211 protein-coding genes and 11 pseudogenes (1 of these 222 cut by a window edge) are annotated in these 230686 nt (G+C 60.6%); 110 read left to right on the top strand and 112 right to left on the bottom strand.

The genetic code is table 11. The features are described from left to right. Together PWP93_RS15915 and PWP93_RS15910 are read left to right on the top strand one after the other, a co-directional pair. Positions 1-315 carry the 3' portion of a hypothetical protein gene (locus tag PWP93_RS15915; RefSeq protein ID WP_421042782.1) on the top strand. 234 nt of this gene lie to the left of the window's left edge, so only the last 315 of its 549 coding nucleotides appear in the window; the start codon falls outside the window, past its left edge; it ends in the stop codon at positions 313-315. Next, positions 296-487 carry a hypothetical protein gene (locus PWP93_RS15910; RefSeq protein WP_421028812.1) on the top strand — a complete coding sequence of 64 codons (192 nt, stop codon included), beginning with the start codon at positions 296-298 and terminating at the stop codon, positions 485-487. The genes PWP93_RS15915 and PWP93_RS15910 overlap by 20 nt, the downstream gene beginning before the upstream one ends. Positions 488-963: 476 nt before the next feature. Here the strand turns inward: PWP93_RS15910 and PWP93_RS15905 are convergent, their stop codons facing one another. From PWP93_RS15905 to PWP93_RS15895, 3 genes and pseudogenes are all read right to left on the bottom strand, one after another. Further along, positions 964-1332, bottom strand: coding sequence for a DUF3564 family protein (locus PWP93_RS15905; protein WP_421028813.1), 369 nt, complete (start codon positions 1330-1332; stop codon positions 964-966). A 295-nt stretch (positions 1333-1627) separates the two neighbouring features. Next, the gene (locus tag PWP93_RS15900) at positions 1628-1762 is read right to left on the bottom strand and encodes a hypothetical protein (RefSeq protein WP_421028814.1); all 135 of its coding nucleotides are present in this window, start codon (positions 1760-1762) and stop codon (positions 1628-1630) included. Positions 1763-1807: 45 nt separating this feature from the next. After that, positions 1808-1989, bottom strand: a pseudogene (locus PWP93_RS15895) (IS110 family transposase); the annotation flags it as partial. Positions 1990-2139: 150 nt separating this feature from the next. On the opposite strand from PWP93_RS15895, the gene PWP93_RS15890 reads away from it, so the two are divergent. Together PWP93_RS15890 and PWP93_RS15885 are read left to right on the top strand one after the other, a co-directional pair. Continuing rightward, positions 2140-2565 carry a GNAT family N-acetyltransferase gene (locus PWP93_RS15890; protein ID WP_421028816.1) on the top strand — a complete coding sequence of 142 codons (426 nt, stop codon included), beginning with the start codon at positions 2140-2142 and terminating at the stop codon, positions 2563-2565. Positions 2566-2720: 155 nt separating this feature from the next. Next, positions 2721-3164, top strand: a complete 444-nt coding sequence (locus PWP93_RS15885) for a hypothetical protein (RefSeq protein ID WP_421028817.1) — start codon at positions 2721-2723, stop codon at positions 3162-3164. A gap of 854 nt (positions 3165-4018) precedes the next feature. Here the strand turns inward: PWP93_RS15885 and PWP93_RS15880 are convergent. The 5 genes from PWP93_RS15880 to PWP93_RS15860 form a co-directional block, all read right to left on the bottom strand. Further along, a complete protein-coding gene (locus PWP93_RS15880; RefSeq protein WP_421028818.1) occupies positions 4019-4486 on the bottom strand; it encodes an addiction module antidote protein in 468 nt (155 codons plus the stop codon). Position 4487: 1 nt separating this feature from the next. Then, complete coding sequence (locus tag PWP93_RS15875) at positions 4488-4784, bottom strand: type II toxin-antitoxin system RelE/ParE family toxin (protein WP_421028819.1); 297 nt, start codon at positions 4782-4784, stop codon at positions 4488-4490. Between the two features lie 1014 nt (positions 4785-5798). After that, the gene (gene trpS, locus PWP93_RS15870) at positions 5799-6824 is read right to left on the bottom strand and encodes a tryptophan--tRNA ligase (protein WP_421028820.1); all 1026 of its coding nucleotides are present in this window, start codon (positions 6822-6824) and stop codon (positions 5799-5801) included. Between the two features lie 394 nt (positions 6825-7218). Continuing rightward, a complete protein-coding gene (locus PWP93_RS15865; protein WP_421028821.1) occupies positions 7219-8100 on the bottom strand; it encodes a PaaX family transcriptional regulator C-terminal domain-containing protein in 882 nt (293 codons plus the stop codon). Between the two features lie 327 nt (positions 8101-8427). Then, the gene (locus PWP93_RS15860) at positions 8428-8736 is read right to left on the bottom strand and encodes a Dabb family protein (protein WP_421028822.1); all 309 of its coding nucleotides are present in this window, start codon (positions 8734-8736) and stop codon (positions 8428-8430) included. Between the two features lie 649 nt (positions 8737-9385). Between PWP93_RS15860 and PWP93_RS15855 the strand changes: the two genes are divergently transcribed. From PWP93_RS15855 to PWP93_RS15835, 5 genes and pseudogenes are all read left to right on the top strand, one after another. Then, positions 9386-9901, top strand: a complete 516-nt coding sequence (locus PWP93_RS15855; RefSeq protein ID WP_421028823.1) for a flavin reductase family protein — start codon at positions 9386-9388, stop codon at positions 9899-9901. A gap of 95 nt (positions 9902-9996) precedes the next feature. Continuing rightward, entirely contained in the window at positions 9997-11043 is a 1047-nt protein-coding gene (locus tag PWP93_RS15850) for a peptidase M29 (protein ID WP_421028824.1), read from the top strand. A gap of 218 nt (positions 11044-11261) precedes the next feature. Further along, on the top strand, positions 11262-12488 hold the full coding sequence (locus PWP93_RS15845) for an acyl-CoA dehydrogenase (protein ID WP_421028825.1): 1227 nt from the start codon (positions 11262-11264) through the stop codon (positions 12486-12488). Between the two features lie 3 nt (positions 12489-12491). Next, on the top strand, positions 12492-13841 hold the full coding sequence (locus tag PWP93_RS15840) for a carboxylesterase family protein (RefSeq protein WP_421028826.1): 1350 nt from the start codon (positions 12492-12494) through the stop codon (positions 13839-13841). Positions 13842-13959: 118 nt separating this feature from the next. Further along, a pseudogene (locus tag PWP93_RS15835) lies at positions 13960-14193 on the top strand (transporter); the annotation flags it as partial. A 293-nt stretch (positions 14194-14486) separates the two neighbouring features. Here PWP93_RS15835 and PWP93_RS15830 read toward each other — a convergent pair. From PWP93_RS15830 to PWP93_RS15800, 7 genes and pseudogenes are all read right to left on the bottom strand, one after another. Then, the gene (locus tag PWP93_RS15830) at positions 14487-15485 is read right to left on the bottom strand and encodes an AraC family transcriptional regulator (protein WP_421028827.1); all 999 of its coding nucleotides are present in this window, start codon (positions 15483-15485) and stop codon (positions 14487-14489) included. A 96-nt stretch (positions 15486-15581) separates the two neighbouring features. Next, positions 15582-16622 (bottom strand): anthranilate 1,2-dioxygenase electron transfer component AntC, encoded by a 1041-nt coding sequence (antC, locus tag PWP93_RS15825; protein WP_421028828.1) that lies wholly within the window; start codon positions 16620-16622, stop codon positions 15582-15584. A gap of 16 nt (positions 16623-16638) precedes the next feature. Further along, positions 16639-17130, bottom strand: a complete 492-nt coding sequence (gene antB, locus PWP93_RS15820) for an anthranilate 1,2-dioxygenase small subunit (RefSeq protein ID WP_421028829.1) — start codon at positions 17128-17130, stop codon at positions 16639-16641. A gap of 3 nt (positions 17131-17133) precedes the next feature. Continuing rightward, positions 17134-18285: pseudogene (antA, locus tag PWP93_RS15815) on the bottom strand (anthranilate 1,2-dioxygenase large subunit); the annotation flags it as partial. 360 nt (positions 18286-18645) lie between these two features. Then, the gene (locus PWP93_RS15810; protein WP_421026637.1) at positions 18646-19605 is read right to left on the bottom strand and encodes an IS5 family transposase; all 960 of its coding nucleotides are present in this window, start codon (positions 19603-19605) and stop codon (positions 18646-18648) included. Between the two features lie 319 nt (positions 19606-19924). Next, on the bottom strand, positions 19925-21013 hold the full coding sequence (locus tag PWP93_RS15805) for a porin (RefSeq protein WP_421042781.1): 1089 nt from the start codon (positions 21011-21013) through the stop codon (positions 19925-19927). Positions 21014-21446: 433 nt separating this feature from the next. Beyond that, positions 21447-22880: a spinster family MFS transporter gene (locus PWP93_RS15800; protein ID WP_421028831.1), complete on the bottom strand. Its 1434-nt coding sequence runs from the start codon at positions 22878-22880 to the stop codon at positions 21447-21449. A 631-nt stretch (positions 22881-23511) separates the two neighbouring features. Between PWP93_RS15800 and PWP93_RS15795 the strand changes: the two genes are divergently transcribed. Further along, positions 23512-23994 carry a porin gene (locus PWP93_RS15795; RefSeq protein ID WP_421042797.1) on the top strand — a complete coding sequence of 161 codons (483 nt, stop codon included), beginning with the start codon at positions 23512-23514 and terminating at the stop codon, positions 23992-23994. Positions 23995-24251: 257 nt separating this feature from the next. Here the strand turns inward: PWP93_RS15795 and PWP93_RS15790 are convergent, their stop codons facing one another. Then, positions 24252-24431, bottom strand: coding sequence for a hypothetical protein (locus PWP93_RS15790; protein ID WP_421028832.1), 180 nt, complete (start codon positions 24429-24431; stop codon positions 24252-24254). Between the two features lie 77 nt (positions 24432-24508). After that, positions 24509-24802: a hypothetical protein gene (locus PWP93_RS15785; RefSeq protein ID WP_421028833.1), complete on the bottom strand. Its 294-nt coding sequence runs from the start codon at positions 24800-24802 to the stop codon at positions 24509-24511. 718 nt (positions 24803-25520) lie between these two features. Between PWP93_RS15785 and PWP93_RS15780 the strand changes: the two genes are divergently transcribed. Further along, entirely contained in the window at positions 25521-25781 is a 261-nt protein-coding gene (locus tag PWP93_RS15780; RefSeq protein WP_421028834.1) for a hypothetical protein, read from the top strand. Positions 25782-26034: 253 nt separating this feature from the next. Here PWP93_RS15780 and PWP93_RS15775 read toward each other — a convergent pair whose 3' ends face one another. From PWP93_RS15775 to PWP93_RS15745, 7 genes are all read right to left on the bottom strand, one after another. Continuing rightward, positions 26035-26190, bottom strand: a complete 156-nt coding sequence (locus PWP93_RS15775) for a hypothetical protein (protein ID WP_421028835.1) — start codon at positions 26188-26190, stop codon at positions 26035-26037. 381 nt (positions 26191-26571) lie between these two features. Continuing rightward, the gene (locus PWP93_RS15770; RefSeq protein ID WP_421028836.1) at positions 26572-27621 is read right to left on the bottom strand and encodes a porin; all 1050 of its coding nucleotides are present in this window, start codon (positions 27619-27621) and stop codon (positions 26572-26574) included. A gap of 254 nt (positions 27622-27875) precedes the next feature. Next, positions 27876-28754 carry an IS5 family transposase gene (locus PWP93_RS15765; protein ID WP_421028837.1) on the bottom strand — a complete coding sequence of 293 codons (879 nt, stop codon included), beginning with the start codon at positions 28752-28754 and terminating at the stop codon, positions 27876-27878. Positions 28755-28971: 217 nt separating this feature from the next. Then, the gene (locus tag PWP93_RS15760; RefSeq protein ID WP_421028838.1) at positions 28972-29955 is read right to left on the bottom strand and encodes a quaternary amine ABC transporter ATP-binding protein; all 984 of its coding nucleotides are present in this window, start codon (positions 29953-29955) and stop codon (positions 28972-28974) included. Positions 29956-29959: 4 nt separating this feature from the next. Continuing rightward, positions 29960-30823: an ABC transporter permease gene (locus tag PWP93_RS15755; RefSeq protein WP_421028839.1), complete on the bottom strand. Its 864-nt coding sequence runs from the start codon at positions 30821-30823 to the stop codon at positions 29960-29962. A gap of 130 nt (positions 30824-30953) precedes the next feature. Next, positions 30954-32018, bottom strand: coding sequence for a glycine betaine ABC transporter substrate-binding protein (locus PWP93_RS15750; protein ID WP_421028840.1), 1065 nt, complete (start codon positions 32016-32018; stop codon positions 30954-30956). Between the two features lie 543 nt (positions 32019-32561). Beyond that, positions 32562-33812 carry an aromatic ring-hydroxylating oxygenase subunit alpha gene (locus tag PWP93_RS15745; protein WP_421028841.1) on the bottom strand — a complete coding sequence of 417 codons (1251 nt, stop codon included), beginning with the start codon at positions 33810-33812 and terminating at the stop codon, positions 32562-32564. A gap of 550 nt (positions 33813-34362) precedes the next feature. Between PWP93_RS15745 and PWP93_RS15740 the strand changes: the two genes are divergently transcribed. Further along, positions 34363-34632, top strand: coding sequence for a hypothetical protein (locus PWP93_RS15740; RefSeq protein ID WP_421028842.1), 270 nt, complete (start codon positions 34363-34365; stop codon positions 34630-34632). Between the two features lie 328 nt (positions 34633-34960). Here PWP93_RS15740 and PWP93_RS15735 read toward each other — a convergent pair whose 3' ends face one another. The 22 genes from PWP93_RS15735 to fdhA form a co-directional block, all read right to left on the bottom strand. Continuing rightward, positions 34961-36298: a spinster family MFS transporter gene (locus PWP93_RS15735; RefSeq protein ID WP_421028843.1), complete on the bottom strand. Its 1338-nt coding sequence runs from the start codon at positions 36296-36298 to the stop codon at positions 34961-34963. 29 nt (positions 36299-36327) lie between these two features. Further along, positions 36328-37662, bottom strand: a complete 1335-nt coding sequence (locus tag PWP93_RS15730; protein WP_421028844.1) for an NAD(P)/FAD-dependent oxidoreductase — start codon at positions 37660-37662, stop codon at positions 36328-36330. A 33-nt stretch (positions 37663-37695) separates the two neighbouring features. Further along, positions 37696-38034, bottom strand: coding sequence for a hypothetical protein (locus PWP93_RS15725; RefSeq protein WP_421028845.1), 339 nt, complete (start codon positions 38032-38034; stop codon positions 37696-37698). A 486-nt stretch (positions 38035-38520) separates the two neighbouring features. Next, positions 38521-38907 carry a RidA family protein gene (locus tag PWP93_RS15720; RefSeq protein ID WP_421028846.1) on the bottom strand — a complete coding sequence of 129 codons (387 nt, stop codon included), beginning with the start codon at positions 38905-38907 and terminating at the stop codon, positions 38521-38523. Between the two features lie 54 nt (positions 38908-38961). After that, positions 38962-40176: an aromatic amino acid transaminase gene (locus PWP93_RS15715; protein WP_421028847.1), complete on the bottom strand. Its 1215-nt coding sequence runs from the start codon at positions 40174-40176 to the stop codon at positions 38962-38964. Positions 40177-40229: 53 nt separating this feature from the next. Continuing rightward, the gene (kynA, locus tag PWP93_RS15710; protein WP_421028848.1) at positions 40230-41099 is read right to left on the bottom strand and encodes a tryptophan 2,3-dioxygenase; all 870 of its coding nucleotides are present in this window, start codon (positions 41097-41099) and stop codon (positions 40230-40232) included. Positions 41100-41142: 43 nt separating this feature from the next. Beyond that, positions 41143-41784: an arylformamidase gene (gene kynB / locus PWP93_RS15705; protein ID WP_421028849.1), complete on the bottom strand. Its 642-nt coding sequence runs from the start codon at positions 41782-41784 to the stop codon at positions 41143-41145. A 22-nt stretch (positions 41785-41806) separates the two neighbouring features. Continuing rightward, positions 41807-43051, bottom strand: a complete 1245-nt coding sequence (locus PWP93_RS15700) for an NAD(P)/FAD-dependent oxidoreductase (protein WP_421028850.1) — start codon at positions 43049-43051, stop codon at positions 41807-41809. Further along, positions 43048-44010 (bottom strand): VOC family protein, encoded by a 963-nt coding sequence (locus tag PWP93_RS15695; protein ID WP_421028851.1) that lies wholly within the window; start codon positions 44008-44010, stop codon positions 43048-43050. The genes PWP93_RS15700 and PWP93_RS15695 overlap by 4 nt, the downstream gene beginning before the upstream one ends. 18 nt (positions 44011-44028) lie before the next feature. Then, a complete protein-coding gene (locus PWP93_RS15690; RefSeq protein ID WP_421028852.1) occupies positions 44029-45519 on the bottom strand; it encodes an aldehyde dehydrogenase in 1491 nt (496 codons plus the stop codon). 89 nt (positions 45520-45608) lie between these two features. Continuing rightward, the gene (locus tag PWP93_RS15685; RefSeq protein ID WP_421028853.1) at positions 45609-46430 is read right to left on the bottom strand and encodes an aspartate dehydrogenase; all 822 of its coding nucleotides are present in this window, start codon (positions 46428-46430) and stop codon (positions 45609-45611) included. Beyond that, positions 46423-48090: a thiamine pyrophosphate-binding protein gene (locus tag PWP93_RS15680; protein WP_421028854.1), complete on the bottom strand. Its 1668-nt coding sequence runs from the start codon at positions 48088-48090 to the stop codon at positions 46423-46425. Before PWP93_RS15680 ends, PWP93_RS15685 begins: the two co-directional genes overlap by 8 nt. Next, positions 48083-48880 (bottom strand): SDR family oxidoreductase, encoded by a 798-nt coding sequence (locus PWP93_RS15675; protein ID WP_421028855.1) that lies wholly within the window; start codon positions 48878-48880, stop codon positions 48083-48085. Before PWP93_RS15675 ends, PWP93_RS15680 begins: the two co-directional genes overlap by 8 nt. Beyond that, complete coding sequence (locus PWP93_RS15670) at positions 48877-49731, bottom strand: IclR family transcriptional regulator (protein WP_421028856.1); 855 nt, start codon at positions 49729-49731, stop codon at positions 48877-48879. Before PWP93_RS15670 ends, PWP93_RS15675 begins: the two co-directional genes overlap by 4 nt. Next, on the bottom strand, positions 49728-50624 hold the full coding sequence (locus tag PWP93_RS15665; RefSeq protein WP_421028857.1) for an alpha/beta fold hydrolase: 897 nt from the start codon (positions 50622-50624) through the stop codon (positions 49728-49730). Before PWP93_RS15665 ends, PWP93_RS15670 begins: the two co-directional genes overlap by 4 nt. An 18-nt stretch (positions 50625-50642) precedes the next feature. Further along, on the bottom strand, positions 50643-51173 hold the full coding sequence (locus PWP93_RS15660) for a cupin domain-containing protein (RefSeq protein WP_421028858.1): 531 nt from the start codon (positions 51171-51173) through the stop codon (positions 50643-50645). A 25-nt stretch (positions 51174-51198) separates the two neighbouring features. Then, complete coding sequence (locus PWP93_RS15655; protein WP_421028859.1) at positions 51199-51969, bottom strand: SDR family oxidoreductase; 771 nt, start codon at positions 51967-51969, stop codon at positions 51199-51201. Further along, positions 51962-53032, bottom strand: coding sequence for a Rieske 2Fe-2S domain-containing protein (locus PWP93_RS15650; protein WP_421028860.1), 1071 nt, complete (start codon positions 53030-53032; stop codon positions 51962-51964). The genes PWP93_RS15655 and PWP93_RS15650 overlap by 8 nt, the downstream gene beginning before the upstream one ends. 46 nt (positions 53033-53078) lie before the next feature. After that, positions 53079-53390, bottom strand: a complete 312-nt coding sequence (locus tag PWP93_RS15645) for a recombinase-like helix-turn-helix domain-containing protein (RefSeq protein WP_421028861.1) — start codon at positions 53388-53390, stop codon at positions 53079-53081. Further along, on the bottom strand, positions 53391-53708 hold the full coding sequence (locus tag PWP93_RS15640; RefSeq protein ID WP_421029108.1) for a non-heme iron oxygenase ferredoxin subunit: 318 nt from the start codon (positions 53706-53708) through the stop codon (positions 53391-53393). Positions 53709-54201: 493 nt separating this feature from the next. After that, positions 54202-56100 (bottom strand): methyl-accepting chemotaxis protein, encoded by a 1899-nt coding sequence (locus PWP93_RS15635; RefSeq protein WP_421028862.1) that lies wholly within the window; start codon positions 56098-56100, stop codon positions 54202-54204. 445 nt (positions 56101-56545) lie between these two features. Further along, entirely contained in the window at positions 56546-57748 is a 1203-nt protein-coding gene (gene fdhA, locus PWP93_RS15630; protein WP_421028863.1) for a formaldehyde dehydrogenase, glutathione-independent, read from the bottom strand. A gap of 541 nt (positions 57749-58289) precedes the next feature. Between fdhA and PWP93_RS15625 the strand changes: the two genes are divergently transcribed. Together PWP93_RS15625 and PWP93_RS15620 are read left to right on the top strand one after the other, a co-directional pair. Next, the gene (locus tag PWP93_RS15625; protein ID WP_421028864.1) at positions 58290-59537 is read left to right on the top strand and encodes an aromatic ring-hydroxylating oxygenase subunit alpha; all 1248 of its coding nucleotides are present in this window, start codon (positions 58290-58292) and stop codon (positions 59535-59537) included. Then, positions 59534-60565 (top strand): flavin reductase family protein, encoded by a 1032-nt coding sequence (locus PWP93_RS15620; protein ID WP_421028865.1) that lies wholly within the window; start codon positions 59534-59536, stop codon positions 60563-60565. The genes PWP93_RS15625 and PWP93_RS15620 overlap by 4 nt, the downstream gene beginning before the upstream one ends. A 13-nt stretch (positions 60566-60578) precedes the next feature. On the opposite strand, the gene PWP93_RS15615 is transcribed toward PWP93_RS15620, so the two are convergent. Next, a complete protein-coding gene (locus PWP93_RS15615; protein ID WP_421042796.1) occupies positions 60579-61469 on the bottom strand; it encodes a LysR substrate-binding domain-containing protein in 891 nt (296 codons plus the stop codon). Positions 61470-62181: 712 nt separating this feature from the next. On the opposite strand from PWP93_RS15615, the pseudogene PWP93_RS15610 reads away from it, so the two are divergent. Then, positions 62182-62361 (top strand): annotated as a pseudogene (locus PWP93_RS15610) (IS110 family transposase); the annotation flags it as partial. Between the two features lie 1346 nt (positions 62362-63707). On the opposite strand, the gene PWP93_RS15605 reads toward PWP93_RS15610, so the two are convergent. The 15 genes and pseudogenes from PWP93_RS15605 to PWP93_RS15535 form a co-directional block, all read right to left on the bottom strand. Next, positions 63708-64868 carry a porin gene (locus PWP93_RS15605; protein ID WP_421028867.1) on the bottom strand — a complete coding sequence of 387 codons (1161 nt, stop codon included), beginning with the start codon at positions 64866-64868 and terminating at the stop codon, positions 63708-63710. A 207-nt stretch (positions 64869-65075) separates the two neighbouring features. After that, complete coding sequence (locus PWP93_RS15600) at positions 65076-66551, bottom strand: purine-cytosine permease family protein (RefSeq protein WP_421028868.1); 1476 nt, start codon at positions 66549-66551, stop codon at positions 65076-65078. Between the two features lie 24 nt (positions 66552-66575). Then, positions 66576-67370 (bottom strand): creatininase, encoded by a 795-nt coding sequence (locus tag PWP93_RS15595; RefSeq protein WP_421028869.1) that lies wholly within the window; start codon positions 67368-67370, stop codon positions 66576-66578. Further along, a complete protein-coding gene (locus PWP93_RS15590; RefSeq protein ID WP_421028870.1) occupies positions 67370-67603 on the bottom strand; it encodes a hypothetical protein in 234 nt (77 codons plus the stop codon). The genes PWP93_RS15595 and PWP93_RS15590 overlap by 1 nt, the downstream gene beginning before the upstream one ends. Before the next feature lie 177 nt (positions 67604-67780). Then, a pseudogene (locus PWP93_RS15585) lies at positions 67781-69030 on the bottom strand (YbfB/YjiJ family MFS transporter). 121 nt (positions 69031-69151) lie between these two features. Continuing rightward, positions 69152-70039, bottom strand: a complete 888-nt coding sequence (purU, locus tag PWP93_RS15580; RefSeq protein ID WP_421028871.1) for a formyltetrahydrofolate deformylase — start codon at positions 70037-70039, stop codon at positions 69152-69154. Between the two features lie 12 nt (positions 70040-70051). Continuing rightward, a complete protein-coding gene (locus PWP93_RS15575) occupies positions 70052-70564 on the bottom strand; it encodes a dihydroneopterin aldolase (RefSeq protein ID WP_421028872.1) in 513 nt (170 codons plus the stop codon). After that, the gene (locus PWP93_RS15570; protein ID WP_421028873.1) at positions 70561-71199 is read right to left on the bottom strand and encodes a sarcosine oxidase subunit gamma; all 639 of its coding nucleotides are present in this window, start codon (positions 71197-71199) and stop codon (positions 70561-70563) included. The genes PWP93_RS15575 and PWP93_RS15570 overlap by 4 nt, the downstream gene beginning before the upstream one ends. After that, complete coding sequence (locus PWP93_RS15565) at positions 71189-74197, bottom strand: sarcosine oxidase subunit alpha family protein (RefSeq protein WP_421028874.1); 3009 nt, start codon at positions 74195-74197, stop codon at positions 71189-71191. The genes PWP93_RS15570 and PWP93_RS15565 overlap by 11 nt, the downstream gene beginning before the upstream one ends. Beyond that, entirely contained in the window at positions 74194-74541 is a 348-nt protein-coding gene (locus PWP93_RS15560; protein WP_129563966.1) for a sarcosine oxidase subunit delta, read from the bottom strand. The genes PWP93_RS15565 and PWP93_RS15560 overlap by 4 nt, the downstream gene beginning before the upstream one ends. A 28-nt stretch (positions 74542-74569) precedes the next feature. Beyond that, complete coding sequence (locus PWP93_RS15555; protein ID WP_421028875.1) at positions 74570-75814, bottom strand: sarcosine oxidase subunit beta family protein; 1245 nt, start codon at positions 75812-75814, stop codon at positions 74570-74572. 12 nt (positions 75815-75826) lie between these two features. Next, positions 75827-77203: an L-serine ammonia-lyase gene (locus PWP93_RS15550; RefSeq protein ID WP_421028876.1), complete on the bottom strand. Its 1377-nt coding sequence runs from the start codon at positions 77201-77203 to the stop codon at positions 75827-75829. A gap of 7 nt (positions 77204-77210) precedes the next feature. Next, complete coding sequence (gene glyA, locus PWP93_RS15545) at positions 77211-78470, bottom strand: serine hydroxymethyltransferase (RefSeq protein WP_421028877.1); 1260 nt, start codon at positions 78468-78470, stop codon at positions 77211-77213. 166 nt (positions 78471-78636) lie between these two features. Then, positions 78637-79848, bottom strand: a complete 1212-nt coding sequence (locus tag PWP93_RS15540; protein WP_421028878.1) for a M24 family metallopeptidase — start codon at positions 79846-79848, stop codon at positions 78637-78639. Positions 79849-80097: 249 nt separating this feature from the next. Next, a complete protein-coding gene (locus PWP93_RS15535; protein WP_421028879.1) occupies positions 80098-81063 on the bottom strand; it encodes a GlxA family transcriptional regulator in 966 nt (321 codons plus the stop codon). Positions 81064-83385: 2322 nt separating this feature from the next. Between PWP93_RS15535 and PWP93_RS15530 the strand changes: the two genes are divergently transcribed. Both PWP93_RS15530 and PWP93_RS15525 read left to right on the top strand, forming a co-directional pair. Continuing rightward, the gene (locus PWP93_RS15530) at positions 83386-84345 is read left to right on the top strand and encodes an IS5 family transposase (RefSeq protein ID WP_421026637.1); all 960 of its coding nucleotides are present in this window, start codon (positions 83386-83388) and stop codon (positions 84343-84345) included. 60 nt (positions 84346-84405) lie between these two features. After that, the gene (locus PWP93_RS15525) at positions 84406-84741 is read left to right on the top strand and encodes a hypothetical protein (protein ID WP_421028880.1); all 336 of its coding nucleotides are present in this window, start codon (positions 84406-84408) and stop codon (positions 84739-84741) included. A 267-nt stretch (positions 84742-85008) separates the two neighbouring features. On the opposite strand, the gene PWP93_RS15520 is transcribed toward PWP93_RS15525, so the two are convergent. Both PWP93_RS15520 and PWP93_RS15515 read right to left on the bottom strand, forming a co-directional pair. After that, positions 85009-86183 (bottom strand): IS3 family transposase gene (locus tag PWP93_RS15520; protein WP_421028881.1). Its coding sequence is split into 2 segments (ribosomal slippage): positions 85009-85934 and positions 85934-86183, totalling 1176 coding nucleotides; the frame shifts between segments, so codons are not numbered across the junction. Positions 86184-86594: 411 nt separating this feature from the next. Continuing rightward, entirely contained in the window at positions 86595-86870 is a 276-nt protein-coding gene (locus PWP93_RS15515) for a hypothetical protein (protein WP_421028882.1), read from the bottom strand. 278 nt (positions 86871-87148) lie between these two features. On the opposite strand from PWP93_RS15515, the gene PWP93_RS15510 reads away from it, so the two are divergent. Then, complete coding sequence (locus PWP93_RS15510) at positions 87149-87433, top strand: hypothetical protein (protein WP_421028883.1); 285 nt, start codon at positions 87149-87151, stop codon at positions 87431-87433. Between the two features lie 138 nt (positions 87434-87571). Here the strand turns inward: PWP93_RS15510 and PWP93_RS15505 are convergent, their stop codons facing one another. The 3 genes from PWP93_RS15505 to PWP93_RS15495 form a co-directional block, all read right to left on the bottom strand. Then, positions 87572-88741 (bottom strand): hypothetical protein, encoded by a 1170-nt coding sequence (locus PWP93_RS15505; protein ID WP_421028884.1) that lies wholly within the window; start codon positions 88739-88741, stop codon positions 87572-87574. An 18-nt stretch (positions 88742-88759) separates the two neighbouring features. Then, positions 88760-91438, bottom strand: coding sequence for a DEAD/DEAH box helicase (locus PWP93_RS15500; RefSeq protein WP_421028885.1), 2679 nt, complete (start codon positions 91436-91438; stop codon positions 88760-88762). A gap of 152 nt (positions 91439-91590) precedes the next feature. Beyond that, a complete protein-coding gene (locus PWP93_RS15495) occupies positions 91591-92619 on the bottom strand; it encodes a UPF0149 family protein (protein WP_421028886.1) in 1029 nt (342 codons plus the stop codon). 465 nt (positions 92620-93084) lie between these two features. On the opposite strand from PWP93_RS15495, the pseudogene PWP93_RS15490 reads away from it, so the two are divergent. Continuing rightward, positions 93085-93306: pseudogene (locus PWP93_RS15490) on the top strand (DUF1016 domain-containing protein); the annotation flags it as partial. A 2204-nt stretch (positions 93307-95510) separates the two neighbouring features. Here the strand turns inward: PWP93_RS15490 and PWP93_RS15485 are convergent. Then, the gene (locus PWP93_RS15485) at positions 95511-96491 is read right to left on the bottom strand and encodes a ParB/RepB/Spo0J family partition protein (RefSeq protein ID WP_421028887.1); all 981 of its coding nucleotides are present in this window, start codon (positions 96489-96491) and stop codon (positions 95511-95513) included. Beyond that, positions 96488-97696 carry a ParA family protein gene (locus tag PWP93_RS15480; protein WP_421028888.1) on the bottom strand — a complete coding sequence of 403 codons (1209 nt, stop codon included), beginning with the start codon at positions 97694-97696 and terminating at the stop codon, positions 96488-96490. The genes PWP93_RS15485 and PWP93_RS15480 overlap by 4 nt, the downstream gene beginning before the upstream one ends. Before the next feature lie 858 nt (positions 97697-98554). Between PWP93_RS15480 and PWP93_RS15475 the strand changes: the two genes are divergently transcribed. After that, a complete protein-coding gene (locus PWP93_RS15475) occupies positions 98555-99937 on the top strand; it encodes a replication initiation protein (protein WP_421028889.1) in 1383 nt (460 codons plus the stop codon). 271 nt (positions 99938-100208) lie between these two features. Here the strand turns inward: PWP93_RS15475 and PWP93_RS15470 are convergent, their stop codons facing one another. Further along, on the bottom strand, positions 100209-100811 hold the full coding sequence (locus PWP93_RS15470) for a hypothetical protein (RefSeq protein WP_421028890.1): 603 nt from the start codon (positions 100809-100811) through the stop codon (positions 100209-100211). 332 nt (positions 100812-101143) lie between these two features. Here PWP93_RS15470 and PWP93_RS15465 point away from each other — a divergent pair, with 332 nt between their 5' ends. The 15 genes from PWP93_RS15465 (at position 101144) to PWP93_RS15395 (ending at position 116857) form a co-directional block, all read left to right on the top strand. Then, entirely contained in the window at positions 101144-101848 is a 705-nt protein-coding gene (locus PWP93_RS15465) for a type IV secretion system protein (protein WP_421028891.1), read from the top strand. After that, complete coding sequence (locus PWP93_RS15460; protein ID WP_421028892.1) at positions 101845-102726, top strand: TrbG/VirB9 family P-type conjugative transfer protein; 882 nt, start codon at positions 101845-101847, stop codon at positions 102724-102726. The genes PWP93_RS15465 and PWP93_RS15460 overlap by 4 nt, the downstream gene beginning before the upstream one ends. Positions 102727-102729: 3 nt before the next feature. Next, positions 102730-104004, top strand: a complete 1275-nt coding sequence (locus PWP93_RS15455) for a TrbI/VirB10 family protein (RefSeq protein WP_421028893.1) — start codon at positions 102730-102732, stop codon at positions 104002-104004. Further along, positions 103997-104806: a transglycosylase SLT domain-containing protein gene (locus PWP93_RS15450; protein ID WP_421028894.1), complete on the top strand. Its 810-nt coding sequence runs from the start codon at positions 103997-103999 to the stop codon at positions 104804-104806. The genes PWP93_RS15455 and PWP93_RS15450 overlap by 8 nt, the downstream gene beginning before the upstream one ends. Continuing rightward, on the top strand, positions 104803-106059 hold the full coding sequence (locus PWP93_RS15445) for a TrbG/VirB9 family P-type conjugative transfer protein (protein ID WP_421028895.1): 1257 nt from the start codon (positions 104803-104805) through the stop codon (positions 106057-106059). The genes PWP93_RS15450 and PWP93_RS15445 overlap by 4 nt, the downstream gene beginning before the upstream one ends. Beyond that, positions 106059-106475: a lytic transglycosylase domain-containing protein gene (locus PWP93_RS15440; RefSeq protein ID WP_421028896.1), complete on the top strand. Its 417-nt coding sequence runs from the start codon at positions 106059-106061 to the stop codon at positions 106473-106475. The genes PWP93_RS15445 and PWP93_RS15440 overlap by 1 nt, the downstream gene beginning before the upstream one ends. 110 nt (positions 106476-106585) lie before the next feature. Next, a complete protein-coding gene (locus PWP93_RS15435; protein WP_421028897.1) occupies positions 106586-107149 on the top strand; it encodes a toxin co-regulated pilus biosynthesis Q family protein in 564 nt (187 codons plus the stop codon). A 2-nt stretch (positions 107150-107151) separates the two neighbouring features. Beyond that, positions 107152-108771: a type II secretory pathway protein gene (locus PWP93_RS15430; RefSeq protein ID WP_421045107.1), complete on the top strand. Its 1620-nt coding sequence runs from the start codon at positions 107152-107154 to the stop codon at positions 108769-108771. A gap of 8 nt (positions 108772-108779) precedes the next feature. Beyond that, positions 108780-110081, top strand: a complete 1302-nt coding sequence (locus PWP93_RS15425) for a hypothetical protein (RefSeq protein WP_421028899.1) — start codon at positions 108780-108782, stop codon at positions 110079-110081. Continuing rightward, on the top strand, positions 110068-110874 hold the full coding sequence (locus PWP93_RS15420; RefSeq protein WP_421028900.1) for a hypothetical protein: 807 nt from the start codon (positions 110068-110070) through the stop codon (positions 110872-110874). Before PWP93_RS15425 ends, PWP93_RS15420 begins: the two co-directional genes overlap by 14 nt. Before the next feature lie 25 nt (positions 110875-110899). Beyond that, positions 110900-113113, top strand: a complete 2214-nt coding sequence (locus PWP93_RS15415; protein WP_421028901.1) for an ATPase, T2SS/T4P/T4SS family — start codon at positions 110900-110902, stop codon at positions 113111-113113. Then, the gene (locus PWP93_RS15410) at positions 113110-114246 is read left to right on the top strand and encodes a type II secretion system protein (RefSeq protein ID WP_421028902.1); all 1137 of its coding nucleotides are present in this window, start codon (positions 113110-113112) and stop codon (positions 114244-114246) included. Before PWP93_RS15415 ends, PWP93_RS15410 begins: the two co-directional genes overlap by 4 nt. Positions 114247-114260: 14 nt before the next feature. Beyond that, positions 114261-114854, top strand: coding sequence for a type 4 pilus major pilin (locus PWP93_RS15405; RefSeq protein ID WP_421028903.1), 594 nt, complete (start codon positions 114261-114263; stop codon positions 114852-114854). A 12-nt stretch (positions 114855-114866) separates the two neighbouring features. Beyond that, complete coding sequence (locus tag PWP93_RS15400) at positions 114867-116078, top strand: hypothetical protein (protein WP_421028904.1); 1212 nt, start codon at positions 114867-114869, stop codon at positions 116076-116078. A 389-nt stretch (positions 116079-116467) separates the two neighbouring features. Next, a complete protein-coding gene (locus PWP93_RS15395) occupies positions 116468-116857 on the top strand; it encodes a hypothetical protein (RefSeq protein ID WP_421045106.1) in 390 nt (129 codons plus the stop codon). A 57-nt stretch (positions 116858-116914) separates the two neighbouring features. Here the strand turns inward: PWP93_RS15395 and PWP93_RS15390 are convergent, their stop codons facing one another. The 6 genes from PWP93_RS15390 to PWP93_RS15365 all read right to left on the bottom strand — a co-directional run bounded on the left by PWP93_RS15390 (position 116915) and on the right by PWP93_RS15365 (position 122132). Further along, on the bottom strand, positions 116915-117943 hold the full coding sequence (locus PWP93_RS15390; protein ID WP_421028906.1) for a CAP domain-containing protein: 1029 nt from the start codon (positions 117941-117943) through the stop codon (positions 116915-116917). Between the two features lie 194 nt (positions 117944-118137). Then, entirely contained in the window at positions 118138-118503 is a 366-nt protein-coding gene (locus PWP93_RS15385) for a hypothetical protein (RefSeq protein ID WP_421028907.1), read from the bottom strand. 13 nt (positions 118504-118516) lie between these two features. Further along, positions 118517-118699, bottom strand: a complete 183-nt coding sequence (locus PWP93_RS15380) for a hypothetical protein (protein ID WP_421028908.1) — start codon at positions 118697-118699, stop codon at positions 118517-118519. After that, entirely contained in the window at positions 118696-120066 is a 1371-nt protein-coding gene (locus tag PWP93_RS15375) for a FlhC family transcriptional regulator (RefSeq protein ID WP_421028909.1), read from the bottom strand. Before PWP93_RS15375 ends, PWP93_RS15380 begins: the two co-directional genes overlap by 4 nt. Then, on the bottom strand, positions 119969-121210 hold the full coding sequence (locus tag PWP93_RS15370; RefSeq protein ID WP_421028910.1) for a hypothetical protein: 1242 nt from the start codon (positions 121208-121210) through the stop codon (positions 119969-119971). The genes PWP93_RS15375 and PWP93_RS15370 overlap by 98 nt, the downstream gene beginning before the upstream one ends. A 166-nt stretch (positions 121211-121376) precedes the next feature. After that, entirely contained in the window at positions 121377-122132 is a 756-nt protein-coding gene (locus tag PWP93_RS15365; RefSeq protein WP_421028911.1) for a nuclease-related domain-containing protein, read from the bottom strand. Positions 122133-122582: 450 nt separating this feature from the next. Between PWP93_RS15365 and PWP93_RS15360 the strand changes: the two genes are divergently transcribed. The 6 genes from PWP93_RS15360 (at position 122583) to PWP93_RS15335 (ending at position 126620) form a co-directional block, all read left to right on the top strand. Next, positions 122583-122942, top strand: a complete 360-nt coding sequence (locus tag PWP93_RS15360; protein WP_421028912.1) for a hypothetical protein — start codon at positions 122583-122585, stop codon at positions 122940-122942. Between the two features lie 111 nt (positions 122943-123053). Continuing rightward, positions 123054-123485 carry a hypothetical protein gene (locus PWP93_RS15355; protein ID WP_421028913.1) on the top strand — a complete coding sequence of 144 codons (432 nt, stop codon included), beginning with the start codon at positions 123054-123056 and terminating at the stop codon, positions 123483-123485. A gap of 10 nt (positions 123486-123495) precedes the next feature. After that, complete coding sequence (locus PWP93_RS15350; RefSeq protein ID WP_421028914.1) at positions 123496-124308, top strand: hypothetical protein; 813 nt, start codon at positions 123496-123498, stop codon at positions 124306-124308. A 16-nt stretch (positions 124309-124324) separates the two neighbouring features. Next, positions 124325-124909 (top strand): single-stranded DNA-binding protein, encoded by a 585-nt coding sequence (locus PWP93_RS15345; protein ID WP_421028915.1) that lies wholly within the window; start codon positions 124325-124327, stop codon positions 124907-124909. Between the two features lie 258 nt (positions 124910-125167). Further along, on the top strand, positions 125168-126304 hold the full coding sequence (locus tag PWP93_RS15340) for a primase-helicase zinc-binding domain-containing protein (RefSeq protein WP_421028916.1): 1137 nt from the start codon (positions 125168-125170) through the stop codon (positions 126302-126304). A gap of 97 nt (positions 126305-126401) precedes the next feature. Then, positions 126402-126620 (top strand): hypothetical protein, encoded by a 219-nt coding sequence (locus PWP93_RS15335; RefSeq protein ID WP_028231592.1) that lies wholly within the window; start codon positions 126402-126404, stop codon positions 126618-126620. Positions 126621-126699: 79 nt separating this feature from the next. On the opposite strand, the gene PWP93_RS15330 is transcribed toward PWP93_RS15335, so the two are convergent. From PWP93_RS15330 to PWP93_RS15315, 4 genes are all read right to left on the bottom strand, one after another. After that, positions 126700-126951 (bottom strand): hypothetical protein, encoded by a 252-nt coding sequence (locus PWP93_RS15330; protein ID WP_421028917.1) that lies wholly within the window; start codon positions 126949-126951, stop codon positions 126700-126702. Next, positions 126951-127103, bottom strand: a complete 153-nt coding sequence (locus tag PWP93_RS15325; protein ID WP_154671315.1) for a hypothetical protein — start codon at positions 127101-127103, stop codon at positions 126951-126953. The genes PWP93_RS15330 and PWP93_RS15325 overlap by 1 nt, the downstream gene beginning before the upstream one ends. Before the next feature lie 107 nt (positions 127104-127210). Then, positions 127211-127597, bottom strand: coding sequence for a hypothetical protein (locus PWP93_RS15320; protein ID WP_342964627.1), 387 nt, complete (start codon positions 127595-127597; stop codon positions 127211-127213). Next, the gene (locus PWP93_RS15315; protein ID WP_421028918.1) at positions 127594-128604 is read right to left on the bottom strand and encodes a PRTRC system protein D; all 1011 of its coding nucleotides are present in this window, start codon (positions 128602-128604) and stop codon (positions 127594-127596) included. Before PWP93_RS15315 ends, PWP93_RS15320 begins: the two co-directional genes overlap by 4 nt. Positions 128605-129751: 1147 nt before the next feature. On the opposite strand from PWP93_RS15315, the gene PWP93_RS15310 reads away from it, so the two are divergent. Next, positions 129752-130882, top strand: a complete 1131-nt coding sequence (locus PWP93_RS15310) for an integrase domain-containing protein (RefSeq protein WP_421028919.1) — start codon at positions 129752-129754, stop codon at positions 130880-130882. A 173-nt stretch (positions 130883-131055) separates the two neighbouring features. Here the strand turns inward: PWP93_RS15310 and PWP93_RS15305 are convergent, their stop codons facing one another. The 3 genes and pseudogenes from PWP93_RS15305 to PWP93_RS15295 all read right to left on the bottom strand — a co-directional run bounded on the left by PWP93_RS15305 (position 131056) and on the right by PWP93_RS15295 (position 133571). Beyond that, entirely contained in the window at positions 131056-131727 is a 672-nt protein-coding gene (locus PWP93_RS15305) for a Lar family restriction alleviation protein (RefSeq protein WP_421028920.1), read from the bottom strand. A gap of 348 nt (positions 131728-132075) precedes the next feature. Continuing rightward, complete coding sequence (locus tag PWP93_RS15300; RefSeq protein WP_421028921.1) at positions 132076-132531, bottom strand: hypothetical protein; 456 nt, start codon at positions 132529-132531, stop codon at positions 132076-132078. A 37-nt stretch (positions 132532-132568) separates the two neighbouring features. Beyond that, positions 132569-133571 (bottom strand): annotated as a pseudogene (locus tag PWP93_RS15295) (phage Gp37/Gp68 family protein). Positions 133572-134038: 467 nt separating this feature from the next. Here PWP93_RS15295 and PWP93_RS15290 point away from each other — a divergent pair. After that, positions 134039-134530, top strand: a complete 492-nt coding sequence (locus tag PWP93_RS15290; RefSeq protein ID WP_421028922.1) for a hypothetical protein — start codon at positions 134039-134041, stop codon at positions 134528-134530. Between the two features lie 48 nt (positions 134531-134578). On the opposite strand, the gene PWP93_RS15285 is transcribed toward PWP93_RS15290, so the two are convergent. Both PWP93_RS15285 and PWP93_RS15280 read right to left on the bottom strand, forming a co-directional pair. Then, positions 134579-135628, bottom strand: a complete 1050-nt coding sequence (locus PWP93_RS15285; RefSeq protein ID WP_421029109.1) for an ISL3 family transposase — start codon at positions 135626-135628, stop codon at positions 134579-134581. Next, positions 135538-135813: a hypothetical protein gene (locus PWP93_RS15280; RefSeq protein WP_421028923.1), complete on the bottom strand. Its 276-nt coding sequence runs from the start codon at positions 135811-135813 to the stop codon at positions 135538-135540. The genes PWP93_RS15285 and PWP93_RS15280 overlap by 91 nt, the downstream gene beginning before the upstream one ends. 175 nt (positions 135814-135988) lie before the next feature. Between PWP93_RS15280 and PWP93_RS15275 the strand changes: the two genes are divergently transcribed. Both PWP93_RS15275 and PWP93_RS15270 read left to right on the top strand, forming a co-directional pair. Beyond that, complete coding sequence (locus tag PWP93_RS15275; protein ID WP_421028924.1) at positions 135989-136699, top strand: hypothetical protein; 711 nt, start codon at positions 135989-135991, stop codon at positions 136697-136699. Between the two features lie 252 nt (positions 136700-136951). Further along, entirely contained in the window at positions 136952-138832 is a 1881-nt protein-coding gene (locus PWP93_RS15270; protein ID WP_421028925.1) for a DUF7221 family queuine tRNA-ribosyltransferase-like protein, read from the top strand. A gap of 61 nt (positions 138833-138893) precedes the next feature. Here PWP93_RS15270 and PWP93_RS15265 read toward each other — a convergent pair whose 3' ends face one another. The 3 genes from PWP93_RS15265 to PWP93_RS15255 all read right to left on the bottom strand — a co-directional run bounded on the left by PWP93_RS15265 (position 138894) and on the right by PWP93_RS15255 (position 141274). Then, positions 138894-140138: a DUF1173 family protein gene (locus tag PWP93_RS15265; protein ID WP_421028926.1), complete on the bottom strand. Its 1245-nt coding sequence runs from the start codon at positions 140136-140138 to the stop codon at positions 138894-138896. A 51-nt stretch (positions 140139-140189) separates the two neighbouring features. Beyond that, the gene (locus PWP93_RS15260) at positions 140190-140387 is read right to left on the bottom strand and encodes a hypothetical protein (protein WP_421028927.1); all 198 of its coding nucleotides are present in this window, start codon (positions 140385-140387) and stop codon (positions 140190-140192) included. Between the two features lie 167 nt (positions 140388-140554). After that, entirely contained in the window at positions 140555-141274 is a 720-nt protein-coding gene (locus tag PWP93_RS15255) for a hypothetical protein (protein ID WP_421028928.1), read from the bottom strand. Between the two features lie 363 nt (positions 141275-141637). Here PWP93_RS15255 and PWP93_RS15250 point away from each other — a divergent pair, with 363 nt between their 5' ends. The 11 genes from PWP93_RS15250 to PWP93_RS15200 all read left to right on the top strand — a co-directional run bounded on the left by PWP93_RS15250 (position 141638) and on the right by PWP93_RS15200 (position 150218). Continuing rightward, positions 141638-142660 (top strand): N-6 DNA methylase, encoded by a 1023-nt coding sequence (locus PWP93_RS15250; protein WP_421028929.1) that lies wholly within the window; start codon positions 141638-141640, stop codon positions 142658-142660. Between the two features lie 223 nt (positions 142661-142883). Next, positions 142884-143390, top strand: coding sequence for a hypothetical protein (locus tag PWP93_RS15245; RefSeq protein ID WP_421028930.1), 507 nt, complete (start codon positions 142884-142886; stop codon positions 143388-143390). Positions 143391-143719: 329 nt separating this feature from the next. Then, a complete protein-coding gene (locus PWP93_RS15240) occupies positions 143720-145384 on the top strand; it encodes a PRTRC system ParB family protein (protein ID WP_421028931.1) in 1665 nt (554 codons plus the stop codon). Between the two features lie 84 nt (positions 145385-145468). Continuing rightward, positions 145469-145951, top strand: a complete 483-nt coding sequence (locus PWP93_RS15235) for a PRTRC system protein E (RefSeq protein WP_421028932.1) — start codon at positions 145469-145471, stop codon at positions 145949-145951. A gap of 10 nt (positions 145952-145961) precedes the next feature. After that, positions 145962-146180, top strand: coding sequence for a PRTRC system protein C (locus PWP93_RS15230; RefSeq protein ID WP_421028933.1), 219 nt, complete (start codon positions 145962-145964; stop codon positions 146178-146180). Continuing rightward, complete coding sequence (locus PWP93_RS15225; protein WP_421028934.1) at positions 146173-146391, top strand: hypothetical protein; 219 nt, start codon at positions 146173-146175, stop codon at positions 146389-146391. Before PWP93_RS15230 ends, PWP93_RS15225 begins: the two co-directional genes overlap by 8 nt. A gap of 23 nt (positions 146392-146414) precedes the next feature. Continuing rightward, positions 146415-147422, top strand: a complete 1008-nt coding sequence (locus PWP93_RS15220; protein ID WP_421028935.1) for a PRTRC system protein F — start codon at positions 146415-146417, stop codon at positions 147420-147422. Positions 147423-147437: 15 nt separating this feature from the next. Continuing rightward, entirely contained in the window at positions 147438-148166 is a 729-nt protein-coding gene (locus PWP93_RS15215; RefSeq protein ID WP_421028936.1) for a PRTRC system protein B, read from the top strand. Beyond that, a complete protein-coding gene (locus tag PWP93_RS15210) occupies positions 148163-148798 on the top strand; it encodes a PRTRC system protein A (RefSeq protein ID WP_421028937.1) in 636 nt (211 codons plus the stop codon). The genes PWP93_RS15215 and PWP93_RS15210 overlap by 4 nt, the downstream gene beginning before the upstream one ends. After that, positions 148795-149607, top strand: a complete 813-nt coding sequence (locus PWP93_RS15205) for a PRTRC system ThiF family protein (RefSeq protein ID WP_421028938.1) — start codon at positions 148795-148797, stop codon at positions 149605-149607. Before PWP93_RS15210 ends, PWP93_RS15205 begins: the two co-directional genes overlap by 4 nt. 131 nt (positions 149608-149738) lie before the next feature. Further along, positions 149739-150218: a hypothetical protein gene (locus tag PWP93_RS15200; RefSeq protein WP_421028939.1), complete on the top strand. Its 480-nt coding sequence runs from the start codon at positions 149739-149741 to the stop codon at positions 150216-150218. A 93-nt stretch (positions 150219-150311) separates the two neighbouring features. Here the strand turns inward: PWP93_RS15200 and PWP93_RS15195 are convergent, their stop codons facing one another. Then, positions 150312-151013 (bottom strand): prepilin peptidase, encoded by a 702-nt coding sequence (locus tag PWP93_RS15195; protein ID WP_421028940.1) that lies wholly within the window; start codon positions 151011-151013, stop codon positions 150312-150314. Positions 151014-151340: 327 nt separating this feature from the next. Here PWP93_RS15195 and PWP93_RS15190 point away from each other — a divergent pair, with 327 nt between their 5' ends. From PWP93_RS15190 to PWP93_RS15135, 12 genes and pseudogenes are all read left to right on the top strand, one after another. Next, positions 151341-151586, top strand: coding sequence for a hypothetical protein (locus PWP93_RS15190; protein ID WP_028231614.1), 246 nt, complete (start codon positions 151341-151343; stop codon positions 151584-151586). 114 nt (positions 151587-151700) lie between these two features. Next, the gene (locus PWP93_RS15185; RefSeq protein ID WP_421028941.1) at positions 151701-152165 is read left to right on the top strand and encodes a hypothetical protein; all 465 of its coding nucleotides are present in this window, start codon (positions 151701-151703) and stop codon (positions 152163-152165) included. Between the two features lie 104 nt (positions 152166-152269). Continuing rightward, positions 152270-152662, top strand: a complete 393-nt coding sequence (locus tag PWP93_RS15180; protein WP_028214818.1) for a hypothetical protein — start codon at positions 152270-152272, stop codon at positions 152660-152662. 11 nt (positions 152663-152673) lie between these two features. Then, positions 152674-153150, top strand: a complete 477-nt coding sequence (locus tag PWP93_RS15175; protein WP_421028942.1) for a hypothetical protein — start codon at positions 152674-152676, stop codon at positions 153148-153150. 440 nt (positions 153151-153590) lie between these two features. Then, the gene (locus PWP93_RS15170) at positions 153591-153776 is read left to right on the top strand and encodes a hypothetical protein (RefSeq protein ID WP_421028943.1); all 186 of its coding nucleotides are present in this window, start codon (positions 153591-153593) and stop codon (positions 153774-153776) included. An 81-nt stretch (positions 153777-153857) separates the two neighbouring features. Next, positions 153858-155378, top strand: a complete 1521-nt coding sequence (locus PWP93_RS15165) for a hypothetical protein (protein WP_421028944.1) — start codon at positions 153858-153860, stop codon at positions 155376-155378. A 555-nt stretch (positions 155379-155933) separates the two neighbouring features. Further along, a complete protein-coding gene (locus PWP93_RS15160; RefSeq protein WP_421045105.1) occupies positions 155934-156674 on the top strand; it encodes a reverse transcriptase domain-containing protein in 741 nt (246 codons plus the stop codon). A 162-nt stretch (positions 156675-156836) separates the two neighbouring features. Continuing rightward, entirely contained in the window at positions 156837-157331 is a 495-nt protein-coding gene (locus PWP93_RS15155; RefSeq protein WP_421028963.1) for an NADAR family protein, read from the top strand. 70 nt (positions 157332-157401) lie between these two features. Next, on the top strand, positions 157402-158766 hold the full coding sequence (locus tag PWP93_RS15150; protein ID WP_421028964.1) for a metallophosphoesterase family protein: 1365 nt from the start codon (positions 157402-157404) through the stop codon (positions 158764-158766). 236 nt (positions 158767-159002) lie between these two features. Beyond that, positions 159003-159551: a hypothetical protein gene (locus PWP93_RS15145; protein ID WP_342964300.1), complete on the top strand. Its 549-nt coding sequence runs from the start codon at positions 159003-159005 to the stop codon at positions 159549-159551. Beyond that, complete coding sequence (locus tag PWP93_RS15140) at positions 159539-161860, top strand: SMC family ATPase (RefSeq protein WP_421028965.1); 2322 nt, start codon at positions 159539-159541, stop codon at positions 161858-161860. Before PWP93_RS15145 ends, PWP93_RS15140 begins: the two co-directional genes overlap by 13 nt. 399 nt (positions 161861-162259) lie before the next feature. After that, positions 162260-162418, top strand: a pseudogene (locus PWP93_RS15135) (phospholipase D family protein); the annotation flags it as partial. Here PWP93_RS15135 and PWP93_RS15130 read toward each other — a convergent pair. Then, positions 162411-162728, bottom strand: a complete 318-nt coding sequence (locus PWP93_RS15130) for a hypothetical protein (RefSeq protein ID WP_421028966.1) — start codon at positions 162726-162728, stop codon at positions 162411-162413. The pseudogene PWP93_RS15135 and the gene PWP93_RS15130 sit on opposite strands and share 8 nt — an antisense overlap. A gap of 483 nt (positions 162729-163211) precedes the next feature. Between PWP93_RS15130 and PWP93_RS15125 the strand changes: the two genes are divergently transcribed. Next, positions 163212-163949 (top strand): DUF2321 domain-containing protein, encoded by a 738-nt coding sequence (locus PWP93_RS15125; RefSeq protein ID WP_421028967.1) that lies wholly within the window; start codon positions 163212-163214, stop codon positions 163947-163949. Between the two features lie 119 nt (positions 163950-164068). Next, positions 164069-165244: a hypothetical protein gene (locus PWP93_RS15120; RefSeq protein WP_421028968.1), complete on the top strand. Its 1176-nt coding sequence runs from the start codon at positions 164069-164071 to the stop codon at positions 165242-165244. 93 nt (positions 165245-165337) lie between these two features. On the opposite strand, the gene PWP93_RS15115 is transcribed toward PWP93_RS15120, so the two are convergent. Both PWP93_RS15115 and PWP93_RS15110 read right to left on the bottom strand, forming a co-directional pair. Beyond that, the gene (locus PWP93_RS15115; RefSeq protein ID WP_421028969.1) at positions 165338-165640 is read right to left on the bottom strand and encodes a hypothetical protein; all 303 of its coding nucleotides are present in this window, start codon (positions 165638-165640) and stop codon (positions 165338-165340) included. A 199-nt stretch (positions 165641-165839) separates the two neighbouring features. Continuing rightward, complete coding sequence (locus PWP93_RS15110; RefSeq protein ID WP_421028970.1) at positions 165840-166181, bottom strand: H-NS family nucleoid-associated regulatory protein; 342 nt, start codon at positions 166179-166181, stop codon at positions 165840-165842. Between the two features lie 532 nt (positions 166182-166713). Here PWP93_RS15110 and PWP93_RS15105 point away from each other — a divergent pair. Then, positions 166714-167316 (top strand): H-NS histone family protein, encoded by a 603-nt coding sequence (locus tag PWP93_RS15105; protein ID WP_421045104.1) that lies wholly within the window; start codon positions 166714-166716, stop codon positions 167314-167316. A 274-nt stretch (positions 167317-167590) separates the two neighbouring features. Then, the gene (locus PWP93_RS15100) at positions 167591-167830 is read left to right on the top strand and encodes a hypothetical protein (protein ID WP_421045103.1); all 240 of its coding nucleotides are present in this window, start codon (positions 167591-167593) and stop codon (positions 167828-167830) included. Between the two features lie 62 nt (positions 167831-167892). Here PWP93_RS15100 and PWP93_RS15095 read toward each other — a convergent pair whose 3' ends face one another. After that, positions 167893-168084 (bottom strand): hypothetical protein, encoded by a 192-nt coding sequence (locus PWP93_RS15095; RefSeq protein WP_213309070.1) that lies wholly within the window; start codon positions 168082-168084, stop codon positions 167893-167895. Between the two features lie 349 nt (positions 168085-168433). Beyond that, a complete protein-coding gene (locus tag PWP93_RS15090; RefSeq protein WP_421028974.1) occupies positions 168434-168910 on the bottom strand; it encodes a hypothetical protein in 477 nt (158 codons plus the stop codon). A gap of 675 nt (positions 168911-169585) precedes the next feature. On the opposite strand from PWP93_RS15090, the gene PWP93_RS15085 reads away from it, so the two are divergent. Then, a complete protein-coding gene (locus PWP93_RS15085; RefSeq protein ID WP_421045102.1) occupies positions 169586-169921 on the top strand; it encodes a hypothetical protein in 336 nt (111 codons plus the stop codon). A gap of 252 nt (positions 169922-170173) precedes the next feature. Here the strand turns inward: PWP93_RS15085 and PWP93_RS15080 are convergent, their stop codons facing one another. After that, positions 170174-171547 carry a hypothetical protein gene (locus tag PWP93_RS15080; RefSeq protein ID WP_421028976.1) on the bottom strand — a complete coding sequence of 458 codons (1374 nt, stop codon included), beginning with the start codon at positions 171545-171547 and terminating at the stop codon, positions 170174-170176. 200 nt (positions 171548-171747) lie between these two features. Then, positions 171748-172134 (bottom strand): hypothetical protein, encoded by a 387-nt coding sequence (locus PWP93_RS15075; RefSeq protein ID WP_421028977.1) that lies wholly within the window; start codon positions 172132-172134, stop codon positions 171748-171750. A 575-nt stretch (positions 172135-172709) separates the two neighbouring features. Between PWP93_RS15075 and PWP93_RS15070 the strand changes: the two genes are divergently transcribed. The 7 genes from PWP93_RS15070 (at position 172710) to PWP93_RS15040 (ending at position 177567) form a co-directional block, all read left to right on the top strand. Next, complete coding sequence (locus PWP93_RS15070) at positions 172710-172904, top strand: hypothetical protein (protein ID WP_421028978.1); 195 nt, start codon at positions 172710-172712, stop codon at positions 172902-172904. 215 nt (positions 172905-173119) lie between these two features. After that, positions 173120-173341, top strand: a complete 222-nt coding sequence (locus PWP93_RS15065) for a hypothetical protein (protein WP_421028979.1) — start codon at positions 173120-173122, stop codon at positions 173339-173341. 826 nt (positions 173342-174167) lie between these two features. Beyond that, positions 174168-174602, top strand: a complete 435-nt coding sequence (tnpA, locus tag PWP93_RS15060) for an IS66 family insertion sequence element accessory protein TnpA (protein ID WP_421023126.1) — start codon at positions 174168-174170, stop codon at positions 174600-174602. After that, positions 174599-174949 carry an IS66 family insertion sequence element accessory protein TnpB gene (gene tnpB, locus PWP93_RS15055; RefSeq protein WP_421023125.1) on the top strand — a complete coding sequence of 117 codons (351 nt, stop codon included), beginning with the start codon at positions 174599-174601 and terminating at the stop codon, positions 174947-174949. Before tnpA (PWP93_RS15060) ends, tnpB (PWP93_RS15055) begins: the two co-directional genes overlap by 4 nt. Before the next feature lie 51 nt (positions 174950-175000). Continuing rightward, positions 175001-176722, top strand: coding sequence for an IS66 family transposase (gene tnpC, locus PWP93_RS15050; protein ID WP_421023124.1), 1722 nt, complete (start codon positions 175001-175003; stop codon positions 176720-176722). 28 nt (positions 176723-176750) lie between these two features. Further along, complete coding sequence (locus tag PWP93_RS15045) at positions 176751-177137, top strand: hypothetical protein (RefSeq protein WP_421023123.1); 387 nt, start codon at positions 176751-176753, stop codon at positions 177135-177137. A gap of 49 nt (positions 177138-177186) precedes the next feature. Next, positions 177187-177567: a hypothetical protein gene (locus tag PWP93_RS15040; RefSeq protein ID WP_421045101.1), complete on the top strand. Its 381-nt coding sequence runs from the start codon at positions 177187-177189 to the stop codon at positions 177565-177567. Positions 177568-177866: 299 nt separating this feature from the next. On the opposite strand, the gene PWP93_RS15035 is transcribed toward PWP93_RS15040, so the two are convergent. From PWP93_RS15035 to PWP93_RS15020, 4 genes are all read right to left on the bottom strand, one after another. After that, positions 177867-178742, bottom strand: coding sequence for a hypothetical protein (locus PWP93_RS15035; RefSeq protein WP_421028981.1), 876 nt, complete (start codon positions 178740-178742; stop codon positions 177867-177869). Between the two features lie 64 nt (positions 178743-178806). Then, the gene (locus PWP93_RS15030) at positions 178807-180762 is read right to left on the bottom strand and encodes a DUF3732 domain-containing protein (protein ID WP_421028982.1); all 1956 of its coding nucleotides are present in this window, start codon (positions 180760-180762) and stop codon (positions 178807-178809) included. After that, positions 180759-181247: a three component ABC system middle component gene (locus PWP93_RS15025; RefSeq protein WP_421028983.1), complete on the bottom strand. Its 489-nt coding sequence runs from the start codon at positions 181245-181247 to the stop codon at positions 180759-180761. The genes PWP93_RS15030 and PWP93_RS15025 overlap by 4 nt, the downstream gene beginning before the upstream one ends. After that, on the bottom strand, positions 181244-182434 hold the full coding sequence (locus tag PWP93_RS15020) for an ABC-three component system protein (protein WP_421028984.1): 1191 nt from the start codon (positions 182432-182434) through the stop codon (positions 181244-181246). The genes PWP93_RS15025 and PWP93_RS15020 overlap by 4 nt, the downstream gene beginning before the upstream one ends. 1205 nt (positions 182435-183639) lie before the next feature. Here PWP93_RS15020 and PWP93_RS15015 point away from each other — a divergent pair. The 4 genes from PWP93_RS15015 to PWP93_RS15000 all read left to right on the top strand — a co-directional run bounded on the left by PWP93_RS15015 (position 183640) and on the right by PWP93_RS15000 (position 186129). Further along, complete coding sequence (locus tag PWP93_RS15015; protein ID WP_421042793.1) at positions 183640-183957, top strand: hypothetical protein; 318 nt, start codon at positions 183640-183642, stop codon at positions 183955-183957. A gap of 14 nt (positions 183958-183971) precedes the next feature. Further along, positions 183972-184202, top strand: a complete 231-nt coding sequence (locus PWP93_RS15010) for a hypothetical protein (RefSeq protein ID WP_421028986.1) — start codon at positions 183972-183974, stop codon at positions 184200-184202. Between the two features lie 91 nt (positions 184203-184293). Beyond that, positions 184294-185106, top strand: a complete 813-nt coding sequence (locus PWP93_RS15005) for an HNH endonuclease (RefSeq protein ID WP_421028987.1) — start codon at positions 184294-184296, stop codon at positions 185104-185106. Positions 185107-185175: 69 nt separating this feature from the next. Beyond that, positions 185176-186129, top strand: a complete 954-nt coding sequence (locus tag PWP93_RS15000) for a restriction endonuclease (RefSeq protein ID WP_421028988.1) — start codon at positions 185176-185178, stop codon at positions 186127-186129. Between the two features lie 10 nt (positions 186130-186139). Here the strand turns inward: PWP93_RS15000 and PWP93_RS14995 are convergent. Further along, positions 186140-186352: pseudogene (locus PWP93_RS14995) on the bottom strand (LysR family transcriptional regulator); the annotation flags it as partial. A 503-nt stretch (positions 186353-186855) separates the two neighbouring features. Between PWP93_RS14995 and PWP93_RS14990 the strand changes: the two are divergent. From PWP93_RS14990 to PWP93_RS14935, 12 genes are all read left to right on the top strand, one after another. Continuing rightward, complete coding sequence (locus PWP93_RS14990) at positions 186856-187077, top strand: hypothetical protein (protein ID WP_421028989.1); 222 nt, start codon at positions 186856-186858, stop codon at positions 187075-187077. 28 nt (positions 187078-187105) lie between these two features. Then, positions 187106-187471, top strand: coding sequence for a hypothetical protein (locus PWP93_RS14985; protein WP_421028990.1), 366 nt, complete (start codon positions 187106-187108; stop codon positions 187469-187471). 482 nt (positions 187472-187953) lie between these two features. Further along, positions 187954-188292, top strand: coding sequence for a hypothetical protein (locus PWP93_RS14980; protein WP_421028991.1), 339 nt, complete (start codon positions 187954-187956; stop codon positions 188290-188292). A gap of 24 nt (positions 188293-188316) precedes the next feature. Continuing rightward, complete coding sequence (locus tag PWP93_RS14975) at positions 188317-188727, top strand: hypothetical protein (protein ID WP_421028992.1); 411 nt, start codon at positions 188317-188319, stop codon at positions 188725-188727. Positions 188728-188772: 45 nt separating this feature from the next. Then, on the top strand, positions 188773-189399 hold the full coding sequence (locus PWP93_RS14970) for a hypothetical protein (RefSeq protein WP_421028993.1): 627 nt from the start codon (positions 188773-188775) through the stop codon (positions 189397-189399). Between the two features lie 233 nt (positions 189400-189632). Further along, positions 189633-190436, top strand: coding sequence for a TnsA endonuclease N-terminal domain-containing protein (locus PWP93_RS14965; RefSeq protein ID WP_421045100.1), 804 nt, complete (start codon positions 189633-189635; stop codon positions 190434-190436). Position 190437: 1 nt separating this feature from the next. Then, positions 190438-192645, top strand: a complete 2208-nt coding sequence (locus PWP93_RS14960; RefSeq protein ID WP_421028995.1) for a Mu transposase C-terminal domain-containing protein — start codon at positions 190438-190440, stop codon at positions 192643-192645. After that, positions 192642-194132, top strand: coding sequence for an ATP-binding protein (locus PWP93_RS14955; RefSeq protein WP_421028996.1), 1491 nt, complete (start codon positions 192642-192644; stop codon positions 194130-194132). Before PWP93_RS14960 ends, PWP93_RS14955 begins: the two co-directional genes overlap by 4 nt. Continuing rightward, complete coding sequence (locus PWP93_RS14950; protein WP_421028997.1) at positions 194129-195820, top strand: TnsD family Tn7-like transposition protein; 1692 nt, start codon at positions 194129-194131, stop codon at positions 195818-195820. Before PWP93_RS14955 ends, PWP93_RS14950 begins: the two co-directional genes overlap by 4 nt. 709 nt (positions 195821-196529) lie before the next feature. Further along, positions 196530-197771, top strand: coding sequence for a TolC family protein (locus tag PWP93_RS14945; RefSeq protein ID WP_421028998.1), 1242 nt, complete (start codon positions 196530-196532; stop codon positions 197769-197771). Next, complete coding sequence (locus tag PWP93_RS14940) at positions 197761-198870, top strand: efflux RND transporter periplasmic adaptor subunit (RefSeq protein ID WP_421028999.1); 1110 nt, start codon at positions 197761-197763, stop codon at positions 198868-198870. The genes PWP93_RS14945 and PWP93_RS14940 overlap by 11 nt, the downstream gene beginning before the upstream one ends. After that, on the top strand, positions 198867-201914 hold the full coding sequence (locus PWP93_RS14935) for an efflux RND transporter permease subunit (protein ID WP_421029000.1): 3048 nt from the start codon (positions 198867-198869) through the stop codon (positions 201912-201914). The genes PWP93_RS14940 and PWP93_RS14935 overlap by 4 nt, the downstream gene beginning before the upstream one ends. 555 nt (positions 201915-202469) lie before the next feature. Here PWP93_RS14935 and PWP93_RS14930 read toward each other — a convergent pair. Then, positions 202470-203650, bottom strand: a protein-coding gene (locus tag PWP93_RS14930; protein ID WP_421023114.1) for an IS3 family transposase whose coding sequence is annotated in 2 segments (ribosomal slippage) — positions 202470-203398 and positions 203398-203650 — 1182 coding nt in all. Because the reading frame shifts where the segments join, the coding sequence is not laid out codon by codon here. Positions 203651-203889: 239 nt separating this feature from the next. Between PWP93_RS14930 and PWP93_RS14925 the strand changes: the two genes are divergently transcribed. Genes PWP93_RS14925 through PWP93_RS14910 form a run of 4 tightly spaced genes read left to right on the top strand, consistent with a single transcriptional unit; the run spans position 203890 to position 206034 of the window. Beyond that, complete coding sequence (locus PWP93_RS14925) at positions 203890-204135, top strand: hypothetical protein (protein WP_421029001.1); 246 nt, start codon at positions 203890-203892, stop codon at positions 204133-204135. Between the two features lie 13 nt (positions 204136-204148). Beyond that, a complete protein-coding gene (locus PWP93_RS14920; RefSeq protein WP_421029002.1) occupies positions 204149-204412 on the top strand; it encodes a hypothetical protein in 264 nt (87 codons plus the stop codon). Between the two features lie 22 nt (positions 204413-204434). Further along, positions 204435-205340 carry a hypothetical protein gene (locus PWP93_RS14915; protein ID WP_421029003.1) on the top strand — a complete coding sequence of 302 codons (906 nt, stop codon included), beginning with the start codon at positions 204435-204437 and terminating at the stop codon, positions 205338-205340. A gap of 43 nt (positions 205341-205383) precedes the next feature. Continuing rightward, positions 205384-206034 carry a class I SAM-dependent methyltransferase gene (locus PWP93_RS14910; RefSeq protein ID WP_421029004.1) on the top strand — a complete coding sequence of 217 codons (651 nt, stop codon included), beginning with the start codon at positions 205384-205386 and terminating at the stop codon, positions 206032-206034. 183 nt (positions 206035-206217) lie between these two features. Here the strand turns inward: PWP93_RS14910 and PWP93_RS14905 are convergent, their stop codons facing one another. Next, positions 206218-208185 (bottom strand): hypothetical protein, encoded by a 1968-nt coding sequence (locus PWP93_RS14905; protein ID WP_421029005.1) that lies wholly within the window; start codon positions 208183-208185, stop codon positions 206218-206220. Between PWP93_RS14905 and PWP93_RS14900 the strand changes: the two genes are divergently transcribed. Both PWP93_RS14900 and PWP93_RS14895 read left to right on the top strand, forming a co-directional pair. Continuing rightward, positions 208142-209394, top strand: a protein-coding gene (locus PWP93_RS14900) for an IS3 family transposase (protein ID WP_421024845.1) whose coding sequence is annotated in 2 segments (ribosomal slippage) — positions 208142-208427 and positions 208427-209394 — 1254 coding nt in all. Because the reading frame shifts where the segments join, the coding sequence is not laid out codon by codon here. The two genes, PWP93_RS14905 and PWP93_RS14900, sit on opposite strands and share 44 nt — an antisense overlap. Positions 209395-209886: 492 nt before the next feature. Then, entirely contained in the window at positions 209887-210990 is a 1104-nt protein-coding gene (locus tag PWP93_RS14895; protein WP_421029110.1) for an IS5 family transposase, read from the top strand. A gap of 450 nt (positions 210991-211440) precedes the next feature. Here the strand turns inward: PWP93_RS14895 and PWP93_RS14890 are convergent, their stop codons facing one another. Continuing rightward, positions 211441-211947 carry a hypothetical protein gene (locus tag PWP93_RS14890; RefSeq protein WP_421029006.1) on the bottom strand — a complete coding sequence of 169 codons (507 nt, stop codon included), beginning with the start codon at positions 211945-211947 and terminating at the stop codon, positions 211441-211443. A 145-nt stretch (positions 211948-212092) separates the two neighbouring features. Between PWP93_RS14890 and PWP93_RS14885 the strand changes: the two genes are divergently transcribed. Then, positions 212093-213273 (top strand): IS3 family transposase gene (locus tag PWP93_RS14885; protein ID WP_421023114.1). Its coding sequence is split into 2 segments (ribosomal slippage): positions 212093-212345 and positions 212345-213273, totalling 1182 coding nucleotides; the frame shifts between segments, so codons are not numbered across the junction. 389 nt (positions 213274-213662) lie between these two features. Here PWP93_RS14885 and PWP93_RS14880 read toward each other — a convergent pair. Together PWP93_RS14880 and PWP93_RS14875 are read right to left on the bottom strand one after the other, a co-directional pair. Then, a protein-coding gene (locus tag PWP93_RS14880) for an IS3 family transposase (protein WP_421028881.1) occupies positions 213663-214837 on the bottom strand; the annotation gives its coding sequence in 2 pieces (ribosomal slippage) (positions 213663-214588 and positions 214588-214837; 1176 coding nt in all). 355 nt (positions 214838-215192) lie between these two features. Beyond that, positions 215193-216269: pseudogene (locus PWP93_RS14875) on the bottom strand (tyrosine-type recombinase/integrase); the annotation flags it as partial. 43 nt (positions 216270-216312) lie between these two features. Between PWP93_RS14875 and PWP93_RS14870 the strand changes: the two are divergent. Then, positions 216313-217767, top strand: coding sequence for a site-specific integrase (locus PWP93_RS14870; protein ID WP_421029008.1), 1455 nt, complete (start codon positions 216313-216315; stop codon positions 217765-217767). A 23-nt stretch (positions 217768-217790) separates the two neighbouring features. Further along, on the top strand, positions 217791-218231 hold the full coding sequence (locus PWP93_RS14865; protein WP_421029009.1) for a hypothetical protein: 441 nt from the start codon (positions 217791-217793) through the stop codon (positions 218229-218231). Between the two features lie 122 nt (positions 218232-218353). On the opposite strand, the gene PWP93_RS14860 is transcribed toward PWP93_RS14865, so the two are convergent. Genes PWP93_RS14860 through tnpA (PWP93_RS14845) form a run of 4 tightly spaced genes read right to left on the bottom strand, consistent with a single transcriptional unit; the run spans position 218354 to position 221323 of the window. Beyond that, positions 218354-218740 carry a hypothetical protein gene (locus PWP93_RS14860; RefSeq protein ID WP_421023123.1) on the bottom strand — a complete coding sequence of 129 codons (387 nt, stop codon included), beginning with the start codon at positions 218738-218740 and terminating at the stop codon, positions 218354-218356. Between the two features lie 28 nt (positions 218741-218768). Then, positions 218769-220490, bottom strand: a complete 1722-nt coding sequence (gene tnpC, locus PWP93_RS14855) for an IS66 family transposase (RefSeq protein ID WP_421023124.1) — start codon at positions 220488-220490, stop codon at positions 218769-218771. 51 nt (positions 220491-220541) lie between these two features. Beyond that, complete coding sequence (gene tnpB, locus PWP93_RS14850) at positions 220542-220892, bottom strand: IS66 family insertion sequence element accessory protein TnpB (RefSeq protein WP_421023125.1); 351 nt, start codon at positions 220890-220892, stop codon at positions 220542-220544. Then, complete coding sequence (tnpA, locus tag PWP93_RS14845) at positions 220889-221323, bottom strand: IS66 family insertion sequence element accessory protein TnpA (RefSeq protein ID WP_421023126.1); 435 nt, start codon at positions 221321-221323, stop codon at positions 220889-220891. Before tnpA (PWP93_RS14845) ends, tnpB (PWP93_RS14850) begins: the two co-directional genes overlap by 4 nt. A gap of 60 nt (positions 221324-221383) precedes the next feature. Here tnpA (PWP93_RS14845) and PWP93_RS14840 point away from each other — a divergent pair, with 60 nt between their 5' ends. From PWP93_RS14840 to PWP93_RS14830, 3 genes are read left to right on the top strand one after another with little or no spacing between them, the layout of a single operon-like run. Then, positions 221384-222859: an integrase gene (locus PWP93_RS14840; protein WP_421029010.1), complete on the top strand. Its 1476-nt coding sequence runs from the start codon at positions 221384-221386 to the stop codon at positions 222857-222859. After that, positions 222856-224772, top strand: coding sequence for an integrase (locus tag PWP93_RS14835; RefSeq protein WP_421029011.1), 1917 nt, complete (start codon positions 222856-222858; stop codon positions 224770-224772). Before PWP93_RS14840 ends, PWP93_RS14835 begins: the two co-directional genes overlap by 4 nt. Then, positions 224769-225131, top strand: a complete 363-nt coding sequence (locus PWP93_RS14830) for a hypothetical protein (protein ID WP_421045099.1) — start codon at positions 224769-224771, stop codon at positions 225129-225131. The genes PWP93_RS14835 and PWP93_RS14830 overlap by 4 nt, the downstream gene beginning before the upstream one ends. Positions 225132-225518: 387 nt before the next feature. Here the strand turns inward: PWP93_RS14830 and PWP93_RS14825 are convergent. Continuing rightward, a pseudogene (locus tag PWP93_RS14825) lies at positions 225519-226220 on the bottom strand (phage integrase family protein); the annotation flags it as partial. 582 nt (positions 226221-226802) lie between these two features. Here PWP93_RS14825 and ltrA point away from each other — a divergent pair. After that, entirely contained in the window at positions 226803-228047 is a 1245-nt protein-coding gene (gene ltrA / locus PWP93_RS14820) for a group II intron reverse transcriptase/maturase (protein ID WP_421029013.1), read from the top strand. A gap of 575 nt (positions 228048-228622) precedes the next feature. Further along, on the top strand, positions 228623-229366 hold the full coding sequence (locus PWP93_RS14815) for a reverse transcriptase domain-containing protein (RefSeq protein ID WP_421045098.1): 744 nt from the start codon (positions 228623-228625) through the stop codon (positions 229364-229366). On the opposite strand, the gene PWP93_RS14810 is transcribed toward PWP93_RS14815, so the two are convergent. Then, a protein-coding gene (locus PWP93_RS14810; RefSeq protein ID WP_421023114.1) for an IS3 family transposase occupies positions 229339-230519 on the bottom strand; the annotation gives its coding sequence in 2 pieces (ribosomal slippage) (positions 229339-230267 and positions 230267-230519; 1182 coding nt in all). The genes PWP93_RS14815 and PWP93_RS14810 overlap by 28 nt on opposite strands. Between the last annotated feature and the right edge of the window lie 167 nt (positions 230520-230686).

Below are 230686 nucleotides of genomic sequence, written 5' to 3'. Positions count from 1 at the left end.
CCCGGTTCGCGCATCGTCAAGTTCCTGCGCGCAGGGGCCGACCGGGACACGATGTTCGACCCGCGCGCGTGGCCGCTGCCGGAGCCCGACATGATCTGGCAGTTCATGGAAGTGCTGGCCGTGGCCGTCGAGGGCCATGCCCTCGCGTTTCCGGCCGTGCGCCAGTATTTCTACGCCCCGCAGAACGGCAAGCTTGACTCGCTCTATAATAGGATGTCGCGGCGGTTTGCCCGCGGCGAGTTCGGTGCGTCGTTCCGGTGTGTGACGCGCCCCGCCACTGACGAAGGAGGATTCTATGGCTTTGAACGCATCTAGCAGGCTGCGCCCGAAAGTGGTCGCCATGCAGAAGCGCGGCGTTGCCGTGGTCCTCGAACACACCGAGGCTGCGATCGCGAATGGTACGCTGCCGAAGCAGCCCGCCCGGCCGATCTACCGGGCCACGCTGAGGGTGCGCGCGCGTCGCACGGCCGAATCCGGGCAGGACTGATCCATACTGCCCCGGGCACGAGCAACGCCACCTGCGGGTGGCGTTTTTGTTGGCAGCGCGCGGCGACTGCCGACCGATGGCAACACCTTTCCCGAAGTCCAGTTGCGCACGCCGGGCACGGTCCAGGTAGTCCCAGACCGTTGCGCGCGAAGCGCCGAACATCATCGCGATCTCATGCTGGCAACCATTATCCATGCGTCAAATCAGGGAATTGCTGCGTCTGCCTTTCGCATGCGAAGGTAGCTGCAGCGCGTGCCATCTGTATTGGGCGGAGAACGGCCATGAACGATCCGTGATCACAGGCGCATGTCGGACATGCGGGCGTCGGCTTCACTCACTTTTCGGCCGCTCGCAGGCCGACGTTAGGTCGCGCAACGCCTGCCGTTTCGTTTGAATGGCCCCTTCTGGCCTCAACAGCTCAGGGCCGCCCTGAGCCTCCTGGCGCATTCTGTACCGCCGGCGGCCTGAGATTCGCCTTACACCTCGTCCTCTGCGAACACGCTGTGCTCGGCAGGCACTGCATCCTTGTCGATGCACTGTACATGCCAGTGTCCTGCGATGCGTGGCCCGTTTTCACAGTGCCAGAGTGCCTCGCCTGATTCTCCCTCAAACGGACCAGTTTGGCCTTCCAGTGCAAGACCTTCGAGGGTGAATAGAGGGCGCGCATCATGCTGACCGCAAACCAGCGCGCCTGGGCTTTCGACCCGCAGCATTCCCCATTCGGGGAGCTGGAGACCGGCATGACCTTCGCGGGACCACTTGCAGGTTTCGTTGTCGATCCAAAGAATCGCATAGGCATTCGGGTCAATGCGGTCGAACGTGTCGAGATGGAGCGTAATGCGCATGGAATTCTCCAATCGTTGTTCGTGGCTCCGTGATCCGCCACGGTCGTCGTCGTTTGCCATATTCACGATACGTGCAGATGCGGGCTTTTTGTATGCGTCAGGCTGTCGCCAATGCCCGTTTAATCCACCCCTCCGCACGGTCAGGTAACCATGCTGTACAGGGCGTGGTCAGCGATGACAATCTCCGGAAGGGCTGATCAGACGCCTGTGAAAGTGGCGATGCAGCGGGCAACTGTACCGACCCTACCTCCTTGCGGTGGCATGGCAGCTGACGACTCGGGAGGGTCGACCAGCATCATTCGATTCGCCCGAAACCGGCCGCGTGAGCCGCTGTAGCCAGCAGATCGCTGCGGTCGCCCCACCAGACGTAACCCCCTGGCGGTGAAACCGTCGCCCGCATGTCTTCAAGTTCAAGATTCTTTTTTTTCATGCCATCTTCCGACCACACGAGAAACACTAAGGATACGGCAGGTTTTCAGGGTGTCTGGCCGGTCGGGGTGATCTCGAATCCCAGCGCGGATGCGCGACGCCTGAGCGCGGCGATGCTGAGCTGGCGCTGCTGCTCTTCATAGCGCCGCTGTCCGTCGTACGAAAGCTTCAACACGCATTGGGCGTGAAGTACACCATGCGCGCGAACTTGTGCGATTGATGGGTGGAGAGATTCATATCGCATGCCGCCCTGGTCGCGGCAGCACTTTCTCGTTCGCACCAGACGTCCCGATATGGCCTTACGAAGAATCCCTGGGCGCATGAACGACCGCGGCGATATAGCATCGACACCAGTGTTTTGCTTGTCGAGATGGTGTGATGCGCCCCCGCTATGCAACGAAGAAAGACCTCCCCGAGGTCGAGGACCTGCTGCGTACCTGCGAATTGCCGGTCGAGGGCGTCCGCGAACACATCGATCGCTATCTGGTGTCCAGGGACAGTGGCGGCATCATTGGATGCGCTGGCCTGGAGCACTATGGCAAGGTCGGGTTACTTCGATGCATCGCCGTCGCACGACGCGCGCGGTTCGCGGGGCTCGGCGACTTCATCTTTTCTCTGCTCGTCGCCGATGCGCGCGAGTGCGGAATCGAGTCACTGGTCGTCGACTCCACAGGCGCCGAACGCTATTTCGAGAAGATCGGATTTACGGCAGCCGAGACATCGGAGTTACCGGACGATCTGCGCCGTTCACTGGAACGCACGTCACCTCGTGCAGCGCTCGACATCATGCAGGTTGCGCTGTAGTAGCCATCCTTGCGCATAGGCAGTCAGCACGCTCGAATGGTTTCCAGAAACGAAATGCAATATCCCCCGCACCCGCATCCGCATCGTTTCGCGAATACACGTGGTCGCGTGTCGCAAGGTAACGATATCGAGCCGGGTGCATTCCACGGTCTGCCATGAACAAGCGCCTTCTCGTCCCTCTGGTTTCCGCAGTCATAACGAGTGCCGGAATTTGCACAACGTCGGCGTTCGGGCGTACGCTCGACGAACAGTTCGCGTGCAAATCCAATCCACACGCGTTCATTGCCAACCTCATCAATGATCAGTCGATTGACCCCACCCCGATTCACGTCGAGGCGGACTCGGTCAATGCGTTTCGGCCCACGCATACGACGGAACTCACGGCTTACGGACTGCGAGTTCGCGCAGTGTTTGGATACCAGCCGGGTGACCCATTCTTCAAACCCGGAAGTGCCAAGACGTCCTCGGGTCCAGTCTACGGAGCGGTGGTATTCGGTTCGGCCGACTCTGTCGAAGCACTCGTGCGAAAAGCGGGCGGTCATGCAGAAATTCAACAGGTCATTCCGCTGATACTATCGGCAATTGTCTGCGAGGCCTGACGCGCTGTTCGCACAAAGATCGCAGGGCGACCTCGAATCAACTGGTTGCCCGCTTTTTAAAGTCGTCGAATTTGTCTGCGCGCGGCGCCAGGAGCGGATTGCTGGTTGGCGACGCCCGATCGGTTGTATCCAGATTTCTGGATGCCGCAAATGGCCGGACACCCGTGCTGGCAAGTGCCGACCAGTTTGTCTTGCCTGCCTCTGGGACCGTGGCCGCCACGGCCCTCCTCCCACGCTGGCCTGCACAAGATCTTCAACGACATCCATGCCACGGCACAGGACTCGTGGACGGGCGGCGCCGTCCCGTGTGCGACGGCCCCGGCAACGTGCTCCAGTGAATTGGCTCGAATCTGAGCTGATGGGCAGGACATGCAACGGGCCACCCGCGCCCGGTTCCCGCTGTGCGACCGACCCTTTGCGTCAATGGCATATGATTAGTATTCCTATAGAAATTGATCAATAGAATTATGTAAAATTACTAAACGAGCCACATTCACGGGAAGCGCTCAGTTCAGTCAGGAGCGGTCCCACAGCGAGACCGCAGGCGATTCGCCAAATGTCATCTTGTACTGCGCGAATCACTCTGGAAGTGAACACGATCCGAAGGCCTGCACCCAGCTCGCCGCTGATCCTGCGTCAGTCGGCGGATGCGCTTCGTAAAGCGACCGAACTCAGCCCGAGACATACCCGATCTCGCCTGCGATGCCAATCAAGGCACCCGGCAGAATGCCGCGCTTCAGCATCTCTTTGCGAGACGGAGCGCGATTGTTCTTATCCATTATTCGATGTCGCATAGGCGACGAAGCCTGCGAGGCCGGTGTCGGCGGATCGTTGGCTGCGAGTGGGATGGTGCTTCAGGCGTGCGCGTGGGCGCTGCTGGCCTTGGTGCGCCCTTTGGCGGTCTTGCGGGCCGTAGCATCGGCACGAGCCTTCGTCGCCGTGCTGACGCCACGTTTCGCGACCGTCGCAGCCTTCTTCTTCGCCGCGACAGGCTTCGCTGCAGCCTTTGCCTTGAGTTTCGCTTTCAGGTCTTCCTCGGGCTTCGTCAGCGTAAGGTGCAGGCCCATCGCCCCGATCACCTTCATGATCGTCGCGAACTCCGCATTCCCCTTGTTGGAGAGCGCCCGGTACAGCGCCTCACGCGCAATGCCCGACTCGCGCGCGAGCGCCGTCATGCCTCGCGCCTTGGCAACGTCCCCGAGCGCCGCCTGAATCTCGACCGGGTCGCCGCCCTCGAACGCTTGCGCAAGGTACAGCCGGTAGTCCGTTTCGTCCTTCAGGTACTTCGAAGCGTCGAACTCCATCAGCTCGCTTACTTTCATTTCAATCCTCCAGCTCTTCCGCGATGGCCTTCGCCCGCTTGATGTCTGCGGACTGCGTGGACTTGTCCCCACCGCACAAAATGATCACCAGGACGTCGCCACGCTGCGTGAAATAGACCCGATACCCCTTACCGACGTCGATCTTCATCTCCGAGATGCCGTCGCCGACCGCACGCCAGTATCCGAGGTTGCCTAACGCTGCACGCTTGAGCCGACCGGTGATCGCCGTCGCAGCCTGACGATCCCGTACGCGGGAAAGCCAGGCGTCGAATTCGGTGGTAATGATCAGCTTTGTCATGCGCGTCATTGTAACCTATGAGTCACAATGCATCAACGTGCGGCCCGTCTCGGCCGGCAGAGCAGCCGGGCTTTGCGGCAGGCAACTATGCGCGGTCGGGAATGGATCCTTCGCCGAACGTACCTTACGAGGTGATTTCGTCTTGTCCCACGGCTACAAGGTCACCCCGCACACGCAGCTGCTGGGATGACGGATGTTCATCTCATGGCATCGACGTCGACTTTTCCGTACGTATCGAGCCGGAGCCCCCACGCAGTCCGTGCGCGCCGCTGACGCTGGCGCAGCATGGAATACATAACTTGCTTCGTGGCCAGCATGCTCATTGAAATTCGCGCTGGCTGACGCGCTACAGGCTTCATATGGCCGGAACTCTAAACCCCGGCACTGCTTTATTTTAACAATATAGGATTACGAATTAACTTCGATAATTATATTTATGTTAAATTGCGCGGTCGAGCATCTCAGCCGCCCGAATACCGTTGTTGACGAGACCTTTGTACTCCCGAACCTGCGCGTCGCAGCAAATTCGAAACGAACATCCGAGCGGTGACGTAAATCTCGGAGGTTTAGATCAGGCCTGCCTTCTCTTTTGGGACACTGACATTCTGAAATGGGACATGAAACGTAAGCTCGGAGGACGCCCGGTCCAGAACCGTTGTCGGTTATCGTTGGCCGCGTTGGCTGGGGTACTTGTCCTTCTCAAGTATTTTCAGGCGGTGACGGCGCAGGAAGGCTGCTCGTAGCACGGCTGAGCGGCCTCATACGTTTTTGCAACTTGATGAATTTTCAACTAGTTGACACTGAAAGCGTTTTCTGGTGAAACCGCCAGAAAACGCACGAAAAGAACGTGTACCCCCATCTGGGCTGCCCGCTTCGCTAACTCGAGGTAAGCGCCCAGCGATCCCGTCTTGACGGGCGAGGGCAGGCCCACGTCGCGATCAAAGCCCTCTCGGGCAGTGGTGTATGGCACGTATTCATCGACGCAAGCAGAAAGCGCATTCGGCCGCCCAGTATCTACGGTCGCTTAGACGCGAAGTAAGTGAGGCCGAGTGCATTTTTCACCTCTGCCAGAGTTGTACCGGCGACTTCTCGTGCGCGAGTTGTACCGCGTCCGAGAATCGCGAGCACTTCCGCGCGGTCACGTGCGAACTCGTGACGGCGCTCCCGGATGGGCGCAAGCAGTGCCTGGAGCCGCTCGTTCAGCTTCTGCTTGACGATGCTGTCGCCAAGCCCGCCACGCCGGTAGTGGGCCTTGAGTTCATTGACCAGGGGGACATCAGGTTCGAACGCATCAAGGAAGGCAAAGACGACATTGCCTTCAATCCGGCCCGGGTCACTTACGCGCAGATGATTCGGGTCCGTGTACATGTTGGTCACCGCTTTTGTGATCTCATCCGGACTCGCGCTGAGCGCAATCGCATTGCCAAGCGACTTGCTCATTTTCGCTTTGCCGTCAATACCGGGCAATCGTGGGACGCTGGAGAGCACCGCATCGCATTCCACAAGCACAGATCGGTCAACGGAGTTGTTAAATCGACGTACCAGCTCGTTGGTCTGTTCGATCATCGGCAACTGATCATCACCGACCGGTACCCGTGTCGCCTTGAAGGCCGTGATGTCGGCTGCCTGGCTCACGGGATACGTCAGGAAGCCCGCCGGAATATCACGTTCGAATCCACGCAGGCGAATCTCCTCCTTGATGGTCGGATTTCTCTCAAGCCGCGCGACGGTTACCAGATTCAGTAGGTACTGTGACAATTCGGCCAGTTCCGGCACCTGCGACTGGATAAAGATGGTGGATCTCGCGGGGTCTATACCCACCGCCAGATAATCCAGTGCCACTTCGAGAACGTTGCTGCTGATCTTCTGATGGCGACCGACGTTATCGGTCAGCGCCTGCGTGTCGGCGAGCATCAGGAACTGCCGTGCCTCGTACTGAAGCTGCACGCGAGCATAGAGCGAACCGATGTAGTGGCCAAGGTGTAGCGGCCCGGTCGGGCGGTCGCCCGTGAGAATGATGTGCTGATTTGCGATTGTCATGGTCGGATGTTCCGTGGATATTGAGCCACCAGTCAGGATGCTGATACATAAATACTGCCCGGACTCCCGGACTGCGGCATCGCGTTTTAGAAATGGACGGGAAAGGGCCCGTCAGGTTCAGACGCTCCACCGGCAGTACAGATTTGGCGGAATCCGACCCGAGACCCGCACAATTTGATTTCGCAATCGGGTTTTGCTTTACCGCGTCGTGGTGGCGTCATGGAGAACACAGCGGCTGGGCGTCGCTGGTCGACGGCGCCCAACCGCGAACGATGCTTTGAGCTCTGTACGCGTCACGCGGACAAGCTTGTCCTCGTCCCTCGGACACAAAAGTTATGCTAGTCGGCCCGGAAACATGCTGCCGAACGGCCTTCTTCCGCGAATCAGTTCGGCATCAAGCGTACTCGCCAATGACCTGGGCGAAATACTGCGCCGACAATGGTTTGAGGACGCGATGCAAATCGGTGAAGACCTTGCGCGCCGCGATCCCGACCCAGTCTGCCGGCAATAGCTCGGGAGGGAGACCCGGATCCAGAAATGGGAGCCTGCGCCAATGCGTTACCATCGCAATATAGAGTTTGAATGCATCGCCCGCGGTTCCAGTACCATCGCGTAGCCAGGACTGCCACTTTATGGACTCAGGCCGATAGGAGTCTACAAATACCTGGTACTCTTCGCGTAACCCCTCCAGATCCCACCATTGCGCCACCTTTTCCTGGAGGTTGCCATGACCGCCAGGCTGACCAACGAATAGTTGAACATAGTTCCAAAGCTGGTGTTCCCGGATATATTCGGCAGCCTCGGCCTGCAAGTGTTCTGGACCGATGTACAATCCGGCGCCCACGGTCCCGAATCCCATCCGGGTGAGCCCAGCGCGGATCTTGTGCCGGTTCTGGCGTTCGCTTTCCGGCACCGAGAACGAAACCAGCAGCCAAGAATCACCGATTCCCATCGAGCGAGGTGAAAAAATCCGCTCGTCGCCTGCTTGCATATGTGGCTCAAGAAGCTCCGATAACGCATATTCGCTGCCCGCCCCGGCTTTCTTGCTGACAAGTACGCCCTTTGTTTTCAACCGGGAAATTGACGAGCGCACACTTGACGGTTCGGAGCCCAGTTCGGCCATAAGGCGGACGACCGCCGCAACGGGAATTGCCTTGCCCGCAGGTCGCGCATACAGTCCGAAAAACGTCAGAAGGTAGCGATGATGTGTAGGCTGTTCATGGCTCCAGTGTTCTCGTCCGGCAATTATTTCGTCAATAGCGACGGAAGCTTTCATCTCGTATCTCAATGCTAATGCAATAGTGCTATCTTAAACGCATCAAGCGCCTCGCTGGCCCACTCCCCCAGGCTCTACCACTGGCCGGCGATCCCAGCGTGCTCCCGAGAAGTCGAAAGCCGGTGCACTCAGCGGAAACCATTAGTCAGTGCTGCGCCCCATGGAAGGGGAAGTCCCTGATTACTTTACAGTCGCCATCTTACATGTCAGTCCGCAGCGGAAGGCTAAACTGCATACCGTAAGCTCTCAAACCTTCCGCGGAGCCACCCACAACGCCTCTTTGGTGCACATGGAGTTCTTGGGCCGGCTGCTGGGGTAAGCAAAATTTCAGAGTCGGCAATGCTGCTCCAAGTCGGTGTCGAGTACGGCAATCTCTTTGATGTAGTAGCCCAACTCCGCCATCATTTTGCTATGAGCGGCACTGGCCCGGTAGGCATCCAGCGCCTGCTTGCTCGAGAATACTGAAACGAGAGCATGCGAGTAACTGGCTGACGTGCGCGACTGGTTGTCAACAAAATCAAAGCGCTCAACGCCGTCGCAGTCGCGAGCCGTGTTCTGAAACCATTTTTCGAATTGCGTCCTGAGTGATGGACTTATCTCCTTGTTGAACGCCATCATAACAATGTGCAAATACACTATTCGATATCCTTAATAAAAAAGCTTCACATCAGGGCGGCAAACGATGTCGGGAATCGCGCACATCGGAATACATCGACGAACAAATTTCGAGGTCCGTGACGTATCTGAACGCAAGTGCTCGATGGCCTGTGGTTCGGAGGCTCCGCTACTATCGTCCGGGAGACGCTATCTCGTTGGATTGTTCGGCGCCAACCATATAGCGTTACGAAAGCTACAGGGAAGGCCCCGACCATCGCTCGATCGGCCCACTTCCCACGCAGTCTCATGCGTTGCACGACCGTCTTTTCCAGCTCCGTGGGATATCGCATCTCGCCCCTGCCTTTGCCCTCACGTCGCCGCTCCCCCGCAAGGCGGGTTTGTGGGGCAACCATCTCGGCGACTCGAGAAGCCTCACTAGACGACGACTATACCACTTTATATACGATAGCAGCATAGTTGCAATATTGAATAAGGGCCGCATCATCAAAAATCAGCCAAGTATCCCCACCTAGCACGCTGTTTAGCGGAGATCATGTAGGTATTTTCCCTATACATATTGCAAATTCTAGACGATCGTAACAAACTAGGCATCCTTGAGGCGGCGCCAGTTGCGGGTACAACGCAGGGCCGTTCATCGAAGTACGCACAAATACACGGAGTGATCGTAATGAACAAACCTGTCGGCCTGGAATCGAAGGTGGTACGTGAAGCCTTCAGCCACTTTCCCTCTGGAGTCGCCGCCATCGCTGCGGAACACAACGGAAAGCCGCACGTCGTTGTCGCTTCCAGTTTTTCGGTAGGGGTTTCGCTTGAGCCTCCCCTTGCCGCCTTCTTCGTTCAAAAGACCTCCTCAACGTGGAGCGTTCTATCGAAAGCCCCCCGTTTGGGCGTCTCAATTCTCGGAGTCGAACATGCTGCCATCTGCAGGCAACTGGCTTCTCACGACAAAGCCACCAGGTTTCAGAACGTCCAAACCGAAGCGACAAGCGAAGGCGCACTCCACATTCTCGGTGCTCCTCTTTGGTTCGATTGCAGCGTCTTTGACGTCCATCCCGCAGGTGACCATTACGCCATTCAGTTGCTGATCCATGACCTGAGTCTGAGGAAAGAAGCAGCCCCTTTGATTTTTCACAGCTCCAGATTCACGCAACTCGCCACCGCCACGCAGCCAGCATGCGCATAAGGTGACGAGAAAGCAGAAAAATTGACGGATCAAATGCAGAGCGTTGCGCCAGATGACGACGCCGGGTATTCAACACTTAAACTGGAGAATTGAGCATGCTTGTTGAGCGTATTGAAGGCAAGTGGATTGCCGATTTCGTCGAGGTATTTGGACTGTGTCAGGTTAAGCCGGGAGAGGTGGCGGCCGTTTTGTCAGAATCGCAGTCGCGTTCGGTATTGGCCGATTTGGCCGAGCTTGCGCTGATTCAGATGGGGGCGAAAGTCTTTCACGTACGCCTGGTTACGCCGCGTTTGCAGGGGACGGTCCCGCTGCGCTCCACGGGCACCTCACTGGCAATCGAGGGGTTGGAACCAGTGATCCAGGCACTTTCCTCAAGCCAGTTCATCGTTGACTGCACAGTGGAAGGGTTGCTGCACTCGGTGGAGCGGGCTGCATTGCTCGCCAACGGCGCCCGGATCATGATGATCAGCGACGAACACCCCGAGATTCTGGAGCGGGTGAAGCCCAGCCCGATGGTTCACGAGAAATGTCAGCTGGGCGCACGCCTAATCACCGAGGCCAGGGCCATGCGCGTTACCTCGGCCGCTGGCACAGATCTGACCGTCGATCTCGCGGGGGTCCAGGGGCGTGGCAGCGCGGGGATTGCTGACCGGCCAGGCAGCTTCGGTTACTGGCCGGCTGGGCTGTGCATCTGCTACCCGAGCAACGGTAGCGTCAACGGCACGCTTGTGCTTGACCGTGGCGATGTCAATCTGACCTTCAAGCGCTACCTGGAAACACCCGTCACGCTGCGCATCGAGAACGACTTCGTGACTGCCATTGAAGGGAAAGGGCTCGATGCGGAATTAATACGCTCTTATTACACCAACTGGACGGAGCGTGATGCCTATGCCGTCAGTCACGTAGGATGGGGCATGGCTCCTGCGGCCCGTTGGGATTCTTTAGTAATGTATGACAAGCGGGACACCAACGGGACTGAACTGCGCGCCTTTGCTGGCAACTTCCTGTTCTCTACCGGAGCTAACCCCGCTGCCGGTCGATTCACCTCTTGCCATTTCGACTTCCCGATGCGCAACTGCACCGTCAGTCTCGACGGAAATGACGTCGTGCATCAGGGCGTTTTGCGGGGCGACCTGGCATAGAAAGTAGATTTCATTTCGGGCGCTCAACTATTGCAGGAATCTCCTGCGTCGCATTTGTCAGCACCACCCAGACTCAAGGAGTTAGGTGATGTTTCAACATCACCGCGTCATTCAGTCCGGCGATGTCAAATATAATCATTAGTAAGTCAATGTAATTTAAAAGCCGGAGTCCGGTTTTTCCTGATTCGTGGTTGCAATTCAATATTATAAGGATCACTATGTCTTCCGCTATCTCAATGGTCGACCGCGTCACCGTTTCTGGCCCGCCCTCGAGCGAGGAAACCGCCAGACTCGTCGCCCGCATTCACGAGATTGGCCCCGTGCTGCGCGAGCAGGCGGCCATCGCCGACCGCAATCGTATGCTCCCGCAGGAATCGGTCGATGCGCTTGACACTACCGGTGTCTGGCGCATCTCAACCCTGAAGCGCTACGGAGGTTACGAGGGAGGCGCTTCGATGTTGCTGGAAGCGGCTAAGGCGGTAAGCTACTACGATCCCGCTGCGGCATGGTGCGTTGTGATCTCCAACGGTTCCGTCATGCTTGCCAACCGGTTTGACGATGAAATGCTCGACGAGGTCTTTGCGAATGGCCCGATCAAGGCCGCGTCGATTTTCGCCCAACCTCAGGGTACGGCCACACCGGATGGCGACGGGTGGCGGATCACTGGAAAGTGGCCCTTCGCCTCCAACAGCAATTATTCGGACTGGGCACTTGGCATCCTCTTCATCAAGGAGAATGAAAAAGCCGAATCTCAGCAGGTGGGCTTCGTTTTGATGCGCCGAGAAGAATTCGAAATCCAGGATACGTGGTTCACCATCGGCATGCGCGGCTCCGGTTCTAATACGATGGTTGCCGAAAACTTGTGGGTTCCGAAGAACCGGGTCATCACTTTCGAACAACTGATGGGCAATGTTCCCGAACAGGATCCTCACGCAACTTTCGGGCGCCGACTCACACCGCATCTGACGATGTCCACAACCATTCAGTCGTCGTCACTGGGGGCTGCGTATGCGGCGCTGGACTATACGACAAACCTCTCGGGCAAACGTGGCATAACCTATACGCACTACAGGAAGCAGGTGGATTCAGGCGCGTTTGTGCAGAATCTTGGTGCGGCCAGCATCAAGATTGACGCAGCACGCTTGTTGCTCGAGCGCGCCGCAGCGGAGATCGATACTGCAGCCTCGGGCAGCGTCCCCATGCCGCTCGAACGACGCGCGCGTCACCGTGCCGGCATCGGGCATGCTGGACACGAACTGGTGGATGCGGTCAATGACTTGTGCTGGCTGCACGGCACCGCAGCTTTCGCCGAAAACAGTTTGCTTGGCCGCATGTGGCGCGACATCAATACGGGAACCCGTCACGCTTCCATCACGGCGCCCATGGGGTACGAACTACATGGCAACGGCATGACTGGGACTGACTATATTTCCACGAAGCTCTAAGCCATGGGACCACGCGACATTCCGGGCGCACCGTCCGAGCAGCTGCTTGTTGATGGCATGCAAGTGCATGCCTGGCATGGACTGCGATACGCGGTAGCCGACTCAAGGTTCGCACCGCCTCGCCCCGCGACGGGAAGAATGATGGCATCGCGGCAGCACGAGGTGCCGATTTTTCCTCAACTGCCCGGCAAGCTATCCGCCGCAATGGGCCATGGGCGCGCCAACACGCAATCCGAGGATGCGTTCTTTTTGAACATCTGGGCGCCACCGGATGGACAAGGGCTGCCCGTCGTCCTCTTCATTCATGGTGGAGCATGGATGACGGGCGGTGGCGCCATGGCGTGGTACGACGGATCACAGCTTGCCGCGCAGGGACTCGTCGTGGTCAACGTCAATTATCGCCTGGGCCCTTTCGGGCACCTCGGCGCGCCGGATGCTCATGCACTGCCCATTCCTGCCGCCGATCTTCTGCTGGCCCTGCAGTGGGTTCTTGGTAACGTCCATGCATTTGGGGGAGATCCCGGAAGGGTCACGCTGATGGGCCAATCGGCCGGCGGCTGGTATGCGCATCTGCTTTCTGTCCTCCCGCAAACGAGGGGGGGGATCCATCGCGTGGCGCTGTTGAGCATGGGCACCCGCACGCCTTGGCTCGCCGAGCGGCAAATCGAAGTGACTCGCAGAGCCAGCCTGCTGGTCGACGGAGACCTGCAAGGCGCACCAGTCGAGAAGCTTCTCGAGGCGGGCATGTCTGCGCTGGTCAGGGAACCGCCAGGGCTGGGCCATGCGTCATCGGCATTTCTTCCAGTCGCCAGTGCCGGCATGCCGGAGAAGATGCTCGATCCGGCATGGGCTGCGCGGGCATGCCATGCCGAGGCAGTGTACATCCGCTGCACGGCAGATGAATCGGCCGCTTTCTTCTTCAACGTGCCTGAGCAGCGCAATGCAACCCAGGCACAAGTGGATGAGGCGCTATCCCAATGGTTACCCGCTGATTTGCCACCCGAGCTCCAAAATAACGGTGCATTCTGTGGCGCATCGTCCGGGCTGTCACCCTATCGGCAACTGGTCGCGGCGTCGTCCTGGCGGCAGTTCCAGCGTTTTCCTGCAGAGTACGCCAGAGCGCTGAAACAACTAGGAAAAAACGTCCAGTTTTCCTCCTTCGAGACCGAGAGCATGCTGGAAGGCTTGCACAGCGGCCACTGTTTCGATCTGCCGTTTCAATTCGGCAATCTGGACGCCTGGGCTGACGCCCCCATGCTTGCGGGATTTAGCGTCGACCGCTTCGATGCTATTTCGCGACCGCTAATTTCAGATATCGCCACGTTTGCTTGTGCTCGCTGCCCTGTGTCTTGAACCTGAAGACCGAGCCGACTCCGAGACCAACGTCGGTGTTCCGATATGCAGGTCTCCTCACACGAGACGGCTTGATCCGAGGGATCGGTGTTAAGCAAGCGCACCGCCTTTGTTTGCCGGGATAAGGACCAGACTCAACGGCTACCGGTTGCACCAGATCACCGACATGAATGTGAATGGCCAGAATGTGTCCGGGCAGCGTGAAGCGGCATGGGTTATAGGAGGGCCGGGGGCAATGTATAGCCTCTCCCAGCAGGACCACCTGATGTTCAATGCCTATTTCGAGGCGGATGCGCGCAACCGGCCCGAGGGAACGCCCTTGGCGCCGCGCTACGTGCATCACTTCCAGTGACACGCGTATCAAGAGATTGCGCCATACCGGGGGCTGGAGTCGAGTCTGCGGATATGGCGCAAGCGGATGCTCATGGAGGTATTCATCAGTTCACCATGCGGTGAACCTCCCCACGCAGCTCAGTGCCATGATGCGCTGATCGTTCGAGGAATCCTGTTCGCAAGTCCTGAGTCCACCTGCACGCCGAGCCGGCGTGCATAGCTTGCCTCAATAAGCGGCACATGTCGTCTCTATGCTCATAGCGTGCCCCCCGCCCGTCCATACTGACTTCGTGCGACTCCTCGTCGAACGATCTAACGTCTCGCCGCACGCCTGAGTGTTTGCGATGGCGTTTCGCCAAAGAGCTGCTTGTAGTCGCTGGAAAAGCGGCCGAGATGCGAGAAGCCCCAGTTCATCGCGATGGAAGAAACATTGCGATCCGAGCAATCCGAAACAATTTCGCGCCGCACCGCTTCGAGCCGGTGCCTCTTCAGATAGGCCATGGGTGCATGCCCGAAATGCTGCCTGAAGCCTTCGAACAACTTGTAGCGCGACACGCCGGCCGCACGCTCGATGTCTTCGAGCGCGATACTTTCACGGGCGTTGTCGTGGATAAACTGTTTCGCGCGCAACAAATAGTGCGGGCACGCTGGACGCATCGCCTCGGCAAGCGCCTGCGAATAGTTGTGCGGCTGGGAGAGCAACAGCCCTTTGATCAGCGCCTGCTCGAGATCTCCCACCATCTGCTGATGATTGAGCAACGGGCCGACCTGCCCCATCTCGGCCAGCAGAAACTTGACCATGCGCCACCACGCGGCCTGATTGCCATCGGCAGCGTTCATTTGCGGCTCGAACGTCAAGGCGGCGTCGAGCGGTCGTTGCAGAAGTCCTTCCAGCACCTGGCGCGCGGCCGGGCTCGGAATCGAAACGATGATCTTGCGGCAATTGCCCATGATCGCAAGGTCCTGCCGCTCGTGCGGCGACAGGACGAGGCCGCTGTCCTGGTCCGACAGCCACAGGCGACCGCGCGCGGCGAGCTCCTGCTGCCCGGTGAGCGGCAGACTCACGCTATAGCAGTTGAGCGGCGCGTCGTTGTGCACGGAGACGGTGACGTCGGTGCCGTATTCGACATAGCCCAACGTGCTCGCCATGGAGCGCATCACTGTTCCCGAATGATGGAACTGCAGTGCCTTCGGGCTGCGCACCTGCAGCGCGTGCGGTCCGCATATCGACGCCATCCAGTCGCGCGCGCCTTCGAGGTCGTGACGCAGCGCGTCGATACCTCGACTATCGTTGACGGCGGGGGTTGGCATGGCGTGTCACTGAGAGATAAACAATTACTCAATGGTAAACCACGCCACGCACGGACAAAATACCGCAACACCCCAAATGCATGCTGCGCCGCAGCCTCACGCGGCTGGCTGCGCGCCGTTGCTGTCCCCAAATTTCTCGTAGTAGAGACGGTGGCCGTCGAGGCGTTCGCTAGCGAGCCACGTTTTGATTGCCTCGACCATCTGCGGCGGTCCGCACAGGTACATGTCGAACAGGCTCGCCTCGAGCGTCGCGCGGTCGAAATGCTCGGGAATGAGCCCCGTCTTGCCCTGCCATGCTTCGGAGGGATTCATCACCACGATATCGCTCGCGAAGTTCGCGATGCGCGCCTCGTAAGACTTCAATCGATCGAGCTCGCACAGATCGCGCGCGTTCGTGACGCCATAGTAAAGGTGAATTTTCTGGCCGCAGCCGCCCTTGTGCGCGAGATCGTCGAGCATGCCCAGGAATGCGGACAGGCCGGTGCCACCCGCGACCATCACCAGGGGCCGCTCTACTTCCCGCAGATAGAACGTGCCGAGTGGCGCCTCGAACTCGATCGTCTGGCCCGGCGCGCAATGCTCGCGCATGTAGTTGCTCATCGCGCCATCGGGCAACAGACGAATCAGAAATTGCAGCTGATTGTCATCCTTGGGCCGGTTGGCGAACGAATATGAACGCCACACATCGGCGCCTGGCACCTTTACGCGGGCATACTGCCCGGGCAGAAAATCGAGCCGTCCCGGATGCGTACTCGCGTCCAGATGCAGGATGGCCGTCGTTTCGGATACCTGCTTCACGGCCGTGACCTGGCCAGTGAGCAACGTGGTGCCGCCCGCGCTGCACAGGCTCGAATCGAAGTCGAAGTAAAACGACGCATCGGATTGCACGCGCGTCTGGCAGGACAGGATTTTGCGCGCGGCGACATCGGCGGCGGAGAGCGTTTCTTCGTCGACATAGTCCTGCGTAAAGCTGCCCGACTCGCAACGTCCCTGGCAGGTCCCACACACGCCCTCGCGACAATCGAGCGGAATGCTCACGCCATTGCGCAGCGCGGCGTCGAGCAGGAGTTCGCCGGAGCGGACGTCAAAAAATACCGTCTTGCCGTCGGCAAAACTGAATGCAACCTTGTGGCTCATTTCGTGGCGCTCCCGCTTACAGATGGTAGAAGTCGAGCACGGCGTTGATCGTGTCGTTCAGCAGGAGCACATGCTTGCGTGCGATCTTCCAGGTGTCGCCGGCTGGACGCAGCTGATAGGTGACGCGTCCGAAGAAGTGTTCGGCCACGCCGTGCCGCGCGTAGAACGTCACCCAGTTGGCCTTCACCTCCAGTTCGCCGTGTTCGCGCTCTGCTATGCGCACATTGGTGATCTGGTGCAGCGTGCGCGGCAGCGGCGTCGAAGCCGCCGACTTGCCCGTACGCAGGCGGAACACACGATCTTCCAGTCCCGTGCGGTTCGCGTAGTAGATGAGCGACATGCCGCGCTTCGGGTCGGTCGTGTACACGTGCTCGGAGTCCCATTGGGGCACGTGCAATTCGCTGTTTTCGTCGAAGAGATCGAGATACTCGTCCCAGCTTTGCGCGTCGCAAAGCTCGGCCTTGCGATAGAGAAACTGCTCGACCGATTGCTGCAAGGTGACCGGCATGATTCACCCCTCCTTCGTGATGTTCGACTGCTGTGCGAGACCGTTCGCGAGGAAGGTCTGCCACGCACCGTGCTGGTTGACGTAAAGCCCCTCGTGGGTCAGCTCCGTGCCGCACAGCACGGGGTCGATCCCGAGCAGGCGCGTATTCGCCGTCTCGCCCGCCACCCATTTGTGATGACCGCGCGAGATATCGCTCCAGCGTTCGAGGCGTGCCTGGAAGCCGCGCTGCTGTTCGCGGAACTCCACGAGATCGTCCGGCGTGCCCATTCCCGATACATTGAAGAAGTCTTCGAATTGCCGAATGCGGCTCTCGCGGTCCTGGTCCGATTCGCCCTTCACGCCGATGCACTGGCTGATGACCTCCGTCTTGTTCCAGGCGACCGGACGCACGATGCGCAACTGGGAGCTGATCTGGTCCATGAAAAAGAGGCTCGGATAGACGTTCAGGTTGCGCAGGCGGTGCATCATCCACTCGGCTTTCTTCTGGCCGTATGCCTCGACGAGACGCGGCATGACGCTCGCATAGCCGGGACGCACGCTGGGGTTCGGCATGTCACTGAACAGGACGCTATGGCCATTCCTGAACGCAAACCAGCCATCGTCGGTCTCCGCGTCGCCCGCACCTAGCTTGCTGTAGTCGAGCGTGCCGTTCGCCGCGCCGCCGTTCTGCGCGTTCGCTTCTTGCCGGCGCTGCACTGTGGCGACGTAGTTGTAGTGCACGGTGCTCACGTGATAGCCGTCGAGGCCATTCTCGTTCTGCAGCTTCCAGTTACCTTCGTAGGTGTAGGCGGACTTGCCGGGCAGCACTTCGAGCTCGCCCGTGGGCGACTGCGCGACCATCATGTCGAGGAAGATGCGCGCGTCGCCGAGACAGTCCTCGAGCGTGTCAGTCGCCTCGACATCGAGGCTGATGAACACGAAGCCCTTGTAGCTTGCAATGCGGGCCTTCTTGAGGCCGCGCGTGGACTTGTCGAAGTCGTCGCAGTACTCGCCGGGCGCCTTGACCTTCACGAGACGTCCGTCGCTCTTGTAGCACCACGCATGGAACGGACAGGTGAAAGTCGACTGATTGCCCTTGCCCATGCGCGTGAGGGTCGCGCCGCGATGCTGGCAGGCGTTGATCATCGCGTTGAGCTCGCCGTTGCCGTCGCGCGTCCGGAAGTGACGCCCATTCCCTCGTATATCGGGTTTATGCCCGTCAGGAACCAGGTGTGCAGCGTACTATGCCTTCAGCTTCAATCTCGCCTCGCTTCGCTAACAGAAAACGATCGCCAAGAAGGCTCAGATCCATCTCACGTACCGCGAACGCGCGACCTACATCACACAGCCTCATGAAGCTCGCGCAACTCAGCGGCTACTGCCCGCGAGCTAGCGATCCCCGCCTGGCAGCAAAGGCATCTGGCAAGGAATGCATCAATTGATCAACCCCGAGCTTGGTTATTGGCTCCGACCGTTCAGAGGGGCGTTGTTGCGTAAATCAGGCGTAGAGACGACATGATCTGTGTGCTCTCAATCTCAGGCGATACGGACGGACTGCGGGCGAGCGAGGGCTACCATGCGATTGAGTACACCCGCACGGATTGATACCTCGGTGGCTTGCGAGCCCGTCGCGCGCGCCCACAGACAGGAGCCCGTGAGTACCTTGAGCCGGTACATCAAGGTCTCGGCGAGCGATCGCCGGTGGTAGCCGCTCGCCTGCTTCCATTCGCGCCTGCTGCTTCCTTCGATAGCGGCAATAGCTGCATTGCGCCAGGTGGCGCCGGGCGTGCGGTCTGGCCACGGCTTCGCTCCCTCGCGCGGCGGAATCGACGGGCTGGCGCCACGCGCGGCGATCTGCGCGTGACAAGGCTTGGTGTCGTAAGCGCCATCGCCTGCGATGGTATCGATCATTACATCAGCCGGAATCTGGTCGAGCAGATCGGGCAACACTTCGCCATCGCCTTCGTCCTGATGGGTCATCAGCGCGGCGCAGATCTGGCCTGTGTTCGCATCCATCGCGAGGTGCACCTTGCGCCAGGTGCGACGCTTGGACCAGCCATGCTTGCGCACCTTCCACTCGCCTTCGCCGTAAACCTTCAGCCCGGTGCTGTCGATCACGAGGTGCATGGGCTCATGGGGACGTTGCGCCGGCAGCGCGACCTTGAGGGTCTGGGCGCGACGGCTCAAGGTCGTGTAGTTGGGTACCGGCAAGCTCGGAAAGGCGAGCTTGCGCAAGCTCTGGGCGAAGCCTTGCAGTGCGCGCAGCGGCAGATGAAAGACTTGCTTGAGACTGAGCAGCATCTGGATCGCTGCATCGCTGTAGACACGCGGTCGGCCGTGCCTGGTCGGGCCAGCCTCGGGTACCTGCGTCAGTACGCCTTCATCAATCCACATGGTTACATCGCCTCTTGCGATCAAGCCCGCGTTGTAATCCCGCCAGTTCCTGACGCGGTACACCCCTTTGGGTTCGCTGGCCTTGCGTTCGTCCTTGCGCATCTTCTCGGGGAAAAAATCGAGAATCTACGCAGCTCGATGCGAAGTTAACATCCTGGTCAACCCGAGCGTTGCACGTAAACGTCAGTCCACCTGGAAGCGCCCCAATTTCTGCAACAACGCCGTTCAGAGGCCGAGAAAATCGCTGCGCTCATCTGCGCGTCGCAGCGATCCAAGCGATCTTCCGATTCTCACGGATCGTCACGCCTTGCCGGCCTAAGCAGAGCCGGCAAGGGGCAACGCACACTGAATTCACTTTGGCGCCTTAGTTATTTACCCTCCCGCAGTGCGTCTTAGTTCGTCTATTCATCATTTACATCGCTCAAAACCGCTGCTGCAATCCCGCCATTACACCGACTTGGTTCGTGCCACGACTAACTGCTCCTCCTGCGGCAACTGGATTCGCGGCACGCGCACTATTGAATACGTAACCAATTGATGTGTAGACAGTGGTTCGTTTTGATAAGAGATAGTTAATACGGCCAACGAGCAACGTTGAGTTCGCATCCGCGTCGGCACCTTCACCGCGTTGCAGGTAACGCACTCCCTGAGCGTCGAAAATCAGGAATGGCGTAACTGAATACGTTCCACCTGCAAAGAAAATATCAGATTGAAGATGACTAGCGCCTGCCGTATTTCTTCTGACCCACCCAACACCAATTTTGGCGGAACCAAGTTTGAGATAGCCGTCAACAATATTGTGTGTATCCGTGTAGCTCGGATTATTCAACGGTGCCGACGCACCAATGCCTCCGCGGGACACGTCAAACGACGCAGCAACTCCGAATCGGGTCGAATCGTATGCGATCATTGCCGTGTATTGCCTGCACGCGACCATGTCACCAGGAACTTGGCCAGCACAATTGGTGGCCGAGGGGCCGGCAGGCCCCGCAGCATCACGGCCAAAGCTGTACGTGCCGCCGAGCGTCAGTCCTCGGAATGTTCCCATATAACCAATGGCGTTGTCACTTCGGGCGTTCGGGATATAAGGATCAAAATTACCCAACGAATGAATAGACGGTCCTATCACGTCAGCATTGTTCAAGGCATACATGGTCATATTCAACTGGCGGCCAAACGTGAGTGACCCAAACGTACTACTCACGCCAACATTCGCCTGGCGACCAAAAAAACGTCCGCCGTAGTTCAACGCGCCGGTAGCCGGCTGGAAACCATTTTCCAGCACGAAGAAGGTCTTGTAGCCCCCGCCCAGATCTTCGGTTCCCCTCATGCCCCAGCGCGATGGAAGTTCACCCGTTATGGTCGGCATTCCAACCGACGAGCCCCCCGACAAAGCGTTGTTGTAATAAGACACGCCTGTGTCAATAATGCCATACAGCGTTGTGCTGCTCTGTGCGAACACTGACCCCGTAACCGCGAAAAGAAGTGTCGCGCTCATTTTCTTTAACATCGCCTCTCTCCAAACGATAAATAACTTATTTTTCTAGATTGATTTTAAAAACCATCCTATAACAACGATTCAGACTTCCGCGAAATACCCCGCTCGATCGCCTTCCAAGCAAGAAAGCATTACCTGGATCGTTCCTTCACTACATAGCAGAACGAGTTTCCCACATACACATTTCTTGCATGGAATTCGACGTTGCAGATCCAACTCCATCACCACCTCCGTATCGATTCGTCATCCGAAGTAGTTTCTTCGAAATAATCTGATTGACTCAGATGATTTCAGGGGGCGCGGACGAATTTATCGTGTGGTGACAAATCTTACTTCAGCGCAGGTTTCACCATTGAACAATTAGATCCGGACCGATTGAGTCCAAGATAAGTTATTCGCGCATGTTTGTTGTCTGTCGGCTAGACCGGGCGACGAAGCTGGAAGTTTACAGAGGTCCGTTTGAGTCAATGGCGACAGTGTCGTCGGCATCAAGCTGTCCGCGACTCGGTTCACCTGGACGATCTGCTGTGGCGTTCATGCGTATTGCTTCTCGTTGCATACTTGCGCGAAACTGCTTACATCCCAAGATGAGCAAGATTGCCGCAAGACTGGCGCCACAAGCATTTACGACCGTCATAGAGTTTCCGACCGCAAGCGGTGACCCGAACACTTTGTCAGTAACGAGTGCAACAAGGGTCATCCCGAGACCAAGGCCAATGAGGTTGGAAACAAGCAAAAACATCGCCGAGATCTGAGCCCGCATTTGGTTCGGGGAGAGGGTCTGCATAGCGGCCACTGAGGTAGCGAGCGGAAATGAGGCGAAGAACATGGCAACGACCAGCCACGCCAGAGATGCGATAAGGCCCGAGGTCTGCGCAAACGCCACAGATGGCACGAGCATGCAGACAGCGCCGATAGAGGCTGCGCGCATTGGCGCGTCGGCGTATCCGCACCGCAGAAGCCAGTCGCTCAGCCAACCACCGCAGAATACTCCGGCCGTATTGGAGATAAGCATCACAGTCCCCAGTGCGTAGCCCGCCTCGACCGGGGTGAGGCCGAAGCGTCGAATATAGAACGCGGGACTCCAGTTCATGAGGCAATAAAGAGTCATTGCGTAAAACGAAAATCCCATGAAATGGCAAAGGAAAGTGCGTCGATGCAATGCGATAAAGCGCAAAGCGTCCGCCGTCGAAACCCGCTTGATCTGGCCTTCATCATCGCGGGCAAGTTCCTGTCGAGCAGGGTCGCGAACGGTGAGCTTGACAATCAAGGCGATCAGCAGACCGGGCAATCCGACCATGAAAAACGTGACCTGCCACGGCCGAACGTCGCCAATAAGAGGTAGCGAGACGACACTGGTATGTTTCAGTAGCGCAATCACATAAGCTCCCACAAGAAACGCTGCCCCCCCACCAATGAATGAACCGAGTGAATAGACGCCCACGGCGCGTCCAAGCTTCGACTTAGGAAACATATCGGCGAGCATCGAATAGGTCCCGGGCGACAGTGCTGCTTCTCCAACGCCCACACTCATTCGAGAAATGAACATATGGACGAAGTTCTGACTTAGACCACATGCGGCAGTCGCCAGACTCCATAGCGCGACGCCAGACGCAATGATGCGGGGGCGCGCGAAGCGATCAGCAAGATATGCGAGTGGCATCCCCATCACCGCGTAGAAGAGTGAAAAGGCGAAGCCGTACAAAAGGCTAAACTGGGTATCGGTAAGATCTAAATCACGTTTTATTGGCTCAATCATGAGTGCGAGAACCTGCCGATCCACGAAAGAAAAAATGTACGCCAACATGCAGATGCACACAACGTACCACTCGTAGGTGTAGCGTTTCTCCTTCGAGGGCCCCTCAACTCTTACGTTCATCTCATGCTCCGGTATGAATCTGCTCAACCTTCAGCGACGAGAATTCGCCGAAGCGCAGATGTCTCGTTACAAAAAAGATCTCTCTAAAGCTGGCACGTTTCGCGGCCGAACATCTACATTCCAGTTGATTCGTATCAGCCGTTGAAGAGGTGGCCAGCACCGCGCGCGGATGGCTCGACCTGCGAAAGAGTCGAAGAAGTGACGGCAATCGCGAGCGGCCTACGTTTCTAGCTATGAAGACGTTGACGGCACTCTAGTGATATCTCCCTCCCCCTTGCGAGGCAAAGCGCGGGCCAATAATATGTCGAATTGTCGTCGATCGCAATCCAGGTGCAATACGGATATCAAGCTTGACCGCAATGACATCGTGGAATTGCGCGCAAAGAATTGGGGTATGTACCTACGAGACGATCATTTCTTGACCGTCGATCCCTCCTCGATGTATTGCCATGCGATTGCGATCAGAACTGTTATGAGCTATTGTCGAGTCAGCCTCGGGCCCCGGCGGGTGGTGCTTCACGAGCCTGCCAAACGCGACGTCGCAGACTTGGACGGCGGGATGAGTAGAACTGCTAGATTCTGAGGCGGGAGGAATGCCCATTTGATCTTCGAGTCAGTCACTCTGGGGAGAGTGACAGTGGCCGGGTGCCAAGACCATCTGGGCAGTGCCGTGGCGCTCGGCCCGGGCTTCTTCAACGGATCGCGACTGGGCCTGTTCGGCACCGAAGACCTAGGTGGCGGCATGTCCGCGATATTTCGCATCGAGGCGGACTTCAATCCGACAACGAGGGTCTCGCTGCAAGGCAATCGAGAGTTCGGACGACAGGCGTACGTGGGTATCAAAAGCGGATACGGGCAAGTGACGCTTGGCCGGCAGTACAGCATTCCGTTCGAAACGCTGCTGCCATACGACACCATCGGTTGGGCCAATTCCCCGCGTCCGATGTCTGGGTTCAGTTGCTCACGGGCTCGCGCCTGGATAACGCCACGATGCATCCGGCGGCCGCCCCCTCTGCGAGAAAAGCGCAGGCCGCCCTCCATACGGCGAAAACAGACTCGTTATGCGCTGAGAGAAAACCTTCGCGCAGTGGTACTCCTCGGGCATGCCGGTTAGCCATCCTTTCGTTTCAGAGGTACGACAGTGCCGCGCGAGTCATAAACCCCTCAGTCCCCACGAAAATGACGAACTGATCGGCCGGATTTTCGACCGTCGGGACGCTTAAAGCGCTGATGCAGAAATCGCGATTCCTTGACATCGGGAAATCTATGCCTCAGATTTTTCAGACGGCAAGAGATCAGGGCGCATCCAGGAAGACTTTGCGAATGGATCGGCTGTATGCGCGGCCCCCTGGCATGCTGGATATAGCCATGTCAAACGATGCGGTCACGCTGGGTACCGGGGAGTTTCGGGCTCTGATTGCCGCGCCCGCCGAATGCGATGTTCTGCGCCGCGAATTGCGGCTTGTCACTGCGGAGCGAGATCTGAGTAAAAAAGGTATCGTCATGATCGAAGCGCCCGGAACTAGCCCCAACAAGAGCTGCGGCGAGCATTCCTTGCCTGTCTGCCGGCTTTCGGAGCCAACCAGCCACCCGAATGACGGTTCTGCTGCATGGGTAAGTGACAGCAGCTATTTCTTGAGTGTGTGCGTATCCCCCACTGCGGGGAAAAACGCGTTCCACACCGCTCGTACGCCTTGTGCGGCGGCCGCCTGCGCGTCCATGTGCTCGCTGTCGGCGGAGTCACCCGGATCCGCACTCAGACCACGCCAGTGCGTGAACATAAGCACAGGCTGCTCCGTCCAATGTCCGTCGATAAACCGGGAGAATGCCGTATCTCCGGTCGTGAGCCTGACTTCGTACCAGCCCTCCCGGGCCGGCGCATAGTCGTCCGATGGGAACCATCCTGTCGTATCGATTTCCATTTGTGCCCCAGATTCGAAGCCATTACACATGCGTGACAGCACGCCGCGTACCTGCCTCCTCTTGAGACACGCAGCATGCTGTGGCCGCGAATACCATCATGGTGGAGCCTCGCGGACTGTGTACTCACCGGCATGATGAGAAACATGCAATCCGCGATGATCCCCCTCCTCTCGCGCAACTCCCCTAATGTTGTCTCTGATTGCCAAGACTCCACGCGTCGCGAGATTCGCAGTGGTCAGCATTGTGACCCGGGCGCTAACCTTAAGCTTGCGCATAGGCTGTTGAAGATGCATTTCGCAGAACCACACGCGGGCGCTATGATTGGCCAATCATAGTCCGAAGGGAAAGGGAGTTCATCGCAAAGTTGAGCTTGCGTATAGATTTCCGGTCGATCGCGGCCACCCTGATAGCGTTCGTGGCATCGCTGTGGATCAATCGGGAGGGGTTTGCGCATACCTCGTTTGTCCGAGGCATCAACTGGATATTCCTTCCATCCGGCGTACGGCTATTGAGCACGCTGCTGGTTGGTGTCGATGGTTTCCTTCTTGCTGCTTGCCGGTCTGGTAACGGATTCTTTACTGGTTCCCGCATGACCCTGTGAGTGCGATTGCTGGCGCAATACTTGGGTCAGCGGCTCCGTATCTGGTGTACAGGTTCGCGAGAGAATATTGCGGCTTGCGCGCATCGTTGACGAATCTCATACCGCCCCGACTTCTTGTGCTCGCCGTTGCGTATTCAGTCGCGAATCCGCTGTTGCATCACCTGTGGTTTGCGTTGACCGGTGCGACGGGGCATTTCTTCGAAAGCCTGTTCAGCATGTTTGTGCGCGACCTCACCGGCACGCTAATCATGCTGTATGCGATGAAGGGATTGCTGGCTTTGCTCCCGAAGCGGCCTGGCGATTCCCGCCTCACGAACGGGATGTTCAGCATTCACGTTGCACTAACGAATGCATATAACAATCAGGCCGCACGCTAGAGTTATGAAGGGGTTGCGATGAGGCGCAATCGCACCCCGCCTCGTGGAGTTATGTCCGATTGTTGACCTCCCTCATCTCGACGTGGTGCTGCATCCAGGCTGAAATGTCGCGATTCCCGACGACCGCTAGGCGCTCCCAATGCTGGGCGGCCGGCCCAGGCTCCCGCACTTCGAGAGCCGTTGATCCCGCAAAGGTGAGAACCTTCGACGGCCCTGTTCGAGCCCTGACGGGTCGTGCACCCCATATCTGCCGTCAAGCCAGGCGGTTGTTATAGGCGAGATCGAGCGCCAGCCGGATCCTGAACATGCCGTCGGTCATGCGTGAGGACTGGCTTGGATGTCTGGGCAGCAGGGCAAGCGTGCCCTTCACGATATAGAGGAGAATCAGCGCGCCCAGGAGATCGCCCACAAACATCGTCGAGAAGCCAACCAGTTTTCAGATTGAAGAGATTGTGCAGATCCGCATCGGCCTTCGGGAAAGGATGCACATTCTCCCGACGAGCGATCACGCACGACGCCTCCACCAGCCTGGCGCGCTCCAGCCAGTCACACTATGCGCCGTTCGAGCTCAACCACATTTGTGCAGATTCAATCATGCTGAGTCACCCTGCGCACTACTACGCCTCGTTTCGCCAGAGCCATCCGGCAAATTGCGTTCGAACAGTACTCGACCTCGGCAACGAGAACGTTGTCACCGCTGAAAAAGCACATGGCACGGGTCTTCTTTCAATGCAAGAAAGCCCCGCGCCAGTGTAGCTTCTTCAGGCCCACGACAGCCAGTCTGCCCCCCTTAGAACTTGTGCCGGAGCCCGATGCGTACAGCCGTCTGTACGTTGGTGCCGGAGGGTGCACCCAATGCGGCCTCTGCTTGCGCACTAAAACCGTGGTCATGTGCCAAAGTGCCGACTAGATAGACGTCCGTGCGTTTCGAGAGGAAGTAGTCTGCACTGAGTATCAGTTGGTTTGCGCTGCCAACGTCATTGTTACGTATTTGATATTGCAGCCCCCCGCCGAGCGACAGCGCAGGCGTCAGTTGGTAGGTGGCTCCGCCTTCGAATGTCGTCGCGCGAGGCCTGTCACCGCTCGATAGCTGTACATCCGTGACATAGCCGAACAAGCGCGCCTTGCCAATGTTATAGGCTGCACCTGCTGCGTATTCGGCTGAGTTATCCGAAGGTGTCACGTTATGAATCGACATATAGGACAGCGCTGCGCTGAACGGTCCGTTGGCATAGCCCACATAGAAGTTACTAGCGCTATTCTGGCCCATCGAACCTGCAACATTGCCGAATCCATACATTGCACCAAACGTAAAGCCTCCGATAACAGGAGACTCATATTTGACCGCGTTATTGACAAGATCACCCCACACCCGGTTATCAAGGGCATATCCTCCCGATGCATAGGTCGGAAGGCTCCAGCCCAGCAGACCGGCAGGTGTATTGGCGGCAATCGCGTACGCAGGGAAATAGTAACCGATGAAATCATACTGACGCCCGAGCGTGACGGTACCCCAGTTTCCCGCCAAGCCAACGAACGATTGCAGGCCGAATTCTGCCCCCCCTGCCAGGAGCGAGCCCGTACCGACGTCAAACTCACTTTCCAGAGTGAAAATCGCCTTCATTCCTCCGCCGAGATCTTCGACACCGCGCATCCCCCATCGACTTGATTGGGCGACTCCAGACTGGAATTGAACGGCGGCTCCCTTGCCCGACGAAGAATCGACTCGATTGGTATAAGTAACGCCGGCGTCAATCAAGCCGTACAGTGTGACAGACGATTGCGCCCATGCAGACCCGCAGCTCAGCGCGGATAGTACTGCAAACACTATCTTTTTCATTATGTACTCCTACTTTATAAAAATAGTAAAAACAGAAGATTTACAGCAAGAGCCGTCATCCACTCATATCTTTCCAGAAAAGGCGAAATCTAAAATTAGTTATGGAAGGTCTGCATAACCCTTTTTTCGGAGCGCCGACCTTTTGCTTCTTGCGCGGGTGTAAGCGTTGAGAATTTGTTCGGATGTTGATCGCGCGACTTTGCGTCGTGCCACGCGACACTCGCTGAGACTCGGAGCTTCCAACTTCAGGTGTTTCAGGTTTTCCGCAGAGCTTGGCGCGCCATCCACAGATTGCCCAGAGCGAACAGCGTCATGATCTGGGCGGTGTTCTTCATCAAGCCACGATACCGGGTCTTTGTGTAGCCAAACTGCCGCTTGAGACGAACACGTAGGTCCAGTTGTCTGCGCCTGCCTAGTCTCATCGCGACATGCCAGCGCACTGCGTCAGCCTCGCAACGCTTCTCGATACCCTGATATCCGGCGTCAGCGTACACATCCGTTTCATCGCCGTGCAGCAACGCTTCGGCTGCATTGATGTCGTGAACGTTGGCCGCCGTGCCGATCACCGTGTGAACCAGGCCCGACTCCGTGTCCACGCCAATATGCGCTTTCATCCCGAAGTACCATTGATTGCCCTTCTTCGTCTGGTGCATTTCCGGGTCACGTGTACCGGAGTCGTTCTTCGTCGAACTGGGGGCCGAAATCAAGGTGGCATCGACCACTGACCCAGTTTTTAGCATCAAGCCTTTCTCCACCAGGATTGCGTTGACCAGCGTGAGCATTTGCGCTGCCAGTCCGTGAGTTTCCAGCAGGTGGCGGAACCGAAGAATCGTGCTCTCGTCCGGCAAGCGCGTCATGCCGCTGTCGAGCCCGGCGAAATCGCGATACAGCTGTACGTCATATAGCGCTTCTTCCATCGCAGGGTCCGACAGACCGAACCACTGCTGCATAATATGAATCTGCAGCATTGTCGCAATCGGGAACGGCGGTTGTCCGGTTTTACCGGCGGGATAGTGTGGCTCGATTAGCGCAATCAGCCTTGACCACGGCACCACGCGCCGCATCTCATCGAGAAATTCCCGTTTGCGCGTACGTTTCGTTGACAGATCCAGACCAAGACCCAATTGCGTCATCAAGACTCTCCTCAACTAACCTTCCTCATCCCAGGATAGTTCACCCGGGCGTGAACGTCAGGACTTTTGCAGACCTTCCTTAGGTGCGGTCTCATTGTGCAAGCGGAGATTAGTTGACCCCGACGATGCTAAGACGCCTGCCACGCACAGATCGATCCGAACAATAGCGAGTGCTCCAATTTGTCACCAGTTGACCATTCCCCTCTATTGGCCACGCTCATTGAGTCGACCGTCGACCGATGGCATGGCAGGATTGTCCGCGTGCTTCGACAAAACGCCGTACGTAGTCGTTTGCCGGGGCATTGCAGATTTCCTCCGGGGTTCCTGTCTGGATAACGACGCCATCTTTCATGATCGCGATCCTGGAACCGATCTTCATCGCTTCGTCCAGATCATGCGTGATGAACACAATGGTCCGTCGCAGGTCCGCCTGCATCTCCAGCAAAATGTCCTGCATTTCGCCACGAATCAATGGATCGAGCGCACTGAATGCCTCGTCCATCAGAAGCACATCAGGTTCGGATACGAGCGCCCTGGCGAGTCCGACGCGCTGCCTCATACCACCCGACAGTTCGTCTGGATATTTTCGCTCATATCCTTTGAGTCCGAGCCGACCGTTAATCCATTCTCGCGCCACACTGTCGGACTCCGCTTTTTCGTCGCCGCGGATCCAGCGTCCGAACACCACATTTTCGAGCACCGTCTTGTGCGGAAGTAGCGCGAAACTCTGAAATACCATGCCAATGTGATATCTGCGCATCTCTCGCAAAGCGCGCGAGCCAAGACGCAAAACATCAGTGCCACGGAACAGCAGTTCCCCCGAATCGGGTTCGATGAGCCGATTGAAATGACGCACGAGCGTAGACTTTCCGGAACCCGACAGCCCCATGATTACGAAAATTTCGCCTTCGCGAATCGACAGCGAAACGTCACGCACGGCAACATTGGATCCGGTCTGCTGCAGAATCTCATCTTTGGGCATACCAGCACGCGCCAGCGCGATCGCTTCCCCAATGCGGCCGCGGTGAGGACTGAAGACTTTGTACAGGTGGCGCAACTCGAGAATAGGCACATCCGCTCCGCTGTCAACAGCACTACGGGCCCCATCCGTCTCGACGCGAACGTCCTCCCGCACGTCAGTGGCGCTGCGCGAATCCGCTTCGAGCGACGAACTCATATTGCAAAGGGTATAAGGTGTCATCTGATCATTTCCGAACTTGACGGCGCGCACGCTGGCCCACGCCGAAAGACTGGGTGATGCGATCGAACACAACGGCAAGAATGACGATTGCGGCACCGGCCAGGATACCTTGCCCCATGTCGAGGTTGTTGATGCCGGACAGCACGTCCTCGCCCAGGCCACGGGCACCGATCATCGAGGCGATGACGACCATTGCGAGCGACATCATCACGGCCTGATTTACACCCGTCATGATCGATGGCATTGCAAGCGGAAGTTCTACCGCGATGAGCTGCTGCCATGACGTCGCCCCGAAGGAACGCGATGCCTCAACAACGTCTTCCGGTACCTGACGCAAGCCCAGATCGGTAAGTCGCACAAGTGGAGGGAGGGCGTAAATCATCGTTGCAAAGATCGCCGGCACGCGGCCCAGACCAAATAACATCACGACCGGGATCAGGTACACGAACGACGGCAACGTCTGCATCATGTCTAGCACCGGATTGAATACGCGCGCGAGCAGTGCGCTGCGAGAAATTGCAATCCCGAACGGAATGCCGATGATTGTCGTCAGGATCAGTGCCGCCAACATGATCGCGCATGTCGCCATCAACTTGTCCCATAGACCGAGGCAACCAATCACGTAGGTCAGTGCCATCAACAGAACCGCGAGGCCGATCCGGCGGGCACCCAGCCACGCCATTACGCCAATGACAGCGATGACCACAAAGGGGGGGCATGCCCTGAGTATCGCCTCCACCGGATTGAGTGCGTACGTCAGCAGTACCGCGCTCACATGATGAAACACGTCACCATACCGCGCGACGACGCCGGTAAAAAATCGATTGATCGTATCGCCCAGATCGAGCGTATAAAAGATGCCGTTCACTCCATTTCCCTTCTCTGTCAGGCTCCGCCCGCGGACGGATATCCGGCAGGCCGGCGTGCGTGCTTCACAACGACCGTCCGTGAGCCGGATCGAATAAACCCGCAGCACAATCCGGCTGCGGGACTTCACGTCACTTCAGACTTGCCTCGACCTTCTGCGCGGCTTCGGCCGGGACCCAATTGGCGACGATCGAAGGATTAGCGTTCAGGAAGTCGACCGCAGCCTGGCGGGGATCGACCTTCTCCGTCGCCATTCGCGCAATGGTGGTGTTCAATGCGCCCATAGAAAACTGCACCTTTTCGAAGAGCGACATCAGCGCCGGATCGGCGTCTGCCAGCGAATTCGAAACAACGACGCGCAAAGACGTCGGAGGCGAAGCGGAACCACACGGGTTCGGATCCTTGCTTCCGTTGATGGTTTTCCAGCAGGCACCGTTGTACGCCGGCTCTTCCAGCTTGACGGCGTGGAAACGACCGAGGATGGTCGACGGCTCCCAGTAGTAGAACAGAATCGGCTTGCCTCGCGTGTAGGCCGATTCGATCGCCGCATCAAGTGCCGGCCCGGATCCCGGATGGAAATCTGTGTAGGCCGCGCCGATCTTGTAAGCCTTCATTTTCTGTTCGGTGTCGGACTCGCACTGCCAACCGATCGGACAGTTATACAGACGGCCATGGGATGGATCTTCCGGATCGGCAAACACCGATTTGTAACGCGGCAAATCGGCAACGCTCTTCAGATCCGGCGCAAGCGGCTTGATTCCCCGGGAAGCATCGCCTTTGATCACATAATCCGGGACGTAGTAGCCCTCCACGCTCCCGCCGTTGACAAGTGAGCCTACGATCTTCACCCGGCCGTCCTGAGCCGCCTTCTCATATGCCGGGGTACGGCCAGCCCAATACTCGACCATCACGTTCAGGTCACCGGTCGCAATTGCCTGCAACGCGATGGCATTCGTCGCAGTCATCAGGTCAGTCTTGCAACCGTAGCCCTTCTCGAGAACGTATCGAACCACTTCGGTCATAAATTTTGCGCTGTCCCAGCCCATTTCCGCGAACTTGACTGGCTTGGCTGCCTCACACCATGAGGAATGCGAAAGATCGGCTGCATGCGCCTGTGAACCCAACATCCCAACCACTCCGATCGCACACGCGGCAATTGCACGCGCCACTTTGAATGGGAGAACTCGCTTGAACATATTCCACTCCGCCCGATGATTGACCTGAATTCCCGGCTTCGCCTACCGCTGCTAGCGGCGCGGCCGGGCGAACGTACATTAATGATTGTCAAACGCCTGTTGGAAAGCGCGCTGACACCTTCCCTGCCAAAGCGCGGCCACGGTGGCCGGTAATACTTCGCCCCCTACTGCTGGCATCGTATGGAGCACAAAAAACGGCCTCAAACGAAATTCTGCGATGGCACTCATGCAAAATCGCATGCAGTTTCGGAGCGACCGTCCCGTAAACTTCCGCAGTTCGACCTGAACAACAAACAGCAGGCAAGCACGTAGCTGCATACCTTCGTCAGACACTCGGCGAAGCCCGTGCGGACCGGGACTATTCGAACCACAAGTGCCGCTATCGAGATCGACGACCCGTTTTGCCATTCCGCCGTCGACTTGACTACGCGACGAGACACTAAACGGCGGACCGTTGGCGTCCGAAATCTCGATCGTCGTTTCTCGACGGGAGCCTGCGCAATATGACTCCCATCGACGAAACAAGGAACGCCAATCCTCATATCACGCAGCCCGGACAGGAAGCGTCGGACTCGATCGCACGACGCCATCGCGCATCGCACCGAGATACCAGTCGATAAACGCGATCACGCCGCTTTCGGCGAGCGAAGAATATTCGCCTGGCTCGTAACCCACCGAATTGATGCCGAGCTGATTAGTCTCGACAAGTCGTTGATCCTGGGCGTTTGTGGCCTTCCAGACTACGGTAAGTGTTTCGAGATCGTAGTCAACGCCTTCGACAGCATCCTCGTGGACGAGCCACTTCGTCGTAACCTGCGTCTCGCGCGGACCGAGCGGTAACAGACGGAATGCGATCGCGTGATCTCCGAGCGCGTGATTCCACGTATTCGGGAACCGGAGCAAACGCAGGGACCCCACGTCCTGCTCTGGCAATGTTCCCATCACCCGCCTGCAGGCCGGTTCGCCCGTCATCGTGAACGACAAGCCGCGCTCCATTGCGGCCCGAATCAACCGGTATTCCGGAGCTTCTTCGACCGGGGCATACGGCAAGCCCGCGGCCGCCCAACGCGCCTCATCACGTGCAGTTTTCGCGGCGAACACCACTCCGTCGCTACCGTAACGGGGGTCGGTCGGGCCGTCGTACTCGGAAATCGTGCGCAACAGTTCCGGGTGGTTTGCCGTGCAGTGATAGCACTCCCGGTTGTTCTCGATCACGAGCTTCCAGTTGCCCTTCTCGACAATGGTCGACTCGAACGCGACCTTTGCGTTATCGATGCCATGCGGCGCAAGATAAGGCGTAACACGCTGGCTGAATGACGTGAAGTCTTGTGGTTCACGAGCGAGATTGATGAAGATGTATCCGGCCACGATCTCGCACGCGACAGGCCTCAACCCATGCTGCGACGCGTCGAACGATTCGCCCATGTTTCCGGCAAACGCCAGCTTGCCGTCGAGTCCGTAGGTCCACTGGTGATACGGGCAGGACAGCATGCGCGATGATCCGCGCTCGCCTGCGCAGATTCGAGAACCCCGATGACGGCACGTGTTGAAGAATGCCCGGATCGCGCCGTCGCGATCGCGAAGCACAACGATCGAACTCTCGCCGACATTCAAAGTGAACCAGTCCCCTGCCCGCTTGATCTCGCACGACAACCCGGCAAATAACCAGTGGCGCTCCCAGATCAACGCCATATCGGCGGCGAATAGACCCTCGTCCTTGTAGAACGCCTGGGGTAACGGGCGGCCGGGCACACAGGAGGCTAGCAGTGAGTTGAGTTTCAAGGAGTCGAACATTGAGCGTCCCGAGCATCTTTCGTTGCGCGCCGCTTCTTCCGGTGGCGCGGCGGCACAGGCGTGCCGCTGAGCGCATTTCATGACGACATAAAGACGAAGACAAACGACTATTTCTGGTCCGTTGCATGATAAATCGCATGCACGGTTCGTCAGTCGAGGACTACCCCGCTGCGTCAAGGGAAACGGCTGACCGACGCAATTGGCGGCCTACTGGCAAGCACACAATCTTCGGGTTATTCCCTAAATGGAAAGCTGGTCATTTTCGGTCAGACTATTTCACTAAGAGGCTGACAGGCGCGAGGTATGCCCCCCGATTCCCTTCCCAATGCCGCGAATCGTGAGTTAGTGCCTCATGCCCGCGGACTATCGCCATGACTCTTTACGGGCCGGAGCCCACGTGGCGTTCCAAGCAGAATAGCTGGTGTATCGTTTCATGCTTCGGGAACCTCCTTGACGAGGTGCCCATCGTCTTTGCAGACTGATTTGCAATTCGAATCACATTGACGATTGGTTCAATCCGCTTGGGTCATCCCATCGCCTTGCCACTATTGTGTCGGCCATCGCCACCTCGCAGCGCGCCAGCAAAAATGCCGCATGTCGCGACGCTTCATGTAAGACTGAAGTGCCGCAAGTCTGGCTGCACAAACGTAGCGCCACATTCGTGAAGGAGTGCGGGGTCATCTTTATCGGCAAGGCGATTGCTTCGCGCCTCGCGCAAAGACAACTGGGCAAGTCGGTGCTTGACGCAGGTGTGCGGTTCGAGGAAGCCAACGAAGCGCGTCCCATTCAATCTGCCTGTGCCACGCCGGCCGCACGGTGAAAGGGAGACGCGAACCTCAGAATGACAGACGGGAAGCATGCTGTGACCGTGACCTCGATGAGGCCAGGCAGATCGTCATCGGCGGGATGTATTCGCGGGCCAGCAATGCTGGGGGGCGGGAAGCCCCTCCGCCAATCGTCCGGCTTCGGGGCCAGAAGTAGCTGTGTTGCTGAAGAAATTTTGGTGCCCAGCGGCGAGACATCTGAACATGCGCGCACTGCTTACGCTGGTCAGTTCGCCAACAGCAGATGACGCGCACCGGGTATGTCGTTGAGAATACCAATGACGCGCCCGACCCACGATTGCCATGTATCGAGACGCCAGCACTTCAAGAGCCGTGTACCGACACACCGGGCATTTGCGCGGACGCCCTTTCCGATTCCTCGGCACGCATGTGGCGCGCAGCCAGATAGAAATGCCACGCTGCCCATAGACCTGTCAGGGATACCAGCACAAGTACATATCGGAGCGACTCGGCGGGATTCGCCACATGTGTTGCAAGGGTGTCCGAAAGAAATCCAACAGCCTGCGGCGCGATGACGAGATTCGCGACATTCGTGACGAACACGATAATGCCGACCACCTGGCCCCGCATGGCCGCAGGCGTGAGATTCTGGGCCAGGGACGCGGAGGGACCGATATACACGTAAATCGTGGGTATGAAAACCCAGAGCATAATGTGGGTTAAGGAAAGTGAGGGCGACGCGTAGGCAACGAACGAGGGTACCGTAGCCAACGCAGTGACCAACGCCACGAGCTTTGCCTGGGAACAACCCGACCGCGCACGGGGCCGACTCAGCACCAAAGCGGTACACAGCATTGCGAGTCCCCCTCCGGCACCGTGAATCACGCCAAGGATTTCGCCGGCGTCGCCGACACTCAGCTGAAAACTCCGGGCAAGAAACGACGGAGTCCACCAGACTAGCCCCCATCCCCAAAACGTAAGAACCGTTGTTCCGGTTATTACGTGAAATAGCGCTTTACAGTCACGAATGTGGCGCAAGGTTTCCTTGAGACCCGCGCGGTTCACTTCGCGTTCGGGCTTATCAAACACGCCGCGCCGTGGCTCTCTAAAACCAAGCATCAATATGATTGCCAGTGGAACGCCGAGACATCCGAACACGAGCAGGACTGCTCGCCATCCGTGATGGTCCGCGATCCATCCTCCTCCCGCCGATCCCATCAGCGCACCTACAGCAGCACCAACAGAGAAGAGGCTCATTGCCGTGCCACGCATCGACGGAGCAAATTTGTCTGCCAATAGTGAAACAGCACACGGCATACAACCTGCCTCACCGACACCAACGCCGAGCCGCGAGAGGAAGAATGTCAGCGCACTGCTGCTCGCGCCACACATGACCGTGAAGCCAGACCAGACAACTAATGCAACGCTGATCATGCGCTTGCGATTGACGCGGTCCGCAAGCAGACCTAATGGCAGGCTTAGCGTAACGTAGAACAACGCGATAGCCGTTCCGGTCATGAAGCCGACTTCGCTATCGGAGAGCTTGAACTCGTGCTTGATGGGCTCGATCAGCGTCGATACCACATAGCGGTCCGCGATGTTGACGGTGTAGACGAGCGTAAGAAGAAACAGCACCCACCATTTCGTGGCGCCACTTTCGCTTCCCGTCACTGCTGTTTGATAATGTGTCTCGCTCTTCATGTCTATGTATTTTCTCACTCTCGTATCTGCTACTTCTCAGAGCGGCCCTTCCACTTTTGGGCGGCCAGATAGGTTCTCACGCCGACATCCAGAAATGGTCGTCGCGGCAGCATGTCGGGCGAACCCAGGTCCATCATGTCACCAATTAGGGGATGTCCTGTATCGCAGGCTAGTTCAGCCACAAGCGCTCCCGCTGTGGTCTGTTTTGCGATCCCTACGCCGTTACAATTCACTGCAGCATAGATATTTTTTGAGAGTTGACCCCAGCCAGGAGCGCCATTCAGGCTCAGAGAAAGGTAGCCCGCCCAAAAGTGCTCGAGTGACACCTGCTGCAGCATCGGAAACCGGGCCTTGAACAGCACCTGGTGAGTACGCTTCATGCGCTCACGCAGCGATGCCGGGCAGCGTAGCGTCGGTGCAAACTGGAACCCATACCGGAACAGGATGCGGAAGTCCTTCGTGTACCGTATGGTCGCCCCCGCAATACCGTGGGCCGGTGTAACTCCCCAGTCAACGGTACCCCCAAGCTGGATTCGCTCCTCGTGCGTCAGAGGCCGCGAGAGGCTCGCAAAGAGGACGAACGGAAGCAGTTTCCTTTCGAAATACTTAAATCGATTGATGAACGCATTGTTCGTAAGCACCGCGTTTCGCGCGGAGAACCGTACGCCACCGGGCATTGTCGCTACGACCGTCGACCCGGACTCGAGGTCCATTACCGGGGAGTTCTCGAATAAATGCACGTTCGGAGGAAGTGAGTCGGCCAGACCACGCGAAAGGGCTGCCGGATTCAGGAGCCTTGTACCGGGCGTATAGATCGCTGAATCGTAGTATCGAGTGCCCAAGCGCTCGTGGAGCGCGTCGCCGCGCAAAACTTCATACGGTTCGTCCAGTGCATCGAGCTCCGCCGCCGTCGCGCCCAGAAGTGTACGAGCGATTTCAGGCGAGACTGCGCAGTCATAGCGCCCGCTCTTGCTCCACTGGCAATCTATCGCATTCACCCGGACCAACTCTTCAAGGGAATCGATCCCATAGCGACTCAGTCGCATGTATCGATGACCTTTTGCTGTGTTGTTGGGATCGTGATCGTTGTTGTGCGGAAGGTCAATGGCAAAGCCGGCGTTCCGACCGTGCGCGCCTTCTCCGACCTCCTGCGCATCGACGAGTGCAATGGAATGCGATGGGTTCAGGGTCGCCAGCCGTCTGGCTGCCGACAGGCCAGCATATCCCGCTCCAACCACAAGCCAGTCAAAGCTGGCTTCCTTTCGTGCTGGCTCTCGAGGAACGCGCTTGGGCAGGATCGCTGACCAGCCATTCGTCCTGTCGTCTGCAGGAAGCAGTTTTTCCGATGATACTGAAGCATTCATGCTGCAATCCGTTTGTGAGTTTCTGTACCTGCGTCAGTCGGCCGTTACGACGAAGAAGAACTCTGCGTCACTGCCTGAATAGGTGACGACCGAGCCCCGGCTAAGCGACAGAACGTCGCCCGCCTGAGCAACGAGCTGTGCGCCGTCGCAACTCACCCCGAAAGTCCCCTTGAGCACGTGAATCACTTCATCGTAATCGAGCGTCTTCGGGGGTGTCCGGCCGGCCTTCAGCCGACCAAATCCCGACGCCAGCGAGCTTCCGGCTGATTGCACTGCCCACGCGATGCCGCCGCCAGTATCTTCCGCACCGCCACGTACTTCCCACACAGCATCACCCGCACGAGTCAGTGCAGTAGTTCCAGAATCATTCATACGGAAATCACGGATATAGCCATTGGAATCGTCATTCTAGGAAGGCTCCACAAAGCGACGAAAGCGGAAATATCACATGCAAAGCATGCACAAATGTGTGGAATGGAGGGCGTGAACCTATCTGGGCCCGGGGGATCACCTGCGGGCAGGAAACTGCCTGCCAACCGAAGGGGTGATTCGGACGAACGTCCAGATACACCCCCAGCACACCCCCAGCCGCTATCTCGCCTCCACACAGATCGAATTGCGCAACAGTGGGCGAATGCTCCGGATTATGGCGCACGCTCTGTCTACAGAAATGGCGCCCGCTCTTATATCCGGCCCCTTTTTCGTTCGTCCTATGCAATGGAAAGCGCGGGGTGTGTGCCTCGTCCGGACGTCTTGCCATGCTGCCGGAGAGTCTGCGATTGTGAGACCGACCAGAAGCGCGGCGCCCCGGTCGTGGTAGCTACAGCCGCTGATAGCTGACCGCAGGCGCACATGCGCTCAGGCGTGGGAACTGAGTCCCACGTACGCAACGATCTCGATCAGCATGTCGGGATGAACAAAATCCTTGACAACAACGCTCGACCGATTTGGATAAGGCATTTGAAAAAACTCTCTATAAATCCGGTCGATAGTCGGCATATGGCCAGCGTCTTTCATATAGATCAATACCTGTGCAACATCCGGCATGACTCCTTGAGCTGCTTCCACAGCTCGCTGCAAATTTGAGAAAGTCAATCTGGCCTGCTCCTCAATATCGGCACCGCAAATTTTCCCGTCCATTGTCACCGGTCCGTGCGCAGTGAAAAGAAGTCCGCCGGCTTTGGTGGCCCAGGAAAAAGGTTGATTCAACTGAGGAAGACCTGTGTCGATAGTTTCGCGAAACATGGAAGGAAAATAGAGGTGTTGAAGGAGGAACCAGACTCGGCTGGTCCCCTGCTGTCAGATCAATGCGGCAGCCCGCTGCTTGATAACATCAGCAATGGCTTCGCCGACGTAACCGACGTTGTTATCGTTCAACCCCGCGACACAGATCCGGCCAGATTGAACGAGGTAGATCGACTTGTGCTCGCGCAAAACCTCAACTTCCTGAGAAGTCAGCCCGGTGTAGCTGAACATGCCGCGCTGATCCGTCAGATAGCGCGCGTCTACATCCGGCGCCAGCGCTTCAAGATCCGAACGCAGCTTTTGTCGCATCTCCTTCATGCGTCGTCGCATTGTCCCGAGTTCCAACTGCCAGTGACTCGACAACTCTGGATTGGTCAGGATGGTGCTGACCAGTTGAGCGCCAAATGCGGGAGGACTGGAATAGACCTGTCTGACCGTCGCTTTGAGCTGGCCAAGCACCCGCGACGCGTTCTGCGGATCGGAGCATACGATCGAGAGCGCACCCACACGTTCACCATAGAGCGAGAAGTTCTTCGAAAACGAATTGGTCACAATGACCTGAAGTCCAGCTTCGACCATACGACGGATCGCGGCGGCATCTTCGTCAAGCCCGTCGCCGAAGCCCTGGTACGCCATATCGACGAACGGCAAAAGGTTACGGCGCTTCAAAAGGTATATGACATCCGTGAACTGTTCTGCTGACAGATCCGCTCCGGTCGGGTTGTGACATGACGGCTGCAACAGCACAATGCTGCCCTCTGGCAGGCTATCGAGCGTCGAGATCATCGCGTCGAAATCGATGCAGTTCTTCTCGACATCGAAGTACGGATAGGTGTTAACCGTCAGTTTTGCAGACTCAAGCAGTACGCGGTGGTTATCCCATGTGGGGTTGCTGATCCATATGGCGCTTTCAGGCAGCCAGGCTTTTAGAAATCGTGCCGCGATGTGGATCGCACCCGAGCCGCCAACGGAATGAATCGTCGCAACACGTCCCGATTTCACCGCTTCGGAATCTCTTCCGAAGATGACTTCCTGGACAGCTGCCCGGTATGCCGTGTCACCTTCCATCGGGAGGTATGTGTGGGGCCTGGATGCAGCCTGGAGCATCGAAGCGGCATGCTTGACGGAATCCAGAACGGGAATTCTCCCCGCCTCATCATAGTAAAGACCGATACCGAGGTTGGTTTTGTCAGGTCGCTTGTCGGCTAAATACGCTTCCATGAGCGAGAGAATCGGGTCGCCAGGGTAAGCTTCAACGTGCTTGAACATTCCAGTAATCCAGTTTGAGTTTTGGCGTGTGCCTGCGAGGGCGAAAGCGAGAATCAGAGTTCGGTCCGAAGTTGCCAAAGTTCGGGGAACAGCACGATATCCAGCATCTTGCGGAGATACCCGACGCCCTCCGTACCACCCGTTCCACGCTTGAATCCAATGACACGTTCGACTGTCGTCAGATGCCGGAAACGCCATTGCCGAAACGAGTCTTCGATGTCCACAAGTTTTTCCGCCAACTGATACAGGTTCCAGAACTCCTGCGGATTGCGGTACACCTGCAGCCAAGCTCCGGCAACGGATGCGTTGTAACGTGTAGGCTGGGTCCAGTCTGCGTTGAGTCGATCGTGGTCAACAGAAAGGCCCGAGCGCGCCAGCAGCCTGATGCTCTCGTCATACAGGGACGGCGTTTCCAACGCCTCCTGGAGGAGCCCGAGACTTTCGGGACGATGCTCATGGGGGCGCAGCATCGTTGCGTTCTTGTTGCCCAGGATGAACTCGATCTCCCTGTACTGATAGGACTGGAAGCCCGACGACAAGCCGAGATAAGGCCTCATCGCCGTGTATTCCGGAGGCGTCATGGTCGCGAGAACGCTCCAGGCCTGGACCAGCTGATCCATGATCCGGGAGACACGCGCGAGCATTTTGAACACGGGCTGAAGTTCATCGCTGCGAACACCGATTCTTGAAGCACGCAACTCATGCAACATGAGTTGCATCCACAACTCGGACGTCTGATGCTGAACGATAAACAGCATCTCGTTGTGATCGGGAGAGAGCGGATGCTGAGCGCTGAGAACTTCATCGATGTGAAGGTAATCGCCATAGCTCATGGACTTTGAAAAATCCAGCTGTGCGTCGTGCCATGATTTTTCGACAGCAGATTCTGTGCCAGACTGATTTGCTGAGAATGGGCAACTCATTTGTATGCTCCGTCAGATATTGAAATCCAGAAGTCCGGGATCATCAATTCAATGTTCTTAGAATGGCTCGCACAGGACTCGCATCGAGATTGGAAAATTTCAGCGGAAGAGCAACAAGCTCATAGATTCCGTCTGGAACATCATCGAGAACAAGTCCCTCGAGAATTCGCATGTCGAAGCGCAATACCTGGTTATGCGCCAACATTTCTTTGGACGCTTCGGGGTCGAGAGAAGGTGTGTCGACACCAATCAGCTTGACCCCACGCAATGCCAGGTGCTCTATCGTCTCGGGGGCGATGGCTGTGAAATCTGAATCCCAGGATCGGGCCGCCACCTTTTGGTACGTTCGAATAAGTACCCGCTCGGGAATTTCGTTTCCAATACTCACAAGATCATCCGGCGTGATTGACGCTTTTCCTGACGGCACCCGGATAACACGACAAGGGCCAATATAAGGAGAAAGCTCTACCTCTCCGATGCATGCACCTTCAGCGTGATAGTGCCTCGGCGCATCGGTGTGCGCGCCGGTATGTGGCGACATCGTAAATCTGCCGACATTCACAGGGCTTCCGCTTTCCATGCTCCAAACCACGGACTCCTGGAATTCGGTGTCCCCGGGCCAAACAGGCATACCAGTCTGGATCGCCGGGCTGATATCAATGATTTTTTCCGTGCGCGTTGCCATCACACATTCTCCATGTCCGCTGTCATGACAGCGCCTTCGCCGAGTCCATAAGGGCGGCCCGGTCCATGGCGCGTCCCTGACTCATCCACTTTCGCGCGAGCTTCAGTTCCCGCGCATTGTTGATGGCGATGACCCCTCTTAACTGCTCATCGTTTCCGCGAAAAAATAGCGTCGCACGCTTCGCAGCGAGGTCGCCGCGCACGACAATGTCCGCGTCGGCCTGAAGATCGCCCAGAATCTGCAGGTTCACGTCGTACTGATCGGACCAGAACCACGGAATTTCCGCATACGGTGCATGCACGCCAAGCACGGCCTTCGCGGCCGCGATTGCCTGGTTCTGCGCGTTCGCCCACGATTCGAGCCGCACGCGCCGCTTCAGCCAGCCGTTGTGATGGTTCGCGACGTCGCCGCACGCGAAGATAGCCGGGTCGCTCGTTACGCCACATTCGTCAACAACAATACCGTCGGCAACCTCAAGCCCCGCGTCGCTTGCGAGCGACGCATTCAGCGCGAGACCGATTCCGGCCACCGCAAAATCAGCGTCAATCGTCGTGCCGTCGGCGAGCGTTGCACGCACCTGCGATGTGTCGCCCGGTTGCACATCGAGTGACGCGAGCGAAGCGCCCAGATGCACGTCGACTCCGTTTTCGCGGTGAAGGTTGAGCAGAAAATCCGACACGACCTGCGGCACCGAGCGTCCGCACAGCCGCGGCGCGCCTTCCACGACGATAGCCTCGACGCCGAGCTTGCGCGCGGCCGCAGCGACTTCGAGGCCGATCCAGCCGCCGCCAATGACGAGCACGCGCCGGCTCGCGCGCAGTTTCTCGCCAAGCGCGGCCGCTTCGTCAAGAGTGCGCAGGTAGTGCAGTTTCGGGGTCTTCACGATTGCGTCGGGCAGGCGGCGCGACGTCCCGCCGGTCGCGATCACCAGCCGGTCGTATTCGATCTCGCGGCCGCTTTCAGTTTTCACCACGCGGCGCGCGCGGTCGATCGATGCTGCACGTTCCGGCTGCCACGCCTCGACCTTCAGCGCGTCGAACTCGTCGGGGCGCACGACGCATAGGGTGTCGATATTTGCGTCTCCGGCAAGCACGGCCTTCGACAGTGGCGGACGCTCGTACGGCGGGTGCGGCTCGTCGGCAATCATCACGAGGCGACCCGCGAAACCTTCCGCGCGCAGCGTCTTCAGCACCCAGCCGGCGGCCTGACCGCCACCGATCACGACAACCGTGCCGCGCGCGGCCTGTTGCATGTTCGATTCGCTCATGATTTGCGCTCCGTCATGAACTTGCCTTCCGGCGCCTTCGCATTCTTCTGCCGACGCGTGCTTCCGTCGAGACCGCCGTCGACCGCCCATTCGGCGAACACTGTCGGGCCCGGCTCGAATTCGCGCGGTAACCAATCGGGCGTCAGCACGTCTTCGTCCGCGTAGTACTCGATCAGCGCGCCAGCGGGATTATGGAAGTACCAGAAGTACGCAGACGACACCGGATGACGTCCCGGTCCGAGCTGCGTTTGCCAGCCGCAGCGGTCGATGTGCATGCCGCCGCCGAACACCTCATGGATGTCACGTACGGTGAACGCGACGTGGTTCAAGCCGCGCTTGCCATTCGGTAGCGCAAGCAGGAACAGGTCGTGGTGGCCGCCATGCGGCGCGCAGCGCATGAACGCGCCGCGGCCCGGGTAACGATCCGACGTCTCGAAGCCGAGCAACTCGTGATAGAACTTTTCCTGTGTGTCGAGGCAGTTCGTGAAGAACACGACGTGGCCGACCTCGACCGGCTCGGCGCGCGCATAGATCGGACTCGGCTGATCGACGCGCACCGTCTGGCCCCACACGTTCGACGGCGAGCCGGTGATGTCGAGCGCGCGCTTGCGCGTCACTTCGATGCGGATCGCCATCCCGTTCGGATCGATGCAGCCGACCGCGTTGTCCTGTGCGTAATAGCCGGGCTGGCCAGCCAGCTTCGTGCGCAGCGCGTCGACTTCCTGCGGAGTCGCAACGCCCCACGTGACTTCGCGCAACGTCGGGCCCGCTTCGAACGCGGGCGGCAGCGACGGATCGTCGGCCTTGACGACCAGCACGGTGCAACCGTTCATCGTCTCGAAGCGTGCGCACATATCGTCGTGAGCTACTTCCTTCAACCCCCAGTCGGCGAAAAAATCCCGGCACGTCGCGAGGTCGTCGACGCCGTACGTGATCTGCTCGATACCCAAGATGCTCATTGCGTCATTCCCCTTCGCTCAATTCGCCCACGGCAGCGGCGCGTCGTTCAAGCCCCAGTAGAGGCTCTTCTGCTGCATGTATTCGCGGATGCCCAGACGCCCCTTCTCACGGCCCATCCCGCTCTCCTTCCAGCCCGAGAACGGAGTGGAGATCGAAAACAGCTTGTACGTGTTGATCCACACGGTGCCCGTTTCGAGCGCACGCGCGGTGCGCCACGCGCGCTTGTAGTCGCGCGTCCAGATGCCGGCGGCAAGACCGAACGCGCTGTCGTTCGCCTGCGCGATCAGCGACGCTTCGTCGTCGAACTGCATCGCGACCAGCACCGGCCCGAAGATTTCTTCCTGGCAGATGCGCGCGCTGTTCGGCAATCCTTCAAGAATCGTCGGCTGGTAGAAGAAGCCGTTCTCGCGCCCGTCGCCCGACGGGCGTTCGCCGCCGCACAACAGTCGCCCGCCTTCCTCGAGGCCGAGCGCCACGTAGCGCTCCACCGATTCGCGATGCCTGGCCGTGATCAGCGGCCCCATCTGCGTGTCGGGCCGCGTCGGGTCGCCCACGCGCAGCTTGCGCGCGCCCTCCACCAGACGCCGCATGAACGCGTCGTAGATCGAGCGCTGCACGAACAGCCGTGAACCCGCGATGCACGCCTCGCCCGACGAGCTGAAGATTCCGTACAACACGCCGTTGACCGCGTGATCGATATCGGCGTCGTCGAACACGATAGTCGGCGACTTGCCGCCGAGTTCGAGCGACACCGGCATCAGCTTCTCAGCCGCGATGCGCGCGATGCCGCGGCCCACGTCGGTGCCGCCGGTAAACGACACCTTCTTCACGAGCGGGTGACGCACGAGCACGTCGCCGATCACCGAGCCCTTTCCTGGCAGCACGCTAAGCACGCCTTTCGGCACGCCGGCCTCCTCGCAGATGCGCGCGAGCGCAAGCGACGCGAGTGGCGTGACTTCCGCCGGCTTGAGGACCACCGCGTTACCGCCCGCGAGCGCGGGCGCGAGTTTCTGCGCGTCGGAGGCGATTGGCGAGTTCCACGGCGTGATTGCCGCGACCACGCCGATCGGCTCGTAGACGCTCATCGTCAGGTAGTCGCCGCGCGACGGCGTCAGTTCTTCGTCGAGCGTTTCCAGGCACGCCGCGTAATAGCGGAACGTGTTCGCCGCGCTCGCCACCAGCACGCGCGTTTCGGCGATAGGCTTGCCGTTGTCGCGCCGCTGCAGGTTCGCCAGCGCTTCGTGGTGCTGCATGATGAGATCCGCGATGCGGTAGAGCACCAGCGCGCGCTGGTGCGGCTTCAGCTCGGCCCAGCCTGCGTGGCGCCAGGCCGCGTCGGCGGCCTCGACGGCTTCGGACGCGTCTTGCGCATTCGCCGTCGAGACTTCCATGTTCAGCGACTGGTCGGCCGGATAGATGCTTGCGTAAGGCGCGCCACGACCACGCCGCCACTCGCCGCCGATAAGGATGTCGCCGTTGGGTACAAGGCTCGTATCGAATTGACTCATTTCAGAGGTCCTACAAGTCTGTCTCTGCGCGCCCACCCCGCCATCGCGCAGGTGGGCGTTCAATTGCGTGAATTGCCTGAATTGCCCGGTCAGATCACGCAGCGAGCCGCGCGGTTGCGCAGCGCGCGGATCGCGCTGAAGGCCGTCAAGGCGGAAGTCTTGGGGTTATCGGGCAGCGGCATGCCGCTCATTTCGAGTGACATCTCCCCGAATGCGCCGCGTGCGGTGATCCTGTGCACGTTGCGTTCGACGGCGGGATCGGCGATCAGACGCACGCGCGTCGCGTCGAGGCCGAGGCCCGCGAGCGCGACCGTCGCCGCGACGTTCGCGTTCTTCGGATATAGTCGCGCAGCATCGCGCGCAGTGCCTTCGAAAATCACCCTCTCCTGGGTCATCGCGCGCAGGTCGCACAGATCCTCAGCTGGTGTACCGAGCCAGCCGAGCGGCGGCTTGCGGCCTGCATATAGCACTTCGTCAAGCCCTCCCTGCTTCGCAGCAGCGAGCGCGTCGATCCCGCCGATCGCGCCGGATAGCAGCGTCACCCTTGCGTCGCCCTCGTCGGCCGCCTTCGACAGTGCCTCGAAAAGCGCAAGATCCGACAGCGCACCGATAGAGGCGACAGCGCAGTCGATGCCCGACCTGAGCAACGGCACGACATGATCGAGGAGCGCACCGTGACCTGCGCATTCGAGTACGAACTCGGGGCGACGCGCGAGTGCATCGACCGACGACACGACTTCGACACCATCGCCAACCGCTTCGCGCACGGCAGACCATTGCTCCTCAGGGACAATCACGTGTGCGATGCGAAGCGCCGCGTCTTGTTCGACTGTCCGATAGACGGTCGCGCCAATTGCGCCAAAGCCAATCATCGCAATATCGACCGGTGCATGGGCATGTGAGTTATGCATACTTGTGCTCCTCGGGCGTTTCTTTCTTCACGGGAGGGCCGGCGAACGCGGATGCAAAGGAGCCGACCGACAACATGTCCACTTCGACCATCACCGGGCCCGACTTCGACATGCCTTCGCGAATGATCTCGTCGGCGTCGCCGAGCGACGTGATGCGATAGTGCGTGAGGCCGAAGCTCGCACAGAATTGTGCGAAATCCGGCTGATGCAGTTGCACGTAGCAGCGGCGACCGCCGTACTGGGCATCCTGGATGTTGCGGATTACGCCATAGCACTGATCATTCATCAGCACGATCATCACGTTCGCGTTTTCCTGGACGGCCGTCACCAGTTCGCCGACATTGACCATCAGGCCGCCGTCGCCGACGAGGCACACCGTTTTCTCGGCCACATCCGCGAGCGCCGCACCAATCGCCATCTGGATGCCTTGGCCGATGCCGCCTCCCAGCGCATGCACGCCCGCGCGCGGCTGGAAAATCTTCAGCATGCGGTTACCCCACGTGCTATTCGAGATGGTCACGTCGCGAACCCAGTTATAGTCGCGGCCCACTGCTTGTTGCAGGACGTCGACGAGACGCTTGTACGGACCGAGCCCCTTGCCCGTTTCAGCGACGGCAACTTCGCGCGTCGCTGCGAGATCGTCGGCAAAAGCCGGATCGATCTTCATGCGGCCTTCGAGGAGCGTCGCAAGTTGATCGAGCACAGCAGCCGCATCGCCGTGAATAAAGAGTTCGTTGCGATAGCCGCGGTTGTCGGCAAGCGCATCGGCATCGACACGGAACAGCGGTTGCGGCAGTGCGAGCTTGTACTTGAGCGTTTCGTTGCCGCGCAGACGCGAGCCAACCACGAGCAGCGCGTCGCAGGTCTTGTAGAACTTCTCGACGGCCGGCTGCACGTTGAACGCGCCTAACGTCGCGGGATGATCTTCGGGCAACACGCCGCGGCCCTGCACGCTCGTCACGATGGCAAAGCCGAGCTTGACGAGACGCTCGACCTGCGCGCGCGCATGACGGCTGCCGCCGCCGAGCCACAGCAACGGACGCTTCGCCTTCGAGAGTTCGTCGGCGAGTTGCTCAACACGCTTTACGTCGTGCGTGAGCGCGGTGATGTGCGGCGCGGTCATGTCGGCCGGCCACTCCACTTCTGCCGCCTGAATATCGATCGGAATTTCGACGCTGACGGGACCGCTCGGCGCCGTCTGTGCAACACGTGCAGCTTCACGCACAGTCGCAAGCGCCGTTTCGACCGAGCGCACACGAAATGCAGCCTTCGAAATTGCGCTCAACATCGTCAATTGGTCGGGCGCTTCGTGGATATACGCGAGGTCCTGATCCAGATACGGCGTCTCGATCTGGCCGGTAATGTGCAGCAACGCGGTGCCGGCCGTCAGCGCCTCCACCATCGCACCTGCGGCGTTGCCGGCCGCCGTGCCCGTGCTCGTGAAAGCGATGCCCAATCCGCCCGACACGCGTGCGAGACCGTCGGCCATATTTAGCGCGCCCGCTTCACCGCGTGCGCCAACGTAGCGGATCTTGCCGCGCGTGTTGATCGCGTCGAGGATCGGCATGTTATGAATCGAGATCACGCCGAAAGCGGTCTTGACGCCGCACTGCTCAAGAAAAGCGGCGATCAGTTCGCCGACGGTGGTTTTGTTAGACATGACGTGCAACGCCTCCGGAAACATCAATGTGGCTTCCCGTCGTATACGACGACAAGGGTGTAGCGAGATAAAAGAGCGCCTGTGCGGCTTCTTCAGGACGGCCGAAGCGGCCGAGCGGAATGTTCTTCTTGCGTGCGAGCGCGCTCGTCCAGTCGTCCCAGCTTTCCCCGGGCTGCGCCTGTGTTTCGTAGCGGCGGCGCCATTGACCTGACTCGACGATGCCAATCAGGATCGAATTGACGCGAATGCGCTGCGGCGCAAGTTCGGTCGCGAGTGATTTCACGAGGCTCAGCACCCCGGCACGCGCCGAGGAGGTCGCGACCATATGTGGCTCCGGCTGCAATGCCAGGAGCGAGTTGACGCAGGTAATCGTGGGTTCGGGCGTGTCTCGCAGCATCGGCAGGAATGCGCGCGTCGGCCGGATGATGCTGAAATACTTCAGATTCAGTTCTTCCCGCCATGCGTCGTCGTTCGTGTCGGCGAACGTCGACACGCGGCCCTGACCAGCGTTGTTAATCAGCATCTCAGCGTGGCCGAAGCGCGTAGACACGGCCTGTGCGAAGTCAGCGACATCGCACTCATCGAGCACGTCGCAGCGTGCGGCAAGCAACTGTCCGTCCGGAAAGCTGTCGCGCAGCAGGGCTTCAGCCCGCGCAAGACGCTCGCCATCCCGGCCGCAAATGGCGACCGACGCGCCCGCCTGCAGAAGCAGTTCAGCCGTCGCGAGCCCGATGCCGGACGAGCCGCCCGTGACGACCGCGACCCGGCCGCTCAAATCGATCTCTATCATCTCAGTCCCAAAGCTTTAAGAAACGTGTGCCCGCTATCCGAGCGGTAGTTGAGCCGCCGCGACAGTTCCGCCGCTGCGCTTTGTACCTTGTCGATCAGGCCGTCCTCGATCAGTGTCGAGTCGATCTCAGGGCGCGGTACCGTCACCGTGATACATGCAACGACCCGCTGCGTGTGGTTGCGTACCGGCGCTGTGACGACTGAAATACCTTGTTCAAATGCCGAATTCCCAAGCGCATAACCGCGCAGCGCGTGTCCGCTCACCACATCAAACAAAGTATCTACGGTCTCCGGTGTCGCCTTCGTCAGGCGTTCGAGTTGTCCCTCGGGATACAAGACTCGCAATTCCTTCAGTGACAGGTCGCCCATGAGCACATGACCATGCGTTGACGCATGCGCTGGCAGCCGCGTGCCAACGTTTACCCAGATCGAGCCAAAACCCGGAGCGTGGCTTTGCGCCTTCGCTACGAAGACCACCTCCCGGCCGTCACGCACGACGATATGCGTCGTAAAGCCAGTCGAGTCGCGCAGGCTCTCGATCACGGGCAGGCCGAGATCGGTCAGCTCGAGCGAACTCAGGTACTCGAACCCGAGCCGCAACACTGCTATCCCCAGCTTGTAGTTGCGCTCCCTGTCGATGCGCTCGATAAAGCCCAGCGATTCGAGTGTCTGCAGCAGACGAAATACCGTTGTGCGTGGAATATCAAGTCGCTTCGATAACTCCGGCGCACCGAGCACGGGTTCGCGTGGTGAAAATTCAGTGAGAATCCGCAGACCTCGCTCAAGACCCGGCACTAGATAGTTCGCCTCGCTTTTTCCAACCGCGACCTCTTCCCTCAACGGTTCGCTCATGCCGCGCTCCGTTGTGTGTCGCACTGGCGGCAAAACGACCCGATCAGCTTGGAATACGGGCCAGGCGCTTCGACGTAGCCTGCGTGCCCGGCCTGTGCAATCACCTGCAGTTCGATGTGTGCGGCGGCTGCGATTCGCTGGCATTCGGTGGGCGGCGTGATTGCATCGTTCGCCCCGACGGCCACCGCTATATGGCCGCAGAAGCCCTCAAGTTCGGATGCGAGATCAGCATTGGCAAGCAAGTGCGTCGCCTGCGCGTAGCCGGCGGGCACAATGCGCGCCATGTTCCAGCGCACCCATGCACGTGCATCCTCTTTCGCGAAGGGCGACAGCATGTTGCCGCTGCGCTGCTCCGCAAGCCCGGCCGGTCCAAGCTCAGCGAGCATCGCTAGCCGCGCGTCGCGGCGGGACTCGCGCGTTGCGGCTGGCGAACTGCCATAGCCACCCGCGGGCGAGATAAGCAGCAGCCCGGCGATCCGCCCAGGCGTCGCGCGGGCGAAAGCGCCCGCAACGATCGCACCGAGTGAATGCCCGACCAGCACACAGCGTTCGATGCTGAGTGCCTCGAGCCACGCGTTCAGCGATGCTGCGTACTGGGAGGCGGCGGGTGACGCGCCATGCACGGGCGTCGAAACGCCGTAACCGGGCGCATCCCACGCGAGCACGCGCCGCGAAGCGCCGAGCGCGTCGAGCTGGCGCACCCAGGATGCGGCACCCGAGCCGATCCCATGCAACAGCACGACGGGGAACGCGTGATCAGCATGCTCAGCGCCGGCCTCACGGTAGCCGATCGTGCCAGCCACGCCAGTTGCACAGCGTTGCTCGGGAAACTGCTCGAGCAGCGCTGTGAACTCCGCGGCACAGTCGCGTTCCCGTTTATCGATGACACTCATAGCTTCGCCCGACTCGCCTTAGCGCTTGATCTTCGCGAGCGGCGAATCTGGAGGATATGTCGGCGTAACAGGCTTCGGCGAGCCGAGCATCACGCACATCAGCGCGTCTTCCTCGCCGATGTTGATTTCCGTGCGATACACGCCCGGCGGCACCGAAATCAGGTCGCGCTCGCCGAGGATCGCTTCCCAGATCTCGCCTTCGCGCCGCTCGCAGATCACCTTCATCTTGCCGCGCAGCACGAAGAAGATTTCCTCGACGTCGATATGAATGTGGCTCGGGCCGATGTTGCCGGCAGGAATCACCATCGTAGAGAACGTGAAGCCGCCCGCGGGCACCGCATTCATGTCCTTCGCAACACCCGTGCCGCCCGTGCCCACATAGCGCATCTGAGCGCGGCGGTACTTCGGGTCGTAGTCGGCCTGGAATTTCAGTGCGTCCCAGTCGTAGCGCCGCGTCGCATAGCGCGCGACGCGCCCTTCCATCCAGTCGCCAAAGCTTGTGCCTTCCGGCTGGTCCCACGACTTGCGTTCGAGATCGGCGTCCGCCATCGTCATCTCCTTCAGAGTGAAAAGTTCAGTTCATCACGAAGCCGCCGTTCACCGGCAGCAATTGGCCGGTCACGAAGCGCGCGGCGTCCGACAGCAGGAAAAGGACAGGGCCCGTCACATCCTCGGGCATCTGCGCCCGCGTCAACGCGCGACCCTGCATGTAGAACGCATGCCGCTCGGCCGGAACGTAGGCCGTCGCCTCGACTTCGGTCAGCCCCGGCGCGATCGCATTGACCGTTACGCCATGAGTGCCGAACTCGCGCGCCAGCGCATGCGTCATCGCAATTACCGCGCCCTTGCTGGCGACGTACGCGAGCAGCTTCGGCGCACCCCACAACGCTGTGTCCGATGCAAGGTTCACAATCGCTCCGCGACCCGACTGCGCGAGGTGCGGCAGCGCCGCATTGCTGACGAGCCATGCTCCACGCACGTTCACGTTCATTACGGCGTCCCAGGTCGACACATCGAGTTCCGTCGACAACTTGCCGCCCGAGTTCGTGATCGCCGCGTTATTGATCAGCGCATCGATGCCGCCGAGCGCCGCGGCGCCCTGCGCGACGAATGTGTCGACGCTCACCGGATCGGCGAGGTCGAGCGCGAAAAAATGCGCAGCATGGGCTGCTTCCGAAAGCTGCGAAGCGAGCGCAAGTCCTTCGTCGGCCAGCACGTCGCCGAATGCGACCTGCGCACCCGCTTCGACGAGCGCCTTCACGAACGCTGCGCCGAGACCACGTGCGCCACCCGTCACGAGCACGCGGAGACCCCTGAGCGACACGACCGGTGCGGGCTCAACCATTCGCGGTCTCCGAAGCCGTCCGCATCGCGCGGTGTGCATCGAGCGCGGACAGGTGCTCCTGCGCGCGCTGGCGCAGCATCCGGCGCACACGCGTGATCCCAACGTCGTGCTGGTACAGGTATTCGTGATCGCGCGCGTTTGGCGCGAGGCTTTCGAGAACGTAGCGATCCTGCTCAAGAACCGCCCAGTGCAAACCCTCCAGGCGATTTGGATACAGGAAGCGCCACACGTCGCGCTGCCAGCCGCTAACCTTGCGCGTCCGCCAGAAATAGACCTGACAATGGTCGTCGTCCACAGGCGTCGCGAATCCAACGATCCCGAAGCTGCCACCAGGGCCGAACTTCTGTTTGTACGGAATCGCGAGGCGCATCCACAGGCAACCGGTTTCGCCGAGCTCGACCCAATCGAAGTTCACGTCGCGCTGGCCGGTCTTCTCGAACATCAGACCCGTTTCCGTCTTGCGCACTCGCATGTCGGCCTGCTTGTCGCCTTCGGCCATCGAGTGCGACGTTGCGTGCAGGTACGCGCCGTGCATCGGGTCCATCACGTTGTCGATGGCGTATTGGTAGTTGCAGTTCCAGTTCGACACGCACAGGAAGTGCGCGTACTCGTCGGCGACCAGTTCCTCGGGCAGGTTCAGAGGTGCCGGCTCGCCGTGCGCTTCGTCGCCGAACCACAGGAAGATCGCACCGGCCTTTTCCTGGACCGGGTACGACTTCACACACTTCGCGCCCTCGAGCGGACAGTTCGCAACTGCCGGGACCTTGTTGACCGTACCGCCGCCATCGACTTCGATGCCGTGATACCAGCATGCGAGGTTGCCACCGAGGTTCCATCCCAATGACAGACGCGCGCCTCGGTGCGGGCAGCGATCTTCGAGCGCGTGGACCTTGCCATCGTGGTCGCGCCACAGCACGATCTGCTCGGACAGGCGCGTGAGCCCGACGGGCGCAGTGGACACCTGCCAGCTCGGCGCGACGGGATACCAGTAGTTCTTGATGCCGCGGTCGAGGTAGTTACGGACCGGGTCATGTTGGGTTGCGTGTTCTGCGGGGGACGTCATCAGTGTGCTCCGGATGCGGTTGTCGGCGGGTCGACGCGTCTCGCGGTCATTTCGCGAGCGAGGCAATATCTGCGCGGAAGCGCTCGACGGTCCACGACGCGCCGTCCATCGTGCGAAAGCCGATGCGGTTCAGGCCCGCGACGACATCGTCCAATTCGACCGCGCCGGTCTCGAATACGCGTTCGAGCGCGTCACCGAAATCGTTCTCATATTCCGTGGGCTCGGCCTTCCGCGTCTGCCAGATGCGGTTCTCCACTTCACCCGGGATTTCAATCTCGCCCTTGCCCGCAACGTTATTCGGCGACGACGCTAGCCACGGCTTCAGAAAAGGATTGAAGTTCAGGATTGCTTCTTTCATTCATTCCACCTTGATCTGGATTTCCTCGCCGGCGAGGCGCACGGCGTACTGCTTCAGCCCGCGACCACCCGGTCCTTTCAGGCACTCGCCTGTTCTGATGTCGAATACCGCCTCGTGTAGCGGGCATTCGACCGTGCCTTCATCGACGAATCCCTGCGTCAACAGTGCATAGGCATGTGGGCACACGTTTTCTAGCGCGTACACCTCGTCACCGACACGATAGATTCCGATCTCCACGCCATCGGTCCGCTTGAACTCCATTGGCGTGTCTTCCGACAGCGCGCCGACGTGCCCGGCGCATACCCATTGTTCAGACATCTCCCACCCTTCCTTCAGATCGGCTCTCAATTACGTTCCAAGTGCGGAACATCGGTTTATGTGTGGCGATTATAGGAAGCGTGCACGACAAGAGAAACCGAAATATTGTTCACCACAGCATGACTTCAACGCATGCAGCGGGATCAGATAGACCACTTATTCCCTTGCAATTTCAGAAAACATTTGTTCCACATACGACGTTGTTTTCAAGATCCTTCAATTCAATCGCATTCCTAATAAATTGAGCGAAATAAGAAGCAACCACGCACGGATCAAAAACCCATACCAGAGTGCAAATGGAAGGGATCGGACGTGTAGTCATCCCCGGTAAAGATTGGAGCTGAAATCGATGTACTTGCTATCTATCAGGTCAACTTCAGACGATGAAGCACACGTTCCGCGCAACTGTTCGCCACGTTTAAGCGTGGCGTACAGATCTGCCTACGTTCTCACCTGCAAGGCGAACTCCGCCGCGCGTCGATCCAACGACCTGCTAGTCGGGATGTCGCAACTGGAACCCAGCTATAACCTCATTCAGTTGACGCCCCTCTCGTTCCAGCGAACGCGATGCGGCTGCCGCCTCCTCAACAAGTGCCGCGTTCTTCTGCGTGACATCGTCCATCTGAGCGATTGCAAAATTCACCTGCTCGATACCCCGGCTCTGCTCATCCGACGCCGAGGCGATCTCACCCGTAATGCTCGCCACCCGGCTGACCGCACGTGTCATCTCCGACATCGTCTGTCCCGCCTCGCCAGCGAGAACAAAACCCTGCTGAATCCTGGTCACCGACGAATCGAGCAGCTCCTTAATCTCCTTCGCTGCGACGGACGAGCGTTGTGCGAGGCTGCGTACCTCACCCGCGACGACCGCAAAGCCCCGCCCCTGCTCGCCCGCCCGAGCCGCTTCTACCGAGGCGTTAAGTGCGAGGATGTTGGTCTGGAACGCGATACCTTCGATCAACGTCGTAATTTCTGCGATATGACCGGAACTCTTGGTAATCGCGCTCATTGTGTGCGCAACCCGTTCGACGACGTCATTGCCGCAGTGCGCCACATCGGTCGCTTCAACAGCGAGCGCACTTGCTTGCCTCGCATTGTCGGCATTGTTCCTTACTGTCGACGTTAGCTGCTCCATACTGGCCGCCGTTTCCTCAAGTGCGCAGGCCTGCTGCTCAGTTCGCTGAGAGAGATCTGCGTTGCCTGCCGCGATTTCACTCGCGGAGATTCGTACGGTCTCACTGCTGGCACGGACGTCGAGCAGCACTCGGTTGAGTTTCTCGACGAACGCGTTGAATTGCATGGCCAATATTCCGACTTCGTCGCCACTCGTTACGGGAAGGCGGCGGGTCAAGTCTCCGTCTCCAGACGCTATCTCCTTCATTCCGTCCGCCAGTTGCCGAAGTGGTTCAGTCAGCCGGCGCCCCAACACGATTGTCAAAAGAAGAGATCCGATGATCAAAAGGACGCCACCGAACGTCAGGGCGAGGGTCAGGCGGTTTGCCGCGGCCATCATTTCCGAGCGCAGAATCAAACCGATATATTTCCACCCTAGGTCGGGCGACGTATAAACAACACTGTCGTAACGGATGCCATCCAGTTCCACCGAGCGTGCGCCGTTGGCGGTCTGCGCGAGGTCGCGATAGCCGCCACCGAGTTCCTTTATCGATTTGAAGGCGTTTGCGGGGTTGTGCGGGTCGACGAGCACGTTCCCACCGTCTTCGACAATCATCAGATATCCAGTGTGGCCAAATCGGACCTGCGCAACCATTTTTGCAAGACTGTTGAGCGAGATGTCCATGCCAAAGACACCTGTTGGCTGACCCTGTGCATTCCGGACAGGACGCACAAAGCTGATGACGGCCCCGTTGTCATCCCCAAATGACCTGTATGCAGGAGTGCGACGGACCTCCCCCTGTGACTGGATGCCTTTCTCATAAAATGGACGATCACGTGGATCATACCTGGTGTTCAGATTGCTCTGCGGCCATTGGATATAACCGCCCCACCGCGTTCCGAGGTAGACGTAGCGCAAATCCGCGTGGCTCTCGCCGAACTCCTTGAACAAAGAATATATCTGTGATTCGACACCCCCATTCTTGTCGGGCGTCATCGCACCGCCATGCATCAGGTAATTCGTCACCGTCTCGTCTGCGGACTGCACCAAAGGCGTGTTCGACACGAACATCACGTTATCGCGCATCAGTCTAAACATGTCCTTCAAACTCATGTCGATCTGACGGATGTGGCCTATGCTCGATTCGTTGAAGTTCTGTTCTGCCAGACGGCGGACATTGAACGTCGCAAACAAGGTAATCGCAATGATCGTTATGGTCAGAGCGGCGCCAAATATCAGTGTGAGCTTGACGGATATAGAATGTGCACGAACAGGCAAGATCCCTCCTGACGGATACCTATCGTTGATAGCATATGGTCCGTTTGTCGACCTTACGCGTGAAGGCTGAAAGCTGTGTGTAGGCGGCACCGGCACGACCGTCCGTTTACAGGGGCCAGTGCCCCTGGTGCCTACAAACGAACCGGAGTCGACTGGTGCCCGATAAGCCGTTGCGATGTCTCGCAGATGGAGTGCTGGCGTTTCGTTGCGCGCCCCGCTTGAGGGGCCAACCGGACCGCACAAGACACCACTGCTGCATCGGCTGCGTTCTTCTGGAGTGCGCTTTACCTGGAGGAATTCCTGCACCCCGAACCCACCACGATTTCTTTTCGAGAACGCGCCGGCCTATGACCGGCGTCAATTTATGTAACGTCACAAGGCTTGCCTTGTCGCAATGTTGAGACCCTATGCAGACGTTGGCTTCATCCAGTCAGATTCGAGCAGGTCATGCGGCAGCCTTAAGGCTGCCGTGCGGATCTATAACAAATTTCTTCGGCACGCCCGAATCGAATTCGGCATATCCGTCTGGCGCCCGGTCCAGGCCAATGACAGTGACATTGACTACATCTGCGATATTCAGGCGGTCCCAGAGGATTGCCTGCATCAGGCTTCGGTTGTACTTCATGACAGGGGTTTGCCCGGTGAAGAAGGAATGCGACTTCGCCCAACCAAGCCCAAGTCGAACGGAGAGGCTGCCTTTCTGTGCTGCTGTATCGCTCGCGCCAGGATCGTCAGTCACATACAGGCCTGGAATGCCAATCTTTCCGGCGACTCGCGTGACCTCCATCAGCGAGTTCAGCACTGTCGCCGGAGCCTCGACCTGAGATCCCGCGTGCCCATGTCCGCGTGCTTCGAAACCAACACAATCGATGGCGCAATCGACTTCGGGCTCGCCCAGCAAATTGGCAATCTGGTCTGCTAGCGGAGCATCTTCAGAAAGATCGACCGTCTCGAAGCCAACGCGTCTGGCATGCTCCAGCCGTTTGGGATTTACATCGCCAATGATAGTCACCGCGGCACCAATGAGCCTCGCAGATGCCGCTGCAGCAAGGCCAACGGGGCCCGCGCCCGCGACGTACACCGTGGCACCCGGAGCAACACCCGCCGTCACCGCTCCGTGGTATCCAGTCGGCAGGATGTCGGACAGGCAGGTGAGATCGCGAATTTTTTCCATGGCCCGATCCCGGTCGGGGAACTTGAGCAGGTTAAAGTCAGCGTAGGGCACCATCACGAATTCGGCCTGCCCGCCTATCCAGCCGCCCATATCGACATAGCCGTACGCACCTCCAGCGCGCGCGGGATTCACGGTCAGACACACGCCCGTATTCTGTGCCTTGCACATCGGACAGCGTCCACACGCGACGTTGAAAGGCACCGAAACGAGATCGCCCTTTTTCAGCGTGAGAACGTCTGAGCCGGTTTCGATCACTTCGCCCGTTATTTCGTGTCCCAGTACGAGCCCTGCCGGCGCAGTAGTCCTACCACGCACCATATGCTGGTCGGAACCGCAGATGTTCGTGGCAACAACCCGAAGGATGACCCCGTGACTGGCTTTGCGACCGGCCGGATCGGAAAGCTCAGGGAACGCGATACTCCGCACCTCGACCTTTCCGGGTTCCACATACACAACTCCACGATTTCCTGACATGACGCCTCCGAGATTGTTATCGCCGGGAATCGGGTGCGGTCCCTGCCACGACTGCCCTGACTCACAGCGGATGCAAAAGCTGCTCGATTTGAGCGGTGCCCGGCAATCATCCGAGCACGGAATCTCGTCGTCAAAGCAGTTTTTCTGAGCTACCGCATGCGGATTTGCATACAGCGGCCTGCGGCCCGGCACTGGCTGGCTTGCCGGACGCGAGTCACATTGCGGCGCCTTCAATGTATGAAATTGTGAATGCCATCGGTTGCTCACCGGAGCTGAAGAACGTACGCAAAACCGACGTCCCGGCGATCTACGGATTGCAATGAGACCAGCACAAAGCCTTTCCCGACTGGCTTACGCGCGCATTGTGGCTCAAACCAGTCGGCATGTGGCTGATGGCCAGGGTTACGGCAAGGCCCCGCCCATGACCAACAAAAATTCATGCAAGGCATCAGTTTTCATGGCTTGCAAGCCCCTCTTCCTGCAGGTCAAATCGGCAGGTGTATACGTTCCTTGACGCATTTCAACCAAACTGAACACCATCATGCTGTCGAACAGTCAACTTATCTCCCTTATCGAGTCACGCGTGAACGGACACTCGCTGCCTCAGCCGTTCTACACCGACGAAGCGGTATTCGAGCGCGACCTGGAACTGATCTGGGAGCGTCAATGGCTCCTCGCCGGCGTTGCAGCGCAGATTCCGAAACCAGGCAACTGGTTCACGCTTGAGGTCGGGTCCAGTTCTATTGTCGTGATCCGTGACCGCAGCAAGGAAATTCGGGCTTTCTACAATACTTGCCGCCATCGCGGCTCGAGGATCTGCGCCGGCGACAAGGGTTCGTCGGGGACGCTCGTATGCCCGTATCACCAATGGACCTATGGCCTGGATGGCAAACTGCTGTTCAGCAAGGAGATGGGTGGAGAATTCGATGCATCGCAATACTCGCTCAAGCCCGTGCATTGCGAATCGGTCGAAGGCTACATCTTTATCTCGCTTGCAGTGACGCCACCACCGTTCGAGGAATTCCGCAGACAGGTGTCGCCGTATATCCAGCCTCATGGTCTCGACAACGCAAAGGTCGCATTCGAGTCGACCATTGTCGAAAAGGGCAACTGGAAGCTGGTCCTCGAGAACAATCGCGAGTGTTATCACTGCACCGGAAGCCACCCCGAGCTTCTGCGCACGATTTCGGAGTTTGACGGACCAACGGACCCCAGATTCGGCGGCGAATACGCTCAGAAATGCGAGAAAGACGAAGCGCGCTGGACAGCCAACGGGCTGCCCTACAAGCCCATCGAAACCGACGAAGGCTATCGCATGGTCCGCGCCGCAATGGAGCGCGGAGTCTCCTTCACCATGAACGGTGACCTCGCCTGCACGAAGCTATTGGGCACCAACCTGGACGAGGACGTCGGCTCACTACGCTTGCTCCGCTTTCCGAATACTTGGAACCACGTCCTTTCGGATCACGCCATTGCGTTCAGGCTGCTTCCGCTCAGCGCCACGGAAACGCAGGTGACCACGTGGTGGCTGGTAAGCGCGGACGCCGCGGAGGGCGAAGACTATGACCTTGATAATCTCACCGCGGTCTGGAAGGCCACAAACGCCCAAGACCAGCGGCTTGTCGAGGCCAATCAACAAGGCATCAACTCCAGGGGTTATCAGCCTGGCCCATATTCCCCCCTCGTCGAGCGCGGCGTCACCGAGTTCATCGAGTGGTATCTGAGCACGTTGAAGACTGAGTTGAAGAGTAAGCCGAGGGCAATTGCTGTGGAGTGCATTGCAGAATGACGACGACCGCTTTCACCGATGCATTGTGCATTGGCATCAGGCGAGAGAACTGGAATGTAAAGACGTTCCAGTTCTCTCTCGCACAATCTCATGAATCTTTTCAGTTTGAAGCCGGGCAGTATGTCACGCTGGGGGTCGATACCGGAAACGAGAGGCTTTACAGGTGCTACACGATTTCATCCGTACCGGACACGCTTGGCAACACCACATTTGAGATTACCGTCAAACATTCACCGACCGGTGCCGTCTCGACATGGCTTCATAATAAATTGACTGTCGGTGAAAGCTTGCATGTCTCGCGGCCCGCTGGCGATTTTGTCTTGCCGGATAACCATGCGGAGCCACTGCTCCTTGTAGCCGGCGGCGTGGGTATCACACCGCTTATTTCGATGGCGCGGGCGATTCATGCCCAAGGCGAAAACTCGAACATTCAGTTCTTGCAGTTTGCACGGACGCCCGCCGATATCCTCTTTCATGAGGAACTGCTGCAGATCGGTCGCGCGTCCCGTGGCATTACTCCGCACTTCTACATTTCGGATGAAGTCGACGCGAAATTCTCCCCCGGGCTTCTTTCCAAAGAACTGCTTGACCAGGAAATTCCGGACTGGACCTCCAGGCAGGTGCTTTGTTGCGGGCCTGACGCGTTTATGTCCATAATGCGCACCCTGTTTCTCGAGAACGGGGGCACTGCACCCCGCTTTCATCAGGAGAGGTTTCAACTGCCTGAGCTGACACCCAAGCAGGTGCCAGGCTCCATGGGAATATCCAGAATCCGATTGTCACAATCGCTGCTAGAACTCAATTGCCCGCCCGGCACCACGATTCTGGATGCGCTCCATGCTCTCCCGAATGGACCCAAGATCCCCAACGCGTGTCGCTCCGGCGTGTGCGGAACGTGCAAACTTCGCAAGTTGGAAGGACAAGTCGAGATGAATCACAACGGCGGCATTACAGACGAGGAGGTGGACGAAGGGTACGTCCTTCCGTGCTGCTCCATACCGCTATCGGACGTAACCATCGAGTATTAGGCGACAAAGGCACCTATGCCCAGACACTCTGGTTCGCAAAATCAATCAGCCAATCCAGGAAAACTTTGGCGGGCGCACTGAGTTCCTCATTGTCCGCGTAAATAATGTATTCGGACAGGCCAGTCTTGACAGAGACGTCAAGCGGCCGAACAAGGAGCGCGCCCCTGTCTTCTTGCGGAACACCGTACGCCCAGGCGAGCGCCACCCCTTTTCCGCTGCAGGCAGCGCGATAGACAAGATCATAGTGGGATAGCGTCAGGCTCTTTCTCACAGCGCCAGGCTGAAAGCCCGCGCTCTCAAGCCACGTGTCCCACGAATTCGACTCCGCACTGTCGGAGTCGTATTCAATAAGTTCGCACTCGATCAGGTCCTGCACCGTCTTAATACCGTGGTTCCGCTGATAGGATGGGGCGCAAACCGGAAAAATCTCTTCCTCGAAGAGCTTGACTTTCGTTAGGTTTGGCCAATGGCCATCACCATATCTGATGGCAAGGTCGATTGGTTCGTGCCATGGGTCGATGGGCGAGTTGCTCGCCAGCACCCGGATATCAATGTTTGGATGCTGGCTGCGGAATTCGAAGATTGCGGGCATCAACCAGAAGTTCGCCATCGCATTGGTTGCCGCGATGGTTACGGTGCTGGTATCAAGCGCTTCGATCATCGTCACAGCTCGGCGAATCGAATTCAGGCTCTGTGCGATGGCCTGCTGGAAGATGAGCCCAGCGCGCGTAAGCTGGATCTCTTTGTGCCGTCGAGTGAAGAGCGGCACCCCCATGCGGTCCTCAAGGACCTGGATCTGCCTGCTTACTGCCCCCTGTGAAAGGTGAAGCTCTTCGGCCGCCTTGGTGAAGCTCATCAGTCGTGCCGACGCCTCAAAAGCAGAAATTGTGTTCAGCGGGGGCAACCGCTTGCGTGGGGTGGGCAACTCGCAGACTCCTAGGGCACGCGCCTAAAAATTGATCTAGGACAATGGCGCAAGCCGGACACTCTACTGCATTCAAAATTTGTATGCTACCGAATCTCGACGCACGTAGACCAGGGCATACCCTATGAGCACGTCAGCCACGACACGTATGACATACGGGGAATTCACAGCGATTCATAACGGGTTTGGCTAATTCCTTCTTGCATTAAAAGTTGCATGCATGCCCCCTTCCGGTCGACAAATGATTGCGGCAGCCGTGCGTCGCCGCGCCGACTGAAAATCGAGCTGAGAATGACTCGACAACCGCGATCCCGCGCCTCGTCGCGTCAAACATCGATGCCCCGGCCAGGGCGACGATCCGTCGATGTGGCGTCGCACGCGTTATTCCGATCTGTGCGGCAACCTCCGTCATTGTTCCGTCCGCCACGCGTAGCACGTCCACCGGAAGGCAACGCTCGCAACGTCGCGGCGCGTCGTCGTATTGGTGCACATAGCGCGCTCTGCTTACTCGATATGAGCCAGCCGATGGCCCCAGATCGCGTTCACTGAGACGAAATTGCGTTGGCTAACACGAGATTTAGTTGCGCGTGACAAGTGGGAAAGCAGTAGCTTGCGGCATTAGGAGACCGCGCCTAAGGAGGGGCTATAACTTGCGATAGCGTGAGCATGATCGTGGACAGCGAGCGCCGGATACATGCGCCGCCTGGAGAAGCGCATCGGCCGCCTCGCCGACTGGACCCGAGCGCTTCTGACTCGACGCCACTCAAACGTGGTGGCTTGCGCGCTGGCCAACAAGCTGGCTCGCACCGCCTGGGCGATCGTTGCCCGTCATACCGCCTTTGATCCGAGCCTTGCGACAGGATCGCCCTGACGAACGCAGGCTCACCATCAACCTATCTGCTTTTGCGACGACTGAAACCTGATGAAGTACGCGGCACACCGGCCTGTGGAACACCCCGGCAAGTAAAGAGGCTCCTGAAGCCGCCCAACTTTATGGGGACCGCGGGCGCGAACTTCATCGTGGCGCGGGGAGCAGTCCCCACAACGACGCCGGATAGAACTGAGCAAGCCAACACCGCATCAAGCATGGGGCGTTGCAAAACTGGGTGCGGACCATAGGTTTACTTGCGCTTGCACAAGTAAAGTTGTTAACACTGCGGTGCGATGCAAAATCTAACTCAGAGGCCCACCGCGTAAAGCGCAACAGCCGGTTTGCATTTCAATTAAAGTTGTTAATGGCAAAGGCCTCAGCGTCGACTAAAGTTGTTATCTAATCTACGACTTCAACTAATCTTGTTAACTACTGAACAGCGCCGGCGTAGCTGCGGACATGAGATTGTGCAACGGTCGCAGGAAGTGCCACAACGCATTGGCGCAAGCAGACCCATCGACGGTATGGGGACGAGTATTAACAACTTTAGTTGAAATCTATTAACAACTTTAGTTGTGCGAGCGCCGTGAGCGGTTGAAGTTTTCTCGAAAAATCGAAATCGACCTATTATGAAAAGTCTTCATATCTCAATATCAAAGACGTCAGCAATGTTCTTTCTGGCGGCGTTCCTCCAGGATACACGTCGTCTGGAAACGTCATGCAGCTTGCCAGGAAGTCACGCACGTATGACTCGTTCGATCACTCGGCTGGCAAGTGCGATCGCCGAAATCTACCAGGTACGCATGGCTGGCCGTTCTACACTCGGTGGATAGGGCCGCCATGTGCCGTCTTGCTGACGAAAAAAAAGCATTGCAACCTGCCCCGCCACATTGAATGTCCCAGCGTATGCATTGCGCGCCCGAGCGGCGCGCGTCCTTCTGAATCCAGTGAAGCCTACCTTGGCTGCGAACTCCGAAGCAAGCAAGCGCTTGGCCATTAGTCGCAGCGACGATGTAGGGCTAGCCATCGAATCTCTCCTTCATTGCAGTGGTGTTTGGGTGCCGCTGCTGCGGCACCTGTTTCCCGCTGGGATCCTGACGCGGCAAGGACGATGACGGTGTGCCGGCATCTGGCAGATCGCCCATTGAGTGTTCAACCAGTTTAAAGCGCTCCTGCACAGCAAGCGCACATCTCTACAAAAATCGTATGTAGCAGGTTTCCTGTGCCATACCAGGGACAGACGGCGGGTGTACACCAGATGCCCTCCGCCGCCGTCGACGGTGCTCATTTATGAATAAGATTTGAGGGACCCCATAACTTTGTCAGCCGCGTAAATTCTGCCGCACCTAAAAAGTGTGACGCATGCCCGCAGTCACCGCCACCTGCATATTCGTCGAAGCAGGTGACAGTGTATTGAGCATCGCATGCGAAAGAACCGAATTCGCTGGCGCACCGTGAACGTTCTGGTACGCCCCCTCGAGGTAAAAATCGGTACGTTTGCTGACAGCATAATCGCATTGGATCATGCCCGTGTTCCACCCCGGTGAGAAACCATTGTAGGCGCCATGCGTGTAGGTGTACGCGCCGGACACGCTAAGTGCGGGCGTCAGCGAATACTTCGCATTCACCTCATAATTGTCAAGACGCAACGATCCATCCAGCGTGCCTGCGGACGGATCGTTCGCCCCGAGATACGTGCCTGTGCCAAATGAAAGTACGCCTGCCGCGTTGTCAATCTGCGTGTGGCTCCATACGAGACCGACCGTGGCAGCGCCAAAGGTCAGGTTGCCTCCCAGCGACCAGATTCGCTGGCGTTGAGCGATGAAGTTAGCGCTGCCGTCATTCGTCGTCACCGCACCAGGTCCGGCGCCCGGATTGTTCAGCTGCAGATAGCCCGCGGCGAGATTGACCGGCCCCTTCGCGTAAGAGAGCGCGAACCCGTACGCGCGGTTGCCGGCAAAATTTCCTGGCTCGTTGCTGAAGGCATACATTGTCTCGAGCGTCGCGCCCAGATATGTCGGGCTGATGTATTTGACCGTGTTGTTAAAGATGACCGCGTTGGAGGCCAGGTTATCGTTATCGAACGGGTGGGCGGCAATACTGCCTCCCCAGGTGTTATATTCGGCAGACAGGGGCCCCACGAGATCGTTCACCACGTCGAACTGCCGGCCGAACATCAACGTCCCGTGGGCATCGCTTTGCATACCAACCAGGGCCTGCGACCCGAAACCGTCGCCAGGAAGTGCCTGTGCACCGTTGTTCAGCACAAAAGCCTGCTCGAGCCTGAATATGGCATGCATGCCTCCGCCGAGGTCTTCGTCCCCCTTCAACCCGAAGACGGTATTCTGGGTAGCGCTGCTGATCATCTGCCAGTTCGAATGACCGAGTTGATTATTGGTGTAGACAAGGCCCGTATCGATGAGACCGTACAGGGTGATGCTTGATTGTGCATGGGCACACACGGAAAACAGTCCGGATATCATCGCCCCAATCAGTATTCTTTTCATGGTATCGGTGCCAATTAATTAGTTATACGAATAATTATTTACGACGTTAGTGACTCGGCGACTTCACACACCGCACATCAGTAGAATGTTTCTCCAGATATGAGGCGATGCCTGGCACGAAAGGCGTCGTGAAAATTCGCGCTACCGTGCGACCCGCTCGATACGCGGGTCGCAGGATTACACAGGCATTTGAGCGCCGGATTGAACTCAGATCGAATGGGAAGGCACTTCTGCGCTGAGCGGAACGGGCGAGTTGGATTTTTGAAACAGCGGGTGACGACGCGCGAGCACGAAGTAAGTCAAGCCGGCCAGCAGCAGTCCAGCTTCAAAACTCAGATCCCCCCATCCCAGGACGTTGTGCATCAGCGGACTGACGTAGGTGGGCGAATTGGAAAACGCGACGCATGCCACGGTGCCTGCAATCAATGCGATGACTCCGGGCCAGAAGATCCCGCCGTTATACCAGTAGGCACCACTTCCCCATTTCATCCAGTCTTCCCTGCTATACCGTCCGCCGCGCATGAAGTAGTCGACGATGATAATGGCAGCCCATGGCGCAGTCCAGAACACCATGTAGTTCAAGAACACCTGGTACATGTCGAAGAACTGCCCGTAAAACACGGTGACGATCCGGAAGCACAGCGTGAAAAGCGCGATGATGGTTAGCGAAGTCACACGGTTGATTGGAATACGCAGGGCCAGCAGGCCAAGCCCGGCGGTGTAGCCGTTGGGCACGTTTGCTGCAATCCCCCCGAGGATGATCGCGAACAGGAGCGGAACGATGAACCACGTCGGCAGGAATCGGCCCAACTGGCTTACCGGGTCGTCACCGAGCGTGCCACCCAGCGCGGTCGCAAACAGCACGCCGATCACTTCGCAGAACACGAGCGCAACGAACTGGCCACCACCGGCCGCGAGCGCGATCTTCTTCCAGCTCGTTTCGGCCGGAAAATACCGGCTGTAGTCCGACGCGAAATTGGCCCAGCCGATCGGATAGGAAAAGACGATGCCCATCGCGATCAACCACGTGTTGAAAGTGCCGCCACCATGATTGATGGCGGACGCTGCCGCCAGGCTCGTATGTGGCAACACGAACGCGGCCAGCCCGCCGAACAGGATGGCCAGTGCCACAGCGATCCACTTCTCCGCCGCAATGATGGTCGCGTGCCCAAAGATCGCAAGCAGGATCTCCGCGGCAAGTATGATGGCCAGCGAGACCCACACCACCGCATGACTCTGAAAGCCTCCCATCTTCAACAAGGTTTCCAGCGCCTGTGTAGCGACCACGGAGTTGATCGAGAACCAGCTCAGCGCGGAAATGAGGCTCACGGCTTTGGGCAGGAACGAGCCCAGCTGGCCGAACGAGCTGCGTGAGGTCATGATGCCCGATGTGCCTGTGCGCGGTCCCATGATGGTCGTGAGACCGAGCACAAAGCAACCCAACAGATTGCCGACCAGGATCGCGCCGAGTGCCTGCCACAGCGACAGGCCTTGCGAAAGCGCAAGCGCACCTGTGACCACCACGACATAATTCGTGTTTGCGCCGATCCACATCTTGAACAGCTCGGCCGGCGTGCCGTGACGATCCTTCAAGGGGATCGGGTCTATGCCGTGCTGCTCCACGCTCCAGGCCTTGTCCGCCTCGACACCGTTGCGCGGTTCATGCTTTCCATGATTCGCCATTTCAATCTCCGGTTGCAAACACGTTCATTGAGCCGATTTTCTGCGGACCTCGAAAGCTTCGCGCAGCGCCTGTGCGATGCCCTCCACACAGACTTGGTACAGCAGTGCGCCCTTCTCCCCCGAGGCCGCCGCGGCCGACGAAAGGCACCCTGACGCGGGCGTCCATTCGGGAATCGGTGGAAAGACGTCGTAGGGCGGGAACGTGGCGGCAGCATGCCGGGGCACGCACGTCATGTCGACCAGATGCGGATGCAGGTGCAGCATCAATGAGGTCTCCAGTACGCCTCCGTGCTCGACCGCCCAGCCCGGAAAGCCATCTGGATAGATTCGTGCGATGGTCTCCTCGGTCACGAAATCCCAGTAGGACAGCATGACAACCTGAAAGTCATGGATTCCCTCCCAGCGCAATTCGCGAATGGCGAGATCCACGCCTTCGACAGCGAACATGGAGTTTTCGAAATGGCCGTTGACGAGGCAGATCTTGCGCGCGCCGTGGCGTGCGAACTCTTTCAGAACGTCCTTGACCGTCATGGAAAGCGTATGACCGTCCAGGCTCGTGGTGCCGCAAAGATGATTGCCGCCTCCGCTTTTCTGCTGCGATTTGTAGCCGTATGCGATTGCGGGCGCGACCATCGCGTCGATCCGGCGCGCCACCTCTTCCGAAATCGCCGTGGGCAGCAGCACGTCCGGATTCATCGACATATGGGGGCCATGCTGCTCCAGCGCACCGATCGGAATGAGGATGGTCTGCGCATCCTCCTTGATACGGCGTGCGTATTCAGGCCATGCAAGATCTCCGATTCTCACCTTTGCGTCCATCAACTCGTCTCCTTGTTTGAGTGAAATTGTGCAGCGACAAATAGTTGCGCGCGCAAATAATAAACAACCAGGCTTACGATGGCCATCGCGCTACGCGCATCGTTCGCCGCCAATCGTCGGCCAGCGCAAGCCGCAATGTTTCGCTGCTCGCGCGAATCGCGACGCGTCACGAACCAATGGTAGAAGGTGTAGCCTCCAGAAAATTTCCATTTGCGACAAGCGACTTTCTCCATTCGACATCAAGGGTAAACACCCGCCGGCCTTGTCGCCGCATCGGAAAGCGTCATGGCGCAAACGCAGGCGCCGGCAATGGGCGTTAGCCGCAACATTGCCGTTCCGGTGCGCGATGTGTGAAGGGGCCTGATCCAGGAAGCGTCCGGCGTCCAGCGTCGGGCAGACGCCTGGATGGATCAGGCGCGGCGTTTGAGGGGACGCTGGCACACTGCCAGCAGCGCGCCGACGAGCAGAACCGCAGAAGAATAGACGAGCCCGCGCGGGAGGCCCGCGCTGTCAGATACCCAGCCGATCGCGATCGGGCCTGCGATCTGGCCGAGCGCGAATACGATCGTGAACGCGCTGATGCCGCGCGTCCATTCGTCAGACGGAAGATTGTGTCGCACGAATGCGGTCGTCGAGGCGACGGCGGAAAGGAACGTCGAGCCGAAGATCACGCCGGAAATGGCTGCCGCCACGGGATGGGCGAATACGGCCGGCATCAGCGTCGCGAGGCCCAGTAGCGCATTGAACGTCGCCAGCGCGAGGCCGCCACGCGTGCGGTCCAGAAAACGCGACCGATGCGTGCCGACGCGACCGTTGCGCCCCCCAAGGCGATATAGAACGCACAGACGACGCCCTGGCTCATGCCTTCGCTGCGCAACAGCGCAACGATGAACGTCATGTAGCCGATATACCCCACGCCAAAGAGGCCATATCCGCCCAGTGCGGGAGCATAGCCCCACCATGCGGTCCGCTGCCCGACTGCACCGCCTGGCGCACGCGTGACGCCTGTGCCCATCACATCGATGCGGCGCGCGGCGCCGCGCGCGAACAGCGTACAAGCCGCGCAGGCGGCGGCCAACGCGAACCATGCAGGCTGCCAGCCGTGCGGCACGGAACGCACCGTGGCCGGCACGAAAATGGACGACAATACAATGCCATATCCTGTCCCGCCGTAATAGAGGCCCAGGATCAGTCCGCCACGGCGCGGCACGGCTGTCGCGAGCCGCGCCGCCAGAACACCACCACTGATAAAGATGAACGCACTGCCGACGCCAGCCACGAGCCGCTGCGCGAACAGCATGGACGTGCCGGACACGAGACCACACAACGCCGTCAGCACGATCACCGCATAGGCGCCCGCAACGAACAGCGTGCTGGGCGCTCGATGGCGGGCGAGCCAGGGGAACATGGCCGCGCCGATCAGATAGCCCGCCGCGTTGGACGTGTTCATCGCGCCGGCCTGGGCGAAACTCCATCCCAGGTCAGCCTTCATCGCCGGCAGGAGCAAGGCATAGGAAAAACGCACGAAACCCAGGGCCATCGCGCTGCCCAGCGACAGGCGCACAGCCAGCCAGAGCGACGCAAACGACTCGCTATCCTCGAGATGTGCCGGCGCCGCCTTGATACGCCCGGCAGTCGGGTTGTCGGTATTCGACTGCATCCAGGTCGGGATCTCCGTATTCCTGTTGCCCCGCCACGCACTGTCCAGACCGGGCGCCCGAACACTCGCGGGTCGCCGGCACCGCCCGGGATAGTGCCAGAAAACGCCGCGCATTGGGCCGCTAGCGCAGGATGACCGTACGCCCTTCGTGGATGAAAACGCGTCGCTCGATAAAGCCCTGCACGGCTCGGGCGAGTGCAGCGCGCTCCATGTCGCGCCCTGCCGCAAGCAGCCGCTCCGGCGTGTAAGTGTGATCCACACGCTCCACCACCTGCTCGATGATTGGCCCTTCGTCGAGATCCCCGGTCACGAAATGCGCCGTGGCCCCGATCAGCTTGACCCCGCGCGCGTACGCCTGATGATAGGGTCGCGCCCCCTTGAAGCCGGGCAGAAACGAATGGTGGATGTTGATCGCCCGGCCCGCAAGCCGCGCACACAAGTCAGAGCTCAACACCTGCATGTAGCGGGCGAGGACGACCAGTTCGGGTCTCGTGCGCTCGATCAGCGAGACGAGCGCCTGCTCTTGAGCGGATTTGGTTTCAGGGGTCAACGGAAGATGATGAAACTCGATCCCGTGAGATCGGACCATGGGCTCGAGATCGCGGTGATTGGACACTACGCCCACAATATCGATCGGCAATTCACTGATGCGCCATCGATGCAGCAGATCCACAAGGCAGTGATCGAGCCGCGAGACGAGCATCAGCACCTTTGGCTTCACGCACGCGTCAAAAATGGCCCACTCGAAAGCGTGCTGGCGCGCAAGTGGCGCAAAGGCTTCCGAGAGCGTTTCACGGCCCAGCTGCCTCGGCGCGGGGGCATGGAACTCGCATCGCACGAAGAAGCGGGCGGTCTGCGGATCGTCGAAAACCGAGAGCTCGTCGATATAGCAGTGAAACCCGTCGAGAAAGCCGACGACGGCCGCCACCTGGCCCTGCGCACTCGCGCAGGTCACGTTCAGGATGAAGCGGCACGTGCTGCCGGTCACGTCAGCAGAAGACCCGTTCATGAATGCTCCCCGTCATTGGCACATCGGATGTGTGCCGTGTTTTTCCCGTATCCATCCGTCACGCTGGCAGGCCGCCCACTGCCGATAATCGGCACGCGTCCAGTCGAGCGACACGCCAATGCGGCGCGTACCAGGCCGGATCTTCGGCTTGTGCACTTCGATCGTGAGCGTATCGAGCGCGGGCCACTCGCGAAACGACAGCGCCGCAATATCGGCCACCAGCGTTTCGAGCAGCCGCGTATGCGGCTTCTTCGCGAGAAATTCGGCGATGCGCGCGCAGTAGCGCTCGTAATCGATCCAGTCGCTCTCCTCTTTGGGCATCGAGCGATAGCCGAGCTGCGCATCGATCACAAGCGGCTGAGGCTGGCCGTGCTCGTGCGCATGAATGCCGATGCGCGCCGGCACGCTCAAGCCCTCGACGAACACGCTCCAGCCGCGTCCGCGCGAGAGCGGCGCTTCGAGCGCTGCCGGCACCTTGAGTGCCCCATCGAGCGCCGGATCGAAAGTGCCGTCGACGATCTTCATGATGCAAGCGACGCGGTGGCGTCGAGCATGATGCGGCAGAAGTAGTCGGCGAAGCTGCGGCGCACGACGAGCTCGAAGCGGTCTCCGCCCATCGGAATCAGCACGATAGAGGCCTTGAAAAAGACGCTCTGCGCGCACTGCCCTTCCTTGAACAGATTCGGATGCAGATCGAGCGGGCAGCCGCGCGAGAGCAGTTCGCGCGTGCGCGCGCCGTCGATCTTCACCACCGTGTAGCCGCTGCCAATGTCCACGGCTGCAGCGTAGGCCTCGCCGAATGCGGGGGCGAGCTTCTCTTCGAGCACGCCGGCCTGGACCGCTGCGTCCGAGCGCACGAGCCATTCGTCGGGGCCGAGCCACAACACGTCATAGCCGTTGCCGCGTGCGACCGTGTTGGGCTTCGCGGGCGGCTGGCAGCCGACCACCTGGGCGAACGCGTCCACGAATGCCGGATCGCTGAGTTCGCCGCGCACGTTCACCAGATCGCGGAACGGCAGTTCACGCAGGGTGAACCCCTTCGGCGCACGGCCTTCCTGGGCCTTGATGAGCCCGGCCACTCCGACGAAAGGCGACTCGAGCCGCACCGCTGCTGCCGCGCGCTCCGCAAGGGGCGCCGTATCCATCGTTTCATTCAACATGCTGACGCACCCCTTCAGTGTCGTAAAAAATCGGGCTGGCAATCTTCGCCTTCACGCGCCGGCCATCGGCCATCGAGATGGAGACGTATTCGCCGGTCTTGTTGTGACCGCCCTTCACGACCGCCAGTGCGATCGAGCGGTCGAGAATCGGGCTGTAATAGCTCGACGTCACGTGGCCGATCATCGGCGTGGTGCCGTCCGCCTTCTGCTGCGCATCCACGGCGACGATCTGGCCGCCTTCGGGCAGCACGAACTTCGCGTCGTCGGTTAGCAGTCCGACGAACTGCTTGCGCCCTTCCTTCGCGGTGTCCGAGCGCTTGAGCGAGCGGCGGCCCAGGAAGTCCTTGGTCTGCGAGACAAGCCCGCCCATGCCCAGATCGAACGGCGTAACCGACCCATCGGTGTCCTGGCCGACGATGATGTAGCCCTTCTCCGCACGCAGCACGTGCATCGTTTCCGTGCCGTACGGCGTGATGTTGAACTCGGCGCCCGCGGCCATCAGCGCTTCCCACACTGCGCGGCCCGCGTTGGCCGGCACGTTCACTTCATAGGCCAGCTCGCCCGAGAAGCTGATGCGCATGACGCGCGACTTCACGCCCGCGACCGTGCCGTTGCGATACGACATGAACGGGAACGCTGCGTTGTCGAAGTCGATGTCCTTGCATACCTTCTGCAGCACCTTGCGGCTCTTCGGGCCCACCACGGCGAAGGTCGCCCAGTGATCGGTCACGGAAGACAGACGCACCTTCATGTCGGGCCACTCGGTCTGCAGCCAGCGCTCGAGCCACGTGAGCACGCGCGCCGCGCCGCCCGTGGTGGTCGTCATCATGTAGTGCTGCGGTCCGAGGCGCACGGTCACGCCGTCGTCGAACACCATGCCGTTCTCGTCGAGCATCAGGCCATAGCGGCACTTGCCCACTTCGAGCTTGAGCCACGGATTCGTGTAGACCCAGTTGAGCAGCCTGGCGGCGTCCGGGCCCTGAATGTCGATCTTGCCGAGCGTCGACGCATCGAGAATGCCCACGCTGTTGCGCACCGCGAGGCACTCGCGCTTGAGCGCCGCGTGCATGTCCTCACCCTTCTTCGGGTAGTACCAGGGCCGCTTCCAGTTGCCCACGTCTTCGAACAGCGCGCCATTCGCTTCGTGCCATTCGTGAATGCAGGTCTTGCGGACCGGGTCGAGGAAGTCGCCCAGTTCGCGGCCCGCCACAGTGCCGAACGTCACGGGCGTGTAGTTCGGGCGGAACGTGGTCGTGCCGGTTTCGGGAATCGTCTTGCCGAGCGCGTCCGCGAGGATCGCCATGCCGTTGATGTTGCCGAGCTTGCCCTGGTCGGTGCCAAAGCCCATGGCCGTGTAGCGCTTCACGTGCTCGACCGATTCGAAGCCTTCGCGCGCCGCAAGCAGGATGTCCGATGCGGCCACGTCGTTCTGGAAGTCGACGAACTGCTTCGGGCCACGCGGCGCGGCCTTGCGGCTGCCCACGAGCCACAGCGGCTGCAACGGCGTTTCGGTGATCTCGGCGGCCTTCGGCACCTGCAGGCGCGTCACGGCGAAGCCGAGCGACTTCGTTGCGTCGATGCCGGCATCGACCGCCTGGGTCAGGCCGCGTGCGAGGCTGAATTCGCCCACTGCCGCGCCCACGCTCACTTCCTGCTGCATGCGCTTGCCCGGCGTGAAGCACGCCTTCGTATCGTTCCAGTGCGCCTTGCCGCCCGACTGAGCGAACAGGTGCAGCACGGGGCTGAAGCCGCCCGACATCGCTACCAGATCGCACGGCAGATCAGCCACTTTCGCGCCGGTCTGGCCGTTCTGATACGCGACCACGTCGACCGAGTTCACGCGCAGCTTGCCGTGCGCCGCCATGATGGCCGCGTTGTTCATGATCTTCACGCCCTGGCGGCGTGCGGCGTCCTGCATAGCGCCCTTGCCCTGCGCACGCGAATCGACCACCGTGACTTCCGCACCGCAGGCCTTCAGGTCGAGCGCGCAGCGGTAGCCAGCGTCGTTGTTCGCGAACACTACAACCTTGCGGCCCGGCAGCACGCCATAGCGATGAATGTAGGTGGAAACCGCCGAGGCCATCATGACGCCCGGCAGGTCGTTGTTGCCGAACACGATGGGACGCTCGTGCGCGCCGGTGGCGAGAATCACGCGCTTCGCGCGGACCTTCCACAGCAGTTCGCGCGTGCCCTTGCGCGTCGAGACCGGCAGATGCTCGGTCAAACGCTGCGTGATAGTCACGAGGTTGTGATCCTGATAGCCGAAGGCCGTGCTGCGCGAGAGGATCTTCACGTCCGGCATGGCCGCGAGTTCCGCCTCGATCTTCTCGACCCACTGGATTGCGGGGCGGCCGTCGATCTCGGTCTTGCACGACAGCAGGCTGCCGCCCAGTTCGCGCTGATCGTCGACGAGAATCACGCGTGCGCCAGCACGGCCCGCCGTATGCGCAGCCAGCAGACCCGTGGGGCCGCCGCCAACCACAAGCACGTCGCAATGCGCGAAGCACTTGTCATAGCGGTCGCCGTCGCGCACTTCGGGCGCCTTGCCCAGACCCGCGGCTTCGCGGATCTTCTCTTCGTACTTCGGCCACCATTTACGCGGCCACATGAAAGTCTTGTAGTAAAAGCCCGCGGGCAGGAAGCGCGAGAACTTCTGGTTGCGCGCAAGGCGGTCGTGCTCGAGGCTCGGCTCCGCATTCACGCTGGTCGCCACGAGACCTTGATAGAGCTCGACTTCGGTCGAGCGCGCGTTCGGCACGGTGTACGCGCCGCGCTCGAGCTGCACCACGGCATTCGGCTCGGCCACATCGGCGGTCACGATGCCGCGCGGACGGTGGTACTTGAAGCTGCGCGCGACGAAGTGCACGTCGTTGGCAAGCAGCGCCGATGCCAGCGTGTCGCCCTGATAACCCTGATACGTGCGCCCGTTGAACGTGAAGGTCAGCGGAATCGCGCGGTTGATGCGCCCGCCGGCGCCGAGACGGTTCTTCTGGCTCATCGCTGCTTGCTCCCTTGCGTGCCTTGCTGTGCGCTTTGTTGTGCGGCCTGTTGTGCTTTCGCCTGGACGTTCGCCGGCGAGTTGGCGTCGCCAAACGTTTCGTAACCCTGAATGTCGTAACTCACGGTGTCACGCGTCACCTTGAACCAGCGGCGGCAGCCCTGGGTGTGCAGCCACTGCTCCTTGTGCACGCCGCGCGGGTTATCGCGCATGAACAGGTATTCGCCCCATTCGCGGTCGCTCAGCTTGTCGGTGTCGAGCGGGCGTGCGATGTCCGCCTCGCCGCCACAGGTGAATTCGAGTTCGGCGCGCGGCCCGCACCATGGGCATTCGATCAGCAACATTTCATGTTCTCCTAACGTCGGTGCGTATTTAGTGCGCCACGGCAGCTGCGCCGTGCTCGTCGATCAGATGGCCGTTGTAGAAGCGGTCCAGTGCGAACGGCGCGTTGAGCGGATGCGGTTCGTCGTTCGCGATGGTATGCGCGAACACCCAGCCCGAGCCCGGCGTCGCCTTGAAGCCGCCCGTGCCCCAACCGCAGTTGAAGTAGAGGCCCTTCACGTCGGTCTTGCTGATGATCGGGCACGCGTCGGGCGAAACGTCAACAATGCCGCCCCACTGGCGATTCATGCGCACGCGCGAGAACACCGGGAACATTTCGACGATGGCCTGCAGCGTGCCTTCGATGATGTGATAGCTGCCACGCTGGCCAAAGCCCGTGTATTGATCGACGCCCGCGCCAATCACGAGGTCGCCCTTGTCGGACTGGCTGATATACGCGTGCACCGCGTTCGACATGATGACCGAGTTGACCACCGGCTTGATGGGCTCCGAAACCAGCGCCTGCAGCGGGTGACTTTCGATCGGCAGGCGGATGCCGGCCATGTCGGCGAGCGTCGTGGTGTTGCCTGCCGCAACCACCGCCACCTTCTTCGCCTTGATGAAGCCTTTCACCGTATCCACGCCGGTCACGCGGCCGCCGTCGCGGCGAATGCCCGTCACCTGGCAATTCTGGATGATGTCGACGCCATGGCGGTCCGCGCCGCGCGCGTAGCCCCAGGCCACCGCGTCGTGGCGCGCCACGCCGGCGCGACGCTGAATGGATGCGCCCAGCACCGGATAGCGGCTGTTCAGGTTGATCGTGGGTTCGATCTCCTTGACCTGCTCGGGCGTGAGGAACTCGGCGTCCACGCCGTTCAGGCGGTTCGCGTTCACGCGGCGCTCGGTGTCGCGCACGTCCTGCAGCGTATGCGCGAGATTCATCACGCCGCGCTGGCTGAACATCACGTTGTAGTTCAGGTCCTGCGAGAGCCCTTCCCAGAGCTTCATCGCCTTCTCGTAGAGCGCGGCCGACTCGTCCCACAGATAGTTCGAGCGCACGATGGTGGTGTTGCGCGCCGTGTTGCCGCCGCCGATCCAGCCCTTCTCCAGAATCGCGACGTTCTTCACGCCGTGCTCCTTCGCGAGGTAGTACGCGGTGGCGAGCCCATGCCCGCCGCCGCCGACGATCACCACGTCGTACTCCTTCTTGGGCTCCGGGCTCCTCCACTGCCGCTCCCAGTTCTCGTGATACGACAACCCGTTGCGGAACAGACTGAATATCGAATAGCGGCTCATGGTGTCTTCCTCTCAGCATTCGATCACGTTGACCGCCAGGCCCCCGCGCGAAGTTTCCTTGTATTTCGTTTTCATGTCGGCACCCGTTTCACGCATCGTCTTGATGACCTTGTCGAGCGAAACGTAGTGCTTGCCGTTGCCCCTGAGCGCCATCCGGGCAGCGTTGACGGCCTTTACCGCGCCCATGGCGTTGCGCTCGATGCATGGAATCTGCACGAGGCCGCCCACCGGATCGCAGGTCATGCCCAGGTTGTGCTCCATGCCGATTTCAGCGGCGTTCTCCACCTGCTCCGGCGTCCCGCCCAGGACTGCCGCGAGCGCGCCCGCCGCCATCGAGCACGCCACGCCCACCTCGCCTTGGCAGCCCACCTCGGCACCGGAAATGGACGCGTTCTCCTTGTAAAGCAGGCCGATCGCGGCGGCGGTCAGAAGAAACGTGACTGCGCCGTTATCGTCTGAGCCGGGTACGAACTTCGTGTAGTACTGCAGCACGGCCGGGATGATGCCCGCGGCGCCGTTGGTCGGCGCGGTCACGATTCGTCCGCCCGCGGCGTTCTCCTCGTTCACGGCCATCGCATAGAGGTTGATCCAGTCGATCATCGAAAGCGGATCGCGCAGGCACTCTTCCGACTGCGCTTTCAACTGCTGAAAAACCGCGGAAGCGCGCCGCCGCACTTTGAGCGGACCGGGCAGCGTGCCTTCGATCGCACAGCCGCGTGCAATCGATGCCGCCATCACGTCGCGAATCGTCAGGAGGCCCGCGCGCACGGCGTCGGGCGAGCGCCACGTGCACTCATTGGCCACCATCACATCGGCGATCGACAGGCCGCTTTCGCCGCACAGCCGCAACAGATCCACGCCGGTCCGGAACGGATACGGCACGTCGTCGGTGCCCGGCAGGCCATTGAGCCGCTCCCCGGCATCGTTGACCACAAAGCCGCCGCCCACCGAGTAGTACGCCTGAGTATCGAGCACCGATCCGTTCGTATCGAGCGCCGTAAAGCGCATGCCATTGGGATGCAGCGGCAATACCTCGCGCCGCAGAAAGGCAATCTGCGTCTTTTCGTCGAAGGCGATGCGGCGCTCGCCCGCCAGGTCGAGTTCCTTCGCCGCGCGGATGGCGGCGAGGCGCTGTTCCGCATAGTCGGGATCGATCGTATCGGGCAGGTTGCCCTCGAGACCGAGTAGTACCGCCTTGTCGGTACCGTGCCCCTTGCCGGTTGCACCAAGCGATCCAAACAGCTCGATACGCATCGAGCCCAGACGAGCAAGCACGGAACGATCGCGCAAACGTCCGGCAAACTTGCACGCGGCGATCATCGGTCCCACGGTGTGCGAACTGGATGGACCGATGCCGATCTTGAACAGGTCGAAGGTGCTCACGTTCATGGCGTCCTCACAGACCCTGATAGACCGGATACCGCGCGCACAGCTTCGCCACCTCGTCACGCACACGGCCTTCCACCTGCGCGTCGCCCAGGTGATCGAGCACGTCACAGATCAGTCGCGCCGTCATTGCGGCGTCGTCCTCGCCGAAACCGCGCGTGGTGATCGCGGGAGTACCGATACGGATTCCGCTCGTAACGAAAGGCGATTGCGGGTCGTTGGGCACGGCGTTCTTGTTGACGGTGATATGCGAGCGACCGAGCGCGGCATCCGCGTCCTTGCCGGTCATGCCCTTTGCCACGAGACTGACAAGAAAGAGGTGGTCGTCGGTGCCGCCGGATATGACCTCGTAGCCGCGCGCGGTGAAGACTTCCACCATGGCCCGTGCATTGGCGAGCGTCTGCGCCTGGTAAGCCTTGAATTCGGCGCTTTGCGCCTCCCTGAATGCAACGGCCTTGGCGGCAATCACGTGCATCAGCGGACCGCCCTGTGTGCCCGGAAACACTGTCGCATTGAGCTTTTTCTCGATATCCGTGTTGGCGCGCCCGAGAATCAGGCCACCGCGCGGGCCGCGCAGCGTCTTGTGCGTGGTGGTGGTCACCACGTCGGCAAACGGCACCGGGTTCGGATACAGTCCCGCGGCGACGAGACCGGCGACGTGCGCCATGTCTACGAAGAGGAAGGCCCCCACCTTGTCGGCAATTGCGCGAAAGCGCGCGAAATCGAGTACGCGTGAGTAGGCGGAGAAGCCGGCTACGATCATGCGCGGACGATGCTCGAGCGCAAGGCGCTCGACCTCGTCGTAATCGATCAGGCCGGTGCTGGCGTCGACACCATATTGGACCGCGTTGAAGATCTTCCCGGAAAACGAAACCTTCGCCCCATGCGTGAGATGCCCGCCGTGCGCGAGACTCATGCCCAGAATCGTGTCACCTGGCGAGAGCAAGGCGAGGTACACGGCCGCGTTGGCCTGCGACCCGCTATGGGGCTGCACGTTCGCGAAATCGGCCCCAAACAGCGCTTTGGCACGCGCAATCGCCAGCTGCTCGACCACATCGACATGCTCGCAGCCGCCGTAGTAGCGCTTGCCAGGATAGCCCTCCGCATACTTGTTGGTCAGCACCGAGCCCTGTGCCTCGAGCACGCGCGGGCTCGTGTAATTCTCCGATGCGATCAGCTCGATATGCGCTTCCTGGCGCGCGCGCTCGAGGCGCATCGCCTCCGCGAGATCCGGATCGAATCCGGCGATGGTTTGTTCCCTGGAAAACACGCTGGCGTCTCCTGTCGATCCGGAGCCGGCGCTTTGGCTTTCGACCCGGGCTCGCGCTCAAGCGCGTCCCCCGGGTTCCAGGCAAAGTACTGGCTCCGGTCCCATGCAAGATGGTTGCTGTCAATAAGAAAACCCGCGACGCACGCCGCGGGGCGGCACTGTCCTGTCAGCCCTTGATGATGTTGTGCTCGGGGCCGTACGGGAAGGCCGTGATGTTGGTGGCGCCTTGTTCACCGACCACCAGGATGTCGTGCTCACGGTAGCCGCCGGCGCCCGGCTGCCCCTCGGGCAGCATGATCATCGGCTCCATCGAGACGACCATGTTCGGCTCCAGAATGGTGTCAATGTCTTCGCGCAGTTCGAGCCCTGCCTCACGGCCGTAGTAGTGGGACAGCACGCCGAACGAGTGGCCATAGCCGAACGTGCGGTACTGCAGCAGCCCGTATTCCGCGTAGATTTTGTTCAGTTCCTGCGCGATATCGCCGCAGCGCGCGCCCGGCTTGATCAGCTTCAGGCCGGCTTCGTGCACTTCGACGTTAACCTTCCAGAGACGCAGGTGCTCGTCGGGGCAATGATCGAAGAACATCGTGCGTTCCAGCGCCGTGTAGTAGCCGGCGATCATCGAGAAGCAGTTCAGGCTGAGAATGTCGCCCTTTTGCACCTTGCGCGTCGTGACCGGATTGTGTGCGCCATCGGTATTGATGCCCGACTGGAACCACGTCCACGTGTCCATTAATTCCGAATCGGGAAAACGGCGCGCGATTTCGCGCACCATCGCCTGCGTGGAGGCGAGCGCAACCTCGTGCTCGGGCACGCCTTCGCGCACCGCCGCCGCGAGCGCGGCGCCGCCGATATCGCACACGTTCGCGCCATGCTTGATGAGCGCAATCTCCTCATCGGACTTGATCATGCGCATGCGCATCGTCTGTGCGCCAATGTCGACAAACTCGACCGACGGCAGCGCCGCCTTCAGCTTCGAGAGCACTTCGACGGGCACATGATCGAACTCGATGCCCACACGGCCCTTGTTGTCGATCTCGCCCTGCACGGCGCGAAAGAAGTTATCGCGCTGCCAGTCTGTATAGACCACGTTGTAGTCGCCGACCGTACGCCGCCACGGCTGGCCGCCGTCGATGTTGGCCGAGATCGAGACGACCTTGGACGACGTAACCACGAGACCGTACTTTCTGCCGAACGAGCAGTAGAGAAAGTCCGAGTAGTAGTTGATGTTGTGATACGACGTGAAAAGCACCGCGTCGATATTCTCGCGCGCCATCAGCTCGCGCAGCTTGCGTTGGCGGATTGCGTACTCCGCATCGGAAAAGGTGTGCTTCACCTTCTCGCCATTCTCGATTCGAATCAGGTTCTCCATCTTCATGTGCTCGCTCCTGGGTGAAAAAGCGTGGTGGGTGTGAGCAGATGTTAGAAGTTCGGGAATTTGGAGAATTTCCGAAATGGACAACGTCGTTCCCGAATTGGCCAAATCGGGTTAACCATGAAATCGATCGTTCGCTTGCCTGCGTGTGTGGAGAGCCTGCGCTTGCACGCCTCGGCGCCGTACGCCGAGGTTGTGTCAATTTTTAGTGCCGATACGCGACGGGCGTATCCTGCCGCGATCTCTGAATGGCTACAGCGCGTTCTGATAGCGACGCCGGTCGGCGATCGGGGAGATCTGGAATTGCGCCTTGTAGCGCGTGGAGAAGTGGGTCGTCGACGTGAAACCGGTGCGCGCGCACACGTCCTCAAGCGAAGTTGCCGTGCGGTACAGAAGCTGCCGGGCGCGCAGAAGACGAATCTCGAGGTACGCCTCAGCTGGCGATTTGCCAAGGCGCTCCTGGAACCAGCGCTGGAGTTGCCGCTGCGAGACCCGCAGATGAGACGCAATCTCCGGCACGGCAATCGGCTCTTCGACGTTGCTTTCCATGATTTGCAATGCCTCGTCGAGCTTCTCATGCTCCGCGCCGATATATTGACGCAACGAAGTCTGCTGTCGATATTCGCGACTGCGCGGCTCCGCGACCAGCAATTCGAGCACACGCGCCGCGAGTGCCTGGCTGCCCGGCGGATTCGCCAGCAGATGCACCATCAAGTCAAGCGGTGCCACGCCACCGCTGCAGGTATAGCGATCCCGGTCGATTTCGAACAGCCGCGTGGAAACTGTCAGCTTGGGAAACTGCTCCATCAACACGTCCTGGTCTTCCCAGTGAATCGTGCAACGGTATCCATTCAGCAATCCAGCACGCGCCAGAAAATAGCTGCCGGTGTCGAGCCCGCCAAGCGCCGCGCCCTTGCCCGCCTGCCTGCGCAGCCAGTCCACAACGGCGCCAATCCCCCTTTTCGGAATGGGATTCGGCCCGACAACGAACACCACGTCAAAAGGCGCGCTGTCCGCCATCGAGACGTCGGGGACCACCCGGATACCGTCACTCGATGGAACGAACTCGTCGCCTGAGCCGATCAGGCTGTAGTCATAGACGCGCCGTCCTATGATCATGTTGGCTATCCGAAGCGGATCAATGGCGGAGCCAAGCGCAATCAGGGAAAAATTCTCGCGCAACAGGAAGCCGTAACGCATGACACGCAGATCGTGCATGCCGTCACGTACCTTTGACGGTGGCGATTGCCTGGGTAGGGTCGTTGACATCGGAAGATCGGTTTGACAGCGGAAAGGGGCCGGTTGGATTGCAGCATCTTAGCGTTGGCCCTTGCAGCCGGCAATTTCCCGCCCGGCGGTGGGTGCCCGGGGCAGGTCTGAATGTGGATGATGCCCGCGCGGCGGCCGGCCAGTTCAACCCGGCGCGTGAGCGTCACCACTCGTTTCCCGCGCTTGAGTCAAGCGCCGTCGGCACCATCGGCGTCAATGAATCCGGCGCAACGCCCTGACAGCTGTTTGCTTGAAGTCAGCGCTGCCTTCTGCGGAAGTCCAGGGCAAGCGCGAAAGGCATTACAGAAACGATAAAAACCGCCCTCGCGAAGCATTCAGCCTCCTTGACGAAGGGACTAAAAGCTAAAACTGCCGAAACGGCCGCCCCGAGGAAAAATGCAATCGAGCGCATTACTTAGGTATCGAAAGTTAAAGCATCGTTGACGGAGGATAGGCCCCTTATCTTCGGTCAGCGGAACAAGCGGTCCGACGAGACGTCGTGAGGCTCCGGATGCGACCATCCCGTCATGCGCTTCGAAACCCGTGACGCGACGTGCGTTTTTCGCGCCGCCCCGGAAAGAGGCAGACTCGCGCCCCGCCGTTGCCGCCTGTACCCCGCCACGCAGCCCGCTTGACCTCATGCATCGATGGCAACTTTTGCCTTGCATTCCCGAATAAATACTCACCTGGCATCCGGCTGCCTGGCTTCAGGGTGTCGACAGGCGACGGTCAAGACGAGCTGGCGTCCTCGGTGGCCTGCGGGCCTGCAGGCGGGTTTGGGGTAGGAAAGCGGAGAGCTGGGTGGCTGGAAGACGGTTAGTTGCGATACTCGCCAGCCTGCGCGGCACCCGCATTTGACAGAATCCCGCATTATCAACGTTTGAACATGGGGGACGGACCGGGCGCCGCCCACCGGGACCCCACCCTCGCACACAAAATATTAATAATATAAATCAACAGGTTACGTCATTTTTTAATGTGACCTCTCAGGTTTCGCCTAATATTTAAGCGTGCGTGCGGCCCCCGACCCACGCACACGCTCCAAGCCCGCGCCCCTGTGCGGGCGTTTTTTCGTCGGGCGCGAACGCACGCGCCTGACTCGGAGCGCGCCTGGGCCCGCATATCCTGGGCGTTCGTCCGTGCAACCGCCCGTTAACGTTGGTGAGCACTCACCGTGCATTCCACGCATCCCGGGGACCGACAGCGCGCCGCGGCATACGCATAAGTTGAACTGCGTCACGCGGGCCTGCACGGCCGGGACGGCGCCAGCCCCCTGCTCCACCAGGCGGCCTTCCAGGTTTCATCCCCGGCTGGTCATTGCCTGCTTCCACCTGGCTTCATTCCGACCCGCGCCAGCTCGCGTTGCTGATGCGGCCGCCCTCTCCCGCCTGCCGGACACATCGGGGTCGTTTCGAAAACAGCTGAGCCGTTCGATCGCGACGGATCGTAGACGTTGATCCGCCAAGGCAAGGCCAGCGCGTGCCGACAATGAGGGGGCTGAGAGCTCGATCAACTGAAGATCCTGCCCGAACCTTGCGTACCCGCAATGTCCGTGGACGCCTGAGTGCGTGGTTTTTTCGGTGCAGGACGCCATTGCATTGAAACAGTCGGCCAGTTCCTCGCGGCACACAACGTCCGGGGGTTCGCGTGCGGCGCCTTGCCCATTAGAGGCAGCTGTCGACAATTTTTGCAATCCTGATGATTTAACGCTTTCCCGCGTCATCACCCACAGCCTCATCTGGCGCTCACTGGGCGCCGCCATGCGGGCCGCATCGGCGATGGTATGCAGCACGACGATGCGCTCCTGCCTGGCGCAGCTGGACCACGGCGATGCGATCGGGAGGAGGCGGCTCACGCACTGCACGCTATCTGGCGCGCTGCGCTGAATCACGCGGAACAGTGCCACTCGAAGGCGTTCGTGGCCGCACGTCAGGAAGCCCTCGCCACATCGACCGCGAAGTGACGATCTATGACCCTCTTCTCCTGGGCGTCCACTAACATGCCGGTCGTAGAACAAGGGTTTATGCCAAATGGATATCCGCATGCCCAGTGAAACCGGATTGCGCGAGCAGTATGCAAACCTCCAGCAGCGCTCGCTGCTTCTTGATGCGCTCGGCCCGTCGCGTGTTGGTCATTTATCCGCTGCGATGGGCGTTGTTGCAGAAATTGGGGCGCTTCCAGGTGGACTGACGTTTACGTGCAACGCTCGGGTTGACCAGGATGTTAACTTCGCATCGAGCTGCGTAGATTCTCGATTTTTTCCCCGAGAAGATGCGCAAGGACGAACGCAAGGCCAGCGAACCCAAAGGGGTGTACCGCGTCAGGAACTGGCGGGATTACAACGCGGGCTTGATCGCAAGAGGCGATGTAACCATGTGGATTGATGAAGGCGTACTGACGCAGGTACCCGAGGCTGGCCCGACCAGGCACGGCCGACCGCGTGTCTACAGCGATGCAGCGATCCAGATGCTGCTCAGTCTCAAGCAAGTCTTTCATCTGCCGCTGCGCGCACTGCAAGGCTTCGCCCAGAGCTTGCGCAAGCTCGCCTTTCCGAGCTTGCCGGTACCCAACTACACGACCTTGAGCCGTCGCGCCCAGACCCTCAAGGTCGCGCTGCCGGCGCAACGTCCCCATGAGCCCATGCACCTCGTGATCGACAGCACCGGGCTGAAGGTTTACGGCGAAGGCGAGTGGAAGGTGCGCAAGCATGGCTGGTCCAAGCGTCGCACCTGGCGCAAGGTGCACCTCGCGATGGATGCGAACACAGGCCAGATCTGCGCCGCGCTGATGACCCATCAGGACGAAGGCGATGGCGAAGTGTTGCCCGATCTGCTCGACCAGATTCCGGCTGATGTAATGATCGATACCATCGCAGGCGATGGCGCTTACGACACCAAGCCTTGTCACGCGCAGATCGCCGCGCGTGGCGCCAGCCCGTCGATTCCGCCGCGCGAGGGAGCGAAGCCGTGGCCAGACCGCACGCCCGGCGCCACCTGGCGCAATGCAGCTATTGCCGCTATCGAAGGAAGCAGCAGGCGCGAATGGAAGCAGGCGAGCGGCTACCACCGGCGATCGCTCGCCGAGACCTTGATGTACCGGCTCAAGGTACTCACGGGCTCCTGTCTGTGGGCGCGCGCGACGGGCTCGCAAGCCACCGAGGTATCAATCCGTGCGGGTGTACTCAATCGCATGGTAGCCCTCGCTCGCCCGCAGTCCGTCCGTATCGCCTGAGATTGAGAGCACACAGATCATGTCGTCTCTACGCCTGATTTACGCAACAACGCCGCTGCGATGCAGTCGTCGCCGGATGGTGAAGAAGCGTCAGCAGTGCATCTGCGGGTGCTGAAAGAGGCAACCGACGAGGCGATGCTTGCCGTCAAGGACTACCACGGTGCGCTGCCTTTCGTCGAAACTGCCCACTCCCTGCTCGAAAGCCTCGCCAGACCTCCTGCCTTCGCCGACGACACGGAGCAATGGCACAGCGAAATACTGGCGCGCCTGCAAGAGGTGCTGGACAGGGCCGCCGATATGATCGCCGAAGGAGAAGCACATCTGGAGCGCTCGCGGCGTGTGCAACTCCAGGACATTCCCTGGATGAATTCGAACAGGTACTTGTTTGCCGGGTAATACTGTCGAAGTAGTGTTCGCTGAACGGCCCATGCGAGAGCTTCGAAGGAACGCTTCCATTAGAAACGGAAGCTGTACGGTGTACTCAAGAAAAGTTTTTTATCTTATAGATAGGACACCTAACCGTATCTATCGCAGTATCTCCTGTTCGACGAGCCCACGGCCACCTCGCTATTCCGAATATCATTCACCCACCCGGTTATGGTCTCAAGCGTCGCAATAGGTTGACGTTGCCCGCGATTTTCGCATCCGCTAACCGAGCACTTATTATGCCGCTTCCTTTCGCTGTGCGGCGTGCCAGTCTTGTTCAAATTGCATCGGACTGACGTAATTCAACGTCGAGTGCAAGCGCGAATGATTGTAGAAGCTCAACCAGTCGATTACCTCGTCCATCGCTTCGCGACGCGTCGCAAAGCGTTTGCCGTGGATGCGCGCCTGCTTCAGCGATCCCCACAGGCTTTCGGTCGGTGCGTTGTCCCAACAATTTGCTCGGCGACTCATCGAGCTTTGCATGCCGTAGCTCTTGAGCAGGTCCTGAAACTCGGCGCTGCAATATTGGCTCCCACGGTCGCTGTGCACGATCAGACCGGTCTCGGGGCGACGACGGAACCACGCCATACGCAACGCGTCAGAAACCAGCTCCGTGCGCATGTGCGGCTTGAGCGACCAGCCCACGACCTGGCGGCTAAACAGATCCAGGATGACCGTCAGGTACAGCCAGCCCTCGTCGGTCCACAGATACGTGATGTCTGTCGTCCAGACCTGATCGGGCTTCGCCGGCGAGAAGTCGCGTTGCAGCAGGTTCGGTGCGACCGGAAGGTTGTGGCTGCTGTCTGTCGTGGCCTTGAAGCGGCGTTTGGTCCGCGCCTTGATGCCATGCAGCTTCATCAGCCGTTGAACCCGGTCCTTGCTCACGCGAATGCCTTGCGCAAGCAGCTTTTTCCACACGCGCGGCCAGCCGTACTCGCCTTTGGATTCGGCGTGCACGGCCTTGATGTGGACCAGCAACGCATCGTTGCTGATACGTCGGCGCGGCCGATCAGGATCAACGTCTCGGGCCTTGCGGTTGTGATAACCACTGGGGCTGACACCCAGCGCCTCACAGGCCACGGATACCGGCCATTGTCGGCTGTGCCGCTCAATCCAGGCATACTTCACGCCGACCTCTTCGCGAAGTATGCCGTCGCTTTTCCCAGGATGTCGCGCTCCATGCGCAGCTTCGCGTTCTCTGCCCTGAGTCGCGCAATTTCCATCTGTTCGGCCGATACCTGTTTGCCTGCGCCAGCGAGCTTGCCAGCCTCGTCAGCCTTGAGCCAGCTGTTTAGCGTCTGCGTACTGATGCCCAGAATCTTTGCCACCGCCGCCTGGCTCTGGCCGTTACGCACCATGCGAACCGCCTCAACCTTGAATTCCAGCGTGTACCGCGCCCTCGGGTTACCCATTGCTCAATCCTCCGTCACTGAAGTTTTACACACTCTCAATAACGGATACGTTTTTCGAGGGCAAGGTCAAGGTCGCCGGTTATTCGTGATCCTGTAAACGTGTTAACCGGATGAGACGCCCCAGCGTGGAGTCAGTCCTCGAAAGGACAAGGTAGCAGGTGCCCGTCGTCGTCAGGGTCACAGCCGATCAAATGTGACGACACAATTCAGGGCACGACGGAGCCGTTCTACCCGCCGCCGCGCATTGCGCGCGTCGTTGTGTGTGCGACCAGGCATTATGAAGCGGGAGCACCAGTCGTTTTCCATTGCTGGAACGATAGCGGTTTTGCTGCGAGCACGCCTTTTGGGCGTCTCATCCGTACCCCACATCGGTCTCCCCCGCCCTGCGCGGCAGAGAGCGTGCGGCGCAGGCTATGGGGAGGTCGTCAGCTTCAAGTTCGGTCGCAACTCGTGCGTAACCGTTTCACGTTGTCCCTTGCGTTGATCGGACACCTGTTCGATGCCGGCCTTCCGAACCTCCTCGCAGAACGCTATGCGTGAGCGGTAATAGTCAGCCTGCAATTGCGCATCCATGACCCGCTGTTCGGCCTGGAACAGCGCCATGCGCAATTCTCCGAGCGCGCGCTCAGCCTGCTTCTCCGGCGTTGCGGCATTGTGTGCAATCAGGTTTGCAAGCCATCGCAGCATGGATGAACCCTCCTGTCCTCGATTCCGCGATCGCACGCATCAGACGCCTGCCACGCGCGAACTGGAGTTGCGAAAAGTCTATCAGAGTCGCGAACGGCGGGAGCGATCCTGGCACCTACCCGGTGGACAGCGCGAGGGCGACCAGTTCGAAGGTGGGCCATGCCGTGTTGGGTTACGGATCCGTTCGGCTACGGAAGCCGGGCCGCAAACGCGCGGCGCTGCAACCGGCTTCCACTGCGAGTCGAATCCCCGCAAACGTTGCGGAAGGCGGCCGCCAGATGACATTGACCACCCGCAGGGAATACGAGCGACCGGTGGGACGGACAAGGTGCACGGCTATGGTTCTTCAAGTGTTTTACCGGCTGCGATGCCTGTACAACAGTCACGCTACGATCGAACAGATTTCCTCTGTACTCGCCCTGTCGACATACCCCGGCCGTCTCGGCCAGAAACCGCAGCCTGCGCTCGATGACTGGCTCGATGCGACCACCACCTTCAATTTTTCTGCGCTCTTTTTCCTGCCCAACATGTACTCCCTGATTTTCCATTTCGTCGCATTCTGATCGGGGCCCTCGCTGGCGTCAGGCGCCTCCAGCCTGAAGTTCAGCCGGGATTCGTCAACCCGCCCCATCCCGATCCCGCTGCGCACATTGAAAGCGAAATCAGCCGTCGGATCAGGCGGTGCGGCACAGCGCCCAAATTCACCCGCGGCGTTTCGCGGATTTCGCCGTGGCAGGCGCAGCACGTGCAGTGGGCTTTTTAGACGCAGCCGGACGGGTCGCCTGCGTTGCGCCGGAGCCGGTTTTTGCTTTCGCATTTTTCGGGGCGGCAGGACGGCGCTCTACGTCCAGCGGCGCGACCTTGGCTTTGGCTTTGCTTTCGACCTTACCCTTGGGTGCCGATTTCGCAGTCGCGGACGACTTCGGTGTCGTCGACTTCGGTGTCGTCGACTTCGGTGTCGTCGACTTCGGTGTCGTCGACTTTGGTGTCGTCGACTTTGGTGTCGTCGACTTCGGTGCTGTCGACTTCGGTGCTGTCGACTTCGGTGCTGTCGACTTCGGTGTCGTCGACTTCGGTGTCGTGACTTCGACTGTCTGCGAGCTGACTGCTTTGCGCGTGCGCTTGCCCCGCACCCTGGGCGGATCAGCAAGGGGTTCCATGTCGATATCGATACCGAACACGTCGCCCAGATCTGCATTGTCAAGCAACCTGCCGGACGCCGGGACGGCGCCTGCCCCGGGCAGATTCGCATCGGTGCTATTGACGAGTTCGGTGGGGTCAACGCCACGTAACGTAAAGAGCAATTCGGGCTGCTGGTCGAGCCGTGCGCCGATGCCATAGAGTACGGCGGCGACGTGCTTGCACATCGCCGCCCAATCCAGACAATTGCAACCGAGTTTGATGTCTTTCGGCGCGGGAAAAAGCCCGGTTCCCGGCTTGCAGATGCGCCCCATCACCGCGGCCGACAGCTTGCCCTGCAGCAATTCGACCATGGAGTCAATCGAGGACGCACAGTCGGCGCTCAAGTCGCGCCACTGTTTTTCCGGGCAGGCTGCGACATCAATTTCGATCTCGTACAGGCTGGACCCCATGACCTGCGCACGGATCCTGCCCGTCGTAATCTGCAGGTCGATCACCGAACCATTGCGCACGTACGTGCGACCGCGTGGCAGGCGACTTTCGTAGTCGCTGTAGTGCTCCAGGTTATCGCACCACGCCTTGCCCCAGAAGGTCTTCGCGATGGCCCCGCGATACGGCGCAATGGGTGACAGCGTCTTGCCAGCTTTGGTCGCCCTGGCGACCAGCTGCCCGGCTTTTTTCCTGCGTTCGGCCACCGGAACGTAAGGTTTCCATCCACCGAAGTTAGCCATCTGCGTTCTTTCCCATGATCAGTTTTCCTGCGCGGAGTGAATATCGAGCCTGACAAGATCGAGCAACTCGCGGTCACCCATCTCGGTCAGCAGCAGTTCCGCGCCCCCTTCAAGCACATCCTTCACCAGTTGCTGCTTCGTTTCGATCAGCTGATCAATCCGGTCCTCGACCGTACCCTGGCAAACGAACTTGTGCACGAGGACATTCCTGCGCTGGCCGATACGAAATGCCCGATCCGTCGCCTGATTTTCGACCGCCGGATTCCACCAGCGATCGAAGTGAATCACGTGGGACGCGGCGGTGAGATTCAGCCCCGCTCCGCCCGCCTTGAGCGAGAGCACAAAGAACGGCACCGATTCGTCCTCCTGGAACTGCCTGACCAGTTCGCGCCGTTTGGCTACGGGTGTGCCCCCATGGAGAATCAGGCCCTCGCGGCCGAAAAGCGATCCGAGGAATGCGGCAAGGGGCTCAGTGGTTTCCCGGAATTGCGTAAAGACCAGGACCTTTTCCTGTTTCGCCGCGATCACGTCGACGAGCTCGCGCAGCCGTGCAAATTTGCCGCTGGCTTCCGGCTTCCACGCCGCATCGCCCAACCACTGGGACGGATGGTTGCAGATCTGCTTGAAGCGCATCAGGTAGCTCAATACGATCCCCTTGCGTTCAATACCGTCGGTGCCATCGAGCGCCGCCGCCAGGTCCTTGACCGCGCGTTCATACAGGGCGGCCTGGATGGGGCTCAGGTGACACCATGCCTTGAGTTCGGTTTTTTCAGGGAGATCGGCGATCACGCGCCGGTCCGTTTTCAGGCGACGCAGAATGTAGGGCCGCACGAGGTTTCGAAGCGGGCCGAAGTGCTCCATTTTCGCCAGACGCCGGGTGAGCCCGGCAAAGTCCTTCGCCGAGCCCAGCAGGCCGGGATGCGTGAAGTCGAAAATGGACCACAGGTCCGACAGGCGATTTTCCACCGGGGTGCCCGTCAGGGCGATGCGTGAGCGGGCCTGCAGCTTCTTGACCTGTTTCGTCTGCCGGGCGCCGGGATTCTTGATCGCCTGGGCCTCGTCGACAATCGCGACGCGCCACTGCATCGACTCCAGAACCGGCTGACGCAGCAGCGACCCGAAACTGGTAATGACGAGGTCGGTCTGCATGAGATTCGTGCTGTCCAGGACGCGCAGTTCTTCCGCTGGCGTCACAGACGGGTGCGCCACCAGCACGCGCAGACCCGGCGCGAAACGTGCCGCTTCCGCAGCCCAGTTGGCCAGCAGTGAGGCCGGTGCGACCAGCAGGCTCGGGCGCGGGGCGCCCAGATCGCGCTTGAGAATCAGCAACAGGGAGAGCACCTGCATCGTCTTCCCGAGGCCCATGTCGTCGGCCAGACACGCTCCCAGCCCCAGCTGGCTGAGCAGGTAGAGCCACTGCACCCCCGCCTGCTGGTAAGGTCGAAGCTGCGCTCTCAGGTCGACGCCGGGATCGACCTGCGCCAGCCCTTCCGGCTGGCGCAACTGCCGCAGCGTCTCGGCCAGCCAGTCGCCTGCCACGACCTGCGCCCAGTCGCGCTCGTCGGAGCCTTCGGTTTCATCGCCGGACACGCCTGCCAGTAGACGCAAGGCATCGTTCAACGGCAGCCCCGCCTGCGCGGCCTGCTCGAGACCTTCAAAACGCTGGAGCAGGCGGCCGAGCTTTTTCGTGTCCACCTCAATCCAGCGCCCGCGAATCCACTGCAGACCGTCGGCGCCCTTGAGCAGACTCCGGATCTCGGCCGGACTGAGCGCTTCGCCATCGAGCGACACCTCCATCCTGAAGTCGAGCAGCGCTTCCCTGCCAAGGAGCGATGGTGGCTGCGTCCCGACACTCGCCCTGACCGCGGGTCGCGCAGGACGGCCCGTCGCCCAGGTCGCCGGTAGCCGGACCCTGATGCCGGCAGATTCCAGCGCCGGCAGATCGGAGAGAAGACGCCAGGCGTCAGTCGGCATCCAGCGCAGCGGGTGGTAGATTTCGCGCGACTCGAGCATCGCGCGCAGCCAGTCACAGCGTTCAGCGGCGCGCTGAACCGGCATCAGGAGAGAGAGCAGCTGCGCCTTGTTGCGCGCCTCGGAAAACTCTTCGAGCGCCCGCGAAAGCGGTTGATGCTGTGTCTTGCCATGGGCTGACAGGCGCGCCGCGTACGTAGCCAGGAACGCGAATGGTGCTTCGGGGTCCTTGCGGTTTTCGGCAAGGTTGAAATGAACACGGCCCACCAGATTCCAGGCAGGATGACGCGACCTCAGGAATGCCTGAAGCGACGCTCCCGAACCTGCCAGCTCGTCACGCAAGGCGCCATCGATTTCGCCCCACAGTGCCGCCAGGACATCCGGGGTGAGATATTCCGCGCCCGCCATGGGTGGCGCATCGTCGATCAGCCTGTCGAAGTCCGCCCTGTCCGGTTGGGCAACCGCGACTTCCCCACCTTCTGGCGTGGTGCACAGGGCCGTGACATAGCGGGCCCCCAGGTCGCGCCACCATGCCCAGGCGGGCGGCAATGCTCGCCCGATGGTCGCGCTTCCCAGATAGAGCAGCCCATGACCTGGGCCGCGCGTGAAGGCCGCGCCCAGCGCGACGTCATCGGGCAAGGCCGGCGCATCGACGTCCGGCGCGGCAAGCAGGTGGCCGGCCGGTGTGATTCTTGGCGAGAGGCGATCGGTATCGGTCAAGGACATGGACAGTTGATGGGAAAGTCGCGGGTTCGCATGCAGGCGGGAGACAGACCCGCAAGGAGATCACGTATCGCCTGCGCCGTGGGGAGTCTGCCCACGCCGCGCAAGGGCTAGCCCTTCCGGGAGCGCCAGGCGGATTCTGGCACCGGGCGCGCTCAGTGTTTCGGCGCGGGTGCCGGCCCGTCTCCGGTTACCGGCGCAATGCCGTGCGTGCTGATCGTGCTCCATGCTTCGGCCAGCGCAGCCCCATCGGTCGGGAACGGCTCGTCCCAGACCGTGGACGTTCCAGACGCGTCGATGATTTCCAGTATCCATCCGTCGCGGCCATCATCGTCGGCGCGATAGATGTGCACGTCGACAGACGTGCCACCACGCGTGATGCGCGTAGCCAGCGGGGACAATGCCAGCGGATGAAACGCTTCGTCCGTCACCCGGCCAAGCGAATCGACAAGGAACACATCTTTGGACACGCTCCCGTTCCGGGCGTCCAGATTCCCCGGCGTGGTTTGCGTCGCCGTCCTGGCTTTCGGCGATGAACCCGCCGGGACCGTGCCGGGGTGCTCTCCCTGCTCCATCAATCTGCGACGTTCTTCACACCCGTGGCGATGGATATTGAGTGCCGAGGCCGCAAGCTGGAGTACGAACGACCGGCGTTGCTCAACCGTGTAGTCACGGCGCGCCAGTTCCTGGTATCCGGAGGCTGTGCCGAACAGCAGGATGATATTGAACCACCAGGGGTGTCGTTCGATCAGCGGCTCCCACGCCTCCCGGTCGATGTCGATGCCCTTGCAATACCCTTCGCACCATTCGTCGAGGACGGGAACCTCTTCGCCCTTGTATACGCGCGTGTGCAGCGGGAGTTCGAACAGGTCGGGGCATTGATTCAGGGTGTCGTTGATGTCGTTCCAGTACTGAAAGATCAGTCCGGTGACCTTGCGAGCGCGACCTGCTGACAGGAATCCGGGTTGACGGGTTGCGTGCCTGGCATCCCAGATCCACGGAAGAATCGCGCCCGGCAAGATCACGTTCGGTCCGGAAATGACGGCAGTCAGAAAACCATGCAACATGACCGCATCCATCGCATCGCTGCAAACGGCATTGCCCGAAAGAAAGCGTTCGAGAAAATCCAGCTCTTCGTCAGTCAGCGGATCGTTGAGTTCGGGATCGGGATGATCGAATTTCATGGTATTTCCATGCGGTATGTGGCAACCGCGAGGCTGTCCGCCCGCGCTGCCATTGCCGCCGACGTTCGGCGCAACGCCGCGGTTCCAGGACGCATTCCCGGCCAACCGCACAGTGCCGGCATTTTACCCGAGGCGTGATGCGCAATCCCGACGCCGGATCGACACGCGACGAACGTTCTGGCTGGCGAGCCGACTTGCGAATGGTTCATCCTCGCTGCGCTCAATCAAGACGTCGCAGCCATACAACTTCGGCTGCGCCAGCAGTGCGCCACGGGCGCGATATCCACCTGCCTGAAGACCCCAGTTTTTCGCACTCCGCCGGTGTTGGGCGCGGAATTGCCGAAGACAGTTAGTCGCGTTTCCCGGCCCGATAGCCACCGCATGTGGCAGTGGACGGCCGTTTGACAGTTGGGCCCGGTAATGTCGAAAAACGCGCACGGCACGGTGGTGTCCCCTCGCCAAGAGATTTCAAGGCATGAGCAGGAGCCGGACGAGCAACCGCCTATCGGCATCATCCTGTGCGCCGGAAAGAAGCAAGAACAGATCGAGTTGCTCGAGCTGGGCAAGAGCGGGACTCATCTCGCGGAATATCTGACGGTACTCCCGCCGCGCGAGGCACTGGAAGCCAAGCTGCATCAGTCAATTCAGGCTGCTCGTTCGCGCCTGCAGGATGATCGCAACCGCTAGGGGGGGCAAATCCACGGGCCGAGAAGATTCATGGCAGTGCATATCGCGACTACTTACTGGTGCGGTGGTCCTAGAGAAGCGACAGGCGCTTGACAGACCCGGCTCGGCCTATCGAATGTCGCTACGACGCTCGACTATGGTCTTTGACATGGATCTGTCAGGGCAGTGAGCCAAAGCGACCGCTTCAAGACCTGCAGTATTTCTCTTGGCGCGATTGTCATCGCGATACACGTCTGGATGAAGCCCGCCGTTGTGCCGGGGTCGGCACAAGGCGGCAAGTTACCGGAAACGTCGTTCAGACGGAACTCTCAGATCCACCGCCGCAGATTCTTTCCGCGCTGCGGAGAGAATTCACGCTCGCCTCGATTCAGCCACGTTGAACCCCGCGAAATGCGCCATGATGATCAAAACAGGCCTGCCGCGCACCTCGGCCGACGGCAGCGGTGCTAGAGCGCGATGGACGGCGCGGCAGCGCGAGCTACCACACACGGGGACGTGCTCGGAAATAATGCGACGCGATTAAAGTACAAATTACGTATCGTTCCATACGATTTTGCTGATTACCGCGTTTGACGCCGCGCTGCCTGGATTTCACCGATGTTCGTTTAACGTTCGCCTCTCGGCGCCGTGAAACAATTTGCGTCGGTTAGGCTGTAACCCCTATCGCGTAAGGGTTTGCAGACATCAAAATTTACAGTCCGAATGTTTCACGACGCGACCCTTTTCTCGTCTGCGTAATCAATTCGCCCAACAATTCGCGTACCGAGGGCATCTGATCGGGCACACCGTCTCTGCGGTTATCGGTTAGGCGGATTTCCGTGCCGCTGGCACGCCGATACGCGTCTCAATTGTCAGATTGAAGAGCAGATGGTTAGTTGCATCACATGACCACCCGTTCCGCCGTGTCGTGTGTGCGGCGCCGACCGTTCGCTTCGCGTCGAAATTCGGTGGGCCAGTGGATCGTCAATGGATGTCCGAGCACCACAATGATCCAACGTCCTTCAAGCGCCCTATGCTCCGAATGCTAGCTTAGCCACGTCGCCCCGGGCTCATGCTCTGGCGTCGTCCGATGAAGACTGGGAGCGAGAGAGGAAACAGGACCAGTGCAACGTAAGCTCGCATCTTTGGCCTCTCGGAAGGCCAGCCGGTGCACAGCAAACTTGGCGCCGTTGCTGAGCCAATCTTGGGGGAGCGTGTCGTTCTCGCGGAGGCGAATCCCCACGCTTTGGAGAATTCCGTCTGTTGCCCGAAAATAGGCCCGGTGCCGTTCTATGGCGGATTGTAGAGAGCTGGGCGGCGAAGGCATTTGCTCGCCACTTTCTGCTATAGAGCAGCTACTGCTGCAACCCCATTCGCGTACGTTGAATTGACGTATGCAAGGCCCCTAGCGGGTGCATTGTCCGCACCGCGAGTCGAAAGCGCGGGCAGCTTCAGGAGCGACCCGGCCAGGATGAAATTTGTTCAATGCAAACGAACGCCGATCCGACCTCAGCTCCTCTCGCTAGGTGCGCACCGCGCCCCGCCGCCCCAGACTGCTATGTCATCCTGCGCGGCACATGGATTCGGCGAAGCAATGCGAGATCGAATGTGACGGCCTGGGTGTGCGAACCAGGCGACTCCGACGTACGCCCGTCGCGCTCGAAACCATTGGATTGAAAGGCCAGAGACTCGCGATGATTTTGGCACCCTTGGCAGCGCCAGCCACAGGTGGGTTGACGTTCACAGGTACCGCTACCAATGGTGCCCTTGTTGCTATTGTTGCCGCCCCGCGCAAGCGCCCGTGCTCACCCAAAATCCAGCGCCAGCTAGCGTCAGTCCGACTGTTCCGACATTATCCGGGGGTACCTTTGCCTAATTCGTGAATCCCCGACACTATCCCCGGGACAGGGCAGTTTGACCCGCTGTCGAGCATGGCGTAAGACATAGCGCCTGTTCGGATCTTCGTTGCGTTGCCAATCAAGTACCGTAATCTTCCGGGCAGCGTCGCCAAATGACATTGCCAAGGTGCAGACTGGGACACTCGGGCCTTGTGTCTCCATTGGAGACACTCGGGGGAGAGCCGCGCGATCCATCAGTACGGTGACTCTGGATTAGACCATGCTCCCCCCGAATGGGGCTACGGGATACGAGTCGGGAGAGCGTGCCCGCGTTTGTCTCCAATGGAGACACAAAAAAGCCCGAACTCGGTCGGGCTTAAGAGGATACTAACCGGAAGAAGCATCGTCCGAAAATAACTGCGCGATAAGCGCACGTATTTGTTTCTCCCTATCCTCTGTCAGCATCCCCGCCTTAATTTTGACAGTGAATCCGACAGCGTCCTTCGTAATGGATCCGGCCTGACTCTTCCCGGCAAAAATCTTTTCGATCTTGCGATCACTGACACCTCCGTCAGATTTGCCATCGCCTTCCACTTCCTGCTTAATTGATCGAGCGAGCTTGGTCTGGTCGAGATCTCCAGACACAACTTTGACCCAAACGCTCCGGGCAATCTCAAGCGCTCGAGCATCCTTCTCGCGAAGGACAGACACCACATCTTGCGCGGCGTGCGCACCAAGCAATCGCGGTTGGATATTCAGATCCTTGATGACGAAATCGGGCAAGTCGCCAAACGCGAGGTAACGGTAAAGCTCCGAACGTGAAATCCCCAACGCCTCTGCCATACGCTTACGATTCGGGAACTCCCTTTCCGTCTGGCGGACTGAACGCGAAATTTCATAATCCGAGAGGTCCTCGCGCGCCACGTTTTCGACAAGTGCCAGCATCGCCATCTCCTCGTCCGAGAGATCGATGATGACAACCTTGATCGTTTCCTTCCCGATCATCTTGTGCGCGCGCCAACGTCGCTCCCCGGCGACTATCTGATAACCCGCAGCCACCCGACGCACGACAATCGGCTGGACCAGGCCGGCCTCCCGAATCGATTCGGCGAGCTGCGTCAGTTTCGCCTCATTAAACAACTGTCGAGGCTGCCACGGATTAGGAACGATCTCGGATAACGCGACCTCCGACGCCGCTCCGGTCTTCTCCAGCTCGATGATCCGCTGTTGCGCGACTGCCAAGGCACCTGCCATGCCAGGCGCAGTCCGTGGGCTCGTCGCTTTTTCCTGCTGAGGATCGAGCTTAATGTCTTTCGCCGCACGAACCTCAGCCGTCTTATTCATCATGCGCTCACGCAGGCTGCTCATTGCCCGGCCCTCCATTGCGTCACATATTGATCATCAATCCACTTGCAGTAATCCATCAATGGTTGCTTCACCCGCGCCAGTGTCTTCGCCACAGCGTCAGCCCGCGACAGATCGAACACGGTGGAAAAGGCAAGTGCACCATTGCTCATAACAGAACTGGCCGGAACTTCCGTTGCGTGAAGCCAATCCCCATACGCCCGCTGGGACCACGAGCGCACTACGGGCGCCGACGACGTGTTGCCGTAATCGACCCTCGACAAAAGGACCGAGATGAAATCGTACGTTTTGTCGAGTTCGTGCTCGACAAATCCGTGTGCAACCTCAGCGAACAGTGACCAAAATGACACCGACGAAATGAAGTCCAGGCTCTCCGGGACCAACGGCATCACCATCGAGTCGGCCGCCATCAGACCGTTTAGCGTCATGTAGGACAGAGACGGCGCCGTATCGAGAATGATGTAATCATATTGCGCCCGTAGCGGTTCGATACCCTTGCGAAGCACCGACCAGAACTCGAAACCAGGATTAGTCTGCTGCGCCGTCGGCAGGTGAAACTCCGCGTCGTGCAGGTAGTTGTGCGCCGGGATCACGTCAAGTCCATCCCAATACGTCGTTTGAACCTTCGACGCGAGGCCACCTTCGATGCTCGGGTCGTAGATGAACGGGAGCACAGTGTCCTCCCACGTCACATCCTTCTCGGCGTACAAGCCACACAACTCCGACAGAGACGCCTGCGGGTCTAGGTCAATGACCAGTACCTTGCGTCCACGAAGACTTAAGCCCTGCCCAATGCACATCGTTGTTGTGGTCTTGCAGGAGCCGCCCTTGAAGTTTGCTGTGATCAAGACGCGCCCACGATGTTCACGCGTGCCGGTAACCAGCGGAGTCTGGTAAATGTCGGATACTTGCTGCACCCAGGTCCGTGCATCTTTCAATGAGAAGATGCGCGCTCTTCCGGTCCCATGAGCTTCCCCGGGCGGCAATTCGCCGCCTTCCTTCGTGGCCAGATAGTTGATCTTCTGGCGATCCATTCCGCACATTTCCGAGAGTTCACCGATCGTAAAGACGGGTGGCGTCTTCCGTGGCCGCGGCGCCAAGATTTGATCCCGCAGTTCATTCGCCATTACCGACAGGCGCTCGGCAAATTCCCCAAGGTTAGAGAGCTTGACGCGGCGGTCAATCCCTGGCAGCTCGCTTAGATTCATTGCGACGGTTCCTCTTTTTGTCGACGGTGAGCTGATTTCTTCACGCTCCGCGTCTGTTTCAACGGTTTTGTGTTACATCTTTGACGAACCGTAGAATACTAGGCAGAGCGCACAATTGCCATCGGAATCTTATAAAGGCAACCTTTTTCATGTCGACACCGAACAACTCCAATATATTCAATGGCTTACGTCGACCCAGAGTGAACAATCGCCGTTGTCGAAAGAACATCGCAAACGACGTGGGTCCTGAGAGTTCGCGGACCTAACACAGAACACCTCACTTTGACTGGTCAAAAGGCCGGTGTTTCGACAATTCATTCCGCACGTGCACAATTTGCCTCACCTTTCGCGGCAGCGTAAAGCGGGAGTCTCAGAACCGAATCAAGCCTCGCGGATACAGCGAAATGACCAAACAGTCGAACCTACAGTGGCTTCTGAGGCGAAATACGCAGATAGCATCACTAGCTTCGTCATCCTTTCGCCTTGCGCACCGACTCGCACGATCTTTGTTTGCGGGTTGTTAGTGAATTAATAAAAAAAAGCAAACAACAACCAACAGAAAACTCGTCGCCCATAAAATCAATGACTTAGGCGAGAGAGGTGAGGTGTTCTGTGTTAAAGGTGCTGTTGATTGAGCGCGAAGGTGAACCGTTTACCCCGGGAAGGTGAACCAGATTGAGGAGCAAGGTGAAGTATTTGGGCGGCAAGGGTGAGGCGAAATGTGAAAGGTTGAAGCTAAGGTGAGGTGTTCTGTGTCGGGCTAGGCGAAAAGGTGAGGTGATCTGTGTTGACAGGGCACCTTGCCGTCGGTACCGTACGGGTCCATATCACCTTTTGAACAACAAGCTGGAGGCCGGAATGGCGATCGCAGGGCAGGTGGCCACGTCGAGGCAACTGGCATTGGCGTTGTTCGACGACGCGAACGCCGAGGACTTGCCCGTCGAAACAGCCCGCTCTGACATTGGTTTCGCGCGAAACAATGTCCTGATTCGGATTGTTGATTTAGGGGTGGCGGCACGACGCCTAATCGACGCCGCATATTTCATTGTCGCGCAGGAAGAACGGCCTCGTGACTTGTACGAAGTGGAGTTGGATTACTTCAAGTGGCTCATGCGCTATTCGAGCCGCAACAACACGCACCTTGAACAGGTCATTACCGAAGCGCAAAGAGCGCTGATACAGGCGACAGCAGCATCGGATGCAAACGGAGAGAAACCGTTCGGTTCGGTGCAGTTGATTGGTCGCATCACATATTCAGGCGGACGCTTCCAGTTCCGCGTTCCGCCGGATCTCATCGGAATCATACGTGGCCCTGGCAAATCGCACTGGCTGAGCCTGCGCATCACGTCGCTCTTTACGCTGAGCTACGCGCGAGTTATGTACGACCACTTGCTTCCCTACGCGGACGAGGGCATGACGGACTGGCTCGCCCTTGACGAACTTCGCTCGTGGCAAGGCGCGATGGGTGCCAAGGCGCAGGAGTTTAAGTACTTCAAACGCGACTGGCTCACGCCGGCTGTCGAGCAGATCAACGAGGTTTCCGACCTCACGCTGTCGTATGAGACGCGCAACGAGCCGGGGTCTCGCAAGATAGGGCGACTAAGATTTCGCATCGCGCGCAAAGAGATCGCGGAGCGCGTACTCCATACGCACGAGCACGCTCAAGCGATCTACCAAACGCTGAAGCAGGAGTTCGGGCTCTCTAGTTCGCAGCTTAACCAGATCGCTGCCGAGCGCGACACCTACACGGACGAGCGCCTTGAACAGGCGATCGAGCGCACACGTTTCAGCCTGCAAATGGGCAAGGTATCGAAGAGTCCGGCTGGTTTCTTCATGAAAGCATTGAAGGAAAGGTGGATCATCTCTGACGCGGAGCGCAAGATGATCGAGATTCAGCAAAACATGGCGCTGAATGAGCAGCGCGAACTTGAGGTGCGAGAGCAGGCCGAGACTCGGATTGCGCTCCGGATCGCAGCACAGGATGTTCACGCGCAAGGCCAGAGAGGCGAAGAAATCCGGCGTGGATGGGAAGCATACGAAGTCGCTGGACCGAGGCAGCGAGAGGACTGGCGACGGACCTATAGGACCAGTCCAGGTGGCAAACTTACGCTCCGTCGCTTGGGTGTCGATCCAACAGGTGAACTGGCTGAAACGACTATCCAGAAGTACCCGGACTTGAAAGACGGATTCGCGAGCTACGTTTTCAACAAGACGAAGTCTGGCAAAGCGAAGACCAAATAAGGAGTCGGAAAATCGGAGTGTCCGGCACCAGTTTGCCGGCTTCCGGATTCGCCTTGACAGCGAAATGCAATAGTTGTCGATAGTCACGGCGAGGAAATCTGGAAGCACAAACGGCATCTTTGCTTGGGACTGCTTGTTTTGTGCAGACGCGAAATTCGCCGATTTCAGCGAAAATCGCCATATCCGCGCGTGCACCCTCTTGGGTGATGGCGACGGTCGGCCGCTGGGACCTGGCAGCGGCACGCGGTAAGCGTTCGTTGCCGTTCGGAGATCAGAAGTCAACTGCAGCAGGCTTAACTCGCGCGCGTCGCTTATATCGCCGTGGCCGGCGAGGACCGCGAGCCGGGTCGCTCAGAATCACCGACACGGACCACGCGATCATGTGCTCAAGCTGGGTCAGGTACGGAAGCACGATGTGGAGATCTGTCAACTCTAGACGGAGGGCCTTGCCGCTCTCTATGACGCTGAGGCGCGGTTTATCGGTCGACTCCGGTATTTCGCCCTCTGCAAGAAACCTGAGAATCTCATCGGTCGTGCGGGCATTTATCGGAACGCGAGTAGCGTTCCTTTGCAGATGGTCCACTCCGAATTCAGCAATCAGACGGCTCAGACACTCGGCGAGGCGAAATGTGATCTGTCTCGCGCCGAAGATGCCCACGATTTCTCCGGGAAGGCGCGCGGCAGCAAGGGCCTTCGACACATGGGCCCGCGATACATTCATGGCTTTCGCCAGTTCAGCTTGTGTTCGCCATAGTCCCGCCCTGGTCATCAGGCTTCGATAGAACACGCCGAACTCGTACGCATTAGCGCCCCGCGAGATCATCGCCGAGTGTTCGGCCAGCGCAGCTGCAATGTTCGCGTCTTGATTTGTCATCGGATCGTAATGTTTCGTGCAGGCGCCTGCACGCCAATTTGCCAGTTTATTAAGCAGGCCTATGAAAAATCAATGACTTAGTTGTCTTTCGATTTCGCGCTGCGTGTGAAACAGGTGAAACATCGCGATTCTAACGCTCCCGTCAAAGGAGACCTGGCCTAAAAGCTCACCAAAAGCATCACCATTCCGCGTTTTCACGTGCAGGCGCCTGCACGAGAGACGCCGCGGTCGATGGTTGGCCGCAATGGTATGCAAAATAGCTTCCCTTTTGCTCCGAAGGAGGAGGTGCCGGACTGTTTCAATCGACGCAAGCCAATCTGTCCGCGCGCGTCATGCCCCTGTTCCGTCGTTCCCGCAAAGATGTTGCCCTTTCGCCCGCACCGGGAGGGTATTCCGAGGAAGATCCCGAAAAGATCATCTTCGATCGCGGCACGCGCCTGCGTGTCGAGGCCAACCACTGGAAGACCTTCTGCTTCGTGCTCGCGTTCATCGCGGGCGGGGCAGTGTGGACGCGCCAGCCGCCGCCGTCGGTGGTCAAGAGCTACGGCATTGCCGCCGATGCGGGTGGTCGTCCCCTCATGAAGCAGCTCGCCGCGTACAAGCCCGACGACCTTGCGCTGCGCTCGTCCGTCGCTGACTCGGTCCAGCGCTGGTTCACCATTGAGCCGGTCCTGACGCCAACGATCGAGGGCTCGCGCCTCGCGCGCAACGTCAATGCCGTCAAGGCTCAGATGACGGGCAACGCAAGGAACCAGTTCGGCGACTGGCTGCACCAGGACGCGCCGTTCCAGTCGATCCTCACCAACCCGAAGCTCGTGCGCGAGGTGGCGGTCAGCAGTGTTTCCGTGCTCGACGACTCAACGGTCGTCGTTGAATTCTCCACCTCCACCACGCAGTTCCCCTCGGACAAGCCCGTCGTGCAGCGCTATGCGCTCACGCTGCGCTACCAGATCGTGCCGGCCAGCTCGGACGAAGCCGTGGGGACCAACCCGTTCGGGATCTTCTTCCCGTTCTTCACTCTCCAGAAAACGGTATGACGATCCAGGCCCCCCGCGCTCTGGCGCTCGTGGTTGCGCTCGCCGGCGCGCTCGCACTTTCCGGTTCCGCCCTCGGCGCGTCGCGGGCCGCTTCCGCCGCAGCCGCCCTCGACGTTGGCTCGATCATGGGCGACCCGATGAGTCCGGTGAACCCCTACAACTCCGGCACCGATCCGGTCACAATGCCCAACGACGCGCGCATCGTCGTGTTCAGCTACAGCCGCGACCAGATCTTTCGCATCATCACCGCACCGGCCAAGAACACCACCATCGAGTTCGCGCCGGGCGAGAAGCTCATTGCCGAACCCGCCATGGGCGATTCGGTGAGCTGGCTCATCGACACGGACGGCGCAAACCACGTGTTCATCAAGCCGGTCAGGCCCGGGCTCGTGAACACGCTGCACCTGACGACGAACCTGCGCGAGTACGACATGACGCTGGTGTCGTCGCCGCTGGGTGGCCTTTTCTATCAGAGCGTGCGCTTTCACTATGCCGAATCGCTGATGGCAAAGGTGCGCGCGCGCGGCGATGCCGACGGCGCAGCCGATGGTGCGGTGAGCGGGAACGGCGGCGCGACCGATTCGGGACCCCTTGGCGTGCCGCCCGACAAGCTCAATTTCGACTACAAGGTCGATGGCTCTGCAGCGTTCAGGCCCGAGACGGTCTTTGACGACGGCAGGTTCGTGTGGCTGCGGCTGCCCGCGGGCGCGCCGTTCGCGGTGCCCATCGTCAAGGACCACGGCGACGACGTGAGCCCGAATTTCATCCGTCGCGGGCAGTACATCGTTGTCCAGCAGATGGCCGACCGGATCGTGCTGCGCGCGGGCGACGACGAGGTCACCGTCACACGCCGTCGTCCCGGCATCTTCAGGTTCTGAGCCATGTCGAGCCAGAGCCAGGGGGTAACCGCGGATCAGGAGCGCGTGGTCAAGGGCAAGTCGCCGCGCAACGCGCTCATGGCGGTGGGTCTCATCTTCGCGCTCGCCATCGGGGCGATGGGCTTCTATTACCAGTCGAAGGTAAGCGCCCGTGCGGCCGAACAGGCGAAGGAGGACAAGGCCGCGAAGACCGCCGCTTCGGTGGATCATGCACCGGCCAGTGACGATATCGACCGGATCATTGCCGACCAGCAGGCGCGCGCCCGCGCAGCCGAGCAAAAGGCCCGCCGCGAAGCTGCCGCAGCATCGGACGCCCAGCCTGTGTCAACGAAGCCGGCACTGTCGCTGGACCAGTACGAGCGGGAGTCGAACAACGGGAACCTGGCGGCCAGCGCGAAGCAGGACAGTCTCTACGCCTCGCCGATTTTCATTCCGGGCCTCAAGGTCAAGGAGCAGGCGGATTCGCAGAACAACGCCGCGGCGGGGGGAATCATGACGCCCCAGCAGATGGCAGTGCAACAGCTCGCCGCGCAGCAGGCAGCAGCAGGGCAGGCCGCCGCGCAGGCAGGGGCGCTTGCGGCGGCGATGGGGCAGGGTAACGCCCGCGCATCCTCCGCCGATCGCGACCTGCAGTTCCTGAAGGATGCGAAGGCGCAATCGAGCTCCGGCGAAGGATTCCTGAGCGCCGGGTTCATCGGCCAGGAGAAGACCTGCACGCTCTCGCCGCCGCATCACATTCCGGTGCTCACCGCCGAGGGTGAGAACTCCGACCGTCCGGGCACGGTGGCGCTCGTCGTCGAACAGGACGTCTATGACAGCGTGACGGGCACCTGCCTCATGATCCCGAAGGGCACCACCATTACGGGCCCGTACCAGAGCGATATCCAGGTCGGACAGGAAAGCATCCAGGTTGCCGCCACCGAGATGCGCCTGCCCAACGGCAAGGAAGTGCCGCTCTATGGCGCACAGGGCGCGGACGAGAACGGCGAAGCGGGTTTCTCGGGCGACGTCAACAACCACTTCCTGAAAATCTTCGGTGCGTCGGCACTCACCGCCGTGCTGCTCGGCGCGTTCGACAAGAACGGTGTCTCGTCAACAACCAGCGGTCCGTACGGTGTCACGCAGGTGGGCAGTACCGCGGGCCAGGTCGCGGCACAGACGTCGCAGTCGATCCTGAGCCGCTACCAGAGCATTCCGCCGACCATCAAGGTGGCACCGGGCAAGCGCGGCATGATCAAGGTGAACCGCAACATCCACCTGGAGCCGTACCGTGGCTAGGCTCGCACTGGTTCCCTTGCTGTTCTCGGCCGCAGCGAGTGTGACAGCGCACACCGCGACCATCGAGCGGATCATCAGCCCCGACGCGCTGGTGCTGGCCTCGCACGACGCGCGCGAGGTCGCGTCGCTCGACGGCGCGCCCGTCCTCTACTGCGGGCTTGCGCCGTTTCACACATGGGCTTCGCGCCTCGTTGGCCAGACGGTGGCGAGCACGCCGGCACAGGGCATCACCGTGCCGGTCGATTCGCATGTGGTCTCGCTCGCCGGGCTCATGGTGCGCAGCGGCTGGCTGCAACCCGGGCAGCTCGATGACGACGCACAGGCGGCGATCGCCGAAGGCCGGGGCGGCTGGGCGTGCGCGAAGGCCGAGACGCCCTTCGTCCTGATGCACACGAGCGTTGATCCGAAGGTGCTGGCCGGCATCGCACTGAACGAAACCGCCTACCACGGGCGCGCGTGGCCGTGGACGCTGAATGTCGCAGGGCGTGGCTACTACTTCCGTTCCCGCCAGGATGCGTACGGCGCAATGCGCGCCCTTCTTGCGGCGGGCCGTTGCGACTTTGACGTAGGGATCATGCAGATCCATTGGTGCGCTCACCGGCAGCGCTTCGCCTCGCCATGGGATGCGCTTGCGCCCGCAACGAACATTCACGTTGCGGAAGCGATCCTCAACGAGAACTACAGCCGCACGCACTCGGTCGCGAAGGCCATCGCGTTCTACCACAGCGCCAACCCGGTGCCGGGCAGTGCTTACCTCGCGCGCTTCGCGCATCACCTCAACCAGATCCAGGCTGGCCTATGACGCGCAGTCTTCTTACGTTCGCGACCCTGTGCGCATTCAGCGCAGCACACCTCGCTCTGGCTGCCAATACCGATCCCTTTAATTTCGATTACGAGATCGCGGGCGGCATCGCCGAGCGTCCGGCGCTCGTCTTCAACGACGGCTCGAAGACCTATATCCAGCCGCGTGCCGGACAGGTCATCACGGTAGCCGGTGGACACGCCGAAGGGCCGTACATGGTCGTGGACGGCACACCTGCCACGATCCAGTACAGCGTCGCCGGACATACAGCCGTGGCGAGCTGGAAGCGGGCCAACACGTTTATCGGCGGACATGGCACGGTGCCAGGCTCTGGCGACGACCAGCCTGTCGCGTTTTCCGGCTTTAGTGGACGCCTGTCGCTCGTGGGCGAGCGTGGCGCGCTCGAGCCCGTGCGCACGCTGAACGCCACCATGCCGGTCGCCTCGATCGTCAAGGCGCTGGTGCCGCAGGGCTGGAGCGGATCGGCGCAGAAGGATGTCGATCTGACCGCCGCGGACCGCTTCGAGACGCGGCAGGGCGAGAACTGGATGCAGGCACTCGACCGGCTCATGGGGCAGACAGGCCTCTACGCGGATGTCGATTTCGACGCGCGTCATGTGCGCCTGCGCCGCGACGTCGAAAAGTCCGGCGCACTCGCCTACGCCGCGGCAACGGTGACGCATGCCGACCCGACGGTGGTTGCGGCGGCTTCGGCCCCGGCGGCCCCGGACGCTGTCGCGGCGGTGCCGCCCGCGCAGTCACTTCTCGCAACGTACTTCGGCGCAAATGCGATCCGCGATGGCGACGACACGCACACACAGATCCGCTTTGCCGCCAGGCCGAAGGACCTGAAGTTTGTCTCGACCGATGGCGTTTCGCTGCACCCGAAGTGGGATGCCGACACCGGCGTCATGACCATCGACCGTGCGGAGCGCTTCATCGTTTCGGACGAGGCGCACCGTGTCGAGGTCGCGCGCAGCCCGGGCACCGTGTACGACTTCCCCGTTGGCAACAGCGCCCATCTGGAAGCGGTATTCGACGAGAAGGGCGAGACGTTCTTCAAGTTCGCGCCAAGCGTCATCAACGTGACCGTCGCTGACGTGCACCACCTGGGCTCGGGCGAACAGAAAGGCCGTTTCTACAAGTTCAACGGCACCTCGGAGCAGTTCATCGTGACGGCGGACGGACAGACCGTCAGCGTGCTACGACGGCACGACGTGAAGTACTTCGAGCGTGCGGGAGCGACCTCGTGATGCGCTACGCACTCCTTTCCCTGATCGCGCTCGCGGTGGCTCCGGCGGGCGCACACGCTGACTGTCTCGATGATGCGGCCGCCTACCGGCATATCAGTGCGCAGCTCGTGCGCGCGATTGCTCAGCAGGAGTCGGGCATGCATGCGGGCGCGATCAACGTCAATGCGAATGGCAGCGAGGACATCGGTCTCATGCAGATCAACAGTTCGTGGCTGCCTGTGCTCGCCCGCTATGGCATCCGCCGCGAGCACCTCTTTAACGCCTGCGTGAACGCTTACGTGGGGACGTGGATTCTCGCCTCGAACTTCCGCCAGTTCGGGCCGACCTGGAAAGCTGTCGGCGCCTATAACGCGACGTCGAGCTCACGCCAGCTTGTCTACGCCAATTCGATCTACCGACGCCTTCAGGGCCACTGAAAACCATGAGAAATCACTTCCCCAAGGATTCCGGTCCGCGCGTCCGGACCATTGCGCAGGCCCTGCTGGCACTGGCGCTCGGTAGCGCCGTATCCATGGCAGTCGCTGCCATGCAACCCGATCAGTCGAAGGTTCCGGCGCCCGCAGGCGATGGCTGGCAACTGCTCGGCAGCGGTAGCGCTCCTGCAGCGCCGGCCGCACCGAGGGCGGCAAGCACGGGCGCTGCTGCGCCCGCTCAGCAACCGGTGGCTGCTCCGGCGTCCAGCCAGGCGCCAGTCGCGCCGACGGTCCTGGCTTCCGCTGCGCCGATCACGCCGGCTACGCCGCAAGCTTCGGCTCCGGCTTCGGCTTCGGCTGACACGATGACGGTGGTGGTCCCCCCCGCTGCGGCAGGCGGCGAGCCTGTGGGCACGATGTCCTTCACGATCACGCCGCAGGACACCAACCTGCGTAACGCACTCGACCGCTGGTTGCAGACGCAGGGCTGGCAGCTTGCCTGGAAGATCGGTGATGACCTGCCGGTCGAATTCAACGCGACCTTCAGCGGCGACTTCCGTTCGGTGCTCACGCAGGTCATGCAGGCGACCGACCACATGCGCACGCCCTCACGCGTGTGCGAGCACACCAACAACGTAATTCGCGTGATCGCCCGCGCGGCCAACTGCAAGGACTGACCATGCGCCTCTATCCCATCCGTACCCTGATCGCGACGTCGAGCGTCGTGATGATCGCCGGTTGCGCCGTCACGCAAGGCGATGTCAACAGTGCCTATGACCAGGGGAATGCGACGGCGAGCGCTGCGCTCGACGGCGCTGGAAACAGTATTCCGCTCGTTGAGGTGGTGCCCAGCGCCTTCCTCGGCGATCGCCCGGTGCCCCTCGCGTATGAGGCCACGCTGCCTGCGGTGTTTCGCGACAAGAAGATCACCTTCCCGCCGAAGCTCGACGTGAGGACGCTCGCGACGCTTGTCTCGAACGCTTCGGGTTTTCCGGTGCGCGTGAGTCCCGACGTCTACATCCCGCGCGACAGCCTGATTCCGCGCGCCTCAAACGACGACAAGAGCGCGCCCGCAAGCCTGGGCGGCGTCAGAACGTCCGAAGTGCCGGTGTACGACCAGCCCTGCGAATCGTGCGCAATCGGTCGCTATCTGCACGACGTCACGGAGGATCTCGGCCTCGACTGGTCCTTCGATGGCTCGGCCATCACGATCAGCCGGTTCGTCACGCGCATGTACCAGATCGCTGCGATCCCGGGCAAGGTGTCGATCGAGTCGCGGATGTCCAAGGGGACCGACACGTCGACGGGCAACCAGTCGACGGGTTCCACGGGCGGTGCCAATACGGACACCGGCACGTTCTCGGCAATGACTTCCAGCGGCCGCAAGGGCGACTTCGACCAGATCCTGTCGATCGAGAATACGCTCAAGCAGCTGAAGTCTCCGATGGGTCGCATTACCGTGAACCCGCAGAGCCGCCTCGTGACCGTGTACGACACACGGGAAGCGGCGGATCGCATGGGAGAGATGCTCAAGCGCGAGAACGCGATCTCCACGCGCCAGGTGATGCTGCGCGTGCGCACGATCCAGATCGCGCTGAACCGCGGCACCCAGGCGGGTGTGAATGCCGATATCGTCTACACCAGCATCCAGGGCGGGCTCGCCAAATGGGCGGTGAACTTCACCTCACCGACGTCGCTGTCCTCTGGCGGCGGCACTGTTGGCCTGTCTGTGCTCGAGCCGAACGCACCATTCACTGGCACCAACGCTGTCATCAACGGCCTGAACAAGTATGGCCGCACGATCTCCGACAACACGGTCTCGAAGCTCACGCTCAATGGCCTGCCGGTATCGGTGGCGAACTTCCAGAGCGACGACTATCTGCGTTCGACCTCGCCCTCGGCGGGCAGCGTCACCGGCACGTCGAGCGGGGTGGTGGGCCTCACGCCTGGCACGCTAACGACCGGCGATTTTCTGCACATCCTCCCCTCGGTCAACGATCACAACCAGATCCTCCTCGCGTACTGGCGTGACAGTTCGAAGCCGAATGGTCCGTTCACCTCGGCGGGCACAGGCTCGGGCCAGACGGCGCAGCAGATCCAGCTTGCCCACACGATCGGCAGCAAGGACGACGAGACGATCGCGCTTTCGGACGGACAGACCGTCGTTCTTTACGGCGCAGTCACCGACACGGCCGACGGCACGACAAACGGGGGCATCGCGGGCATTACCGGGGCCTGGAACAAGTCGCATACGTTCCAGGTGGTGATGCTCACCGCAACCGTCGTTCCCTCGATGTAGGCATGGGCATGCATATCACCGAACCGTTGCCGGGTGAAAAGCGCGCGAGGCTGGTCTTCGGCCTCGACTGGCGAGCCTATCCCCTCAAGGGAAAAAAGGATGGACGCGCCCGCTATGCGGAGGACTTCACGGCGACGCATTACGTCGAAATGCAGGTCGGCGACGTCATGCTCGGCGGATTCTGCGCGCCCGACGCTTCCGACCTCAAGGGTGTGAAGCTCTACTCGGGCGCCGCGCGTGTGGCGATGCTCGAACGCGTGCGTACCCGCCCGGCCGTGCTGGTGCTCATGCAGGACGGACAGCGTGTGCATCTGGTCTATGTCGTGCGCGGCGCGGTCAACAACGACCAGGTCGTGAGCCTCACGCAGGCGGAAAAGCGGCGCGATGAGATCGCGCAGCAATGCCGCAGGCAGGGCCTGGCGCTCGTTGTGCTCGCCTCGGGCGAGGCGCTCGCTCAGGGCGACGAGCCTTTCCAGACGGTCGAGCTGCTTGCCTTGAAGAAGGCCGGCAAGCTCGCCCGTGTCCCTGTGGGTGTGCCCAATGCGGTGGTTTTCCTCCTCGCGGCAGGCGTGGGCATTTTCGCGGTCAAGGAAGCGGTCAGCGTATTCAGCCCGCCCGCGCTGCCCGCGAATGCGCGGCCGACCTGGACCCAGCAGTACGAGAAGGCCCTGCGCCACGAGTTCGCCGCGGGTACGCCGATGGCGTCACAGCTCGCGCCACAGCTGATCGAGACGATCGTCGACTTCGATTCGAACCGTGAGGGCTGGCAGTTCAGGGAGGCAACGTGCCCGCGCGCGGGCTACTGCGCGCTGAACTACACGCGCATGGGCGGGACCTTCGAGGACTTCGCGCGCAGCGCACCGGCTTCGATGCAGCCGCTCACGTTCGATCGCTCGGGTCTCGCGCTCGGCGCGCGCGGCCCCGCGGTGCCGGAAGTGCCAGCGGTCGTCGCCACGCAGTCGAAGGCGTGGCCTGGCGAGCAGCAGCTCATCGACATGCTGCAGACGCCGGCGCAGCAGTTGTCCACCCGGCCATTCGACCTCAAGAGTTTCGGCTACAGCGTGAGGCTGTCTCCCGCCCAGCCGCTCATCAATACGCCGCCGCCGGCAAACGAGCGTCACGGGCCGCTCATCCGTTCGGGCAGCTGGGAGATCGACGGTTACCGGTGGCAGGCACCGCTGCTCGCGCGGTTGCCACCGGACATGACGATTGAAACCCTCAAGGTGACGCTCGACACCGAGGCGCCTGAGGAGATGGGCAAGGTCGGAATCAAATTCGTTGCGAAGGGCAAATACTATGTCGTCCAATAAACGTCTCACTACCGCGCTTGCCACGACGCTTGCTGCCGGGTTCGCACTTGGTGTCGGTCCGGCGAACGGCGCGCTCGCAGCGTCCACGCCCTCGTTCGATGGGGCCATCGCGGCGACACCGCCCGCGCAGTCAGTAAAAACGGCAACCGCAATCCCGAACACGTCGAACGTTGCGTCCGCAACGTCGGGTGCTGCATCGGCCGTCCACATGGCAGCCGCGCCGGTCGTAAGCGCCTCGCAGGCGGCCGCGACCGTGGCGGCACCGGTTATGGCTCCCGCCCCGGCCAGCGACGCGCATCTGACGCTGCGCGATATCGACCAGCTCGCGCGCAACAAGGTCGCCCGCGCGCTGCGCGACGGCGACGGCGCGGGGAGCGCTACGCCCGCGGCCCCCGCGTCGGCCGCGCCCCTTCGTGCCGAGGCGCCGCCGCCTGCAACGCCCCCGGCACCTGTACTTGTGGCGCCCGCCTGGCGTTCACCACGCGTCGATCCGGTCACATTCGTCGGTTCGTTCACCGATCAACAGGGCCTGCACGTTCTCTATCAGTACGGCGGCGCTGTCTATCCGGCGCGTCGGGGAGAAAAGCTGCTCAACGGATGGGTCGTGCGCAAGGTCGAGGGTCTGTTTGTGACGGTCGCCGAGGGCAAGGCCACACGCACCGTCGCGATGCGCTCGGGCGCTCAGGATGGCGTCGCACCCGCTGGCAATGCGACGCCGGTTGCGGTGTCGGGACCGCTGCGCGACGTCGGCGCGCCGCTGCCTCCGTGGATCGCGCCGTCCACCGCGCAATAAGACAACTTCAGTCGGGGAGGAAAACATGTCTTTCTTTGGGAATGTCGAAAACGAACCGAAGCCGCGCGCGTCGCTCTTCGCGCGCCTTCGGGGCTGGCGTCCGGGCTTCGTGGAGGAAAGCGACGCCGCGCCGGTTGAGCCCGTGTTCGAAACCGCCCGGCCCGCACGCAGGGGCGCGGGTGCGCCGCCCGGGTCGCTGGGCGCGCGGCTAAGGGACGGCGACATCACGGACGTCGATCCGATCGAGGTGCCGGGTGGTGCGTTTGTCGACGTACCCACAGGCGCCAAAGCCACGTTCGCGGATGAAAGCGAGCCGGAAAGCGTGCGGTTTGATGGGGAGCCCGTGAGCGACGCTCCACAGCGCGCGAGTGAAGCGTATGCGCAACCGGGCGATGGCGCGACCGACCAGGCGAGGACAGTTCGGGAAGATGAGGTGAGGGCGGACGCGCAGGCCGAGGTTTGCCGCGAGGAAAGCTCGTCGCATGAAGGGGACGGCGCACATGTCCCGCCGCCCGAAGCCGAGGCTGCCCCGGTAGCCGGAGAGCACGCGATCACTGTGCCGGACGTCGAATACGCGCCGGTGGGTATGCCGCGCCTCGTGTCGGCCGAGGCGCTCGCCGATTTCAAGCGAATCCTCTGTGACACCACGGCGGACGCAACGCTTCGCATCACGTCCGAGACGCGGCGCAGTTTCGTGGCCGTCGACATGCAGGCCGGCATGGCGGTTGTCATCACCACACGCGAGTTCCACCAGACGCCGCTCTACACGACGTACCTGCGCGACCTCGATCGTCTGCACATCTCGGTGCGTGAGGAAATGATTGCCACCCAGGACGTGATCGCTGGTGTCTACGAGCGTGGGCGGATCCGGCTCTCGTCGCACGTACCCGAAGGCTCGCGCGCGATCGCGCTGTTCCGCGACATCATCGACGCCGCGCACGCCTATGGCTCCAATGACGTGCACTGGGAATCGCGCGACTACGAGTCCGATGCTGAATTGCGGTTTCGCGTCGACGGCGATCTCTACACCTACCGTCGAATGCCGAAGGCGACTGTACTGCGTGCGCTCTCCGCGGCCTATCAGGATCTCGTCCAGCGCAACACGAACAGCGGCAATGCGTTCCAGCCAACGGCCGCGCAGTCGGCCATGATTCCGCTCGCGCTCTCGACCGATACGCTGAACATCCGCTGGCAGAGTGCGCCGCAGGTCGCCGGTTTCGACGTCGCCCTGCGGCTGCTGGACGGCAACTTCCGTAAGTACAGCGTGCGCCTGCCGCACACGATGGGGCTTGAGGCGAGCCAGCTGGAGATCGTGGATTCGCTTGGCCACGCGAGCGGCGGTGCGGTGCTGCTCTCGGGCGAGACGGGTTCCGCCAAGAGCACGCTGCTGCGCGCGCTGGCATGGATGGTGGACGGGCGCGAACTCATGAAGCAGTACGCCGTGAGCATGCCGTCGGAATACCCAATGCCGTGGCTCTCCGACCAGTCGGTGCCGCGCGGTCTGGATGAAACGGAAGAGGAATTCCGCCGCAAGGTGGCCTCGATCATCCGCACGCTCATGCGTATGGACCCGGACGATCTGACCGTCGCGGAAATCCTCGACTCGACCGTGGCGGGCCTTGTCGTTGAGCTTGCGCTGACCGGTCACCCGGTGCGCACGACCATCCACGCGGACAGCATCATCGGCGTGTTCATTCGGCTGCTCGGCGATCGTCTGCGGATGACGGCCGATGAGGTGGCCTCCGAGAAGTTCATCAATGCAGTGGGCAATCAGAAACTGATCCCGATGCTGTGCCCGCATTGCAAGCTGCCTGCTGCCGACGTCATGCGTGCGTCCGATCTCGAACTGCTGCGCACGAAGTTCGGCCTTGACACTTCGAAGATGGCCTGTCGCAACGACGATGGCTGCGAACACTGCCGCAAGAAGGGGCTGCTTGCGCGCGACGGCAAGGTTGCGGCCGGCACGAAGGGGCAGACGCTCGCCATGGAACTGTACCGGCCGACGCCGGAATTCCTCGACAAGATTTCCGTGCGCGACTGGCGCGGCGCGGAAGAGGCGTGGCGCCGCGAGCGCAAGGCTGACTTCAATTCGGCGGACATGACCGGCAAGACGATCTACGAGCACGCGCTGTACAAGGCGTCACAGGGGTTGATCGATCCGCGCTTCATTGACCGCTCGATGAAGCCGTTCCGCACCTATCGAGTCGTGGCCGATCGCGACGGGAGGATGCCGTCGTGAGCGGCCGTTTCCTGTATCCGTTGCTCATGCGCCTGCCGTACCGGGACCGCATGAAGTTCGCGACGTGGCGCTTCCAGAAAGTGCGTGAAGCCTTCTATGAAGAATCGAGGCTCGATATCGAGGCGACGAAGGGGCTGCGCAACCGCGAGACGCTGATGGAGCGGCTGGGCGTACTGGAGGAGCGTGCCCGCAAACGCCGTCAGATCGTGTGGATGGTCTATCACGCGATCGGCGAGCGGCTCGGCAAGGGTGAGGGCTTCGCGCAGTCGATGAAGCCGTTCATTCCCGGCGAGGAGTATGCGCTGCTCGAACTGGCCGAATCCTCGACGAAGGAGGATGCGGCCCGGCGCGGATTCGAACTGTGCTCGATGACCGCTTCGGCGCGACGCGTGCTGGCGACGACGACGGCGATGCAGCTGGCCTACCCGGTGATGCTGCTCGCGTACATGTACGGGCTTGGCGCCATGTTCGGAGCGCTCATCTATCCGCAGGTGCTGGAGATCCGGCCGCTGGAGCAGTGGAGCGCGCCCGGGCGATTCCTGTACGCCATCGACACGTTCTGCGCCGATTACTGGTGGCTGAACGTGACGCTGATCGGCGCGCTGGTCTGGGCGTACTTCTACGGACTGAAGCGCTGGACCGGGCCGATGCGCAACCGGATCGACGCGGCACCCCTTATGTGGCGCAACCGTCGCGACCTGCGTGCGGCATTGCTCATCGTCTCGTTGTCCGGGCTTTTCGATTCCGGACTCACGCTCAGCGGCGCGCTCGAGCGCATCAAGGTCAATGCCGATCCGTGGCTGCGCTGGCACGTCACGCGCATGCTGCGGCGGCTGGAACTGAAGCCCGAAGAGCCCATGCGTGCGCTCGAAACCGGAATCTTCTCGGCGCTTGTCGTGGACCGAATCGCGGACGCAGAGCGGCGCGACAACTTCGTCGAGGCGGTCAAGTCGCTCGGACGCGGCTCGCTCGACCGGGTGGTGGAGGCGGTGCGCCGCAACGCCCGTATCACGCACTACGTGCTGCTGGGCATCGCAGCGGCGCTTTTTATCGGGGTGGGCGTGGGCTCCTATGCCGTCACCGGACTCGTTGGCCTGCAAAGCGCGCTGGGTGCAAGCGCAGGCAATTTCTGACAAGGACAAGAACCATGAAGACGCAACAAACCACGATGGCCCGCCTGGAAACGCAACGGCGCCTCGCGCGCAGGAAAAAGCAGACTGGCGAACTCTCGCTCATCGAAGCCGGTGCAGTGCTCGGCGCGATGGCGCTGCTCGCGCTGATCATCTATCTGGGCGTGCCTTTCGTGCGCAACATGGTGCAGGCCGCGCATTTCAAGAGCGAGGCCACGATGTTCCACACAGGCATCCAGAACGCCACGCAGAACGACGCGAACTTCTCGGGTGAGTCGCTGACGTCGCTTGCGCAGAACCATGCCTTCGATGCGGCAGGCGCACGGGTAGCGAGCGACTACAGCACGGTGCAGGGCATGTTCGGCGGCGACGTCACGGCCACGCCGGGTACGGTCACGAACGCCAATGACGCGGTGATTACGTCGTATCCCGTGCCGGCCGCCGTGTGCTCGATGAGCGCCGCAGCGCTGGCCAACGTCTTTACGGAAGTCAGCATCAACGGCACGGTCGTCTACAGCCCGACGACTGCGTTCAGCAGTTCGGCCGCAGGCAGCGCGTGCAGTTCGGCGGGGAAGGTAGCGACCGTCGAGCTTTACACGACGCGCAGCTGAGGACGGCGAGCGATGGGCAGCCTGATCGAGATGGTGGTGTTCCTCGCGGCGTCAGCGATCCTGACGGTCGTGTCGATCCAGCAGGACGTCGCGAAGCGCCGCGCCGAGGTGCTGGCTGCCGAAGGGCAGAACGAGGGGGTGATCGTCAGTGCGCTGGCGAGCTGGGTGAGCGACAACTTCTCGAACCTGCTGACGCAGTACACCGCTTCGGGCGGCAATCCGGTCCTGAGCGCGCCGACGCTGGCGCAACTCAAAAGCTCCGGTGAGTTGAAGCAGAACTATGCTACAGGGCCGTTCTGGGGCGGATCCTACACCATCCAGATGTCGATGGTGCCCGCAGGTTGCACGCAGGCCGCGGGCAACTGTCACGTCACATGGGCGTTTTACCCGTCGATGCCGTATACGCGCAACGGCGTGTCGGACGTCGAGGGCGCCGCGCAGATCGCGCTTGCAGGCAACGCCAGCAACGGGCAGTTCGGCTATTCGTCGACGCGCAATTCAGCGACCGTCTACGGGATCAACGGGGCATGGAATGCCAGCAATCCGTTGCCGGGCGCACCGGCCGCGGCAATCCTCGCGACCAACGGGTCAGTCGACGATGGCACCTCGCTCTATATCCGGCGCGACGGGAGCCTCACGTGGACAGGCGACCAGAACGTCAATGGCGTGAGCCTGCACAACGTCAACAGCATCGATGCGACCGGCACGATTGCATCGCCGACCCTTTCCGCATCCAACGTTGCGGTGAGTAACTCGATCCGCACACCTGGCACGTTGCAGGTTGAGAACGCTGCGGGCACGGCGCCGGCGCCGATCAACACGGGTGCAGCGACGGTCAATGGCAACGCAACCATCACGGGTACGGCGCAGGTCGGGAACGTCGCAGTGCCCAGGACCGCGTGCAGCGGCACGGGAATCGCGGGTGATGCTGACGGGTCGGGGCTCATGCTCTCCTGCCAGCGCGGCATCTGGTTGCCGATTGGCGGGACGATTCTCCGGTACGGCTACTACACGGTGGCAAACGGCTCCGGGGTGCCCGCGCCCAGCTGCGCGGCTGGTGGAACGCCGCAGATCGTGATCGACGGTCAGAGCCTCTATGTCGATCCGACGGCGACGGTGAACTACGGGGTGTCCGGTACGGGGCCGTGGACTGTGTCGATCACGGATGGAAGCGGCTCGGGCATCGGCGGGTGGGCCGTGGCGACAACCTATTGCGCGTTTTAGGGAGGGCGCAGAAAGTGAATCTGGGAAAAGTAATCCTGCGCGCGGCGGTCTTCGTCGGCGTTCTGTTGTTGGGGCCGGCCGCGTTGGCCAACCCGGTCCGTTGTTCACCGGGCTATCAGGACTCGACGTGCACGCCTGCATTGGCAAACGCGCCGCAGCCGCAGCCACAGTGTCCGGCTTCTGCAGGGTGGACAACGAGCGTCGCGTCGCAGTGGATCGGATCGCAGTGGAGCGCGCCGTCGTGCAATTATCAGGCGCCGCCCCCGTGTCCGGGTGGACAGATCGAGACTAGCGGCCCGGTTTGGAACGGATCAAGCTGGAGTGCGCCGGGGTGTATGCTGCCTACGGCACCGCCAAAAGACCCGTCCCAGGTTTGTACGAACGCGGTAGTGACGGGGAATGTGACAATCTTTGGAGTTGGTTTCGGTTGGAACACTGCCAATGCTTCGCAGTTCACCAAATATCAGGATTTCTCGCGGTGGTATTGGGGACCAAATACGGACCACTACCTGAATTGGCCGACATATTCAACGGATGATCCGTTCACCAATATCGAGATAATGAATGCGCAGGTAGGCATGAAGCTACCGAATTCAGCTGCAACAACGGACGCCTGGTATTTCGGCACCTATTCAGGCCCCACGTTTGAGAACTTTGATGGGTCGCTCTGGAACACATACATGGCTACCTGTGCGCTGAGTCCTAGTGGAACCGTTGACGGAGTAGTGATGATTCCCATGGTTCCATCACCTGACGGCGGACAAGGCGGCGGAACTTGACGATAAAAAGCCCCGCGCATCGTTAAGTGGCGTGGGGCTTTTCTGGGCTGCCTGCTGTCAGCCGATCACATTCCCCGTAGTGAAGGAGAACGAGCGCGAGAACGCCGCTCCGTTGTATGTGCCCGCCAGAGAAACCGTGTATGTGGTGTTCGGCGACAACGGTGATGTCGGGTAGGCAACCGCCTCGTGCGTCGAAACCAGCTTATTTGGATCGGTCGCGGAATTGAGCAACTGCAACGTGACGGTATTGCCTGTGGTGTCAGTCATCGTTGCAGACTGCAGCACGATCGTATCCGTGGCATTCCCCATCACGACGACCGGCGTGCCCGTTCCGGAGGCCGATGCGTTCGGCGCAGTCGGGATTTCCGCCACTTCCCTGTACGGCAGGCCAGTTACACCCTGACACGGGAACGTTAGGGGAGCGTTGCTGAGCGTCTGCGTTTGCGTGCTCGCGAAGCTTATCGACTGCCACGAGTTGGTATAGGTGTACGAACCAGCGGTAGCTTGGGTTTCATATTCACCGAAGCCAACGATGTTTGCCGGGTAAGCCGCGACAACTGCGTGGTAAGCGCCACCCAGCAGGCCGTAGACAAACTGTTGGCCAGCCGTGGCGGCCACGAAGCTTGTCGAGAATACGGATTGTCCCGCGCCGCTGGCACCGGTCAGATAAACCGAACCCGGAAAGCCTGCATACGTGGCGCGAGTGGCGTAGTCCGCACCGGTAAACCCCGGTTGCCCTGATTGCTCGCTATCCGAAACGGTGTTGTTTAGCCCTTCCCATTTCGAGTGGTTGTTCGCTGCCACATCGAGTACGGTATTTTCCTGGAACGCAGCAAAGCCGCATTGCTGCCGGTACTGGTTGAGTAGGGTGAACGCAGCCTGTTGTGCGCTGTTCGCCGGGTACTGAGCCGTCGATTGCGTGCCGGTGACGGTAGGCGAGGTTGTCGTGCCGGTGCCCGAGCCCGACGCCGAATTGTTGCTGCCACCGCCACCGCTACTGCCGCCACCGCCACCGCATGCCGCAAGCGTGAGCGCGGCCGCGAAGGCGAGGGCCGTGAGAGCCGGGAAATTCTTCTTGTTGTTCATGAGATCAAGTCCTTTGGTGATAAGCCGCGCCCCTCGCGCGAGCCTGATACCAGTTTGCCAGGCCGTGCGCGAAGTCAAGTCACCGCAGCGGCTGAGCGGCGCACTCTAGCGCTAACGGAAAGAATCCGAAAGTTCTTTAAGTGGGAGCATAAGAAACCCGCCGCACAGGACGGATTTCATGCACGGTGCATCGATTAGCCGGACTTGCGCCGTTTTCGATGGAAGACGCGCAGACCGACGAACGCGACTCCAAGCAATACCGCGGTCGATCGTGGCGCGAGCCCCGCCGCGTGAGGGAGGGCCTGGGCCGCGACCCACACGGCGAAAAACCCGACCAGCGCACGGCCGATGAGTGGCCGGTTGAGCAGGTGGACGAGCCTGCCAGGGCGCTCGGTCACCCACTGCCCGTATTCCTCGTTGATTTGTTCGAGGTCGCAACCTGAGCCGTCCGCAGTACGCGCGTCGCGATAGAAGCTCTCGTACTGGTCGAAGCGCAAGTCGCCGTAACCGCGAAGCCAGGCCGATGTGCTGTCGCGAACCATCCACGCAAGATCATCCATCGCAGTGCCCCTGTCAGTGCATCGAGCCAGCGTGCCACAGCACGCCGCCTACCGCGTCAATGATGCAGTGCCCGTCGTCCTCGGCGTAATACGCACCGGTTTCGGGATGCTGCCAGCCGAACTGCGCTGAACCATCGGCGCTGAAGACGACCATGCCCGCGGGCAGGTCCAAACGTTCCTCGCCGATGTGCATCATTTCGCTCCCTTGCCGCGCGTGCCGAGGCCGTTGCTGCACGCCGGGCAATGGAAGCTGTGCTGCATCTCGATCTTCGACTCGTTGTTCGACACGATGTAGTGCGTGCGGCACGCCCTGCACGGGCCCATGGACAGTCGCGCGTCGGCCGCCATCGCGCGCGTCAGGTTGAAGCCGCGATCGGTGGCGAGCAGCGCGCGGTCCGCGAAAAGCTGGTTGTACAGGTCTGCGGAGGCGATGAGTGCTTGGGGCGAGTTGGCGCCCATTTCCAGCGCGGAGCGATACAGCCAGATGAATACCGTCGAATGCAGGCGCTGCTGCGGCCGCTCAACGGACCATTGGACCGAATTGGGCTGATTGCCGCAGGGGGAGCGCTTGCCGTGGATGTCCATGTACATCTGGCGTGTCTTGCTTTGCGGCAGTCCAAAGAGGTTCGAGGCCGTGCTCGCCCGGCAGCCGTGTGCCATGAGCGCCGCCGCGTACATTTCGTGGGTCTCGCGCCCGAGGCGCAGCTCCGTCCAGTTCGCGGTATGGGGCAGCTCGCCCGCGCGGTACGGCGTCGTCGCCATGATGTGGTGGGCAACCTGGTCGACGTTAAGCTCGTTGGCCGTGAACTCGAACCAGAAAGCGGGGCTGACGAAGCGCCACCGGAAAAGCGGCAGGTCGCCGATGAGCTCAAGTGCCGTGCGGAACTTGTAGCCGGGAAGGGCGCCGAGATACTGGGCGACGTCGGGGGCCATGGCGAGCAACGGCGCGCTCAGCACGGTCGTGTTCGCGACGGACTGCACCAGGTCGAGGAACTGCCGGTTGTGGTGCTGGATCGCCTGGGTGGTGAACGGCGAGCGCAGCGGCGGCATCTTTCTGCGCAGCGTATCGACGGTTAGCGTCGTCGGCGTGTCGTCAAATAAGCACCGCCAGTCCTCAATCGTCGGAAGCGACGGCGCGAGGATCAGAAACGGCGTACCCAACAGGTTGCGATAGGAGCCCGCGTTGTGCACCAGATGATCGATCTCCCGGGAGTCGACCCCATAGATCTCATTGAACGATGGCTCTTTGACCAGCACGTGCTTGATGTGCTCGACCAGATCGTAATTGACCGCCAGGATGCGCTGCGCGATCCAGCGCGGCACGTGCAGCCGCGTGATGGCCTTGTAGTCGTCGACGGTTTTCGGCCGGTTGTGTGTCGTTTGCATTTTTGTGTTTTTTCTGTGTTTCTCAACGTATGTCATCTCGTGTGGCCTCAAGCGGGCCACGGCCCCGTGCCCCGCCGGATCAGGCCGCCTTGCGTGCAGCCATGATTTCGGTGTGGAACTTCCCGACGAGGTCGTCCAGCGCCTCGAAAACCGGTGCGAACCGGCCAGCGTTGCCATCTGCGGTGCACATCACCTGGACACTGTGGTATGCCTGCACGAACTCGCCGAAACGCCGCACCAGATCGTTCATCTCGCGATCGAGCCGCTGGCTTGCCTCGAGCGCTGCGGCGTTCGCGTCAAGCTGCGCCGCGATACGCTCAGCTTCTTTGGTGCGCGTGGCGATCTGATCTTCCAGTTCGTCCGACTTCTTCATCAAGTCGTCGTAATGCGCTCTCATCCGGCGCAGGTCTTCCTTGACTTGGGGATCGTCCTGGGCCGGGGGGCGGGTCTTAAGTTCAGTCACCTGCCGGGTCGTAGCGTCGAGTTCGCGCTCCATCTCGTGCAACTGCTGATGCAGGGCGTTCTTGCTCTGCGCGACCAGCGAAAGTTCGTTTTGCAGGCGGTCGCTCGCGGCCTGCGTCTCGGTCTGCTGCGCGCGCGTCCGCTCGACTTCCTGCCGCAGGCGCTGGGCTTCAAGGTTGGCCGTGTTGAACTGCTCAAGCAGACTCGCGTTCTCGTCGTTGGCGGCTTCCAGTCGTTCCTGGTCGGCGGCAATGCGGTCCTGTTGCTGGCGCAGCACCTCGATGAGTTCCTTCACCTCCCGCGTCGACATCTCCGGGTCATTCTTCTTCTTCGCGATGATCGCCTCGACGATGTCGTCGCCGATGTCGTTGACGATCAGAAGCTGCATGTCGGTCAGCCGCAGGAATTCGACGGCGTCATTGTTGTCATGGAAACGCGCGTAGGCTTTCAGGTGCACGCGTATCTTCGACTTCGACATGCGATGCAGCCTCTCAAGATAGGACAGCGCATCGGTGTAGGCCCGCGTGGTGGTGGTCGGGGTGTCGCCAAAGCTCAGCGCATAAGCCGTCTGCAAAAGCCTCAAGGTCTCGCCGAAGCGGAACCCGAGTGCCATGTGCTCGTGCATGATGCGCCGCACCGATTCGTTGATATCGGTGCTGATCTGCATCAGCTGCTGGATGATCTCGTCAGGCAGCCTGCCGCCGAACATCTCGCGTGCGACCTGCGAGATCTCGTCGCGCGAGGGCAGGTGGACGCTGTAGACATCCCCGATGCTCTCGCCGGCGGGAACGAGGGCGCCGTCCTCCGGGACGGTCGGGTCGAAATCAGGATCAACGGGTGGCGTTTTTTTCTTCGTCATTTTTTTTTCCTTCGTGTCGGTCTCAGGAGTTGTCCGTTGCGCGTGCAACGGATCGGGCGCGGAGCGGGCGCCGGTCCCGGTTACAGAGCTAGGGTACGCGTGCTTTTTGGCGACACCTGCTCGAAAGGCGATCAAAAACACACAGCTTTCACAATCGGGTGCTCTCTTAATCGGCACCTACCGGGCATACTTTAGGGTTTTCCCTTAGCCTTTTGACGTGTTCCTCTAGCTTCGTTATGCTAATTGATGCATTGAGCATAATCGCGCCCCACGCCGTCTTGACGTTCACGGGTTTCTGGCCCGAGCGCAGGAACTCGTGGCGGCGCATTCTGAGGAAATAAGCCAGCTCGCTCACGTGAAGGAGGGTGGGCGGAAGGTCGCGATCGAGTGTGCACGCAGCAGCGGCGAACACGCCGAGCCCTTCGATGCGCCACAGGCGCGGCAGCTTCTCGTTTAGAAAAGCGACCTTCGTGCGGTTCTGTGCGAGGGGCGAGCGTCGCGTCTCGCGCGTGCCGTCCGGGCGGATCACGTCCAGGTCGTCGTATCCCGCGCCGTGGGCGATGCGCCCGGTCCAGTTTTTCGTTTCGATCACGAATATCCCGAACGGCGTTACGGCCACGTGGTCGATTTCGGCGGTGGGGAACGCGGTGCCAGGCGCATGCTCAATCAGCACGGGCCCGTCATGCAGATGAAAGTCGTCGCCGCATAGCCACGTCAGCACGCGGTGCAGTTCGGCATGCACGGCGGCTTCCCCGGCCTCGCCGCGCTGGCTTGCGCGGGTGGTGGGCGGTGCGTAGGGCCCGCCGTGACCCGGCACGTAGGCGGGACCGAAGAATCGCCAGCCGGTTTTGCGGCGGGCGCCACGCTTCGAATAGCGGTAGCCAATATAGGCAAGGATTGCGAGGACGATAAAGGCGGTCATTTGGATGCTCACGCAATGAGTTGGGGGTGATTCGAGTGTGTCAGAGGCCACGCGAAGTCAAGTCGCCGGGATCGTCGCCGTTTGCGCGTCCGGTTGCGGACCGAAAAGCTCCACAAAAAGTGCAGCTTTCCGGGAAAAGACGTGCAGGCGCCTGCACGAGACCGCCCTTCGGCATAAGCTCCCCCGAATTCGCGATCATTTCGCCCTTCGTTGTCCGCGCAACTGCCGTAATCTGCCTTTACCCCCGCGTCTTCGACGCATCGAACCTGCCGCACGGTCCTCGTGCTGCTCATTCCATTTCCCTTCCGTCTCGCGAGTCCGATCGCGGTGGCCTCCTGCGGGGTCACGGCGAACGCGCTACGCGCAGGATTTCCTTGCCCCATCTGGGCATCGAAACCGCCAGGCATAGCCTGGCCATTCCCTTGTGCGCTATTTTTTCTGGAGAGAAAAATGCTGAGTCTTTTGATTAAGGACCTTCTCAAGGCACCCGGCAAACTCGTTGCCGTGTGCTTCGTCCTCTACCTCGCGTCGATATCGATGTTTGTCAGCCTGTTCCTGGCGCTCGCTGTTGGTGGCAAGTTTGTCCAGACGCTCAAGCGCAAGGCCAAGGCGCTCGAAGCTGCTGAAGCCGAGGCCGAGCGTGCCCGCGCCGAAGCAGAACGCGTTGCGGCTGTGGAAGCACAGAAGCAGGCGACTGCCGTCGCCGCTGCTGCTGCCGCGGCTGCACAGCCTGAAGCGGTGGCACCGACACGGCAATACGCCAAATCGGCCGTCGTCATTCTCATGAAGCGCACAGGTACCCACAACTAGGGTCCTGTCCATCCCCTGCACCGCGGCGCCTGCCGCGGTGTTCCCTCTACCCGGCCCGGGAATCCATTCCCGGCCAGGGGTGCGATTGCCCGGCCATTCCGGAGCAATCCCATGAAACGAGACGTCGCTGCCTGGCAGCTCGACATCTTCGGCGGCGAGGCCACTCCGGTGCTCGTCGTTCAACCCAAACCCGACCCGCTCCCCGACCCGCAGTACTGGAGCGCGTCCGTTCGCGAGGCGATGATCGATGCGCTCGTCTCACTCGCGCGCGACAGTCGCCGCGGCGACCGCATGCCTGAGTCCCTGATGGACTGCGCTGCGATGCTCAGCGAGCGCCTGCGCAACGTGAAAGTCGACGCTGACGACCATCGCGCAACCCTTGGCTGGATCATGGGCTACTGGAGCGGCGCGCTGCCCTACGAGCACGTGTGTAGCGTGAACGGCATTGATCCCGAGACCCTGCAGCAGGTGATCCTGGATACGCCGTTGCTTGCGCGCGATCTGGAGGAGCTGCGCCGCCTCTGTTTTGGTTCGCTGATCTAGGGAGTCAATCATGGCTGGGATTCATCTTCTGCGCGCGTTCGCGGAGTTCTTTCCGTCCCGTCCTCCCGTCGCTGCGCCCGCCGCGCGGCCTTCGCCGTCGCGGCCCCGTGCATCCGAAATCCGCACGGTCGGGCAGGGCGCGCCCAACGAAACGTTCGTCTTCATCTGCGGCGTTCCCAATCTGTTCGTGGATGAGGGTGACTGCATCGTGCAGTTCAGTCCGGCATTCGAGGAGGGGCCGCGCGATACGTGCTTCGGCACCAAGATCCTGCCGGAACCCGAGCCGCACTGGTCGCTCGTGAGCGAGCACCGCGCGTCGCTGAAGGACGCGATCGCCACGGCGATCCGCGCAGAGGGCAAGGCCCAGGGTCTGGCCGCAACGGCACAGGCACGCAGCGCGCCGGCCGCTGAGATCGTTCATGAGATAGCCGGTCACGCGCCGGATCATGCCGATGCCCACGACGTGGCCACTGCGCCGCGGCAACCGCGGGAGCGGGTCCCTCGGCGCGACGATCGCGGGGCAGCGACGGTAGGCCGGGTGCTTGGCTGGGGCGAGGAGCAGTTTCCGAGCCGCAAGCCGCAGGGCAAGCCGTTCTATACGTCGTTTGCAATGCACATCGACACGCTGTCGGGCGAGCGCACCTTGCAGGGCGAAGGCCTGAAGGACGCGATTGCGCAAAGCGGTTGCCGCGTCGGCGACGTCGTGACCCTCAGACGCCTCGAAAAGATCCAGGTACCGGCGTTCACTGACAGTGGGCGCCCCATCATGAAAAACGGCCAGCAGGTCCTCTGGGACAAGTGGCTCTGGTCGATCACACGTTAAAAGGAGTACTCAACTCATGGCATCAGTCAATATGGTCATCCTCGTCGGCAATCTCGGCGCGGACCCTGAAGTGCGTTATTTGCCTAGCGGCGACGCTGTGGCCAACATCCGGCTCGCGACGACGGACCGCTACAAGGACAAGGCATCGGGCGAGTTCAGGGACGCGACCGAGTGGCATCGCGTCTCGTTTTTCGGCCGTCTCGCGGAGATTGTCAGCGAGCACCTGAAGAAGGGCTCGTCGGTCTACATCGAAGGGCGCATCCGCACACGTAAGTGGCAGGCGCAGGACGGCACCGATCGTTACTCGACGGAAATCGTCGCCGACAAGATGCAGATGCTCGGTGGCCGCAACGGTGGCGGCCGACGCGAACCGGGCGGGGACGACGACTTCGAGAGCGAGCCTCAGGGCCGCAACCCGCAACCTGCGCGTGAGCAGCCGCGTCAGACGCCGCCGGCAACGGGAACACGCGCACGTCCGCCGCAATCGTCAGCGGGCGGCGGCGCGGGCATGCGTGCTCCGTCGGGTAGTAGCTTCGATCCGCTCGATGACGACATCCCATTTCTTTGTGCCTATCCGCGCGCCGCATGGACTGCGATCTGATCCCGAACCCTCTCACCAGTCGGGGTTGTTGATCCTGTAAGTCCTCACCGATCGTTGTCGTGGCGCACCCTCGGGTGCGTCGCGCGACGACGTTCCTGTCCACGCGCCGATCGTTGCGCGCTCAGTTTCTGTTCACACCGTAACCGTGTTCAAAAGAGCCGCCCGCGCCACGCCACGCGCGCAGGCGGCTCCTTTGAGCACGCGTTTTCACGCCTGTCTCAGGCACCGACCCGACCCACTTCCGAATGGAGAGTGACTATGAGTACATCTGGACGCGGGCTGTCACCCGAGAAGTATGAGTGGCTGCAACGCAAGCTGAAGGAATTCGCGCTCTCCCCGGAAGCGTGGATTTCGACCTTGATGAGTTATGGCATTTCCGCCGACTGCCTGACCGGCAACGCAAGTTCCTGTCCGGTGTGCGGAGGCGATGACCGGTTTACCTATGACAACAAGAGCGGCCGCGGCGACTGGATTTGCCGAAAGTGCAACGACGGCTATCCGATGGCAGGCGATGGCCTCCAGCTGATCGCCCGCGCGAACCGCATCGGGCTGTATCGATTGATGCGCCAGCTCGATGGTGGCACGCCGCCGCCGTCACGCGCGCCGCTCACCTCGACGGCGCCCGCGCCCAAACGCAAGGCCGATCCGGCGTTTGTCGCGAAGCGGCTGGATGGCATGTGGAGTAATGCGAGGCCGCAGGCTGTGGGCGATCTGTCGATGCGCTATCTGCAGGAACGCGTGCCCGGCCTCACGGCCGGGCCGTCGCCGGCGCTGCGTCTCGGCATGCTCGAGTATCGCCACGACAAGAAGGTGATTGGCAAGTGGCCGGGCATCGTGGCGCGATTCGAATTGCCCGATGGGCGTCTTGGAACATTGCATCGGACGTTCCTCGATTCGGTCAAGCCCGCGAAGGCGACGATCGTGTCGCCGGATGGCGAGATCCTCGATGCGAAGCTCAACGACATGACGCTCAACCCGCTCGCGGGCGGTGCCGTGCGTTTGATGGCTCCCGTCGACGGAGAAATCGGTGTGGGAGAGGGACTGGAAACGGTCTACGGCGCGCACATGGACTCTGGCGTACCGGTCTGGAATTGCCTGAACCGCGTTCTGCTCTCGAAGTTCGTTGTCCCGGAAGGCCTCGGCATCAAGGTCGTACACATCTTCATGGACTTCGATGACATCGATCCCAGGACGCGCCAGTCTCCGGGCGTGAGTGCCGGTCTGGTCCTCGCCAAGCGGTTGCGTGCTGAAGGCTACACGGTCGTGCCGCATCGACCGAAGCTACGTGGGACAGACTTCGCGGATCAATGGAAGTCGCGCTGGATGGCAGCAAATGCAACTGCCCCCTTGGGGCGGCCAGCATCTCACGCATCACACGTGGCGCTGGCCATCTGATTGAAGTCGGCTAGTCCGGCATTTCTTGAACCTGCCCGGTGGGGATTCGTCCCCTCCGGGGATGGTCCGTCGGGCTCTTTTTCCTGTGAGGCAGAAAATGAGCTTTTTCCAGATGATGGTGGGCAACCGCTTTACGATCGTTGCGACCAACGGTGCGGCGAACGGCAACCGGCCCGTGCGCAAGTCCGATGCGGTGGCGTTCGATGTGTTCGACCGCAACGCATGCAGGACCGTGGTGCAGGGTCAGCCATTCGATGCGGCATTCGACTTCTGCACGATGCGGCTCGCCATCACGGCGGCCAAGCCGCTTCAATGATTTTCACCCCTGAAACGACGGCGGGTCCCACAGCAACTGTGGGACCCGCCGTTTTTTTGTCTTTCGTCCTTCCTGCGGACTACCACCGCGAAGCCCGCGTCCACCAGCCAAACACGCGTAGCGCGCCAAGAATCACGTACCAGCCGCCGATCGCCCAGGCGAATCCGATCATGAAGATGAACGAGAGGTCGATCGCGAAGCTCTTGAGTCCCTGGGAGTACAGGAAAATCGTGAATAGCCAGCCCGCATAGCACGCTGCTGCAATGGCGGCACGGCGCGCGAACCAGTGCCACCCCAGGAACGCAGTCCACGCCTTTCGAAGGCGCTCCATCACTTTTCCTCGCGGTGCTCATACGCATCGAGAAGGCACCCGACTTTCCAGCCGGCGATACCGACGGCGACGCACGCGGCGATGTACACCCAAGTCAGCGGCTCGTCCAGACGCTGGCCGTGAAGGATCGCGTTCACAAGCTGGTATTCCATTTCGTCTCTCCATTTCCGGTTTGGCACCGGCGCGGGGTCATCGACCACCACACCGGCGCTGTTGATTTATCTTCGCACAGCGCGCGCAAAGTCAAGCGCGCGGCGCGTCAGTCGAACATGCCTGCGAGCATGTCCCCGAGCGCATCGATGTCAGCTCGCCCGTTAGCTTCGGAGTCCTCGACGCGAACGGACTGGAATCCCTCGGTCGGATTGTCCGCGCCCGTTGTCGGGGTGGGGGCCGCGACCGCAGCGGAGACCGTCGCAGTTCCGGGTCGATGGGATGGATCTCCCGCCGGCGCGATGAGTGCGCCAGCGGGCAGGATACCGGCCGCAGCCGTACCGCCCGCAGCCAGTTGCGCGAGCAACATGCCTTCGGCAAGCGCGCGCAGCACGGCGGCGCGCTCGCGGGGCGTCGCGCACTGATCCAGCCGCTGATACAGCAGCGGCGAAGCCAGCGGATTGATGGTTACCGCCATCTCGTATGTGCCGCTCATGCCGCGCGCCTCTCGCGTGCAAGGCCGGCCTCGCCGACCAGCAGGAAGCCGCGCGCGTTCGCGATGCACGGCGAGTCGATCAATTCGATCACCAGGCGCGGGAACGCCCGCCGGATCGCCGTGGCGTAGAGCGCCGCGCCGCCGCCCGACAGGATGATGGAGCGCACGTTGGGCATGCGGCCGACGTTGTTCTGCATTTTCTTCACCACGCCTGAGATGATCGGCTCGGCCTTCGCAACATAGGGCGCGAGATCGATGTTCTTGCCGTAGAAGAAATACGGCTTCTTTTCACGCAGCGCCTTGTCGATGAGTTCAATGCCCTCGACCTGTTCGCCCTCGTCCTCCCCGATCAGGGTCGCGATGCGCTGGTAGACCTGCGAGGCACCGCCTGGCTCGCCGTCGCTTCGCTTGTCGTCCATCGAAATGCCCACGGCATAGAGCCAGTCGGTCGTGAAGTAGCCCACGTCGACGACCAGGTGTTCGTCGTCGCGCCCGAAGCCGCCATTGCGCGAGCTGGTCGCGATCACGAGCGAGCCCATGGGCTGCGGAATCACCACAACCTTGTCAATGAGAATGCGGCCATGGCCGTAGTCGAACTCGCCAGTAAAGCGTTCCCTGAGCGCTGCGGCGTACTTCTTCATGTTGTGCACCGGAAGACCGAGCACCAGACGCTCGATGTGAGTCTGGCCCGCGAAATGAATCGCACCGAAGAGCAGGGCCGCGTAGTTGTCAGAGAGCACGTAGTCGTCAGCGAGCGCGCGCCCGGTCTTGCCGTAGGCTGCGGTGAGCGGGACGTCGGGCCCGACCTCGTATTCGATACTGTCGATGGTGACGGTCACAACCTTGCGCACACCGAGCACGCCCTCACTGAAACTGGAAAGTGAGCGGCTCGCGGCCAGCGGCGCGAGCGACGGAAACATACCGGTGGCGACCGTGCCGCTGGCCGCGCGATGCGCGTATTTCGTGTTGCCGTAGCCGACGTCGATGGCGAAGACGGGGGTTTTCATGTCGTGTGTTCCTTCGGACAGGGTCAAACGGGTTGGATCGGGTGCACGGCCAAACGCGGTGGCTTTGGCTGTGCGAGAGAGCGATGACGAAGCAAAGCTGAAGGATGAGACCGGCGCTCGATCAATCTCCATGAAATTGCTGGAGATTCATCGCAGTGCCAGGCAACTCCATCTTTTTCTCCGACATTGCTGTGACCAGTCTATCGAGCGCTGCGAGAAGTCAAGTCAGCGAAAGCGGCCCTGTTCTGGTGAGCTTTTGGTGTGCCGCGCTTGCGTCGGGCGGCTATTCTTGGCAATACCTGCCGCGTCCCTGACGCATCGACCTGAAGTGCAAGGCACTTCGTGCGTCCTCTCTCTGGCCAACCGGCCACCATCCCCCGCCCGCAAGGGCACGTTTCACCCCACTGTCCGCGCTCCATCGTGAGGCGGCTTTTTTTCAATCGCGTCAAGTCCACGGTGGTCCACCATGAGGACCACCGGACAGTGCGATATCCATACGATCGGCGGGTGTCCGCCGCGATGATGCGCGATGAGCGAATGTGGACGCGGACAGTTGGACAGTCCACGACCTGCCTCACGCGCATTACACACGTCCTTTCAGCACACATGCTGGGTGCGTTCAGGAGGCCCGATACACCGCGGCTGACGTGAACGTGCTTGGGGACGGGGGAGATCTTGCGCGCCGGCAACGCCGGTGTTTCGCGACTCCCTGAACGGAAGACAGAACGGTGCGCGCTACCGTAACCAGAACAGCGCAACAGGAATTGCCCGGCAGCTGGCCCGGGCACCCGCAGGCCGCAATGGTCCTGCGCGGTGCCCAGACGCACGAACGCGTCCGGGGTCGGTCGGGTAGCCACAGCAGGCGGCAGCAGCAGTGAACGCGGGACGGTGATGCGCGAAGCGCAACGCCCCGCGCCGCAGCAGGTGGACAGTCCGAACGCATCTCTTCCGTGCGGCTGGCTGATCGGATGGAATCGCTAAAGGACAGGAAGGCAGTACATCCCGCGCCGGGGACAACGGCGAAGCCGCAAGGTGAGCGGCACGAAAACGATCTATGCGAGCAGGTACCGGACGTCGGGCAGGGGCGTCACCGGCTCGCGCAGGGGAACATGGCCGGGGTGGGGCCCGGCGCACAACGGAGGTATGCATGGCTGCGATCCTGAATGTACGCGCGGTGGTACGGGGCCATCGTCTGACGCCGACAGTTGCGGAAGAATTGATCCGCCTCTTCGACAAGCACGTGTCGGCGGTGCACAGCCGCACGCGCATCAGCGGAAAGGCCCTCTCGATCAAGACGCAGGAGCGTCGAACGAGCGCGATCTGCAAGGCGTTCGTGGAGCTGCGCGAGGGTGGCTTCGCGCTGGCGAGCCCGTGGAGCCTGCGCAAGAAACATGTAGCGTGGCTGGTCGAGACGTGGGTCTCTGCGCAACAGAGCGGCGGCACGATCGAGAACAAGCTGACGTACCTGCGCGCGCTGGCTGGCTGGATCAACAAGCCGGAAATGGTCGGCACGCTCGCGCACTACGTGGACCGGCGCGAACACGGACTGGTGCGCTCGTATGTCGCGGAAGTGGACAAATCGTGGGAAGCCAACGGCGTGAACGCGACGCAGAAGATTGCGGAGATTGGCGAGACCTGCCCGCGCGTGGCGGTGCAGCTGAAACTGCAGGCCGCGTTTGGCCTTCGCCTCGAAGAGAGCTTCATGCTGCAGCCGCAGCGGGCGGTGAGGGACGTTGAATTCCTCGCGGTGACGCGCGGAACCAAGGGCGGACGGCCGCGCGAGTTGCCGCTGGAGGCCAAGGTCGCGGTGCTCGAGGAGGCTGCTCATCTTTCCAATCCGGTCACGGGTTCGACGGTGCCGGAAGACAGGACGCTCAGGCAGTGGCGCGACTGGTACTACTACGTGATGGAGCGCCACGGGATTACGAAGTCGGGACTCGGCGTGACGAGCCACGGCCTGCGTCACCAGTATCTGCAGGAACTCTATGAAAAGGTAGCCGGGGTGGCGGCGCCGGTGAAGCGGGCGGGCGAGCGTCCCGATCCGGCGCGTCATGCAGAAGCGATGCGCCGGGTGGTCGAGGCGGCGGGGCATAGTCGCGTGACGAAGGCGAATGCGTACCTGTCTACGTTCGCGCGGCAGGAGCGGCTCGCGAAACCTGTGGTGACACCGGAGCAGGCCGTGGCCGCGCTCGCGGCAGCAGGGGGCAACAAGTCTCACGCGGCGACAGCACTCGGGATTTCGCGGCAGGCGCTCTACCGGTTGCTCGCGTCGGCATAGGGTGGCACAGCGCGCCGCCGCGAATGAGTATCAAAGAACGAACGATACGAGGCGGCTAATGAGGCGGGAGGACGGACAATAGGAACTGTCTCTCGGTTCTGGTGGCCTCTCGACAAAGCCAGAACAACTTTCGACCGGCCTCGATGGCCGGTCTCTTTTTTTTGTGCAGCCCACTACCAGCGGTCGCGGTCGGGCAGGGAGTCGATCGCCACCGCCAGGCGGTCCTCGAACAGCAGTTCGCCGTCTTCCGAGGGCGAGAAGATGCGTGGGAACTCCGCGTAGCGTTGACCTTCGACCTGAATCCACTTCACCAGTTGCACGAGCTTGCGATAGCGGGCAGCGTCCTGGAGGACCGGCTCGATGGGCCAGCCGTCGAAGGTCACGATGGTGGCGTCGATGAGGCGGCGGGCGAGCATGGCGAAGACCGGGCCCATTTCATCCCAGTTGCCTTTGGTGCGCGAGAGCAGGTCGAGTACAGCCGGAATATCGGGAACGCCGATTTCGCGTTCAACGAGGCGCTGCAGATCGGATATCTCGGCCTCGGGACGGTTCAGGCGCCGGTTCCACAGCTCGCCGACGCGGTTCATGGCTGCGCGCTCGTTGGGCTCGATGGCTTCCCACGGTGTCTGCATGCCGCACTCGGCGCAATAGATGCAGACCAGATGTTCCGTCTTGGGCGCTTCAGGCGGCCGGGGCAGGGTGTCGCCAATACGGGGCGGGCCGGCGAGGCGTCCCCATTGCGTACAGTCGTATGTCGGGTCGGGCAGGAACGAGGTGAGGCGTTGGGAGCGGCCGACGGTGGGGCGGCCGCCGCAGTGGTCGCAGGGAATGAGCTGCTCGTACATGGCGGTTGGCGTGGATGGATTGCCCGACATTATCCACTGGCCGCGAGATTTCAAAACTGCAAGGTGAGCGGTGCAGGTGCTCTTACTCGCTGGCTAGACCATGCACGGTCGGGAAGCGAACGCGAGATCAGCGATTTCCCTCGGGGAGGTCGGCCGGGGTAAGCACCTGACGCACCAAGGGCGCCGGCATCCCCAACGCTCTCGCCATCGAACCCACATTCGCCCAGATTTTCTCTTTCGGGCACGTGGTATAGAACAAAGCGAATTCCGCGATTTCGCAGTTCCCGTGCATCATGGTTTTGTGATTGGCAATGGATGAGCGTCTGAGATGCGCGAGCCCGAATTCCTTCACCAGTTCGAAACGGGGCGCGTTGGGCGGGGGGGATCTTCGACCACACTCAATACGGCCCGAACCTTTTCATCGAAGGTCGCGTTCGGCGGCATCAGCGCTGCGCGCTCGAGCAACCGTGACGGACTACTGTGGCCGCAGTAACGCAGGGCGAAATCCACGGTCTCGGCGAGCGAACCGGTAATCCGTGCGCGACCGAAGAAGTCCGCGAGCGCCTGAGGGACCACAGTCAGTCTGCATTTTACGTAGACGCGACTCGCCTGAATCTTCAGATCCCGGGCCATTTCGGTACCGCTCGCCCATACGCCGGCCACGAGCATGCTTTCGTAAAACAGCCCGAAATCATATGAAGTGCTGCCCGTCTCGGTCATTCTGGTATGAAGGGCAATCGCCGCTTCTTTGTTAAGACAGGGCGCCGCGGCGGCTTCATGGAACGCTGCCGTATTGGATTCCATCCCTTGCAAAACTGCTCTCCTCACGGATAGTGCTTGATTAAAAAACGTGCTTCCCGTCTCGGGCGCGAGCGTCGGTACCAGGCTCGCCGTCTTCCGGAAAGCTGTTGTGCGTGACGCCGCCGAGCAAGCGGCCCGCGTGCTTCTTGCCGACCTTCAGCATGTATGCGTCGTCGCCCGACAGGATCACCGCGTCGGCTCCGTCGCGTAACAGGCCAAAGCATGACATCGACCCGGCGGCTTTCGCGCGAGCGTGTTGCTCGGCGCTCGCATGCAGTGCGGGCAGCCATTCGCCCCATTGTTTGAAGAAGAAGGGCACACCCGCCGCAGCACACTGCGCTTGAAGCGACGAGGCCCAGCCGGGATGCATAGGCCTAGCGTTCGGACCGCTCTTCCCGCCGACGATCACCCAGTCGATCGACGCCGATGCGTTGGTCTGGTTCTGTCCGGCGGCCAGCATGTTCCATTGCGCGACGCGATCGAAAGGAAGGGTTACCGGCCCGAGCAGCGGCTCCATCGAGACGAAGCGCACACGCGCTGGCGTAGCAAGCAGCTTTGGAACGTTGCGGTCAGCCTCGATCTGGTCGACTACCGTTGCACCAAGCCATACGTTGCCGCCGGCGATGAGGTCGAACGCGAGTCCGTCACGCTGCATGTACGCTCGCACGTTCCCGATACGTTTCGTTAGCAGCAACCAGTCGAGGTTGGGCGTTTTGGCGATCATCTGGAAGAGGTCGATGCGCCACGCATCCGGCACGGCGTTGTCGAACACGTCCGCAAGGGAAGCGCAGAAGACACGCTGTCGACGTTTGTGTGTCGCGAAGAACGCCTCATGCTTCGCGTTCCATCGCCGCGCGTGATCCCACGTCGCCGGTGCGGTACGTCGTCGCGGGGCGCCCGGCCCCCAGTTCGGCGCGACGCCGCCGGAGAACCGGGCGTTGCGCGCCTGAGCGTAGCAGTTGTCGCATCCGCGGCTCACACTCTGGCAACCTTCCCACGGGTTCAGCGTGTGGTCAGCCCCACTCGATCGTTGTGTTTTCCATCTCTAGTTCCTCGCGGTCTGCATGGCCCGGCGGCGCGCGGGCGACGCGCGAGGCGGGGTTTCGTTCGGGGCTGGCTGCAAACAGGTTTGGGCAGGCATATTCGGTGTGTGTGAAAAGGAAAGCCATTTCACGACATTCAGTCATCTCTTCGAGACTACAGCGCGAGAGCGGAAGTCAAGTGCTCTGGCGGCGTGGGGCGAGTAAGTTCGGCGTGTACGCTGACCAGACGGTCGACTGTTCCGTCGTTGCCGTCCACGTCACCGATGATGGACCTTGATCGGGTATCCAGCCTTGCGCAAAGAGACCGCGATTTGAGCATCATTTCCGGGGGACGTGCCTGCGTATTGGGGTTACGCTGTTGATTCACCCGCGCTTCTGGCGCATCGACCGTCCGGCACTGCCGGCATCTTTTTTCCTCACGGGAGCCTCTCCCGAAGGGGAAGGCTCCTGTTCTTTCTGGAGCCGTCATGAAAAACACCGCTCACAGCCCGCGACGTTACGTGTCCGCTTCCTGGGCACGTGTCAGCAAAGCGTCCTGCCGCGGCCTTCCGGAGGACTTCGCGCGTCACTTGCGCGAAGTCGCACGTCCACTACAGATCGCCTATCAGCAACTGATGGCTGCCTTTGACGGTAAGCCGATTGGAGTTGAATGCCGGATGAAGGATCGCCAGTCATGGGCCTTCGTGCTCCCGGACGCGTCCGGCGAAAGGACGTGGCGGATACAGCAGTTCGATATTGATGGATTCGTTGGCCATCTCTGCTTCGACTCCGTTGAGGAGGCGGTCGAAGAGACGCTGCGAATGGGCTACAGCGTGACCGATCGCGGAGCGCTCGATCGCATCGCATCGACTGCCCGGTGGACGCGAGGTGTTCGCCGCTCGGCTGTCATGCAAAGGCATCAGGAAGGCCTCATCACCTATCGCCAGATGATCGAGGAGATGGCGGCGCTGACTGACTAACTTTCTTTTGGGTCTTCGCGCTTTTCTGTGGGTAAAAAATGCGGATTTTCATAGCCGAGGGAGCATGCAGGTGAGGATTTTCAGCCGCAGATACTCTTCGTCACGTAGTCCGTATGACCGTCGCTGGATGACTCGAATCTTGTTATTGAGCCCTTCAACGAAGCCCAGTGGTACCTTGTTCTCTGGCTTGCAGTAAGAAGCGATTCCATCCCAATGACTCTCGACCATCGTGGCGAATTTCTCATACGGGTCGATGCGCTGCCACTTCAGACTGGCTTTCCAGTTATCGAAGAAACGGCGGGCCCATCCTTCGCGCTCGTAGTCCCACAATTGCCCAAACGATTCCTTGAGCAGGTACGCAATGTTAAGGCGTTTGTTGGCGGCCAGCAGTGTCTTCAACGACTTGCGGCCCTCCATCGACAGGTTCTCACGGTGACTGAGCAGCACATACTTCTGGCCTTTGATATAGCGTCGTTGCTTGCCTTGCAGGCGCGCGTATTCGCTCTTGCGAACCTTATCCATGGCCTCGTGGAGTTGCTTCATGACGTGGAACTTGTCGTAAAGAATGTCGGCCTGTGGGACGCGCTCCTTTGCAACGTTGTAAGACGGTCTCCACATGTCCATGACGACCAGACGGATACCGCGAGTCTTCTTCTCGCCCAGCCAGTCATAAAACTGGCGCATGCTGGCATCCTTGCGGTCTTCGCCACCAAACCAGATCGCACGACCCCGTATCAGGTCGCTCACTACAATCCGGTACGAGCCTGCTGCTTTCCCCTTGCCGATCGAAATCTCATCGATACCGATGACCTTCGGCCCGGGCGAGCCAAACCGTTCCAGTTGAGCACGCATGTACTGCTTGTCCAGCTCCTTGACCTTGTGCCAATCCAGATTGAACTCGTCAGCCACATCCTTGAGCGTACTTTCCCGACAGCGACGGCCGACATACCACGCGAAGCGCTTCGTGAAGTGCGGGTTGTCAGCGAGAAAACTCAGTCGCTCGGGCTTCACAGTTCCATCACATCGACATCGGACCCGGAATACTTCGAGATCCAGATAGATTCTGCAACCTCCACTGGGCAAATCTCTCGCAAGAATTCGCTTGTGGTCGTAACCCGGACATGCGCGCGCACATCCCTTGCAGCGCTTTTTTTTGAGCGCCGAACAAGAGTAATGACGCGCGCAATGCGGTCGCCAAAGACGCCATGGAGCTCTTCGAGAGGACGGAATCCGTCGAAGCGGTATGCGTCGGACAGACGCTTGCGTTTGCGCGAAGTAGCCATCGCGAAATCATGCCAGATTTTTCGACGCCAGAAAATCCCGCAAACCCACGCCCAGCTTGGCTTTCAGACCATTGGTCGGTGAAATTTACCCACAGAAAAGCGCGAAGACCCTTTCTTTTATCAACCCATGCGGGGACGCTCCCCGGCTGGGAGCGCTCCGCGCACCGGAGCAACCATGTTTGACGAAATCATTCTGAAGATGGAAGCCGCGATCGCGGCGCTCATCGCCCTTGTCAGAGCGGGCCATCCGTTATGCGGCACCGTAAGCGGGAAGGACTCGACCTGCGCCACCATTCTCATGCTCGAGGCCGTGCGCCGTGTCGGCCTCGCCGGCGAAGCCCAACCGGCTCATTTCATCTCGACCGCCGACACAACGATCGAGAACAGCAGTCTCGCCCGCCATATCCAGACGATGCTCGAAGAGATTGACGACTTTGCCGACAGGCAGGCGTTGGCTGTGTCGACCCACGTCGCTACGCCATCGCTTGCGGCGCAATTCGTGGTATCGACCATCGGTCGCGGCACGCTGGTACGGACCCCGCAAAACGGCGTGCGAAACGGCAAGCGCACCCGCGCATGCGCGACAGACTGGAAGTTGATCCCACAGGGGCGTTTGCGAGCGGCGCTCGAACGCGATGCGGCCGCGCGTGGCGATCGCGAGATCGTGACGGTGCTGGGAAACCGGCTGGTCGAGAGCGCTTCGCGCGGTGCTGCGATGCGTGAGCGCGGTGAAAGCGCGACGACAGCCGTGCGTGACACGCGCGGCGCGCTCGCCGTGTCCCAGCTTCGTGACTGGAGCGCCGACGACGTGTGGACGATGCTTACGCTGTTTTCCGAGGAAGCGAAGCGGCCTTTCCCGTGTCCATTCTCGCAACGGACGATCTAGCGCCTGTCCGATCTTTACCGTGCGGCCAACGATGGAATGTGCGGGGTGGTACTCGGCGAGGACGGCCAGCGTGCGGCCTGCGGGTCCAGGTTCGGCTGCGTCTTCTGTTGCGTCGCTGGCGAGCGCGACCGGTCGCTCGAATCGATGGTGCGTGAGCCTGAGCATGAATACATGTCGGGTCTTAACGACTTCCGTAACTACCTGCTTGCAACGCAATGAGATCTCGGCAGGCGTGAGCTGGTCGGCCGGTCGTTGAGCGAGAACGGCTACATCCGGGTGCAGCCCGACGTTCTCTCGTTTCAGGAGAGGATGAGCCTTCTGAGGTACCTGCTCACACTCGACGCGCTTGAAGTGGAGCGCGCCGAGCAACACGATGCGGACCTCGCGAGTGGTCGCATCCCCGATACACCGGCAAACCGCGACCTGTGCGACGTGCAGTTCGAAATGATCACGCCGGCTCAACTGGTGGCGATCGACTTCATGCTGTCGATGCATCACTACGCGCCGCACGTGTTTCCGGCCATATCAGCGTGGTTCGAAGTGCATCGCCTCGGGCGCCGCTACCGTGTTCCACAGGTCGAGGCGTTTCCGAAAGTACCAATCCCGCTGCACGGCTGGTACCGCGTTGGCCGCTTCGATGCTGAGGCGCCGACCGATGGGCTTCGCGACTACGTGGCTGAGCAATGGAACCCGTATCGGTACCCGGAGCGGGTGTCGGCCTATGCGCAGACCACCGGTGGAGAGCGCACTGTCTACTTCGAGGAGACGGACCAGCTCGACGTCGACGCTTCAAGGGCATGCGAGTTCGTAACCTGCTCTTTCGACCACGCGTGGTATGCCCGCGTTCAGGGCCATGCTGCGATCGAATCGGCGCGTTTCTGGCTTAACGAAACGATTCTCACACTGCCTGCCGGTGCGTCGCAGCGCTATCAGGAGATGGCACGGCGCGGCCAGTACTTCGCGCGCCTTGCCGAGCGTTTGAACCTGACGCCCGCTGAACTCGATGGCCACCTGGTCGAGAACGCGATCAGCGATGCACAGATGCGCGGCATCGAAGGCAACCAGATGCACGTTGGCCGCGTAAGCGGCCTTCTTCTTTTCACCCATGCGGGGCGGCCCGCATGGGCTGCTCCGCGCTTGCAATGGAGCACTCGTATGCCGATTGAAACGCAGCACGGCCGCATGCCGATGTGGCAGCTGAACGCGCACGTCGATGACGGTCTTTTAATACGTGGGGGCATACCTCACAGTGGCGGGAAACTGGCATTTCATGCCTTTGAGAGAGGCTTCGAGGGGATGGTGTCCGCGTCTGCTTTCTGGAACCCGAAGACGGGACGGTTTCGCATTCCTCAGGCTAGCGATCTGACGGAGATCGACTTCGCGCTGGACAGTGCGGGTTTTACCGCGATGAAGCTGTTCCAGTCGAAGGGCAGACAGCCGGGGATTGCAGGCATCTATCCCTGGACGATGGAACAGTTCGTTGAACTGGCCTCGTTCTCCGGGGCGGCGTGGGTCTCGCAGCCCGATCTGTGCTGCGAGCCCGAGCTAGCGGTGGACCAGCAGGCGATCGACTACAGGGTGAATGCGACGGCAACGCTGCTTGAGGGCATGCTGCGAGTCGTGTATGCATGGCAGGACGAGCTCGCCCGAACCTCGAGTGCGAATGCGGTGCAGAACATGGTCCGGATTCCCGTACCCGTGGCGCAGGGCTGGGCGGTGGACGATTACCGTCGAAGTATCGACCTGATGATGCAGGTGTGGGAGCGCTGGATGCCGTGGATCGCTCCGCCGGCGCTGATCGGTCTGGGCTCCGTCTGTCGGCGACACCTGACAGATCAACGTCACGGCCTGTTCGCAATTCTCGAAGGCCTCGAGGGGCATCTCCCGCCTGGCGCGAAAATTCACTGCTTCGGCGTGAAGGGGCAGGCGCTGGAACGCCTCAAAATGTACGAGTGGGTGGCCAGCGTCGACTCAATGGCCGCCGATTTCGCTGCGCGAGTGAAGGCGCGTCAGGCCGGAGTGTCGAATACGGTCGCGCACCGTGCGGCCGAAGTGGATCGGTGGATGGCCGCTGCGTCGTGTCGGGTACAACCGGCGCGTGGAGACCAGTTTCGCCTCGCCTTCAAACCTTGAAACCAGCCCACGCGTTCTTCGGAACCGTGGGCGTTTTTTTTGGCCGGCTCTGGCTGAACCTTCAGTCGGCGCGTTTGACACCGACTTGTCCGCGCCGACTCGGGGCGGGCAGGCGCACGTCGGCAAGCTGTTCGCTATCGGTATTCCATTCAACGGCCGGGATACGGTTTGCTTCGCGCAGCGCCTGCTTTTCCAGCTTGCGTCGTTCGTAGCTCGCGAGTCCGTTCATGCCGTAGACCTCAATGTGCGTCGTGGGCCTGGTGTCCAGCAGGTAGAAGTCCGGCAGCATCACGTCGCCTTCTGCCATACTCATGGGCTTTCCAAAGATGCGGCGCTCAGCGACAAGCCGGTTGGCCATCGCGACTTCGTGCATCGAATCGCATGGCAGAAAAGCAGAGGAGCACAGCATCGCGGCAAGGTCGACCGCGCGCAGATGTCCTTTCGGTGTGCGCTCAACGAGAAGGAGCGCCACGACACGGGCGTTCGCCTCGCCGATCGCGCGCCAGGCGTGTCCATACTTTTTCGCGGCCTCCTCGATGAGCGCCGTGGTCGTGAAGTAGCGTTGACTGCGCTGGCGAAGCGAGATCGATTTGCCGTACGGCGTGTCCGCCACTTCTCCGATCTCGCCGACGATCAGCGCGCGCCGCGACACAGCGCCGTCGTCGGTGATCCGGCCGACGAACGCCTCGAACTCGGAATTGATCGCATCGCGCTCCGTTTCCTCGTAACGGCGCATCACGTGCAACACATCCTGAGCGGCCACGCCGTTGATACGCGTGTCTTCGCCGAGCCCTCGGAGCAGCATGGCTTGCACCGCGCTCCATCCGCGGGTCTGGGGCGAGCCGTCCCAGGCGTTCAGCCGCCCGTTGGCCCATAGCGCCTGCAGAAAGGCAAGCAGCGGGGCCGCGCGCCGGGAAGTGCCCGACGAGCCTGCGGTGGCACGCGGGCGAGAGCGGCGGGATGCCGCCTCGCGTTGAATGAGTGACGCGTCCAGACGCACGTTGAGCCCGTTGGGGCCTTCGAGAATCGCCGCGCGGCTGTCGGAGCTGCGGCCAGTGCCGTCGCCCGGCGTCTTTCGGAATTCGCACCCTTCGGCATGCATAGGACCGTCATCGGGCCAACCGGCGAGGAAATATAGAGAGCCGTACCTGCGAATCACCAGCTTACGCGGCTCGTCGGTTGGGCACAGGCAGCGCGCATATCCGGTGGTGACTCTCGTGCGCTCGAGGCGTTGCGCGAAGCGGGCGGGATACTCCTCCAGGTCGGACAGGGCAAACCTGCTGCCATCGAAGGATACGTTGATCATGGACGAATCTCCTTGGTCACGTTGGGGTCGTGGCGGATCAGCTGCTGCGGTTCAGGCCAGAACCTGAACGTCATCTGCGCGGCCACGCCAGAACGTGCCGTCTTCGGTGTCGAGAACGGTCACCATGCCGCGATCCAGTTCGTGTTCGATGACGACGCCGGGTCGGATTCCGGCGGGGAGTGTGGGATAGAGAACACGTCGCAGGCGGAGCGACGAGGTGCCGTCATGTTGTGCGGCCGCGAAGTCCATGGCCACATGATGAGGCAGCCACCGCGGAGTCAACGGGCGAAAGAGGCGGGATTTGGCGGTCTTTCCGCGAGGCTTTGGAAAGACCGAAAAGCTCCACAAAAAGTGCAGCTTTCCGGGAAAAGACGTGCAGGCGCCTGCACGAGGGAGGTGAGGCGGCGCGGTGAGCCTCACGCAGCCAGCGCGCGGCGCAGGGACACCTCGCCCGCCGCCGGTGTGCCGACGATCAGACACACACGGCGGTGTAGGTCGGCACGAAACGCCCCCGATACAGAAACCGGAGCGCCAAAGGTCAAGCGCGCGCACGTTAGCAGCATGAAGAGCATCGCATAGATGCTGGCGACGGCGGCTGCGACCGCGTGCAGTTCCGCCGCGAGCGCGTCGACGGGAACGGAATGCGCGCTGCTCGCGGCGATGAACGCCAGGATCGCGTGCGCGAAAGCATCCGGACACACAAGACATTGCCATGCGAGCCAGATCCCCAGCAGAGCGGCGGTGATGGTTAGCGCGAGGACAGCGTGACGCCAGATCGCAGCGATGGCGGTCGAGAACTGCGTCACGTAATTACGTGCGTCATTGGCGACGACGAGCTTCATATTGGCGAAGACCGGCTCCGGGACCTCGCCGACCTCGACGCCGTTCACCGAGATTTTTACTACGGCCTGGTCGTCGGCGTCGGCGAGTTCCTTGCGAAGCCGTCCGATCCGTACCCGTCGGATGGCTTCGAGTGCAAGTGCGGCGGCGAATGCAACGCCGGCAATCCTGACGACGTTCGGCTCCCGGGCTACAGCCGCGACAAACAACCAGAAGAAGGGGAAGGCGAGCGCCGAAACAGCGGCAATGAACGTGAGCGAGCCCGCCCACGCCCGGGGTTTTGCAAGATCCAGCATGAGTATCTCCAGTGAGCGTGGGCAGCATTGCCCGCGCGCGTCAATTGTCGGGCGCGCGACGTGACGGGATTGGCCCAAAAGCCCGCAGATTCGGGCTTCATAGGGGGGCCGCCGACTTGTTCCGCACGACGTTCTGCACAGTGTTGCCAACAGAATCTGTGGATAACGCGGCGGCACATCAGGCGAAAGCTGGTGCAGTTTTGCGTGCTTTGCGGACGTCGGCTCGCGTGGTTCGCGCTTACCATGGCGTCATCACCTGCGTCATCGACGCATCGACCTGTACCGGCTTTGCCGGCTTTCCTTTCTATCCCTGTGGGGCATCGCGCCCGCAGGGGCCATGCCCTTCTTACATTTGGAGTGGGCATGAGCAAGAAGAGCGCACAGCGCAAGCATGATCTGACGGCGGACGCACACCAGCGCAATCTCGTCGCCCTGTTCAATAAATTCTCGTACGGACACCACATCAATACGGTGTTTCGCGATTTTGTTGAAATGGCGGCGCTTGCGATCAGCAACAGCGTGGATCGCGCGCAGTGCGACACGCGCGAGAAGCGCTATCTGGAGATCGTCGGGAAATACAAGCCTGAAGAGGTCGCGCGCTTCCCGAGGATGCTGGGCGAGCTCACTTTGTCCTTCGAAAAGCGCGTCGAGGTGTTGGTCGCGGCACGCTCTGTTGGTGCGCTCGGCGGTGGATTGACCGACGTGCTCGGCGAGACATACATGATGCTCGACCTGGGTAACGACCGCAGCGGGCAGTTTTTCACGCCGTACCATGTCTCGCATCTTATGGCCTCGATGCTGATTGGAGCTACGATCGACTCGGCACGCTCACGCGGCTTCGAACGTGTTCACGAACCCGCGTGCGGGGCCGGGGGCATGGTCATCGCTACGGCAGAGGCGTTCCACGACGCGGGCCTCAACTACCAGCAGGCGATGCACGCAACGTGTATCGACATCGACCCCTGCTGCGTTCATATGGCCTATCTGCAACTCTCGTTGCTGCACATTCCGGCCATCGTCGTACACGGCAACGCGCTTTCGATGGAGGTGTGGGGGCACTGGTTCACGCCGGCGCACGTGCTCGGCGGCTGGAGCCATCGTCTGCGTGCCCGCGGCTCGGAGGATGCCATGCGCGAATTGCTCGGCAGCGAAACCGAACCGGCATGTGACGATGCCGTACCGGTTTTCGCTGCGGTTGCTGCGCCATGCGAGTCGCCCGCGCATCTACCGGCTCTGCCTGTCGCGGTCGAAGACGGCGATGTCGCGGTGCTCGACCAACCCGAGGTGGACACGGCTGGCCTTGCGGACCTGTTCGATGAAGCGGTGGCGGGGCAGCCGCGTGCACAACCGTTCCTTGAACTGATCGACCAGATGACCTTGTTCTGAACGACGGCCCGGATACCACTCCGGGCTTTTTTTAAAAGCCAGCCGGTATCGGAGATCTTTCCGCGGCCTCGAAGCGCCATTGCGCGGTATCGTCTCCTCTACCACCCGCGCTTCAAGCGCATCGACCGGCCCTATATCTGGGCGCATTTCCTTCCTCTTCACCCTTCGGGAGCCCAACTCCCGACAGGGGGCGGTGCTCCCTCATTCCTTTGGGAGTCACCTCATGTTTTCGAATGAATCTCTGACGTGTAGCGGGGCCAGCCAGCAAACGGTCAATGAGCCACAGCCGTTCACCAGCGCGAAACTGCCTATCGATCGCGAGAGCATCCGCTCCCGGCGGCTGCTCGACATGATCGAGCAGGTCGAAGCCCTCAACGCACCGGGCAGCCGAACAGTCTTCGAGATGCTGCTCGACGCCGGCGCGGATTCGGATCGCCTGCAATATCGCGATCCGAAGGATGACGGCCATGCGGTGTTCTCTGCAGCGCTGCAATTCCGCGTCGCTAAAGCGAAGCTCAAGGGCTTTGTTGTGCTCGAGGACGATCCGGAAAATCGCTGCTATTGCCTGCTCGTGCAACTGGAGGGCTCTATCGGCTTCGAAGTCGTCCCGAGGCGAGTCACTATCAAGTCGCTCGCGGCAGATCTGTACAAGCTCGTCGATGACGGCGAGCGTCGTTGGAGTGACATCGCCTTCAATGTCACGCCGGTGATCATCGCGGAAACCGAATAGCGTCCTTCCGCGGTCTGATGGGCGGCACTCGTGTTTTGCCCTCTTTAGCGTATCCCCGAGAATTAGATGCAGAAGCGTTGAGCGCCCTGCGCATAAGCCTGACCAGATGATGAACAACGGCCCGGATTCGCTCCGGGCCATTTTTTCTTTAAAAGCCACCCCGTATCGGCGATCTTTTCGGCATCTCGATCCGCCACCGCGCGGTATCGTCTGTTTACCTACCGCGCTTCATGCGCATCGACCCCAGCCCTCGCGGCCATTCTTTTTTCTTTCACCCATCGGGAATCCTCTTCCCGTTGGGGAACGGGTTCCCCTTCTGGAGACCCGCAATGCAACAGCAACCTACCCTCCGGCTCGGCGATATCAAGCTCGGCCGCAATCCCCGCAAATATTTCGACCCCGCAAAGATGGCGGAGATGGTCGAGTCCGTGCGTGTGCAGGGCGTCATGCAGCCAGTGATCGTGCGTCCGCTCGACGATGGCTCTCACGAGCTTGTCGCCGGTGGCCGCCGTTATCGCGCGGCGATGGAAGCACACGGCGAGGACTATCCGATGCCGGTCGTCGTCAAACCGCTGAGCGAATCCGAAGCGCGCGCTGTCGCGCTCGTCGAGAACATTCAACGCGACGGCCTGGCGCCGTCCGAGGAGGCCATCGACGCGGCGGAACTCGTCGGCCTGTGCAAGGGCGACCGGGACGAGGCGGCGCTCCAGCTAGGCTGGAGCCGTCAGGTGCTCGACTCGCGTCTCGCGCTCATGAACTGCAGCGCTGCGGTGCTGGATGCGCTCAACACGCGCACCATCAAGCTCGGCCACGCTGAACTTTTCGCAGCCTTCACGAAGGGGCAGCAGGACAAGCTCCTGCCGGTTGTCGTGAAAGAGAACCGCACGGTCGCGGATCTGAAGAAGACGCTCGAACAGGTCTCGTGCTCATTGCCCGCTGCGATCTTCGACAAGACCGATTGCGCGGGGTGTCAGCACAATTCGGCCGCCCAGGCCGAGATGTTCGGCGAGTCGATCGGCACGGGCAGCTGTACGAACCGCGCCTGCTACAACGAGAAAACGGAAAAGCAGCTCGAAGCGACGGCCGCAGGCCTGCGCGACGAGTACCAGACCGTTCGCATCGTGCGTCCCGGCGACAACCACACGCGCATCCAGCTCGTGGCGGATGGTCCCAAGGGTGTCGGCGCCGAACAGTTGAAAGCCTGCTACGCGTGCCAGAACTTCGGCGCGGCGGTAAGCGGCCTGCCCGACTCGATGGGCAATATCTACAAGGGCCAGTGCTTCGACACCGTCTGCAACATGAAGAAGGTGGCCGCGCGCATCAAAAGCGAGAAAGGTCCTGACACGGCTGCGGCGAAAGCTGCAGCGGCGACGGGCTCATCGAAGGCTGCAAGCGCGCCGAAGGGCGACAAGGCCGCTGCATCGACGCCCGAGGCCACGGTCGTGGCTGAGTCCGATCGCGTCAAGACGTACCGCGTCGCGCTCTGGCGCAAGGCGTTGCGTCGTGAGGTCAGCAGCGACGTTGCGCTCGCGCGCCAGTACCTGATCGCGGTCGTTGCGACCGGTCAGGCACGCAGCATCGCGGCCGAACCGGTCAACACGATCTGGGAGCGCCTCATCGACGACAAGCCCGCCGTCGGCGACTTCTCGAAGGCCGCCTCGGCGGCAGCAGAGCTGGAGTCCGACGTACAGGTGAAGCTGCTGGTCGCGCTCGCGATGTCCGCGATCCAGGGCGTCGACGTCCCGTATCTCATGCAGATGTGCCGCCATCACAAGCTCGATCTCGCGAAGCACTGGAAACTCGACAAGGAGTTTCTGGAGCTGATCACGAAGTCCGAGATGAAGGTGGTGGCCGACGAACTGGGGCTGCGTGCCACCATGGGCGACGACTTCAAAAAGGTCTTCGCGAAATCGAAGGCCGAAGTCATCGACGCCCTGCTGTCGGTCGAGGGATTCGACTACACGGGCAAGGTGCTCAAGGTTCTGAAGTTCTGATGCAGACCGCGGCGAACGCCGCGGTTCCTTTCTTCTTCTCACGCCGCCTTCGCGCGGCGTTTTTTCTTTTTCGTGAGGTTTTACATGTTCCAGCAACTCGAAGCGTTCGTGCGCGAGACCGGCAAGGTCACGCTCACACTCAAGATGGCCGGTGACCAGATGGCCGTGGTCGTGATGCCCGGCGGCGACTCGAAAGAGGCGGCGCTGCGTCAGCCGCTGGTGCTGACGGCCAGCCCGGCTGCACTCGATGAAGGCTTTGCCGATGCATTGCGCACGTTCGAAGGCGCGCACCGCTCCCTCGCGGAGCAGGTGAGCGCCACGGCGGAAATCCTGCAGGCGGCCGAGAAATCGCAGGCGGGCAAGGCGCAGAAGGCGTTGTCGAAGGGCTCGAAGCCGGCGCTCTCCGCGCCCGCATCGTCGCCCGACGACGCCGATGAAGGTGGCGAAAGCGATGACGGAGAGTCGACGGGCGAGGGGAGTGGCAAACCGCAACCTGCGAACGTTGCCTCGAAGTCGGCGCCGGCGGCATCCGATGCTGGCCAGACCGACCTCCTGAGTCTTCTGTGAGGAGCGCGCCATGACCATCGCAATTGCAACGCTCACCCGCGAGTTCACCTACAACGGCATGCGTCTGCCCGATCCCGGCCCGGCGTTCACGCCGGATCAGGTGCGCGATCTCTACTCGGCGCAATACCCGGAGCTGACGACCGCAACGGTCGACGGTCCCGAGTACGCCGGTGAAGTGGCGTCCTTCCGGTTCGTACGCGCGGCGGGTGCAAAGGGCGCCCATGCGTAAGAAAACCCTGCTCAAGGCCCTCGCCGATCCGGCGAGCGGCTTCCACTCCCAGGAACCGCCCGAAAGGGCGGTTTTTTTATATGACGACGAGGTTCGCCAATGCTGTTCGATCCTTCATTCGCTGATCGAACGGTCGATGCAACAGCCGGCGGGGCATGGCAACCGCCACGCGCTGCCGCTGCCCGACATCGATCTTCCGATTGTGTTCTGACGCTGCCGCAGTTCAGTCCCGATGTGCCGCGCGAGGCCACCATCCGGTGGCGCGCTGACGTGGAGCTGGAGGGAACCGTGCTCGAGCAGTTCCGGCACGGGCCCCTGCGCGCCTCTGACGTCGACGATCCGGCCAGTCCGGTCGATGCGTTTCAGCAGGCGTTCTATGCATGGGTGCAGCGGCAGATCCGTCAGCCGCTTCGCTTCATCTCGTTGGGCCTCGACCTGTGCGACACGAACGCCGTGATGGACATCATCCAGCACCAGTACGAGCACGATGACTTCAAGGCAACGGGCCCGCTGCATCTGGGCGTGAAGCTGGAGAACGAGTGGGTCCATGAGGTCGGTGCACTGGCCCAGCCGTTACGGCAAGCGCATCCGCTGCTTTTGAACACGCTCTTCAATCTTGTCGATCGCGTCTCGGGCAAGACCGTGCTCATCCGCACGCCTGGCTGGTTCCTCTGCGAGGCGGCCTGCCGTCACTGGGAGGGCGACGAAAGCGCGACCGATAAGGACGTCAGCCAATGGATGATGGACTTCTACGGTGACGACAAGGAGACGGTGGAGCGGTACCTGCCTTCCGTCCTTCGCCCGCAGTTGTGCCCCGACGAAATCCGGATTCCGGCAAGGGTGCCGGGGCGCCGCGCACGCTCCCAGGTGCTGTCAGAGAACGAGCTGCGCGGTCTGCAGACCGGGTCCACGCCGCTTGTGACACGGGTCTGCGTGGAGCTTGCGGCGCTGCACCGGCTCCTTCGGCGTGCGGGAAACCGTCCGCTGCTCGACGACGGCTATGACGCGCGGCCGATGTATTCGGGCTGCACGTTCGTGCTGGAGAACAACGAGCGGATCAGCGAGACGCTCGACGACTTTATGAACGGTGAGTACCAGGGTGGTGAAGCCTCCGAGTACAGCCGCTTCCTCACATTTTCCAACCAGAAGCAGGGCATCCGCGCGCAGTACGCGCAGTGGGGCCTTGCCCTTCAGATGCTTGGCCACCTCGATCGCCTGCTGGCGCTTGTGGTGAGCCCTTAACCAGGAGGTTCTTCCATGAAAGGTGTTCATATCGGCCAGACCGGGCATGACGTAGCCCTGTCTTCGGCCCTGTTGCTGTATTCGGCACGGGATGGTTCGTGTTACGCGACGGTGCATGCAGTCGCAGCGGAGCGTCAAACCGGGCGACCGGTGATCGGTGCGGGACGGCCGTTAAGCCGCCGCGCTCTCATCGATGCATTGGTGCAACTCGATCGCAACGCAGCGCCGCGCGCCGAGTTCCTGCCGGGCAGTGTGCTGGGCGTGACGTCGGCCGCGGTGACCTGGTGGACTCCACCTGCGCGTCGACGTGTGTTCTTCCAGTGCAGAAAGGTGGGCGAGCGCACCGCGGTCGTGCCGCATCCGGGCCTCGTGTTTCAGGCTGGCGCGGGCGGTTTCCGCGTCTTTGCGGTGAAGGGCGACGCGCGTCCCGAGGCGGGCACGGCACTCTTTGAGCCGCCGTACTTCAACACCTGGGACCACGGCCAGATCTGCATCGGGTCGGCCAAAGTGCCACGGCGCATTGAAGTTTCTGCCATCGACGGCTGGGAAGAGGGCTTCTTCACCTCCGCCTTCACGCACCCGAATCCCGGTGGCAAACGCGTTGAGTACAAGGACGGGTTTCACTCGTTCTGGACCGACATGCTGGGCGGGAAGTTCGAGGCCTTTCCGCTCGAAGTGCTCGTCCCCATGAAGGATGCGACGGTCGGCAAGCTGGTCGCAGGTCAGATCGGAGGGGCCAAATGAATCCCGTCGATAACGTCCTGCAGGGCTCGTTCCCGTCGGTCATGGTGCCCACGCGCGAACCGGTGGCGCCGATGTCCGGTCCCGGCGAGCGCCTGCTCATCGCGTCGAACGGCGTGTTTCTTGAGATCGACCGCCCGTGGATCCGGCTGGTCCGGCGCCTTGGCTCATTCGACTGGCATACGCCGGTACCGTATGGCCAGGCGCAGGAACTGACGGAGCTGCGCTGCGGCGCGATTCCCGCCGCGCTCGTTGTGGAGTTCGCCCGCCTCGCGCGGGCGGCACTGCCCAACGAGGTGGGAGCGTGGATCGTGTGGGACGCGGTGACGGGGCGCTTTCGCATGGAGCGCCTCGCATCGCTCTCGCACGGTCCGGGCCATCTGCACTACGAGCGTCCGCAATTGCGCGAGGCCGAGTGGCTTGTCGTTGACTGCCATTCGCACGGCCACGGGAGGGCGTATTTCTCGTCGACCGATGATCGTGATGACCTGCACGACGTGAAGCTCGCGCTCGTGCTGGGCAACTGCGATCGCACGCCGTCGATTGCCTTGCGTCTGTGTGCGAAAGGCCGCTTCGAGGTTCAGGCGGGCGCTCCGGCGCGCTGGCTGTCGGCACTGGCCGGGGAGGTCGTATGAGTACCCCGATTCTGCATGCTACCCCCGAGCACATGACGCGGGGCGCCTGGAAAGTCGTCGTGGTCGGAGCGGGCGGGACCGGCAGCGCATTGTTGCCGTCGCTCGCGCGCCTGCATCACGCGATGGTGGAGCTTGGTCACCCCGGTGGTATCGAGTGCACGGTCTACGACGATGACACGGTGAGCGAGTTCAACGTCGGCAGGCAGGGGTTCTATCCGAACGATGTCGGCCAGTTCAAGGCGACGCTGCTCGTGAACCGGCTGAACCTGCTGATGGGCACGGACTGGATTGCCGAGCCGCGACGCGTCGATTCGCAGATCAACCTGCATGCCGATCTCGTGATTGGCTGCGTCGATTCGCGACGCGCGCGCCACGCCATCGTGCAGGCCGCAAAACGGGGCAAGTGTCGCTACTACCTCGATTGCGGCAACGAGACGGACCGTGGCCAGGTCATTCTCGGTGAATTCGGCAAGCCCCGGCACGACCGGTTGCCCCACGTGGGCGACCTGTTCCCGGACCTGCTGAATCCGAAGAACGACAAGGGCGACGATACGCCTTCGTGCTCGCTGGCGGACGCGCTGCGCAAGCAGTCGCTCGTCATCAATCAGGCGATTTCGGTGCAGGCGTTCAACCTGCTCTGGTCGCTGTTTCGAAATGGTGGTCTGTCGTATTCGGCTGTGTTCGTGAATCTCGCAACGGGACGCACGAATCCGGTTCCGATCGACCCCGCTGCATGGGCGCGCTTCGGTTACGAAGCGCCGTCTGCAAAGAAGCCTCCACGCCGCCGAAAGGCGACACGCAAGGGCTGACCTCATCGAGTCACCGGCCATCAGGCCAGCGCAACGCTATACGCGTGCGTGTGACTCATTTCTCCACTGCAAGGACTTCGCCTCTCACTGGGAGGGGCGGTCCTTGCGCATACCTCAAAAGGACGTTCGTGATGTTGAAAAAACTGTTTGACCGAGATACGAAGCTGGCAGCGCGCACGCTCGTGTTCATGCTGTACGGCGTCGTGCCGATGTTCGTCTTTGGCTGGCTGCTCGCCACCATCGCACGCCATCCCGAAGCCGTCGCTGCTCTGCAGGACGAATACGCGTATCGCTACACGATGTACTGGCTCGGCGGCGAGAAGTGGCTGCCGCTGCTCCTCGGTGCGACGGCGTTCGGTTCGCTCTTCTGCGGCGCTGAATACATCGCCCGTGTGGCGTTCCGGTACGCAGAGCCGACGTTCATGCCCGTGCTGCGCACGAAGGTGCAGGAGTGGACCCTCAAGCCGTTCGTGAGTGCGCTCGCGTTCGTCGATGGCCTGCTCATTGATAACGTCCGCGCATGTGTCGTCGTTTTCGCATTCGGCGTGGTGCTGGCCTTCTGGTCGCTGCACCTGCTGAAGGTGAGCGAATCGCGAGGGCCGACCCGGTGATGCGGTATCGGCTGCTCTCTTGACCCAAGCGCCGCCCTTTCAAACGGGCGGCGCTTTTTTTCGTCCGTTGTACCTCTGTGTGCGCGGCGAGCGTCACCAGTGCCGCAGCGACGGTACGAACAGAACGAATATTCCGGCGGCCGCGAGCGACGGCCCGAACGCGAGGCGCGGGAGCGTGCGCGCCCGGGTCGATGCAGCATGCAACAGTCCGGTGAGGACCGCGAGCGCGGCGGCGATGAACAGGATGGCCGGCAGCGCCTGCCAGCCCAGCCACGCACCCAGCGCGGCAACGAGCTTGAAGTCGCCGTGGCCGATGCCTTCCGAACGGCTCGCGGCCGCGACGCCCCACGATAGGGTGCGAAGCCCGAGGTAGCCCGTCACTGCGCCGATGACGGCATCGTTTAGCGGCGTGACGATGGCGCCAAGATTGAGCAAGAGACCGAGCCAGAGCAGCGGAATCGTGATCTGGTCGGGCAGCAGATGGTGGCGGCGATCGATGTCCGCTGCGACAAGCAACGGGAGGCACAGCAGGCAGGCGGCAAGGGCGACCAGCGACAGCCCGGTCGTTGTGAGCGCCACGATCCCGACGCTCGCGCACGCTAGCGCACCGAGCACGCGCTCACGCCGCCGCACGGAACGTGTATGTGTGTCCTCGCCGAGCGAACGCAGGACCGCGCTGGCGATCGCTGCAGAAAGATCCGGCATGATCGCACCGAGCGCACCTGCAACGCCGGTCAGATCGGCGAGCAGCCCGATACTGGCGATCGGCGGCGTGGACTGGATAAGGCTGGGCATGGTGGGTCGTCGAGAGTTGGTGCTGAGTCCAGGGCGATACAACGACGTCGCGGTACAGCGAACATCGTGCGCGAGGTGAGGGCGGCCCCGCGAGACGAAAGCCAGGTGGTTTTCGCGATCATTCCGGTCGGCGCAGCGACCGCCGACCCGTAGACTGTCCCTATTCCCCGCGCTTTTGGCGCATCGACCTGACCACAGCGGCTTGCCGTTGTGCCTTCTGCTTGTCTCACCGGCCGGTCGACTGTCCTGCCTCCATCTTTTGAATCCCCCTGGGAGCCCACTCCCGGAAGGGATGCGGCTCCCCTTTTTCCTTTCAGGAGCCGCACCATGCTGAACGTTTCCGCTCAACCCGCTTTCAAGGTTTCGGAACTGAATGGTTTTTCTGAGAAGCAACGTGTCATGGCACAGGACGTTCAGTCCAGTCCGCCCCAGCTTCACCCCGCTACGATTGTCTCGGTCTGGAGCGATCGCACCGCCACGGTAATCTGGGACTATGACCTGCCGTTTGATGCCGAACGCCGTCTCGTCTCGAGCGGCCACGTCGAGCTTCACAACTTGAATCGCTTGTCCTGAGCACAGCCATACGCAGACCGGTTTGTCCGGTCTGCGCCTTTCGCTTCATCCATGTCTTCCCGACAGGGCAAACGCCCCTGACGGGACGGTTGCCCGCAATTTCGCGAGGCAACCATGATCCGTACTCTCTTCTCCATCCTTCTCCTCTCCACGCTCGCCGCCTGCGCGAACATGACTGACTTCGGCTCGCCCGACGTCTACCAGCGTTCCGACGTTCAACGAACAGGTAGCCTGGAGGAAGTCACGGTAGTTCGCGTGCGCAACATCACGATCCAGACGCCGGGCGATGGCACGGGACTGGTCAGCCTCATCACGGCGGGCGCGAGTGCGTTTCTCGGTTCGCAGGTGATCGGCAATGGCAACGGCCGCTACATCGCAGGTGCGATCTCAGGCGCAGGTGCAGGCGTCATCGCACAACGCGTAGGCGCTGCGCTCTCACGCACCGCTGGCCTCGAAATCGTGGTCCGCAAGGCCAACGGTTCGATGCTCGTGGTCACGCAGCCTGACGACCAGCACTTCAAGCCGGGCGACCAGGTTCTGCTAGTCACCAGCAGCTCTGGCGCGCGCGTCACGCACTGAGGCGCTTTTTTTCATTCGCCGGCGACATGCCGGCCTTCCTCTCCAGCACGGCGAGGCGTTTCCCTTTCCGGGACGCCTCGCCATTTTTTTGTTTCGAGGTTTCCATGAATCACATTACGAAAGTACTCCATGCCGACCGCCGCAGTGCGGGCGCGGCACGCGAGACTGAAATCACACGCCGCGCGCGGGGTTTCCTGCGCCGCGTGGCAGGCGACCTGCGTCTGCGCACGGGCGAACACGACATCACCGAGCATCCGGCCGCACAGGGTCAGGGTTGCCGCGTGAGGCTCAACACCGGGCGCCTCATCGTTGAGGTGGCGGACGCACCGGCGCGCAACAGTGTCGCCGTTTCGTTCCGCACCCGCCGCGGCCGCGCCGACCTTTCGGGCGGTGGCGATAACGCGGTGAGTCTCGAGCAGATATCGTCGCGCGAGGGCTATGAGGCGATGCTCGGCTCGCTGCGCCTTGCCAACGGGCTCGATCACGAACGCCGTTAGGAGGGCCTCCGATGCAGATCATCGAGATAGAAATCGAATACGCGGGCGGCCTGACGATCGTCGACCAGGCTACGTGGAATCAAGAGACTGGCGACGTGCTTGTTTCGGAGCGTCTCAAGCAGATTGTGCGCGCGCTCGATACGACGGAAGCGCGACCTTCCATCAAGGCGACGTTTCACGGGCAGAAGATCGATATTGAGCCCACTTTGCGCGGCGACTTCCGGATTCCCGCCGGGCAAGCGGTCAGGCCGCCTGCGAAAGGCTTCGTCGCGCGGCTTCGACAGTTCATTCGTCAGCCAACCAAGGACCAGCGACAGCAGGCCGGACGCTACCTCCACACGCTCTCTGCGGGCGCGACGATCGGCGCAACCGGTTTCTGGCACTCGACGACGACTTGGGGGTGGCAGAATGTCCTCGCCGAGCTCAATTTGTGTGTTGCCGCTGTGGTACTCTTTTATGCAGGTATCGTGTCGATGAACGGAGACTAACTATGGGTTGGAGTTTCTTCGCACTGGCGGTCGCAATCGCGTTCAGCGCGTTGGGTCTCGTCATGGACCACAATGGCCGCAAGGCCGACCGCGAACGCCGCGGGCATTCGCACTGAACAATTCACTGTAGCGCCGGCTGAACGCCGGCAAATCCCATCAAGGGCTGCACCTAACGGTGTGGCCCTTTTTATTTGCAGGATCGCAAACATGCAATCAACGCTTGAACTCGATCTGCCGGTCGCACTCGCGGCCGCGCCGTTCGATACGCTCGGCAAAACGGTCGCAGAGGTGGCCCGCGAAATCGGCCGACACCTGTGCAAGACCGAACTTGAACCGGAGTGGGTCGCCATTTCCAACTTCGTCGGCGACGCGAAGACCAACGTCTACGGCCTGCGTGAAACTGCGCCATGGCCACAGACAGACGGTCCACGGGAACGCCTTTGCCTCTCCGTCGAGCGTGGCCGGTCCGAAGGCTGGATTGTCCCATCGAGCACGTCCGGTTTCACGAGAAGGGCGACGGCAATGGCCACTGGGGCAGCGTGCCGCTCATCCGGATCAAGACGCTGAACCGCACGCTCGCCTGGTCGGTCGCTGCGGTCGTGTCGCGCCTGCTCGATATCGATTGACCTTCAACTTTTCCGTTTTTTTCTTCCCTTGCGGGGCATCGCCCCGGATGGGTGATGCTTCGCCTCATAGGAGCTTCATCCATGTACACGCTTTGCATTCCCGACGCAGTCCTTTCGACCAGCACGCTCGCCGGTCTCTTCAATCTGTTCCGCGACGAGCGCGTGCGGGCAACCGACACGGCCCTCATCGAGCTTCGCGGTGCGCCGGCCGACGTGAGCGTCATCCGCTACAACGGCGAACTGGCGCTTCGTCAGTCCGGCAGCGCGGAGTCGATCGTCACCACCATGCTCGAGGAGGTGCGCAGCGGCGGATTCCTCGATGACGAAGGCGCGCAGCGCGAGTCGTGGCAGATCCGCGCAGCGGACTGGGACGGCCTGTTCGAGTTCGTGGACGTGTGCCGTAAGCCGCAGCTGCTGCTCTCGACCAACCAGGTCGAGGCGGCCACTTCGCAAGCGCGCGAGCGCGGTCGCCGGTTCGAGCTTTGCGAACTCTGCATCGAGACCATGACGCGCCTTTTCAGCTTCGGCTACTGCGGTCCCGCGATTCCCGGAACCCGCGACGTCAACAGCCGCCACGAAGTGCAGGTCGCCTATGCACTGCTCGCGAACCTGCCGGTGCCCGAGGCGGTGCTCGATGACTACCGGCAAAACGCCGGAGCATTCCGCTACGGCCCGTACTGGGCGCAAACGCTCATCCGCGTGCCGGAATTGCGCGGCGCCATGCCTGGTGCCAAGCTGGAACCGGTCGTCTCCGTGATGAAGCACAACGGCAAGACGATCGACGCACAGAATGCCGACATCCTGACCATGGTCGCGCGGCTGCTGCCCGACCGCCCGAGCCACCCCGAGGTCGAGGACGTGCTGCATGCCAACGGCCTCATCGACGATCTGCCGCTGCCTGCCACGTTCGACCAGCCGGTCGATGTGGGCGAACCGGTCTCGCCACTCGCGAAGCGCGTGCGCGAGCTCGTTGCCGACACCGTGCGCAAGCGTGCGATCGACTACGCCGACAGGGCGCTGGCCGCGGGCAACATCAGCCGGCGCTTGCACCGGCATCGCTGCAACATCGCGCGGCTTGAGCACGGGCGCCATACCTTCGCGTACGGCAACCGTCTCTCTCGCGCGCTGGACGAACGCAATGTCGGCTTGCTGCTCGACGTGCTGGACACCTCGGACGAGCATAACCGTTCGAGCAAGATGGCGTTCCACGAGGTCCTCGGCGTGAAGGTTCTCGGACTGCGTTCCGCCGCCCGTCGCCGCGCCGTGTTTCACCTTTGCGGCTTCAACGAAGATGAGCAGGCGCAGTGGGAGCGCGACGCGGCGCAGGCGAAGGCCGAACGCGATGCCGAGCGCGACCTGAAGGAAGCCCGCGATGTAGCGGCCCGCGCCCGCTACATCGGACCGGGCCAAGGCGAGCTGACTGGCGTCGAGCACATCGATCGCGCGATCAGCGAGGGCTATTGCACGATCCAGAGCTTCCGGCACGGTGCGACGCTGCGCTACGCGCTCGTGCGCGGCAACGAAAGCGCCGCTCGTCGCCTGAGCGCGAAGGACGGCACGCTCGCGTATGCGCGCGCCGTGCTGGACCGGCGCGCTGCGTGAGCCGGTATCCCAACTTCTGCAACCCGCCGACGCCCTGTGCGTCGGCTTTTTTTTTGGGTGCGCCGAGCATGCGCAACAGCTTGGGGGTGTGAGTCCCCTGTCCAACCTGATGGTGGTGAAGGACTAGCGAAACGCAAGGGCGTCGCCGTGAGGCGGGGTCTGAAGGAAGCGTGTAGCAAAGCCATGACCCGACGAACAGAAACCAGATGCGAGGCCTACCCGGGCGGACGAGCGAGCCAATGATCGCGAAGTCCATAGCCATCAAGGCCCGGGGTGGTAAATCTGGCGGGTGTGTGGCGAAGGCGGTTGCACTTACCTTCGGGAGGCCTGCCCGGTGTCCTGGATTCAGGACTGAGCGGTTCGTAAGGGCCGCTGACCACCGTGCAGGAGTCAGCAGCGGGCATATTAGGGCGGCGACGCCTGAAGGCCCAAACGGAGAGGAGCGGCGAGTAAGCCGGAGAACTCGACATGGGAGCGCAGCAGAAAACGCATCGCGTCCTTGGCGCCGGAGGTAGGGGTGAAGCCCCGAAGGCCGACGTCCGAGGGGCTGAACCTATGGCGGCGAACCCCGAGTCTGAAAGCCCGTCGGCTTGTGACCGACTGATGGAAGAAATATGTGAACGGGAGAACCTCAAGCAGGCGTTGAGGCGTGTGAAAGCGAACAAGGGTGCACCGGGTGTGGACGGCATGACGGTTCAGGCATTACCGGCGTACCTGCGTGAGCACTGGCCGGCGATTCGAGTCACGCTGCTGAACGGCACGTACAGGCCGCAACCTGTGAGGCGGGTCGAAATACCCAAGCCGGATGGAGGGGGCGTGCGCAAGCTCGGCATTCCCTCTGCGCTCGACAGGCTCGTCCAGCAGGCGGTACTGCAGGTGCTGCAAAGGCAGTGGGACCCGACGTTCTCGGATTCCAGTTATGGCTTCCGTCCGGGACGCTCGGCACATCAGGCCGTGGAGCGCGCGCAGGGCTACATTCAGGCGGGATACCGCTGGGTGGTAGACCTCGACCTCGAAAAGTTCTTCGATCGCGTGAACCACGACATCCTGATGAGCCGGGTGGCAAAGCGGGTCAGTGACAGGCGCGTCCTGAAACTGATTCGCTCCTTTCTGACGGCAGGGGTGATGGAAAACGGGCTGGTTGGCGCAACGGACGAAGGGACGCCGCAGGGTTGTCCGCTATCGCCGTTGTTAGACGACGTTGACAGCATGAACGTCCGTCTGGCTGCTGCGCTCGATGATCCTGACGCACTGCACCGGGAAATCGAAGCTGTTGTGGGTGGTGCTTTCGATTGATTCTCGCCGGCCCCTTACGGGGTCGGCGTCCCTTCTTTTCCAGACCGCGACGCGAGAGTGTTTCAGCAAGCAGGCTTGCTCAAACGCTTTCGACCGCGCAATAGCGCATCGAAAAACGCCCGCCTCGTGCGGCCATCCATTCCTCGCTATAGGAGTCGTCCGGTGCAAAGGATCGGCAACTACACCATGTTTTTTGGCGCGGACGACGCGCTCAGCAACTGGCATCGCTGCCGGTTTGTCTATCGCGGCCATGCGTTCTCGTCAGTCGACCAGTTCATGATGTTCTCGAAGGCAAAGCTTTTCGGCGACGAGCAGTCGGCCGCCGCGATCCTCGCAACGCACGACCCTCGCAAGCAGAAGGCGATTGGCCGTAAGGTCGCCGGCTTTGAATCCGCAATTTGGGAATCGAAGCGCGAGTCGATCGTCTTCGTCGGCTGCCGCGAGAAGTTCTCGCAGAACGCTCGCCTGAAGGACGTGCTGCTCTCAACAGATCCGACTGAGCTCGTCGAGGCAAGTCCATGGGACTGCATCTGGGGCGTCGGACTGAAAGCGGACGACCCTGAGATCGGCAATCCGCTGAAGTGGCGCGGACTGAACCTGCTCGGCAAGACGCTCACGCACGTTCGCGGCGTACTCGACCCTCGCTCCCATTCGTAGCGCCGCTCCACGCGGCATCGTTCATTGAGGCTGCCCACGGGTGGCCATTTTTCGTTTACGGAGGTGCATCTTGAAGATCGCACAGTTTTCTGACCTGCATTACTCGCCGGAACGTCTGGACGAGGCGGACCGTTGCTTCGGCTTCGCCGTGCACGACGCGATCACGCGCGGCGCACGCGTCGCCGTGGTTTCAGGTGACTCGACCGATCACCGGCTCGATGCCCACTCGCCTGCGCTTTCCGCGCTTGCACGGCAGATCCATCGTCTGGCGGCCGCCATGCCGGTGATCATGCTGCAGGGCACGTTCTCGCATGAGCCGCCCGGGACGCTCGATATCTTCGGGCTCATGGGATCGACGTATGAGGTCTTCGTCGCCAGTCGCATCCAGCAGGTCGCACTGGTCGGTGGACGCTTTCATGCATCGACCGGGCCGCTCTTCAACGAGGACGAACTGGCCTCGCTGATCGCGATGCAACCGGAAGCCGTGTTTACCTGCCTGCCAACCGTCAACAAGGGGCAGTTTGCAACGAGTGTTGGCGCACTCGCCGCGGCGACGGATCTTGGCGATGTGCTGGCGACGTATCTGGCGGCGTCGGGGCGTACCAACGCGCGATTTCGCGAGGCAGGCATCGCGACCGTGGGCATTTCACACGGCACAGTCGTCGGCTGCGAAACGGAGCATGGCGTCACGATGGCGGGATTCGATCATGAGTTCTCGCTCTCGGCGCTGTTCGACGCGCAGTGCTCGGCCTTCATGCTCGGGCATATCCACAAGTCGCAGTCATGGGAGCAGGGCGGCCGCCGCATCGCCTACCCGGGTTCCATCGGCCGCTTTCACTACGGCGAGCAGGGCGAGAAGGGTTACCTGCTATGGGAAGTGGATGCCGATTCGGCTTCGGCTGATCTGGTGCCCACGCCGTCGCGTCGCATGCTCTGCATCGACTTCGACGGTCCGCCCGACATGGAGCAGCTCGCGCAGCTGGCCGCCGGAACGTCCGATGCGTTCGTGCGCGTTCGCTGGCAGATCGATGAGGAGCACCGGCAGTCGGTCGACCGTGCCGCCATCGAGGCGATGTTCGCAAACTCGCGGGGCCTGAAGGTCGAGCCCCGGATTCTCCCGGTCGTGCGCAGTCGCGCACAGGGCATCAGCCTGGAGACGTCCGTCGACGCGAAGCTCGATCGCTGGTGCGAGCTGGCGAACGTGAATCCGTCACCTGTGCTCGAGCGCCTGCAGTTGCTCGACACGGGCGACGCCGGTGCGATCGCCGAAGCGGTACTCGCTCGCCTCGATCAGACGCCGTCCGTTGCGCCGCTCTCGCTTGTCGTGAATCAGGCGCAGGCTGTCGAGGCGGCCGACGCCACACCCGTTGTGCAGGCAACTCATGCGCACGGGGACGGCTCGGCCTGGCTTGACGGCGATCTCTTTGCTGCGTGATTTTCGCGGCTTGATTGATGCCGCCACAAACGCGGGCGGGGCCAGTACGGCTCGCCCGCGCGTGGACACTGCCGTGTCCCGACAGTGCGTTCCCGATGAGCGCACTGCCGGAACAAGGTTCACCCGCGCCCATGGCGCATCGAGCGCAGCACCCGCTGCATCCATTTTCTTGTTGACCCTGACGGGGAGCGATCCCCAGCAGGGGCGCACTCCGTCCATCACCCTGGAGTGTGCCCATGTTTGGTCTTTACCCCGCCGGTCCCGAATGGGTCCGTCATTTCACTACCGCGACGCCCGCCCGCGAGATCCAGCAGCTTCTCGTGAAGCATGCTGGATTCACGGCCGGTCTGTTCCATCAACCCTATGGTCCCGCACGCGGCGCCGTCATTGCAGTCCGCCACGGCTTCGTCGTGATGGTTCAGGACGTCGACGCTACGGAGATTGAGTTCGTCGTGGCGCCTGACGTCGAAATGACGAACCTGCTCTGGTCGCACAGTAATGGCTATGCGAGCCAGTGGTCACCCCGCGAACTGAAGGCGCTCACGGCGTGTGATAGCTGGGAGCAGTTGCTGACGATGGCAGGCACGCGGTTTCGTGCCGCGTGCACGGCACTCGAACGCGCAATTGACGGCACGATTGAGCCTCCAGCCCCTGTCCCGGTGAAAGCAGCGGTCCCCGATCCGGTGATTGCCGCCTCGCTGCCGGATGACGATGACGTGCCCTGGCTGCCATCCGACTATCTGCACGAGGTACCGCTGGTGGAGGGACTGCCATGCGACCGCTGATCCTGACTCTCGAGGGCTTCATGGGCGTTCGCGACGGGATGAAACGCGAAAGCGTCACGCTCGATCTCGAATCGCTGCCCAGTGGACTCATCGCGCTCACCGGGCCGAACGGCGCAGGCAAGTCCACGCTGATGGACAACCTGCATCCGTACCGCATCATGCCCTCGCGCGCGGCGAAGCTCTCAGTGGATGCCTTCTCGTACTGGGACCATCTGTGTGGCGCCCAGGCGCAGAAGATCCTGGAGTGGGAGCACGCCAACGTGCGCTACCGCTCGACCTTCGCGTTTCGCAAGCCGGGCAAGACAGGCAAGGCGGAGTATTTCCTCGCGTGGCGCGACAGGGCCGGCCTCTGGCAGCCGTTTTCGGCGCCTGACGGCACGAAATCGGACGGCAAGGCGGAGACGTATGACCGCTGTGTCGAATCGGTGTGCGGCTCGCTCGAATCGTTTTTTACGAGCGTTTTCTCGGCGCAGAACCGGCGGCCGCTTGCCTCGTACAACACGGGCGAGATCAAGTCGTTGTTGGCCGAACTGCTGCATATCGACCATCTGCGTACGCTCTCGGCGAAGGCTGGGGAAGTGGCGAAGGTGCTGTCCGCGAAACTGGACGGCATCCAGCGCGAGCTCGCCGCGCTTGCCCAAAAACGCGATGCCCTCGCGATGACTGAGCAGGCCATTCTGTCCGACGCGGAGTCGATCGCCGCAGCACGGCGCGAGCGCGAGGGCCTTCTGGCCACTGCGCAGACGCTTGGGCAGCAGCGCGCGACGCTCGCAGCGAAGCAGGCCGAGTCGGCAACGGCGGAGGCCCGCCTGCGTGAGCTGGCGAAAATGCGGGCTGAGGTGCAGACGTCACTCGATGCCGTCGTCGCGGATGCGGGTGAGTTGACCCGTCGTCTTAACGAGCGCAACACGGCTCTGTTGAGAACCTGTGTTTCACACGAGGCAACGCTGGCCCAGCGTGTGCAGATCGAAGGCGCCCAGGCGCAGTGTGATCAGGCGAGGCTCGCGATCGGGAGGGAAGAGGCGCGCATTCAGGCGCTTCAGACCGAAGTCGCGGCGATTGAGCCGAAGCACATGGCCCTGACCGAAGCAAACGCGGCCCTGACCAGCCTCCAGTCGCGAGGCCGGACCAAGGCCGAGTTGCTTCAGACGCTTGAGCAGCAGGCCGCGGTTGTCGGCCAGGTGCCATGCGCGGGTCACGCCATGCATTCGACGTGCCCCCTGCTTTCCCAGGCCCGCTCTGCGTCGCAGCAGGCTGGAGAGCAGCGTATCGCCGTGAACGATCTTCGCGAGCAGTACCGCGCGAAGAAGGCGTTTGCCGAGGGGCTTGCCCCCATCGTTGCGCAGCTCACGCACAAACGTGACGAGCTTCGTTCGGCAACCGATGCGCTGGCCACCGCTCGCCGGACGTTGCAGTCGACCACCGAGCTTGCGGCCCGCAAGCCGCTTCTCGAAGCCGCGGCAACGGCGCTGGCACAGGTGAAGGCAGAGCTTGCCGAAATGGGTGCGCAGTCGGCGCAGGTCGCTCAACGCCGGGAGGCGGAGACGACGCGCCTGCAGGGTCAGCTACGCGACATCGACAGCGAAACCTCACGCCTCGCGGCGCAGGACGTCACGGCTGCAATCGCGGAACTCGACAGGCAGCTGCTGGCGAACCGGGAGGCCACCACCGCGCTCGATGCACGCGTTGAAGCCCTGATCCGTCAGCACGCGACGCGCGAAACACAGCGCGACGCGATGAGGACGGAACTGGCGGGCTTCGATGCGACACGGGCACAGGCCGAACGTCTCTCGGATGAGATCGCGCACTGGAAGCTGCTCACGCGAGGTCTTGGCAACGATGGCCTCGTGGCGCTGACGATCGACGATGCGGGCCCCGCACTCACGCAGACGGTCAATGACCTGCTGCTGGCGTGCTACGGACCGCGCTTCACCGTCGAAATCCGTACGCAGCGCGAGCTTGCGAGCGGTGACCTGCGTGAAGGCTTCGAGATCCTTGTCCATGACGCCGACAACGACAGCACCAAGGCAGTGTCGGTGATGTCGGGTGGGCAGAAGGTCTGGATCAATGAGTGCCTGACACGCGGCATCGCCCTGTATCTCGCACGCAATGCCGGTGAGCCCTACGAGACGTTGTTCAGCGACGAATCGGACGGCCCGCTCGATCCTGAGCGGAAAGTCCAGTTCATGAAGATGAAGCGCGAGGTTCTCCGTCAGGGAGGCTATGCGCGCGAATTCTTTATCTCGCAGACGCCCGATCTCGTACTCGAGGCCGATGCCGTCATCGACGTCGAAGCCCTGGCGGTGTGACTTTCTTTTAACCCTTGCGGGGAGCTTCCCCGCAGGGGGCTCCTCATTTTTCTCTCTCTAACCTTCCATGATGAACTTTTTAATGCTGCTCATCGCGGCAGCGGGCACCTCGTCCCTCGGCGCATGCACACCGGCAACGGTACGGCCGCAGGCTACCCGTCCAACGATCGTCGTGCACGCCCCCCCGGGGCGAACAGGGCGACTTCCGCATCTGTGAGGACGGGCGCGTGCTGGTGTTTCCGGCGAAGCATCCCAAGTCCTGCTGAACGCACTTTTCATCTCTTCGCCAACGGCCCCGCTCCGACAGGAGAGGGGCTTTGGCCGTATAGGAACCCCGTTATGAACAAACAAATTGTCATCGCAGCCGCGGCAGCAGCACTCGTTTCGGCCGCCGTTCTCATGGTCGTACCGGCGCATGCTGCGACCGTCGAATCCGCGTTTTCTCCCGATGGCGGTGCGGAGCAGCTGGTGCTGCATACGATCGGTGAGGCGCGAAAGAGCATTCGCGTGATGGCGTACTCGTTTACGTCGCGCACCGTTGTGGCCTCGCTCATCGCACGCGGATGTTTTCTGCGCCCACACCCCACCAGGTGAACGCTGCCGGCTGCAGCCGATGCGGAGGCTGCAGCACAAAGACGGGCCGGGTTGCGACGGCTTCAAGTGCAGCTTTAAGCAGACGCAGTTCGCCGCAGCCCGGTTGCGGGATGATCACCTCGGTCAGGGCCCCCGTCGGCCAGCCGTGGCCCGGCAACTCCGCGTCGAGCGCCTCGTGTCCGCTCGTCACCGTGCGGCCGTGCGCCGAAGCCAGTTGTGAGGCTCGCCACAAATCCGGGTGTATCGCCTCGACGTTCAGTAGCGGCAGCGCCATGGTGCCCCCAATACATACTGTATAAATATACAGTTATCGTAACCGGTCTCTCCAGAAAAGTCACCGGGGCGTCGACGTACGACCCACTCCCCCAGATATTTCGATGCTGAGTGCGTCGGGGACGGGATGAATTGTCTGCGCAGTGCGGAGACAATTCCGCCTCGGAAAGGGGCGGGCAGCGAAGTTTGTGCCTAAGGAGAGGCGCCCCAATCAGGTGAGCTGGTCGCGGGCAACTGTTGAACTATCCTTGTTTATCGAATTTGGTATAAATTATCGTCATTCAGATAATTAACGGTAATTGCGCTTCCCGGGACATCGTCGGGGCTCATCCAGATCCGTGCGTCGCCACGCATGGCGTCCGTTCACGAGCCAGAAAGCGACGGTAGCTTGATCGTGTTCTGAAACGGTTTGGCCGCGGGGTGAATGACCCGCCAGAGCAATTAACGGTCCTTTAAAATCACCAGATTCTGGTAACGACAGCGGATGACCGTGGTGCAGGAAACTCAGACATATGTGTGCCGTAACGGCCATGTCCGGACGGACCAGTTCGACCCCAACGGAACTCCCCCGGACGGACGATGCCTCATCTGCGGGGAGCCCCTGCTGGGTCATTGCCTTCACTGCAACGCACGCATTCCTGGCAAACCCAGGGCACCGGGCGTCATCGTCGCAAACTGGTCGTTGCCCAACCGCTGTCCTCAATGTGGCGCAGCCTATCCGTGGGCTGAACACGTATCCAGTTCGGGTAACGCCAGCAACGCCGTCGCCCGCATTGAGCAGATCTGCCAGCGCTTCCACCTTGTCGCGAGGCGACTGGCGCGGCGTCATGCAAACCGCCGGACGATCGCCGTTGACGACGAGTACGATGTCCAGGACCTCCTTGCGGCCGTGCTCGCTGCGGACTTCGACGATGTCCGTGATGAGGAGTTTTCTCCGTCCGTCGCGGCACAGAACAGTCGCATCGACTTCGTCCTGGTCGGCCCGGGCATCGCGGTCGAAACGAAAATGACGCGTGAAAACCTGACGGACAAGAAACTCGCGGACGAGTTGCTCGTTGACATCAGGCGATATTCAGAACATCCCGAAGCCCGACACCTTGTTTGCTTCGTCTATGATCCGCAGCTTCGGGTCAAGAATCCTGCCGGTCTCGTACGGGATCTCGAGAAAACCGCGACACGGTTTGAGACGCTGAGAGTCGTCATTGCGCCGCGCGGAATCTAGCCAGAATCCCTCGCCGACTGTGGCTGGGAGGCCGGTCGGATCGCGTGTCCTCTGGGTTATACTAAATTATCTTTTACTGGTATAATTTATCCTACAATGGATAATCTCGGGTAATTGCCATGTCGCAGTATTTCACCAGACAGAAGCTGGCCGCAGACTACTGCGACGCACTGACGGGCGACGGACTTGTGGATGCGAGTTCGGGCCTGTTCCTGGCCGCACCGCGGCGCACCGGCAAGACGACCTTTCTCCGGCGCGACCTGATGCCAGAGGCCGTCGAGAGGCAATGGCTGCCGGTGTATGTGGACTTGTGGGAGTCGCAGCAGACCCCGCCGACGCGACTCGTCGCGACGGCCGTGGTCAACGCGCTGCGCATCGAGCAAAGCCGGGTTGCCGACGAACTTGCCCTGAAGTCCGGCATGAGTGCCGCGGCCGTAACCCTTGAGGATTTCGGGCTTGGAAACGTCGGCGCACCCGACGGCAAGACACTCGCGGTCGCCCTTAGAACACTGTCCGAAGTAGCCGGCAAGCCGGTGATGCTCGTCGTCGATGAAGCGCAGGAGGTACTCAATTCTGCCGATGACCTGATGTTCTCGCTCAAGTCGGCGCGCGACACTGTCGGCGTCGATGCGCACGGTGCCCGGCGACTTTTCATCGTATGCACGGGTTCACATCGCGACAAACTCCTGCACCTCGTGCTCACGAAGAAGCAGCCGTTCTATGGAAGTTCTGTTCAACCTTTCCCGTTTCTTGGTCGCGACTACGTTGACTGGTACACCGGGCGAATCAATCAGCACCTGGCAGAAGACAACCGGTTTGAACCGGATGCCGTATTTGACGCGTTCAAGCTGGTGGGCCATCGCCCCGAGGTCCTGAAGAAAATCATTTCGGAAATCGCCCTGGATGAAGGCGCCGCACACAGTCTTGGAGAGCGGCTGGCGCGAGGGGCGATCGCACGGCAGGATGAAATCTGGGACGAGTATTCGAGGGCGTACGACAACCTGAGCAGGCCGCAGCAGGCGGTGCTCAGCCTGCTTGTCGAAGGCGGACCACAATTCGAACCCTTCTCTGAAGTGACCATCACCGCCTGCTCGCGGATTGTGGGCTCGACTCTCGCCGCGACTCACATCCAGAAGGCGCTCGACGCACTCCGCAAGAAAGACCTGGTCTGGCGTTCGGCCCGCGGGGAATACGCGTTAGATGACTCGTCATTCGGAGACTGGTTCAAGCGGAAGAGCGGGATGAAAACCGATGCGTCCGGAACGACAGGCGACATGGCGACGCCGGGCTCCTGAAGCCGCTTTTAGCGGCAAGCCCGGAGTCGTCTTGACGGGGCTGACGGCGACATGGGACTGTCGCCGGAGAATTTAGGTACGCGAAGTGCGCCGTCACAACCCGTCGTAGCCGATCCCTTCACCATTGCTCCACCGGCGGTCAAGGGGCGCCCGCATCCTCTGCGCATGCCTTGCAACCACCACGGTTGCCAGCAGCATCAACGAGCCGGATATCACGATCATTTCGTCGCGGCGCCGTGCGCGCTCATACGCGAGCCTGCCGGTGCAGATCGCGCGCTGCAACTGATTGACGATACCGGCTGCGCTCCAGAGTCGGACGTGTCTGAAACAGGTGCGGCAGATCCAGCGAAGGACGGGGCGCCAGAAGTCTTGCCCCTCGCCATGATCCCGTCGCATTGGCTCGTCAGGCGCGCTCCAGTCGGTGTATTTCCAGTCATTGGCCAGCTCGCGCGCGTCGCGTACTACGTGGCTTTTTGACCCATGGTGGAAGCACTATTCCTGATCGGCATCGAGGCGCAACTCGCGCACGTCCACGATCCTGGCGCAAGGAAGAGGCGGTCTGGCTTCAGATCCTGGCTGACCCTTGATCATCACCTCAGGCGGCGGGAATGCCCTCTGTCCTGATTGTGGCCAGTCTGGTGCCAGCAAACGGGTCATTGCGCCAGTCGGCGCCAGTGCCCTTGTCTGCGTGCCGGTTCGGCGTTCCATCAATGGCGAAATGCTCAAGAGACTGCCCGGCGCTGGTTGCCTGAACAATCCATTGCGGCGCAGCGCCCTTGCCATCCCATGTATTACCGGAAGCGTCGCGAAAACGCACCGCCCGCAAACGCGCCTGATCTGCCGCAAGTGAAGTCGCGATGTCTTCCGGTCTGATTCCAAATTCGGCCATCCGTCTGCGCAGATAGGCCACGATGCTATCGCGCTTTCTTTCATCCATTCGGTATTCTCCGCACAACAAGCTGTTGTTGGGCCGGTAATTGCAAACCGCGTGCCGCCAGGATAACACCCGACTCCAGCAGGCCATGCTGCGGTAGCGAAGTGGGTAGGGTATTCTCGAACGGCGCTCTGTTGGGAACAGCACACGAAAACGCAGCGACTGGCGGTCGCTTTCTTTTCAGACAGTATAAATCAACCGGAAGGTGCTGCCTGGTTAGCTCCCGCACAGTTTGTAATCTTGTGTTTCACTCATGAGTTCGTGTACGGAATAGAGTATCGGTCACGCGAGCGACGAAACGCGGGGTACGTGTCCGGGAAATGGAGAATCAAACTCAGGTTTTAATGTCCAGTAACACTGGAACTGCTGGGGCGCTGGGCATTCAGTTTGCACGAGCGTACTGATAAAGTCATAATCACCGCCATTGACGATGGCGTCAGCTCTGCCGGGCAGACCAAACTTCGAAGTGCCTGGCAAACAAGCCAGGTAAGTTTCAGGATCGCCTGGTCGAAAAACTCACAGGGAGGATTGGAATATGGCTACTTTGGACGCAATCAACTTGAAAATTGCAAAGCTGCAAAAACAGGCGGCCACGATTGCTGAAAAGCAGTCGTCGGTGGGCCTGACGAAAATCCGTGACCTGATGCAAAAGCACGGACTGACTGTCGCTGATATCGAAGGATTTGTTGCAAAACGACGCGGTCGCAAACCTGGGACGACGCTGGCAAAGGCGGCAGCAAAAGCCCCAGGTGCGGCCGTACATCACGTTGCGCCGAAATACGCGGATCCGAAAACGGGTGCGACGTGGTCGGGCCGTGGTCTGGCGCCGCTCTGGATTCGCGACGTCAAGGATCGTTCGAAATTCCTGATTGAAGCTGCGGCAACGGCCAGGACTGCCGACGCAAAGGCAGCGCCTGCGAAGAAGGCTGGCGCAAAGCGTGTCGTGGCTAAAAAGGCGGCGAAGACGGCAGTCGCCACTAAAAAGGCTGGCCGTGCAGCAGCGGCTCCGGCAAAGGGTGTGCGTGGGCGCAAGGTCGCAGCACCCGCGAAAAAGGCTTCGGCGCCGCGCAAGGTCGCAGCCAGAAAGGCACCGGCCGCAGTTGAGGCTGCTGCCACGCCTGAAGTCGCAGCAGCGTAACGGCTAACGGGCAATCCAGTCGTCGCTGGCGGAGTGACATGCTGGCCACGCCGCATTCGCGGCCCGCTACGACTGATTACTCAGGTCCCTTCGCGCGTCGCCTTGCTGAGAGCGGCGCCATTTTTCTGCGTGAGGAAGTGCGGACACAGCGCCGCGCGCCGTCAACCGAATGGCTTATCGTTTCGCGCTCGTATCTCTCGCGTTGCCAGTTGACTGTCCACCCGAGTCGGTTCCTCCGGCGGTTGGTCGGCTGATCTCGCTCGCATGGCCGGGGATGAGCCGCGCGCAGCTCGTGGACCGTTGCCGTCGGCTCGACATGCGTGCATCGCTGCGGGCGCAGCCCGGTATCGGACCGGATGGGCTGACGCAATTCAGGCTCACGCTCAGTTTTGCGAACGGAAGCTTCGAGCTGATCGCCCATGTACGCCGTGTTGTTCGCCGGCGCACGGGCGCGCGACGCCAGAAACCGTCATTGCCTCCCGCGCGCGATATCCGGCAACAGAGCCTCTTCTGAGTTTTCAGGAGGCTGGGCACAACGCCTGTCGACACCCAGGCATCACCGCTGAAAATAGCCCGCTAGAGAATTCTGAGATTGCGAATCTTTCCGATTGCCGGTGAGCGTTCGACGATCAGGTTCGCGATGAACTCCGGCAGCAGCGCGCGCGGCACGTTCGCGGGGATATCGGTCACGAGCTGCGAAGGCACCTGAACGATGAAGTCCTCCGGCGCCGTGGCGAGACTATGTTCGTACGCAACGCGGATGTCCATGCTTTTATCTTTCGGAGATGTGGTTGCCGGGAGCGCATGCAATGTGCACAGGGCTATGCAGGGTTATGGACTCAGTGTAGCGCGCGATACACCTGTCGTTGTTCTGTTGTGAGCGCTTGCGCGCTTTTGCCGACCATCGCAGGCTGTACCGCCGGCGACTCGCTTTCCCTGTGATGCAAGCCCGGCGTTTTGGTGCCCGTCCATGGGAGCCGGTTACCATCAGGTGCCAGAATAACCGTATGACGTTCGCGTGAGCCTCTCTCACGTCCGCCCGTCCTTGTTCACCGACAGCCTTTAATGCGCATGAGCAGACTGATGTGCGAATGCGCGACGGGGCGCATTGACGACGTTATTGTGCAACCTGGAGATGACTGTCGTTGGTGCGGGTGTCATGCGCGACCCTACCCACCAGCTTTCCGAGGTAATCACTCGCCCTCACTACGATCTCCATTCGGGTCACGCTGAGCGCGCGGTCGTATTCATTGACAACGGCGGTGAGACCGTCAGTCAACGATTCAGGCACATTCCAGACGCCAGTGTGGTCTGCCTGATTGAGTACCTCTCCGAGGCCACGTTCAACGCGTTCGATGTCCGCGATATCGAGCTGCCCGTGTCCGGCCCGGGTGATGAAGCTCGTGATGATGATGATCTGCGACAGGAGATTGACCAGCGAGCGGTCCGCTTCTCCATTGCGCAGACGCTCGAGCGCAATCCGTGCACGCAGCGCAAGATCCGAGGATTCCTTGCGGGGCATGGGCAGAAAGAGCGATTTTGCACGCGCACTGGCAGACGGACGACGCGGGGAACGGTAGTTCTTGTTTGACATGTTCGACAGCTGGCGAATGGATTTCGGGTTCGCATATTGGGACGCTTCACCGCAGCGCAAGAGCACCCGTCAAACTTTGTCCCTGTATCGCGGGTCGTCGCGTTTTCTGTGTGGTCGCCTTTCGATGCCTCGATGCTGCCTTGTTGCGAAACCGCCTATAAACGCGACTAACTGTCCGCGCGCCGCAACTCCAGCAAACGCCTGACGGCGCCCTCCGCTTTCCTGCGTTGGCGACACTCCCCACGAACTGCTGGAAAGTCGGAGCAGGCAGAGGGGCATTGCTGCCCGGGTCAGGAATAAAACAGGTGTGCCTTCCTCGCGCTGATTGCGCAGGCGGAGCCGGAGTCTGTCCGCGAACTGGCGTTCACGATGGGAGGCGCAATACCGGCTCGGTCGAGGACCTGGAAGACACGCGGGAAAGATGGGCTGGTTCACCTTGAAACGCGCTTCGGCCCGTCAAATGGCGTCGCGGGCCGCATTGCCCGCGATGTCCTTCCAGGAATGCTACGCGGGAACGATTCCGCTGTTCAGCGGACATTGGAGCAACGGACCCGGTGAGTAGTGAGCGATGAGCAGGCGCTAGAATAGCCGTCCTGGTAGCTGTAGCCGCCTGTGACGCATCGGCCTGACCCGCGGAAACAGGAAGCGTGATACCACAGGTGCGCGGTACAAGGATTGTGGGAGCAAAAGCAGATGACCGATGAACCAAGAGCGAAGATTGGTGCTGTCGCGGGCAAGCTCGTGCAGGAAGCGATGACGACCGGACTGACGTGGGAAGAGATCGTCGCCGCATTTGGCCTGGCCGCTAAAGCTGCGCAGGCGGCCGCGAGTGCGGGCGATGCGCCGGAAGATGAATGCGTTGCACGCGCGCGCAGCTGCTTCGAAGATGCCTTCGCGCAGGACGTCCACGTTGTGATTGCGGATGACGGTGCGGCAATGCGCGACGCCGAAGCCGACGAGAATCCGCTTTTGGCAACTGCCCGCCGCCGTCACATGTCCAGACTCCATTGAACGGCAGGCGAACTCCGCGCCGCGGATAGCCTGGCACACGCTGTTCAGTATGCCCAGGAAAACCCGCGAGAAAAATTCAGTCTCCGCCGTCCCCGGCAGCGTCAGATGATTGACCTCTCCGGTCAGCCCGGCGATGCAGGTCGGTGGCAAGTCGACCTGACATGGCGCATTTTTTTTTGCGTACCGGGACCCGGTCACCGCGATGCGCTTTGTGCGTCATGGCGCGAGGGGGGCCGGCGCGCTACTACCGGCTTATAGCAGGATCGCCTGCTGCAGCAGTTCCAGCGCTTTCAGTTCGTCCAGGCGACCCGTGCGTGCCTTGCCTGCCAGCGTCTTGATCAAGGCTTCCGCTATCGGCTCAATACCGTGAAGATTGTCCAGGCTCGTCACGGAAGCGAGCGCAAGCGCTGCCGGATTTCGCTGCGGTACGGCGGACGCCGCGAACGACTCTGGGGTTGCCGGTGTCGCTGCCGGGGCCCCGTCACGACCTTCTTCAGGCCGGTGACCGGTCACGTCGCCGGGAAAAACGTTCGCATGATCTTGCGGGCCGACAACGTTCGTCTCTTTTTCTGCGGCGACATCCGCCGAAGCAGTTGAGCTTTCTGGATCGCTCGCGCGCGTGCGCCGCGCACGCGTCTTCGTACCGGCGGCCTTCACTGGCACGTCGTTATTTGTTGCGGCCGCAACCGGTTCGTGTGGTTGACCGGACACGCGTGCGCGCGAAGCAGGCGCAAGCATCTGCGACACCGACGCTGGAATCTCGGCTTCGGAGCGCGGGGTGTCCAGCCAGCCAGCGGGCAAGCCAAGCCGTTCCGTGAACCGGTTGGCTTCGACAGTGTCCAGGCGCTTCTTGCCATGTAGCCGGTGGGCCATGTTGGAGCCACTCAACTCCATAACCACACCCAGTCTTGCTTTCGAGCCGGTGCGACTCGTGAGAACGTGGAGGTTCGCGCGCCGGATGTTTTCTACGTCGGCGCCATCGTTGAGTGCCAGTGACTGCTGCTGGGCCGTTTCAGGCGACGTGCCGTGTTTCGAACGCGAAGCCTTTCGCGGCGTACGGGCTTCGGGTTGTCCAGCCGCTCCGCCCGGACTGGTCTTCACGGCCCTGGGCGTACCGCTGGTTGCTTTCCTTAGCATTTGCGCTTCCTCGGACAAACGGTCTTCAAGAGAGGGTTGCGGGTCGACGGTCAGGACAGAAGCCGGCTTGAGTGCTTCGGACTCCGCGTCTGTTCCGTCGTCGGTTTGAATAAAGTCGAGTGGTGACTTCAGACGGGCGATGGTCTCCGTCGCGAGCCCGGGATTGGGCTGGTCAAAGAAGCCCTGCGGCAAACCAAGTGTGGTTTCCATATGAAAGGCGGTCTCAGGTGTGAATCTTTCGCCCTTCAGCAGTTCGGCCACGCGCGTCATGCTGGATTCAAGCGCGATGGCGATATTCTCTGCGCCTACCGTATCGACCAGAAACTGGAACGACCGTGTCTTGAAAATGGAGGCGGTCTGGGCGGAGTCCTGGGCAGGCGCCTTCACATACGGTTGTCTCGGCCGGTTGGGCTGAGACTTCTTTTCCTGGCGAGCCTGGCGTTGGCCGCTGTCGCGGGATCCCGCATATCGCCCGCGGGCTTGACTCATAAAGTACGGCTCCATGCGATCGTTGATATCCTGAATTTTTTCATTATAGATCTGGCGATGTTGGCATTTGATGCGTCAGTGTTGCCGCCAATGTCAAACTGAGCCAATTGCCGAACCACTGGGCAAACTACAGTACCGTCGGGGAGCGTGGCAGGCGGCGACGTCGCCACTGTGGAGAGAACAGTGCGCGCGAAGACGGACTAACGTCGCGGCGCTTCCCGGGCGTCGCAGAAAAGGCTCAGGGTATCGTCATCCTTGATCTTGACGTGCCATTCTCCAACGCAGTATTTGGCGTCGGAGAACTTCTCCCGCCATTGGTGCGAGAGCTTGCCGATCCAGACACGCGCTTGCGATGGCATCTGCGGCGAGGCGGCCATCTGCTGCAGCATCTGCAGATAACCGGGGTCTCCCCAGCGGGCGGTGGCTGCGACGTGCGCGTTCCAGACAAGTACCACCAGCTTGTATATCTCGCGCACCACAGCAATCGGCGTATCTTCCGTAATGGCCTCGGACAGAAGCGGCTCACCGAAGTCCAGAATCGTCTCGGAGATCTTGCGTTCGTCCTTGCCCGTGCTTGCTTTGTTCATCGTTTCGTTCCGTTGATGCGTTAGCGCAGTTCAGTGCCGGGTCGCCGGGCGCGTGGCGCCGGCGGACTTCCAGTCTAGTACCTCTGTCGCAGGCGGTGGCGATCAACAGCGCCTCTTTCTTGCCGCTGAGCTTGCGCTGCGTCCCCCAGGCTGAGCCTGACAATGCAAGTGAAGGGTGGGAGATCTAACTCGGGGCACGCATGCCTGCAAGTAGCTGTTCGCGCGTACGATGGTTGGCCTCGACGCGCATTTTTGTGTCGCCAATTGCCGGAGCGGTTCGGCCGTAGATGGCTGGAAAGAGCCCCTGGCTCACCGGCTCGCTTCTATGACGCGTTTCGTCACTGCCGCGTCCCTCGCAGTGCCCGACGGCCAAAATCTCCCAATATGCGGGACACCCCGAATTGCCGTGCTCCCGAACAGCCTTTTACCATGGACTCCCTCGCTGCATACCGCAGCCAGACACGCGACCGGTAATGCGCTGCAGAAAGCAGGCACATGGCCGGGCGGGCACCGCTTGCAGCCCGGTGGCCGATGCAATCCGATGCAGCACCTACTCATTCTTCCAGGAGGCAGGTATGCTCAGTCCCCACGAATTTGCGACATTGATGCTGGTCAAGGACTCCGCCGACCAGATTGCCGACCGCGACGAACTTGACGCACTGCTCGAACGTCAACTGGTTGCGATGGAGCAGCTTGCGGGCGGTGTCGTGCGGCCTCGCATGACGGAGAACGGGCACATCCTCCTTCGTACGCTCGCGCGAACTCACTGAGACGTCGGACCGTGTGAGCCGCTCGCGGCAACGATGCGGGTTCGAACGTCCGTCCAGATGCTTGTCGTGGCCCCTAGGATTTCCGGAATCCGATCGCGGAGATCACCATGTCCCACGAGTCCGAATGGATCAGGCTCGTGCTCCAGGAGGAATTCCCGTCTGACGTTGAATTCCTTGAAGGGAGCATACCGAACCATGTCGTTGTCGAATGGTAGGTGGTCGGGCCGGATGACGCACCGGGACGCAACACGCCCTTTGTCATCGTCATCGATCCGGCAGCCATCGATCGCCATGAAAGGAGCAACCCGCCGGCGCAGGCGAGGATTGCGTCGCGCATCCGCGAAATCGTGCAGGAGCGTGGCGTTCACTACCAACCTTCGGGTCCGGTCGACTTGGCCACACCATTCGTTGTCGAGATCGACGAGGGTGACCTCTGAGCGACACGTCCCGCACACGCACTGGCCGTTACGTGTGTCGGCGACGGCGCTGCCGGGAGCAGGACAAGCGAGGCCAGCGCGCCAGTCTCGTTCGCAATCTCAAAAATGCGAATGCCAAGCCGCCAACTGCCGCGCCTGCGAGAAGTCGGCGATCAGGTCGCCGATATCCTCGATGCCCGCTGACAGACGCCGCCTGCCGTCGGAAATACCCATCCCCTTGCACGTCTGCGGGCCGGCCTCGAAAAAGATCGTAGCTCGCTCGATTAAGGACTACGAAATTCACGGCCAGCGTCAAAGATTGTTTGCGAGGGAATCCAGCCATAGGCCATTTCAATTGCCACGTGGTGGTCGCTGCGGGTGTCTTCTCAGTCTGCGCCATCGTGACGGGGCGCGGGCCGGGCGTCAAAACCGGCGGACGATACCATTTCTTCTCTGGGCACTGATAAGCCATCCCAGTGCTCTGCAAAATCGATTGCCGTCACGATGTTGTAGTGTTTCTGCTAGCGACAGGCAGCCTTGCTGCGGATGTCAGAACTGAAGGAAGCCGGATCGCTTGAGTCAGACTCGGACTTGACCTCCTTCTCGTCGCTAAGGCGGCGACGCGGCGCGAAGACTGTGCGTTGTGACTGCCGAAATCATGGACCGGAGATGATGGAAACCGTCGCGTTTATCTCGACCGAGAACGGGGATGACTTGATCGTATCCTTTGCGGTCATCGACCCAGCGGATCCAACCGAGATCGAAGTATCCGCCCGAGAATCCCCATTATTGAGTGTGTGGCGCGGAAGGCGGACGATTCTCCCATTGCAACGACGGGAGAACATTCATGCAGGAAACGGAGAGGTTGTCTGGGGATGCAGCGGCGCACGCACTGCCCCGCAGAGAACGGCCCAATCGGAGTACACGTCCATGGCAGGAGCTCGTGGACGAGTATCGGGCGAGCGGCTTGTCGATCCTGGCGTATTGCAAACGCAGCGGGATTTCCCGTTCCTCGATGTCGAGGTATCTGGTGCGTGCGCGCGAAGCTGAGCGAAGCGGCGACACGCACGCCGCAAGTGCGACGGGCGCGATAGCGCAGGCCATGACAGGTTTTGTGCGCGTTGGGATCGTCGATGGCGGCGTTAACGCCACCGCCAACGGCAGCGCATGCGACGTACCGGAGTTGATTCTGGGCAACGGGATTCGGCTGCGACTTCCGGTGTATTCGATCGAGCCTTTGCTTCAGGCGATGATCGATCGTATTGGCGGGGGAACGCGATGATGATGCTCTCGACGGCAGTCAAGGTTTACATCGCGGCCGAGCCGATCGACATGCGCAAGTCAATCGATTCACTTTCGATGCTGGTGCGCCCGATGTTCGATCAGGACGCACTCAGTGGACACGTGTTCGTCTTCTATGGTCGGCGCAGGGACAAGATCAAGGTATTGGTTTACGACCGCACAGGTTTTTGGCTGATGTACAAGCGTTTCGAGAGCGGATCGCTCGCTGATCCCGCAGCGATCGCGCGGCGCGGAATCTCGCTTGCAGAACTGACGACATGGCTTGAAGGAATCGATGTCGGTGTGCGCCGGCGCGTGCATGCGGTGAACGCAACGGTGGTCGCATGAATCGTGAAGATATGCTCATGAGCGGGTCAATCGCGGCGATAATGCTGACCTATGCAACCGCTCAACGTCCCTGCCGCGAAACAACCCTTGCCGATGGCATTGGGGGCATGGAACCTGCCGGAGTTGCTCGGCGAGATTGCCGTGCGCGATGCGACGATCGAGCAGCAGCAGCGCGAGATCGAACGGCTGCGCGAACGAGTCGAGGGGCAAAGCGAGTTGCTGGCGAAGACGCAGCAGGTGCTGCTCGAGCTGCGGGCCAAACTGGCCAACGCGCGGCAGGAGATGTTCGGGGCGAGCCGCGAGCGCATGAGCGAGTGGCAACTGGATATCTTCGATCAGGAGCACGAAGCGCCACTGCCGCCACAGGAGCCGGATCTGTCGATTCCCGTGGAGGGGCACCGGCGCAAGCGCCGCAGCAAGGGCCGTCCGGCGCTGCCAGACGATCTTCCGCGCGAGCGCGTCGTGCATGCGATGCCGGAACAGGAACTGGCGCAGTACGACCAGGCGACGGTGATCGGCGAGACGCTCACGCGCACGCTCAAGTACACCCCGGCCCGGATTTCGGTCGTCGAGCATGCGTGCCTGCGCTATGCGCTGGTCAAGGACGGGGTCTCGACGGTGCGCGGCGTGACGTTCCAGGCGTCGCCGCTGATGAAGAGCAATGCAAGCCCGGAGCTGCTTGCGCGCATCATCGTGGCGCACTTCGACTCGGGCATGCCGTTTTACCGGCTGGAGGAAGAGTTCGCGATGCACGGGTTGCGGATTTCGCGCAACACGATGAGCGACTGGACGATCCGGCTCTCGAAGCTGATGCTGTGCCTGTACGAGGCGTTCAGGCGGCAATTGCTCAGCGCGCGGGTGATTTTCGGCGACGACACACCCTTTCCACAGTTGTGCAAACAACTGGAGCGCACCCGCACGGTGCGGCTGTGGGGCTATGCGAGTGCGGGAGCGGTGTTGCGCGATGCCCAGTGGGTGCCGGTTCCCAGGGTGGTGTACTACGACTACACGGCGAGCCGCGCTGGCTGTCATCCCATGGCGCTGCTGCGAAACTACCAGGGCTACCTGCAGGCCGACGATTACTCGGGCTGGGCGGCACTGTTCCGCGGTGGCAAGATCCAGCACGTAGCCTGTCATGCGCATGCACGCAGGATGTACTACAAGATTTACCGGCAGCTTCGCAAGGAGTCGCCCCAGACAGCCCGCGAGAGCGTGGCCGCGCAGGCGCTGGCGTGGATCCGCAAGCTCTACGACATCGAGCGCAAGCTGCGCGATGCCGATCCGTCAGAGCGAAGACGGGTGCGGCTGGAGGAATCGGTTCCGCTCTTGCGCGATTACCAGCTTTGGCTGCAGGCCCGGGCGGGCGAAGTCTTGCCCAAATCGGCTCTGGGCCGGGCAATCGCCTATACGCTGTCGAACTGGGAAGCGCTCACGCGCTACGTCGACGATGGCAACCTGGCGATGGACTCGAACCTCATCGAGCGCGCCATCCGCAGGGTCGCAATTTCTCGAAAGAACCATCTCTTTTTCGGCTCCGAGTCCGGGGGCAAGGCCGCAGCGGTGTTCTACAGCGTGCTGGCGACCTGCCGGGCGAACGATGTGAACCCGTACGACTATTTGGTCGACGTGCTCGGGCGGATTAACGACCACCCGGTTAACCGGATCGAGGAATTGGCCCCGTACAACTGGAAGCCCTCTGGAGCGGCCGGATCAACATCGAGCGTGGCCTCGACATCGTCCTTGCCGGTTGCGTGCCCGGCGACCCGCCACTGAACTGCGCGCGCATCAACGGAACGAAACGATGAACAAGACAAACGCGGGCAAGGCCGAGCGCAAGATCTCCGAGACGATTCTGGACTTCGGTGAACCGCTTCTGTCCGAGGCCATTACAGAAGACACGCCGATCGCCGTGGTGCGCGAGATATACAAATTGGTGGTGCTTGTCTGGAACGCGCATGTTGCAGCCACCCCTCGCTGGGGAGATCCTGGTCATCTGCAGATGCTGCAGCAGATCGCGGCCTCGCCGCAGATGCCATCGCAAGCGCGTGCCTGGATCGGCAAGCTCTCACACCGATGGCAGGAGAAGTTCTCCGACGCCAAATACTGTGTTGGAGAATGGCATGTCAAGATCAAGGATGACGACACCCTGAGCTTTTTCTGCGACGCCCGGGAAGCGCCGCGGCGGTAATCCGTCTTCGCGCGCACTGTTCTCCTAACAGTGTGCGATGTTGACGTGTATGCACGAATCGGCGCCGCCGCTAAACACTCTGCGCGACGGTACTGGAGTTTCCACGAAATCGGCCGCACTCTCTACCACGGGTATTCTCGGGCGGATACAGATCGAAAGCCTCACCCTTCTGCGCACGCCGAAATACGAACACCTGCTGGGCGATTGGGAGCGAGGAGTGAGCGTTTCGTTTGAACGGTACGTGGAAGACGATGAGGAATTGCTGGAAGCACTGCACCTTGACAGAAAATCGGCCGTAGTGCGTTTGACAACCAGTCTTCGGAATTATGAGCTGGATATTCGAAAGATCGACGAGAGAGAGGTGAAGGCAATGAAAAAGGTACTCACCCGGATGAACTATGACCGTCGGATTAGGTTGTTGGGTATCTAACTTTAAAGACGAGCCAGACCGTCAGTCCGCGCCGCTCGCGCAGCTCGCACACCGGGTCGGGCAGCCGCCGCATTGCTGTGCCGCCGCTCCCGCTGAGAACGAATCGCACGCCGCGATCGGTGCGGAGGGTGCACAGTAATGGGTATCCCTACCGCGATTAGACCAACGGCGATATGGCGGCCGCGATGAGTCGGCGGGAATGCTGACAGTCTGGGGGTACTGTCAAGATTCGTATCGCGAACAGGCGAATCCTGCGCATTAACGACAAAAGCAACACCCCTTGCAAGCGCCCAATGATCCTAGAGTTGGTGCGCGTCGGCGCCATCAATAATGGGCTCATCAGGATCCGGCTCGTCCTCATACCGCCAGAGGAATGCGTCTAGCGCTTTTTTGCGCTCCTCGCTATATTGCTCACCCGACTGGTGGATATATGAATTGAGCGCAGAATGTGTTGCTCTGCGCAATTTCGCTGCAATGTCGCGGATGAACTTGAGTCGTTGATCGAAATAGTCTGCTGTCACCACTAGCGAATCATAGTATGGCGTATACGATTTGTTTTCGAGTGCACTGGTTTGATTGGCATAAGCTAGAGTGATTGTGCCGCCGTGATGAACCAGCAAATTTCTGTCTCTCAAAATTTCTTCATATTCTTTTGCTTCGTCTTTCGAAAATGGGCTGATTTTAAGCAGCGCCATGAACAGCGCATTGATCTTTTGTGCTGTGCCAAAGTCGTACTTCTCAGAGACCAAAAATCCTAGTTTGACAATCCAATCATCACGAAAATTAAGTAGTCTCTCTGGATCGATCGATGTGTCGTGCCCACTTTTCCGAAGACCTTTCAGGAGCGTCGGCTCTATATTGATGATCGATGCAAAGTGGTCCTTGCAAAACGCTTCAAAATATGAAACCAATCCGATAAAACAGATCTCGTTCACACGACTTAGACCTCTCGCTGAACGATCGCATGCTTTGGCGAGCTCATCGAGCGCCATCTCGAAAGATAGCCCGCTAGGTACGCCGGTGGAAAAATAGTCTAGGCAAAGCGGTTCTGCGTTTTGGTTCATAGCAAGACGAAACGGACGATTAGTGATGTGAGACTGGCAAAGTACCGTGAATGCGACAGGCAGCTGGTGCAGGTACTTCACCAAACTAGTTACAAGATTGCCATTCTCCATTTGAACTGGACCGTACTCCGTGACCGTGTTCCTGCCCATTCGCGCGAAGATAGACACCGAGACGTTACGAACCCCAGCTTGGCCAGTCTTTTGGCACCAACGCCGGCGGATCCATCCACGGCTCTTCGATGAGCGCCTCCTGGAACCAGTCCTCAGCGAAGTTGGCGTGTTCCGTCACGATGAGCTGGAAGCCGGGTACGAGTACCTTGGTGTAGTTCAACAGCGTCTCGAAGAGCCGCTTGGCTGCAGCTAGGTCGACATCAACGGTTCGCACTCGCTTGGCATCGCCCGCGACCGACTCGTAGGCAGTCTGCGATGGGAAGTACACCTGCGTCGGCTGGTCCAGCATGAGAAACCGAGGGATCGGCACGTTGTTCTCCCAAGCGTACTGGTGCAGTGCAAGCAAAGCGGAGATGTGATACGCCAGCCAGTTCGCGCCGCCACCGGTGCGAATCATGGGAACGGGGTTGCCGGGCCGCTGAACCAGCACGGTGAGATTGCGCATATCCAGCCTGAACGGAAACTCCGAGAAGTAGGCTTTGAACTCGCGCACAAGCGCGCTCATCGCCGCCGAGATGTGCGTGATGACTGATTCCATCCGTGCGTCCGCGTCGTCGGAGCCGCTCTGTTGAGTGAGTTGATTCAACTTCGCCTGCAGCCGTTCGACCTTGAGCTTGAGCGTGCTGATCGTGTTGCTGGGCGTGAGACTCTCCAGATAGAAGCTGACGCGCCCTTGGATCTTGGCAGCCTGGGTGTTAGCGTCTTCTTGAGCGGCAGCCTTCTCTTCGGCAAGCACAGCAGCGTTGAGGTCGACCTCGATCCCGTAAATCTCTTCCCTCAGGCGACTAGCCTTGTCGGTGAGTCCGGCCAAGTGCTCGTCTAGCCGGGGACGCGCCCCACCGACGTTCTCGAGATCCCTATCCAAGCTGGACAGTTCCTCCAGCAAGGCTTGGGCGATCCCGTCCATGCGTGCGTCGGCTTCGCTGAGGAAGGGCCACTGCCATGCGCCGCTAGGGGAACGCGGCAGGGCGTTGATGGATTCCAGGCGCGAACGCTGCTCTTGCACCTCGGTCTGAAAGTCTGAGGCACCCTTGACGTACCGCTGCACGGCAGCGATTTGGTCCTGAACCTGCCGTCGTTCCGCGCGCAGTCTCGAACGACGGGCCTGCAGCTTGGCCATCTCGCTGTCTGCTAGAAGGGGAATCTGTCCGGGTCGCCATGCCAACACCTCCCGGAGCGAAGCCGCCAGTTCACTCCACGCATTGTTGGCAGCGGAGTTGCTGAACGGGATGCCAGCCGCCCGTGCCTCAGCTAGCAGCCCGAGGCCTCGCGTGTCCAGAGTATCTTCCGTCTCCTGAGCAACGCGTAGCTCCCTTTGTGCAATCTTCAACTCGCGTTGCGTGGCGCGCCGGTTAGCCTCAGCCTCCATGTCGCCCACATTGGAGATGCGGAACAGCACTGCGAAGGTGTCGCGAATGGCTTGAGGAAGGTGCTCTTCCGCCTGCCGGTAAAACAACAGCTCTTTGCTAGCAACCAGTCCCTGCTTTTGGAACAAGTAGAAAGTCGTGTGTTTTACGTTGATTGAGTAGCCCGTGCGGCTGCTCCGCTCTGGCACCGGCGTCTTGGCTTCCGGAATACCCAGAAGGGACGATAGAACCTCGTGGACAAGCTCGTCACCCCCGTTGTGCATTAGCGCTTCGAAGTCGGGCGTTCGAATCTCTCTGCCGCGCAAGACCATTGCCAGCGAGCACTGGACCTTCCCTGGTTTCGGGTTGGGCTTGGCGACGAACACCTGTTCGTGCAAAAATTGGAACGTCACCGCGAACCACGACACCCTCTCGCGGATGAACCCTTCCGCGATCTTGCAATTGTCTTCGCCCATGCAGTATTCGACGATGTCCGATAGCGACGACTTGCCTGTCGAAGCCAGGCCTGTGATGATATTTAGCCCCTCGGGTTTCAAGGTGAGGTCGCGCCTACGTCCGTCGTGGCTGTAGATGTGGATTGACGCAATCTTCATGGTCGGATGGACAAGCTTGCGTAGATCGTCACGCGGTCATTGATCTTGGCGAAGTCTCGCCCTAAGGCCGTGGCTGCGTTGCGGCACATCTCGGCGTCGTCGGTGCTAAGTGCCTGAGGGGAGACTCTTCTAGGGATAAGGTGGATGCCTCCGTCGTCGGAAACCTCTATACAGCCCTTGCTGGCGAGTAAAGCGAAGGCTTCGGTGGCGTACTGAACGAGTGACCTAGCCCGCTCAGCGAAGTCGACCAGGAGGTCAGGCTGGAGCGCGACGATTCGCAATACCGAGAGCTTCTTGCTGCCGAGAATTTCGTCGCGTGCTGCCTGATGCAGGCACAGCGGCAGTACGAGGAGCGTCAGCGAATAAGGCATCGGTCTTCCGGCGACCCGCTCGTACTCGCGAATTGCTGCGGCAAGGATCAGCGCGCAGAAAGCTGGATTGAAGAGGTTTCGCTCTTCAAATGGGCGTGTGGACCAATCAATCATGCTGGCACCTTCAAGGTGGCCTTTAGGTTCTCGAGGAACTTGGGATGCCAGTGGACTCGCGGATCGGGCTTCTCGTCCGCCAGAATGTGGAAGCTCCCACGACGTATGAAGTCCTCGGTGACCTGCCTCCGAATCTGAAGGCCCCTCGACTGGTTCTCTGCCCAGTCATACAGTCGCCTGCCGGCCTCTTGAAGCTGTTCTTCGTTGTCCGTTTCGCTAACCTTGACCCATGCCTTGGCACGCTTCCACTCCTCAACGAGGCGGCGTTCAAATTTCTTCATCTCTCCCCCGAACAGCACGTTCACCCTAGCCCAATGCGCACGCTGGGAGAACGCCCGGTAGAAGTCGAGAATGGCCAACTCGAGACTGTCCGTCGGCATGCCGATGGCACGCAACTGCTGGACGAACTGGCGCGGGTCCTTCAACGGGTCTATGCCCTCGGGCGGGTACTCATCGTCGAAGGTAATGGGCAGGCGTTCATCGTAGTACTCGCTGTTGATGCTGGCGAACTTCGCCCACACCTCTGCACCTGTGATGGGCTCGCGGTCGCCCTGAATGACTTCGATGGCCTGGTTCAGCCACCAGCCCTCCATCCGCTCCCGCACATCCACGCGGAATTTTTGGGCAACGGACCGCATGAGAGGCTCGAAAGCGGAGTCCAGCTCCTTGATGCGCAAAGAGCTGTCAGCGATCACGATGCGTTCAAAGAAGTCGCGTTGCTCATCACCAGACAACGAAGCGAGGGTAGCGTTCACCTCAGCACTGAGGTCGGCCTTCGAACCCTTGAGTTCAGCAATCAACTGCATTGCAAAGTCTGCCGGCTTCGGTGCAGAGCCTTCTTGGAAGTACTTCAGCATCGAGCTTGGACCGACGCGTGCGGTTGTCGCCATGCAATACGAATGCTCGCAAGCGAGCTTGCCGTCTCTGACGTAGCGATCGAGCCAGATTCGAACTGACTTCCAGAAATCGGTCGATAGCGTTCCAACAGTTTCGCCGGCCTGCTTGTGTTTCAGCGAGATGAGTGTCTTTCGGCCTTCGATGTCTCGGAGCTCGACATCGTCGTCCGCCTCAATAAGCAGCGACTGCCCCTCGTCCTGCTTCATCAGATGGGCGAGCGCGAAGCGAATCTGGTAGACGTAACCCAGCCCCTGCTCGCCGGCAGCGTATTTGTCGGTTTTCGTTGCCACTTGTCCCCCTGTTTTTACCCGCGGCGACGCCTACAGTCGTTAGAAGGCCTGCAGCCTCATGAATCTTCTTTGCGGAACGTGTGTGGCAGAATGTTACACGCTCGGGGCGACAAACAGTGTGAGACGGCGATGCGGGGGAAGCCGTGAATTCACGGCGTGCCCGTCAATGGCAGCAACCGCTGCTGAGCGGCCGTTAGCCAGATTTCCGGAAAGACTGCAACGGGTCCAGACTACGCATCCACGAGAAGTGATAGCGGACATTCGTGGCTTTGAAGCTCGAATGTCGGGAAAAAGACTCTCAGCCGCCTGAGGGGGTATATACGTGCTAATGGCGTCTTGCTGGACAAGTGCGAGTATCGCGGGCTCATGCCTCACACACGACTCATCCTCACGCAGAAGGGGGGCCGTTCGAACTGAATTTGAAGCGCCGCGTCAATTTCGAAGGCGAAGCTGTCGAGTAACCGGCCGCCGACAGCCTGCAGAGCTACGTGACGAGTCTGTACCGCGCCGCAGCCCTCCGTGCCGGATACAGCAGACAGTCGTGGGGGAGGACATTTGCGAGCCGCCTTGTCGCCCAGGGGCACTCGCTCGAGACTGTTCAGATCCTCTTTGGGCATTCGCACCTCGATCACATTGCGCCATATCTGGATGTATCGCAGCGAGAGCTCCGTGAAGCCGTCGCTGCAGTCAACCTGCGCGATTAAATGCATTTCGCATAAATTTTGGTCGAGCTCCTCGTTCGGATATACAGGTTTGGACAGAGATGCCGATAAAGAAGGGTTAGACAGAGGCACCAAAGCGGTCTTCGGACCGTGCCCGGCGGGACTTCTTGCGTTTCGCGATGAAGCAGTTGCGGATGACGTGAGACGAGCTCGCAGCACGTGTCAGCGCGGCTAGTGGAATCGGTACGCAGGTGACACGTCTGGGACAACGGGGAAACCGCCACATAGCCGCGCGTCAACTTGGGAATCAAAGAAGAACATCATGGACGATTGCATACGGATCGGGCCCGGCGTACTGTTCTCTGCTGTCGTCCTGAGGCCGAATGGGGACGTGAGTATCAGCGAACGGCCGCTCCATCTCCACATGTTCCGAGCGTGCACGCGCCTTCGCCCGTCGCTGGAGCAACCGTGCGAGGTTCACGTGACTGGGATGTGCGCAGCAGCGAGCAGATGACTTGCTCTAAAGGAGGCAAGGAAGAATTCATGGGCACCCTACGAACGAAAGCAAGCGAACCGGTCGAACGATTCGTCGAAGAGGCAATCTCGACCGGCCTGACATGGGACGAAGCCGTCGCCGTGTTCGGTCTCGCGGCGAAGGCATCGGCTCGGGCTGCGGCGGCGGCCGGCGAAGGCACGGAGGCTGAGTGCCTTGCACACGCCCGGAAGCGGTTTGAGGAAGCATTTGCGCAGCAAGTCCACGTGGTCGTGGCTGATGCCTCGGTGTCATCGCTTGACGCCGCGGCCGGCGACAACGTCCTGCTTACAACTGCCCACCGGCGGCCCGTACACAAACATCATTGAGTCGGAAAACATCCGTGCGCACTCTATTCATTGTCCTTCTCCTTGCCGTGGCTTTCGTGCTCGGCAAAGCGCTGGTACGGGTTGAAAACGAGCGGTATGCACTGTGGCTCGGGATGTGTCCGAACATGCGCGAGACTGTTGCGGCGATTGGTGCACAAAATCCGAGCGCTTTGAGTAAATGCACGGTGGAGACTCGGACCGCTTGGTGGTGGCACCTCTACTATGCGATCACGGACAAGGGCTGAGCCCAAGGAAAACAGAGTGCTGCGGATAAAGCGAGCAGCTTCGTGAGGTATTCCGATTGCATCAACCAATCGATACGGAGCACATTGGGAGATGAACACTTACCTCCTCACCTGGAACCCAAAGCGATGGAACTGGGACCTAGCCAGCGACCTTGCGATCCTTAAGGCGCATGGGTTCTTCGAAGATCGATGGAGTTGCGGACATACACGGCGCATAAAACCGGGAGATCGTCTCTTCCTTCTGCGCCAGGGAGTGGAACCGCGTGGCATCGTCGCCTCAGGTCAGGCGAAGTCATCCCCTCATGCCGACGCGCATTGGGATGTAGCTCGCGAGGACAAAGCGCTCTACGTTTATGTCCGCTTCGACACATTGCTCGATCCAACGAAAAATGAGATTTTGCCGCTGGATCAACTTCAAAATGGCCCATTGGCCGCCGTCAACTGGCGGACGCAATCGTCCGGCATCTCGATCGAACCAACGGCAGCATTGCAGCTAGAAGGCCTTTGGAGTGCGCACCTCCAAGCTCATGGTCAGGCACCGGCGATGACACCGGACGAAATCCTGACTCCCGCTCTGTATTTTGAAGGCGCGAGTCGCACCGTCAACGTCAACGCGTATGAGCGTGACCCTCGAGCACGCAAAGCCTGCATTGACCATTACGGAACGAAATGTAGTGTATGTGGCTTCGATTTTGCCGTGGTTTATGGGCCGCTGGGAAGGGGATATATTCACGTGCATCATGTGGTCCCGCTCTCAAGCATTGGGGAGCGCTACGCGATCGATCCGATTCGCGATCTCCGTCCCGTGTGTCCGAATTGTCACGCGATGTTGCATCGGGGCTCCGAAGTCCTTCCGATTGATGACCTGCGCGAAATGGTCAACAATGCGAGCGGACACTCGTAGCAGCGCGGCAACACCATCGCCGTTCAAATGAGCCTATGCGTCTGAGCGTCTTGAATATCGATACGGAAAGTGCAGCGACCCACCACAGAAATGACCATTCCGAGCTACGATCAATTCATCGAACCGATCCTTCGCTATCTTGAAGCTCGGCCTACCGGAGCTCCCGCTCGCGAAGCGTACGAAGCCGCAGCGCAAGCGCTGCAGATCTCCGACGCAGATCGCCAGGAGTTGTTGGCAAGCAGTTCGCAGCCAATCTACAAGAATCGCGCTGGCTGGGCACACGACAGGTTGAAGCGCGCGGGGCTATCCAGCAGTCCACGCCGCGGATATTGGCAGCTCACCGCTGAAGGTCTGGCGTACGCGCGGTCACACCCTGCGCCCCTGTCCTCAAGCGACGTCGAGAAACTTGCCCTTGCGTTTACAGACGTCCGGCTAAGGCCGACTCCAAACGGTGCTTCATTTGCATCGACTGTGGCAATCGCCCCTGCGTCCGCTTCGCCAACCGTGGCGAGTCCGGATGACCGTTTGGCCGAAGCGGTATTGGAGCTACGTCAAGCGGTCGCCGCTGAGCTTCTTGAAACGCTTGCTACCGTATCGCCATCCTACTTCGAAACCATCGTCCTCGATCTGCTTCACCGTATGGGCTACGGAGCGAGTCGGGCAGATCTGCAACGCGTTGGCGGTTCCGGCGATGGTGGAATTGACGGGGTTATTTCTCTCGACAGGCTCGGTCTTGAGAAGGTGTATGTCCAGGCCAAACGTTGGCAGCAAACTGTTGGCCGACCGGAAGTGCAAGCGTTTTACGGCGCACTCGCGGGACAGCGGGCGAATAAGGGTGTGTTCATCACGACGTCCGCGTATACCTCGCAAGCGATTGAGTTTGCCAAGTCGGTGGAGCGCGTGGTGCTCGTCGATGGAGTGAGGTTGGCGGAACTCATGATCGACTACGAGCTTGGCGTCTCGGTGCGGACAGTCAAGGTGCCGAAAGTAGACAGCGATTACTTTGATGAAGATTCAACCTGATGAGCTACGACAGAGCTACGCGCTTCGGCACGAAGCACGTTCAGGCAGTCGGGGCAGCCAATCCGGTAGGTGCGCACCGACGTGCACGCGTCGAATTTGGTCGGCACCATCTTGTAGCGGCTGCGCACGAGCAGCGAATCGTCGAGCAGCATGCGCGTTTGAGTGTGGCGTTCGTCGCCGCCGGCGACATGTTGAGCCGCACGGCCGCCGGGGCGTCATTTCGCGAACGCTCTCGGGCAGCCGACGATCCGCTTGGTGTAGATGGCGGTCTAAATCCGCGCAAATCTGGCGGTGTCACATAGAGGCGGCGTGACGGACAAGTAGGAAAACGCCGCAAAGCAGCTTGAACAGGAGAAAGCGAACTATGAGCTTAAGAGATGAACTTGGGATTGCTTCCGCCAATGAACTGCGCCACGTGCACTCGCGCACGAAAGGTACGATGGGTCAGACGGAAATCGGGTGGTTGGCTGTATAAGACGCCAGGTGTCAAAATGGAAACAGTGGTCGATCGACTCACAAGCGGGTTATTCGGGGCTGGAATGAATTTCATCGTGAACAGATTTACTGGACCGGGGCGCGTGGGCATTCAATCGATGTATGTCAACTACGAGACTACCGACAACTGAGTCCTGGCTTCGCATCGCACCGGGCGCATCGAATTCATTGTGCGTGTGGCCGAGGTAAGGGTCCTCAGAGTGGCGTCGAGCTAACAGAACGGAAAACACGATGCTGCGCTTCACCTACCCCTGTACGACGGTCGACGCTTGGAGCCGCATCATTGATGCGCTAGATTTTCACCGAATGGCTGGCGTTGTGCCGAGCGATCCAATATTGGATCGCTCGACGTGGAGGTTCGAAACGAGGATCCAACGACTGACCTCAGCGCAAGAAATGCTCTTGGCAATCAAGTTCTCCTGCGACAAAGATATTGCTGCGCTTTTGACATAGGAAAATTGATTTGAAGGAGAGGTACACGATGAGCGAGAGAAAGGTGACGTCAGTGGCCGAGTGGCTGGCCCTTCCCGAGATAGGCGTTCCGGCAATCTCAGTGGCATCAGAAACCGGATCGGTGTTCACCGTCTATAAGGTCGGCTTCCTCTATGTCGACGTGGCCGACTGTGATGCGGCAAAGGTTGACGCGCCATCCATCGGCCCTGGAAAGTGCGCGTTACCCACGATCACCGCAGATTGCGCAAACGAACGGACGTTGTGTCGTCTTCCGCTCGAACTAGCAGATTGGGCTTTCAGCTGCGTCGCTTTAGCGCAGCAAGGTATTCGACCGTTCCCGGCAAAGGTGGAGTTTGGTTGCCTCGACGGACGGATGTACGCTGAGACTATCTGACGGCGGAAACAAGGAGAATCGCGTGCGCTCGCCTTCGAGATGGAATGGACTGGCTGTACTCCTCGTGTTGACTCCCGTGTACGCGCAAACGAGCGTTGGCTGCGTCTCGGCGCAGCAACATGCGGCTACGGAGACTCGAATCGCAGCGTTGACTCAGAATATGGATATGGCTCAGTTGGGCCAAGATCTTGAGCAAGCTAGTGGCGACCAGCGAACGGCTCTCGATGCCGTAGAAGAATGCCAAAAGAACTCCACGTTTGGTATGGGATGTGGAAAAGAAATCGATGCGTACAACCTCGCGGAGGAGCGGTACAAAATTTCTGTGCAGCGGGTCGACATGTATCGCACGATGACCGCTGCTCAAGCCAACGCGCGCGCCTCGGAACCACCGGTTTGTCGATAGGAAGATTCTGGGAAAATAGCCATAACGGAAAACGGAAACCAGCCGGTCACGCCAGGCATAACGAGAAAACGAGGATGCCATGCCACTGAAAGATGTCCGCTCGACCTTTCTGCCGTACTGCGTGAAGCGCCAAGAGGATGGCCGATACGCAGTTTTGAATCGTGAATACAAGCCAGTCGGTTTTTGGACGAATGCGTTTGTCACGTACGCCGATCACCCCACTTTGGTGAAAATCAAGGGGCTAACAGCGGCTCGTGCCGCGAAGATCTCATACAAAGGCGATACCAACGTCGACACGATCTTCCTCTACAACGACGGTTGCGTACCCACGGACAGCACAGCTCATATGAATGCCTATCTGAGCCGCTTGGCCACATTGGCAAAGCTCGAAATCGATGGCGAACCGCCACGCGACTAGGAAAACAGGTGCGTAGGGAAGTCAATGAACAAGTTACTAACGACAAGACACCATGCGCTTATTCTGACACTGCTCTCGGTGGTGTCGGGCGCTGAAGCACAGAGCTTCTCGGGCGTGAATGACCCAATAGGGATAAGCAAGATTGTGCACTCCATCCCTGCCTATGAAGGCGACTTAGGGAGCAGACTCGCCGCCGGTAATATGAGCGTGGAGAGCATCGTTATTCACAAACTGACCAAGGAAGACGTTGCCGAAGATCCGATGCACGTTGCGCTCGGAGACGTCGAATATCAAATAACGACGAAGGGCGAGCCGCAAGCAGCTGGATGCAAGATCCTTGGGTCGCCAACGATCATCAAGCGCGGGCATCGCTATCTCGCTGAGGACCGAACCGGAATGTGGCTGCTAACGGGGAAATGCACAGTACCCAACTGATCAGGGATCAAGGAAAACAAAGAATGAGACTGCGTGGGAGTTGCCATGGGACTAGCTGAGATCGGTCTAGTCGTGGGCATGGGAAAAGATGTTTTGCTCGGGGTGGCAGGCATCGTCACGGCACTAGTTGCACGGAAAGGACTCAATAACTGGCTCCGCGAGCTTGGTGGAAGGACAAAGTTCGAGGCTGCACTAGCGCTAATGCGCGCATCGTATTCGCTTCGTGAGGCTCTTTTCAACTGCAGGGCTCCGCTCGTGGTCGCAGCTGAATTCCCCGCAGGGTACAAGCAAGCCGGCGTCAATCCATCGACGAAAGACGAAGTGAACGCTTGGAACCATGTTTTCAAGAATCGCTGGTCGCATGTCGCGACCGCTTTGAAAGAGTTCGATACTCGTAGTCTTGAAGCGGAAGCAATTTGGGGCTCCGAGGCGCGCGAAGCGACACAACTGCTGTCGCGATGCGTATCGATCCTGTATGCGGCGATCGAAAGCTATATGGACAACTGTGTAAGTGAAGGTGAAAATTTTCGTGTTGACCGTCAATTTTCGAGCAAGGTCAGATCTGAGGTCTTCGGAACTCGCACCTCATCCGATAACGAATTGACAAAGCAAATACTCACCGCCATACAAACGTTGGAAAATTTCTCCAGACCTCACTTGAGGCACGGCTAACTTACCGGCTGCGGCAAACATAACGGAAAATTTTATGTCTCATCAAACGCTTTGTCTGTACGTGGACAACTTGTGAGCAAACAATAGAGTTCGACACGAGACAAAATAGTTAGACACAAGACAATAAAGATTGACACAAACCGGTTGCATCCCGGTATCCTCCTGCCCTCTCATTCTACGGGGCAGGCATGCGGGCGCGGCGTTTCAGAACACAGCAGGACATCGAGCGGTATGTGGCCCAAGGCTTTGGGCAGGGCGTCGGTGTTGACTACAAACCGTGGCTTCGCGTCCAGGACGTACCGTCCCGCGGACGTTCGCGAAAGGTTCATGGACTCAAGGCTGGGCGCATTCACCACGTGCTCTCTGATCTTGAGTATCGCTATCTTGTAGCGCTTGAGTTTTCAGAGCGCGTCATCGACATTCGCGAGCAGTTCCCGATTCTTCCGGTTGAGTCGGTTCAGGATATCGCCAGACGACGGGGCATCCGCTATCCGCTTTATGCGGGGACAACCATGCCTTTCGTGATGACGACCGATTTCGTCGTCACCGTGAAATCAGATGACGGCACAGTTAGCGAATTCGCCCGGACCGTCAAATATGCGGACGAGCTGGCACCCAGCAACCGGCTTGCTCGCACACTCGAAAAGCTCGAACTCGAAAAAGCTTTCTGGGCGCAGCGCGGCGTCGACTGGAAGCTCGTCACCGAGACAAGCATGAGCGACGTGATGGCCAGCAATCTTATCTGGCTTCGCGGTTGCGCAGAAATTGCACGGGAATTGCGCGACGACACCCTGCAGGCCAGTTTTGTCGGGGGTATTGCAGACGCCGGCACGCACGACCGGACACTTTTGTCGCTGCTTCGCACCGTGAGTTATCGGCTGCGCATGCCTTATCCAGATGCCGTCAGTCTGTTCAGACATTTGGTCTGGCACAAGGTGCTTCTCGTCGATCTCGAAACGCCCATGAAAGTAACATCACCCGCGCCGCGGATACAAATCGCGTCAGACGGTCTGCTTCACCATAAGAGGGCAGCGTGACATGGACGACACCACGACGCTGCTCAATACGGTTATTGAAGCTCTGTCCGATAGCCTGCCGTTCGAAGGACTGGCGCGCATTCTCTGGATCGGCGGCCCTGCTGCACCGGCCACACTAATTTCCATTGTGCCCACACCCCGCAAACCGTGGGTCATCTCGGGCGAAGAGATTCGCACATGGCTTGAACGCGGCGACGCACGATGTACCCAGTTCCGATTGCCTGCGTACATGCTCCAGGTTGAAGAAGATATCTCGCCGTCCGACCGGGACTCACGTGATCGCAACTGGAAGCGTATTGCCGGTCTGGTCGAGACCGGCGTGCCAGGCGAAATATTCGCCGAAGGAGCAATGGGCCCGCTCGTCGCGCGACATGCCACAGCGACAGAAACACAGCGCAAGACGCTCTACCGCTTGCTCTACCGGTATTGGATGTTCGGTCAGATCCGCAACGCGCTGTTGCCCAACTATGGGAACGCCGGTGGCCCCGGCAAAGATCGCGTATTCGCGCCCGGCAAACGTCCCGGGCGGCCTCCTGTATATGCAGTTGCCGGCGACGGGCGCTGTGGAAAAATACTTGGTGAGGACGACAAAGGCTTCATCCGGATCGGATACTCCCTCTACCGGAACAACGAAGTCGCGTCGGTGGTGGATGCTTATCACCGGACCCTGCGACGGTTCTACGTTGAAGAGCACGTCATGCCCGGCGCGTCGACGGACGACCTCACGCTCAAGCCCCTTCATCAGTTGCCCAGCCAAAGGCAGTTCAGCTACTGGGGGAAAAAGGCATTTGATGATCTGGTGGTTCACCGGTCACGCATGGGCGAGAGGCGCTGGCAAAAGGATCATCGCGGATTGACCGGGCGGTCCAACGACGGCGTCTACGGGCCGGGGCACCGCTTCGAAATCGACGCGACCATTGCGGACATCTATCTGGTCAGCCGATACAACCGGAATTGGGTCATCGGACGCCCCGTCGTCTACGTAGTGATCGACGTTTTCTCGACAATGATCGTGGGAACCTTCGTCGGACTGGAAGGACCGAGCTGGAACGGGGCACGGCACGCACTGTTCAACGCGTTTTCCGACAAGGTGGCATTCTGCAGTACATATGGCATTGATATCGAGCCGTCGGCGTGGCCGTCGCACCATCTTCCCCATGAACTGATGGCAGACCGCGGTGAAATGCTTGGGCAGGCGGCTGAGGGTATCGTATCGGGTCTTGGGATCGACATTGCGATCGCGCCGCCGTTCCGGCCAGACTGGAAATCGATCGTGGAAAGCCGGTTCCGTCTGCTGAACAAGACTGCGCAGATTCACTGGATTCCAGGCGCGGTCAGGCAGCGAATCGCCGAACGCGGTGAGCGGGATTACCGCCTCGATGCGATTCTCGACCTCGAGGAGTTCACCCGCATCATGATTCGCAGCGTGCTGCATTACAACCATCACAGCCGCAGACCTGAACGGCTGACGGCCGACATGATCCCCTCGGAGCTGGAGCCATCACCGGTCAATCTCTGGAGATGGGGCATGGACCACGGACTCTCCACACCGAATACGCAGCCGCAGGACCTCGTTTACCTGCACCTGCTGCCACGCGACAATGCGTCGATCCAGCGTGGTGGCATCTGCTTCAAGGGTATGTATTACTCGTGCACCCTCGCTATTGAGCAGAACTGGTTCGCCACAGCACGCCGGAGCGGACGCCGCAGTGTACCGGTCTGGTACGACCCGAACGACACGACTCACGTGTGGCTTCAGGACCCACAACGCTGCTTCGTGCGCTGCGACCTGCTCGCATCAGAGGAGCGGGTCGCCCGGCGCCGTCTGGAGGAAGTTCTCGACATGCTTGGCATGACCGGCAAGCCAGCAACCGAAAACGCGTATGCCACGCTCAACGATCGGGTCCGCCTGGATGCGCATATCGACGCAACCGTGGAACAGGCTCGCATCGACAAACGCGCGGCGAAACCAGCCACGCCCCTCCCGGATAGCCGCCAGGTAGGCGATATCAGGATGCATCGGACGTTCGAAAAAGCTGCCGAGCGTCGACGAGCGAGCGACATATCGCCGGTGGATGGTAAGAGACCGGCAGTCAGCCCCGCGCCTGCCGTGGCTACGCAAGGCGTTGTCGATACCTACGCTGGCGAACGCGGCGCGGAAGTGCTGGATCTGCTCGGGCGACTGCGTAACAGGAGCAATCGGACATGACGACACCTGCTCGCCTCGTTGCCGCTGGATATGTCGAGTCGCCCATCGCACAGTATCAGGGTAATCCGCTCATCGAAGCATTGCCGTCAATCCGCACCGAGGCGGATGCCGCAGCAGCCCTGGCACTGTTCCCGGAAGAACCGGGGAGTGAGGTTGGACTGTCGAAGGAAGTTCGGCTGCACTGCATCGACCGGTTGCTGCAGCTGGTTCAACCGCTGCCGATCCACCTGGAACTCGAATCTGCGCTGTCCTCGCTGATTCGTAGCGGATACGTCGGTCGCAATCCACTTGCGCACTCGACGTGGCGGCACATGTATGCGCTTGCCCTTGGCCAAACCTCAGAAAGTGGTTTCCGATCCACTGCATCCACACTGAGCGTTGTGGGACTGAGCGGGATCGGCAAATCGACGGCTCTGGAATCCATTCTTCGGCTCTATCCGCAGGCTATTCGTCACCAGCATTACAGAGGTCGCGAGCTTGTTCAGGTGCAGATCCCCTGGCTGAAGATCGAATGTCCGTTCGACGGTTCGCTCACAGGGTTATGCCACGCTTTCTTTCGCGCCATTGACCGAGCGATCGGAGATGAGCGCTATGCCAAACGCTACAGGTCAATACGCGGGATCGTCCCGCTTGTTCACCAGATTGAACAGATCGCGAGCACTCATTTCGTCGGTGTGCTGATCATCGACGAACTTCAGCATCTGCGTGTGGCGAAGACCGGTGGCAAGGAAAACATGCTGAACTTCTTTGTGAACCTCATCAACTGCATTGGCATACCGGTCGTGTTTGTGGGCACAAATTCGATGATCGATCTCTTTTCGAATGTGATGCGCAACGCAAGGCGCGCCACGGGGCTCGGGCTGAGTGACTTCAGGCAGCCAACGAGTGACGATCCGGCCTGGGCGCTTCTGGTAGATGCTGCATGGCAGTACCAGTGGATTCGCCATGCGGAGCCAATCACCGCCGAGTTGCGCAACGTGCTGTACGACCTGACGCAAGGCGTCACGGACATACTTATCAAGCTGCTCGTGCTCGCCCAGCGGCACGCTATCCATACGGGCGAAGAACGCCTGACGGTCAAGCTGTTGCGCACCATCGCCGACACGCGGATGCAGTTGCTCAAACCAGCGCTCGATGCATTGCGTAGCGGCGACACCACGCGCATGGCGAAATTCGAGGATCTGCTCCCACCCGACAGCCAGATCGCCGCGATGATGGGAGTGATCGATAGCGACGCGCGTTTGCCGTCACAACTGTCGATGCTTCGTGAGATGCGGCGACCAGTCGCCGCGAGCTCTGTGCCATCTTCGCCGGAAGTGTGCGAAATGACCCAAAATCCAGCGACCAGCACTACGAACGCTGGAGAGCGAATTCCGTCCGAAGCACGCGCCCTTGCCGGGCATGAGGCACCGCGTGTTGCATTACAAGACGCCGGATGGCTGCTGGAAGATGCTCTTGAATTTTCGACGGCATATGCTGCCTCATGACTTCGATGCGAGCACTACTGTTTTTTGTTCCGTCGTTGCCTGACGAGACCATCCAGTCGCGCGTTGCCCGTCATCACGTGCTGTCGGGCAACCGGGTTGAGGCAGAGACATTTCTGGACCTGTTCGACAGCATCCCGTTTGCGTTGGAGCAAATCGTGTCGCCGCCGATGCTGAATCTTGCGGATCGCATGGGTGACAGTTCGCCTGCGGCACGGAAAAAGCTTCTGGAACAGAATACCCTCTGGCCGCTTTTCGAGCCATTTCTGGCCGGTGGACCACAATCCACTACCACAGACATTGGCGCCATGGTGAGTCGACTACCTCGCCGCGTGGTCGGGCATCACGGAGAAGCCCGGTTGTGTCCAGCTTGCGTGAAAGAGGACGTCCATGCGTTTGGCATGGGTTACTGGCACCGTGCCCACCATGTGCCGGGTGTCAGCGTGTGTTGGCGACACGGCGGGCGCTTGCTGTCGAGTTGCCCTCAATGTCGTCGACCGTTCCAGTTTCGGGCACGCCTGCTGCGTCAACCGTGGCACGCTTGCCACTGTGGCTGGCTCGTGGCGGGGGCGGAAGACACGAGTGCATCGGACCTGCGGGTCATGCTTGATTACGCGCGTTTTGCCCACGATCTGCTTAATTACCCATTGGGTCAGGTAGGTCGCTTTCGCCTTCGTGCTGCGTATCAGAGCCGTATTCGCGAATTGGGCTTTGCATGGGGATCGCAGGTACAGGCGAAAGCGTTTGAGGAACACTTGATCGGAGAATTGGGTGACGCGTTTCTTTCCGAGGTTGATCCGGCATTTGCCTCAAAGAGGATGAGCTTCTGGATACGCTTGACAGGTGGTGACAACACCACCTGGGATATGCCGATTACTCGGCATCTGCTGCTGGCGATGTATCTTTTTGGTACGCGAGACAAGTTTGCGCTGGCCCTGCAACGAGTGTCCGATGAGGATGCAGTTCGCGGCACGAGGGCCGCTGATTTACATTCGGGGCGTTCCGTCATGTCGCCGCCAACCACTCCACGTGCGGCGTACCGGGGCCGGATACGGGACGAGCTATCAAAATATCCGAAAACGACGCTCGAAGACCTGTGGCGCAGAGTGAATCGCATCACTTCGTGGCTCTACGAGCATGACCGGAAATGGCTTATTGAAACGCTCTCGGCGCCGGCAACGGACGGAGTGCGTCCAAGATCGTCTGCGGAAACTGCGTCACCGGATGACGAGCGTTTTGCAGCGCACGTTGACACGGCCGCCGCCGAATTACTCGCCCAGTCCGGCAAACCACAACAGGTAACGAAGGAGCGCTTGCTCGCAGCGCTGCCTGTGTCTGTCGTGGACACCCCCCGGCACCGCGAACGATATCCACGCACGCTCAAGCGGGTTACCGACAACCGGGAGTCGACGTGGCACTTCCGGGCAAGGCGGTTGTGGTGGGCATATTCCGTGCTGAGCGCACGGGGAGACGCACCGCCGATGTTCGAAGCTGTCGTTCTGTCCGGTGTAGGACTATACGCCGCTCAGGCAATCATCGAATACTGTGGATGGGAGCCTTTGTTACCACTGGCTGCAAATATCGATGTGCTGGAAAAACTGTCCAGAGCGGGAATTACGATCAAGTGGGATGGTCCACCGGCGTGGCGAGGTCAGGCGATCGGTGGGCGTGCGTATCAGCGCCGGAAATGAGTCAGATCGAAAATCTTCAAGCTCGACAGTCGGTGCTATTCGCCATGCTACGCCGGTCCCGAAGCGGGGAACAGCACGTTCCGATGCTCAATGTGTGCGGACCCAAATATGCATATCGCATCGATGCGCTGGCTGGCGACGGGCGCTTGCCGGCCATCATCAGCCATTCCTCATCGTGCTCACACCGCCATTCGAGCGACCGGGCCGCACCTGAAAGCGGGCTGTCGGCTGGTGATGACAGATTCAAGTCTCGTCCTTTCCGGAAATAGTTGGGCAGGCGCCGAAGAGCGTCCGCCTTGAGTGGTGGTTGGCGTTGAGCCCTCAGTCCGGCCATCGTTAGGGGGCGACCCATGCCTTGCAAGGTCATTCCTGTTTCTTCCATGGTTGTTCCGAGACTGCCAGGCTCTATTTCGTTTCCGCTCATGCATAATTTCTGCCGACATGTTCAGGCTTAGCTAAGCAAGTTCCGGCAGAATAGCCCGCGTCCAGATACGAGTCCCTCTGTGACTTTGCACTCGCGCCGCTTCCCGTCAGGAGCCTAAATTTGCAAACTGTTCACGCTGCCTGTCGCGCGTCACTTCGCGTCCTCGCGCCGATGTGCGCGCTCTTCATCGCCAGCTGCGCCTGGTACCATCCCGAACCACTGTCCGTGCAACTTACGTCGACATCGGCTCGCTCACTCGAACGAATTCGGATTGACCCGGCGACGATGCCGCTGCCGGAACTGGCCGCACATCGCTTCGATCCGTCCGACGGACTCGATATCGAGGAAGTCGCGATGCTGGCCGTCGCGAACAATCCCGATCTGAAACTGGCTCGTGATGATCTCGGCATCGCCCGCGCACAGGCATTTTCGGCAGGTCTGCTGCCCGATCCGCAACTGAGCGTCTCAAGTGACTATCCCGGCGCTGCGGGTTTCTCTCGCGCGTTCAATTACGGCTTGAGCATGGACGTGATGGCGATCGTCACGCGCGCCGCAAACAGGAAGTCGGCCGATGCGACGGTCGCCAAAACCGATCTTGGCCTGCTGTGGCAGGAATGGCAGGTCGTCGCTCAGGCGAAGCAACTGTTCCTGAAGACTCGCCTCCTGGACGAGACATTGCCGTTGCTGGGGCAACAGCGCGACCTGACGCGCACGCGTTACGAACGGATGGCCGAAGCGCGGCGTGAGGGCAATCTGACGGAAGACACCCTGACAGCCTCGCTCACTTCATATAACGACGCCCGCAAGCAATACACCGACGCCGAGCGCTCGGCGGAGCAGACCCATCACGATCTGAACGCGCTGCTCGGACTCGCCCCCGATGTGCACCTGCAGCTCACGGGTGACGACGACGCAACGCCGGTGGCCGATGCGACTATCGACGAGGCCGCCGCTTCGTTGCCGAAACGGCGCCCCGATCTGCTTGCGCTGCAGGCGGGCTATCAAGCACAGGAACAGAAGTATCGCGCGGCGATCCTGAGCCAGTTTCCGAGCCTGTCGGTCGGATTCGTCCGCGCACGCGATACGTCGGAGATCTACACGAGCGGCTTCCAGATCAATCTGAGCCTGCCGATCTTCAACCGCAATCAGGGCAATGTCGCAATCGAAAAAGCCACTCGCCAGCGGCTGCGCGACGAATACCAGAATCGCCTGAACCAGGCGTACGCGGACGTGGCGCACCTGCGCGCGGACAGCGCGATTCTCGCGCGCCAGCTCGAACAGACCCAGGCTGCGCTGCCCGGAGTCGACAGCGACGCGCGGCATGCCGCGCAAGCGTATGCCGATCACAATCTCACGATCGGCGCGTACGCCGATGCACAGATCGCTGCGCTTTCGAAGCGCGTTGATGTCGCGACGCTGCACGAATCGCTCGCCGAACAACGCGTCGGTCTGCAGGCGCTGCTCGGCAGTGCGATTCCCGACGCCTTCTCCTCCGATCAGACTTTCACCGAAACCCATGCGAAATAACCGATTCTCCATGCCGGTCCGGCGCGTTGCGGCATGCAGCGCAGCCACCTTCGTTGCTGTCGCGGTCGGCTGGAGCCTGCCCGCACATGCCGACGACACGCCTGACGCCGCGGTCGCAACGGTCCAGACCGCGCATGTCGAGCGCGGCACAATTGCGCAACCGGTGCGTGCGTACGGGATCGTCGCAGCCTCGGCATCGAACGTGACGACCGTGAACCTGCTCTACGTCGCGCGGATCGTGCAGATGCGCGTGCAACCGGGGCAAGCGGTCAAGCGCGGCACGCCGCTTGTCGTCGTCCAGGCCGACCCAGCCGCCGTTGTCGCCGCCAGCCAGGCGAAAAGCGCACTGGCGCTTGCGCATGGCGAACTCAGCCGCACGCAATCGCTGTATGACAAGGGCCTCGCCACTCAATCGCAGCTTGCCGCCGCGAAGAAGGCACTGCTGGACGCACAGCAGGCGCTCGATGCCCAGGCCCAGACGGGGATTGCCGCGGGCAGCAGGACGATCGCCGCGCCGGTCGACGCGGTCGTGCTGCAGGTGTCCGTCGCGCAAGGCGATCAGGTGCAGGCCGGCGCCGCAATCATGCAGTTGGCCGTCGCGGCGAGCGGCGAGGACGCACGCGCGAACGTGATGCTCGGCATCGAACCGGCGGATGCCGCCGCCGTTCACATCGGTGACGCCGTCACGCTGCACGGCCTGTCCACCGCGCTCGCGAAGGCGGCGGTGACGGGGCGTGTGGTGATGGTTGGCGCGTCGGTCGATGCGCAAAGCCAGCTCGTCAATGTCGGTGCCAACGTGCCGGTCGGCCCGACCGCGTTCATCCCGGGCACGCGGGTGCGCGCCGATATTGCGACGCTCACTGGCGAGCACTGGGTCGTTCCGCGCTCGGCGGTATTGACGGATGAAAAGGGTGAATATGTGTTCCAGATCACGCCGGATCGCAAGGCGCATCGCGTCACCGTGGTCACGAAGGTCGAGGACGGCAACCGTTACGGCGTCGACGGCATGCTCGACGGGGCGCGGCCGCTCGTCGTCAGCGGCAACTATGAATTAAAGGACGGCATGGCTGTGCAGATCGCCGGGAGCGCGGCACGATGAATTTCGGTCAATGGATGCAGAAGCACCGGCGGTCGCTGCTGTTCGTGATTGCGCTCGCCGCGATTGCCGGGGCGATGACGGCATTCCGTCTGCCGATTTCGCTGTTTCCGAACGTCGCATTTCCGCGCGCCGTGGTCTCGCTCGACGCCGGCGATCGCCCTGCCGAGCAGATGGCGACGCTTGTCACGATGCCCGTCGAGGAAGCGCTGCGCCGGGTGCCGAACGTACGTGACGTCCAGTCGACGACGAGCCGCGGGTCAGCCCAGATCTCGATCAATTTCGACTGGGGCACCGATATGGCGCAGGCGACGTTGCAGGCGCAATCGGCAATCAGCGAGATTCTCGCGACCCTCCCGCAGGGCACCTCGATGCAGGTGCGGCGGATGGATCCGACCGTGTTCCCGGTGCTCGCGTACAGCCTCACGTCGAAACAGCAGTCGCCGTCGGCGCTGCGCGATCTCGCACAGTTTCAGATGCGGCCGCTGCTGTCGTCGGTGGCAGGCGTCGCGCGCGTCGACGTGATGGGCGGCGCACAGGACGAATTCGAAGTCGCAATCGATCCTGCGCGCCTGGCCGCGTACAAGCTGTCGTTAGCCGATGTATCGAAGGCGATCGGCGCGAGCAATGTGCTGATGGCAACGGGCCGCATCGAAGATCATTACAAGTTGTATCTTGTGATTGCGGACGCGACGATCACCCGAATCGACCAGTTGAAAGATGTTGTTGTATCTGCAACCGGTGCGACACAGATCCGCCTCGGCAATATTGCATCGGTCCGCGAAGGCGTGACACCGCAATGGATGCGCGTGACCGCCGATGGCCAGGATGCTGTGCTGATCAATATATTCCAGCAACCGGGCGCGAACAGCGTCGCGATGGCGAAGGAGATCCGCGCGAAACTCGCGGCGTTCCAGCATCAGATGCCGCCGGGCGTGCATCTGTCCAACTGGTACGATCAGAGTGAACTCGTGATTGCGTCGGCCGGCAGCGTGCGTGACGCGATCCTGATCGGCGTTCTGCTCGCCGCGTTCACACTGTTCGCGTTCCTGCGCAACTGGAAGATCACCGCGATCGCGGTAGCGGTCGTGCCGGTCGTGATGGCCGCCGCGATCCTGCTGCTCGACGTGTTCGGCATGGGCTTCAATATCATGACGCTGGGCGGGATGGCGGCAGCGGTTGGCCTCGTGATCGACGATGCGATCGTGATGATCGAGCACATCACGCGGCGGATGCGCGAGGCCGGCGCTCAGGCGTTCCACGGCCGCGTGATGAGCGCGGCGCTCGAATTCACGCGGCCGCTGGCCGGCTCGTCGGCCGCGACGCTGATCATCTTCGTGCCGCTCGCGTTTCTGTCCGGCGTGACCGGCGCGTTCTTCAAGGCGCTGTCGGTGACGATGGCAAGCGCACTTTTCATATCGTTTCTCGTCACATGGCTCGCGGTGCCGATTCTGTGCGATCGCTGGCTGAAGGCGAAGGACGCCGAGGAGCACGCCGAGTCGCGCTTCGCGCAATGGATGAACCAGCGCTACGCATATTTGATCGAGCACGTGACCGCACGGCCGCCGCTCGTGCTGATCGGACTGATTCCGCTCGTGATGGTCGCGACGTTTGCATTCACCCGTGTCGGCAGCGGCTTCATGCCGACGATGGACGAAGGCGGCTTCGTGCTCGATTACCACACGGAACCGGGCACGTCGATCACCGAGACCGACCGGCTGATGCAGCAGATCGAAGCGATCATCCGCGCGAATCCGAATGTCGCCACCTATTCGCGCCGCACGGGTGCCGGCCTCGGCGGCGACCTGAACGAGCCGAACAAGGGCGACTTTTTCGTGCGGCTGAAGTCGGGCGATCGCGAGCCGATCGAAACCGTGATGGAAGAGATCCGCTCGAAGGTGGAGACGCAGGTGCCGGGCGCCAGCATCGAGCTGGCTCAATTGATGGAGGACCTGATCGGCGATCTGACCGCGGTACCACAGCCGGTGCAGATCAAGATCTATTCGGACGATCAGGACACGCTCGACACGACTGCGCAAAAGGTCGCAGCGCGAATCGGCAAGATTCCCGGCATCGTGGACGTGGACAACGGCATCAATCCGGCCGGCGACGCGCTCGAACTGCGCATCCGGCCCGAAGCCGCCGCGGCGGAAGGCATGGACCCGCAGTCGATCGCGCAGGTAGTGTCCGACATGGTCGAAGGGAGCGTCGCGACGCAGTTCCAGACGGGGCCGAAGACGATCAGCGTGCGCGTGCGCGTCGCGAATGCAATGAAACTGACCGATACGCAACTGGGGCAATTGGAGATCCGCGCACCGGATGGCCATCTGTTTGCGTTGAATCGCGTTGCAGACCGCGTGTCAGTGTCCGGCCAGCCGGAGATCAGCCGGGACAACCTGAAGCGGATGGTCGCGGTGACCGCGCGCATCGACGGCCGAGATCTCGGCTCGACGATTGCCGACGTGCAGAAGGCACTCGGCGAGTCCAGCCTGTTGCCTGCCGGCGTCTACTACGAACTGGGTGGCCTGTATCGGCAACAGCAGATCGCATTCAAGGGCCTTTTGACGGTGTTTGGCGCGGCGATCGCGCTCGTGTTCGGCCTGCTTCTGTTCCTGTACGAGCGTTTTCGCGTCGCGCTTGCCGTAATGGCGATGCCGCTATTGGCGGCGGGCGCGGTATTTGTCGGACTCTGGGTGAGCGGCATAGAGCTGAACATCTCGGCGATGATGGGCATGACGATGATCATCGGAATCGTAACCGAGGTCGCAATCTTCTATGTATCGGAACTGCAAGGCCTCGTGCTCGACGAAGGCGTTCCGTTCCGGCAGGCGCTGATCGAAGCGGGCCGAAACCGGCTGCGCCCGATTGCGATGACGACGATCGCCGCAATTCTCGCACTGCTGCCGCTCGCATTCGCGTTGGGACAGGGTTCCGCGATGCAGCAGCCATTGGCGGTCGCGATCATTTCCGGGCTGATCGTGCAATTGCCGCTGGTGCTGCTTGTGTTGCCGGTGCTCCTGCAATTGCTGATGAGAAAAACAGAGTGATCCCGGCGCCTGAAGGGCGCACGAATGTCTCAGCGGGGATGTTGGCTCGGAACCGCATCTCCAGTTCGCAAAGCGTCAAATCGATTATTGCGCATTGACCGTAGCTGGCAACATGCGAACGGTTGTTCCGGCCGATTTTCCATCGATCGCGGCCGCGTAATAGCAACGGCCGGTGTAACTTGGAAGCGGCCGTTGCATTCAAGCCAAGGCGAGCGGCCGGAGCGGGTCGGCTTCGGCCCTCCGATCTCGGGGCGGCATCGCCGGCGCACTTTCAAAAGCCTTTTCGGCGCTCCCACTTGTGTCAAACTCTTTTATCGCGAGATGCCGATACCAAAGGTGTTGGATTGTCATTGTGTCAAACTTTATTTCGTCAGAGCGTGATCAAGCGTTCCGCTAAGTGACTGATTATGTGACGTTCATGGTGTCAAACTCTTTTGTGTGTTCACAACACGTACAAATGCGCTGCATGCGGTAAGCGTGGTGAAGAACGCCTCGATGGTGACTTGCATGACGGCGTGAGGTTCCCTCGGTTTTTCGCCTTCCAGAGGCCCTTGGTTATGCAGCCGCATCCTTGGTCTGCTGAGCTTTGATCCAGTTTTGCAGGAACTGATCCGGCGATATGAAGCCGAGCGACGAATGACGACGACTGCGGTTATAAAACACTTCGATGTATTCGAACAAGTCCGTCATCGCTTCCTGATGGGTACGGTATCGCGTAGCATGCACCCGTTCGTTCTTCAGGCTGTTGAAGAAACTTTCGGTGGGGGCGTTGTCCCAACAATTTCCCTTGCGGCTCATCGAGCAGTGCATGCCGTATTGCGCCAGCTTGCGCTGGAAGTCGTCGCTGGCGTATTGGCTGCCCCTGTCCGAATGAAGCAGCGCGCCGGGCTCGGGCCGGCGTCGAAACCACGCCATCGTCAGCGCGTCCGTCACGATGTCAGCCGTCATGCGCGGCTTGATCGACCAGCCGACGACCTCCCGGTTGAACAGATCCAGCACGATCGCAAGATACAGCCAGCCCTCATCGGTCCAGATGTACGTGATGTCCGACGTAAAGACCTGATTCGGCGCCGTCGGCGTGAAGTTGCGAGCCAGCAGATTTTCTGCAACCGGCAGCTTGTGCTTCGAGTCCGTCGTGACGCGGTAACGGCGCTTGTGACGGGCCCGGATGCCATTGTCGCGCATGAGCCGCTCAACCCGCTCCTTGCTGGCCGGGAAGCCGCGTGCGCGAATCTCCTCGGTCATCCGTGGCGAGCCATAGGCGCCCTTGACCGCAGCATGGATAGACCGGATCAGGGCGAGCAACTGCGCATCTGTGAGCCGCTTGCGCGCGGGCGTGCCGCCGCGCTTCCACGCGCGATAGCCATTCAGACTGACCGAGAGGACCCCGCACAGCGCCGACAGCGGATAGTGCCGGCGATGCGAATCAATCCAGGCGTACTTCACAGGAGGTCCTTCGCGAAGAACGCCGCCGCTTTTTTTGCGATTTCAAGTTCCATCTGCAGACGCTTGTTCTCAGCCCGCAGGCGAGACAGCTCCATCTGCTCTGGCGTGACAACCTTTGCCCCCGCGCCATTGAGCGTGCCTGCCTCATCGGCCTTGACCCAGTTGCGCAGCGACTGGTGTGAAATCCCCAGTTCACGAGCAACGTCCCGCGCGCCTTGCCCGTCCTTCACTCGCTGTACCGCGAGCGTCCTGAACTCCGCGGTGTATGCCTGCTTCGGTATTTTGAACATCGATTCTTTCCTTCCTTCGGGTCGAGTTTACACACGACCTGCTGGAAGGCGAAATTTCAGGGGAAGCTCAGCGAGGCGTCCACCTGTGCGTCGTGTGGTGCTCCGGTGACGCTCGAATGGGACGGTGGCGTGACGTTCGAGACTCCGAATACCATTGCCGACGACGCAATCGAGCGTGCTCGCCGCCGCAAGTAATTGGACACAGGAAAATTTCACATTGATCGGCTAACGAGATTCAAATGAAACGAGAAGAAGAATTCAACGTCCAGACGGACAAGCAAGAGTCACTTTGCGAACGGATCGACGTACTGTACGCGAAGGAGATCGCGGCACTGCCAACGGACACCTCCCCGTACGTCAGCTATTTTCGTGAGGGCGGCCGGCTGATTGCGACAGTCACGTTCGTCTACGCGCAGTCGAGCCAAGAAGCTGAGTTCGAGTACAAAGACGGCGTTTGGAAGCGATCGCGGGACTGGAACGACTGATCGGAATACCACTATGAGCGATATCAACGAACATCGATGCGCCGTTTGCTTCCGGTTGGAAGCAGGCGATGAAGACCTGATAGTCCACGGACACAGCAATGGATCATGGAACGTCTCCAAAGGGAATGGCAGGCTGCTCGCCGCAGCCGGATCGGAGAACGCCGAGCCGCCAACGATCGTTAAGATCGGTCAGTCCGATAGTGTCGGACAGATTGAGCCGGATGTGATCGAGTGGGCGACCACGCGTTACAAAACGGTTCAAAAGAAGCCGTGGTAGTGGCATAGGAAAACGGGGTGTCGTGGACCACACGATACTGCGCCGACAGTTTGCGTGCCCCGGCGGCGCCGCGCCGCGACACTCCTCCTGTAATATCAAATGGAGTGAAACTACATCGTTGGTCGGTAAGCGGGATGTTCGAGATCAAGCAAGCCGAGTTTTACGGATCTTATATACTTACGCGTCCGCGCATCGGGGCGCGAACCTGAACGAAAACCAAAAGACACATCCAAGAAAAATCAATGTCCAGAACATCTCGCATGGCGCAGATTATCCTGCAGATCCTGCGGAACGCATTGCGCTAATCCATACTGGGACGTCTATGAGGCCTATTCTCAACTGGCTCGCTGCGGCGGCTTCTCTCATTGGGCTGTTTTTCACTCTCCGACCACCAGCAGCATCTCTCACTAACACACAAATTGGCTTTGTCTTTCTGACGGTGTTGGTATTCGGTGCCGTCGCCATCGCGGATATTCGTGAGGAGCGTAAGCGAGCCGCGAAGCAATATAAGAATACTAGCGCGATCAACGACTACATGTATGCGATCCTGCGCAGCAGTGGAAAATGCGAAATTTGCTCTCGTGACGCTAGCTGGATTTCCGAACAGCGGATCTACTCCCTACTTGAGAACAAGGCTCGCCGTGGGGAACTGACATTCTTGGTCCATCACAGCACGGAACAGGTCAAAGCACTCGGTGCGATCGGAGCGGAAATAATTGAATACAGCGCCTTCGGATTCGAGCCAGTGACCCGCTTCACGGTCGTGAATGCAGGCAATCATGCCTCTTCGTACGTGGCTGTAGGTCGCAAAAAGCCCAACGAGCCGCACATTATTGAGGAACTTGACTCGTCGCATCCAACATATTCGATGGCACACGATCTCATTCGCTCCATTAGGGCCGCCAATGATAAGTTTAAGAAAAACTAAAAGCTTGTCGCGTATTAGGCGCGAGTGGGATGCAATCGCTGCGTTGCGGGAGCAACAGATTTCCTCAGGCAAAGATCACAGCGCCAATTTTGTACTCGCGCCTGCAATACTTGACGAGCTAACGGACGTCGACTACTTGGCAGACATCGGCTGCGGCACCGGTTGGCTCACTGCCCGCGTCGCGTCGCGAGCCAAAATCGCTGTCGGATTAGATCCAAGTCATGAGTCAATTGCAATTGCGCAGATGCGTCATGCAAGTCCTTCCATAACCTATCATGCCGAGAGTATCGAAGAGTATGCGCATCGGCGTTCGCGTTCGCGTTTCGATGCCGCAATCTCAAACATGGCAGCGAGTAGCGCGCCCGATTTGGAGACTTTTTTCGCCGCATCACGCCGGATACTGAAGAGGGACGCGTTATTTATCGCCACTATTCCGCACCCTTGCTTCTGGCCTTTATATTGGGGGTACGCATCCGATCCCAAGTTCCGCTACGAAAAGTCGTTCGCGGTAGAGGGCGAATTCAAAATCCGCAAGCAAGCTAGTGATATGCTTACAACGCATTTCCACCACCCGCTTGAGCGATACATGTCCGCTCTCGCGAGCGTCGGGTTACCTGTGACTAAGACGCGAGAACTATCAGGCCGAGGATTTAAATTTCCCAGATTCCTGCTTCTCACCTCTCGTGCGGTCTAAAAATTCATTCCCCCGATGCCACGACGATGCGCGTAACGGCTCTAGTCGCTTACGATGTTGCTGGCAGTCCGCCGATCACCGTATTCCGCGGCTTCGCGAACGACATGAGCTTGTCGTGGCGCCGTCTGATTTCAATCGTGCTTGACGCGGACCTCGGTGCGGTAACGCGCCAAACGGCTAGAGTCACTCAGTCGGATTTAGCGGCTTAAGAATACGCCCATCGATCTCACGCAAAGTATGTGGTAAGCCCTTGAGATGCAGTTTCAAACGCTGACGGTCTTCGCTTGTGAAGAATATTACCTGCTGGTCGAACTTCCCTGCGTGGGACGCTTGTTCGAGCAAAGCTCTGAAGCTCACGTCTCGGGTACTTTGCTGTCGCGGTTCGTCGAATAGCACGCAACCAGGGTGCTGAGTGTGGTTATCGCGCGAGAGTTCGAGCATGCCGTAGAGGTAGGACCAAATTGTGCGGATGAGGTCGCTCGCAGAGATGCTAGTCTGCAGATCGAAGCCGTCGTACTCCGGGCGATAGGCGTCGGACGACAGATCCACTTGGTCCGCGGAAAGGCTTTTGAAGCCATAGTTGCCAAGCTGCGTCCGAATAGCTGATCCCCATTGGTTTAGCTTCGCGCGGTCGCCGTCGGTGATGTCGGCTGAGGGCAACGCAGCAAGGCCTGTTTCCACGGCTCTCCAATCCTTTGCCAAATTGGAGAATGTCTCAAATTCGACGGCGACGCGTTCGGAGAGAATTTCGTCTTGACGTAAAATGTTTTCGAGCTCAAAACGCTCTTGGACTGCGGCTGCGGATGGAGCACGGTCGTCTTCTATCAGAGTCTTCCGTAGTACGCGGACTCTTTGACGGAGCCGATTTAGGTCGTCGCGCGTGGCATGCATCTGCTGGCGTCGAGCTTCAACCAGCTTTGTTGCGCTCGCTTCCATCGCCTGGAACGTTCGGAGCTGTTCAGACAGGAATTCGATGTTTTCATCAATCGGCATAACTTCTTGTTCAGGAGACAACTGAACAAGGGCTCCCGAAAGGTCTTGATGGCATACGGGGCAATGATCGGCTTCAACTTCCGAATTCCTGCGGGAACCTAGAGCCTTCAGCGTCTTCACGTCTTTATTACGCTGGATATCTTCGCGCAGGACTGTTATACGTCGCTCAACCTGGCCCAGCTCATGAGTTTCTGTATTTAGGATATCGGACAAGCGATTTACCAGCGCTTGTCGTTCTTGAACTGCGCTTTCGGCAGAAGCAAGTTCACCCTCAAGGGCCGGGGCTGCGTCGGCTACCCGAGGAATTTCACTCCTTTGAAGTTCCCGAAGTCGACTGGTCTGGTCTTTGACGCGCTGGTCAATTGGGATCAATGTATCTTGATGTCGAACCATCAAAATTGGGTGGATCGCGGGTGGCCAAGCTGAGACAGGCTGTCGAGGGAGGCCTTGGAATACTCCATTCACGGAACTGGCTAGGGCGGACAGGCGACGCGCCTGTGCGGCCCAGCTGGACTCCAATTGAGCCTTCTTCAGGCGAAGTTCCTGCCTTTTGACCGCGTTGCGATGCGCATCGAGATCAAGCAGGAATTCGACCGCCCGCTTGTGGGGTTCACGGATGCGGAATTGCCCAGGAAGCGGCGGCTGGATCGTCGACCACCCGCGCATTTGCTCGACGACGAAATATGGGAAAATACATTGTAGGTACAGAGGAACTGTATTTCCATCGAACGTCTGGACGTCAGGTAGTTCCCATCCTAGAAACTCTGCGAGGTAGCGGTGGAAGCCCAGCTCGCGTGTCGCTGCGCCTGCTCGACTCACGAAGAAGTCGGTGGAAGTAAATGACCTATCACTCGTAGTGAGCGCGGGGCCGTGAATAACGGTAATTAGGTTTTTGTCGCGGGTACCCTTAATGGTTCGCTGAATTGTTATCAGCTCTCCCTTCTTGTTCTCAATCTCCAGAAACACTTCGGATTGGAGAACATGGTGCTCGTCTTCGTTATTCTTGAGACTTGCCTTCACCGCGGGCGGCAGCGGCAACTCCTGCTGAGTAGTAAAGTGGACCCCGAGTTTGAGACGGTAGTTTAAGCTGTCGTCCGCGAAAGGATGGCAGAGAATGAGCGAAGGAAAAAAACGCAGGGTGCACACGCCGGAATTCAAGGCGAAGGTCGGCTTGGAGGCGGTACGCGGGGTGAAGACGGTCAGCGAAATTGCGCAGACATATGGAGTGCATCCGGTACTGGTCGGGCAGTGGAAGAAGGAGATTCTGGAGAAGGCAGGCGCCCTGTTCGAGGTCAAGCGCGGCCCCAAGCCGGTGGACGAGAACAGCAGCGAGGACCGGTTATACGGCGAGATCGGGCGACTGAAGATGGAAGTGGACTGGCTTAAAAAAAAGTTGGGGGAGTAAGCAAGGAGAAGCGCCTGGCCTGGATCGAGCACGGTGATGTCCGGCTGCCGCTGACGCGCCAGTGTGAACTGGCGGCCGTGCCACGCGCCACGGTGTACCGACGACTGGACGCGGCATTGCGGCAGGCCCGTAAGGACGAGGAAGACCTGAAGCTGCGCGCGCTGATCGACGAGGAATACACGCATCGCCCGTTCTACGGCTCCCGGCGCATGGTGGTGTTTTTGCGTGGTCGCGGCTGGCGCGTTAATCGCAAGCGTGTGCAACGGCTGATGCGCGAGATGAGCCTGGCGGGCATGGCCCCGGGGCCGGCGACGAGTCAGCCCCACCCGCAGCACAAGGTTTATCCCTACCTGCTGCGCGGGGTGGCGGTAACGCGGCCCAATCAGGTGTGGTCCACGGACCTCACGTATATCCGGCTGGCACGCGGCTTCGCCTACCTGGTCGCGGTCATCGACTGGTACTCGCGGCGGGTGCTGTCCTGGCGCGTGAGCAACAGCATGGACGCCTCATTTTGTGTGGACTGCCTGGAAGATGCGCTGCGCGAGCATGGCAAGCCCGATGTGTTCAACAGCGATCAAGGCGCCCAGTTCACCAGCGATGCCTTCACGGCCGTGCTCAAACGCGAGGGCGTGGCGATCAGCATGGACGGACGCGGGCGGGCGTTGGACAACATCTTCGTGGAGCGACTGTGGCGCAACGTGAAGTATGAAGATGTGTATCTGAAGGGCTACGCCAACATGGGCGAGCTGATGGTGGGATTGGCACAATATTTTGCATTCTACAACGCCGAACGCCCGCACCAGTCGCTGGGATACGCAACTCCGGATCAGGTCTATCGCCTGGGTGTCGGTGGCGGCGCCCTGATCGTCGATAAATATGGCCACACGGATGAAGGGCCGGGAAAGGAATGCAGGACGGGGCAGCGCCGGGCAGCTGTGCAGTTGGACGCGATTACAGCTTAAATCAAGCAGAAAAGTGTCTTGACTGACGGGTCCACTTTATAGTTCCAAGCATAGCTTCCATGCCGAGTGCTATGAGTATAGAACGCACGCATGTCGACTTGCCCATGGAATTGTCTGCCCAGACAACCACAAGGCCGTTTGGGAACGTTAATGTGGTCCCATACGGACCATCTGAGGTCGCGAGCATGATTTTTAGACAACGGAAGCGCATGCTAAGACCTCACCCCGAAAATTTCATTTATTAGCTTCTCGGTTACTTTGTATCGGATGGAACTGGCAAAGCACTTTTCGCCTAATAGGAGCGATTGATCGCTTTCAATTTCTTCGGCATAAGCCTTTCCCAAAGCTGTGAGCTCGACGTGTCCCCCGCCACATCTACGGATAAGGCCATCGCCGATGCCTAGCAGGGTGTTGAACTTCGATCCCGTGTAAACGGGGTTCCGGGGCCACGCGTTATGGATATCGTGTTCATGATCTTTGGCAGTGAATTCGATGCGCGGAATGGATGAGATGCAGGAAACCCTCTTCACGACGGTCAAGCTTGAGGACTTCGTTCCAGCCGACCATCCGTTGCGCCCCATCCGGTTGCTGGTCAATCAGGCTCTGAAGCGACTCAACGGACTGTTCAGCGTCATCTATGCGGACAGCGGTCGGGCCTCGATTGCACCGGAGAAGCTGGTGCGTGCGCTGCTGTTGCAGGTGTTCTATTCGGTGCGCAGCGAGCGCATGCTGATGGAGCAGATGCAGTACAACCTGCTGTTTCGCTGGTTCGTCGGACTGGCCATCGAGGACACGGTGTGGAATCACTCCGTCTTCTCGAAGAACCGCGACCGGCTGCTCGAGCATGAAGTTGTGGAGTCGTTCTTCACGGAAGTCATGAGGCTCGCCGATAAACAGGGTCTGCTGTCCCGGGAGCATTTTTCGGTCGACGGTACGCTGATTCAGGCATGGGCGAGTCACAAGAGTTTTCGCCGTAAGGACGGTTCGGACGATCCGCCGGCCGGCGGCGGGCGCAACGCCGAAGCCGACTGGAAGGGAGAGCGGCGCAGCAATGAAACGCATGAGTCGAGCACCGATGCGGATGCGCGCCTGTTCAAGAAGAGTAAGCAGAGTCCGGCGATCCTTTGTTACCAGGGGCATATCCTGATGGAGAATCGCTCGGGGCTGGTGGTCGGTGCCGTGGTAAGCCATGCAGATGGCTTTGCCGAGCGGGCCAATGCGTTGCGACTGCTTGACTGCGTGCCGGGCACTCACACCAAGACAGTCGGTGCCGACAAGGCGTACGACACGCATGATTTCGTAAACGATTGCCGAGTGCGAAATGTGACCCCGCATGTCGCACGCAATGATGCCCGCCCGGGTGGCAGCGCGATCGATGACCGTACATCGCGGCACGCGGGATACCAAATGAGCCAGGTCATCCGCAAGCGCATCGAGGAGCATTTCGGCTGGGGCAAGACGGTCGGCCGTATCCGGCAGACCGTGTATCGCGGCATCAAGCGGGTCGACCAGCACTTCAAGCTCACGATGGTGGCGAGCAACCTTACGCGCATGGCGCGAATAATGGACGCGGTGCTTACGGGAGCGGTGCGATGAGCCGCCGTAGCGCACGGACTGAGGCGCATGGCACCGCCGCGCAGGCGCGTTGCCTGCACAAACTGACTGGCGCAGCTGGATTTCAGCTGAAAATCGCACGCGAAACACTCCTGAACATTGCTTCGGTCTTCATGACGAGGCACTTTTCAACAGCCTGCTAGGTCGATTGCTCGATTCATGGAAGGCTCAAAGCGGACGAGCAGGGTCTCTGGCGAAGTTGTTCCGGTTGTTGCGGCATGAAGCGCGTCGCGATGTGCAGGGTTTCGTATCGCCCAGTTCAGCACGTGCAGCTTAGTGAGGCTTGACTTCCCACCTCGGCAGCACTTCGAAAGCAACATAACAAGCAGAGCGATTTTCCATGTCGTACGGAGATCACCTGGGATAGCAATCGGCCGTTGTCGAAAGAGAAACGAAATGTCTAGCTCAGAAATGTCAAATTCGTCAGGAAGCTCAGACACTGCTTTTCTCCGGGAAGTCTAGCGGGCAGCGAAGGAGCCAATCGGAGAGCGCCTCGTACGCAAGCGTCTCTGCAGAAAAGGCGTGTAGCGCCTTAACCTCCTTCTGAAAATCACTCTTCACGTCATCGAGTGCTGATTTCAGCGATGTGGTCGAGTTGTTCCCGAGGACGCTGGACATTGCCAAAAAGCCCTCTCGATGCAACTTCGTTTCGAGCACGCGCTCATAAATTTCTGGATATTCCCGCAACTGATCGAGTACGTCTTGACCGTCTACGTACCACTGGAGGACTTTCGTTCGAAATGCTATGCGCGCCGCTTCCGTCGGAAGTGTTGGCAGTTTCTGTAGCTTTGAATCGAGGGTTGCCACCAGCACGCTGTTTTTTTCCGACCAGTCTTGCAGTGCAATCGCGCTTGCAGGCTGTGCCTGAATCTTAAGTTTTTCGGACGTGACATTTAGAAGCTTGTCGCGCTCGACGGCAAAGTCTTCCTCCTGCGACACCTTAACTCGGAAAGACTTGTCGACGTACGGAAGGTTAGCGTCAATTACTTCCGCAGTTTTGGTCGCCGCGTGTGCTGAGCTTCCCCTGAAATTTCGCCTTCCAGCAGGTCGTGTGTAAACTCGACCCGAAGGAAGGAAAGAATCGATGTTCAAAATACCGAAGCAGGCATACACCGCGGAGTTCAGGACGCTCGCGGTACAGCGAGTGAAGGACGGGCAAGGCGCGCGGGACGTTGCTCGTGAACTGGGGATTTCACACCAGTCGCTGCGCAACTGGGTCAAGGCCGATGAGGCAGGCACGCTCAATGGCGCGGGGGCAAAGGTTGTCACGCCAGAGCAGATGGAGCTGTCTCGCCTGCGGGCTGAGAACAAGCGTCTGCAGATGGAACTTGAAATCGCAAAAAAAGCGGCGGCGTTCTTCGCGAAGGACCTCCTGTGAAGTACGCCTGGATTGATTCGCATCGCCGGCACTATCCGCTGTCGGCGCTGTGCGGGGTCCTCTCGGTCAGTCTGAATGGCTATCGCGCGTGGAAGCGCGGCGGCACGCCCGCGCGCAAGCGGCTCACAGATGCGCAGTTGCTCGCCCTGATCCGGTCTATCCATGCTGCGGTCAAGGGCGCCTATGGCTCGCCACGGATGACCGAGGAGATTCGCGCACGCGGCTTCCCGGCCAGCAAGGAGCGGGTTGAGCGGCTCATGCGCGACAATGGCATCCGGGCCCGTCACAAGCGCCGTTACCGCGTCACGACGGACTCGAAGCACAAGCTGCCGGTTGCAGAAAATCTGCTGGCTCGCAACTTCACGCCGACGGCGCCGAATCAGGTCTTTACGTCGGACATCACGTACATCTGGACCGATGAGGGCTGGCTGTATCTTGCGATCGTGCTGGATCTGTTCAACCGGGAGGTCGTCGGCTGGTCGATCAAGCCGCGCATGACGGCTGACATCGTGACGGACGCGCTGACGATGGCGTGGTTTCGACGCCGGCCCGAGCCCGGCGCGCTGCTTCATTCGGACAGGGGCAGCCAATACGCCAGCGACGACTTCCAGCGCAAGCTGGCGCAATACGGCATGCACTGCTCGATGAGCCGCAAGGGAAATTGTTGGGACAACGCCCCCACCGAAAGTTTCTTCAACAGCCTGAAGAACGAACGGGTGCATGCTACGCGATACCGTACCCATCAGGAAGCGATGACGGACTTGTTCGAATACATCGAAGTGTTTTATAACCGCAGTCGTCGTCATTCGTCGCTCGGCTTCATATCGCCGGATCAGTTCCTGCAAAACTGGATCAAAGCTCAGCAGACCAAGGATGCGGCTGCATAACCAAGGGCCTCTGGAAGGCGAAAAACCGAGGGAACCTCAGTGCAACTATCTCTTTGCTGTCGAAATAAGGAACAAACAGAATCCAGCGGGTGATCTTCACCGTCCCAAAGATCTTGCTAAGGGCAGATTTGTTTTTGATGAATTTCGCGACGTCATCGGTCATCTTCGTACGCTGCTTGATGAAGCGCGCTTTCGTCGTAAGCGGCTCCTCGCACCCGTACGCTTGGTAGGCATGTCCACACGAAACCGTAAATCCCTCAATACCGGCATCGCCCTTGTCATTGTCGGGAACAACTTGGTAGTTAGCTGGCCCGTAGTGACAGCTGAGTAGTTGATTCGCCCAGTTTTGACGTTGCCCGCGATTTTCGCATCCGCTAACCGAGCACTTATTATGCCGCTTCCTTTCGCTGTGCGGCGTGCCAGTCTTGTTCAAATTGCATCGGACTGACGTAATTCAACGTCGAGTGCAAGCGCGAATGATTGTAGAAGCTCAACCAGTCGATTACCTCGTCCATCGCTTCGCGACGCGTCGCAAAGCGTTTGCCGTGGATGCGCGCCTGCTTCAGCGATCCCCACAGGCTTTCGGTCGGTGCGTTGTCCCAACAATTTGCTCGGCGACTCATCGAGCTTTGCATGCCGTAGCTCTTGAGCAGGTCCTGAAACTCGGCGCTGCAATATTGGCTCCCACGGTCGCTGTGCACGATCAGACCGGTCTCGGGGCGACGACGGAACCACGCCATACGCAACGCGTCAGAAACCAGCTCCGTGCGCATGTGCGGCTTGAGCGACCAGCCCACGACCTGGCGGCTAAACAGATCCAGGATGACCGTCAGGTACAGCCAGCCCTCGTCGGTCCACAGATACGTGATGTCTGTCGTCCAGACCTGATCGGGCTTCGCCGGCGAGAAGTCGCGTTGCAGCAGGTTCGGTGCGACCGGAAGGTTGTGGCTGCTGTCTGTCGTGGCCTTGAAGCGGCGTTTGGTCCGCGCCTTGATGCCATGCAGCTTCATCAGCCGTTGAACCCGGTCCTTGCTCACGCGAATGCCTTGCGCAAGCAGCTTTTTCCACACGCGCGGCCAGCCGTACTCGCCTTTGGATTCGGCGTGCACGGCCTTGATGTGGACCAGCAACGCATCGTTGCTGATACGTCGGCGCGGCCGATCAGGATCAACGTCTCGGGCCTTGCGGTTGTGATAACCACTGGGGCTGACACCCAGCGCCTCACAGGCCACGGATACCGGCCATTGTCGGCTGTGCCGCTCAATCCAGGCATACTTCACGCCGACCTCTTCGCGAAGTATGCCGTCGCTTTTCCCAGGATGTCGCGCTCCATGCGCAGCTTCGCGTTCTCTGCCCTGAGTCGCGCAATTTCCATCTGTTCGGCCGATACCTGTTTGCCTGCGCCAGCGAGCTTGCCAGCCTCGTCAGCCTTGAGCCAGCTGTTTAGCGTCTGCGTACTGATGCCCAGAATCTTTGCCACCGCCGCCTGGCTCTGGCCGTTACGCACCATGCGAACCGCCTCAACCTTGAATTCCAGCGTGTACCGCGCCCTCGGGTTACCCATTGCTCAATCCTCCGTCACTGAAGTTTTACACACTCTCAATAACGGATACGTTTTTCGAGGGCAAGGTCATTTTGCCAGTCGTCACCGCTTGGACGAGCGATATATGCAGACACGGAATTTCCCCTAAGACGTCTCTATGTATTGGTGAAGACTATAACGCCAGACACAATGATATATGACTGGTCGACAGGAATGTATCCGGATTGACTTGCTCGACCAACGAGCATCACGTTCGATGCTGTTGAAAATGCAATGTGCATAACTGTGGTCGCTTGACGGTGAGCTATGCACGATCCTCGTGCCGCTTGGCGGGGGGGCAGGCGTGCGCGCCTGGTTGTGTGCATATTCATCTGGTTCAGCCAAACGCCTCACCGATCTGCCGCGCGCGCTTGACCTCGTCGCTGTGCAGGTAGATGGAAGTCGTCGACACCGAGGCATGCCGAAGGTTGTCGCGCACCGTGGTGAGTTCCGCGCCGCGGCCGAGGGCGTGCGTCGCGTGCGTATGGCGCATCCAGTGGGGACTGGCGCGGCGCAACCTCTCAGCGAGCGGCGCGTGATCGGCCTCGATCGCCTCTGCAGCCAGTACAAAGAACCGCCGCATCACCATCCACAAGCGCGTGCTACTGATGCTGGTGGGATTGTCGGCACCGCTGTCCGCCTCGAGGCTGCCAATCACCGGTGTCGCCGGATTCCAGCGCACGGGCAACACCGGCAGGTCGCGTTCGGCAAGGTAGCGCGCAAGCGCGTCCCAGGCGAGCGGCGGCAGCGCGACCCGGGCCAGCTTGTTGCCCTTGCCCGTGACACGCAGCCAGTGGTCGCCGCGCGCATCCGTTTCGACGTGTCCCAGCGTCGCGCCGATGAGTTCGCTCGCACGCAGGCCCGTTGCGTAGCCGAAATCCAGCAGGAAGCGCAGTCGCTGTGCGGCGGGCGCTGACCAGCGCGGTGACCCCTCCTGCGACCACTCCAGCCCGTCCGCAATCGTTCGCACAAGGGCCCATTCGCCCTCGCTGAACGCGTGCGAGGCGTCGAGCACGTTGATTCCGGTCGCGTCGCGCACCTTCACACCAGCAAACGGATTGGCGAGCACGTAGCGCTGTTCGATGAGCCAGCGGAACAGGGCGCCGAGGATCGACAGCGCATGCGCGACCGAGCGCGCAGAGAGGCTCCCGTTGAACGGCCGCCAGTCCGGTGAGGTGCGCGCGCGCACCGGCCCCACCCAGCGGCCGCGCGGCGACGGGTGGCGCAGGAACGTCCGGTAGGCGATGGCGTCTTCCGTCGTGAGTGAGGAGAGCGCCCGTCCCCTTTCGACGATGGCCCACAGGATCAGCCGCTCGGCCTCCTTGCGGTAGGTGCGCTGGGTGGCGGGCGACTCGTGCAGCGCGAGCCAGGTCTTATGCGCAAGTGAAGAACGATTTCGTGGTACTCGCAGGCTGTGTTAAAGCGGACATCCCCCACAAACACAGCAGAGGACCTGCATGATGACAGCAAGACGAACGACCATCCGGCAACTGCCGCTAACCGAGGTCGTTGACCGCGACACACCCGGCGCGACGCCGGTCAGCATTACCACACTCGAGGGCGGCACCATCTATCACACGGTCCCGCTCGCAGACCCCGACACCGGCAGGCGACGCGACGCTCGCGCGCGGTGGATCGCGGGCTCCTTCCCTCTCTTTCCTGTTGTCCGGCTTGCTGACGGCGCGCCGTGGGCGGAGGCGAACATCTGGCTCATCGATATGATGGAGTCGAAGCCGTCGCCCAACATGCTGACCTTCGCCAGCATCGCTGCCGACCTGGTGGCGTTTCGTCGCTATCTGGATGACGAAGGCATCGACTGGCTGGTGTTCCCCGCGAACAAGCGGCAACGTCCGACCTACCGCTATAGCGCCTCGATCAGGCTGGCCGTGCAGGCAGGCGAGCTGTCTGCGGGTGTCGCCAGGCGTCGTATGGGCACCGTGGTGCGCTTCTATCGCTGGCTCATGGCCGAAGCGGGCTTCCAGCCCGCGAACGCGCCGTGGGTCGAATCCGGCCGTTTCATCGAGTTCAGGGACCAGAAGGGCTTCAGCAGCGCGATCGAGGTCAAGACCACGGACCTGTCGATCAGTGGCCGGTGCACAGATGACCCGTGGGACGATCACATTCAGGACGGCGGTCGCCTGCGCCCGCTCCCCTCTGCCGAGCAGTCGGTGCTGCTCGAATCGTTAGCCACACTCGGCAACACCGAGATGACGCTCGTTCATCTGTTCGCGCTGTTGACAGGCGCCCGCATCCAGACGGTACTGACCGTGCGCGCGAAACACGTGATGCGCAAGCCGGGCGAGTTTCACGGCGACGACATCCGTCTCGCCTGCGGGCCGGGTACGGGCATCGACACGAAGGGCGGTGTCAAGGGCGTGTTGCACCTGCCGCGCGGTTTCTATGAGCGGCTGTACCTCTACGTGCACAGCGATCGTGCTCGCAGGCGCCGCCAGATGGCAGACGGCGGTGATCACCCCGACCAGCCGCTCTTCCTGAGCCATCGCGGTGCGCCGCTCTACGAGGATCGTGCGTCGCGCGGCCCGCTCAGCACGGGCCCGCAGGTGCGCCGCCACATCAAGACCGGGCAGGCCGTGCGTCAGTTCATCAGGGACGAACTGTTGCCCATGATGCGCGTACAGCTCGGCAACCCCAGGTACGAGTTCAGCTTCCACGACCTGCGCGCGACCTTCGGGCTGAACATGGTCGACGCGATGACAGCGAACGAGACGAAGTACACGCGGGCACTCGATCAGTTGCGGCAGCTGATGTGGCACGCCCGGCTCTCCACGACCGAGGATTACGTCGGCTATCGCGAGAACCGCAAGCTCTTCGACGCGGTGCAGGACGGCTGGGGCGCGCACCTGTCGACGCTGGTCGCGCGCACCCTCGACACTACTGCGGTGGCAGTATGAGCCGCCAGTACGAGGAAGTGCGCATGCCGCTCACGGAAGGCACGCTGCTTCTGCATCCCGAGCGCGTGCTGCTCAGGTGGGAAGGCATGAGCACGAGCAAGCGTTCCGATATCGGCCAGATCTGCTATCTGGTACGTGACACGTCGAGCTCGCATCGCGTGCGACGCACTTTCGACATCCTAAGCTTCAGCAGCGAACGCGCCAGGGTCGTGCGTCTGCTGGTGACGCAGCTTTCAGCGCGCATGACCCTTGGCGCGAGGCGCCCGGAGACGATCTCCATGTATTTGCGCGCTGTGCTTGATTTCGTGAACTGGGCCGACAGGCAGGGCTTGCATCAGGTGCTCTGTGACGAGAAGGCTACGGCGGAGGCGGTTTATCGCTACCTCCGTGAGAAGCGCGAACAGGTCTCACTGGGTAAACTGAACCGCAATTCCGTCGTATCCGCCCGAGAATACCCGTGGTAGAGAGTGCGGCCGATTTCGTGGAAACTCCAGTACCGTCGCGCAGAGTGTTTAGCGGCGGCGCCGATTCGTGCATACACGTCAACATCGCACACTGTTAGGAGAACAGTGCGCGCGAAGACGGATTACCGCCGCGGCGCTTCCCGGGCGTCGCAGAAAAAGCTCAGGGTGTCGTCATCCTTGATCTTGACATGCCATTCTCCAACACAGTATTTGGCGTCGGAGAACTTCTCCTGCCATCGGTGTGAGAGCTTGCCGATCCAGGCACGCGCTTGCGATGGCATCTGCGGCGAGGCCGCGATCTGCTGCAGCATCTGCAGATGACCAGGATCTCCCCAGCGAGGGGTGGCTGCAACATGCGCGTTCCAGACAAGCACCACCAATTTGTATATCTCGCGCACCACGGCGATCGGCGTGTCTTCTGTAATGGCCTCGGACAGAAGCGGTTCACCGAAGTCCAGAATCGTCTCGGAGATCTTGCGCTCGGCCTTGCCCGCGTTTGTCTTGTTCATCGTTTCGTTCCGTTGATGCGCGCGCAGTTCAGTGGCGGGTCGCCGGGCACGCAACCGGCAAGGACGATGTCGAGGCCACGCTCGATGTTGATCCGGCCGCTCCAGAGGGCTTCCAGTTGTACGGGGCCAATTCCTCGATCCGGTTAACCGGGTGGTCGTTAATCCGCCCGAGCACGTCGACCAAATAGTCGTACGGGTTCACATCGTTCGCCCGGCAGGTCGCCAGCACGCTGTAGAACACCGCTGCGGCCTTGCCCCCGGACTCGGAGCCGAAAAAGAGATGGTTCTTTCGAGAAATTGCGACCCTGCGGATGGCGCGCTCGATGAGGTTCGAGTCCATCGCCAGGTTGCCATCGTCGACGTAGCGCGTGAGCGCTTCCCAGTTCGACAGCGTATAGGCGATTGCCCGGCCCAGAGCCGATTTGGGCAAGACTTCGCCCGCCCGGGCCTGCAGCCAAAGCTGGTAATCGCGCAAGAGCGGAACCGATTCCTCCAGCCGCACCCGTCTTCGCTCTGACGGATCGGCATCGCGCAGCTTGCGCTCGATGTCGTAGAGCTTGCGGATCCACGCCAGCGCCTGCGCGGCCACGCTCTCGCGGGCTGTCTGGGGCGACTCCTTGCGAAGCTGCCGGTAAATCTTGTAGTACATCCTGCGTGCATGCGCATGACAGGCTACGTGCTGGATCTTGCCACCGCGGAACAGTGCCGCCCAGCCCGAGTAATCGTCGGCCTGCAGGTAGCCCTGGTAGTTTCGCAGCAGCGCCATGGGATGACAGCCAGCGCGGCTCGCCGTGTAGTCGTAGTACACCACCCTGGGAACCGGCACCCACTGGGCATCGCGCAACACCGCTCCCGCACTCGCATAGCCCCACAGCCGCACCGTGCGGGTGCGCTCCAGTTGTTTGCACAACTGTGGAAAGGGTGTGTCGTCGCCGAAAATCACCCGCGCGCTGAGCAATTGCCGCCTGAACGCCTCGTACAGGCACAGCATCAGCTTCGAGAGCCGGATCGTCCAGTCGCTCATCGTGTTGCGCGAAATCCGCAACCCGTGCATCGCGAACTCTTCCTCCAGCCGGTAAAACGGCATGCCCGAGTCGAAGTGCGCCACGATGATGCGCGCAAGCAGCTCCGGGCTTGCATTGCTCTTCATCAGCGGCGACGCCTGGAACGTCACGCCGCGCACCGTCGAGACCCCGTCCTTGACCAGCGCATAGCGCAGGCACGCATGCTCGACGACCGAAATCCGGGCCGGGGTGTACTTGAGCGTGCGCGTGAGCGTCTCGCCGATCACCGTCGCCTGGTCGTACTGCGCCAGTTCCTGTTCCGGCATCGCATGCACGACGCGCTCGCGCGGAAGATCGTCTGGCAGCGCCGGACGGCCCTTGCTGCGGCGCTTGCGCCGGTGCCCCTCCACGGGAATCGACAGATCCGGCTCCTGTGGCGGCAGTGGCGCTTCGTGCTCCTGATCGAAGATATCCAGTTGCCACTCGCTCATGCGCTCGCGGCTCGCCCCGAACATCTCCTGCCGCGCGTTGGCCAGTTTGGCCCGCAGCTCGAGCAGCACCTGCTGCGTCTTCGCCAGCAACTCGCTTTGCCCCTCGACTCGTTCGCGCAGCCGTTCGATCTCGCGCTGCTGCTGCTCGATCGTCGCATCGCGCACGGCAATCTCGCCGAGCAACTCCGGCAGGTTCCATGCCCCCAATGCCATCGGCAAGGGTTGTTTCGCGGCAGGGACGTTGAGCGGTTGCATAGGTCAGCATTATCGCCGCGATTGACCCGCTCATGAGCATATCTTCACGATTCATGCGACCACCGTTGCGTTCACCGCATGCACGCGCCGGCGCACACCGACATCGATTCCTTCAAGCCATGTCGTCAGTTCTGCAAGCGAGATTCCGCGCCGCGCGATCGCTGCGGGATCAGCGAGCGATCCGCTCTCGAAACGCTTGTACATCAGCCAAAAACCTGTGCGGTCGTAAACCAATACCTTGATCTTGTCCCTGCGCCGACCATAGAAGACGAACACGTGTCCACTGAGTGCGTCCTGATCGAACATCGGGCGCACCAGCATCGAAAGTGAATCGATTGACTTGCGCATGTCGATCGGCTCGGCCGCGATGTAAACCTTGACTGCCGTCGAGAGCATCATCATCGCGTTCCCCCGCCAATACGATCGATCATCGCCTGAAGCAAAGGCTCGATCGAATACACCGGAAGTCGCAGCCGAATCCCGTTGCCCAGAATCAACTCCGGTACGTCGCATGCGCTGCCGTTGGCGGTGGCGTTAACGCCGCCATCGACGATCCCAACGCGCACAAAACCTGTCATGGCCTGCGCTATCGCGCCCGTCGCACTTGCGGCGTGCGTGTCGCCGCTTCGCTCAGCTTCGCGCGCACGCACCAGATACCTCGACATCGAGGAACGGGAAATCCCGCTGCGTTTGCAATACGCCAGGATCGACAAGCCGCTCGCCCGATACTCGTCCACGAGCTCCTGCCATGGACGTGTACTCCGATTGGGCCGTTCTCTGCGGGGCAGTGCGTGCGCCGCTGCATCCCCAGACAACCTCTCCGTTTCCTGCATGAATGTTCTCCCGTCGTTGCAATGGGAGAATCGTCCGCCTTCCGCGCCACACACTCAATAATGGGGATTCTCGGGCGGATACATTCCGTCGCCAGCGACCAGCGTAATCTGTTGTCGATGCTCCGTGAGTTCTTCCGAAACGACGACTTCTGCGCCGATGCGAGGGTGCTGCGTCACCAACAGGATGCCTGGTTGCCGACGGTTGTGCCGGACGCCGAGGCACAGGCCGCCCTGCTCGCGTGGGCTGACGCGCTCTTCAGCAGCATCAGCACGCTGGTGCTCGACTTCAAGCCGTACCCGGTACGCGTGACCACGGTGCGAGGTGAGAATCTTTGCCTCGTTCCGCACATCTACGGCCGAAGTGACGGCGACGACTCGCGCGGCCTGATCGGCTGGAATCTGGAGACAGGAGAGCCGCGCACACGGGAGGAACTCAGGACGCGGATGGTTGAGGCAGGGGCTAACAATCCGGGTGAACGTTCGTGGAACATCGCCAGGTTAGCGGCTAAACATCTTGCTGCGGCGAACGCGGACGCGCAATCACCGATCCGACGCTCGCACGCTTCGATAGCGGCCTCTTGCTTCGCCGCGCTGTTTCTTGCCGAAACGGGCATCAACCTCGCGCAACTGCTAGCCATGAAGTGGAGTCCGCAGCTTGCCGCAAGTCTGCAGGATGCGTCGGTTGCGCGTCAGAAGTTTCGTGAGGTCAAGTACCGGGCAGGCGGGAAGGAGATTACGTTCACCGTCTCGCTAGGCTTCATGCCGAAGCTCAGGGCGTATCTGGCGTTGCGCGAGTATCTGGTGCAGGACGCAGACTGGGACGCGTTGTTCGTCGTAGTCGGGCATCATGCACAGCTGCGGCAGCTAACGGGTCTCTCAACCCGTTTCCTGGATCGGCTTTACCGTCGACTCGACACGCTCGGGATCGTGCTGCCGCACATTAGCGCACGTCAGTGGCGTGCGGCAAAGCAGGATTGGGCGGTGCGCAACCACGACCCTCTCGTCGCAGCCAGGCTGATGGGGCACTCGCTGGCAACGGCGCTGCGCTTGTACTCGAACGGCACGGATGCCGCGCACAAGGCCGAGTTGGGCGCGTTCCTCGCTTCGGTCGAGAAGACCGTGCTGAAGCCCGGCGACGATCCGGCTGGCAGCATCAGGAGCGCGGTCGGCGTCTGCATCGGGATCCACAAGCCTGCGCCGATCGCGGACTCGGTCACCGTACAGCCCGACTGCCACTCGACCGAAGGGTGTCTCTTCTGCGACCAGTACCGCGTGCACGCTGACGCCGCCGACATCCGCAAGCTGCTGAGCTGCCGTCACTGCGTCAGGCTCGTGAGCGGGCGTGCTGGCTCGATCGAGCAATACGACAGCTCGTTCGGCGCGGTGCTGCGGCGCGTTGGGTTCCTGCTGGATGAATTGCGCAAGCGCGACGCCGCGCTGGTGGATCAGATCGAGCGGGACGTTGATATTGAGGGGAATCTGGACGCTTTCTGGTCGGCCAAGCTCGACCAGCTTTACGAACTGGGAGTGGCATGAACAACACGCTAATCGTGCCGATCGCCGGGCGCCCCGAATGGTATCGGGTCGAGGACGCTACGGTCGTCACGCGCGACACGGCTGGGAACACTGTTTCGCTGTTTGGTGACGATGCCTGGGACATCCGTGCATACGCGGCTGGGTCACGCAGCACGTATCTCCATTTTAGGAGCCACTTGCCTGACGGCGTGAGCCGCGCGCTTTCGGAAGCGACCACGCGTCAATGGAAGCAGGTCATGTACTTTCTAATGCACGAAGCGACCGATATGGTACCGGCGTCCGGCACGCTTCAGGCTCGTTCAATCAACCTGAGGGAGTTCACGTTCTTTGCCGCCACACGTCAGATTACGCTCTACGAGGGCCTGTCCAACGTCGCCGTTGTTCTGGACTATGCGGCACAAGCCGGGATGGAGACGAAGGCCCAGCGCCTTCATTCGATTCTGGCGAAGCTTCACCGTCTGGGCGTCGGGACCACAGGGCTGTGCGTACCGCTGGCCCAATTGCATAAGCCGCTGCTTGAACGCTGGGCGCAACACGCCGGATACTCGCAATACCCTGTCATCCCGACGCGGATCTACCAGCACTTCCTGTCGACCTGTCAGCATGACCTCGGCATCGCTGAGGACGTCGCTGACGTTCTGTCGGACTACCTCGCACGCGTGTACGCTGGTGAGAGGCCTGCCGTCTCGGCCGCACTGGTAAGGGTTGCTGAGCACTTCCGGTGCAAGGACCGCCGTTACTTCGTGTTGTCGCTTGTGGGATCGATCACCGCGCTATGCCAGCTTGTCATCCTGTCATTCACCGGCATGCGCGCGGCAGAAGCAGAGAACCTGCCCTACAACTGCCTGAGCGAGACCCGTCTGGATGGTGTGACGCACTACACCATCGAGGGCGTCACGACCAAACTGTCGGGCGGTCGTCCCAGGCGCGCGTGCTGGGTGACCAGCCCGCTCGCTGCCCGCGCTGTCAGGCTCGCGCAACGCCTGTCGGGCGAGGCGCACCGTGCGCACGGCGCGCGAGGTTACGCCGAATCGATGGACGGTTCGCACCTGCTGTTCTGCGGGATGGGTCTGCGGAATTGGTACGTGGCAGACCGGGCGCCGAGTCTGCGTTATGGGTACGTGGCAAACCGGGCAAATAAAGTAGGTAAGGATATCGAAGCCTTTCGCGAGCGCGTCTTTCCGACGATCACGGTCGAGGACATCGCTGAGCTGAAGCGTGTCGACATGCACCGTGCCTGGGAAGACGAGCCGAAGTACGCGCTCGGGAAGCAGTGGCCGTTCACTCGCCACCAGCTTCGCAGGGCGCTTGCGCTGTACGCGCACCGCAGCGGTCTCGTGACGCTGCCGACGCTCAAGCGTCAGTTGCAGCACATCACTCAAGAAATGTCGATGTATTACGCGCGTGGCTCAGCGTTCGCGAAGGGCTTCATCGACACCGACAGGACCCACTTCGCGAAGGAATGGGCCGAGGCACAAGGCCTGTCCGAATATCTTGCGTACGCCGAGCAGGTGCTTTTCTCTGACGAGCGGCTATTCGGCGGGCACGCAGCGTGGACGCAGAGCCGTGCCGTGCAGGCCTCGCCTGTGTCGGTCTACTCGCGCGAGCAAACGATCAGAATGTTCGAGAAGGGTGAACTCGCATATCGCGAGACGGTGCTGGGCGGCTGCGCCAGCGTCGAGTCGTGCAGGTCGACACCGCTCGACTGGATGCGTCTGGATTGCCTTGAATCGAACTGCCGTAATCTCATCGTCGTGCCGTCGAAGCTTCAGCGAGTGATCAAGGCGCAGCAGGCTACGGTCGGGAAACTGCGCGCGGTTGATGAGACAAGCGTCGAATACCGTATGGAGGCACAGACGTTGCAACGACTCCTTGACGCACAGGAGAAACTGATCAAGCCGGAGGCAGCATGAGTGACGCCATGGCCGACTACTACGCCGCCCTTGAGCGGCTGAAGAAACGCAAAGGAGTGCGTATCAACAATGACACCGTGGCGATCGAGGCGGGCCGCAAGAAAGGCAGTATCAAGAAGTCGCGCCCGCAGTTCGCCGGGCTGATCGAAGCGATCGACGCGGCCAACGCAGTCGCCGGGAACCCGAAGCTCGAACTCACCGAGCGTCTGAACCGCGCGAAGGGCGACGCAAAGGATCTGCAGGCACAGCTTGACGAATCGCTGGCTCGTGAGCTCGCACTGCTGCGTCAGGTGTTCAACCTGCGCAAGGAACTGGCCGCGCTACGTGGCGGTAGCGTCCTGCCCCTGCACCCGCGCTAGATCGGGCCGGGCCTTTTCGCTCGAAACGGGGACTTGGGCTGCTTCACCTGCCTCGACCTGGTGCTCGCGAAGGTTCCCGCTACGGGGCACCCGGCGTAGTGACGTGTCAAATTCGATCGTGGTTCTGTGATACCGCTGAACGGGTCAAGGGCGGGCGCAGCCCGGCGCAGTGAACCCTTGACGCGCGATGGTTTGACACGCTCCAGCATGGTCGGAAGCGCGGCTTTGTCGGGCTTCCGACCATGCGAAACCTGCGGCGAAAGATGGACACTGAGACGGTCGAGTTGTCCACTTTTTCGGCTGATCTGATGGACACTCCGCAGGCTGCGGATCCCAGCATTTTCAAGGCTCCGGCTGGTGTCCATTGCTTTTTTTTCTTGCGCGTAACGATTGCACGGCCTCATAGTCGTTTGACGCGTCGAGCGTGCAGGTTGCGCGCGGGGCGCGAAACGTGCCTTCGGTGCCGTCCACCTCATGAGGCACCTTCAGGGCTTCCCACGGCACGCAGATCGCGTCCTTTGGGCCGCGCTGGCTCGCCACGACGAGCGCGCGCGCCTTTTCCGTGAGCGCGGGCCAGGCGGCGAAGAACGCTTCAATGGTGCGTGCGCTCGCGGCGCCGAGTCCCGGCACGGCTTTCCACCATTGGCGCCGGCGCGGAATGCGCACGGTGAGATCGGCGAGGGTGGTGATGCCGTGCGCGTGGAGCACCCGCACGGCGCGCGGCGCGAACCACTGCGTGATGGCGTCGCTGATTTGCGGCGCGGGCGCGCATGCGTGGCGCAACGTGTCGATCGCGTGCGCGACAGCCCTGGCGTGCTGCATCCGTTCGGCGACCGGGTGCGCGAGGAGGGCGGCGAGATCGTCGCGGTGCACCGCCTGCGCCGCAGCGACGAGCCTGCGCCGGAGGCGCCCGAGCACGCCGCGTGCGGATTGCCCGTTACCGGGTGCCGCAGGCAGATAGCGCTCGACGGCCTGGCTCACCGGCAGTCCTGCGTACCACGCGCGCAGCATGGCAAGTTCGTCCGCAGCGGGAAAGCCGGGCGGGCCGGCGGGGACGGGGGCAGGGCAAGGAGTGTGGCGCGTTTTCATGCAGATGAGTTTACTGCAAGAATCAACACCTTATGATAAGAAAACTTAGTGTGTCACGAACGCAGGCGAGCGCCTGCGGTGCTGTACTGAAGATGGGAGTAGGCCTCCCGAAGTCGGCTTTCAGGAGCAGGCTTCAAACCGCCCGGTGCTGCTGCGTCCAAAAGGCGTGGTGGTGAGCGACCGTGGAAAAAGTCACCCGATGAGGGTGGCAGGTACGTGTTGAGTAGATGAGCGAAAGCAAACCGTCCGACGACGCATCGTTACTTATATAAGGCGCTGTCAAAACTGGAGTCGTAAGTTTATTCCAGGATCAGTCGGGACGACACCTGATTACGGACCCGATGGCAGCCGGTGTAAAGGCGGCATGAACTCAATACAGGCTTCGGTATGGAACGTGAGAACCTTGCTTCGAATGCAAAGGGAAATGACAAATGGCAGACACCATGAGGAAGAATACCGATGTCGAAGCGAGGGGCGGAGCTGCTCGTAGTAGTGTTGAAGCCTTTGTAATGAAGGTGGAGCGAAGGGGCAGCGTTATCCTGTTGACGAAGGTCGCCAACCTGCACTGCGGGGATGAGTGACATGACCTCAACGAAACCGTACAGCATTGCGAAGCGGGTCGTGTGGGAAGCGTACCAGTTGGTGAGGGCCAACCGCGGAGCTGCTGGCGTGGATGATGAAACTATCGCCATGTTCGAGCAGAACCTTTCTGGAAATCTGTACAAGCTGTGGAACCGGATGTCGTCGGGGTCGTACCTCCCGCCACCGGTGAAGCAGGTTGAGATTCCGAAGGCCAAGGGCGGCACGAGAAAGCTGGGCGTGCCCACTGTATCTGACAGAGTTGCTCAGACTGTCGCCAAGCTCATGATCGAGCCGATTCTCGATCCGATATTCCATATGGATTCCTATGGATATCGGCCGGGCAAGTCGGCGAAACAGGCGATTGCCGTGACGCGTACGCGTTGCTGGAAATACGACTGGGTTGTTGAGTTTGACATCAAGGCGGCATTCGACCAGATTGATCATGCGTTGTTGTTAAAGGCGGTGCGCCACCACATCAAGGAAGGCTGGGTCCTGCTGTACATCGAGCGGTGGTTGACAGCTCCGTTCGAAACTGCGGAGGGGGCACGGTTGCCCCGGATGCGGGGTACACCCCAGGGCGGTGTGGTCAGCCCTATCTTGATGAATCTGTTTATGCACTATACGTTCGATAGCTGGATGCAGCGGACATGGCCGCAGTCTCCCTTTGCGCGCTATGCCGACGACGCGGTAGTTCATTGCCGCAGTCTGGCGGAGGCACAAGCCGTGATGCAAGCGATTGCAGAGCGGCTGGCAGAGTGTGGTCTGACGATGCATCCGGAGAAGTCCAAGATCGTGTATTGCAAGGACGGTAAGCGCACTGGTACTTATTCGAACGTGCAGTTCACGTTCCTCGGTTTTACGTTTAGACCGAGACGGGCATTGAGCAAACATCGACGGTTATTTACTGGCTTTCTGCCGGCGGTGAGCAATGATGCCCTGAAGAGGATGAGGCATACCGTGCGGAGTTGGCGCATACACCGACGAACACCGGCGACGCTTGATGAACTCGCGCAGCAATGCAACACGACGATACAAGGGTGGTGGAACTACTATGGGGCGTTCTATCGGACGGCGATGCACAACCTCTTCAACTACATCGACCTACGGCTTATGCGGTGGGCTCGGAGAAAGTACAAGCGGCTGTGGCAGCACAAGCGACGTAGTGCGGAATGGCTACGCAAGGTGAAGTCCGCCCACCCCTGGTTGTTTGTCCACTGGCGTGTCGTCGGGGTATCGGTTGGATAACGGGAGCCGAATGAGTCGAGAGGCTCACGTTCGGTTCTGCGAGAGTTGCGCCTTGCAAGCGCATGAAATTCAGTTGCCTGAGATGGCAACCGCGGCAAAGCTTAGCCAGCAGCCGTGTACCGAGTCTTGCGTGGTGTCCGGCAACGGCCACTGCGAAGCGTAGACAGGGAGGTTGTAGGCCGAAACATAAGTGAACGGAAAGATAGCCCCGAAATCGATCGTGGTCGGAGTAGCCGACTCTATCTCTCTAAGAGGAAGGCAGAATTCCGGTACACGTCATGGCAAGTGTACTGGGGTGCTTCCGGGGTTCGTACCGTCAGCATGCAACCGAAGGATTTTATGTGAACAAGGGAGATCCGTCAGGTTCAAGTGAAGTTTGCTTGTAAGGCCCGACGAGCCGAGAAGGCAGAACGGCCTGATGACCTGACGGAAGTCAGACTGGCTGATAGTACTCCGAGGCCGGGAGAACCGGCTACATGGGGAAGCGGCCAGCGGAAGTTGAATCGTTCGTGGGCAACATGGACTCCATACAAAGGGAGGTAAGGTCTTTTATGCAAAGAGAAGAATCACCCGCCATGGAAACGGGACTCGAACGAATAGCAGCAAAAGCTCGGCGTGAACCAGCCCTTCGTTTTACCTCGCTGGCGCATTACATAACGCCCGATCGGGTGTGGACGAATCTGTGGAAGATTCCGAATCACTCGGCGGCGGGAGTGGATGGCCAGACGGTGACGCAGGCGAAGGAGAGCTTTGATAGCTGGATTGGGCCGATGGTCCAATCTGTGCACCGCAAGGGGTACCATGCGCCAGACATCCGGCGCGTGTATATCCCGAAGCCCGGCAAACAGGAAATGCGCCCTTTAGGGGTGCCGACTGTCGCTGACCGGGCGCTTCAGCGAAGCACCGCCGAAGTACTGTCGGCCATCTATGAACAGGACTTTCTATCTTGTTCATTTGGCGGGCGACCGGAGCGGAGTGCTCACAAGGCATTGGCAACCCTCAATGAGGTGATTGCCGGTGGCAAGGTTAGCTGGGTGCTGGAGGCGGATTTGAAGAACTTCTTCGGAAGTCTGGATCATTCATGGATACTCCGGTTTGTTGAGCACCGAGTTGGGGATCCGCGCTTGATCAGTCTGATCCGGCGCTGGCTGAAAGCAGGCATTCTGGAAGATGGAAAGGTGCATCAAAACGAGGAGGGGACCCCGCAAGGCGGTTCGATTAGTGTGCTTTTAAGCAACGTGTATCTGCACTATGAGGTTCCCTCGGTTTTTCGCCTTCCAGAGGCCCTTGGTTATGCAGCCGCATCCTTGGTCTGCTGAGCTTTGATCCAGTTTTGCAGGAACTGATCCGGCGATATGAAGCCGAGCGACGAATGACGACGACTGCGGTTATAAAACACTTCGATGTATTCGAACAAGTCCGTCATCGCTTCCTGATGGGTACGGTATCGCGTAGCATGCACCCGTTCGTTCTTCAGGCTGTTGAAGAAACTTTCGGTGGGGGCGTTGTCCCAACAATTTCCCTTGCGGCTCATCGAGCAGTGCATGCCGTATTGCGCCAGCTTGCGCTGGAAGTCGTCGCTGGCGTATTGGCTGCCCCTGTCCGAATGAAGCAGCGCGCCGGGCTCGGGCCGGCGTCGAAACCACGCCATCGTCAGCGCGTCCGTCACGATGTCAGCCGTCATGCGCGGCTTGATCGACCAGCCGACGACCTCCCGGTTGAACAGATCCAGCACGATCGCAAGATACAGCCAGCCCTCATCGGTCCAGATGTACGTGATGTCCGACGTAAAGACCTGATTCGGCGCCGTCGGCGTGAAGTTGCGAGCCAGCAGATTTTCTGCAACCGGCAGCTTGTGCTTCGAGTCCGTCGTGACGCGGTAACGGCGCTTGTGACGGGCCCGGATGCCATTGTCGCGCATGAGCCGCTCAACCCGCTCCTTGCTGGCCGGGAAGCCGCGTGCGCGAATCTCCTCGGTCATCCGTGGCGAGCCATAGGCGCCCTTGACCGCAGCATGGATAGACCGGATCAGGGCGAGCAACTGCGCATCTGTGAGCCGCTTGCGCGCGGGCGTGCCGCCGCGCTTCCACGCGCGATAGCCATTCAGACTGACCGAGAGGACCCCGCACAGCGCCGACAGCGGATAGTGCCGGCGATGCGAATCAATCCAGGCGTACTTCACAGGAGGTCCTTCGCGAAGAACGCCGCCGCTTTTTTTGCGATTTCAAGTTCCATCTGCAGACGCTTGTTCTCAGCCCGCAGGCGAGACAGCTCCATCTGCTCTGGCGTGACAACCTTTGCCCCCGCGCCATTGAGCGTGCCTGCCTCATCGGCCTTGACCCAGTTGCGCAGCGACTGGTGTGAAATCCCCAGTTCACGAGCAACGTCCCGCGCGCCTTGCCCGTCCTTCACTCGCTGTACCGCGAGCGTCCTGAACTCCGCGGTGTATGCCTGCTTCGGTATTTTGAACATCGATTCTTTCCTTCCTTCGGGTCGAGTTTACACACGACCTGCTGGAAGGCGAAATTTCAGGGGAAGCTCACTACGTACTTGATCTGTGGTTTGAGCGCGTGGTCAAGCGTCACCTGCAGGGCGAGGCTTATCTGGTCCGCTATATCGACGATTTTGTGATGTGTTTC

Origin of the sequence: Paraburkholderia sp. A1RI-2L (assembly GCF_048957375.1) — a bacterium.
In the GTDB taxonomy this organism is placed as follows: Bacteria; Pseudomonadota; Gammaproteobacteria; order Burkholderiales; family Burkholderiaceae; genus Paraburkholderia.
The sequence above is the reverse complement of the archived record's forward strand: the minus strand, read 5'-3'. Positions and strand labels throughout refer to the sequence as shown.

Coding starts and splice junctions, on each gene's coding strand:
- PWP93_RS15910 (WP_421028812.1), top strand. CDS start 296: ATGGCTTTGAACGCATCTAGCAGGCTGCGCCCGAAAGTGGTCGCCATG.
- PWP93_RS15905 (WP_421028813.1), bottom strand. CDS start 1,332: ATGCGCATTACGCTCCATCTCGACACGTTCGACCGCATTGACCCGAAT.
- PWP93_RS15900 (WP_421028814.1), bottom strand. CDS start 1,762: ATGAAAAAAAAGAATCTTGAACTTGAAGACATGCGGGCGACGGTTTCA.
- PWP93_RS15890 (WP_421028816.1), top strand. CDS start 2,140: ATGCGCCCCCGCTATGCAACGAAGAAAGACCTCCCCGAGGTCGAGGAC.
- PWP93_RS15885 (WP_421028817.1), top strand. CDS start 2,721: ATGAACAAGCGCCTTCTCGTCCCTCTGGTTTCCGCAGTCATAACGAGT.
- PWP93_RS15880 (WP_421028818.1), bottom strand. CDS start 4,486: ATGAAAGTAAGCGAGCTGATGGAGTTCGACGCTTCGAAGTACCTGAAG.
- PWP93_RS15875 (WP_421028819.1), bottom strand. CDS start 4,784: ATGACAAAGCTGATCATTACCACCGAATTCGACGCCTGGCTTTCCCGC.
- trpS (WP_421028820.1), bottom strand. CDS start 6,824: ATGACAATCGCAAATCAGCACATCATTCTCACGGGCGACCGCCCGACC.
- PWP93_RS15865 (WP_421028821.1), bottom strand. CDS start 8,100: ATGAAAGCTTCCGTCGCTATTGACGAAATAATTGCCGGACGAGAACAC.
- PWP93_RS15855 (WP_421028823.1), top strand. CDS start 9,386: ATGAACAAACCTGTCGGCCTGGAATCGAAGGTGGTACGTGAAGCCTTC.
- PWP93_RS15850 (WP_421028824.1), top strand. CDS start 9,997: ATGCTTGTTGAGCGTATTGAAGGCAAGTGGATTGCCGATTTCGTCGAG.
- PWP93_RS15845 (WP_421028825.1), top strand. CDS start 11,262: ATGTCTTCCGCTATCTCAATGGTCGACCGCGTCACCGTTTCTGGCCCG.
- PWP93_RS15840 (WP_421028826.1), top strand. CDS start 12,492: ATGGGACCACGCGACATTCCGGGCGCACCGTCCGAGCAGCTGCTTGTT.
- PWP93_RS15830 (WP_421028827.1), bottom strand. CDS start 15,485: ATGCCAACCCCCGCCGTCAACGATAGTCGAGGTATCGACGCGCTGCGT.
- antC (WP_421028828.1), bottom strand. CDS start 16,622: ATGAGCCACAAGGTTGCATTCAGTTTTGCCGACGGCAAGACGGTATTT.
- antB (WP_421028829.1), bottom strand. CDS start 17,130: ATGCCGGTCACCTTGCAGCAATCGGTCGAGCAGTTTCTCTATCGCAAG.
- PWP93_RS15810 (WP_421026637.1), bottom strand. CDS start 19,605: ATGCGCAAGGACGAACGCAAGGCCAGCGAACCCAAAGGGGTGTACCGC.
- PWP93_RS15805 (WP_421042781.1), bottom strand. CDS start 21,013: ATGTTAAAGAAAATGAGCGCGACACTTCTTTTCGCGGTTACGGGGTCA.
- PWP93_RS15800 (WP_421028831.1), bottom strand. CDS start 22,880: ATGAACGTAAGAGTTGAGGGGCCCTCGAAGGAGAAACGCTACACCTAC.
- PWP93_RS15790 (WP_421028832.1), bottom strand. CDS start 24,431: ATGCTCGCCGCAGCTCTTGTTGGGGCTAGTTCCGGGCGCTTCGATCAT.
- PWP93_RS15785 (WP_421028833.1), bottom strand. CDS start 24,802: ATGGAAATCGATACGACAGGATGGTTCCCATCGGACGACTATGCGCCG.
- PWP93_RS15770 (WP_421028836.1), bottom strand. CDS start 27,621: ATGAAAAAGATAGTGTTTGCAGTACTATCCGCGCTGAGCTGCGGGTCT.
- PWP93_RS15765 (WP_421028837.1), bottom strand. CDS start 28,754: ATGACGCAATTGGGTCTTGGTCTGGATCTGTCAACGAAACGTACGCGC.
- PWP93_RS15760 (WP_421028838.1), bottom strand. CDS start 29,955: ATGACACCTTATACCCTTTGCAATATGAGTTCGTCGCTCGAAGCGGAT.
- PWP93_RS15750 (WP_421028840.1), bottom strand. CDS start 32,018: ATGTTCAAGCGAGTTCTCCCATTCAAAGTGGCGCGTGCAATTGCCGCG.
- PWP93_RS15745 (WP_421028841.1), bottom strand. CDS start 33,812: ATGTTCGACTCCTTGAAACTCAACTCACTGCTAGCCTCCTGTGTGCCC.
- PWP93_RS15735 (WP_421028843.1), bottom strand. CDS start 36,298: ATGAAGAGCGAGACACATTATCAAACAGCAGTGACGGGAAGCGAAAGT.
- PWP93_RS15730 (WP_421028844.1), bottom strand. CDS start 37,662: ATGAATGCTTCAGTATCATCGGAAAAACTGCTTCCTGCAGACGACAGG.
- PWP93_RS15725 (WP_421028845.1), bottom strand. CDS start 38,034: ATGAATGATTCTGGAACTACTGCACTGACTCGTGCGGGTGATGCTGTG.
- PWP93_RS15720 (WP_421028846.1), bottom strand. CDS start 38,907: ATGTTTCGCGAAACTATCGACACAGGTCTTCCTCAGTTGAATCAACCT.
- PWP93_RS15715 (WP_421028847.1), bottom strand. CDS start 40,176: ATGTTCAAGCACGTTGAAGCTTACCCTGGCGACCCGATTCTCTCGCTC.
- kynA (WP_421028848.1), bottom strand. CDS start 41,099: ATGAGTTGCCCATTCTCAGCAAATCAGTCTGGCACAGAATCTGCTGTC.
- kynB (WP_421028849.1), bottom strand. CDS start 41,784: ATGGCAACGCGCACGGAAAAAATCATTGATATCAGCCCGGCGATCCAG.
- PWP93_RS15700 (WP_421028850.1), bottom strand. CDS start 43,051: ATGAGCGAATCGAACATGCAACAGGCCGCGCGCGGCACGGTTGTCGTG.
- PWP93_RS15695 (WP_421028851.1), bottom strand. CDS start 44,010: ATGAGCATCTTGGGTATCGAGCAGATCACGTACGGCGTCGACGACCTC.
- PWP93_RS15690 (WP_421028852.1), bottom strand. CDS start 45,519: ATGAGTCAATTCGATACGAGCCTTGTACCCAACGGCGACATCCTTATC.
- PWP93_RS15685 (WP_421028853.1), bottom strand. CDS start 46,430: ATGCATAACTCACATGCCCATGCACCGGTCGATATTGCGATGATTGGC.
- PWP93_RS15680 (WP_421028854.1), bottom strand. CDS start 48,090: ATGTCTAACAAAACCACCGTCGGCGAACTGATCGCCGCTTTTCTTGAG.
- PWP93_RS15675 (WP_421028855.1), bottom strand. CDS start 48,880: ATGATAGAGATCGATTTGAGCGGCCGGGTCGCGGTCGTCACGGGCGGC.
- PWP93_RS15670 (WP_421028856.1), bottom strand. CDS start 49,731: ATGAGCGAACCGTTGAGGGAAGAGGTCGCGGTTGGAAAAAGCGAGGCG.
- PWP93_RS15665 (WP_421028857.1), bottom strand. CDS start 50,624: ATGAGTGTCATCGATAAACGGGAACGCGACTGTGCCGCGGAGTTCACA.
- PWP93_RS15660 (WP_421028858.1), bottom strand. CDS start 51,173: ATGGCGGACGCCGATCTCGAACGCAAGTCGTGGGACCAGCCGGAAGGC.
- PWP93_RS15655 (WP_421028859.1), bottom strand. CDS start 51,969: ATGGTTGAGCCCGCACCGGTCGTGTCGCTCAGGGGTCTCCGCGTGCTC.
- PWP93_RS15650 (WP_421028860.1), bottom strand. CDS start 53,032: ATGACGTCCCCCGCAGAACACGCAACCCAACATGACCCGGTCCGTAAC.
- PWP93_RS15645 (WP_421028861.1), bottom strand. CDS start 53,390: ATGAAAGAAGCAATCCTGAACTTCAATCCTTTTCTGAAGCCGTGGCTA.
- PWP93_RS15640 (WP_421029108.1), bottom strand. CDS start 53,708: ATGTCTGAACAATGGGTATGCGCCGGGCACGTCGGCGCGCTGTCGGAA.
- fdhA (WP_421028863.1), bottom strand. CDS start 57,748: ATGTCAGGAAATCGTGGAGTTGTGTATGTGGAACCCGGAAAGGTCGAG.
- PWP93_RS15625 (WP_421028864.1), top strand. CDS start 58,290: ATGCTGTCGAACAGTCAACTTATCTCCCTTATCGAGTCACGCGTGAAC.
- PWP93_RS15620 (WP_421028865.1), top strand. CDS start 59,534: ATGACGACGACCGCTTTCACCGATGCATTGTGCATTGGCATCAGGCGA.
- PWP93_RS15605 (WP_421028867.1), bottom strand. CDS start 64,868: ATGAAAAGAATACTGATTGGGGCGATGATATCCGGACTGTTTTCCGTG.
- PWP93_RS15600 (WP_421028868.1), bottom strand. CDS start 66,551: ATGGCGAATCATGGAAAGCATGAACCGCGCAACGGTGTCGAGGCGGAC.
- PWP93_RS15595 (WP_421028869.1), bottom strand. CDS start 67,370: ATGGACGCAAAGGTGAGAATCGGAGATCTTGCATGGCCTGAATACGCA.
- PWP93_RS15590 (WP_421028870.1), bottom strand. CDS start 67,603: ATGGAGAAAGTCGCTTGTCGCAAATGGAAATTTTCTGGAGGCTACACC.
- purU (WP_421028871.1), bottom strand. CDS start 70,039: ATGAACGGGTCTTCTGCTGACGTGACCGGCAGCACGTGCCGCTTCATC.
- PWP93_RS15575 (WP_421028872.1), bottom strand. CDS start 70,564: ATGAAGATCGTCGACGGCACTTTCGATCCGGCGCTCGATGGGGCACTC.
- PWP93_RS15570 (WP_421028873.1), bottom strand. CDS start 71,199: ATGTTGAATGAAACGATGGATACGGCGCCCCTTGCGGAGCGCGCGGCA.
- PWP93_RS15565 (WP_421028874.1), bottom strand. CDS start 74,197: ATGAGCCAGAAGAACCGTCTCGGCGCCGGCGGGCGCATCAACCGCGCG.
- PWP93_RS15560 (WP_129563966.1), bottom strand. CDS start 74,541: ATGTTGCTGATCGAATGCCCATGGTGCGGGCCGCGCGCCGAACTCGAA.
- PWP93_RS15555 (WP_421028875.1), bottom strand. CDS start 75,814: ATGAGCCGCTATTCGATATTCAGTCTGTTCCGCAACGGGTTGTCGTAT.
- PWP93_RS15550 (WP_421028876.1), bottom strand. CDS start 77,203: ATGAACGTGAGCACCTTCGACCTGTTCAAGATCGGCATCGGTCCATCC.
- PWP93_RS15540 (WP_421028878.1), bottom strand. CDS start 79,848: ATGAAGATGGAGAACCTGATTCGAATCGAGAATGGCGAGAAGGTGAAG.
- PWP93_RS15535 (WP_421028879.1), bottom strand. CDS start 81,063: ATGCACGATCTGCGTGTCATGCGTTACGGCTTCCTGTTGCGCGAGAAT.
- PWP93_RS15530 (WP_421026637.1), top strand. CDS start 83,386: ATGCGCAAGGACGAACGCAAGGCCAGCGAACCCAAAGGGGTGTACCGC.
- PWP93_RS15525 (WP_421028880.1), top strand. CDS start 84,406: ATGCAGTCGTCGCCGGATGGTGAAGAAGCGTCAGCAGTGCATCTGCGG.
- PWP93_RS15515 (WP_421028882.1), bottom strand. CDS start 86,870: ATGCTGCGATGGCTTGCAAACCTGATTGCACACAATGCCGCAACGCCG.
- PWP93_RS15510 (WP_421028883.1), top strand. CDS start 87,149: ATGACATTGACCACCCGCAGGGAATACGAGCGACCGGTGGGACGGACA.
- PWP93_RS15505 (WP_421028884.1), bottom strand. CDS start 88,741: ATGGCTAACTTCGGTGGATGGAAACCTTACGTTCCGGTGGCCGAACGC.
- PWP93_RS15500 (WP_421028885.1), bottom strand. CDS start 91,438: ATGTCCTTGACCGATACCGATCGCCTCTCGCCAAGAATCACACCGGCC.
- PWP93_RS15495 (WP_421028886.1), bottom strand. CDS start 92,619: ATGAAATTCGATCATCCCGATCCCGAACTCAACGATCCGCTGACTGAC.
- PWP93_RS15485 (WP_421028887.1), bottom strand. CDS start 96,491: ATGAGCAGCCTGCGTGAGCGCATGATGAATAAGACGGCTGAGGTTCGT.
- PWP93_RS15480 (WP_421028888.1), bottom strand. CDS start 97,696: ATGAATCTAAGCGAGCTGCCAGGGATTGACCGCCGCGTCAAGCTCTCT.
- PWP93_RS15475 (WP_421028889.1), top strand. CDS start 98,555: ATGGCGATCGCAGGGCAGGTGGCCACGTCGAGGCAACTGGCATTGGCG.
- PWP93_RS15470 (WP_421028890.1), bottom strand. CDS start 100,811: ATGACAAATCAAGACGCGAACATTGCAGCTGCGCTGGCCGAACACTCG.
- PWP93_RS15465 (WP_421028891.1), top strand. CDS start 101,144: ATGCCCCTGTTCCGTCGTTCCCGCAAAGATGTTGCCCTTTCGCCCGCA.
- PWP93_RS15460 (WP_421028892.1), top strand. CDS start 101,845: ATGACGATCCAGGCCCCCCGCGCTCTGGCGCTCGTGGTTGCGCTCGCC.
- PWP93_RS15455 (WP_421028893.1), top strand. CDS start 102,730: ATGTCGAGCCAGAGCCAGGGGGTAACCGCGGATCAGGAGCGCGTGGTC.
- PWP93_RS15445 (WP_421028895.1), top strand. CDS start 104,803: ATGACGCGCAGTCTTCTTACGTTCGCGACCCTGTGCGCATTCAGCGCA.
- PWP93_RS15440 (WP_421028896.1), top strand. CDS start 106,059: ATGCGCTACGCACTCCTTTCCCTGATCGCGCTCGCGGTGGCTCCGGCG.
- PWP93_RS15435 (WP_421028897.1), top strand. CDS start 106,586: ATGCAACCCGATCAGTCGAAGGTTCCGGCGCCCGCAGGCGATGGCTGG.
- PWP93_RS15430 (WP_421045107.1), top strand. CDS start 107,152: ATGCGCCTCTATCCCATCCGTACCCTGATCGCGACGTCGAGCGTCGTG.
- PWP93_RS15425 (WP_421028899.1), top strand. CDS start 108,780: ATGCATATCACCGAACCGTTGCCGGGTGAAAAGCGCGCGAGGCTGGTC.
- PWP93_RS15420 (WP_421028900.1), top strand. CDS start 110,068: ATGTCGTCCAATAAACGTCTCACTACCGCGCTTGCCACGACGCTTGCT.
- PWP93_RS15415 (WP_421028901.1), top strand. CDS start 110,900: ATGTCTTTCTTTGGGAATGTCGAAAACGAACCGAAGCCGCGCGCGTCG.
- PWP93_RS15405 (WP_421028903.1), top strand. CDS start 114,261: ATGAAGACGCAACAAACCACGATGGCCCGCCTGGAAACGCAACGGCGC.
- PWP93_RS15400 (WP_421028904.1), top strand. CDS start 114,867: ATGGGCAGCCTGATCGAGATGGTGGTGTTCCTCGCGGCGTCAGCGATC.
- PWP93_RS15390 (WP_421028906.1), bottom strand. CDS start 117,943: ATGAACAACAAGAAGAATTTCCCGGCTCTCACGGCCCTCGCCTTCGCG.
- PWP93_RS15385 (WP_421028907.1), bottom strand. CDS start 118,503: ATGGATGATCTTGCGTGGATGGTTCGCGACAGCACATCGGCCTGGCTT.
- PWP93_RS15380 (WP_421028908.1), bottom strand. CDS start 118,699: ATGATGCACATCGGCGAGGAACGTTTGGACCTGCCCGCGGGCATGGTC.
- PWP93_RS15375 (WP_421028909.1), bottom strand. CDS start 120,066: ATGGCAACGCTGGCCGGTTCGCACCGGTTTTCGAGGCGCTGGACGACC.
- PWP93_RS15370 (WP_421028910.1), bottom strand. CDS start 121,210: ATGACGAAGAAAAAAACGCCACCCGTTGATCCTGATTTCGACCCGACC.
- PWP93_RS15365 (WP_421028911.1), bottom strand. CDS start 122,132: ATGACCGCCTTTATCGTCCTCGCAATCCTTGCCTATATTGGCTACCGC.
- PWP93_RS15360 (WP_421028912.1), top strand. CDS start 122,583: ATGCTGAGTCTTTTGATTAAGGACCTTCTCAAGGCACCCGGCAAACTC.
- PWP93_RS15355 (WP_421028913.1), top strand. CDS start 123,054: ATGAAACGAGACGTCGCTGCCTGGCAGCTCGACATCTTCGGCGGCGAG.
- PWP93_RS15350 (WP_421028914.1), top strand. CDS start 123,496: ATGGCTGGGATTCATCTTCTGCGCGCGTTCGCGGAGTTCTTTCCGTCC.
- PWP93_RS15345 (WP_421028915.1), top strand. CDS start 124,325: ATGGCATCAGTCAATATGGTCATCCTCGTCGGCAATCTCGGCGCGGAC.
- PWP93_RS15340 (WP_421028916.1), top strand. CDS start 125,168: ATGAGTACATCTGGACGCGGGCTGTCACCCGAGAAGTATGAGTGGCTG.
- PWP93_RS15335 (WP_028231592.1), top strand. CDS start 126,402: ATGAGCTTTTTCCAGATGATGGTGGGCAACCGCTTTACGATCGTTGCG.
- PWP93_RS15330 (WP_421028917.1), bottom strand. CDS start 126,951: ATGGAGCGCCTTCGAAAGGCGTGGACTGCGTTCCTGGGGTGGCACTGG.
- PWP93_RS15325 (WP_154671315.1), bottom strand. CDS start 127,103: ATGGAATACCAGCTTGTGAACGCGATCCTTCACGGCCAGCGTCTGGAC.
- PWP93_RS15320 (WP_342964627.1), bottom strand. CDS start 127,597: ATGAGCGGCACATACGAGATGGCGGTAACCATCAATCCGCTGGCTTCG.
- PWP93_RS15315 (WP_421028918.1), bottom strand. CDS start 128,604: ATGAAAACCCCCGTCTTCGCCATCGACGTCGGCTACGGCAACACGAAA.
- PWP93_RS15310 (WP_421028919.1), top strand. CDS start 129,752: ATGGCTGCGATCCTGAATGTACGCGCGGTGGTACGGGGCCATCGTCTG.
- PWP93_RS15305 (WP_421028920.1), bottom strand. CDS start 131,727: ATGTACGAGCAGCTCATTCCCTGCGACCACTGCGGCGGCCGCCCCACC.
- PWP93_RS15300 (WP_421028921.1), bottom strand. CDS start 132,531: ATGGAATCCAATACGGCAGCGTTCCATGAAGCCGCCGCGGCGCCCTGT.
- PWP93_RS15290 (WP_421028922.1), top strand. CDS start 134,039: ATGAAAAACACCGCTCACAGCCCGCGACGTTACGTGTCCGCTTCCTGG.
- PWP93_RS15280 (WP_421028923.1), bottom strand. CDS start 135,813: ATGGCTACTTCGCGCAAACGCAAGCGTCTGTCCGACGCATACCGCTTC.
- PWP93_RS15275 (WP_421028924.1), top strand. CDS start 135,989: ATGTTTGACGAAATCATTCTGAAGATGGAAGCCGCGATCGCGGCGCTC.
- PWP93_RS15265 (WP_421028926.1), bottom strand. CDS start 140,138: ATGATCAACGTATCCTTCGATGGCAGCAGGTTTGCCCTGTCCGACCTG.
- PWP93_RS15260 (WP_421028927.1), bottom strand. CDS start 140,387: ATGGACTTCGCGGCCGCACAACATGACGGCACCTCGTCGCTCCGCCTG.
- PWP93_RS15255 (WP_421028928.1), bottom strand. CDS start 141,274: ATGCTGGATCTTGCAAAACCCCGGGCGTGGGCGGGCTCGCTCACGTTC.
- PWP93_RS15250 (WP_421028929.1), top strand. CDS start 141,638: ATGAGCAAGAAGAGCGCACAGCGCAAGCATGATCTGACGGCGGACGCA.
- PWP93_RS15245 (WP_421028930.1), top strand. CDS start 142,884: ATGTTTTCGAATGAATCTCTGACGTGTAGCGGGGCCAGCCAGCAAACG.
- PWP93_RS15240 (WP_421028931.1), top strand. CDS start 143,720: ATGCAACAGCAACCTACCCTCCGGCTCGGCGATATCAAGCTCGGCCGC.
- PWP93_RS15235 (WP_421028932.1), top strand. CDS start 145,469: ATGTTCCAGCAACTCGAAGCGTTCGTGCGCGAGACCGGCAAGGTCACG.
- PWP93_RS15230 (WP_421028933.1), top strand. CDS start 145,962: ATGACCATCGCAATTGCAACGCTCACCCGCGAGTTCACCTACAACGGC.
- PWP93_RS15225 (WP_421028934.1), top strand. CDS start 146,173: ATGCGTAAGAAAACCCTGCTCAAGGCCCTCGCCGATCCGGCGAGCGGC.
- PWP93_RS15215 (WP_421028936.1), top strand. CDS start 147,438: ATGAAAGGTGTTCATATCGGCCAGACCGGGCATGACGTAGCCCTGTCT.
- PWP93_RS15210 (WP_421028937.1), top strand. CDS start 148,163: ATGAATCCCGTCGATAACGTCCTGCAGGGCTCGTTCCCGTCGGTCATG.
- PWP93_RS15205 (WP_421028938.1), top strand. CDS start 148,795: ATGAGTACCCCGATTCTGCATGCTACCCCCGAGCACATGACGCGGGGC.
- PWP93_RS15200 (WP_421028939.1), top strand. CDS start 149,739: ATGTTGAAAAAACTGTTTGACCGAGATACGAAGCTGGCAGCGCGCACG.
- PWP93_RS15195 (WP_421028940.1), bottom strand. CDS start 151,013: ATGCCCAGCCTTATCCAGTCCACGCCGCCGATCGCCAGTATCGGGCTG.
- PWP93_RS15190 (WP_028231614.1), top strand. CDS start 151,341: ATGCTGAACGTTTCCGCTCAACCCGCTTTCAAGGTTTCGGAACTGAAT.
- PWP93_RS15185 (WP_421028941.1), top strand. CDS start 151,701: ATGATCCGTACTCTCTTCTCCATCCTTCTCCTCTCCACGCTCGCCGCC.
- PWP93_RS15180 (WP_028214818.1), top strand. CDS start 152,270: ATGAATCACATTACGAAAGTACTCCATGCCGACCGCCGCAGTGCGGGC.
- PWP93_RS15175 (WP_421028942.1), top strand. CDS start 152,674: ATGCAGATCATCGAGATAGAAATCGAATACGCGGGCGGCCTGACGATC.
- PWP93_RS15165 (WP_421028944.1), top strand. CDS start 153,858: ATGTACACGCTTTGCATTCCCGACGCAGTCCTTTCGACCAGCACGCTC.
- PWP93_RS15160 (WP_421045105.1), top strand. CDS start 155,934: ATGGCGGCGAACCCCGAGTCTGAAAGCCCGTCGGCTTGTGACCGACTG.
- PWP93_RS15145 (WP_342964300.1), top strand. CDS start 159,003: ATGTTTGGTCTTTACCCCGCCGGTCCCGAATGGGTCCGTCATTTCACT.
- PWP93_RS15140 (WP_421028965.1), top strand. CDS start 159,539: ATGCGACCGCTGATCCTGACTCTCGAGGGCTTCATGGGCGTTCGCGAC.
- PWP93_RS15130 (WP_421028966.1), bottom strand. CDS start 162,728: ATGGCGCTGCCGCTACTGAACGTCGAGGCGATACACCCGGATTTGTGG.
- PWP93_RS15125 (WP_421028967.1), top strand. CDS start 163,212: ATGACCGTGGTGCAGGAAACTCAGACATATGTGTGCCGTAACGGCCAT.
- PWP93_RS15120 (WP_421028968.1), top strand. CDS start 164,069: ATGTCGCAGTATTTCACCAGACAGAAGCTGGCCGCAGACTACTGCGAC.
- PWP93_RS15115 (WP_421028969.1), bottom strand. CDS start 165,640: ATGCGACGGGATCATGGCGAGGGGCAAGACTTCTGGCGCCCCGTCCTT.
- PWP93_RS15110 (WP_421028970.1), bottom strand. CDS start 166,181: ATGGATGAAAGAAAGCGCGATAGCATCGTGGCCTATCTGCGCAGACGG.
- PWP93_RS15105 (WP_421045104.1), top strand. CDS start 166,714: ATGGCTACTTTGGACGCAATCAACTTGAAAATTGCAAAGCTGCAAAAA.
- PWP93_RS15100 (WP_421045103.1), top strand. CDS start 167,591: ATGAGCCGCGCGCAGCTCGTGGACCGTTGCCGTCGGCTCGACATGCGT.
- PWP93_RS15095 (WP_213309070.1), bottom strand. CDS start 168,084: ATGGACATCCGCGTTGCGTACGAACATAGTCTCGCCACGGCGCCGGAG.
- PWP93_RS15090 (WP_421028974.1), bottom strand. CDS start 168,910: ATGTCAAACAAGAACTACCGTTCCCCGCGTCGTCCGTCTGCCAGTGCG.
- PWP93_RS15080 (WP_421028976.1), bottom strand. CDS start 171,547: ATGAGTCAAGCCCGCGGGCGATATGCGGGATCCCGCGACAGCGGCCAA.
- PWP93_RS15075 (WP_421028977.1), bottom strand. CDS start 172,134: ATGAACAAAGCAAGCACGGGCAAGGACGAACGCAAGATCTCCGAGACG.
- PWP93_RS15070 (WP_421028978.1), top strand. CDS start 172,710: ATGCTCAGTCCCCACGAATTTGCGACATTGATGCTGGTCAAGGACTCC.
- tnpA (WP_421023126.1), top strand. CDS start 174,168: ATGCAGGAAACGGAGAGGTTGTCTGGGGATGCAGCGGCGCACGCACTG.
- tnpB (WP_421023125.1), top strand. CDS start 174,599: ATGATGATGCTCTCGACGGCAGTCAAGGTTTACATCGCGGCCGAGCCG.
- tnpC (WP_421023124.1), top strand. CDS start 175,001: ATGCAACCGCTCAACGTCCCTGCCGCGAAACAACCCTTGCCGATGGCA.
- PWP93_RS15045 (WP_421023123.1), top strand. CDS start 176,751: ATGAACAAGACAAACGCGGGCAAGGCCGAGCGCAAGATCTCCGAGACG.
- PWP93_RS15040 (WP_421045101.1), top strand. CDS start 177,187: ATGCACGAATCGGCGCCGCCGCTAAACACTCTGCGCGACGGTACTGGA.
- PWP93_RS15035 (WP_421028981.1), bottom strand. CDS start 178,742: ATGGAGAATGGCAATCTTGTAACTAGTTTGGTGAAGTACCTGCACCAG.
- PWP93_RS15030 (WP_421028982.1), bottom strand. CDS start 180,762: ATGAAGATTGCGTCAATCCACATCTACAGCCACGACGGACGTAGGCGC.
- PWP93_RS15025 (WP_421028983.1), bottom strand. CDS start 181,247: ATGATTGATTGGTCCACACGCCCATTTGAAGAGCGAAACCTCTTCAAT.
- PWP93_RS15015 (WP_421042793.1), top strand. CDS start 183,640: ATGGGCACCCTACGAACGAAAGCAAGCGAACCGGTCGAACGATTCGTC.
- PWP93_RS15005 (WP_421028987.1), top strand. CDS start 184,294: ATGAACACTTACCTCCTCACCTGGAACCCAAAGCGATGGAACTGGGAC.
- PWP93_RS14990 (WP_421028989.1), top strand. CDS start 186,856: ATGCTGCGCTTCACCTACCCCTGTACGACGGTCGACGCTTGGAGCCGC.
- PWP93_RS14985 (WP_421028990.1), top strand. CDS start 187,106: ATGAGCGAGAGAAAGGTGACGTCAGTGGCCGAGTGGCTGGCCCTTCCC.
- PWP93_RS14980 (WP_421028991.1), top strand. CDS start 187,954: ATGCCACTGAAAGATGTCCGCTCGACCTTTCTGCCGTACTGCGTGAAG.
- PWP93_RS14975 (WP_421028992.1), top strand. CDS start 188,317: ATGAACAAGTTACTAACGACAAGACACCATGCGCTTATTCTGACACTG.
- PWP93_RS14970 (WP_421028993.1), top strand. CDS start 188,773: ATGGGACTAGCTGAGATCGGTCTAGTCGTGGGCATGGGAAAAGATGTT.
- PWP93_RS14960 (WP_421028995.1), top strand. CDS start 190,438: ATGGACGACACCACGACGCTGCTCAATACGGTTATTGAAGCTCTGTCC.
- PWP93_RS14955 (WP_421028996.1), top strand. CDS start 192,642: ATGACGACACCTGCTCGCCTCGTTGCCGCTGGATATGTCGAGTCGCCC.
- PWP93_RS14950 (WP_421028997.1), top strand. CDS start 194,129: ATGACTTCGATGCGAGCACTACTGTTTTTTGTTCCGTCGTTGCCTGAC.
- PWP93_RS14945 (WP_421028998.1), top strand. CDS start 196,530: ATGCCGCTGCCGGAACTGGCCGCACATCGCTTCGATCCGTCCGACGGA.
- PWP93_RS14940 (WP_421028999.1), top strand. CDS start 197,761: ATGCGAAATAACCGATTCTCCATGCCGGTCCGGCGCGTTGCGGCATGC.
- PWP93_RS14935 (WP_421029000.1), top strand. CDS start 198,867: ATGAATTTCGGTCAATGGATGCAGAAGCACCGGCGGTCGCTGCTGTTC.
- PWP93_RS14925 (WP_421029001.1), top strand. CDS start 203,890: ATGAAACGAGAAGAAGAATTCAACGTCCAGACGGACAAGCAAGAGTCA.
- PWP93_RS14920 (WP_421029002.1), top strand. CDS start 204,149: ATGAGCGATATCAACGAACATCGATGCGCCGTTTGCTTCCGGTTGGAA.
- PWP93_RS14895 (WP_421029110.1), top strand. CDS start 209,887: ATGCGCGGAATGGATGAGATGCAGGAAACCCTCTTCACGACGGTCAAG.
- PWP93_RS14870 (WP_421029008.1), top strand. CDS start 216,313: ATGATGACAGCAAGACGAACGACCATCCGGCAACTGCCGCTAACCGAG.
- PWP93_RS14865 (WP_421029009.1), top strand. CDS start 217,791: ATGCCGCTCACGGAAGGCACGCTGCTTCTGCATCCCGAGCGCGTGCTG.
- PWP93_RS14860 (WP_421023123.1), bottom strand. CDS start 218,740: ATGAACAAGACAAACGCGGGCAAGGCCGAGCGCAAGATCTCCGAGACG.
- tnpC (WP_421023124.1), bottom strand. CDS start 220,490: ATGCAACCGCTCAACGTCCCTGCCGCGAAACAACCCTTGCCGATGGCA.
- tnpB (WP_421023125.1), bottom strand. CDS start 220,892: ATGATGATGCTCTCGACGGCAGTCAAGGTTTACATCGCGGCCGAGCCG.
- tnpA (WP_421023126.1), bottom strand. CDS start 221,323: ATGCAGGAAACGGAGAGGTTGTCTGGGGATGCAGCGGCGCACGCACTG.
- PWP93_RS14840 (WP_421029010.1), top strand. CDS start 221,384: ATGGGGATTCTCGGGCGGATACATTCCGTCGCCAGCGACCAGCGTAAT.
- PWP93_RS14835 (WP_421029011.1), top strand. CDS start 222,856: ATGAACAACACGCTAATCGTGCCGATCGCCGGGCGCCCCGAATGGTAT.
- PWP93_RS14830 (WP_421045099.1), top strand. CDS start 224,769: ATGAGTGACGCCATGGCCGACTACTACGCCGCCCTTGAGCGGCTGAAG.
- ltrA (WP_421029013.1), top strand. CDS start 226,803: ATGACCTCAACGAAACCGTACAGCATTGCGAAGCGGGTCGTGTGGGAA.
- PWP93_RS14815 (WP_421045098.1), top strand. CDS start 228,623: ATGGAAACGGGACTCGAACGAATAGCAGCAAAAGCTCGGCGTGAACCA.